Source organism: Parahoeflea halophila (assembly GCF_900220985.1).
Classification (GTDB): Bacteria; Pseudomonadota; Alphaproteobacteria; order Rhizobiales; family Rhizobiaceae; genus Hoeflea; species Hoeflea halophila.
Genome location: NZ_OCPC01000001.1, coordinates 350,836 through 577,298, shown reverse-complemented (window position 1 = coordinate 577,298; position 226,463 = coordinate 350,836). Strand labels below are relative to the sequence as shown.

General features: G+C 61.3%; 218 protein-coding genes, 2 tRNA genes and 1 riboswitch (1 of these 221 running past the window's edge). Of the genes, 124 read left to right on the top strand and 96 right to left on the bottom strand.

The genetic code is table 11. The features are described from left to right. Positions 1-394, bottom strand: the beginning of a protein-coding gene (locus CRO46_RS02800) for a DUF4198 domain-containing protein (protein WP_097104824.1). Its footprint begins 434 nt before the window's first position; 394 of the gene's 828 nt are visible here — the first part of the coding sequence; its start codon is at positions 392-394; its stop codon lies off the left edge, out of view. Positions 395-422: 28 nt separating this feature from the next. Here CRO46_RS02800 and CRO46_RS02795 point away from each other — a divergent pair, with 28 nt between their 5' ends. The 6 genes from CRO46_RS02795 (at position 423) to gndA (ending at position 7,983) form a co-directional block, all read left to right on the top strand. Continuing rightward, a complete protein-coding gene (locus CRO46_RS02795) occupies positions 423-1,580 on the top strand; it encodes a HupE/UreJ family protein (protein WP_210421472.1) in 1,158 nt (385 codons plus the stop codon). Between the two features lie 154 nt (positions 1,581-1,734). Beyond that, positions 1,735-3,318, top strand: coding sequence for a cytochrome c oxidase accessory protein CcoG (gene ccoG, locus CRO46_RS02790; protein WP_179758926.1), 1,584 nt, complete (start codon positions 1,735-1,737; stop codon positions 3,316-3,318). A gap of 5 nt (positions 3,319-3,323) precedes the next feature. Further along, a complete protein-coding gene (locus CRO46_RS02785; RefSeq protein WP_097104819.1) occupies positions 3,324-3,827 on the top strand; it encodes a FixH family protein in 504 nt (167 codons plus the stop codon). Next, complete coding sequence (locus CRO46_RS02780) at positions 3,824-6,142, top strand: cation-translocating P-type ATPase (RefSeq protein ID WP_097104816.1); 2,319 nt, start codon at positions 3,824-3,826, stop codon at positions 6,140-6,142. Before CRO46_RS02785 ends, CRO46_RS02780 begins: the two co-directional genes overlap by 4 nt. Then, on the top strand, positions 6,139-6,312 hold the full coding sequence (ccoS, locus tag CRO46_RS02775) for a cbb3-type cytochrome oxidase assembly protein CcoS (RefSeq protein ID WP_097104814.1): 174 nt from the start codon (positions 6,139-6,141) through the stop codon (positions 6,310-6,312). The genes CRO46_RS02780 and ccoS overlap by 4 nt, the downstream gene beginning before the upstream one ends. Positions 6,313-6,570: 258 nt before the next feature. After that, positions 6,571-7,983 (top strand): NADP-dependent phosphogluconate dehydrogenase, encoded by a 1,413-nt coding sequence (gene gndA, locus CRO46_RS02770; RefSeq protein ID WP_097104812.1) that lies wholly within the window; start codon positions 6,571-6,573, stop codon positions 7,981-7,983. A gap of 118 nt (positions 7,984-8,101) precedes the next feature. On the opposite strand, the gene CRO46_RS02765 is transcribed toward gndA, so the two are convergent. Then, entirely contained in the window at positions 8,102-8,572 is a 471-nt protein-coding gene (locus CRO46_RS02765) for a MarR family winged helix-turn-helix transcriptional regulator (RefSeq protein WP_097104809.1), read from the bottom strand. A 169-nt stretch (positions 8,573-8,741) separates the two neighbouring features. Between CRO46_RS02765 and CRO46_RS02760 the strand changes: the two genes are divergently transcribed. Next, positions 8,742-9,428 carry a D-lyxose/D-mannose family sugar isomerase gene (locus CRO46_RS02760; protein ID WP_097104806.1) on the top strand — a complete coding sequence of 229 codons (687 nt, stop codon included), beginning with the start codon at positions 8,742-8,744 and terminating at the stop codon, positions 9,426-9,428. A 160-nt stretch (positions 9,429-9,588) separates the two neighbouring features. On the opposite strand, the gene CRO46_RS02755 is transcribed toward CRO46_RS02760, so the two are convergent. Beyond that, positions 9,589-9,822, bottom strand: a complete 234-nt coding sequence (locus tag CRO46_RS02755) for a LuxR C-terminal-related transcriptional regulator (protein ID WP_097104803.1) — start codon at positions 9,820-9,822, stop codon at positions 9,589-9,591. A 199-nt stretch (positions 9,823-10,021) separates the two neighbouring features. Continuing rightward, positions 10,022-11,059, bottom strand: coding sequence for a helix-turn-helix transcriptional regulator (locus CRO46_RS02750; protein ID WP_097104800.1), 1,038 nt, complete (start codon positions 11,057-11,059; stop codon positions 10,022-10,024). Between the two features lie 116 nt (positions 11,060-11,175). Here CRO46_RS02750 and CRO46_RS02745 point away from each other — a divergent pair, with 116 nt between their 5' ends. Beyond that, positions 11,176-11,631 (top strand): hypothetical protein, encoded by a 456-nt coding sequence (locus tag CRO46_RS02745; protein WP_097104796.1) that lies wholly within the window; start codon positions 11,176-11,178, stop codon positions 11,629-11,631. A gap of 311 nt (positions 11,632-11,942) precedes the next feature. Next, positions 11,943-13,157 (top strand): acyl-CoA dehydrogenase, encoded by a 1,215-nt coding sequence (locus CRO46_RS02740; RefSeq protein WP_097104794.1) that lies wholly within the window; start codon positions 11,943-11,945, stop codon positions 13,155-13,157. A gap of 121 nt (positions 13,158-13,278) precedes the next feature. On the opposite strand, the gene CRO46_RS02735 is transcribed toward CRO46_RS02740, so the two are convergent. The 4 genes from CRO46_RS02735 to CRO46_RS02720 all read right to left on the bottom strand — a co-directional run bounded on the left by CRO46_RS02735 (position 13,279) and on the right by CRO46_RS02720 (position 16,894). Beyond that, entirely contained in the window at positions 13,279-13,641 is a 363-nt protein-coding gene (locus CRO46_RS02735) for a response regulator (RefSeq protein WP_097104791.1), read from the bottom strand. Then, positions 13,638-14,861 (bottom strand): sensor histidine kinase, encoded by a 1,224-nt coding sequence (locus tag CRO46_RS02730; RefSeq protein ID WP_179758925.1) that lies wholly within the window; start codon positions 14,859-14,861, stop codon positions 13,638-13,640. The genes CRO46_RS02735 and CRO46_RS02730 overlap by 4 nt, the downstream gene beginning before the upstream one ends. A 23-nt stretch (positions 14,862-14,884) precedes the next feature. Beyond that, a complete protein-coding gene (locus CRO46_RS02725; RefSeq protein ID WP_097104786.1) occupies positions 14,885-15,298 on the bottom strand; it encodes a response regulator in 414 nt (137 codons plus the stop codon). 351 nt (positions 15,299-15,649) lie between these two features. After that, positions 15,650-16,894 carry a cation:proton antiporter gene (locus CRO46_RS02720; protein WP_097104784.1) on the bottom strand — a complete coding sequence of 415 codons (1,245 nt, stop codon included), beginning with the start codon at positions 16,892-16,894 and terminating at the stop codon, positions 15,650-15,652. A gap of 191 nt (positions 16,895-17,085) precedes the next feature. Here CRO46_RS02720 and CRO46_RS02715 point away from each other — a divergent pair, with 191 nt between their 5' ends. The 7 genes from CRO46_RS02715 to CRO46_RS02685 all read left to right on the top strand — a co-directional run bounded on the left by CRO46_RS02715 (position 17,086) and on the right by CRO46_RS02685 (position 23,392). After that, positions 17,086-17,691, top strand: coding sequence for a GNAT family N-acetyltransferase (locus CRO46_RS02715; RefSeq protein ID WP_179758924.1), 606 nt, complete (start codon positions 17,086-17,088; stop codon positions 17,689-17,691). Between the two features lie 179 nt (positions 17,692-17,870). Then, positions 17,871-18,311 (top strand): phasin family protein, encoded by a 441-nt coding sequence (locus CRO46_RS02710; protein WP_097104780.1) that lies wholly within the window; start codon positions 17,871-17,873, stop codon positions 18,309-18,311. 192 nt (positions 18,312-18,503) lie between these two features. After that, the gene (locus tag CRO46_RS02705; protein ID WP_097104778.1) at positions 18,504-19,439 is read left to right on the top strand and encodes an ornithine cyclodeaminase family protein; all 936 of its coding nucleotides are present in this window, start codon (positions 18,504-18,506) and stop codon (positions 19,437-19,439) included. A 325-nt stretch (positions 19,440-19,764) separates the two neighbouring features. Beyond that, positions 19,765-20,433, top strand: a complete 669-nt coding sequence (locus CRO46_RS02700) for a DUF6656 family protein (protein WP_097104775.1) — start codon at positions 19,765-19,767, stop codon at positions 20,431-20,433. Positions 20,434-20,725: 292 nt separating this feature from the next. Further along, complete coding sequence (locus tag CRO46_RS02695) at positions 20,726-21,073, top strand: hypothetical protein (RefSeq protein ID WP_143438931.1); 348 nt, start codon at positions 20,726-20,728, stop codon at positions 21,071-21,073. 477 nt (positions 21,074-21,550) lie between these two features. Next, a complete protein-coding gene (locus tag CRO46_RS02690; RefSeq protein ID WP_097104771.1) occupies positions 21,551-22,591 on the top strand; it encodes a GNAT family N-acetyltransferase in 1,041 nt (346 codons plus the stop codon). 66 nt (positions 22,592-22,657) lie between these two features. Beyond that, complete coding sequence (locus CRO46_RS02685) at positions 22,658-23,392, top strand: PIG-L family deacetylase (protein ID WP_143438930.1); 735 nt, start codon at positions 22,658-22,660, stop codon at positions 23,390-23,392. Between the two features lie 957 nt (positions 23,393-24,349). Here the strand turns inward: CRO46_RS02685 and CRO46_RS02680 are convergent. From CRO46_RS02680 to CRO46_RS02655, 6 genes are all read right to left on the bottom strand, one after another. Next, a complete protein-coding gene (locus CRO46_RS02680; protein WP_097104767.1) occupies positions 24,350-25,447 on the bottom strand; it encodes a 2Fe-2S iron-sulfur cluster-binding protein in 1,098 nt (365 codons plus the stop codon). A gap of 11 nt (positions 25,448-25,458) precedes the next feature. Further along, positions 25,459-25,989 carry a 1,2-phenylacetyl-CoA epoxidase subunit PaaD gene (paaD, locus tag CRO46_RS02675; protein ID WP_280176258.1) on the bottom strand — a complete coding sequence of 177 codons (531 nt, stop codon included), beginning with the start codon at positions 25,987-25,989 and terminating at the stop codon, positions 25,459-25,461. A 5-nt stretch (positions 25,990-25,994) separates the two neighbouring features. After that, positions 25,995-26,771, bottom strand: coding sequence for a 1,2-phenylacetyl-CoA epoxidase subunit PaaC (gene paaC, locus CRO46_RS02670; RefSeq protein ID WP_097104764.1), 777 nt, complete (start codon positions 26,769-26,771; stop codon positions 25,995-25,997). Continuing rightward, on the bottom strand, positions 26,771-27,064 hold the full coding sequence (gene paaB / locus CRO46_RS02665) for a 1,2-phenylacetyl-CoA epoxidase subunit PaaB (RefSeq protein WP_097104763.1): 294 nt from the start codon (positions 27,062-27,064) through the stop codon (positions 26,771-26,773). Before paaB ends, paaC begins: the two co-directional genes overlap by 1 nt. Then, complete coding sequence (gene paaA, locus CRO46_RS02660; protein ID WP_097104761.1) at positions 27,061-28,056, bottom strand: 1,2-phenylacetyl-CoA epoxidase subunit PaaA; 996 nt, start codon at positions 28,054-28,056, stop codon at positions 27,061-27,063. Before paaA ends, paaB begins: the two co-directional genes overlap by 4 nt. A gap of 95 nt (positions 28,057-28,151) precedes the next feature. Continuing rightward, the gene (locus CRO46_RS02655) at positions 28,152-29,045 is read right to left on the bottom strand and encodes a PaaX family transcriptional regulator C-terminal domain-containing protein (protein WP_179758923.1); all 894 of its coding nucleotides are present in this window, start codon (positions 29,043-29,045) and stop codon (positions 28,152-28,154) included. 282 nt (positions 29,046-29,327) lie between these two features. On the opposite strand from CRO46_RS02655, the gene CRO46_RS02650 reads away from it, so the two are divergent. Next, complete coding sequence (locus tag CRO46_RS02650) at positions 29,328-30,050, top strand: DUF1194 domain-containing protein (RefSeq protein ID WP_179758922.1); 723 nt, start codon at positions 29,328-29,330, stop codon at positions 30,048-30,050. A gap of 50 nt (positions 30,051-30,100) precedes the next feature. On the opposite strand, the gene CRO46_RS02645 is transcribed toward CRO46_RS02650, so the two are convergent. The 8 genes from CRO46_RS02645 to CRO46_RS02610 form a co-directional block, all read right to left on the bottom strand. After that, positions 30,101-30,709 (bottom strand): DUF938 domain-containing protein, encoded by a 609-nt coding sequence (locus CRO46_RS02645; protein WP_097104755.1) that lies wholly within the window; start codon positions 30,707-30,709, stop codon positions 30,101-30,103. Between the two features lie 226 nt (positions 30,710-30,935). Then, a complete protein-coding gene (locus tag CRO46_RS02640) occupies positions 30,936-31,532 on the bottom strand; it encodes an SDR family oxidoreductase (RefSeq protein ID WP_097104753.1) in 597 nt (198 codons plus the stop codon). Positions 31,533-31,652: 120 nt separating this feature from the next. After that, complete coding sequence (locus tag CRO46_RS02635) at positions 31,653-32,267, bottom strand: glutathione S-transferase family protein (RefSeq protein WP_097104751.1); 615 nt, start codon at positions 32,265-32,267, stop codon at positions 31,653-31,655. Then, positions 32,264-33,640, bottom strand: a complete 1,377-nt coding sequence (locus CRO46_RS02630) for an NAD-dependent succinate-semialdehyde dehydrogenase (protein WP_097104750.1) — start codon at positions 33,638-33,640, stop codon at positions 32,264-32,266. The genes CRO46_RS02635 and CRO46_RS02630 overlap by 4 nt, the downstream gene beginning before the upstream one ends. Positions 33,641-33,894: 254 nt before the next feature. Next, a complete protein-coding gene (locus tag CRO46_RS02625; RefSeq protein WP_210421471.1) occupies positions 33,895-34,776 on the bottom strand; it encodes a DMT family transporter in 882 nt (293 codons plus the stop codon). A 109-nt stretch (positions 34,777-34,885) separates the two neighbouring features. Next, positions 34,886-36,772, bottom strand: coding sequence for a PAS domain-containing sensor histidine kinase (locus CRO46_RS02620; protein WP_097104748.1), 1,887 nt, complete (start codon positions 36,770-36,772; stop codon positions 34,886-34,888). Between the two features lie 253 nt (positions 36,773-37,025). Further along, a complete protein-coding gene (gene paaZ, locus CRO46_RS02615; RefSeq protein WP_097104746.1) occupies positions 37,026-39,059 on the bottom strand; it encodes a phenylacetic acid degradation bifunctional protein PaaZ in 2,034 nt (677 codons plus the stop codon). Positions 39,060-39,124: 65 nt separating this feature from the next. Next, a complete protein-coding gene (locus CRO46_RS02610; RefSeq protein ID WP_097104744.1) occupies positions 39,125-41,188 on the bottom strand; it encodes an FAD-dependent oxidoreductase in 2,064 nt (687 codons plus the stop codon). Positions 41,189-41,300: 112 nt separating this feature from the next. Between CRO46_RS02610 and paaG the strand changes: the two genes are divergently transcribed. The 4 genes from paaG (at position 41,301) to CRO46_RS02590 (ending at position 44,558) form a co-directional block, all read left to right on the top strand. Then, entirely contained in the window at positions 41,301-42,092 is a 792-nt protein-coding gene (gene paaG, locus CRO46_RS02605; RefSeq protein ID WP_179758921.1) for a 2-(1,2-epoxy-1,2-dihydrophenyl)acetyl-CoA isomerase PaaG, read from the top strand. Further along, positions 42,089-42,532: a hydroxyphenylacetyl-CoA thioesterase PaaI gene (gene paaI, locus CRO46_RS02600; protein WP_097104742.1), complete on the top strand. Its 444-nt coding sequence runs from the start codon at positions 42,089-42,091 to the stop codon at positions 42,530-42,532. Before paaG ends, paaI begins: the two co-directional genes overlap by 4 nt. Before the next feature lie 75 nt (positions 42,533-42,607). Further along, positions 42,608-43,918, top strand: a complete 1,311-nt coding sequence (paaK, locus tag CRO46_RS02595) for a phenylacetate--CoA ligase PaaK (protein ID WP_097104740.1) — start codon at positions 42,608-42,610, stop codon at positions 43,916-43,918. Positions 43,919-43,922: 4 nt separating this feature from the next. Beyond that, the gene (locus CRO46_RS02590) at positions 43,923-44,558 is read left to right on the top strand and encodes a TetR/AcrR family transcriptional regulator (RefSeq protein ID WP_097104738.1); all 636 of its coding nucleotides are present in this window, start codon (positions 43,923-43,925) and stop codon (positions 44,556-44,558) included. A gap of 16 nt (positions 44,559-44,574) precedes the next feature. Here the strand turns inward: CRO46_RS02590 and CRO46_RS02585 are convergent, their stop codons facing one another. Next, positions 44,575-45,234: a TVP38/TMEM64 family protein gene (locus CRO46_RS02585; protein ID WP_143438920.1), complete on the bottom strand. Its 660-nt coding sequence runs from the start codon at positions 45,232-45,234 to the stop codon at positions 44,575-44,577. Between the two features lie 4 nt (positions 45,235-45,238). Beyond that, complete coding sequence (locus CRO46_RS02580) at positions 45,239-45,970, bottom strand: SDR family NAD(P)-dependent oxidoreductase (RefSeq protein WP_097104736.1); 732 nt, start codon at positions 45,968-45,970, stop codon at positions 45,239-45,241. A gap of 89 nt (positions 45,971-46,059) precedes the next feature. On the opposite strand from CRO46_RS02580, the gene CRO46_RS02575 reads away from it, so the two are divergent. After that, on the top strand, positions 46,060-46,587 hold the full coding sequence (locus tag CRO46_RS02575; RefSeq protein WP_097104734.1) for a Crp/Fnr family transcriptional regulator: 528 nt from the start codon (positions 46,060-46,062) through the stop codon (positions 46,585-46,587). Between the two features lie 356 nt (positions 46,588-46,943). Here the strand turns inward: CRO46_RS02575 and CRO46_RS02570 are convergent, their stop codons facing one another. From CRO46_RS02570 to CRO46_RS02560, 3 genes are all read right to left on the bottom strand, one after another. Next, positions 46,944-47,807, bottom strand: coding sequence for a hypothetical protein (locus CRO46_RS02570; protein ID WP_097104732.1), 864 nt, complete (start codon positions 47,805-47,807; stop codon positions 46,944-46,946). Between the two features lie 72 nt (positions 47,808-47,879). Beyond that, positions 47,880-48,653, bottom strand: a complete 774-nt coding sequence (locus CRO46_RS02565; RefSeq protein ID WP_097104730.1) for an abortive infection family protein — start codon at positions 48,651-48,653, stop codon at positions 47,880-47,882. Between the two features lie 317 nt (positions 48,654-48,970). Further along, a complete protein-coding gene (locus CRO46_RS02560) occupies positions 48,971-50,167 on the bottom strand; it encodes a citrate synthase family protein (RefSeq protein ID WP_097104728.1) in 1,197 nt (398 codons plus the stop codon). Between the two features lie 92 nt (positions 50,168-50,259). On the opposite strand from CRO46_RS02560, the gene CRO46_RS02555 reads away from it, so the two are divergent. The 7 genes from CRO46_RS02555 (at position 50,260) to CRO46_RS02525 (ending at position 57,885) form a co-directional block, all read left to right on the top strand. Next, positions 50,260-51,672 (top strand): CoA transferase, encoded by a 1,413-nt coding sequence (locus CRO46_RS02555; RefSeq protein ID WP_097104726.1) that lies wholly within the window; start codon positions 50,260-50,262, stop codon positions 51,670-51,672. 106 nt (positions 51,673-51,778) lie between these two features. Then, complete coding sequence (locus tag CRO46_RS02550) at positions 51,779-52,225, top strand: SRPBCC family protein (RefSeq protein ID WP_097104724.1); 447 nt, start codon at positions 51,779-51,781, stop codon at positions 52,223-52,225. Continuing rightward, positions 52,215-52,583, top strand: a complete 369-nt coding sequence (locus CRO46_RS02545) for an ArsR/SmtB family transcription factor (protein ID WP_097104722.1) — start codon at positions 52,215-52,217, stop codon at positions 52,581-52,583. Before CRO46_RS02550 ends, CRO46_RS02545 begins: the two co-directional genes overlap by 11 nt. A gap of 361 nt (positions 52,584-52,944) precedes the next feature. Beyond that, positions 52,945-53,901, top strand: a complete 957-nt coding sequence (locus CRO46_RS02540; RefSeq protein WP_097104720.1) for a TAXI family TRAP transporter solute-binding subunit — start codon at positions 52,945-52,947, stop codon at positions 53,899-53,901. Between the two features lie 95 nt (positions 53,902-53,996). Next, positions 53,997-56,102 (top strand): TRAP transporter permease, encoded by a 2,106-nt coding sequence (locus CRO46_RS02535; RefSeq protein ID WP_097104719.1) that lies wholly within the window; start codon positions 53,997-53,999, stop codon positions 56,100-56,102. Positions 56,103-56,108: 6 nt separating this feature from the next. After that, the gene (locus tag CRO46_RS02530) at positions 56,109-56,471 is read left to right on the top strand and encodes a DUF1850 domain-containing protein (protein ID WP_097106434.1); all 363 of its coding nucleotides are present in this window, start codon (positions 56,109-56,111) and stop codon (positions 56,469-56,471) included. A gap of 124 nt (positions 56,472-56,595) precedes the next feature. Beyond that, positions 56,596-57,885: a DUF3422 family protein gene (locus CRO46_RS02525; RefSeq protein ID WP_097104717.1), complete on the top strand. Its 1,290-nt coding sequence runs from the start codon at positions 56,596-56,598 to the stop codon at positions 57,883-57,885. Between the two features lie 94 nt (positions 57,886-57,979). Here CRO46_RS02525 and groL read toward each other — a convergent pair whose 3' ends face one another. Then, the gene (gene groL, locus CRO46_RS02520; protein ID WP_097104715.1) at positions 57,980-59,605 is read right to left on the bottom strand and encodes a chaperonin GroEL; all 1,626 of its coding nucleotides are present in this window, start codon (positions 59,603-59,605) and stop codon (positions 57,980-57,982) included. Between the two features lie 41 nt (positions 59,606-59,646). Then, positions 59,647-59,961 (bottom strand): co-chaperone GroES, encoded by a 315-nt coding sequence (locus CRO46_RS02515; RefSeq protein WP_097106432.1) that lies wholly within the window; start codon positions 59,959-59,961, stop codon positions 59,647-59,649. Between the two features lie 272 nt (positions 59,962-60,233). Here CRO46_RS02515 and CRO46_RS02510 point away from each other — a divergent pair, with 272 nt between their 5' ends. Continuing rightward, the gene (locus tag CRO46_RS02510; RefSeq protein WP_097104713.1) at positions 60,234-60,503 is read left to right on the top strand and encodes an usg protein; all 270 of its coding nucleotides are present in this window, start codon (positions 60,234-60,236) and stop codon (positions 60,501-60,503) included. A gap of 36 nt (positions 60,504-60,539) precedes the next feature. On the opposite strand, the gene CRO46_RS02505 is transcribed toward CRO46_RS02510, so the two are convergent. Next, positions 60,540-61,220, bottom strand: a complete 681-nt coding sequence (locus tag CRO46_RS02505; protein WP_097104711.1) for a TetR/AcrR family transcriptional regulator — start codon at positions 61,218-61,220, stop codon at positions 60,540-60,542. Between the two features lie 86 nt (positions 61,221-61,306). On the opposite strand from CRO46_RS02505, the gene CRO46_RS02500 reads away from it, so the two are divergent. The 11 genes from CRO46_RS02500 to CRO46_RS02450 all read left to right on the top strand — a co-directional run bounded on the left by CRO46_RS02500 (position 61,307) and on the right by CRO46_RS02450 (position 73,730). Further along, entirely contained in the window at positions 61,307-62,662 is a 1,356-nt protein-coding gene (locus CRO46_RS02500; RefSeq protein WP_097106430.1) for a flavin-containing monooxygenase, read from the top strand. Beyond that, positions 62,659-63,561 (top strand): bile acid:sodium symporter family protein, encoded by a 903-nt coding sequence (locus tag CRO46_RS02495; RefSeq protein ID WP_097104709.1) that lies wholly within the window; start codon positions 62,659-62,661, stop codon positions 63,559-63,561. The genes CRO46_RS02500 and CRO46_RS02495 overlap by 4 nt, the downstream gene beginning before the upstream one ends. After that, positions 63,558-64,496, top strand: a complete 939-nt coding sequence (locus tag CRO46_RS02490; RefSeq protein ID WP_097104707.1) for an SDR family oxidoreductase — start codon at positions 63,558-63,560, stop codon at positions 64,494-64,496. Before CRO46_RS02495 ends, CRO46_RS02490 begins: the two co-directional genes overlap by 4 nt. Next, entirely contained in the window at positions 64,493-65,260 is a 768-nt protein-coding gene (locus CRO46_RS02485; RefSeq protein ID WP_097104705.1) for an SDR family NAD(P)-dependent oxidoreductase, read from the top strand. Before CRO46_RS02490 ends, CRO46_RS02485 begins: the two co-directional genes overlap by 4 nt. Before the next feature lie 97 nt (positions 65,261-65,357). Further along, positions 65,358-66,920: a class I adenylate-forming enzyme family protein gene (locus CRO46_RS02480; RefSeq protein ID WP_097104703.1), complete on the top strand. Its 1,563-nt coding sequence runs from the start codon at positions 65,358-65,360 to the stop codon at positions 66,918-66,920. A 112-nt stretch (positions 66,921-67,032) separates the two neighbouring features. Then, positions 67,033-67,713, top strand: a complete 681-nt coding sequence (locus tag CRO46_RS02475) for a CerR family C-terminal domain-containing protein (RefSeq protein ID WP_143438919.1) — start codon at positions 67,033-67,035, stop codon at positions 67,711-67,713. Positions 67,714-67,715: 2 nt separating this feature from the next. Further along, on the top strand, positions 67,716-68,669 hold the full coding sequence (locus CRO46_RS02470) for an HlyD family secretion protein (protein WP_097106428.1): 954 nt from the start codon (positions 67,716-67,718) through the stop codon (positions 68,667-68,669). Then, positions 68,666-69,577: an ABC transporter ATP-binding protein gene (locus tag CRO46_RS02465; RefSeq protein WP_097104698.1), complete on the top strand. Its 912-nt coding sequence runs from the start codon at positions 68,666-68,668 to the stop codon at positions 69,575-69,577. The genes CRO46_RS02470 and CRO46_RS02465 overlap by 4 nt, the downstream gene beginning before the upstream one ends. Beyond that, positions 69,574-70,710 carry an ABC transporter permease gene (locus tag CRO46_RS02460; RefSeq protein ID WP_097104696.1) on the top strand — a complete coding sequence of 379 codons (1,137 nt, stop codon included), beginning with the start codon at positions 69,574-69,576 and terminating at the stop codon, positions 70,708-70,710. Before CRO46_RS02465 ends, CRO46_RS02460 begins: the two co-directional genes overlap by 4 nt. Positions 70,711-70,925: 215 nt before the next feature. Continuing rightward, entirely contained in the window at positions 70,926-72,332 is a 1,407-nt protein-coding gene (locus CRO46_RS02455) for a bifunctional enoyl-CoA hydratase/phosphate acetyltransferase (protein ID WP_097104694.1), read from the top strand. Positions 72,333-72,512: 180 nt separating this feature from the next. After that, positions 72,513-73,730: a 6-phosphofructokinase gene (locus CRO46_RS02450; RefSeq protein WP_097104692.1), complete on the top strand. Its 1,218-nt coding sequence runs from the start codon at positions 72,513-72,515 to the stop codon at positions 73,728-73,730. 181 nt (positions 73,731-73,911) lie between these two features. On the opposite strand, the gene CRO46_RS02445 is transcribed toward CRO46_RS02450, so the two are convergent. From CRO46_RS02445 to CRO46_RS02410, 7 genes are all read right to left on the bottom strand, one after another. Continuing rightward, positions 73,912-74,319, bottom strand: coding sequence for a response regulator transcription factor (locus tag CRO46_RS02445; protein ID WP_097104690.1), 408 nt, complete (start codon positions 74,317-74,319; stop codon positions 73,912-73,914). Between the two features lie 14 nt (positions 74,320-74,333). After that, on the bottom strand, positions 74,334-76,067 hold the full coding sequence (locus CRO46_RS02440) for a sensor histidine kinase (RefSeq protein WP_244577747.1): 1,734 nt from the start codon (positions 76,065-76,067) through the stop codon (positions 74,334-74,336). Between the two features lie 419 nt (positions 76,068-76,486). Continuing rightward, a complete protein-coding gene (locus CRO46_RS02430) occupies positions 76,487-77,341 on the bottom strand; it encodes a universal stress protein (RefSeq protein WP_097104682.1) in 855 nt (284 codons plus the stop codon). Positions 77,342-77,456: 115 nt separating this feature from the next. Next, a complete protein-coding gene (locus CRO46_RS02425) occupies positions 77,457-78,944 on the bottom strand; it encodes a SulP family inorganic anion transporter (RefSeq protein ID WP_097104680.1) in 1,488 nt (495 codons plus the stop codon). A 219-nt stretch (positions 78,945-79,163) separates the two neighbouring features. Continuing rightward, positions 79,164-82,643 (bottom strand): ATP-binding protein, encoded by a 3,480-nt coding sequence (locus tag CRO46_RS02420; protein WP_097104678.1) that lies wholly within the window; start codon positions 82,641-82,643, stop codon positions 79,164-79,166. Then, positions 82,643-83,908 (bottom strand): metallophosphoesterase family protein, encoded by a 1,266-nt coding sequence (locus CRO46_RS02415; RefSeq protein ID WP_342170796.1) that lies wholly within the window; start codon positions 83,906-83,908, stop codon positions 82,643-82,645. Before CRO46_RS02415 ends, CRO46_RS02420 begins: the two co-directional genes overlap by 1 nt. 178 nt (positions 83,909-84,086) lie before the next feature. Then, positions 84,087-84,656, bottom strand: coding sequence for a transglutaminase-like cysteine peptidase (locus tag CRO46_RS02410; RefSeq protein WP_097104673.1), 570 nt, complete (start codon positions 84,654-84,656; stop codon positions 84,087-84,089). Positions 84,657-85,015: 359 nt separating this feature from the next. Between CRO46_RS02410 and CRO46_RS02405 the strand changes: the two genes are divergently transcribed. Further along, the gene (locus CRO46_RS02405) at positions 85,016-85,942 is read left to right on the top strand and encodes an MBL fold metallo-hydrolase (protein ID WP_097104671.1); all 927 of its coding nucleotides are present in this window, start codon (positions 85,016-85,018) and stop codon (positions 85,940-85,942) included. Between the two features lie 112 nt (positions 85,943-86,054). Here CRO46_RS02405 and CRO46_RS02400 read toward each other — a convergent pair whose 3' ends face one another. The 3 genes from CRO46_RS02400 to CRO46_RS02390 all read right to left on the bottom strand — a co-directional run bounded on the left by CRO46_RS02400 (position 86,055) and on the right by CRO46_RS02390 (position 88,191). Next, positions 86,055-86,357, bottom strand: coding sequence for a YdeI/OmpD-associated family protein (locus CRO46_RS02400; protein ID WP_244577745.1), 303 nt, complete (start codon positions 86,355-86,357; stop codon positions 86,055-86,057). 82 nt (positions 86,358-86,439) lie between these two features. Then, positions 86,440-87,531 carry a YeeE/YedE family protein gene (locus CRO46_RS02395; protein WP_342170736.1) on the bottom strand — a complete coding sequence of 364 codons (1,092 nt, stop codon included), beginning with the start codon at positions 87,529-87,531 and terminating at the stop codon, positions 86,440-86,442. Between the two features lie 306 nt (positions 87,532-87,837). Further along, the gene (locus CRO46_RS02390) at positions 87,838-88,191 is read right to left on the bottom strand and encodes a thioredoxin domain-containing protein (RefSeq protein ID WP_097104668.1); all 354 of its coding nucleotides are present in this window, start codon (positions 88,189-88,191) and stop codon (positions 87,838-87,840) included. A gap of 253 nt (positions 88,192-88,444) precedes the next feature. On the opposite strand from CRO46_RS02390, the gene CRO46_RS02385 reads away from it, so the two are divergent. The 16 genes from CRO46_RS02385 (at position 88,445) to CRO46_RS02310 (ending at position 103,706) form a co-directional block, all read left to right on the top strand. Next, positions 88,445-89,179 (top strand): cytochrome c biogenesis CcdA family protein, encoded by a 735-nt coding sequence (locus CRO46_RS02385; RefSeq protein WP_097104666.1) that lies wholly within the window; start codon positions 88,445-88,447, stop codon positions 89,177-89,179. A gap of 10 nt (positions 89,180-89,189) precedes the next feature. Further along, the gene (locus CRO46_RS02380) at positions 89,190-89,786 is read left to right on the top strand and encodes a SoxW family protein (protein WP_097104664.1); all 597 of its coding nucleotides are present in this window, start codon (positions 89,190-89,192) and stop codon (positions 89,784-89,786) included. Between the two features lie 124 nt (positions 89,787-89,910). After that, positions 89,911-90,375 (top strand): sulfur oxidation c-type cytochrome SoxX, encoded by a 465-nt coding sequence (gene soxX, locus CRO46_RS02375; protein ID WP_097104662.1) that lies wholly within the window; start codon positions 89,911-89,913, stop codon positions 90,373-90,375. Between the two features lie 25 nt (positions 90,376-90,400). Continuing rightward, complete coding sequence (soxY, locus tag CRO46_RS02370; protein WP_097104660.1) at positions 90,401-90,856, top strand: thiosulfate oxidation carrier protein SoxY; 456 nt, start codon at positions 90,401-90,403, stop codon at positions 90,854-90,856. A 21-nt stretch (positions 90,857-90,877) separates the two neighbouring features. Continuing rightward, positions 90,878-91,201 (top strand): thiosulfate oxidation carrier complex protein SoxZ, encoded by a 324-nt coding sequence (soxZ, locus tag CRO46_RS02365; RefSeq protein WP_097104658.1) that lies wholly within the window; start codon positions 90,878-90,880, stop codon positions 91,199-91,201. Between the two features lie 66 nt (positions 91,202-91,267). Continuing rightward, entirely contained in the window at positions 91,268-92,116 is an 849-nt protein-coding gene (gene soxA, locus CRO46_RS02360; protein ID WP_097104656.1) for a sulfur oxidation c-type cytochrome SoxA, read from the top strand. Between the two features lie 230 nt (positions 92,117-92,346). Then, the gene (gene soxB, locus CRO46_RS02355) at positions 92,347-94,047 is read left to right on the top strand and encodes a thiosulfohydrolase SoxB (protein ID WP_097104654.1); all 1,701 of its coding nucleotides are present in this window, start codon (positions 92,347-92,349) and stop codon (positions 94,045-94,047) included. Between the two features lie 93 nt (positions 94,048-94,140). Continuing rightward, a complete protein-coding gene (gene soxC / locus CRO46_RS02350; protein ID WP_097104653.1) occupies positions 94,141-95,424 on the top strand; it encodes a sulfite dehydrogenase in 1,284 nt (427 codons plus the stop codon). Beyond that, complete coding sequence (locus tag CRO46_RS02345) at positions 95,408-96,529, top strand: c-type cytochrome (protein WP_097104652.1); 1,122 nt, start codon at positions 95,408-95,410, stop codon at positions 96,527-96,529. The genes soxC and CRO46_RS02345 overlap by 17 nt, the downstream gene beginning before the upstream one ends. A 36-nt stretch (positions 96,530-96,565) precedes the next feature. Next, positions 96,566-97,300: a c-type cytochrome gene (locus tag CRO46_RS02340; protein WP_244577744.1), complete on the top strand. Its 735-nt coding sequence runs from the start codon at positions 96,566-96,568 to the stop codon at positions 97,298-97,300. A gap of 28 nt (positions 97,301-97,328) precedes the next feature. Further along, positions 97,329-98,603 (top strand): NAD(P)/FAD-dependent oxidoreductase, encoded by a 1,275-nt coding sequence (locus CRO46_RS02335; protein ID WP_097104650.1) that lies wholly within the window; start codon positions 97,329-97,331, stop codon positions 98,601-98,603. Between the two features lie 164 nt (positions 98,604-98,767). After that, positions 98,768-99,568, top strand: coding sequence for a molybdate ABC transporter substrate-binding protein (gene modA, locus CRO46_RS02330; protein WP_097104648.1), 801 nt, complete (start codon positions 98,768-98,770; stop codon positions 99,566-99,568). Next, entirely contained in the window at positions 99,561-100,259 is a 699-nt protein-coding gene (modB, locus tag CRO46_RS02325) for a molybdate ABC transporter permease subunit (protein ID WP_097104647.1), read from the top strand. Before modA ends, modB begins: the two co-directional genes overlap by 8 nt. Continuing rightward, on the top strand, positions 100,256-101,344 hold the full coding sequence (gene modC, locus CRO46_RS02320; RefSeq protein WP_097104646.1) for a molybdenum ABC transporter ATP-binding protein: 1,089 nt from the start codon (positions 100,256-100,258) through the stop codon (positions 101,342-101,344). The genes modB and modC overlap by 4 nt, the downstream gene beginning before the upstream one ends. A 514-nt stretch (positions 101,345-101,858) precedes the next feature. Beyond that, entirely contained in the window at positions 101,859-102,566 is a 708-nt protein-coding gene (locus CRO46_RS02315) for a DUF1045 domain-containing protein (protein ID WP_097104644.1), read from the top strand. Continuing rightward, on the top strand, positions 102,567-103,706 hold the full coding sequence (locus CRO46_RS02310; RefSeq protein WP_097104642.1) for an alpha-D-ribose 1-methylphosphonate 5-triphosphate diphosphatase: 1,140 nt from the start codon (positions 102,567-102,569) through the stop codon (positions 103,704-103,706). A gap of 72 nt (positions 103,707-103,778) precedes the next feature. Here CRO46_RS02310 and CRO46_RS20250 read toward each other — a convergent pair whose 3' ends face one another. Then, complete coding sequence (locus CRO46_RS20250; protein WP_280176257.1) at positions 103,779-103,907, bottom strand: hypothetical protein; 129 nt, start codon at positions 103,905-103,907, stop codon at positions 103,779-103,781. 361 nt (positions 103,908-104,268) lie between these two features. Here CRO46_RS20250 and CRO46_RS02305 point away from each other — a divergent pair, with 361 nt between their 5' ends. The 3 genes from CRO46_RS02305 to CRO46_RS02295 all read left to right on the top strand — a co-directional run bounded on the left by CRO46_RS02305 (position 104,269) and on the right by CRO46_RS02295 (position 107,870). Continuing rightward, positions 104,269-106,179 carry a methyl-accepting chemotaxis protein gene (locus CRO46_RS02305; protein ID WP_179758920.1) on the top strand — a complete coding sequence of 637 codons (1,911 nt, stop codon included), beginning with the start codon at positions 104,269-104,271 and terminating at the stop codon, positions 106,177-106,179. Between the two features lie 65 nt (positions 106,180-106,244). Continuing rightward, positions 106,245-106,832, top strand: a complete 588-nt coding sequence (locus CRO46_RS02300) for a hypothetical protein (RefSeq protein ID WP_097104638.1) — start codon at positions 106,245-106,247, stop codon at positions 106,830-106,832. A 213-nt stretch (positions 106,833-107,045) separates the two neighbouring features. After that, positions 107,046-107,870, top strand: coding sequence for a metallophosphoesterase (locus tag CRO46_RS02295; protein WP_179758919.1), 825 nt, complete (start codon positions 107,046-107,048; stop codon positions 107,868-107,870). A gap of 36 nt (positions 107,871-107,906) precedes the next feature. On the opposite strand, the gene CRO46_RS02290 is transcribed toward CRO46_RS02295, so the two are convergent. Beyond that, positions 107,907-108,311: a rhodanese-like domain-containing protein gene (locus CRO46_RS02290; protein ID WP_097104635.1), complete on the bottom strand. Its 405-nt coding sequence runs from the start codon at positions 108,309-108,311 to the stop codon at positions 107,907-107,909. A 136-nt stretch (positions 108,312-108,447) separates the two neighbouring features. Here CRO46_RS02290 and CRO46_RS02285 point away from each other — a divergent pair, with 136 nt between their 5' ends. The 4 genes from CRO46_RS02285 (at position 108,448) to CRO46_RS02270 (ending at position 114,582) form a co-directional block, all read left to right on the top strand. Continuing rightward, positions 108,448-109,719 carry an NAD(P)/FAD-dependent oxidoreductase gene (locus tag CRO46_RS02285; protein WP_097104633.1) on the top strand — a complete coding sequence of 424 codons (1,272 nt, stop codon included), beginning with the start codon at positions 108,448-108,450 and terminating at the stop codon, positions 109,717-109,719. A gap of 177 nt (positions 109,720-109,896) precedes the next feature. Beyond that, entirely contained in the window at positions 109,897-110,778 is an 882-nt protein-coding gene (locus CRO46_RS02280; RefSeq protein ID WP_097104631.1) for a bile acid:sodium symporter family protein, read from the top strand. Between the two features lie 11 nt (positions 110,779-110,789). Beyond that, positions 110,790-112,442 (top strand): FAD-binding dehydrogenase, encoded by a 1,653-nt coding sequence (locus CRO46_RS02275; protein WP_097104629.1) that lies wholly within the window; start codon positions 110,790-110,792, stop codon positions 112,440-112,442. A 121-nt stretch (positions 112,443-112,563) separates the two neighbouring features. Beyond that, positions 112,564-114,582: a CocE/NonD family hydrolase gene (locus tag CRO46_RS02270; RefSeq protein WP_425479197.1), complete on the top strand. Its 2,019-nt coding sequence runs from the start codon at positions 112,564-112,566 to the stop codon at positions 114,580-114,582. A gap of 23 nt (positions 114,583-114,605) precedes the next feature. Here the strand turns inward: CRO46_RS02270 and CRO46_RS02265 are convergent, their stop codons facing one another. Continuing rightward, the gene (locus tag CRO46_RS02265; RefSeq protein ID WP_097104627.1) at positions 114,606-115,559 is read right to left on the bottom strand and encodes an alpha/beta hydrolase; all 954 of its coding nucleotides are present in this window, start codon (positions 115,557-115,559) and stop codon (positions 114,606-114,608) included. Positions 115,560-115,634: 75 nt separating this feature from the next. Here CRO46_RS02265 and CRO46_RS02260 point away from each other — a divergent pair, with 75 nt between their 5' ends. Continuing rightward, positions 115,635-116,354: an HAD family hydrolase gene (locus tag CRO46_RS02260; RefSeq protein ID WP_097104624.1), complete on the top strand. Its 720-nt coding sequence runs from the start codon at positions 115,635-115,637 to the stop codon at positions 116,352-116,354. A gap of 19 nt (positions 116,355-116,373) precedes the next feature. Here the strand turns inward: CRO46_RS02260 and CRO46_RS02255 are convergent, their stop codons facing one another. Genes CRO46_RS02255 through CRO46_RS02245 form a run of 3 tightly spaced genes read right to left on the bottom strand, consistent with a single transcriptional unit; the run spans position 116,374 to position 119,893 of the window. Beyond that, positions 116,374-118,005 (bottom strand): ABC transporter ATP-binding protein, encoded by a 1,632-nt coding sequence (locus CRO46_RS02255; RefSeq protein ID WP_097104620.1) that lies wholly within the window; start codon positions 118,003-118,005, stop codon positions 116,374-116,376. Then, positions 118,002-118,916 (bottom strand): ABC transporter permease, encoded by a 915-nt coding sequence (locus tag CRO46_RS02250; protein ID WP_097104618.1) that lies wholly within the window; start codon positions 118,914-118,916, stop codon positions 118,002-118,004. Before CRO46_RS02250 ends, CRO46_RS02255 begins: the two co-directional genes overlap by 4 nt. Beyond that, positions 118,913-119,893, bottom strand: a complete 981-nt coding sequence (locus tag CRO46_RS02245; RefSeq protein ID WP_097104616.1) for an ABC transporter permease — start codon at positions 119,891-119,893, stop codon at positions 118,913-118,915. The genes CRO46_RS02250 and CRO46_RS02245 overlap by 4 nt, the downstream gene beginning before the upstream one ends. Positions 119,894-120,301: 408 nt before the next feature. Here CRO46_RS02245 and CRO46_RS02240 point away from each other — a divergent pair, with 408 nt between their 5' ends. After that, the gene (locus CRO46_RS02240; protein WP_097104614.1) at positions 120,302-121,909 is read left to right on the top strand and encodes an ABC transporter substrate-binding protein; all 1,608 of its coding nucleotides are present in this window, start codon (positions 120,302-120,304) and stop codon (positions 121,907-121,909) included. Positions 121,910-122,007: 98 nt separating this feature from the next. Here CRO46_RS02240 and CRO46_RS02235 read toward each other — a convergent pair whose 3' ends face one another. From CRO46_RS02235 to CRO46_RS02210, 6 genes are all read right to left on the bottom strand, one after another. After that, positions 122,008-122,454: a PACE efflux transporter gene (locus CRO46_RS02235; protein WP_097104610.1), complete on the bottom strand. Its 447-nt coding sequence runs from the start codon at positions 122,452-122,454 to the stop codon at positions 122,008-122,010. Between the two features lie 150 nt (positions 122,455-122,604). Beyond that, positions 122,605-124,188 carry an indolepyruvate oxidoreductase subunit beta family protein gene (locus CRO46_RS02230; protein ID WP_097104608.1) on the bottom strand — a complete coding sequence of 528 codons (1,584 nt, stop codon included), beginning with the start codon at positions 124,186-124,188 and terminating at the stop codon, positions 122,605-122,607. A 4-nt stretch (positions 124,189-124,192) separates the two neighbouring features. Continuing rightward, positions 124,193-126,340: a thiamine pyrophosphate-dependent enzyme gene (locus CRO46_RS02225; RefSeq protein WP_097104606.1), complete on the bottom strand. Its 2,148-nt coding sequence runs from the start codon at positions 126,338-126,340 to the stop codon at positions 124,193-124,195. 18 nt (positions 126,341-126,358) lie between these two features. Then, positions 126,359-126,850, bottom strand: coding sequence for a MarR family winged helix-turn-helix transcriptional regulator (locus tag CRO46_RS02220; RefSeq protein WP_097104604.1), 492 nt, complete (start codon positions 126,848-126,850; stop codon positions 126,359-126,361). Beyond that, a complete protein-coding gene (locus CRO46_RS02215) occupies positions 126,847-128,424 on the bottom strand; it encodes a phytoene desaturase family protein (protein WP_097104602.1) in 1,578 nt (525 codons plus the stop codon). The genes CRO46_RS02220 and CRO46_RS02215 overlap by 4 nt, the downstream gene beginning before the upstream one ends. Before the next feature lie 27 nt (positions 128,425-128,451). Then, a complete protein-coding gene (locus CRO46_RS02210) occupies positions 128,452-129,243 on the bottom strand; it encodes a cyclase family protein (RefSeq protein WP_097104600.1) in 792 nt (263 codons plus the stop codon). Between the two features lie 149 nt (positions 129,244-129,392). On the opposite strand from CRO46_RS02210, the gene CRO46_RS02205 reads away from it, so the two are divergent. The 22 genes from CRO46_RS02205 (at position 129,393) to CRO46_RS02100 (ending at position 153,119) form a co-directional block, all read left to right on the top strand. Next, the gene (locus CRO46_RS02205) at positions 129,393-130,967 is read left to right on the top strand and encodes a phytoene desaturase family protein (RefSeq protein WP_097104598.1); all 1,575 of its coding nucleotides are present in this window, start codon (positions 129,393-129,395) and stop codon (positions 130,965-130,967) included. Positions 130,968-130,994: 27 nt separating this feature from the next. Then, a complete protein-coding gene (locus CRO46_RS02200) occupies positions 130,995-132,524 on the top strand; it encodes an ABC transporter substrate-binding protein (protein WP_097104596.1) in 1,530 nt (509 codons plus the stop codon). A 62-nt stretch (positions 132,525-132,586) separates the two neighbouring features. Beyond that, positions 132,587-133,597 carry an ABC transporter permease gene (locus CRO46_RS02195; protein ID WP_280176256.1) on the top strand — a complete coding sequence of 337 codons (1,011 nt, stop codon included), beginning with the start codon at positions 132,587-132,589 and terminating at the stop codon, positions 133,595-133,597. Then, positions 133,590-134,441, top strand: coding sequence for an ABC transporter permease (locus CRO46_RS02190; RefSeq protein ID WP_097104592.1), 852 nt, complete (start codon positions 133,590-133,592; stop codon positions 134,439-134,441). The genes CRO46_RS02195 and CRO46_RS02190 overlap by 8 nt, the downstream gene beginning before the upstream one ends. Further along, positions 134,438-135,316: an ABC transporter ATP-binding protein gene (locus tag CRO46_RS02185; protein WP_097104590.1), complete on the top strand. Its 879-nt coding sequence runs from the start codon at positions 134,438-134,440 to the stop codon at positions 135,314-135,316. The genes CRO46_RS02190 and CRO46_RS02185 overlap by 4 nt, the downstream gene beginning before the upstream one ends. Then, positions 135,306-136,145, top strand: a complete 840-nt coding sequence (locus CRO46_RS02180; protein WP_097104588.1) for an ATP-binding cassette domain-containing protein — start codon at positions 135,306-135,308, stop codon at positions 136,143-136,145. The genes CRO46_RS02185 and CRO46_RS02180 overlap by 11 nt, the downstream gene beginning before the upstream one ends. 65 nt (positions 136,146-136,210) lie before the next feature. After that, a complete protein-coding gene (locus CRO46_RS02175; RefSeq protein ID WP_244577742.1) occupies positions 136,211-137,365 on the top strand; it encodes an aminotransferase class V-fold PLP-dependent enzyme in 1,155 nt (384 codons plus the stop codon). Between the two features lie 162 nt (positions 137,366-137,527). Next, entirely contained in the window at positions 137,528-139,822 is a 2,295-nt protein-coding gene (locus tag CRO46_RS02170; RefSeq protein ID WP_097104586.1) for a bifunctional salicylyl-CoA 5-hydroxylase/oxidoreductase, read from the top strand. 2 nt (positions 139,823-139,824) lie between these two features. Next, positions 139,825-140,586 carry an SDR family NAD(P)-dependent oxidoreductase gene (locus CRO46_RS02165; protein WP_097104584.1) on the top strand — a complete coding sequence of 254 codons (762 nt, stop codon included), beginning with the start codon at positions 139,825-139,827 and terminating at the stop codon, positions 140,584-140,586. Then, positions 140,583-141,068 (top strand): MarR family winged helix-turn-helix transcriptional regulator, encoded by a 486-nt coding sequence (locus CRO46_RS02160; protein WP_097104582.1) that lies wholly within the window; start codon positions 140,583-140,585, stop codon positions 141,066-141,068. The genes CRO46_RS02165 and CRO46_RS02160 overlap by 4 nt, the downstream gene beginning before the upstream one ends. A 3-nt stretch (positions 141,069-141,071) precedes the next feature. Then, positions 141,072-141,875 (top strand): enoyl-CoA hydratase family protein, encoded by an 804-nt coding sequence (locus tag CRO46_RS02155; RefSeq protein ID WP_097104579.1) that lies wholly within the window; start codon positions 141,072-141,074, stop codon positions 141,873-141,875. After that, positions 141,875-143,041: an acyl-CoA dehydrogenase family protein gene (locus CRO46_RS02150; RefSeq protein WP_097104577.1), complete on the top strand. Its 1,167-nt coding sequence runs from the start codon at positions 141,875-141,877 to the stop codon at positions 143,039-143,041. Before CRO46_RS02155 ends, CRO46_RS02150 begins: the two co-directional genes overlap by 1 nt. Position 143,042: 1 nt before the next feature. Then, positions 143,043-144,665 carry an AMP-binding protein gene (locus tag CRO46_RS02145; protein WP_097104575.1) on the top strand — a complete coding sequence of 541 codons (1,623 nt, stop codon included), beginning with the start codon at positions 143,043-143,045 and terminating at the stop codon, positions 144,663-144,665. Positions 144,666-144,713: 48 nt separating this feature from the next. Further along, positions 144,714-145,124: a RidA family protein gene (locus CRO46_RS02140; RefSeq protein WP_097104573.1), complete on the top strand. Its 411-nt coding sequence runs from the start codon at positions 144,714-144,716 to the stop codon at positions 145,122-145,124. 4 nt (positions 145,125-145,128) lie between these two features. Next, a complete protein-coding gene (gene kynU / locus CRO46_RS02135) occupies positions 145,129-146,322 on the top strand; it encodes a kynureninase (protein WP_097104571.1) in 1,194 nt (397 codons plus the stop codon). Next, positions 146,319-147,161, top strand: coding sequence for a tryptophan 2,3-dioxygenase (gene kynA / locus CRO46_RS02130; protein ID WP_097104569.1), 843 nt, complete (start codon positions 146,319-146,321; stop codon positions 147,159-147,161). The genes kynU and kynA overlap by 4 nt, the downstream gene beginning before the upstream one ends. A gap of 135 nt (positions 147,162-147,296) precedes the next feature. After that, positions 147,297-148,388 (top strand): cupin domain-containing protein, encoded by a 1,092-nt coding sequence (locus tag CRO46_RS02125; RefSeq protein ID WP_210421470.1) that lies wholly within the window; start codon positions 147,297-147,299, stop codon positions 148,386-148,388. Positions 148,389-148,457: 69 nt separating this feature from the next. After that, positions 148,458-149,660 (top strand): ABC transporter substrate-binding protein, encoded by a 1,203-nt coding sequence (locus CRO46_RS02120; RefSeq protein WP_097104565.1) that lies wholly within the window; start codon positions 148,458-148,460, stop codon positions 149,658-149,660. Positions 149,661-149,798: 138 nt separating this feature from the next. Further along, positions 149,799-150,572 carry an ABC transporter ATP-binding protein gene (locus CRO46_RS02115; RefSeq protein WP_097104563.1) on the top strand — a complete coding sequence of 258 codons (774 nt, stop codon included), beginning with the start codon at positions 149,799-149,801 and terminating at the stop codon, positions 150,570-150,572. Then, the gene (locus CRO46_RS02110) at positions 150,569-151,288 is read left to right on the top strand and encodes an ABC transporter ATP-binding protein (RefSeq protein WP_097104561.1); all 720 of its coding nucleotides are present in this window, start codon (positions 150,569-150,571) and stop codon (positions 151,286-151,288) included. The genes CRO46_RS02115 and CRO46_RS02110 overlap by 4 nt, the downstream gene beginning before the upstream one ends. Then, a complete protein-coding gene (locus CRO46_RS02105) occupies positions 151,285-152,175 on the top strand; it encodes a branched-chain amino acid ABC transporter permease (RefSeq protein WP_097104558.1) in 891 nt (296 codons plus the stop codon). The genes CRO46_RS02110 and CRO46_RS02105 overlap by 4 nt, the downstream gene beginning before the upstream one ends. Further along, positions 152,175-153,119, top strand: coding sequence for a branched-chain amino acid ABC transporter permease (locus CRO46_RS02100; RefSeq protein WP_179758918.1), 945 nt, complete (start codon positions 152,175-152,177; stop codon positions 153,117-153,119). Before CRO46_RS02105 ends, CRO46_RS02100 begins: the two co-directional genes overlap by 1 nt. Before the next feature lie 22 nt (positions 153,120-153,141). Here CRO46_RS02100 and CRO46_RS02095 read toward each other — a convergent pair whose 3' ends face one another. The 3 genes from CRO46_RS02095 to CRO46_RS02085 all read right to left on the bottom strand — a co-directional run bounded on the left by CRO46_RS02095 (position 153,142) and on the right by CRO46_RS02085 (position 154,828). Then, positions 153,142-153,567, bottom strand: a complete 426-nt coding sequence (locus CRO46_RS02095) for an acyl-CoA thioesterase (protein WP_097104556.1) — start codon at positions 153,565-153,567, stop codon at positions 153,142-153,144. A gap of 181 nt (positions 153,568-153,748) precedes the next feature. Next, positions 153,749-154,159 (bottom strand): host attachment family protein, encoded by a 411-nt coding sequence (locus tag CRO46_RS02090; protein WP_097104554.1) that lies wholly within the window; start codon positions 154,157-154,159, stop codon positions 153,749-153,751. Between the two features lie 99 nt (positions 154,160-154,258). Then, complete coding sequence (locus CRO46_RS02085; protein WP_097104552.1) at positions 154,259-154,828, bottom strand: type 1 glutamine amidotransferase domain-containing protein; 570 nt, start codon at positions 154,826-154,828, stop codon at positions 154,259-154,261. Between the two features lie 230 nt (positions 154,829-155,058). Between CRO46_RS02085 and CRO46_RS02080 the strand changes: the two genes are divergently transcribed. From CRO46_RS02080 to CRO46_RS02065, 4 genes are all read left to right on the top strand, one after another. Next, positions 155,059-155,820, top strand: a complete 762-nt coding sequence (locus CRO46_RS02080) for an amino acid ABC transporter substrate-binding protein (protein ID WP_097104551.1) — start codon at positions 155,059-155,061, stop codon at positions 155,818-155,820. 24 nt (positions 155,821-155,844) lie between these two features. After that, entirely contained in the window at positions 155,845-156,519 is a 675-nt protein-coding gene (locus CRO46_RS02075) for an amino acid ABC transporter permease (RefSeq protein WP_097104549.1), read from the top strand. After that, positions 156,516-157,247, top strand: coding sequence for an amino acid ABC transporter ATP-binding protein (locus CRO46_RS02070; RefSeq protein ID WP_097104547.1), 732 nt, complete (start codon positions 156,516-156,518; stop codon positions 157,245-157,247). Before CRO46_RS02075 ends, CRO46_RS02070 begins: the two co-directional genes overlap by 4 nt. A 65-nt stretch (positions 157,248-157,312) precedes the next feature. Then, positions 157,313-157,442: riboswitch (FMN riboswitch) on the top strand. Between the two features lie 57 nt (positions 157,443-157,499). Then, positions 157,500-157,958: a 6,7-dimethyl-8-ribityllumazine synthase gene (locus tag CRO46_RS02065; protein WP_179758917.1), complete on the top strand. Its 459-nt coding sequence runs from the start codon at positions 157,500-157,502 to the stop codon at positions 157,956-157,958. 93 nt (positions 157,959-158,051) lie between these two features. Here CRO46_RS02065 and CRO46_RS02060 read toward each other — a convergent pair whose 3' ends face one another. Further along, a complete protein-coding gene (locus CRO46_RS02060) occupies positions 158,052-158,318 on the bottom strand; it encodes a DUF7218 family protein (protein WP_097104545.1) in 267 nt (88 codons plus the stop codon). A 34-nt stretch (positions 158,319-158,352) separates the two neighbouring features. Beyond that, positions 158,353-158,622 (bottom strand): hypothetical protein, encoded by a 270-nt coding sequence (locus CRO46_RS02055; RefSeq protein WP_097104543.1) that lies wholly within the window; start codon positions 158,620-158,622, stop codon positions 158,353-158,355. A gap of 172 nt (positions 158,623-158,794) precedes the next feature. On the opposite strand from CRO46_RS02055, the gene dusA reads away from it, so the two are divergent. Continuing rightward, a complete protein-coding gene (dusA, locus tag CRO46_RS02050) occupies positions 158,795-159,790 on the top strand; it encodes a tRNA dihydrouridine(20/20a) synthase DusA (protein ID WP_097104542.1) in 996 nt (331 codons plus the stop codon). A 40-nt stretch (positions 159,791-159,830) separates the two neighbouring features. Then, positions 159,831-160,613 carry a hypothetical protein gene (locus tag CRO46_RS02045; RefSeq protein ID WP_097104540.1) on the top strand — a complete coding sequence of 261 codons (783 nt, stop codon included), beginning with the start codon at positions 159,831-159,833 and terminating at the stop codon, positions 160,611-160,613. A 144-nt stretch (positions 160,614-160,757) separates the two neighbouring features. Here CRO46_RS02045 and CRO46_RS02040 read toward each other — a convergent pair whose 3' ends face one another. Continuing rightward, entirely contained in the window at positions 160,758-161,135 is a 378-nt protein-coding gene (locus CRO46_RS02040) for an acyl-CoA thioesterase (RefSeq protein ID WP_097104538.1), read from the bottom strand. A 250-nt stretch (positions 161,136-161,385) separates the two neighbouring features. Between CRO46_RS02040 and CRO46_RS02035 the strand changes: the two genes are divergently transcribed. Both CRO46_RS02035 and CRO46_RS02030 read left to right on the top strand, forming a co-directional pair. After that, positions 161,386-162,459, top strand: a complete 1,074-nt coding sequence (locus CRO46_RS02035) for an extensin-like domain-containing protein (RefSeq protein WP_097104536.1) — start codon at positions 161,386-161,388, stop codon at positions 162,457-162,459. Between the two features lie 309 nt (positions 162,460-162,768). After that, positions 162,769-163,587 (top strand): sulfite exporter TauE/SafE family protein, encoded by an 819-nt coding sequence (locus CRO46_RS02030; RefSeq protein WP_097104534.1) that lies wholly within the window; start codon positions 162,769-162,771, stop codon positions 163,585-163,587. A 203-nt stretch (positions 163,588-163,790) separates the two neighbouring features. Here CRO46_RS02030 and CRO46_RS02025 read toward each other — a convergent pair whose 3' ends face one another. The 4 genes from CRO46_RS02025 to cobS form a co-directional block, all read right to left on the bottom strand. Then, on the bottom strand, positions 163,791-166,097 hold the full coding sequence (locus CRO46_RS02025; protein ID WP_143438918.1) for a DUF1217 domain-containing protein: 2,307 nt from the start codon (positions 166,095-166,097) through the stop codon (positions 163,791-163,793). A 212-nt stretch (positions 166,098-166,309) separates the two neighbouring features. Beyond that, complete coding sequence (locus CRO46_RS02020; RefSeq protein WP_097104531.1) at positions 166,310-166,999, bottom strand: TIGR02281 family clan AA aspartic protease; 690 nt, start codon at positions 166,997-166,999, stop codon at positions 166,310-166,312. A 5-nt stretch (positions 167,000-167,004) separates the two neighbouring features. Beyond that, entirely contained in the window at positions 167,005-167,232 is a 228-nt protein-coding gene (locus tag CRO46_RS02015; RefSeq protein WP_097104529.1) for a DUF1289 domain-containing protein, read from the bottom strand. Between the two features lie 46 nt (positions 167,233-167,278). Next, a complete protein-coding gene (cobS, locus tag CRO46_RS02010; protein WP_097104527.1) occupies positions 167,279-168,061 on the bottom strand; it encodes an adenosylcobinamide-GDP ribazoletransferase in 783 nt (260 codons plus the stop codon). A 132-nt stretch (positions 168,062-168,193) separates the two neighbouring features. Between cobS and cobT the strand changes: the two genes are divergently transcribed. Continuing rightward, positions 168,194-169,210, top strand: a complete 1,017-nt coding sequence (cobT, locus tag CRO46_RS02005; protein ID WP_097104526.1) for a nicotinate-nucleotide--dimethylbenzimidazole phosphoribosyltransferase — start codon at positions 168,194-168,196, stop codon at positions 169,208-169,210. A 30-nt stretch (positions 169,211-169,240) separates the two neighbouring features. Here the strand turns inward: cobT and CRO46_RS02000 are convergent, their stop codons facing one another. Beyond that, positions 169,241-170,758, bottom strand: a complete 1,518-nt coding sequence (locus CRO46_RS02000; protein WP_210421489.1) for a sensor histidine kinase — start codon at positions 170,756-170,758, stop codon at positions 169,241-169,243. 219 nt (positions 170,759-170,977) lie between these two features. Between CRO46_RS02000 and CRO46_RS01995 the strand changes: the two genes are divergently transcribed. From CRO46_RS01995 to CRO46_RS01975, 5 genes are all read left to right on the top strand, one after another. After that, on the top strand, positions 170,978-171,499 hold the full coding sequence (locus tag CRO46_RS01995; RefSeq protein WP_179758916.1) for a thermonuclease family protein: 522 nt from the start codon (positions 170,978-170,980) through the stop codon (positions 171,497-171,499). Between the two features lie 33 nt (positions 171,500-171,532). Beyond that, complete coding sequence (locus CRO46_RS01990) at positions 171,533-172,144, top strand: glutathione S-transferase (RefSeq protein ID WP_097104522.1); 612 nt, start codon at positions 171,533-171,535, stop codon at positions 172,142-172,144. An 8-nt stretch (positions 172,145-172,152) separates the two neighbouring features. After that, positions 172,153-172,812 (top strand): uracil-DNA glycosylase family protein, encoded by a 660-nt coding sequence (locus CRO46_RS01985; RefSeq protein WP_097104520.1) that lies wholly within the window; start codon positions 172,153-172,155, stop codon positions 172,810-172,812. A gap of 105 nt (positions 172,813-172,917) precedes the next feature. After that, entirely contained in the window at positions 172,918-173,406 is a 489-nt protein-coding gene (locus CRO46_RS01980) for an Lrp/AsnC family transcriptional regulator (RefSeq protein ID WP_097104519.1), read from the top strand. A gap of 181 nt (positions 173,407-173,587) precedes the next feature. Beyond that, a complete protein-coding gene (locus CRO46_RS01975; protein ID WP_097104518.1) occupies positions 173,588-174,043 on the top strand; it encodes a DUF302 domain-containing protein in 456 nt (151 codons plus the stop codon). A 13-nt stretch (positions 174,044-174,056) separates the two neighbouring features. On the opposite strand, the gene CRO46_RS01970 is transcribed toward CRO46_RS01975, so the two are convergent. Together CRO46_RS01970 and CRO46_RS01965 are read right to left on the bottom strand one after the other, a co-directional pair. Then, positions 174,057-174,773 (bottom strand): DNA alkylation repair protein, encoded by a 717-nt coding sequence (locus CRO46_RS01970; protein WP_097104517.1) that lies wholly within the window; start codon positions 174,771-174,773, stop codon positions 174,057-174,059. After that, the gene (locus CRO46_RS01965) at positions 174,774-175,643 is read right to left on the bottom strand and encodes an NAD(P)-dependent oxidoreductase (protein WP_097104516.1); all 870 of its coding nucleotides are present in this window, start codon (positions 175,641-175,643) and stop codon (positions 174,774-174,776) included. Between the two features lie 94 nt (positions 175,644-175,737). Here CRO46_RS01965 and CRO46_RS01960 point away from each other — a divergent pair, with 94 nt between their 5' ends. Further along, a complete protein-coding gene (locus CRO46_RS01960; RefSeq protein WP_179758915.1) occupies positions 175,738-178,203 on the top strand; it encodes a penicillin acylase family protein in 2,466 nt (821 codons plus the stop codon). 5 nt (positions 178,204-178,208) lie between these two features. Here CRO46_RS01960 and CRO46_RS01955 read toward each other — a convergent pair whose 3' ends face one another. Beyond that, entirely contained in the window at positions 178,209-179,159 is a 951-nt protein-coding gene (locus tag CRO46_RS01955; protein ID WP_143438917.1) for a Tle-like phospholipase domain-containing protein, read from the bottom strand. A gap of 238 nt (positions 179,160-179,397) precedes the next feature. Between CRO46_RS01955 and CRO46_RS01950 the strand changes: the two genes are divergently transcribed. From CRO46_RS01950 to CRO46_RS01940, 3 genes are all read left to right on the top strand, one after another. Beyond that, a complete protein-coding gene (locus CRO46_RS01950; RefSeq protein ID WP_097104510.1) occupies positions 179,398-180,228 on the top strand; it encodes an aldo/keto reductase in 831 nt (276 codons plus the stop codon). Positions 180,229-180,385: 157 nt separating this feature from the next. Further along, positions 180,386-181,423, top strand: a complete 1,038-nt coding sequence (locus CRO46_RS01945; RefSeq protein ID WP_210421469.1) for an NAD(P)H-dependent flavin oxidoreductase — start codon at positions 180,386-180,388, stop codon at positions 181,421-181,423. Positions 181,424-181,619: 196 nt separating this feature from the next. Continuing rightward, positions 181,620-182,048 (top strand): GFA family protein, encoded by a 429-nt coding sequence (locus CRO46_RS01940; protein ID WP_342170730.1) that lies wholly within the window; start codon positions 181,620-181,622, stop codon positions 182,046-182,048. Between the two features lie 34 nt (positions 182,049-182,082). Here the strand turns inward: CRO46_RS01940 and CRO46_RS01935 are convergent, their stop codons facing one another. The 7 genes from CRO46_RS01935 to moaA form a co-directional block, all read right to left on the bottom strand. Further along, positions 182,083-182,895 carry a class I SAM-dependent methyltransferase gene (locus CRO46_RS01935; RefSeq protein ID WP_097104507.1) on the bottom strand — a complete coding sequence of 271 codons (813 nt, stop codon included), beginning with the start codon at positions 182,893-182,895 and terminating at the stop codon, positions 182,083-182,085. A gap of 71 nt (positions 182,896-182,966) precedes the next feature. Further along, positions 182,967-183,797 (bottom strand): ABC transporter permease, encoded by an 831-nt coding sequence (locus tag CRO46_RS01930; protein ID WP_097104506.1) that lies wholly within the window; start codon positions 183,795-183,797, stop codon positions 182,967-182,969. Continuing rightward, positions 183,794-184,594 (bottom strand): ABC transporter permease, encoded by an 801-nt coding sequence (locus tag CRO46_RS01925; RefSeq protein ID WP_097104504.1) that lies wholly within the window; start codon positions 184,592-184,594, stop codon positions 183,794-183,796. The genes CRO46_RS01930 and CRO46_RS01925 overlap by 4 nt, the downstream gene beginning before the upstream one ends. Before the next feature lie 103 nt (positions 184,595-184,697). Continuing rightward, complete coding sequence (locus CRO46_RS01920; RefSeq protein WP_097104501.1) at positions 184,698-185,495, bottom strand: ABC transporter substrate-binding protein; 798 nt, start codon at positions 185,493-185,495, stop codon at positions 184,698-184,700. 211 nt (positions 185,496-185,706) lie between these two features. Beyond that, entirely contained in the window at positions 185,707-186,933 is a 1,227-nt protein-coding gene (locus CRO46_RS01915; protein ID WP_097104499.1) for a multidrug effflux MFS transporter, read from the bottom strand. Positions 186,934-187,377: 444 nt separating this feature from the next. Further along, positions 187,378-188,286 carry a DMT family transporter gene (locus CRO46_RS01910; RefSeq protein WP_097104497.1) on the bottom strand — a complete coding sequence of 303 codons (909 nt, stop codon included), beginning with the start codon at positions 188,284-188,286 and terminating at the stop codon, positions 187,378-187,380. 156 nt (positions 188,287-188,442) lie between these two features. Beyond that, complete coding sequence (gene moaA, locus CRO46_RS01905) at positions 188,443-189,456, bottom strand: GTP 3',8-cyclase MoaA (RefSeq protein WP_097104494.1); 1,014 nt, start codon at positions 189,454-189,456, stop codon at positions 188,443-188,445. A gap of 194 nt (positions 189,457-189,650) precedes the next feature. Here moaA and CRO46_RS01900 point away from each other — a divergent pair, with 194 nt between their 5' ends. Then, positions 189,651-190,019: a gamma-butyrobetaine hydroxylase family protein gene (locus tag CRO46_RS01900; protein WP_097104492.1), complete on the top strand. Its 369-nt coding sequence runs from the start codon at positions 189,651-189,653 to the stop codon at positions 190,017-190,019. A gap of 9 nt (positions 190,020-190,028) precedes the next feature. On the opposite strand, the gene CRO46_RS01895 is transcribed toward CRO46_RS01900, so the two are convergent. Next, complete coding sequence (locus tag CRO46_RS01895; RefSeq protein ID WP_097104490.1) at positions 190,029-190,529, bottom strand: MarR family winged helix-turn-helix transcriptional regulator; 501 nt, start codon at positions 190,527-190,529, stop codon at positions 190,029-190,031. Between the two features lie 46 nt (positions 190,530-190,575). Between CRO46_RS01895 and CRO46_RS01890 the strand changes: the two genes are divergently transcribed. Together CRO46_RS01890 and CRO46_RS01885 are read left to right on the top strand one after the other, a co-directional pair. Further along, entirely contained in the window at positions 190,576-191,562 is a 987-nt protein-coding gene (locus CRO46_RS01890; protein ID WP_097104487.1) for an alpha/beta fold hydrolase, read from the top strand. Further along, positions 191,559-192,167, top strand: a complete 609-nt coding sequence (locus CRO46_RS01885; RefSeq protein WP_097104485.1) for a pyridoxamine 5'-phosphate oxidase family protein — start codon at positions 191,559-191,561, stop codon at positions 192,165-192,167. Before CRO46_RS01890 ends, CRO46_RS01885 begins: the two co-directional genes overlap by 4 nt. A 56-nt stretch (positions 192,168-192,223) precedes the next feature. On the opposite strand, the gene CRO46_RS01880 is transcribed toward CRO46_RS01885, so the two are convergent. The 3 genes from CRO46_RS01880 to CRO46_RS01870 all read right to left on the bottom strand — a co-directional run bounded on the left by CRO46_RS01880 (position 192,224) and on the right by CRO46_RS01870 (position 195,851). After that, positions 192,224-192,844 (bottom strand): L,D-transpeptidase, encoded by a 621-nt coding sequence (locus tag CRO46_RS01880; protein ID WP_097104483.1) that lies wholly within the window; start codon positions 192,842-192,844, stop codon positions 192,224-192,226. A 195-nt stretch (positions 192,845-193,039) separates the two neighbouring features. Next, positions 193,040-194,110 (bottom strand): GGDEF domain-containing protein, encoded by a 1,071-nt coding sequence (locus CRO46_RS01875; RefSeq protein WP_097104481.1) that lies wholly within the window; start codon positions 194,108-194,110, stop codon positions 193,040-193,042. Between the two features lie 133 nt (positions 194,111-194,243). Then, the gene (locus tag CRO46_RS01870) at positions 194,244-195,851 is read right to left on the bottom strand and encodes a fumarate hydratase (protein WP_097104478.1); all 1,608 of its coding nucleotides are present in this window, start codon (positions 195,849-195,851) and stop codon (positions 194,244-194,246) included. Between the two features lie 221 nt (positions 195,852-196,072). On the opposite strand from CRO46_RS01870, the gene arsB reads away from it, so the two are divergent. The 4 genes from arsB (at position 196,073) to CRO46_RS01850 (ending at position 200,521) form a co-directional block, all read left to right on the top strand. Next, entirely contained in the window at positions 196,073-197,116 is a 1,044-nt protein-coding gene (gene arsB / locus CRO46_RS01865) for an ACR3 family arsenite efflux transporter (RefSeq protein WP_097104475.1), read from the top strand. A 215-nt stretch (positions 197,117-197,331) separates the two neighbouring features. Further along, a complete protein-coding gene (locus CRO46_RS01860; protein WP_097104472.1) occupies positions 197,332-199,194 on the top strand; it encodes a L,D-transpeptidase family protein in 1,863 nt (620 codons plus the stop codon). Positions 199,195-199,405: 211 nt separating this feature from the next. After that, the gene (locus tag CRO46_RS01855) at positions 199,406-199,594 is read left to right on the top strand and encodes a hypothetical protein (RefSeq protein ID WP_097104470.1); all 189 of its coding nucleotides are present in this window, start codon (positions 199,406-199,408) and stop codon (positions 199,592-199,594) included. Positions 199,595-199,621: 27 nt separating this feature from the next. Next, the gene (locus CRO46_RS01850; RefSeq protein ID WP_097104467.1) at positions 199,622-200,521 is read left to right on the top strand and encodes a COG3904 family protein; all 900 of its coding nucleotides are present in this window, start codon (positions 199,622-199,624) and stop codon (positions 200,519-200,521) included. A gap of 49 nt (positions 200,522-200,570) precedes the next feature. Here CRO46_RS01850 and CRO46_RS01845 read toward each other — a convergent pair whose 3' ends face one another. From CRO46_RS01845 to phnD, 7 genes are all read right to left on the bottom strand, one after another. Continuing rightward, a complete protein-coding gene (locus CRO46_RS01845; protein ID WP_097106405.1) occupies positions 200,571-201,518 on the bottom strand; it encodes a 1-phosphofructokinase family hexose kinase in 948 nt (315 codons plus the stop codon). An 11-nt stretch (positions 201,519-201,529) separates the two neighbouring features. Beyond that, positions 201,530-201,712, bottom strand: coding sequence for a hypothetical protein (locus CRO46_RS01840; protein ID WP_097104465.1), 183 nt, complete (start codon positions 201,710-201,712; stop codon positions 201,530-201,532). Positions 201,713-201,868: 156 nt separating this feature from the next. Further along, positions 201,869-202,792 (bottom strand): HAD-IIA family hydrolase, encoded by a 924-nt coding sequence (locus CRO46_RS01835; RefSeq protein WP_097104463.1) that lies wholly within the window; start codon positions 202,790-202,792, stop codon positions 201,869-201,871. Beyond that, entirely contained in the window at positions 202,789-203,607 is an 819-nt protein-coding gene (gene phnE / locus CRO46_RS01830) for a phosphonate ABC transporter, permease protein PhnE (protein WP_097104460.1), read from the bottom strand. Before phnE (CRO46_RS01830) ends, CRO46_RS01835 begins: the two co-directional genes overlap by 4 nt. Next, the gene (phnE, locus tag CRO46_RS01825; RefSeq protein ID WP_097104457.1) at positions 203,607-204,422 is read right to left on the bottom strand and encodes a phosphonate ABC transporter, permease protein PhnE; all 816 of its coding nucleotides are present in this window, start codon (positions 204,420-204,422) and stop codon (positions 203,607-203,609) included. The genes phnE (CRO46_RS01830) and phnE (CRO46_RS01825) overlap by 1 nt, the downstream gene beginning before the upstream one ends. Continuing rightward, positions 204,419-205,219, bottom strand: a complete 801-nt coding sequence (phnC, locus tag CRO46_RS01820; protein ID WP_097104455.1) for a phosphonate ABC transporter ATP-binding protein — start codon at positions 205,217-205,219, stop codon at positions 204,419-204,421. Before phnC ends, phnE (CRO46_RS01825) begins: the two co-directional genes overlap by 4 nt. A 61-nt stretch (positions 205,220-205,280) precedes the next feature. Beyond that, positions 205,281-206,258 (bottom strand): phosphate/phosphite/phosphonate ABC transporter substrate-binding protein, encoded by a 978-nt coding sequence (phnD, locus tag CRO46_RS01815; protein WP_097104452.1) that lies wholly within the window; start codon positions 206,256-206,258, stop codon positions 205,281-205,283. A gap of 502 nt (positions 206,259-206,760) precedes the next feature. On the opposite strand from phnD, the gene CRO46_RS01810 reads away from it, so the two are divergent. The 3 genes from CRO46_RS01810 to CRO46_RS01800 all read left to right on the top strand — a co-directional run bounded on the left by CRO46_RS01810 (position 206,761) and on the right by CRO46_RS01800 (position 209,179). After that, complete coding sequence (locus CRO46_RS01810) at positions 206,761-207,759, top strand: LacI family DNA-binding transcriptional regulator (protein WP_097104450.1); 999 nt, start codon at positions 206,761-206,763, stop codon at positions 207,757-207,759. 125 nt (positions 207,760-207,884) lie between these two features. Beyond that, positions 207,885-208,796, top strand: coding sequence for an MBL fold metallo-hydrolase (locus CRO46_RS01805; RefSeq protein WP_097104448.1), 912 nt, complete (start codon positions 207,885-207,887; stop codon positions 208,794-208,796). After that, positions 208,796-209,179 carry a rhodanese-like domain-containing protein gene (locus CRO46_RS01800; protein WP_097104446.1) on the top strand — a complete coding sequence of 128 codons (384 nt, stop codon included), beginning with the start codon at positions 208,796-208,798 and terminating at the stop codon, positions 209,177-209,179. Before CRO46_RS01805 ends, CRO46_RS01800 begins: the two co-directional genes overlap by 1 nt. A gap of 73 nt (positions 209,180-209,252) precedes the next feature. Here the strand turns inward: CRO46_RS01800 and CRO46_RS01795 are convergent, their stop codons facing one another. From CRO46_RS01795 to CRO46_RS01785, 3 genes are all read right to left on the bottom strand, one after another. Beyond that, complete coding sequence (locus tag CRO46_RS01795) at positions 209,253-211,049, bottom strand: SLC13 family permease (RefSeq protein ID WP_097104444.1); 1,797 nt, start codon at positions 211,047-211,049, stop codon at positions 209,253-209,255. Positions 211,050-211,289: 240 nt separating this feature from the next. Then, complete coding sequence (locus CRO46_RS01790) at positions 211,290-211,592, bottom strand: DUF6958 family protein (protein WP_097104442.1); 303 nt, start codon at positions 211,590-211,592, stop codon at positions 211,290-211,292. Further along, positions 211,585-212,121, bottom strand: a complete 537-nt coding sequence (locus CRO46_RS01785; protein ID WP_097104440.1) for a GFA family protein — start codon at positions 212,119-212,121, stop codon at positions 211,585-211,587. Before CRO46_RS01785 ends, CRO46_RS01790 begins: the two co-directional genes overlap by 8 nt. A 100-nt stretch (positions 212,122-212,221) precedes the next feature. On the opposite strand from CRO46_RS01785, the gene CRO46_RS01780 reads away from it, so the two are divergent. Beyond that, positions 212,222-212,893, top strand: a complete 672-nt coding sequence (locus tag CRO46_RS01780; protein WP_097104438.1) for a TetR/AcrR family transcriptional regulator — start codon at positions 212,222-212,224, stop codon at positions 212,891-212,893. Here CRO46_RS01780 and CRO46_RS01775 read toward each other — a convergent pair. From CRO46_RS01775 to CRO46_RS01765, 3 genes are all read right to left on the bottom strand, one after another. Beyond that, positions 212,886-214,043, bottom strand: a complete 1,158-nt coding sequence (locus CRO46_RS01775; RefSeq protein ID WP_097104436.1) for a Gfo/Idh/MocA family protein — start codon at positions 214,041-214,043, stop codon at positions 212,886-212,888. The two genes, CRO46_RS01780 and CRO46_RS01775, sit on opposite strands and share 8 nt — an antisense overlap. Positions 214,044-214,220: 177 nt before the next feature. Then, the gene (locus CRO46_RS01770) at positions 214,221-215,111 is read right to left on the bottom strand and encodes a sugar phosphate isomerase/epimerase family protein (protein ID WP_097104434.1); all 891 of its coding nucleotides are present in this window, start codon (positions 215,109-215,111) and stop codon (positions 214,221-214,223) included. A 17-nt stretch (positions 215,112-215,128) separates the two neighbouring features. Next, positions 215,129-216,235 carry a Gfo/Idh/MocA family protein gene (locus CRO46_RS01765; RefSeq protein ID WP_210421468.1) on the bottom strand — a complete coding sequence of 369 codons (1,107 nt, stop codon included), beginning with the start codon at positions 216,233-216,235 and terminating at the stop codon, positions 215,129-215,131. A gap of 198 nt (positions 216,236-216,433) precedes the next feature. Between CRO46_RS01765 and iolC the strand changes: the two genes are divergently transcribed. From iolC to CRO46_RS01750, 3 genes are read left to right on the top strand one after another with little or no spacing between them, the layout of a single operon-like run. Next, on the top strand, positions 216,434-217,414 hold the full coding sequence (gene iolC / locus CRO46_RS01760; protein WP_097104433.1) for a 5-dehydro-2-deoxygluconokinase: 981 nt from the start codon (positions 216,434-216,436) through the stop codon (positions 217,412-217,414). Between the two features lie 29 nt (positions 217,415-217,443). Beyond that, entirely contained in the window at positions 217,444-218,286 is an 843-nt protein-coding gene (locus CRO46_RS01755) for a 5-deoxy-glucuronate isomerase (RefSeq protein ID WP_097104431.1), read from the top strand. After that, on the top strand, positions 218,283-219,125 hold the full coding sequence (locus tag CRO46_RS01750) for a class II fructose-bisphosphate aldolase (RefSeq protein WP_097104430.1): 843 nt from the start codon (positions 218,283-218,285) through the stop codon (positions 219,123-219,125). The genes CRO46_RS01755 and CRO46_RS01750 overlap by 4 nt, the downstream gene beginning before the upstream one ends. 166 nt (positions 219,126-219,291) lie before the next feature. On the opposite strand, the gene CRO46_RS01745 is transcribed toward CRO46_RS01750, so the two are convergent. From CRO46_RS01745 to CRO46_RS01730, 4 genes are all read right to left on the bottom strand, one after another. Then, positions 219,292-219,846, bottom strand: coding sequence for a hypothetical protein (locus CRO46_RS01745; RefSeq protein ID WP_097104428.1), 555 nt, complete (start codon positions 219,844-219,846; stop codon positions 219,292-219,294). A 405-nt stretch (positions 219,847-220,251) separates the two neighbouring features. Then, entirely contained in the window at positions 220,252-220,590 is a 339-nt protein-coding gene (locus CRO46_RS01740; protein WP_097104426.1) for a chaperone modulator CbpM, read from the bottom strand. After that, positions 220,587-221,546 (bottom strand): DnaJ C-terminal domain-containing protein, encoded by a 960-nt coding sequence (locus CRO46_RS01735; protein WP_097106400.1) that lies wholly within the window; start codon positions 221,544-221,546, stop codon positions 220,587-220,589. The genes CRO46_RS01740 and CRO46_RS01735 overlap by 4 nt, the downstream gene beginning before the upstream one ends. Positions 221,547-221,876: 330 nt before the next feature. Continuing rightward, positions 221,877-221,951 (bottom strand) — tRNA-Val (locus tag CRO46_RS01730). 646 nt (positions 221,952-222,597) lie between these two features. On the opposite strand from CRO46_RS01730, the gene CRO46_RS01725 reads away from it, so the two are divergent. The 3 genes from CRO46_RS01725 (at position 222,598) to CRO46_RS01715 (ending at position 225,216) form a co-directional block, all read left to right on the top strand. Beyond that, entirely contained in the window at positions 222,598-223,218 is a 621-nt protein-coding gene (locus tag CRO46_RS01725) for a dienelactone hydrolase family protein (protein WP_097104425.1), read from the top strand. Positions 223,219-223,607: 389 nt separating this feature from the next. Next, positions 223,608-223,820, top strand: coding sequence for a hypothetical protein (locus CRO46_RS01720; RefSeq protein ID WP_097104423.1), 213 nt, complete (start codon positions 223,608-223,610; stop codon positions 223,818-223,820). A 301-nt stretch (positions 223,821-224,121) separates the two neighbouring features. Then, positions 224,122-225,216: a vWA domain-containing protein gene (locus CRO46_RS01715; RefSeq protein ID WP_097104421.1), complete on the top strand. Its 1,095-nt coding sequence runs from the start codon at positions 224,122-224,124 to the stop codon at positions 225,214-225,216. Positions 225,217-225,278: 62 nt separating this feature from the next. Here CRO46_RS01715 and CRO46_RS01710 read toward each other — a convergent pair whose 3' ends face one another. Further along, the gene (locus tag CRO46_RS01710) at positions 225,279-226,271 is read right to left on the bottom strand and encodes a site-specific integrase (protein ID WP_097104419.1); all 993 of its coding nucleotides are present in this window, start codon (positions 226,269-226,271) and stop codon (positions 225,279-225,281) included. A 100-nt stretch (positions 226,272-226,371) separates the two neighbouring features. Then, positions 226,372-226,446: transfer RNA gene (locus tag CRO46_RS01705), tRNA-Val, on the bottom strand. Between the last annotated feature and the right edge of the window lie 17 nt (positions 226,447-226,463).

Here is a 226,463-nt window from a genome sequence, read left to right as displayed (position 1 = left end):
TCAGGCCTTCGTAGTCGAGATAGTCGGAGAATTTCTCCCACTCGCGAAAACGGATGCGCTCGCCGACAGAGACATAGGTGACGATCATCAGGCCCTCGGTCCGCGGCGTCAGCTGCAAGGCGGGGAGATCTCCCGGCGTGCCGCCGACGTCGAATTCGCCGAGCCTGTCGTGGCTCTTAAAGGCTGAAAACCGGGCCGGGATGTAGGGAAAGGCGTCGCCCTTGAAATCCTGCCCGACGCGAAGATCAGCCTTGATTTCAGCCTCCGGAGCAACGGAAAAATCCTGCGGTTCAATCCAGAATTCATGGGCCGAGACTGGACTAATGGCCAGCAGCAGGCCAATTATTGCCCATGCGTAACCGAGGGCCGGTCTTTGGCTTGCCTGTCGTCCCATCAGTTTTTCTCCCAACTGGTCTTTGCAGATGAAGATGTTCTCCCGTTCGATAAATCAAGTGCTTGCGCGCCTCGTTTTAGCCGCGCTGTTCGTTGCCGGCATCTCCACAGCTGTGCGTGCACACGAAATCCGCCCGGCGATTGCCGATCTGGAATTTGTCGGCGACGGCCGGGTTCAACTTGAAATGTCTCTGATCCTGGAAGCTGCGCTGGCCGAGATCGGGGCCGATCATGCTGACACGGAGGAGAGTCCGAATGCGCAGAAATACGATCAGCTGCGGCTCATGGACGAGGCGGAGCTGGCGATCGAGTTCGAACGCTTCGAAGCCCGGTTTCTCAATGGCGTCACACTGAGTGCGGACGGGACCAAGATACCGCTCAGCATCGACAAGGTCGATCTCGATCCGGTCGGCGATACCGATTTCGCGCGGTTGAGCCGCTTGACGCTGTCAGGCCAGCTGCCGCTGAACGCCGAAAACGTGGAGTTTTCGTTCAATCCGTCCTTCGGCCCGAGCGTCATCCGGGTGCCGGACGGCAATGGCGAGTTCAGCTACTCGAACTATCTCGAAAATGGCGGTCCCAGCGAGCCGATACCTGTCGAGGGCGGGCTCAGCATGAGCGCCGGCGAGGTCTTCGTCGACTATATCGGCATCGGATTCACCCATATCGTGCCCAAAGGGCTCGATCATATCCTGTTCGTCGTCGGCCTGTTCCTGCTGTCGCCGCGTCTCAAGCCGCTGCTTATCCAGATCACCTCGTTCACCATCGCCCATTCGGTGACGCTGGCGCTCGCCATGCTCGGGATCATCTCCGCACCGGCGAGTATCGTCGAGCCGTTGATTGCCGCCTCGATCGTCTTCATCGCGGTGGAAAATCTCGTGACCAGCCGGCTCAGCCCTTGGCGGCCATTTGTCATCTTCGGTTTCGGGTTACTGCACGGGCTCGGCTTTGCCGGGGTGCTGACCGAGTTCGGCCTGTCGCCGACGCATTTCGTCAGCGGCCTGATCGGCTTCAATGTCGGAGTGGAAGTGGGGCAGCTGGCGGTGGTGGCAGCGTGCTATGCGCTGTTCGGCGCCTGGTTTTCCGACAAGAGCTGGTATCGCGCCCGCGTCACCATTCCAATGTCGCTGGCAATCGCTTTCGTCGCCGTGTGGTGGGTGGCCGAGCGCACCGGGGTCGTGGCTTAAACCGGAAAGCAGAACCGCATGACCGGGCTGCCGCTTCAGTAAACTACCTGTCGCCGGATGCGGCAGCTCGGCGCGGGCCGCCGCAAATTGATCTTGATCAAGGCGGGGGGAAGATCCCGAATGCATGGTGCGGACCAAATCAATGGTGCGCCCGATGAATACGCAGTCCCCGTCAGACTTTTTGCACGATCCGGACGAGATCGAACGGCTTGAGGCCGAAGCCGTCAATGCCGCCTGGAAGCGCAAGCCGCTCTACGAGGCGCGCAATAAGATCTTTCCGAAGCGGGCGGAAGGCAGCTACCGGCGGTTCAAGTGGCTGGTGATGCTGGTCACGCTGGGGATCTACTACATCACGCCATGGCTGAGGTGGGACCGCGGACCCTTCGCACCGGATCAGGCAGTGCTGCTCGATGTGGCCAACCGCCGGTTCTATTTCTTCTTCATCGAGATCTGGCCACAGGAGTTCTTCTTCGTGGCCGGGCTCCTGGTGATGGCCGGGTTCGGGCTGTTCCTGGTCACCTCGGCGGTGGGCCGGGCCTGGTGCGGCTACACCTGTCCGCAAACGGTCTGGGTGGATCTTTTCCTGGTTGTCGAGCGCGCCATTGAAGGCGACCGCAACCAGCGCATGAAGCTTGATGCGGCCCCCTGGAGCGCCGGCAAGCTGTTGAAGCGCGTGTCCAAACATGCAATCTGGGTCTTCATCGGGGTGGCGACGGGCGGTGCCTGGATCTTCTATTTTGCCGACGCGCCCACTTTGCTGATGCAGTTTGTCACCGGCCAGGCCGCCCCGGTCGCGTATATCACCGTGGCGATCCTGACGGCCACCACCTACACGTTCGGCGGGCTGATGCGCGAACAGGTCTGCATCTACATGTGTCCTTGGCCGCGCATCCAGGCGGCAATGCTGGACGAGAATTCGCTGGTGGTGACCTATAATGACTGGCGCGGCGAGCCGCGTGGCCGGCATGCCAAGAAGGCTGCGGCACAAGGGCTGGTGCAAGGCGATTGCGTCGACTGCAATGCCTGTGTCGCGGTCTGCCCGATGGGCATCGACATCCGCGACGGGCAGCAGCTCGAATGCATCACCTGTGCGCTGTGCATCGATGCCTGCGACAATGTCATGGACAAGCTCGACCGCCCGCGCGGGCTGATTTCCTATGCCACCCTGGCCGATTATGCCGACAACATGGCGCTGGCGCAGGACCCCGAAACCGGCACGCTCGACCCGCGCCGGACACGGACTGCCGATGGTGGATTCGTCTATACGGTCAAGCATTTCGACTGGCGCGTCGTGTTCCGGCTGCGGACGCTGCTCTACATGGGCGTGTGGTCGCTTGTCGGCCTGGGACTTCTGGTGGCGCTGCTGTCGCGGGACCGGCTCGAAGTAAACGTCCTGCACGACCGCAATCCGCAATATGTGCTGGAATCCAACGGCGATATCCGTAATGGCTATTCCGTCAAGATCCTCAACATGATCCCCGAACCGCGCGTGATCTTCCTGTCGATCGAAGGGCTGCCCGGCGCCACCATGAAAATTCCAGGCATCGACCAGCCGGAAGGGGTCTCGTTTGCAATTCCGGTGGAGCCCGACCGTCTGCGCGAGTTGCGGGTCAATGTTACCCAACCAAAGGAATTTGTCGCCTCCGAGACGGTGTCGTTCCAAATCATCGCCGAAGACCGATCGAGCTTCGAGCGCGACAGCTACAACGCCAACTTCAACGGGCCGGAGGCCAAGTGAGGCAGATGATCCGCGCGATAATCCAACCAAAAGAATTTACCGGCAAGCACATGCTCGGCACCATGGTGGTGTTTTTCGGGGTCATCATCACGGTCAACCTGATCATGGCGCGGTTTGCCGTCACCACCTGGAGCGGGCTGGTGGTGCCCAACACCTATATCGCAAGCCAGCAGTTCAATTCAAAGGCTGCGGAATCCCGTGCCATTGCCGCGCTCGGCTACCGGGTCGATCTGGAAACGAGTGCCGACGCGGTGTCGATCCTGTTCACCGATGCGGATGGCGACGCCGCCTTTGCCGACAGCCTGGTTGCGCAGCTGCGCCGCCCGGTGGGCGAGGATCAGGATCGCGACATGATCTTCACGCGCTATCCGGACGGCAGCTACCGCGCGCCCGGCGCGCTGCGCGAAGGCGAGTGGATTGCCACGGTGACCGCCACGCGTGGTGACCAGACCATCTACAAGCGCGGCCACCGCTTTCATGTCAGGTCAGACGGGAGCCTGAGGCGGTGAGCTGTTGCGCAGCCGGCACGGAAGGCGCTGCGGAGCTCGAGGCGCTGAATTCGCAAACACCGTCGCCCGAGGAAATGTGGCTTTCGAGCCGGGCCCTTGGCAATGGGCTGCGGCAGGTCGACCTGATCTTGCCGGGTGTCCACTGCGGCGCCTGCATTGCACTTCTTGAAAAGGAACTGCCCGGGATCGGGGGTGTTGATCGCGCCCGGGTAAACCTGTCGACGCGCAGGGTTTCGGTGGTGTTTGACGGCAGTGACCAGCCGGAAAGCGTGCTTGCAGCGCTGGGCGAGAAATTCAACGCGCTTGGCTATCCGGCACATTTACCCGGGAGTGCTGACGAAAGCGGCGATCCGGTGTTCCGGGAACTTTTGAAAGCGCTGGCGGTGGCATGCTTTGCCTCGATGAACGTGATGCTGCTGTCGGTCTCGGTCTGGTCGGGGGCGGAAGCGGCGACCCGGGATCTGTTTCACTGGATCTCGGCGCTGATTGCAGCACCCGCGCTTGTCTATTCCGGCCGGGTGTTTTTCGTCTCGGCCTGGGTCGCGCTCAAACACGGCCGTTCAAATATGGATGTGCCGATCTCGCTCGGTGTGCTGCTCGCCTACGGAATATCGCTGTTCGAGACCATCACCCATGGCGAACACGCCTATTTCGACGCCTCGGTGACGCTGCTCTTCTTCCTGCTTGCCGCGCGAACGCTGGATCACATGATGCGCGAGAAGGCGCGCTCGGCGGTCCGCAACCTGGTGCGGCTGTCACCGCGCGGGGCGATGCGGATCAAGCAGGACGGCGCCCGGGAGTATCTCGCGCTTGACGAGATCGAACCGGGGATGCGGCTGGCGATTGCGGCGGGTGACCGGATCCCGGTCGATGGCCGGGTGGTCTCGGGCCGTTCGGACATGGATTTTTCCGTCGCTAATGGCGAGAGCGCACCGCAGCCGGTGGAAGCCGGATCGCTGACGCCAGCGGGCACGCTCAATCTGACCGGCGTGCTGGTGCTGGAAGCGACCCGGCGTGCGCAAAACTCCTTCTTGGCCGAAATGGTGTTGATGATGGAAGCGGCCGAAAGCGGCCGGGCCGGCTATCGGCGCATCGCCGACCGTGCATCGGCGATCTATGCCCCGGTGGTTCATCTCCTTGCGCTCGGCACCTTCATCGGCTGGATGATGGTGTCGGGCGACTGGCGCATGGCGTTGCTGACTGCGGTTGCGGTGTTGATCATCACCTGTCCCTGTGCGCTCGGCCTTGCGGTGCCGGTGGTGCAGGTGATTGCCGCGGGACGGCTGTTCGAGAACGGCATCATGGTCAAGGACGGGTCGGCGATGGAGCGCATGGCGCAGGCCGACCATGTGGTTTTCGACAAGACGGGAACGCTGACCCAGGGCCGGCCGGAACTGATCAACCTGAGTGCCGTCTCGGCGGCACATCTGGCAATCGCTGCCAGGATCGCGCGTGCGTCGCGGCATCCGTTGAGCCGTGCGCTCGCGGTTTCGGACACGTCAGGCCGGGACCTGCCGGATTTCGAAATCGTCGAGATTCCCGGCGACGGGGTCGAGGCGACTTCGACTGATGGCACAATCTATCGTCTTGGCCGCAGCGCCTTTGCGCTCGAAGCCCAACGTGACGGCGATGAACGCGCTTTCGACGCCAGCCAGGTCATCCTGTCGCGCAATGGCCAGTTCCTCGATGTGTTCCTGTTTTCCGATCAGTTGCGGGGTGGAGCGGCGCAGGCCGTGGCGCGGCTGGCCGAGCTCGAGGTCGACGCCGAAATCCTCTCCGGCGACCGGGAAGCGCCGGTCAAGGGCCTGGCCGAAAAGCTTGGCGTGGCGAATTATGTTTCAGGCATGCGTCCGCGCGGCAAGGTCGACCGGGTGCAGGCGCTGGCGAAAGCAGGCCGCAAGCCGCTGATGGTCGGAGACGGGCTCAACGACGCGCCGGCGCTGTCGGCCGCGCATGTGTCGATGGCGCCGGCCAGTGCTGCCGATGTCGGCCGGATGGCGGCGGATTTCGTGTTCCTGCATGATTCACTGGAAGCGGTGCCGCTGGCGATTGCCGCCTCGCGCAAGGCAGGCCAGCTTATCCGGCAGAATTTCGCTCTGGCCATACTCTACAATTGCATTGCGGTGCCGGCGGCGGTTCTGGGCCATGCAACCCCGCTGATTGCGGCGCTGGCCATGTCGTCCTCGTCGGTGCTGGTGGTGCTGAATTCCCTGCGGCTGCGCCGCAAGACCCGGATCGAGGGTTTCGCCCGGCCGGTGCGCGAGGAGATCCCGGCAGATTACGTGACGGGTGCATCCATCGGGGCGTCGGCATGAACAATCTGATCTTCCTGATTCCGATCGCGCTCTTTCTTGGCGGGCTGGGGCTTGCCGCGTTCCTGTGGTCGATGAAGAACGGCCAGTACGAAGACCTCGACGGGGCGGCGTGGCGGGTGCTTGATGACGGTGACGACCAGCCGAAGCAGGACCGCCCAGGCTCCGGCTAGAGCGTCTTATTTATCGAACGACGCTCTGGGGCTAGCCGTTTTGCCTTGTGCGGCAAATCTGTGACAATTAAACACCATAACCGCGCCAGACACTTGGCAGTTGCCGCCGGCTGGGCCAAGCTCGGCCGGGAATGAAAGCGCGCATGCTGCCTCACCGGCGGCGGGTGCTGCTTGCGGATTGCGCTTTTGAGATCGCTTCGGGTGCCGGGTTCCCGGCAGAAGACCCCTAGGCGGCATGAGATTTTTTGGGAGGTTTGTATGGCGGAAGCGGAAATCGGCGTTATCGGATTGGCTGTCATGGGCGCCAATCTGGCGCTCAACATTGCGGATAACGGCTACCATGTTGCCGTCTACAACCGGACCGCATCGCGCACAGATGCGTTCGCGGCGTCTGCCGGTGCGCTTTCCGACCGCGTCACTGCCTGCGCCACGCTGGAAGACTTCGTTGCCGCCATCCGTCCGCCGCGCCCGGTGATCATCATGGTCAAGGCCGGCGAGCCCGTCGACCAGCAGATCGCGGCGCTGAAACCGCTGCTCGACGCCAATGACATTATCATCGATGCGGGCAATGCCAATTTCCGCGACACCATGCGCCGCTTCACCGATCTCGAGGGCTCCGGCCTGACCTTCATCGGCATGGGGGTTTCGGGCGGCGAGGAAGGGGCCCGCCACGGCCCGTCAATCATGGTCGGCGGCGCCGAGGAAGCCTGGCGCCGGGTCGAGCCGGTCCTGACAGCGATTTCGGCAAAATACCAAGGCGAGCCCTGTGCGGCCTGGCTCGGAGAAAACGGCGCGGGACATTTCGTCAAGACGATCCACAACGGCATCGAGTATGCCGACATGCAGATGATCGCGGAAGTCTACGGTGTCATGCGCGATCATCTTTCCATGGATGCGGCGTCGATCGCATCGGTGTTTTCTGCCTGGTCGAAGGGTCCGCTCGATTCGTACCTGATCGACATCACCGCGGAGGTGCTCAAGGTAGAGGATGCGGCAAGCGGACGGCCGATCGTCGATATCATCGTCGATGCCGCCGGCCAGAAAGGCACCGGCCGCTGGTCGGTGATCGAAAGCCAGATGATGGGCGTTCCGGCAACGGCGATCGAGGCGGCCGTGGCTGCGCGCAGCCTGTCGGCGATGCGCGAACAAAGAGCAACGGCCGAGGCGCGTTTCGGCATTCCGGCTGCACAGGACCGGCGCGATGCGCAACAGGTGATCGGCGATCTCGAAAAGGCGCTGCTCGCCGGCAAGGTTGCAGCCTACGCCCAGGGCTTTGCCGTGATGGCGGCCGCTTCGCAGGAGTTCGGCTGGAACCTCCCGATGGCGACCATCGCCCGGATCTGGCGAGCGGGCTGCATCATCCGGTCGACCTTCCTTGACGAAATTGCCACGGCCTTCAACGAGAACCCGGATGTGCCCAACCTGGCGCTGACGCCGGCGTTTTCGAAAATCATCGAGGAGACCGACCAAAGCCTGCGGCGGGTGGTGGCAGACGCGGCGCTCAACGGGCTGCCGGTTCCCGCTCTTGCCAGCGCGCTTGGCTATTTCGACACCTACCGGCGTGCACGCGGCACCGCCAACCTCATTCAGGCGCAGCGTGATTTCTTCGGAGCACACGGATTTGCGCGGCTCGATGCCGAGGGCGAGCATCACGGACCCTGGGGCGGCTAGAGCCATCTCGGCAAAAGCGGGAACCGGTTTTGCGTCCGGAATTGCGCCACAATACGGAAATGGCGCATGGTGGCCGCTCGGTTCTCGCCAAAACGTTCTATCGTCCGGCTGACGCGTTTCAGGTGTGCTTGCGTTCGATCGCGGCGATGCCCGCTTCGAGCTGATCGATGCCGGATTGCCCCAGTGCTTCCACCAACTTGGCCTCATAGCTGTGGGCGAGGGTGACCAGATCCCGGTAGTGCGTGCGGCCTTCGCGGGTGAGTTCGATGTGCTCGATCCGGCGGTCGATGTCATCGACCTGACGTGTGATCCAGTTGCGCTCCTCGAGCGCACGGATGGCGCGGCTGACCTTGGTCTTGTGCATTGAGGAATGGGCGCCGATCTCGGTGGCGGTGATCCGGTCGAACTGGCCGATGGTCGCCAGGGTTCGCCATTCCGGCCGGGTCAGCCCGTGGCGCTCGCGGTAAAGCGTGGCGAACTGGCGGCTGATGATCTCGGCTGCCCGGGCGAGCCGGTAGGGAAGAAAGCCTTCCAGCGCCAGCCGGTTGGCGTCGCCGGTTTGTGCAGTCTGTCTTTCAGGCGGGTTCATATCCTGTATCACTCCTGCGATGGTTGCGTTTGTAACTGTTCTGAAGCGTCGCATAGCCCGAAAGTTCCGCGGGTGCAATTGCGACCCGGATGCGCTTGGTCTAGTTCAGTGGCAACCAAACCGTTGGCAGTCTCAGCGGCGACAACCGAGCAGGCGACAGGGAGAGAACATGGAACGCAGCCAGATCAACGAGATTTTGCAGGAAAGCGACCGCTTCATACGCTCTCTTGGCTATGTCATGCCCCCCTTTGCCTATTGGAGCCCGGATGAGCTGCGGAACCGCACCGGATCAGATGCGCCTGCCATTCGCGACAACCGGCTTGGCTGGGATATTACCGATTACGGGCAGGGCTGCTTCGATGACCTCGGCCTGTTCCTGTTCACCGTCCGCAACGGGTCCGCGACCGATCTCGCCGAGGGCAGGGGGATGCTCTATGCCGAAAAGATCATGATTTCGCGAAAAGACCAGCTGTCGCCGATGCACAGGCACAACATCAAGGCCGAGGACATCATCAACCGGGGTGGCGGCAAGCTGGTGCTGGAGCTGTTTGCCTCGACGGAGGATGGATCCATTGACCCTTCGGCTGATGTTTCGGTGCTGACCGACGGGATCGAGCGCAAGTTGTCCGCAGGCGGACTGCTCAAGCTCGAGCCGGGCGAAAGCGTGACACTGATGCCAGGTGTCTGGCACGCGTTCTGGGGAGAGGGCAGCGATGTGCTGATCGGGGAGGTCTCGACCGTCAATGACGATCTGACCGACAATGTGTTCCGGGAACCGATCGGGCGTTTCTCGACGATCATCGAGGACGAGAAGCCAAGACATCTGCTGGTTTCGGACTATGACACCTGGCTTTAGCGAGACAGCCGGCGGGGCCTTGCAAGCAATCTCCGGTTAAAGCCCCTTCATATGTGACACCAGCCGGTACCCCGCATGGCACCGGCTGGCGTCCTGGAAAAACCGCGCTTCCAATCCGGACCCCGCCCCAGGGTGGATGAGCTGCGGTTCTCCGTCCGGATTACACGTCTATATTGTCAAACAGTCCCAGACGGCCGGCCTTTGCCAGTCCGGCGAGGCGGTTGGGAACACGCAGCTTCAGCATGACGACGTTGAGCACCGAAGCCACTTCGCCAGCGGTCAATTCAAGCTCCGCACCAATTTCCTGGTCGGACTGTCCCTGGGCGCAACCCCGCAGACAATGCAGCTCAGTTCCCGTCAAGGGCAGAAACCCAAGGTCGTTTCCGAATTTCATGCGTGTTTCCCTCCATGGGCGGGCCAACGGTTGTGTGGATCAATAAAATCGCGGCGAAACGTGAAGTTCGCCGCGACAACCACCAGCTGATATTTGGTATGGGAAGCTTATGCCTCGTTTTTCACCGGGACGCATTCACGCCACACGCCAAAAGTGTTACGTGAATCAGATCACGTAATCTCGAAACTAAGTTGAATTATCAGCGCGCCTCGCGCCCGCGCAAATTTTCCTTGCGATACTGGCTCGGAGTCATGCCGAACCAGCGGATTGCGGACCGGGTAAAGGCGGCGGGAGCGGAAAAGCCCAATTTGTAGCTAATGCTGGACAGTGTGAGCGTGGTTTCCGACAGCAGCCGTTCCGCCATCTCCTTGCGGCATTCATCGATGATTGCCTGCATGCTGGTGCCGGCGTCGGTCAGGCGTCGCTGCAAGGTGCGCGGGCTCATCCCCAGACGCTCGGCTTCACTGGCCAGCGTCGGGGTGTTGTCGGCCAGGTTTTCCGCCACTTGGAGCTTGATGGCGACGACCGGATCAGCGATGTCGGTCCTGCTGGCTTGCATCGCATCCATCTGCATCGACATGATCTCGAACAGCCGCGGGTCGGCGTCGGGATTGTTGCGGCCAAGAAATTCCGCCGGAATGATCATGGCGTTGACGGGCGCGTTGAAGCTGACATTCTGAGTTAGTAACTGTTTGTGATAATTTGTATTAATCGGCTTCTTGCGTTCAAGCTCGAGCTTCACCCGGTTGATGTCGTCGCCAAGGAAAACGCGCAACAGATTGAAGCCCTGGACCAGCCCCATGTCGACATACTGGTCACGGTGTAAAATCAGCGGGGAGTAGGTCCATTCAAAATGTGCCGCACGGGCGCCGATTTCCAGGGTGCAGATCCGGGTCTCGCTGACCTTGCTCATGTTGCGCCCGAAAAACATCAGGAAGTCACGCACGGTTGGCGCATTCATCAAACCGTATCCGAAAGGCCCGGATGAGCCCTTTTCGAAACCCGCGACCGATTTCAGGCCAAAAGTGTCATCACCTGCTATCAGGGCGAGCGCTTCCATGTAACGGCACAACCTGTCCAGGCTGATGCGCTCGTTGAAATTGGTAAAACGTTGCGGGTCGAGACCGCACGCGCGGGCGATCGGGTCGACATCGAGGCCCAGTCCCGCGGCGTAGCGACTGATGCCGGAGGCCAGTCCGGCGGCAACTTCAAAATGATCTGCGAGAGTCCTAATCATGAAATTGGCGCCCAGGGTGAAGAGATTGGCGCTTGAAGTAAACGCCAGAGATGCATCGCTGTCGAGTTCAAAGCTATGCTGGTTTCAATAACCGTGTTGAACTTGGCATAATTTTGATGACAACCCATATCGCACCGTCTGATTTCCTGCTTCCTGCAAGAGTTCATTCGCGGATCGATGCCTTTTACGCTCTCTGGCGCGAAAATTGCCGCGGCGGCTTGCCGGAAGCTGCGCAGTTTAATCTCACCTTGCTCAGCTCCACCTACCCGCTACTGGCGCGGATCGGCATGGATGCGGCGGGCAAGACGCTGATGTGGCGTGACGTGGCCCATGCCGGGCACTGGCCCTTCAAGACACCGGTCAAGGGCCGCCCGGTGCTGCAGTCGGTGCCTGTAGCAAGCATCAAGCGGGTCGTCGCTGCATTCCAGCAGACGCTTTCGAGCGGTATCCCGGATTATTACGAGGCCACTTCCTGGAGCAATGACGGGCAGACAGTCTCGATGGCCCGCATAGCCGTGCCAGTAAGTGGAAAGTCGGGGCGGGAGCTGCTTGCCTATTGGGAAGTTCTTTAGCCTTGGGGCTTCGGCTAAGGCAACCGGCGTGATGTCATTTGCCCTGGGTGTCGTGATGCGTCGGGCAGTGAAGCAATGACCTGTGAATTAACGACATCTAGCGCGCCTGCAGTATGAAGCGGACTGAACGTATCGCCCCTACGCCCTTGCTCCCTTGCGGCAATTGCCGCCCCCTGGAAACGGCGCTGGCCCCGAAAATTATTTTAAGCCTATAGTATCTAGCCCGTTCCATGGTATGAAGAAGCAAATGGCCCGGTTCCGCCTTGAGAAGGGTGGAGGCTTGCCTGTCTGGATCAAATTGGAGTTTTGCAATGTCCGTATCTCCTGCCGCTTCGGCCAAATCACCGAAATCGTCCTTTCAGTGGGATGATCCGTTCCTGATCAACGATCAGCTGACAGAGGAAGAGCGGATGATCGCAGACGCGGCTCAGGCTTTTGCCGCCGACAAGCTGATGCCGCGGGTGACGGATGCCTATCTCGACGAAGTCACTGACCGCGAGATTTTTTCAGAGATGGGCCAGGCCGGACTGCTCGGCGTTACCGTGCCGGAACAGTATGGCGGCGCGGAAGCGGGCTACGTCTCCTACGGGCTGGTGGCCCGCGAGGTTGAGCGGATCGATTCGGGCTACCGCTCGATGATGAGCGTACAGTCGTCGCTGGTGATGTACCCGATCCAGGCCTATGGCAGCGAGGAGCAGCGGCAGAAATATTTGCCAAAGCTGGCAAGCGGCGAATGGGTCGGCTGTTTCGGCCTGACCGAGCCGGATGCCGGTTCCGATCCGGGCGGCATGAAAACCCGCGCCAGGAAGACCGATGGCGGCTATGTGCTCAACGGCTCCAAGATGTGGATCTCGAACGCGCCGATCGCCGACGTCTTCGTGGTCTGGGCCAAGTCGGAAGCGCATGACAACCAGATCCGCGGTTTTGTGCTCGAAAAGGGCATGAAGGGCCTGTCAGCGCCGAAGATTGGCGGCAAGCTTTCGCTGCGCGCCTCGATCACCGGCGAAATCGTCATGGACAATGTCGAGGTCGGCGAAGAGGCGCTGTTGCCGAACGTGTCGGGCCTCAAGGGTCCGTTCGGCTGCCTCAACCGGGCCCGTTACGGTATTTCCTGGGGTGCGATGGGGGCGGCTGAAGACTGCTGGCACCGGGCAAGGCAGTATGGCCTGGACCGGCACCAGTTCGGCAAGCCGCTGGCCGGCATGCAGCTTTTCCAGAAAAAGCTCGCCGACATGCAGACCGAAATCGCCCTTGGGCTTCAGGGCTCGCTGCGCGTCGGACGGTTGATGGACGAGGGCCGCTTTGCTCCGGAAATGATCTCCATCGTCAAGCGTAACAATTGCGGCAAGGCGCTCGATATCGCACGGATGGCCCGTGACATGCACGGCGGCAACGGCATCCAGGCCGAGTACCATGTCATGCGCCACGCCCAGAACCTTGAAACCGTCAACACCTATGAGGGCACGCACGACGTGCACGCGCTGATCCTCGGCCGGGCACAGACCGGCCTTCAGGCATTTTTCTGAGCGACCCAGCCCGGTCGCGAAAGAATCCAGGGCGGGCCAGGCGGTCCGCCTTTTTCGTGTGCAGTGCCTGTCACTCCCGCAAGCCATCGCTTTGTGCGGCGATGCGCAGAGCCCGGGTTGATCAGGCCTCCAGCAGCCCTTCCATGATCCGGTCCTTGATTTCCAGTTTGTCGACGAAATGGAAATTGGCGGCATCGACAGCGGACATTCGTCCAGCCGTGTCGAACCCGGATGAGATGTAGATCAGATTGGCGTCACCGACATGGGCGGAGACGATCGGATAGGTCTCGTGGGCACCGTTGTAGGGAGGCAGATAACTGTCGACAAAGACGACATCGAAACTTCGGCTTTGAAGCAGGTCGATGCCATCCTTGATGTTGTCGACATAGGTCAGGCCAAAGTCGGTGTCATAACGGCGTGTCAGGAATATGTGCATCAGTTTCTCTTCCATGACGTCGTCATCAATCAGCAGGATATTCTTCATTCGACCAGTTCTCCTTCCTGGACAAGCTGGTAAGCTGGAATACTGATACGGAACCTCGTTCCCAGCGGGTGCGCGGCCTCGACCGTGATCTTCCAGCCGAGCTGACGGATCGCCTTGTCGACAATCGCCAGCCCCATGCCCGTACCCTTCACGTATCTTTCGGGTTGAAGCTGAGAGAATGGCTGGAAGATCCTGTCCCGGAATGCCGGGTCTATCCCGATGCCGTTGTCTTCGATTGTGTAGTCAAAGCCCCGATGTGTGGCTGCCGTGTCGATTGACAGCTTGAGCCTGCGATCAGACGGGGTGTATTTGATCGCGTTGCCGATCAGGTTCTGCAGAATTTGCAACACCAAATTCGGATCTGCCATGACGACGATATCGGGCATGTCGACGGCAACTTCGCCGTCACGTTCGCGGATCGCGAGTTCGTGTGTTTCAAGCGCGCGCCTGGTCTCCTGTCTCAAGGAGAGCGGACGGATGTCGGGCTTGCTCTGATCCATCGCTGAATGATTTAGAATATCGCGGACGAGATTGCGTGCCCGGCTGGCAGACTGCTTGATCGTGGTCAGATAGAATTTGAGCTCCGGTCCCCCTGAGGCCTCTTCCTCGATGGCGAGTTCGGAGAAGGACACCATCTTGCGCAGGGGTTCCTGCAGGTCGTGCGAAGCGAGATGGGCATATTGAGAGAGGCTGGTATTGACCTGCTCAAGGGCTTCGGCCTTTTCGCGCAATTCCCTCGTACGTGCCTGAATGCGCGCATCGAGTTCGAACTTGGCGCGCTCGAGTTCGGCATAGGCCTGGCGCTGCCCGTTGATTGACAATGCCAGGGCGTCATTCTTCAGCTTTAGCGTTGAGGCGCTCGGCATCTTCAGAGCCGAGGGCATCAGCATCCAGGCGGTGAGTGCGGTCAGGCCGGAAACGACAGCGGTACCGGCCTTGAGTACGCCTTCGAAGCCGTAGATCGGTTGCCACAGCGTGACCAGGCCGACCAGGTGGGTGAGGCCGCAAGCCAGGATGAAGGCGGAAAACAGCAGCGCGATGCGACTATGAACCAGGTCTGGCCGCTTGTAGTGAAGAAAGATGAGGGCTGTGGGGATGATGAAAAAGGAGGCAAAAATCAGGAAATCGGAAATGGCGTGAAGGGCTATGAGATCAGCGCGCCAGGTCATGCAATAGCCATGCGCAAGGAATGAGTTGGTCTGGAAATACTGCAGTATCATTTCCGGCATCCGGTACCTCAGTTTCACTCTGGTATGGCGAGCAATTCCCTTTGCATGGCCTGCATGTCTGCAATCGTCTCCGGCTTGGCGAATGCACCATTGGCGCCGTATGACAATGCCTGTCTTCGCGTTTTGATGTTGGCGGTCGTGCTGACGATATAGATCGGTACGCGGGCGAGGTGGTTCATTTCGCGAAGCCGCCGAAGCAGCTCCATGCCGTCGATGCCGGGCATGTTGATGTCGAGACTTATGCAGTCCGGCAGATCGGTATCGTGTTTCTCAACGGTGGAGAAGTAATCGAACGCATCCTGGCCGTTGTAAAATGCGCTGACCCTGAAGCGCATCGCCGTTTTGCTTTCGAGCCGCTTCAACGAAGTCGACATAAGGAAGATGTCGTCCTTGTCGTCGTCAACGATGCAAATATGTCTGTCTGACATTCTACTTCTGCGATTAATTAGCGACTCGTAAAATGAAGCTACATAAATGCAAACAATAATCAAGCCGTAAAAATCATGGGGTTGTCTTCCTGTCTTAAAGTATATGCTGCAACCGGTTGTCGGCTTTTGATTTAGATGCTGCTGGCTACTTTCTGGCCGTTATTGCATCTGACCGGTCTGCTCGCGCGCCCAGGTCTGCACTCGCGTGGCAGTCGAGAAATTTGCGGGTACGGCGGTTTCGCCGGTGAGGTGGACCTCGGACAGAAAGCCTGTTGCGGGCGTTCCGTCTTTACCGCCGGGCTTGCGCGCGTCAGCTGTATCATCCTGCGACGCCGTCGAGCCGGATACGGGTCAGTCCTCCGTCAGGCCATCCATGGCCCAGCCGACGGTGAAGCCGTGCAGGATCGTCGACATCAGGATGACGAGGCCAATGAGTGACCAGAGCTGTGCCTCGTTGATGAACTCCATGTGGCTGCCCGCGTAGCACAGGTAATAGATCGAGCCGATGCCGCGCACGCCGTAGACCGAAATTACCATCCTGCTTTGGCTGTCCAGTCCGGTTCCCGACAGGGCGAGCCACCCCGACAGGGGACGGACGACGAGGATCAGCGCGGCAGCGACGACAAGGTGCGGCCACGTCAAGTCCATGAACAGCATCGGCAGCACGCTGCCCAGGGCGAGAAGAAGCAGCGCGGTCAGGGCATGCTCGATGGATTCGGAAAAATCGTGCAGCTTTCGGTGAAAAGGGTGATCTTCCTCGATCCGCCGCAATGTCAGCCCGAGCACCGCCACGGCAATGAAGCCATAGCCCTCGATCAGCTCGGTCGAGCCGTAACAAAGCAGCACACCCGCGAGCGCGATGACACCCGATCCGGTGTCGGCGAGCACGGAGCCTCTGGGAACCGAGAAAAGAATGAAGCCCAGGGCGCGGCCGCCGAGCCAGCCCATGCCGACGCCGAGCGCGATACGGTAGACGATATCGCGCAGGATCCAGTCCAATGCCCAGACGCCGGGATTGAGTCCTTCCGCTGCCACGATCAGGCCGAGATAAACGAAGGGAAAGGCCAGCCCGTCATTCAGCCCCGCTTCGGTGGTCAGGGTGAAACGAACCGGGTGTTCCGACCCCTCATGCGGTGGACCGACCTGAACATCCGCCGCCAGCACCGGGTCCGTCGGCGCCAGCACCGCGCCCAGCAGGATGGCGCCAGCCACTGTCAGCCCGGCCACACCGATACCCAGCAGGGCCACGGCCAGGATGGTCAGCGGCATGGCGAAAAGCAGCATGCGGAAGGTGGCTTTCCAGCGGTTCCACGGTCGCAAGCTGTCGATACGCATTCCAGCACCGAACAGCGCGACGATGACCGTCAGCTCGCTCACCAGTTCCCAGACCAGCGGCGTTTGGCGCGGATCGGGCACGGGAGGCAGACCGGGCACCAGCAAGGCGGCCGCCGCGCCAAACAGGATCACAAGCGGCGCCGCCGCTGGTTCGCGCCGGGACACCAGCCGCGGCAGCCAGCGGGCAAGGATGACGACCATGCCGATGACTGCTAGGGCGATGTGATAGGAATTGAAAGCGAAGAAGGGTTCGTGCTGCACAATCGTGTCCCCGGCCTGTCTGGCACTCCATGTGTTACAACGAAAAGGCCGGGCCGAACAGTTGCAATGGCCTCGGAATGCCCACACACCGAATGTGACTTCGGTCACACAAACGTGTCTTGAATCTGTTGCGGTGCAACATTAGATCTTGGGCAGGATATTTCGGGAGGAATGACCTTAGGAGGTCGATGATGCTCTTGAAGTTTCTGTTCAAACCAAGTGACCCGCAATTTGCCGTTGGCGATGATATCAAACTGAGATATCTCGGCCCGGCAGACGCCGATGCTTTTCGCACCCACATTCACGAGCTTCATTTCGAGGATTTCCGCGACCGCTTCAACGGTCTGGTTTCAGATTACTGGCTCGACAGATATATCGAACGCTCGCTGAACGAGGCCATCGTCATCGGCGCCTTCGCTGATGAACGGCTGGTGGCCGTGGCGGAGCTGCACACCGGTGAGCGTATCGCGCCGGGTCAGGGCGAATCGGCCTTCTCCGTTGCTTCCGATTGGCGCCACAAGGGCCTGGGCACGATCTTGCTAAAGGTGTTGTTGCGGGCCGCATCTGAGAACGAGGTGTCGACGATCATCGTCGAGACCGGCTCGCAGAACCATGCCATGAAGGCGCTTGCGCGCAGGTTCGGTGCCAGGATGCAGTTCGCCGGCGAGCAGTCGATCGGCCGCATCAATGTCGCCGAAGGGCTGCGGCTTGCCGCCCGCAAACCCGAAAACCGCAACATTGCGTCAGTGCCATACCCTGTCGCCGAAGCACCCCAGGTTTCGACACCGCTCATATAATGCAGTGATTCAACTGCGTCGCAGCTTGAGTCCGGTTCTGCGTTCAAGTCCCTGTTTTGGTGCGGAAAAACGAGTCTGCGCAGTGGGGCCGATGCGGCGTTGGTGCTGGGGCGCGAGATCTGTATAGTCAGGGGATCGCAACCGGCGGGGCCGACCCTGCCGCAACCCGGAGGACTTCCATGACCGACAAAAAAGCCACCGAGGACCTGGTTTCCATGTTCATGAATTTCGGCAAGGAAATGAAGCTTCCCTCGCCGGATCTGGAGGTGCTGGTCGAGCGGCACAGGAAGAACCTGCAGGCGCTCGACACTGCCGCCAAGACGGCCGGATCCGGCGCCACGGAAATCGCCACCCGCCAGCGCGAGATGGTTCAGGAAGCGCTCAGCGAAATCTCCGCGATGGCGGAAAGCATGAAGACGAACGCCACCGATCCGCAGGCGATGATGACGGCGCAGACCGAGTTCGCCAAGCGCTCCTTCGAAACCGCGATCAGGAATACCAGCGAGCTCGCCGGGCTGGCGCAGAAATCCTCGACCGACGCCTTCAAGGTGCTGCAGCAGAACATGCAGGAGACACTCGAGGAATCCCGCAAGATGATGATGGGCCAGACCAGGAAATAGGGCTTCTGCTATCAGCGATTGGAACGGGCCGGTGCATCGCGTCACCGGCCCGTTGCCGTTTCGGTGGGTCGCACCGCCATCAGTCTTCTGCGACAGCTCCGCCGGATCGGGCGAACGGCTCTGCCCGGCTTGCGCGACGGGTGCGTGGGCGCATAGGGTGCGGCAGTTTTTGAATAGGATAAGGGAGTGAACATGCGCATTGTGACCGGAGACGATATCAGGCGGGTCTGTTCCTGGCCGTTTGCGGTGGAGGCGCTGCGCGCAGGGCATATGATGCCTCCGGCGGATCTGAGGGATTCCCTGGTGGAAAATGCCGGGCGCAAGATGCTTGTGCGCACGGCCTGGATCCCCGGTCTGGCGTCGGGCGTCAAGGCGGTTACGATCTATCCCGACAACCCGTCGCTGACGCCGCCGAGGCCGTCGGTGCAGGGGCAGGTGCTGCTGTTTGACGAGGCGCAGGGCCATGTGGTGGCCGTGCTCGAGGGTGTCGATCTGACTGCCTGGAAGACGGCCGGCGATTCCGCGCTTGGGGCGTCCTGCCTGGCGCGGCCGGATGTGAAGACCATGCTGATGATCGGCGCCGGATCGATGGCGCGGCCGCTGATCGATGCGCACCGTGCGGTGCGGCCTTCGCTGGATCAGGTGCTGGTCTGGAACCGGGGGCAGGCCCGCGCCGAAGCGTTGAGGCAGTCGCTCGCTGAAGACGGCATTGCCGCCGAAATCGTCACCGATCTCGACGCCGCCGTCGGGCGCGCCGATCTGATCTCGTCGGCCACCATGTCGACCGAGCCGCTGATCAGGGGAGCCGCCCTGAAGCCCGGCACCCATGTTGATCTGGTCGGGGCCTACACGCCTGCCATGCGCGAGGCCGACGATGCTGCACTGACCCGCGGGCGGCTGTTCGTTGACAGCTTTGCCACCACCATCGGCCACATCGGTGAATTGATGATCCCGATGCAAACAGGCGTGATTGCCAGGGAGGACATCGAGGGCGACATGCATGACCTCGTGCAGGGGCGCTCGGGCCGTCAGACCCCGGACGAGATCACCGTGTTCAAGAATGGCGGTGGCGCTCATCTCGACGTGATGATCGCGCACGCGGTTTATCAGGCGCTGAAGGGTCGCTAGGTCCTGTGGACAGCTCGTGTTGCGGTGCTGGTTGCTGGTCGGGCCTGCATCATTTCAAAGCGTTACAGCGGCCTTGGCGCCTCCAATTTACGCGCGGCGTGTCGGCTTGACACTCCGCGGCACCGGACTCGCGCAAGCTGCGCCTCCTATCAAACAATCTGCTCGCACCCGCAAGTCTTCCGCCGGGCCGGATGATGAGCCGCCTCATTGTACCAGAGGGCCAGGTCAAATGTTTGTCGGTCGTTTGTCGGGGGCGAGAACACAGCATTTGGTTAACCATTGATGGCCATATCTTTGGCCATGGAAACCAGGATTTGGTCTCAATATGGCGATGTTCAGATATTACGCAGCCAACGAAAAGGTACCCGCTTCCGTCCCCGCTAAGGCACTCCACACTAATTTTCTCAGGACCGGACGGATTGCGCGGTCGGAGGAATGGCTCGAGGAAGAGCGGCGGTTTCTGACCCATGAAGAAGTCGCGGCGCGGACCGGCGCCCGGCTCGAGAACGCTGGCAAGAAGACACATCAGCGGCTCAACAGGTTCCACACCGACATCCGCTTCCCCAAGATCATCTTTCACAAGACGCTGGCTGCCGCCCCGCATCTCGGCTACGTCCATGTCACGGCGTCAAGGTCCGATTTTGCCGATCACAAGGATATCACTTGGGGGTTCTACATCGCCAATTTCACCGCCGAGATCAGTCCCGACTTTGCTCCTGACCAAGCCACCGGCACCACCGCGGAGGAAACGGCGGGCAGCATCGCCGACGGGCATTTCTTTCACCGGGTCAAGCCCGGCTATTCACGGATGTATTTTGCCGTGGCGATGAAGAGCGAGCTCGACGGCGAAAAGCGCCGCCAGGTGATCAACCGCGAGATCCGCAACAACGGTGTGCTGTTCCGCACCGCCGACCCGAAGACGGCGCTCAAGAATGTGCTGATGCTGGGTGCGAGAACCGCTGAGCTGCGCAAGATCGTCGAAGCGATCGGGTAACGCCTGCGTGTTGACCGGCGGTATTTCTGTTCTTTTGTGAGTCTGCGCGCGGGCGTCCGGTGACGCGACCGGTATCAGTACGCGCCGAACTGCCCGTAGGCCTGAGTATCCCGGCATTATTGTGCTTGCTGCAGATCCGTATCGGCGCCTTTCAAGATGCCGGCTGGTGCCTGTTGTCTGCGAAAAGTCAATGAACAGTTCTGGCAAGTTGACCTTGTTCCAGAATTTAGAGAAAACTTAAGTAGTAAATGTACTCGTGCGTTGTTTGCAACCGATTCGGCGGGAGCCTCAGATGGGGTGTCCAACAAACCTCTACGATATGCTTATTCCATCTCCTGCAGATGAGAAGAACTCCGGTGCTCTGGAAGTTTTTCAGACCATATTGCTGGAGCGTGCCCTGCCGAAAGCACTGACCGTCTACGCAATCACCATCGAAGCCGGTGACAGGCCCGGCGCCCGGGTTGTTTGCGAGACTTACAGATCCAATCAGCTGCAGCAAAGAAACTGGGCGGAGTTCCCCTCGGTTGATGCTGCCGTGGTCGAGGCAGGCCGGCTGACTCACAACAAGATGCGCAATGGGTTTCATTATCGCCTGGGGGCTGTGGAGACGGAATTCGTGACGTCGGGGCTGCCGGGATAGCTTAAGGCCATCAGGCCATGGTCCGGGACAGAAAACCGGGCAAGTCTTCTTGGGGCAGGAAACTGCTGTTTGTGCACTGCGCATGCATATCTGCTCCTTGCGGTTAAGCCGATCGCCGCGCAATTCATCAATACTCAACTCCTGGCTTTGGTCGCCATTTCCGCATGTGGTGAAACTATCCTGGGCCAGCCAGGGCGGCCGAGGCCAAAATCCGCAGCGCAATGTGCGCCCCCTCATTCGCATCGAACGATTGCATCCGAAGCATCTGAGAGTATTAAATATTCTGTAACGCGCTATATTTGCTGAGAAATGTCTAGTATATATCAAGTTTACTATATCTCTATGTAATAGATGTAGTGCATTAATAGTACAATAATGATAATTGTAAGATTAACTAAATTTTAATATCAGGAGTGTCAAAACTGGCGAATTAAAACAATGCTGTGTGCCACTTAAGCTGGCTTGTTGAGGCGTTCAGTGACATTTGATCTCGCTGTAGAGACGGATTTTGAGTTCCAGAGTTCAGAATACCGCGATTTGTTTGCCTGCTCCGATGCGACCGGCTTTCAGTCTCCGACGTGGCTGAGTTGCTTCTATTCCATCCTGGCTCCTGCCCATCCCGTTCAGCCGTGGATCGTCACCTTCCGCCAGAAAGGCCGGCTGGAAGGGCTTGTTGCGCTGATCAAGCGACGGAGAGCCGGTATCGTATTGCTGGAATCCACCGATCTTGGGGTGAGCGATTACGCCGCGCCGGTCCTGTCACCAGGGCTCGATGAGCAGTTGCGTGCCGACCGTGATCTTCAGGACGCGGTTCGACAGGCATTGGGGGCTTATGATGTCCTGCGCATTCGCCCTTGCCGCCGCGAGCACATTGGCGCCTGGCAATCACTGACCGGCACATCTCCGCAGCCACTCGGCTTTTCGGCACACAGTGTCGACTTGCAGCCCCCGTTCGAAGATTGGCGGGTTCGGAAAATGGACCCGAAAACGGCAAGCATGGTGGCGCGGAAAGGCCGCCGCTGGAGAAACCAGCACGAGGTCTCAGTTGACCGGCTGGACGATCCAGATGCAATTGTGCGGGCGATCGACGAGTTGTCACGTTTGCGCAAGGGACGTTTCGACGGCGATCCGATCCAGCAGGAACAGGTAAAATCGTTTTATGCTCAGGCTGCCGTTCAGGGTGCCAGGTCGGGTGAAGCTGAGACCTGGCTGATAACCTCGGATGGGAGCGTTGCCAGCATCCTGTTTGGCCTGACCCACAATGGCCGCTTCCTGTATCTGCTGATTGGCGCTGACTATGAGGCGCACGGACGACACTCCCCGGGGCTGCAACTGTATGAAGGCGTGATCGAGGACTGGATGCAGCGAGGCGGCACCAATTTCGATTTCACCATCGGCGATGAGCCATTCAAGCAGCAATATGGAACCCGAGCCGAACAGATGTCGCTATTTTCACATACGCGGACCTTGAAGGGCAGACTGGCGCGGAAATTTTTGCGAAATCGGCTGGTTAGGTAGCTCATGACGAATAGACCGGAGTTTCTGCAGAATTCGATCATCATCGCTGCGCATCCTGATGACGAGATGCTGTGGTTTGGCGCTGTCTTGCATCAGGTGGACAAGGTCTTGCTGGTTTTTGAGGATTTTTGGCCGGACCCGAGCATTGGAGCCGTCAGATCAAAAGCGCTGTCAAATTTTCCCAGGCCGAATGTTTCCTCACTCAAGATTCCGGAAGCCGCGACCTATGGCTGCGCGGATTGGCAGAACCCGAAACTCAGCCCCTACGGCATCGAACTACGATCTGTGACCGAATTGCGCGACTTGAAACAGACGCTCCTGCGGGCGGTCGGGAAGGGGAGCCCGGCCAGCAAACGCATTCGCTCCACCTACCGCGATAACTTTGAACGACTGGTCAGGGAACTGCGCCCGCAGCTGTCGCCCGAGACGAATGTCTTCACGCACAACCCCTGGGGTGAATATGGTCACGAAGACCATGTCCAGGTCTTCCGGGCGGTGGATTTTCTGCGCAAGGAGATTGGCTTCAAATTGTGGATCTCGAACTACTGTTCAGAGCGCGCATTGCCCCTGGCGACCACCTATTTCGATGACCGGGAGAAGGATGCTGTGCATCTGCCCGTGAACAAGCCTTTCTGTGAGGAGGTCGCACAGGTGTATCGTGATGCCGGCTGCTGGACCTGGTCGGACACCTGGAAATGGTTCGACTACGAGTTTTACATGCAGGCTCCGACAGAACAGTCCAACCCGAAAACGCAGGGCAAATTATTCCCCCTCAACATGTTCAACATCGAGCCCGTCTAATTCCCGCATCCCAAACAGCTGACCCGCCGGGCCGCAATCGCGTTGATCAGCTGCAATGACCTGTCCGGAGAGGACGTCCGGGGTCCACCCAATTCCGGCAACCGGTGGAAAAATCCGTTCCAGCATCGCCGCATTCCCGCACTTTCCTTAAAAATCCACCCGATTTTATCCCCGCCTTCCGCTTCCATGCCAGACTCGGCCTGCTCCCGCTGCCGGATGGATCGCGAACGTTTCGATGCAGGTGGGAGGGAATGCCCTCTGAACCGGTGCGCAAACGTCAGCGTGCCGGGCAGGGGGAGGCGGTGGCCAGTGTGGTTCCGCTGGCAGCGTCTTCCATCGGGAAGCCGCATGCCAGCCACCGGGCCAGGCTCCGGCTCCTTACGTCCGTGACAGGCGGGCGGGAGCGGGACCAAGGGTCCGGGCCTGTGGCGGACATGGTCGCGAAGGTGATCAGGGTCCGTGCCGGGACCGTGCCGAAAGCAGCTCCCGCGGCCCGTCCAGGCCGCGGCCGGGGCAACCCGGGTGAGAGGGCCCTGAAGAGGGGCGGGCGGGAACGCCGACCTCCGCGTGTTTGCAAGGCTTCCGCCTGTCGGATGGGGACGCCATCCGGCGAATTCCGGGCCGCGCGCGCGAGCAGCGTCACCCCACCATCAATTACCTTACCTGAGGCACTGCCCGCGCGCGGCCCTCCGGACCAGACTTTCCCCTCACACCCCGGCGGCACTGTCGCGCGGCAAGGGTTGGTGTTGTCTGGACAGGGAGAAGGCTCACGCTTGCTCATCTTCGGCCCTTGAGACGAGGATCCATGCCGGGCCCATCCACGAGCAACGCTATCGATAGCCTCGACGGGATAGATCCTCGGGCCAGCGCCCGGGATGACGAAGGAGAGGGGAGGGCACGGAAGGGCGGAACCTGTTTGTTTTCAGGCATTGGCCGACAGCCCCGTAACATCGCAACTTACTGCGCGTCGAAATCGAGCACCAGCCTGTCGGTCTCCGGACGCGCCTGGCAGGAGAGCGTAAAGCCCGCTTCGATTTCCCAGGGTTCGAGCGAGAAGTTCTCGTCCATTTTGGCCGTCCCCTCGACGATCCTGCAGCGGCAGGTGCAACACATGCCGCCGGCGCAGGAATAGGGCAGGTCGAGGCCGGCCTTGGTTGCGGCTGAGAGCACCGTGTCCTGGCTCGCGTCGACTTCGATGGTGCGGCGGGCGCCGTCGAGGATGATCTCGACCGAGGCGCCGTGCTTTGCGCCGCTGGCGTCGCCATTCACCATCGCGCCGTTGGGTTTGGCGGGCGCCGGCTTTGCCCCGGGGGCGGGGGTGAAGAGTTCGAACTTGATGCGCTCTTCGGCAACGCCCAGCGTGGCGAGCGCCGTCGAGGCCGAGCGGATCATCGGCTCGGGGCCGCAGATATAGATGGCGTCGGCCGATTTCGGATCGATGACGCGCAGTTCCGCCAGGGTTTCGAGCTTTTCGGCATCGAGCCTGCCGTTCATGATCTCGACGTCCTGTGTCTCCTCGTCCATCACATGCAGCAGCGTGAAGCGCGTGGTGTAACGGTCCTTCAGATCATTGAGATCGTCGCGGAACATGACGCTTGCCGAATTGCGGTTGGCGTAGAGCAGGGTGACGGTCGAATCCGGCTCGCCGGCGAGCACCGACTTGGCGATCGACAGGCAGGGCGTAATGCCGGAGCCGGCAGCAAGCAGCAGGTAGTCGTGCTGGCCACCGATCTCGGCCGTAAACCGGCCCTGCGGCGGCATCACCTCGATGCGGTCGCCCTGCTTCAGCGACTGGGCGAAACTCGAGAAGCGGCCATCCGCGATCCGCTTGACGCCGACGGTGCGGCGGTCTTTCTCACTCAGCGCCGAGCAGATCGAGTAGGAACGGCGCATGTCCTCGCCACCGATGTCGGCGCGCAGCGTGAGGTACTGGCCGGGCAGGAAGGCAAAGGCGTCGCGGCTGTCTTCGGGAATGGCAAAACTGATGGCGACGGCGTCCGGGGTCTCCTTGCGGACAGCGGCGATTTCGAGCGTGTGAAAGCGGGGGGCAGCCATCGGTCAGGTCCTCAGATGCACTTGAAATAGTCAAACGGTTCGGCGCAGGCGTCGCAGCGGTAATGCGCCTTGCAGGCGGTGGAGCCGAATTCGGAAACCTTGGTGGTCCGGGCCGAGCCGCAGCGCGGGCAGGCGACAGCGTCTTCGGCAAAGAAGGCGCGGCGTCCGCCGGACACGCCGACCGGCGGGGCGATGCCATAGGCGCGCAGCTTCTCGCGGCCCTCGTCGGTGATCCAGTCCGTGGTCCAAGCCGGCGTGATGACGCGTTCGATTGTCGAGTCGATTCCGGCGCTTAACAAGGCTGTCTCGACCGCCATCTCAATGGCGATCACCGCAGGGCAGCCGGAATAGGTCGGCGTCAGCCTGACCACGATCCGGCCCGTTTTGTCGCGGCTCACCGAGCGCAGAATACCGAGATCGGCAACGGTGACGCAGGGCAATTCCGGATCGGGTACGGCGCTTGCCACCTCGAGTGCGCGGGCGAGCTCGAAGTCGGCAACTTCCTTGCTTTCGCCCCGGCTTTTGGTCGGCGTCGTGGTCACCGTGATTACCACGTCTGGCCCGGATAGGCGCGCTGCATGAATTGCAGTTCGGCCAGCAGATGGCCCATGTCCTCGCCGTGAATGCCGTCGCGGCCGCCCTTCTGCATGGTGCGGATTTCCGGCAGCTCAAGCTTTGCGGCGCGGAACACGGTGGCGATGGTCTCGTCCCATTCGTCGCGCAGACTCTCGGGATCGGGCAGCAGGCCCGCAGCGATCGCCTGTTGCCGCGCGGGCGAGACCATGAACAGCTCGCCGGTATAGCGGTGCAGCTCATTGACGGCGTCGGCCATGCGGGCCGCACTTTCCTCGGTGCCGTCGCCCATGCGGATCACCCATTCGCCGGAATGGCGCAAATGATAGCTCATCTCCTTGTCGGCCTTGGCGGCAATGCCGCGCAGGGTCTCGTCGGAAGAGGTCTGGACAGTGGCGTGCCAGAACGGCTGCATGAAGGCAGCGAAATAGAGCTGGCGCAGCATGGTGTGAGCGAAATCGCGGTTGTCGCGCTCGACCAGCAGGCAGTTCACATAGTCGCGCTCGCGGCGCAGGAAGGCGAAATCATCCTCCGTTCGGCCCTTGCCCTCGAGCGCGCCGGCATGGGCGTAGAGTGCACGGGCCTGGCCAAGCAGGTCGAGCCCCATGTTGGCCAGCGCCAGCTCTTCCTCGAGCATCGGCGCATGACCGCACCATTCCGACAGCCGGTGGCCGAGGATCAGGCCGTCATCGGCGATCTCGAGAATGGCGCGCAGGACGGCGTCTTCAGCGCTTGCAACCGCGGCAGCCATCACATGTGCCCCACTTCATCGGGAATGTCGTAGAAGGTCGGATGGCGGTAGATCTTGTCGTCGGCAGGTTCGAAATTCGGCTCCGCAAAGGATGGATCGGAAGCGGCGATGTCCGACGAGCGGACCACCCAGATCGAGTTGCCTTCGCCGCGGCGCGTGTAGACGTCGCGGGCTGACTGCAGCGCAAGGGCGGAATCCGCTGCATGCAGCGAACCGACATGGCGGTGATGCAACCCGTTGCGCGGACGGATGAAGACTTCCCAGAGGGGGGTGAGGTCGTGCTTGTCGGTCATTCGGCGGCCTCCTGGGCAATCGGTTTCATGTCAGCGCGCTTCCTTGCATGGGCAAGCGCTGCTTCGCGCACCCAGGCACCCTCGTCCCAGGCCTTGTTGCGGGCGCGCAACCGGTCGCGGTTCATCTGGCCGTCGCCCTTGATCACGGCCTTGAACTCGGCCCAGTCGATCTCGCCATGATCGTAGGCCTGTGTCTTTTCGTTCCACCTGAGGTCCGGATCGGGTATGGTAAGGCCGAGATATTCTGCTTGCGGTACGGTCGCTGTGATGAATTTCTGCCTCAGCTCGTCATTGGAGAAGCGCTTGATCTTCCACATCATCGACTGGTCGGAATTGGTGCTTTCGCTGTCGGAAGGGCCGAACATCATCAGCGACGGCCACCACCAGCGGTTCAACGCATCCTGGGCCATTTCCTTCTGCTCTTCCGAGCCTTTGGCCAGCGTCATCATGATCTCGTAGCCCTGGCGCTGGTGGAAGCTTTCTTCCTTGCAGACGCGGATCATGGCGCGGGCATAGGGACCGTAGGAACAGCGGCAGAGCGGGATCTGGTTCATGATCGCAGCCCCGTCGACCAGCCATCCGATGGCGCCGATGTCGGCCCATGTCGGTGTCGGGTAATTGAAGATCGAGGAATATTTCGCCTTGCCGGAGAGCAGCTCCTCGGTCATCTGCTCGCGGCTGACCCCAAGGGTCTCAGCAGCGGAATAGAGGTAGAGCCCATGGCCGCCTTCGTCCTGCACCTTGGCCAGAAGCGCGATCTTGCGTCTGAGCGACGGCGCGCGGGTGATCCAGTTGCCTTCGGGCAGCATGCCGACGATCTCCGAATGCGCGTGCTGGCCAATCTGGCGCACCAGGGTTCGGCGATAGCCTTCGGGCATCGGGTCGTTGGGTTCGATCTTTTCCTCGCGGTCGACCCGCGCCTGGAAGGCTTTGAGAAATTCTTCCGATTCGGTGGTGCTTGAATCCGCACCGATCAGGCCCTGGCTGTACATATCGGCATCCTCCGCTGTGAAAGATATTATATGTTACAAGCATAAAAGATGTCAATATAAACGTGTAACACATTGTCTGCGGACGGCATCCAACGTCAGGCCGGGCGGAAGCGGCAGGCAAGGCGTGGATCTGCCGGTGGCAGCGGGCCTGACGGGGTGGTGGCATTGGCATCAAGCCAGGCTTCGGAGGCCCCGAGCAATCGAGCGTAGATGGCAGCGATCAGGGACCGTGTTTCCGGCTCGGGATCGTTCGCGTCGACGAGATCAGCGGGCACAGCCAGAACCCGCAAGGCGACGCGGCGCCATTCATGGATCATCAGGCATCTGAGCGCCATGGCGTCTTCGGGCGAGAGCGGCTCATTGGCTTCAAGCGACCTGCTGACCGGTGCATAGGCCTGCCGCAAGGCTTCCATTTCGCTTTCCTGCCGTGCCAGCGCGATCTGGTCGCGCATGGCTCTGCCGGGGGCAAGCGTTTGCGTTTCGGCCAGCGTCGCGCCGGGCAGGCGCAGGGCTGCCGGCAGCTCCGAGCCCGGGGCGAAACACAATATGACCTGCGGCGCGATCTGCAGCGCGCCCGATGTCTCAAGCGCTTGCAACGAGGTGTCAGGCAAGGGGCCGGGGGCGATGAGCAGTGATCTGGGACTGTTGGACGGAAGCAGCGACGAGGCGGCATAAATCCGGCGTTCGGCAGCGAGAACGGTTTCCTCGACGTCGCCGGAAAGCCGGTAGAAACTGTTGCGGCCTTCGCGCGTGCGCTCGATCCAGCCTTCTGCGGAAAGCCGCGAGATGGCGGTGCGGACAGCGCCCGCGCCAATGCCGAGCCGCTGCATCACGCTCTGCACCGTTCCGGCAGAGACCACGCCGCCGCGCGGGCCGATGGCATCGCCGAAAAAACTGACAATCAACGACCAGGCCGAAAGCCGCTGCGCGGCTTGCAGCGCGGTCAGGCGCTCGGCGATGATCTCGGCAATTGGATCAGGGTTTGACATCGGAAAGAGGCAATAGCCGGTTTGCAGGCGGACGGGAAGTGGAAGCGGATGTCGGTCGCACAGGCCTGACCCGGCGCTGCGGTCAGTCCCGTCGGTGATCTGCGGGGTCTGGTGACGAGAGCCGCCAGGCTTTGAAACTGTGCTCAGATCTGATTGTGAAGGCCCGTTCATTCCGCTGCCAGGCAATCGCGCCGGAGCGATCTCGGTGTGCCGTTCTAAAACAGCTCGATCTGTGGCACACTGATCGCCTTGGCATTGTCGGCCATGCGGGAGGTATCCGTGGTGCGACTTGGCGTTCTTGGCGGACTTGGTCTGCTTCTGCACACAGCCACCGCTGCTCACAGCGAGACGGTGGATCTGTTGCTCTGCCTCGCCGCGGACGTTTCCGAAAGTGTCACCCCGGGCGAGTATGAGTTGCAAAGGCAGGGCCACGCATCGGCGATTGAAGATCCGGAGGTCGTCAATCTGATCCGGTCGGGCCTGCATGGAAGGATTGCCGTTACCTATGTCGAATGGGCTGATCAGCAGCAACAACATGCCGGGGTGGACTGGCATGTGGTGGAGGGGATAGCGTCAGCGCGGGAGGTCGCGTCAAAGATCAGGCGTTCGCCCTTGCCGCCCTGGATCGGCCGCAGTGTCAGAAACACCTCGATCAGTGAAGTGGTGCACTACTGCATGCGGCAGTTTCGGTCCGCGCCGGTGGCGTCTCGGCGGATGGTTATCGACATCTCGTCGGACGGCACCAACAATGTGGGCGCGCGGATCGATGCGGTTCGCGATTTGGCGGTGAGCCAAGGTGTGGTGATCAATGCGCTGGCGATCGAAGATTCGCTGGCGCCATTTCCCGATGGCACGCACACGCGGCCGATCGGTGGCCTGGTTGACTACTTCGAGACCAACGTCGTTGGCGGGTCCGGATCTTTTGTTCAGGTCGCCAAGGGCTATGCGTCCTTCGGAGAGATGATCCGAAAGAAGTTCATTCTGGAGCTTGCGAGCCTGAACTGAAGTGGCCGACGGACCAGCAGAAAAGATGCAGCCGGTCTGCCTCTCCCGCCTCATTGCCGTGTGAACACCACGCCAAGATTGTTTGCCGGCAGTTCGGTAACCGACGTGAGGGAGAGTCCTGACTGGTTGGCAAGGCTTGCTATTTCTTCGAGCTGGCGGATGCCCCATTCCGGGTTGCGGGCGCGCAGACTGGCGTCGAACTCGGCGTTGCTGGCAACAAGCGGCTGGCCCTCGCGCCGGTAAGGGCCATAGAGGACGAGCGAACCACCGCCGGGCAGCAATTGACCCGCATGCCTGAGCAGGCCCCGGGTGGCGGGCCAGGGGCTGATATGGATCATGTTGATGGCGATCATTGCATCGGCCTGGCTGATCGGCCAGGTCTCCGATGTTGCGTCCAGATCCAGGGGGCGCAGAACATTGCTGAGCTTCTCCGCTGTGACCCAAGCATCAACGGAAGCGCGGGCGTCCGGCGCGGGGTCGGAGGGCTGCCACTTCAGATTGGGGAACCGTCGAGCGAAATGAATGACATGCTCGCCGGAACCGCTGGCGATCTCGAGCACGGTTCCGTTCGCAGGCAGAACGTGAGCCAGTAGATCTGCGATCGGTTCGCGGTTGCGAAGTGCAGAGGGGCTGGAAAATCTCGGGTCCTGGGATGGCATGGCTGTCCTTGCAAGGCGGCGATGGTCCGGGGGCGTCGCGCGATTGTGCAATCACCATATCTATACCACGCACGGCCTAGACGCACCCGCAAGTGTGATCCTAACTGCCTCGTCTGTACGGAATTCCGCAATGAGAGCTGAGCGACGCCGGGAGAGCGTATTGAGAGCCAGCCCTTCATGTCGCGGGGATGCGGCGCAGGCGCCGACATCCCCGTGATGAACGCGGTCAGGCGGACTGCATGTCCAGGGCTTGACCATCGAGGCGGCCGGTGGTGGCGGCTTCCGCCAGCAGATATGCCACGTCGGCGCGCGAGGCCTTTGCTGTCTTGTCGACATCTTCGCCGAGCACGACCGCTTCGCTGCGGCCGTCATTGCTAAGAGCTACCGGGCGCAGGATTGCGTAGGTGAGGCCCGAGGCCTTGAGGTGCTCGTCGGCCTCATGCTTGGCCTTGAGATAGTGAGCCAGATCGCCTTCCGGGTTAGACTGATCCGCGCCGACGGAGCTGAGCATGACGAAGCGGCTCACACCGGCCTCAGCAGCCAGGTCGACCAGGCGTTTGGCGCCGTCGCGGTCGACCTTTTCGGTCATGTCCGCGCCTGTCGAACCACCGGAGCCTGCGGCGAAGACAACAACGTCGATGCCATCGCAGACGCCGGGCTTAAGATCGGTCAGGTCGCCATGTCTCAACTCGACGGCCTCGGGCAGGTCACTGGTGTCGGAGCTCTCGCGCACCAGTGCTGTCGCGGTGTGCCCCTGCTCGACGAGATCTTTTACAAGCAGGGTTCCGGTCTGGCCGGTCGCGCCGGCAATCAGAATGTTCATCATCGTTTCCTTTCATAGATGCTGGAACATGCCTGCAGAAACAGAATCCGCCACGCGTCCCAACGTTATGTTTTTACTGTCTTTCGGACACATCCGGTTCCCCGGCTGTCGCGGCTTCAACTAACCGGGCGGGGCCATCGGGCCTGCTGCTTCGGTGGCGGCGATGTAGCCGGGCTGGCTCTGCAGTTCCTGCCAGTAATCGGAAATGTCCGGGTGGTCTTGCAGCAGGCCGAGCATGTCGAGCAGCGCCAGAAGATAGGAGATCTGGATGTCCGCCAGTGTCAGTTGGGTGCCGAACAGCATCGGTCCATCGCCCAGTTCGCGGGTGATGTAGGCGAGCTGCTTGTCAAGTTCAGTCTGGGCCTGTTCGGGGATCTCCCGGCCCTGGAAGCCCGACATGATGGCCTTCAGGGCCACCGGAGCAAAGGACGATTCGACATAGTCGAAAAGCGCTTCGTGACGCCAGTAGTCCCAGGTCCCGGGCTGCGGACGATGACTATGATCATCATATTTGGCCACCAGATAGCGAAGAATCGTCGCCGATTCCGCAATCATCTCTCCGTTGTCTTCAATTACCGGAGATTTGCCCAGCGGATGAACATTGGACAGGGCCTCGGGCGCGCGAAATTCCTCGGTACGGTCATAGTCCACCCGCTCGCAGGGTTGCCCGAGATCCTCGAGCAGCCAGAGCACGCGGGTGGCGCGGGAGTATTTGAGAGCGTGCAGCTTGATCATGGCAGGAAGATCGCCTTGGTGTTGACGAACTCCTTCATGCCGAAGCCGCCATGTTCGCGGCCGTAACCGGAATCCTTGACGCCACCGAACGGCATGTTGGGATCGGCTGCACCAAAGGAGTTGATGCGGATCATGCCGGTGTCGAAGTGATCGCGGGCCAGCTTGAGCGCACGATCCTCGTCCTTCGAGAAGATGCCGCCACCCAGCCCGTAGCGGCTTTCATTGGCAATCCGCATCGCGTCTTCGTCATCCTTGGCGCGGATGATTGATGCCACCGGGCCGAAGATCTCGTCGTCATAGGCAGGCATGCCGGGCTTGAGATCGGCAAGTACCGTGGCCGGGTAAAAGGCGCCGGTGCGGTCGGGAGCTTCGCCGCCGCACAGGATCTTCGCACCCTTGGAAACGCTCTCTTCGACCTGGTCTTTGACGGTGTCGAACTGGTCCTTGCTCGACAGCGGGCCTAGCTGGTTGTTGTCGTCGGTCGGGTCGCCCATCGAGATTTTCTTCATTTCGGCGACAAAGGCATCGACAAACGCGTCGTAGACCTTGTCGGTGACGATGAAGCGCTTGGCCGAGACGCAGGTTTCGCCATTGTTGTAGAGCCGACCCATGACCGAGAATTTAACCGCGGTTTCAATGTCGGCATCCTCGAGCACCAGATAGGCGTCGTTGGAGCCAAGCTCGAGCACAGTCTTCTTCAGTGCTTTCGAGGCCTCGGCGCCGATGTGGCGGCCTGCGCCGTCGCTGCCGGTCATGGTGACGCCGCGGACCTTCGGATGGGCGATCAGCTTGTCGGAGGTGTCGTGGTCGATCAGCACAACCTGGAACAGGTCTTCCGGCAGTCCGGCCTCGATGCACAATTCCCGCAAGCGCAGGCCCGACCCGGTGCAGATGCTCGCGTGCTTGAGCACGCACCCGTTGCCCGCCATCAGGTTGGCGGCCAGCACGCGGACGGGCTGGTAGATCGGGAAGTTCCAGGGCTGGATCGAGTAGATCACGCCAATCGGCTGGTAGCTGACAACACCACGCTTGCCGTTCTCGCCGTGGGTGCGTTCCTCGTCGGCCAGTGCCTCCGGGCCCATCTTGGCGGTGTACTCGAAAATTGCGGCGCAGATCTCGACTTCGGTATGCCCGTCCTTCAACAGTTTGCCGGTTTCCCGGGTCATCAAGGCAGCGAGCTCATCCGCGTTTTCGCGCAGCTTGTCTGCGATCTTGTTGAGGTAGGGCGCGCGCTCCTTGTGCGAAAGCTTGCGCCATTCAAGGAAAGCCTGATGGCTCGCCTCCACACGCTCGAACGCCTCTGCCTCCGACATCAGGTCGTAGGTTTCGAGTTCTTCGTAGGTGGCCGGATTGATGGTGGTGATCTTGGACATGCCAACTCCTTTAAGGGGATTTGCACGACCAACGAACGCGGCTGGGTTTAGTTCCGCAGCGGAGACTTGACGATGCGAGGGAAAGCTCACCGGTGTCTCTGTGAAGATTGGGAAGGCCGGGCTTTGCGAATCTGTCGACGAAGCTGGTTCGGGCGCATTCGTGGCCATCACTCGCCACTGCAAGCCAGCGGCAGTGCTGGTCAGTGAGGTGGCTGCAGAGTCAGCGAAACAACACCTTGGCAATCTGCCGAGAGCTACAGCTCCGCCCTGTGCTCGCGCCAGATGATGAACACGCCGCTGGCAATGATCACCGCGGCACCGGCAAAGGTGAGCGCGTCGGGAATATCGGTCCAGAAGATCCAGCCGAGCAGCGTGGCCCAGAGAATTGCGGTGTAGTCGAGCGGGGCGACGACGACGGCCGGGGCAAGGCGGAAAGCCTGGGTCATCAGGGTCATGCCTGCGGTGCCGAAGACAGCCACCGCGGCGAAGAGCCAGAGATGCTCGGGCTGTATCGGGATCCATACGAAGGGGACAATGAACAGGCTCAGCGCCGCGCCGGTGGCTGTCATGTAGAGCAGCAGCGTCCAAACGCTCTCGCGGCTGTCCACCCAGCGGGCAGAGAGCATCAGCACCGCATAGACAAACGCGGTGGCGACCGGCAGCAGCGAAATCGTCTGGAAGGCCGAGGTGCCCGGGCGAACGGCAATCAGAACGCCTGCGAAGCCGATGATCACGGCTAGCCAGCGGCGCCAGCCGACAGGCTCGCGGAAGATCAGCGCGGAGAGTGCGGTGATGAACAGCGGAGCGACAAAGATCAGCGCCGTGGCTTCGGCGAGCCCCAGATGCTTGAGACTGGTGAAAAACATGATCGTGGCGGCGATCCACAAACCGCCGCGCAAGAGATGCGCGACCGGTCTGTGCGAGCGCAGCGCCGCCATGCCGCCCATCTTCCAGGCGATCAGGATCGCGAAGGGCAGGGCGATGAGATTGCGCAGGAACTGGATCTGAACGGGAGAGTAGATGTCAGTCAGCGCCTTTGCCAGCGCGTCATTGACACAGAGGCTCGCCACGCCGACACACATCATGATGATGCCGATGCGGGTCTGGGTCCGTGGTTTTACAGGTGCCTGCAGCAAAATGGGTCCCCGCTGAAGAATTGCGGAGTGAACCTAGCAGGTTTTACCGTGCTGTCAGCACCCGGCATGAGGCCAGGGCTTATCCTTTGCCCACGGATTGAGGACCGCCTCAATTGGACGGCAGCGGCAGCGCCAGACGGCAGGAGAAGGTGGGGTCCAGTTCGGTTGTTACCTTGCCGCGCCATTTGGATTCAACCAGTTGACGCATCAGCTTGGCGCCGAAACCGGTGCTCGGTACCGGTGCCGCCACCTGGCGCGTGCTGTCTCTCCAAGTCAGCACGAACTCCTTCCCTCCGTCGTGATTCTCGACGGTCCAGCGCAGGTCCACCCGGCCTTGGTCAGAGGCAAAGGCGCCATATTTGCTGGAGTTGGTTGCCAGTTCGTGCAGGACCAGGCCGAGATCGAAGCACAAATCGGCAGACAGCACGATATCGCGACCGCTGATGTCTACCTGGTCGATGAACAGCTCCAGGGTCTGCGCCACAAGGTCCCTGACGCCACACTTGCTCCAGCCATTCTTGGAAATGAGGAGATTGGCTTTCGACATTTGCCCGAGCCGCTGCTCGAATTTGGACTTGGCGTCCGCAAGGTTCTCTGAATTGCGCGCGGTCTGGCTGAAGATCGAGGTGACGACCTGGAGCATGTTGCCGGAGCGATGCGCAATCTCACGCACCAACAGCGTCTGACGCTCGGCGGATTCGTGCTGGCGGTGGTAGCTGGCAATCAGATTTGCGACCGTCTGCAGGAACGCGACTTCACCTTCGTCATATTCGCGCGGTCGGGTATCATGCACGCCGATGACGCCAAAGGGCCGGGAAGTGGTGCCCGCAATGGCTACACTCATGCCGGCGCACACACCGTGGTCGCGCATCAGCTCTGAGCCCTTGAACCGCGTCTCCTTGGAAAGGTCAGGCACCACCACGGGGCCGTTGACCGACAGGGTGTAGCCGGCCTGGGATTCGAGTTCTGCGCCGACGATGGCCTTGCCGATGAGGCCCGGTTTCCAGCCGACACCGGCGGCGAGCCAGAGATGGTCGGCCTGGTCGGCGAAAGGCAGGATCTTCACCAATGGCGCTTCCAGCGCTTTTGCCACGCGCAAGGCTGTCTCGTCCATAAAGGTCTGAAAGGTGCCTTCCGCCAGCGCCAGAGCCCCGATCTCGGCAAGCGCCTTTTGCCGGGTCAGTTGCCGGGTTTTCTCCCGGGCTTCGTCGAGTTCGGCGGTGACGTCGCGTGAAATCACCAGGAATCCGGTCGGCGTGCCCTCGGCATCACTGATGAGGGACAGCATCTCGTCCCAGGTCGTCTTCTTGCCGGAGGTGGAAGCGAACTCCGCCGTGAAGCGGCCGGAACCGGCTTGCCGTGCCACATTTGCGGCGGCGAGCGCCGCTTCACGGTCGGCAGGCTGCCAGAAATCGAAATAGTTCTTGCCCAGCGCCTCGTCGGCGGAGGCCAGTTCCAGTGCGGAGCAACCACACGGGTTGATAGAGCGTAATGTGCCGTCGAGGTCGAGCAGCTTGATGCAGTCCTTGGAGTTGCGCAGGATCGACTGCGTGAGCTGATAGCTGGTATCGCGTTCGCGTTCGCTCTGGCGCTGTTCGGTGACGTCATCGATGGTGTTGATCGCACCGACGACCTGGCCGGCGTCGTCAAGAATGGGGCTGGGGGAGATGCGCACGCGCCGTTGCAGGCCATCGTGGCGCTCAACCAGTATTTCATGGCTTTCGACAGCTTTGCCGGTCTTCACGCAGATTGCCATCGGACAGTCTTCATGCGCAAGCGGCGAGCCGTCCAGGTTGCGCATTCGAAAGGATCCGCACCATTGTGCGATCCCGATCTCCGGTTCACGGCCCCACAGCGTGGCGGCGGCAGAATTGTAATAGGTGATGATACCATTGCGGTCGGTGGTGTAGACCGCCTTGGTCATGGCATCGAGCAACGGGCGAGAGGTTTCAAGGCCCGCGCGATCGAAAAGTCTGGATACGGTCGTCTGAGACATGGCCGGCAGTCCTCGTGGCGTGCCCGGCAACCCCGACGCAGGCGCCACGCAATACTGCTAATATGCATCAATGGGGCATATTAGCAATGGGCATACCTTGTCACTGCCATGTGACCGGATGGCACGTCGCGCCGGGCAATAGTTTTGCCCGCCGCGCTGGCGCCGGATTTGCGCGAATGCTCAGCCGATCAACCGGGCAAATGGGGCATGTCCGGATTGACGGGCGCCAGGATGCGTGCCGGAACCTGATTCATCAGCCGTACTGGTTCATCGTGTGCAGCTCGTATTCCGCCACGTCGTCGCCATCCTGGTTAAGCACCGCGACATGCCAGCGGACTTCGCCGTACTCATCGGTGCGGCGGGTCTTGCGCTTGACGGTGAGCTGGACCGAAATGGCATCGCCGGGCGAGACCGGCTTCATGAATTTGAGACCGTCGAGGCCGGTGTTGGCCAGCACCGGGCCGGGGTCGGGGGAGACGAAGAGACCGGCAGCAAAGGACAGAAGCAGATAGCCGTGGGCAACGCGGCCCGGGAAGAACGGGTTCGCCTTTGCCGCTTCCTCGTCCATATGGGCATAGAAGGTGTCGCCGGTGAAATAGGCGAAGGTCTCGATGTCATCCAGCGTCACCGTGCGCGGGCCGGCTTCAATGGTCTCGCCGATCTGGAGTTCATTGAAGCTGCGCGTGAAAGGATGGGCGGACGATTTCGGCTTGGCTCCGCCCTTGATCCAGGTTCCGGTAATTCCGGAGATGATATCTGGGCTGCCCTGGACGGCCGTGCGCTGCATGTAGTGCATGACGCCGCGGATGCCGCCCAGCTCTTCGCCGCCGCCGGCGCGTCCCGGCCCGCCGTGGACCATGTGCGGCAGCGGCGAGCCGTGACCGGTGGCTTCCTTTGCGCTGTCGCGGTTGTTGACATAGATGCGGCCATGGGCAGCGCCGGCGTCAAGCAACAGCGAGCGTGCCACGGCCGGATCATGGGTGATGACGGAGGCGACGAGGCTGCCCTTGCCGCGGTTCATCAACTGACCGGCATGGGTGAGATCCCGGTAGGGCATCAGGGTGGCGACCGGACCGAAAGCCTCGACCGAATGCACGGCCTGTGCTGAATCCGGATCGTCGCAGGCAAACAGCATCGGAGCGACGAAGGCGCCCTTTGCCCTGTCAGCGCCATCGACCTCGAACGTCTCCTGGTCGCCCGCTAGCTGACGGCTTTCGGCGGCAATCTGCCGGGCGTTGTCGAGCACGTCGGCCTTTTGTGCGGCCGACGCGAGTGCGCCCATGCGGGTTGTTTCGAGCGCCGGGTCGCCGATGCGGGTGTTCTCGAGCTTTTCCTTGATCGCTTCACCAACCGGGCCGATGAGTGTCTGTGGAACGATGATGCGGCGAATGGCGGTGCATTTCTGGCCGGCCTTGGCCGTCATCTCGCGCACAACTTCCTTGACCAGGATGTCGAATTCGGGACTGGCTTCGGACACGTCGGGACCGAGCACGGAAGCGTTAAGGCTGTCCTGTTCGGCAACGAAACGGACGGAGTTTTGCAGCAAATGTGGGCTCGAGCGCAGCATCAGCGCGGTTTTGGCCGAGCCCGTGAAGCCGACCACATCCTGGTAGTCGAGCCTGTCGAGCAGGTCGCCCAGGCCGCCCGAGACCAGCTGAACCGCGCCCTCGGGCAGAATGCCGCTTTCGATCATGCGGCGGACCGCTTGCTCGGTAACATGACAGGTGGCGGTGGCCGGCTTGACGATCGCCGGCATGCCAGCGAGCAGGGTGGGCGCGAGCTTCTCGAGCATGCCCCAGACCGGGAAGTTGAAGGCGTTGATGTGGACGGCGACGCCCTGAAGCGAGGTGGCGACATGTTGGCCGACGAAACTGCCATTGCGCGAGAGCATTTCCAGTTCGCCATCGATATAGATGTGGCCATCGGGCATTTCGCGGCGGCCCTTGGAAGCGTAGACCAGCATGGTGCCGATACCGCCGTCTATGTCGATCATTGCGTCCGGTTTGGTGGCGCCGGTGGTGTAGGAGAGGTGATAGAGCTCGTCCTTGTGCTTGCCGAGTTCCAGCGCCAGTGCCTTGAGCATCCGGGCACGGTCGTGGAAACTCATGGCGCGCAATGCCGGGCCGCCCTTCTTTTTGGCGAAATCGATCATGGCTTGCGTGTCGATCGACGCCCGGCCGGCAATGGCCAGCGGCTTTCCGGTGACTGCACTGGCAATGGGGCGGCCGCCCTCATCGGCAGCCAGCCACTGGCCGGCGAGATAGCTGTGTACGTTGATCAGGCCCATGTCTCTCTCCCTTTTGGCGATAAACCGCCGTCAGCCGTATGCCCTGTTCGCGAAAGGAAGGGCGGCTATCCCTTGAATGTATCTGAAGCCTTCCACGAGCCGGGGCTCTGTGTCTCGATGGCCGCGAAGGCTTCGCGCATCCGCTCGATCCCTGTCTCGTCGGCCCAGAACATCGGTCCGCCGAGATGTTTTGGAAAACCATAGCCTTCGGTCCAGACAATATCGACAGCTGTGTCGCTGGTGGCGATGCCTTCTTCGACGATCAGGTTGGCCTCGTTGACGATGGCCGCCATGATGCGGACGATGATTTCGTCGGGGGCAAATGTCTCTTGCGCGGTGCCGTGCTCCGTGCGCCAGGCCGTGACGATCGCCTCGATTTCGGGATCGGGCTGGCCGGTGCCGCCGGTGTGATCGTACCAGCCCTTTTTCATCGGGCTGCCGCGGCCCTGCCGGCCCATCGCGCACAGCCTGTCGGCGATATCGACATAGCGGCCGGGCCAGGTGCCGGCCGCAAGCTGGCGCTTGCGGTTGGCCCAGCTGATCTGCAACCCCGTCAGATCCTGCAATTCGTAGGGACCCATCGGCATGCCAAGCTTGCGCATGGCCTTGTCGACATCATAGGGCGAGGCGCCATCGGCGACCATATAGTCGGCCTGGCGGCGATAGGCGGAGAGAATCCGGTTGCCGATAAAGCCGTCGCAGACGCCGGTTTCGACAGGTATCTTGCCGAGACCGCGGGCGAAGGCGAAGGCCGTCGCCATGGTCTGGTCGGCGGTGACCGATGTTCCGATAACTTCGACCAGCTTCATGATGTTGGCGGGCGAGAAGAAATGCAGGCCGAGGAAACGGCCTGGTCCCGGCATGCCTTCCGAAATCATGTTGGGATCGAGATAGGAGGTGTTGGTGGCGATCAGCGCGGTTTCCGACATGACATCAGAGAGCTGCTTGAACACCGCGCGTTTGACGTCCGGATCCTCGAAGACGGCTTCGATGGCGATGTCGGCATCGGCTGCTGCGTCGTAATCGACACCTGCGGCGAAGGCGCTGCGACGGGCCTCGGCCCTGGCTTCCGTGATGCGGCCGGAGGCAAGATCCTTGGAGATGATGGCTTCGACGCGGCTGCGTCCGGCATTGGCACTTTCAGCATCGCGTTCGAGCAGCGTGACGCGGTGACCGGCAGCCAGACAGGCGGCTGCGATGCCTGCACCCATCAGGCCGCCGCCGACGATGGCAACGTGTCTGATGTCAGCGGGCTCGAAGGCTTTCAGCCGCTCCGGCCTTGTGACCGAACGGCTGGCAAAAAACAACCGGCGCAGGGCGCGCGACTGGGCGCTCTGGCGCAGATCAAGATGGGTCTGGCGCTCGATCTGGCTGCCCTCGCCGAATGGCAGAGTTGCGGCCAGCGCCGTGGTTTCAAGCGCGATCATCGGGGCGTCGGCGCCCTTGGCGGATTTCGTGATCTCGGCCTTGAGCGCGGTGAGATCGGCGTTGTCGACCGACCGTTCCGAGATGTGGGCGGGACGTGCCGGCAGGGCGGTCCGGAACGCGGTGAGGGCGTCCATCGGATCGCCCGAAAAGATGCGGTCAAGCCCGCCAAAATCTTCGAATGTCTTGGCATTGACCGGCTTGCCGTTCGCTGCCATGCGGGCGGCGCGCTCAAGCCCGATGACGCGGGGCAGGCGCTGGGTGCCGCCGGCGCCGGGGATCAGGCCGAGATTGACTTCCGGGAGGCCGAATTTTGTCTTTTCGTCGGCAATGCGCCAGGCGCAGGCCAGCGCCAGTTCCAGCCCGCCGCCGAGCACGGTGCCGTGCATGACGGCAATGAAGGGCGTTTCGCTCGCCTCGATGGCGTTGAGCACGTCCGGCAGATGCGGCAGCGGCGGCGGCCCGGCGAATTCGGAGATATCGCCGCCAGCGACAAAGGCGCGGCCAGCGCAGACAATTGCTGCAGTCTTGCACCCGGCTTCGTTGACCTGGCTGACGGCTTCCATCAGGCCTTTTCTGACGCTGACGGAAAGCGGGTTGACCGGCGGATTGTCGATCGTGACCAGGGCGTGACCGTCGCTGATCGCGACCTCGACCACCCTTGTGTCCGGACCTGAAGGCGAGGCGGCGGATGGGGTGGTCATGCTGTCGGCTCCTGCGTCAATTGTGCGAAGTTTTAGGTTTGAAATATCGATTGATTATTAATTGACCAACCGGTCGGCTTATGCAACCTTATTTTTCAGGAGGACCCTGGCAATGAGTGAACCGGTGAGACATTCCTGGAACGGCAGCGTGCTGGAAATCACGCTCAACCGGCCGGATCGACTGAACTCTTTCAATGAGGACATGCATGCAGCGATGGCAGCCTGCCTGGAAATGGCGCGCGACGATGACCGTTGCCGGGCGGTGCTGCTGACCGGTGCCGGGCGGGGTTTTTGCGCCGGTCAGGATCTCAGTGCGCGAGATCCGGAAACGATGTCCGGCCCGCCCGATCTCGGCGAGACGCTGATGAAGTTCTACAATCCGATGATCCGGCGGATCCGGGACCTGCCCAAGCCCGTGGTCTGCGCGGTCAATGGCGTGGCCGCGGGGGCGGGCGCAAATCTGGCGCTGGCATGCGACATCGTGCTGGTTGCGCGCAGTGCAAAATTCATCCAGTCCTTTGCGCGCGTCGGGCTCATCCCAGACGCCGGCGGGTCCTGGATGCTGCCGCGGCTGATCGGCGAGGCGCGGGCCAAGATGATCGCCATGACCGCCGAGCCGGTGCCGGCCGAAAAAGCGGCCGACTGGGGCATGATCTCAAAGGTGGTCGATGATGCCGAGCTGATGACCGAGGCGCGGGCGCTGGCCACCCGGCTGGCCGCCGGATCGACCGCAGGCCTGGGGCTGATGAAGGACCTGATCCAGTCGGCTGCGGGGCAGGACCTTGATGCGCATCTCGACATGGAAGCGGAGTATCAGCGCAAGGCCGGTGCTTCCAATGATTATGCCGAAGGCGTGCGGGCATTTCTTGAAAAACGCGAGCCGAACTTCGGCGGATCGAAATGAGTAGCGTTTCGGATCAGGAGCGTGCTGAGCGGTCGTCCGAGGCGATGCTCAAGGATGACCACACCACTAAGGGCATGGGCATGAGCATCGACGCGGTCGGACCCGGCACGGCGACGCTGTCGATGGTTGTGCGCAAGGATCATCTCAACGGGCACGGCTCCTGCCACGGCGGCGCGATCTTCACGCTGGCCGACAGCGCCTTTGCCTTTGCCTGCAACAGCCACAACAAGGTGACGGTGGCGCAGCATTGCTCGGTGACCTTTCTGGCGCCGGGACGCGAGGGCGACCGGCTGACGGCCACGGCGCGCGAGGTGGCGCTGGCCGGCCGGTCCGGGATCTACGACGTGACGGTCAATCGCGAGGACGGAACGGCCATTGCCGAGTTCCGCGGGCTGTCGCGGACGATTTCGGGCACGCATTTCGAGGAGCCGGACGCCTGAGCTGCGGGCGCCGGCAAAAGTTTGGGAGGCGGCGCGTGATCCCGATAGCGCCGCCTAAGGAGGCAGGAGGCCCCGATGCTTGATTTGACGCCCGACAGGGCAAGCCTTGATCCGATCGAGACCGCGTCGCGTGACGAGATTTCCGCGCTGCAGCTCAGCCGCATGAAATGGTCGCTGGCCCATGCCTACGAGAATGTGCCGCACACGAGGGCAGCGTTCGACGCCAAGGGCGTGCATCCGGATGATCTCAAGACGCTGGCCGACCTGTCGAAGTATCCGTTCACGACGAAGAACGATCTGAGGGACAATTATCCCTTCGGCATGTTCGCGGTGGCGCGCGAGAAGGTGGTGCGGATTCACGCCTCGTCGGGCACCACCGGCAAGCCGACAGTCGTGGGCTACACTGCGGGCGACATCGATATCTGGTCGGATCTGGTGGCGCGCTCGATCCGCGCTTCGGGCGGGCGCCCGGGTGAGATCGTGCATGTATCCTACGGCTACGGGCTGTTTACCGGCGGGCTTGGCGCGCATTACGGCGCGGAGCGGTTCGGCTGCACCGTGGTGCCGGTTTCGGGCGGCATGACCGAGCGGCAGGTGCAGCTGATCACCGATTTCAGGCCGCAGGTGATCATGGTGACGCCGTCCTACATGCTCTCGATCCTTGACGAGTTCCGCCGTCAGGGGCTGGATCCGCGCGAAAGCTCGCTCAAGGTGGGCATCTTCGGCGCCGAACCGTGGACCAATTCGATGCGCAGCGAGATCGAACAGGCCTTCGACATGCATGCGGTGGACATCTACGGGCTGTCGGAAATCATGGGGCCGGGCGTTGCCAACGAGTGCGTCGAGACCAAGGACGGGCTGCATATCTGGGAGGATCATTTCTACCCCGAGGTGATCGATCCGGTGACGGAAGAGGTGCTGCCGGATGGCGAGATCGGCGAGCTGGTGTTCACCACGCTGTCAAAAGAGGCGCTGCCGATGGTGCGCTACCGCACCCGCGACCTGACCCGGCTCCTGCCGGGGACCGCACGGTCGATGCGGCGGATGGAGAAGATCACCGGCCGCTCGGACGACATGATCATCCTGCGCGGGGTCAATGTGTTTCCGACCCAGATCGAGGAACAGATCCTAAAATGCGACGGGCTGGCACCGCATTTCCAGATCGAGCTGACTTCAAGCGGCCGGATGGACGACATGACGGTTCATGTCGAATGCACCGCGGCGAATGCGAGCGAGGAGGCGCGAACGGCATCGGGCAAGGAGCTTGCGCACCACATCAAGAGCGTGGTCGGGGTGACCGCACGTATCAACGTCGCCGAGCCCGGCAAGGTGGCGCGCTCGGAAGGCAAGGCCAAGCGCGTGGTCGACAACAGGAACCGGACCTGAGGCGATGGCCCGGACCATCGCCAAGGATCACGAGGCCAAACGAGAGGCGATCCTCAAGACCGCCGCCTTGTTCTTTGCCGAGCAGGGCTTCGACCGGGCCTCGATGGGCAAGCTGGCGGAAGCCTGTGGCGTGTCCAAGGCGCTGATCTACCATTACTATCCGTCCAAGGATGCGCTTTTGTTCGACATCCTCGACACGCATCTGACAGCTCTGGTGGAGGTGGTGGAATCCGCCGCAGCCGAGCCGCGCTCGGCCTCCGCACGATTACGGGCACTGGTCCGCGCGATCCTGATCGCCTACCGGGATTCCGACGCCGAGCACAAGGTGCAGCTTGATGCCTTGTCATCGTTACCCGAAGACAGCCAGGCGCATTTGCGCGCCTTGCAGCGGCGGCTGGTTGCCTGCATGTCCGACAGCGTGCGCGAGATCGAGCCGGAGCGGTTTTCGAGTCGGCCGGAACTGCTGGCGCCGGTGACCATGTCGGTGTTCGGCATGCTCAACTGGTTCTACCTCTGGTACAAGCCTGGCGGGCCTGTCGACCGCGACGCCTATGCCGATATCGTCGCCGACCTGGTGATTGGAGGGTTGCCGGCCGTGTGCGCGGGTGAGGCGGATCGACGGGAAGCAAACCCGGTGTGATCGTTCGCAGCCCGGCTCAACTGACGGAAATTTTCCCGGTGTGGCGCCGAAACAGGTACCAGCCGATCCATAGAGCCGCATAGAGCGCCAGGGCCGCGTAGATGGCCGGTTGCGGGCTCTCGGGCGAGCTGATCGAGCCCGCATAGGACGCGATCAGCACATAGGGCAGCGTGCTCAGGCTGTAATAGGCCAGATAGCGGACGAATGGCATTCTGGTGGCGCCTGCCATGCAGGCCGTGACTTCGGGAACGATCGGAGCCGCGCGGGACAGCATGATCATGGCCGGGCCGTTGCGCTGGAACGCCTGAGCCATCTGCAGCCGGTCGGAAGGGTTGCGCAGCAGAAATGAGGTGATCCGGTCACCCCAGACCCGGCTGATCCCGTAGCCGCAGAAAGCGGCCAGCGACATGCCGGTGAACGCGGCTGCGGCACCGGCTGGAAAACCCAGGAAAAACCCCGCCAGAATGGTGATGGTCAGCGTCGGCACGGCGACGAACAGATCGAGAAACAACAGCACAACGACCGTTCCTGCAAGCCAGAGCGGATCGACGCTTCCAGCCAGTTCGAGCCAGTGCCGGACATTCTCGACCGTCAGGATGCCGAGGATACGACCGATGAAAAAGGTAAGCGCGAAGGCTGTTGCCAGCAACAGCATGACCTTGAGGAGCGGTTTCATGCGCTCATGCCTCCTTCATGATGGTTTGAGCCAGACGGGGAGAAAGGCGTTGGATCAAGCGCAGCAGCCTGGTTTTGCCGATGTCGATGTTAGGGCGTGAGGATTGCATCCCGCGGATGATTGCGGCTGCGGCCTTCTCGGGCGGCAATTTCGCCTTGCCTCTTCCCCGGGTCATGGCCGTGTCGACCAGTGGCAGGAACACCTGTTTGACCCGAATGTTGGTGTCTTCGAGCTGGTGCGCCAGTGCTTGCGAGAAAATGTTGAGCGCGCCTTTGGTGGCGCAGTAGACGGCCGAACTCGTCTTCGGCACCAGGCCGAGGCCGGAATTGATGTTGACGATCAGGGACGGGCCGGATTGCAGCAGGCTGGGCAGCAACAGGTAGATGAGAGAGCACACGGAGGTGAAGTTGATGTCGATTTCCCGCCTGATGGTTTCATAGCGGAAATCCTCGTCGAGGAAGTGCGGCGTGTATTGCTCGGCCGCGTTGTTGATCAGGACATCGATCTTTCTTCCGCCGCGGGCGAGTTGGTCAGCGGCTGCCTCGACGCTTGCCAGATCGGCAAGGTCTGCCTCATGGATCTGCACCCCCGGAAAGGTACGCCGCAGGGTTTCCAGGCCAGTGGAGGCGCGGGCGATGGCAGAAATCCGGTTTTCGGGCTGAAGCTGCTTGAGCAGTTCAAGGCCGAGGCCGGATGCGGCTCCGGTTATGACGATGTGCTTGCCGGTAATGTTCATGGATATGGTCCATCGTGGTTGGTTGATGTCCGGTTTTCGGGCAAGCTAGGCGGGCGCATCGGTTCTGGAATTAACCCAGGTCAAAAGTCATGAAACTCGGTGAATTTGTTGCACAGAACGGCATCCCGCTTTCGAGGACGGAGGGGCAGTATGTGTTCCGGCAAGGCGAGCAGGACACATCGCTTTACTTCGTCAAGACCGGTCTGCTGAAGGCCTATTACCTGTCCGCGGATGGCAAGGAGAACATCAAGTCCTTCATCCTGCCGGGGGATCACATCGGCAGCCTGATGGCGAGCCATGCGGGCAAGCCCTGCAGCTTCAGCCTTCTCTGCCTCAGGCCGTGTGAATTGACGAAGCTGCCGTTCGCCACCCTCTACGAGGCGGTGCGAACCGATCCCGAAATCTCCGCTGCTGCCGTCGACTTCCTGCTGAACTTCGCAATGAAGAAGGAGATCCGCGAGTACGAACTTCTGTGTCTTTCGGCGGAGGAGCGCTACAGGAGGCTCATGGAAAACACGCCGGATCTGCTGAAACTCGTGACCCAGAACGAGATCGCCCGCTATCTCGGCGTCACACCGGTCGGGCTGAGCCGCATCAAGAAACGCGTGATGGCGTGAGCCGGATCATGTGCCGGGGTATGGCTGGGAGCTTAAACCGCTTGTGAGCGCGCTCTGCCGATATCGTCGCCGACCTGATGATCGTCAGATTGCCTGCGGTGTGCGCCGGTGGGATGGGCAGCTCGTAGCAAGAATGTTTGGCGAGGGCTGATGGGGCGTCACCAAGTCGAATCTCCATGCATCTTGAAAATCGTCTCGATCAAGAACGGGCGGAAGGCAGACGTTTGTTGCAATGGGTGCAGCTGAGGCTATGTGGATGTAGTGGATGCCAGCAGCAATTGAATTAGCGATCATCCTTAGCGTGGAAACGAAACTCCAAATTTACAAGACACTACTCGAAACAGCGCCGGACCGCCTCAATTCACCCGACGATTTTTCCGAGGTCTGACAAGATCGGAACGAACAAAAAAACTCGCTTTATTATAACTCAATAGATGCGGCTGTATCGGCCGAATTTCCAAATACATTCCAAGTTCCTGAGGCGTCAAAATTTTTGTTTTGAGTGAACTAAGCGGTTCTTGATTGCGGCGGCTCGCGACGGTGCGCAGCAACTTGAAATCCATCGTCAGGAAGCAGAAAAGCCCATGCCTTTCCGCTGTGGTTAAGTGCCAAGCATCTTGACTGTTACTCTCCCCCAGTAATGACACGAGGGAATGAAAGAGTGGGTCTTGCGAGCTGTTAATTCGATCTCTTTGCTGCTGAGCATAGTTTACGGGCGGCATGCCATTCAATGCGTTTCGCTCTATAACGAAGCCGTCCACCGATTCTAGCTGGATGTCGTTGAATATGCCGTAGCTGAATAACCCGTATCCGCGGAAACGTCCCAATGGCTGTCGATCAACTTCGGCTCTTAACTCAGCGGATGTACAAAGGCCAACTAGCCCAGTCCGCGCTAAATGCGCAATCCCAGGAAGAAAGCAGACATTTTGATACTCGGCACTGTCATCGTCGAATGAATGGACGGGCATCCGAGCCAAATAACCTGTCGCAATTTCGGTCCCGCCCCACTTCTTCGGACCGGTAGAAACCCAACTGCTTTCGTGGGTTACGCCATGCCCAAGCACAGTGCTGTCTACGAGAATTCTTATTCTTCCGTCCTTCCGCAGCCTAAAACGGGCTTTTTGGGTCGACAAGTGAACCATTCCTTCAACGATCTTTGGAAGGTACTTGAAGCGAATATGCTCCCTAATTTTGCACCAACGCTGTTGGATTGTTAGCATCGTGGTTCCTTTCGCTGCGTTTGCGCAAATGGCTGCTTCAGGATTGTGCTGCAGCTAATGTTTACTGATCCCTTACTCCTCAATTCTCGCTTGCCAGGTTTCGATGAGAAATAGGGCCATGGACCCAGCCAGGTTAACCGTCAAAGCGGCATGACGCGGCTTAAATGGAACTCGCGAGCGCCCCCCAGCATGGGCATCACCACCCTTGTTGCGCAGAGAGCCGATACTCTGAACGACGCTCTGGCAGTTTCCCAAAATCGTTTTGAACACTTCTTCCTGGTGCTGCGATGGTGCGAGCTTCAATACCTTTGCGGCTTCACTGTGAAGTTTCGGAACATTCCACTTTGCCTCCCACTTTGCGCCGCTGTCTTCGATGATGTGTTTGCAGACCTCTTCAAGTAGCGTACTTGCGGCTGTAACAGCACCGTCCGGGTCCGTTGCTCGCCTGTCCAGAGCCTTCGCCCAAAAGGCTTGGATAGCAGGAGCATCATAGCCATCAAGACCATCTGTGATTGTGACATCTGCCGCACCGCCGCCTGATTCTAGGAAGGTCAATAGTGGCATGAAAGACTCGGTAACGTGGCCTCGGCGTATGGCCCAGGAACCTGAGCCGCTCGCAACGCTTGATAACGCTGACTGCACCGAAGCGGCATCATTTGAGAAACGCACAAAGTTCGGCAAAAGCCGTTTGCTTGCCGGGTTCTCCATTAGCCTTCTTCTGGCCAACTTGTACTCAGACTCCGAACCACCCTGGGTCGTCAGGCCAATAATGTTATTCCTTAGGAACAACGCGCATTCAAAAAGGTCGTCAGGAATTTCTGGTTCACCGAAATCACCATAGGACATCTGCTTTCTCCGTAAAAAAGGCTGCCCAAATGTGATCCCAGTAGCGAACTACTTGCAAGGTCTCAAACGTTTGACCTTTCTGGACACCGGACATTCGAGGAAAGTGGGGCATCCAGCAGGTAAGGGTTCAGAGCGGAATTTCGCCTGCCTTTTATGCGACAATTAACTAGCTGAAACAACGCGGTGCGAAAAACCGTTGCAAAAACCTTCCATTTCGCAACATGCCAGCTTCCACTGGGGCGCGTACCTGCCCTTCGTTGCAGTTTGATCCAACGGCAGCATTGGGCCGAAACTGCCTGTTCCGATTGCATTCAACCTTACACCCTTTGGTCCTGACCGGGCATTGGCCCTGTATAGAGTGCCCGCGGGCGGATGAGCTGGTCCGTGCCGCGCTGTTCGAGTGCGTGGGCTATCCAGCCGGTGGACCGGCCGATGGCAAAGATCAGAAAGGCTGCGCCTTCAGGCAGGTCGAGATGGCGTCTGAGGGCGACCAGGGCGAAGTCGATCGAAGGCTCGGCCCCGGTCAGCTGTTTGACCGCCGCGGCAAAGCGGGCTGTCTCGGGAGAATCCGGCAGGATGGCGCCGAGCAATGTCTTTGCGCGAATGTCTCCCTCCGGATAGAGCGGATGGCCGAAGCCGGGAATATCCTCTCCGGCCTCCAGTCTCTGCCTAAGCGCTGGCGCCGGATCGTTGAGATCAAGGCTGCTCCAGAGACGTTCGACGCGGGTGGTCATGGCGCCGTGCTTGACGCCGCCGAGAGCTGCAAGGGCCGCAATGACAGCCGCTTTCAACGACGCGCCGGTCGAAGCCACACAACGGGCCGTGAAGCTCGACGCATTGAGTTCGTGGTCGGCGCAAAGCACCAGGGCCTGGCGGATCAGATCCGCGTTTGTGTCATCTACGCCCCAGGCCTCCGCCAGTTGCTGGTGGACCGGAGCGGAAGCGGGCGCCTGACGCAGGGCCGCGGCGGCAAGAATGCGGACCAGATCGCCGCAGCCGCGTGCCAGCAGGGTGGGATCGCCCTGCCAGGCGGCGGTGGCCTCGTCGCGGGCAGCGACCGCAAGCAGGGGGAGCAGGGTCTCGCTTGAGGGTGCCAGTTCCGCCTGGTGCAGAAGGCCGGCATAGGCCTTGAGGTATTCAGGCGCCCGGCGCGGAAAGGCGTCTGCCGCCGGGGTTTGCCACAGCAATCCGGCGACTTCTTCCAGGGTGCTGGTTCGGGCGAGCGTCACCGTATTCTGCCCCCGGTACCAGCACTGGCCCTGGTCGATCAGCGTCAATCCGGATTCAAGCACCGGCATGCCCCAGTCGAGCGTGGCCCTGGCAACCTCCTTCGGTTTGCGGCCGCGCCGGCGGCTCTGGGCAAGCTGATCGACAGCCGCGGCCAGATAGCGGCTCTCCCGCGGATCATTGCCGGGCACGGCCTTTATCAGGCCGCGGCTGACATAGGCGTAAAGCGTCTGCCGCGAGATGCCGAGGCGTTGTGCCGCCTGTTTGGCGTCGATGTAGTCCGCCATGCCAATCCTCATGGTTGATTAATATAATCAATATTGACGATATCCGGATGCTCGGCTGTTGTGAAGCTCTAACGGCAAGGGAGTCTCGCATCATGAATGACAACAGCGGAGAGAAACTGGCGGCGCAGCGCATGACGGCGGAGCTTTGGCGGGCGCTGGACGGGGCGCCTGAGATGCCCGGTGGGCTGGAGATGGCTGGTGAAGGCTCGCTGCCGTCGGTCTTTGCGGTGAGTGATTTTGCGGCGTCTGCAATAGCCACTGCCGGGTTGGCGCTCGCCGAATGGAGCGTATTGCATGGGGATGCGGCGCCGGCGATCCGTGTGGACCGGCGGCTGGCGTCGTTGTGGTTCGGCTTCTCCGTGGCTCCGCAAGGCTGGCCATTGCCTCCGGTATGGGATGCCATCGCCGGAGACTACCGAAGCTCGGACGGGTGGATCAGGCTGCACACCAATGCGCCGCACCATCGTGCGGCTGCGCTTTCAGTGCTCGGCGTTGCGGCTGAGCGTGACGTTGTGGCCGCCGCGGTTGCCGGCTGGAACGCGGATGCGCTGGAAGCGGCCATTGTTTCCGCAGGAGGCTGTGCCGCGACGATGCATCGTTCCGATGCCTGGCGCCTGCATCCGCAGGGCAGGGCCGTCATGGCCGAGCCGCTGATGCATCATAAGTTGACCTCGATGGGTGCGGTGCCGCGCCACCGGTTCGAGCCGAAGCGGCCATTGGCTGGTGTGAAAGTTCTCGATCTGACGCGGGTGCTGGCTGGGCCGGTGGCGACACGGTTTCTCGCCGGTTTCGGTGCGGAGGTATTGCGCGTCGATCCACCCGGCTGGGATGAGGGGGCTATTGTTCCGGACGTCACGCTAGGCAAGCGTTGTGCACGGCTGGATCTGAAAAGCCACGCGGGCTGTGAGAGGTTCAAGCAATTGCTGGCTGACGCCGATGTGCTGGTGCACGGCTACCGTGCAGACGCACTGGAGGCGCTTGGCCTTGGCGAAGATGTCCGGCGCGAGATCCGCCCGGGGCTTATCGACGTGGCGCACAATGCCTATGGCTGGACCGGTGCCTGGAGGAACCGGCGCGGCTTTGACAGCCTGGTGCAGATGAGTTCGGGCATTGCCGAGGCCGGGATGATCGCACGGACTGCCGGGCATCCGGTGCCATTGCCGGTGCAGGCGCTCGATCACGGCACCGGCTACCTGCTCGCGGCGGCAACGCTGCGCGGGCTGACGCTGCGGGCGAAAGAGGGGAGAGGATCGGTGTGGCGGACATCATTGGTACGCGTCGCGGAGTTTCTCAAAGTGTGGCCACACCGCGCCGATGAAACAGGTATCGGTGAGGTAGATTTCGGAGAGCCCGAACCGGATGATTTCTGCGACAGCATGGAGCCTACCGACTGGGGCCCGGCACTGCGCCTGCGCGCGCCCGTCACCGTCGGCGCGGCGTCGATGAGCTGGGCAACGCCCGCTACCCGGCTGGGAAGCTCTTCCGCGGCCTGGGCAGGCAGTTGAACGCCTGGTCTTGCAGGTCTTGCCGGCGCTGCGAGATTCGAATGGCAACTATATGGTTGCGTAATTGTGTGAATTGTGTATGGTACACGCAACCAAGGAGTTGCATATGACCGACAGAATCGATCGCATCGTGATGTTGCAGGCGCCGGTTCACAGGGTGTGGAAGGCGCTGACAGACGCCAAGGAGTTTGCGGCCTGGTTCCGGCTGGAGCTGCATGAGGGGTTCCGGCCCGGCGAGATCACCAGGGGCGTTACCGCCTATCCGGGACATGAGGGATTGCCATTCTGGCTTCGCGTCGAGGCGATGGAGGAGCCGAAGCGTTTCAGCTTCACCTGGCCCTATGACGAGATGGTCGTGCCGGAAGATCCCGATCTCGAAAGCAAGACGACGCTGGTGGAATTCACGCTTGAGGCCGAGGGCGGTGGAACCCGCCTGACGCTGCGGGAAAGCGGTTTTGAAAACTTGCCGGAAGCGCGGCGGTTGCAGGCTTTCAGGGACAATGAGGGAGGTTGGACCCTGCAGATGGGCAATCTGAAAGCCCATGTCGAGTAGTCCGGCGGCTTCGATCACGAGCGCAGACGCGGCGAAGGTTTTCGCCGCGCTGGGCGACGCCCGGCGTCTGGCGCTTGTCGAAAGGCTTCAACGAGCCGGCCCGTTGCCGGTCACGGCGCTGTGCGACGGAATGGATGTGACGCGTCAGGCCGTGAGCAAGCATCTCAAATTGCTCGACGAGGCCCGGCTTGTCACCTGCAGCAAACAGGGACGCGAGACGCATTACGCGCTTGATCGTGACCGGTTGCAGGAGGCCAGCGCCTTTCTCGAAGCGGTCGGGGCGAAATGGGATGACGCGCTTGACCGGCTGCAGGCGCATCTGGCGGAACCTGCCGAGGAGGAAAGCCAGTCCGATTGAGGGCGGCGAATCTCGCCGGGGCGAGAAGGGCAGCCGCCCGCATCGATGCTTCCCGCAAAGGGCCAGATCCACGTCGTGCTCAAATGGATCCATTCGAACGATAACGTACATTTCAAAGTGCTACTTCGCCGCGCATCCGAATGGATGGGCGCGCTGATGCATGGGCGCGGATGTGCAGTCTCGTGCCCATGAGGGCTTGCATGTGGGCAATAAATTGCCACTATCCAGATGGCAGCAGCGCCGCGAATGCCCTGCTTCCCGTGAAGTGGGAACTGGCACGTTCGTTGCTAGCAACTGCGCGTGCGAGAGTGCAGCGAAACCGCGTGCTCGCCAATCAGATAACACAGTGGAGGAAATCCCCATGTTCAGCATCAAACGAAGAAGCCTTGTCACCCTGATGGCCGCGACGGCCATGGGCCTTTCGCTGGCGCCTGCAAAGGCCAGTGAATTCGTCAACATTCTGACCGGCGGCACTTCGGGCGTCTATTACCCGCTCGGTGTCGGCCTGTCGAAGATCTACGCCGAAAAGATCGACGGCGTGCGTACCCAGGTGCAGTCGACCAAGGCGTCGGTGGAAAACCTCAACCTGCTGCAGCAGGGCAAGGGCGAGTTGGCGCTGGCACTTGGCGATTCCGTCAAGCTAGCATGGGAAGGTGACGCGGAAGCCGGTTTCAAGGCGCCGCTCGACAAGCTGCGCGGCATTTCTGCGGTCTATCCGAATTACATCCAGATCGTAGCTTCGAAGGAATCCGGCATTGCGAACTTTGCCGACCTCAAGGGCAAGAGCCTGTCGGTTGGTGCTGCCAAGTCCGGTACCGAGCTCAACGCCCGCAAGATCTTCGAAGCTGCCGGCATGTCATATGACGATCTTTCCAAGACTGAATATCTGCCGTTTGCGGAGTCGGTCGAGCTGATCAAGAACCGTCAGCTGGATGCAACCTTGCAGTCGGCCGGTCTCGGCGTGTCGTCGATCAAGGACCTGTCGACCTCGATCGACATCCAGATGGTCGCCGTGCCGTCCGATGTGGTCGATGCGCTTGGCGCGCCCTACATCTCTGCGACCATTCCGGCAGGCACCTATAACGGTCAGGACAGCGATGTTCAGACCGTCGCCGTGGTCAACTTCCTGGTCACCCATTCCGACGTCAGCGATGACCTGGCCTACGAGATGACCAAGCAGCTGTTTGAAAACCTGCCTGAGCTGGAAGCCGCGCACAATGCTGCTGCACAGATCAAGCTGGAGAACGCGCTCAAGGGCATGCCTGTGCCGCTGCACCCGGGTGCCGAGCGCTACTACAAGGAAAAAGGCTTGATGTAAGACCGGGCCTGACGTCGGGTTACATCGCCAATTGACCGTGGCGGCTCGCAATGCGTGAGCCGCCACGGCCGTCGTGTTTTGGGGGAGAACATCGCATGCTTCATGATCAGACACCGCACCAGGTTCCCGAAGATCAACCCGATCTGGGTCTGCATGATCCGTTGGCGGAAAGTTTTCCCTCGACCCCGGAAGGGCGGCTGCTGTTCTGGATCGCGCTGACCTTCTCGGTGTTCCAGATTGCCACCGCCGCTCACATTGTCGACTTTGCCAGCCAGGTGGTGCGCGCCATCCATGTCGGCTTCCTGATGCTGTTGACCTTTCCGCTGGTGGCGCTGGCACGCAAATCCGGCCCGGCAGTCAGGGCGCTTGCCTGGATCATGGCCGGGCTCGGCGTGGTTGTCGCCCTTTACCAGTGGTATGAATACACCGAGCTTTTGCTGCGCGCGGGCGACCCGCTGACCCGCGACATCGTTCTGGGCGTGATTGCGCTGACAACGGTGTTTGCCGCGGCCTGGGTGATCATGGGCCCGGCGCTACCGATCATTTCAGGCGCGTTTCTCGCCTATTGCCTGTTCGGCGAATATCTGCCGGCGCCGTTCGACCACCGTGGCTATGACTTTGCCCAGGTGATCGACCACATGGCCTACGGCACCGAAGGCATCTACGGCATCCCGATCTTCGTGTCTTCGAGCTTCATCTTCCTGTTCATCCTGTTCGGCTCGTTTCTCGAAAAGGCGGGCATGATCCAGCTGTTTACCGACGTGTCGCTGGGCCTTGTCGGCCACAAGCGCGGCGGCGCGGCCAAGGTGTCGGTGATCTCGTCGGGCCTGATGGGCACGATCTCGGGCTCCGGTGTTGCCAATGTGGTGACGACCGGCCAGTTCACCATTCCGCTGATGAAGAGGTTCGGCTACCGATCAGCCTTTGCCGGCGGGGTGGAATCAACCTCGTCGATGGGCGGGCAGCTGATGCCGCCGGTGATGGGCGCGGTTGCCTTCATCATGGCCGAGACACTTGGTGTCGAGTATTACGAAGTGGTGCAGGCGGCGATCATCCCGGCGGTGCTCTATTTCGCCTCGGCCTTCTGGATGGTGCATCTGGAAGCGGGCAAGTACAATCTCGTCGGTCTGCCGAAAAGCGAGCTTCCGTCTCCGCTAAAGGCGCTGAAGGACCAGTGGTTTCTGGTGCTGCCGCTGCTGATGCTGATCTATCTCTTGTTCTCGGGCTACACGCCGCTGTTTGCCGGTACGGTCGGCCTGGCACTGACGGTGCTGCTCATTCTCGGCGGGTCGGTGGCGCTGGGCTTGCCGGCCGGGGTGATCCGCATCATCTTCTGGGTCGGCCTCGGTCTCGTGGCGGCAGCCTTCCTGCAGTTCGGCATCATGGTGATCCTGATTGCGGTGCTGGCGCTGGTCGCCTGGAACGCACTGTCGAAGGGCGGGCGAGAGACGCTTGCGATCTGCCGGGATTCGCTTGCGGAGGGCGCCAAGACGGCGCTGCCGGTGGGTGTTGCCTGCGCCGTTGTCGGCATCATCATCGGCACCATGACACTGACGGGGGCGGCGAACACTTTCGGCCAGTTCATAGTGTCCGTCGGCCAGAACAGCCTGTTCCTGTCGCTGCTGCTGACGATGATTACCTGCATCGTGCTCGGCATGGGGATCCCGACCATTCCCAACTACATCATCACCTCGTCGATCGCGGGGCCTGCACTGCTGGAACTCGGCGTACCGCTGATCGTCAGCCACATGTTCGTGTTCTATTTCGGCATTCTGGCGGATCTGACGCCACCGGTGGCGCTGGCCTGTTTCGCGGCCGCTCCGATTGCCAAGGAGAGCGGGCTGAAGATCTCGGGGGAGGCAATCAAGGTTGCTGCAGCAGGCTTCGTCATCCCGTTCATGGCGGTCTACACTCCGGCGCTGATGCTGCAGGATGGCGGACCGCTGGCGGCCGAGTTCGGCTATGTGCCGGCTGTGATCTACATTGTCGGCAAGACTGCGCTCGCCATCGGGCTTTGGGGGGCTGCGGTGATCGGCTTCCTCGGCAGCCGGCTCGGTTGGCCGCTCAGGGCGCTCGGCATGGTCGCAGCCTTCACCCTGATCGCCGCGATGCCGCTGACCGACGAAATCGGCTTTGCGCTTTCGGCAGTGTTCGTGTTGCTGGCCTGGCGGCAGATGCGCGCGGGCGCGGAGACGGCCTAGATGGGAATGGCGTTGTGTGTCGCGGCCGCCGGAAAGGTGATGGCGATCTCCACAACGCTGTTCACGCTGTCCTGGACCCATTCGGTGGAGAAGACCGTATGGGCGGAAACCTGGCAAGTGACGCCGCATGGGCTCGAATTGACACAAGCGCGGGTCAAGGGCTCAGGTGCCGGGATGGATCCGGGCGAGGGGGCACGGCTCGAAGATGGCTGGTGGGTCTGGTCGCCGGATCTGCCAGCGGTGCCCGAACTGGTGCTGGCGTCGTCGGGGGCGACCGTGTCGGCCTGGACGCTGTGCCATACCGGCGGCTGCCAGCAGCTTGGCGCCAAGGCAGATCAGCCGGTGCGGCTCGGGGCTTGCCAGCGCTGAAGTGTCGCTTTACCGCGGCAGGCCCTTACCGTTACCAATAGCGTCGGTGCATTGTTGGGGGTGATCCCTGTACGGGCGGGTCTGCTATGATCGCGGTGCGCGGGGGGAGCGAAAGGGCGGCATTATGGGCAGATTTTCATTTCCAATGGCTCCGGGCCGATCCGAGGCCCTGGGCGAAATACACGCGCGGCCATTCGCGCTGGTGGGGCAATCACGGGTTATCTTCCAGGTGGCCTTTCTCACGGATGGCGGTGCGGCAGTCGATCATGCGGTACTGGCCGAACTGGCCCGGGGGCGCGGCGTGGCGGTGCCGGGACGCGACACCGCACATTTCGCCATGGCCTGGGGGCAGGGCACGTTGCGCTGGGAACGGCACGCGGAGTTTTCGACCTATTTCTGGGATGCACCGGCGCCGGTACAGTTTGGTGGTCCCGTCGAGACTCACCCGTTCGGAGACCAGTTTTCACCGCCCGGCTCCATGATTTCAGGGATCAGGCTCGAGGTGCGGGCAGATTCGGCCGAGACCAGGGCCGCGCTGGAAAGCTTCGATCCGACCAGCCTGTGCCTGAGCGAAGTCAAGGGCGGGCGTGCAACGATCGTTACCGATTTCCGTCAGGACGGCGACGGGCTGACGCGCATTCTGGTGATCGACAAGGGCATGACCGACGCCGGCCGGGGGGCGGTGGTGCAGCGGCTTCTCGACATCGAGACCTACCGGACGCTGGCCGCAATGGGGCTGTCACTGGCGCGTTCGCTGTCGCCGGAGATGCGGCGGATCGAGGACAATCTGACCAAGATCACCCAAGCCATGAAGAACGGCGCGCGCGAGAACGCCGACAGCCTGCTTGCGGAGATCACGGTTCTGGCCGCAGAACTTGAGGCCAATGCAGCGCTGAGCCTGTTCCGTTTCGGCGCGAGCCGGGCATATTACACCATCGTGCGCGAGCGCATCGCCACGCTGGACGAAACGCAGCAGCCCGGCTACGAGACCATCGGCGCATTTCTGGAAAAGCGGCTGGCGCCGGCGATGAGAACCTGCCAGTCGATCGAGGAACGTCAGGCCAACCTGTCGCGCAAGCTGTCTCGCGCCACGACACTTCTGCGAAGCTGGATCGATGTCGAGCTAGAACGGCAAAACAGCGCCCTGCTGGGTTCGATGAACCGCCGGGTGAAGTTACAATTGCGCATGCAACAGACGGTGGAAGGGCTTTCGGTGGCGGCGATCTCCTACTATATCGTCGGACTATTCGGCTATCTCGCCAAGCCGCTTGATGCGCTGGGATTGCCGGTCAAGGCGGGCACCTTGTCGGCGCTGTTCGTGCCGGTGGCGATCGGATTTACCTGGATGGTTGTGCGGTCGATCCGCAAGCGTCACGATGTCGAAGGCGACCCGGAGACCACCAAGAAGGCGTGAACCGCCTGTTTCGCCGGAAGCTTGGAGCGTGGCCGAACATGAAAAAAGCCGCCCCGGAGACGAGGCGGCTTCGATTGTTTCAGCCGTTGATTAATCAGAAGTCCATGCCGGAGGGCATTGCCGGAGCAGATGCCTCCTTCTTCGGCTTCTCGGCGATCATGGCTTCGGTGGTGACCAGGAGACCAGCAACGGATGCAGCGTCCTGCAGGGCGGTGCGCACCACCTTGGCGGGATCGATGACGCCCATCTTGAAAAGGTCGCCATACTCGCCGGTCTGGGCGTTCCAGCCCCAGGCGCGATCGTCCTTTTCGCGCAGCTTTCCGACGATGATCGAACCTTCCGCACCGGCGTTCTGGGCGATCTGGCGTACCGGCGCCTCAATGGCACGACGGATGATCTCGATGCCGACGCGCTGGTCATCATTGGCGGGTTTGAGGTCGTCGAGAGCCGAAACCGCCCGCAGCAGGGCGACACCACCGCCGGGCAGGATGCCTTCTTCCACAGCAGCGCGCGTGGCGTGCAGAGCGTCGTCGACGCGATCCTTCTTCTCCTTCACCTCGACCTCGGTGGAGCCGCCCACGCGAATGACGCCGACGCCGCCGGCGAGCTTGGCAAGACGCTCCTGCAACTTCTCGCGGTCATAATCGGAGGAGGTTTCCTCGATCTGTGCCTTGATCTGCGCAATGCGGGCATCGATTTCTGCACGGGAGCCGGCACCGTCGATGATGGTGGTGTTTTCCTTCTCGATCGACACCTTCTTGGCGCGGCCGAGCATGTCCAGCGTGACGTTTTCGAGCTTGATGCCGAGATCGTCGGAAATCACCGAACCACCGGTGAGGACGGCGATGTCCTGGAGCATGGCCTTGCGGCGGTCGCCGAAGCCCGGTGCCTTGACGGCGGCAATCTTGAGGCCACCGCGCAGCTTGTTGACGACCAGCGTCGCCAGCGCTTCGCCCTCGACGTCTTCGGCCACGATCAGGAGCGGCTTGCCGGACTGGACCACGGCCTCAAGGACCGGCAGCATGGCCTGCAGGTTGGAGAGTTTCTTTTCGTGGATCAGTACATAAGGCTCTTCCAGCTCAACCCGCATCTTTTCCTGGTTGGTGACGAAATAGGGCGAGAGGTAACCGCGGTCGAACTGCATGCCTTCAACGACTTCGAGCTCGGTTTCGGCGGTCTTGGCTTCTTCGACGGTGATCACGCCGTCATTGCCGACCTTCTGCATGGCTTCCGACAGGTAGCGGCCGATTTCCGTATCGCCATTGGCGGAAATGGTGCCGACCTGGGCGATTTCGTCATTGTTGGAGATCTTGCGGGCATTCTTCTTGAGGTCCGCTACGATGGCGTCGACGGCCATATCGACACCGCGCTTGAGGTCCATCGGGTTGAGGCCTGAGGCAACCGCCTTGGCGCCTTCGCGGACGATGGCCTGGGCGAGCACGGTGGCTGTCGTGGTGCCGTCTCCAGCCAGGTCGTTGGTCTTGGAAGCGACCTCGCGCAACATCTGCGCGCCCATGTTTTCGAACTTGTCCTCGAGTTCGATTTCCTTGGCAACCGACACGCCATCCTTGGTGATGCGCGGGGCGCCGAAGGACTTGTCGATGACGACGTTGCGGCCCTTGGGACCAAGTGTAACCTTTACCGCATCGGCGAGAATATCGACGCCGCGGAGCATTTTTTCGCGGGCATCGCTATGAAACTTGACGTCTTTTGCAGCCATTTTCTGTTCCTTTCAATCTTCCCAAGTGGATCGGCACCTAATCAGGCTGCCGCCTTGACTGCGGCTTCCGCGTCGAGGATGCCCATGACGTCGGATTCCTTCATGATCAGAAGATCTTCGCCATCAAGCCGGATCTCGGTACCGGACCATTTGCCGAACAGCACGCGATCGCCCGGCTTGACGTCGAGTGCGACGATCTCGCCCTGGTCGTTGCGGGCTCCGGGGCCGGTGGCGATGACTTCGCCTTCCTGCGGCTTTTCCTTGGCAGTGTCGGGAATGATGATGCCGCCCTTGGTGCGCTCATCGCTTTCGACGCGACGGACAAGGATACGGTCATGCAGAGGTCGGAATTTCATGTTTTCCTCCTGGACAAACATAGTATTGGCTCCCATTCCGCCTGGAGCCGATGGCCTCCCGGCGGAAGCCAGACCCTTAGCTTGCGGCGTCTGGCGCGAGACGATTTGGTTTCTCAAAAATGCGTTTTCAAGAGCCTGTTCGAAAAAAATCAGCACTCACACAAGGTGGCTGCTAACAGATTGAAAATGCATAGAGATTTTCGATTTCTCTTGCCAGGTGGACGATCTTTTGGTGTTCTTTGAATGTCAAAGCACAGGAGGTCCACTGAGCAATGGTTTCACCTGAGTTCGAACGGCAGATGGATGGCTACGGCCTGACGACTGCGCACATATTTTACCGAATGCCGGATTTTGAATCCCTGCTGCAGACCTATGTCTGGCAGGAATACGACCTGGCCCCGGATTTCCCGGGCATGCGCAAGTTTCTCGACTTCTGGGAAGCCAAGCTCGATGGCAAGCTCCACTCGGTCCGCTATGCCCACCAGAAGCTCATCGGGCCGAATGAGTGGCGGCGGGTGGACGGGGAAATACTGTTGAACTGACCGCTATCAGACGGAAGGCCGCCCCAAGGGCTGATCTCAAGCTTCAAGGGTCGCGCGCATGCCCGCCTCGCAGAATCTGATCAGTTGATTGGCAAGTTGGTCCATGGCCTGCTGGTTGCCGCCTGCCAGGGCTTCAATGCGCCACGACGAGGTTGACAGCGACAGCATGGAGGCGACCGAGAAGATGAAGCTGACCGCGATGGCGGAGCCGCTGACGCGGGGAAAGAGCTTTGCGATCTCAGCGATGAAGACACCGGCTGTCGGGTCGAAGCAGCGCTCCGATATCTTATGCCAGCGGGCCTCGGCGGAGACCATCGCCACAAGCCTGGCATAGGCGAGCCATTGCGGGTCGCCGGCGCCTGCCTTCTCCAGATAAGGCCGCAGGAATGCAGACAATAGGGCCTCGAGCGTGAGCGGCTGCTGCTTCTGCTTGAGCTCCGCGAGGGCATCAAGCCGCAGTTTTGACAGTTCCGAAGCGCGCCGTTCGACGACGCGCTCAAACAGGGTTTCCTTGCTGACATGGTGGAAGTTGACCGAGGCGACCTGCGCCCCGGCTGCCTTTGCGATGTCGCGTATCGAAGCGCCCTCATAACCACGCTCGGCAAACAGCCGTTCCGCAGCATTCAGGATGCTCAGGCTGGTGGCCAGTGAGCGTTTTGAGACGGCGCGGCGACGCGGCTGGCGCGGCGATGCGGAGCCTGAGGAAATCGAACTCATGAATCATCTTGCCTTAATTTGAACGATCGTTCAATGTTGTCGCGACAACAGGATTCCGCTGAAACCAGGGAGGGGGACAGATGGACATGCCGATGACGAAGGCCGGCCCGGATCCGTCCGCTACAGGAGATTTTTCCGATCAGTATGCGCTGGTCGGCGCCGGGCCGATGGGGCTGGCGATGGCCAAGACGCTGATCGAGCAGGGTATCGCCTTTACCGGCTTCGAGCTCAACTCCGATGTCGGCGGGTTGTGGGACATCGATGGCCCGAAATCGACGATGTACGAAACTGCGCATCTGATCTCGTCGAAGAAGATGACCGAGTTCGCCGATTTCCCGATGGACCCGGAAGTGGCCGAGTATCCGTCGCACCGCGAACTGAAGAGCTATTTTCGCAAATTTGCCGAGCATTTCGGACTCTATCGGCATTTCCGCTTCAAGACGGAAGTCCTGTCGGCTCTGCCGCTGGGCAAGTCCGGCGAAGGTTGGCGGGTCACATGGCGGGAGGCCGATGGCAAGCAGAAAAGTGCGGATTTCGCCGGACTGCTGATTGCAAACGGCACCCTGTCAGAGCCGAACATGCCGGTGTTCAAGGGCAGTTTCGCAGGCGACTTGATGCATTCCAGCGGATACCGAAATCCAGACGTCTTCAAGGGCAAACGGGTGCTGATCATCGGGGCGGGCAATTCGGGCTGCGACATTGCCGTTGACGCCATTCATCACGGCAAGAGCTGCGATATCTCGATGCGGCGCGGCTATTACTTCGTGCCCAAATATGTCTTCGGTCGGCCTGCCGATACGATGGGCGGGGCGATCAAGCTGCCGATGTGGCTCAAGCGCCGGGTCGACGGCATGATCCTGAAATGGTTCACCGGCGATCCGGCAAAATATGGCTTCCCGAAGCCAGACTACCAGCTTTATGAATCGCACCCGGTGGTGAACTCGCTGATCCTGTTTCATGCCGGTCACGGGGACATCACCGTCCGGCCCGACATCGACCGTTTTGATGGACATACGGTTCATTTCAAGGATGGCAGCCAGGCCGATTACGACATTGCGCTGGCTGCGACCGGCTACAAGCTGCATTATCCGTTCATCGAGAAGGCGCTGTTGAACTGGCAGGGCGATGCGCCGCATCTGTTTCTAAACTGCCTGCACCCGGAACGGGATGACCTGTTTGTACTCGGCATGGTCGAGGCTTCCGGGCTTGGCTGGCAGGGCCGGCACGAACAGGCGGAAATGGTGGCGCGCTACATTGCCGGGCTCAAGAAAGGCATCATGGCGGCCAAGGCCTTGCGCGAGGAAAAGGCTGCCGGTTTCACCCGCGCAACGGGGGGCATGAACTATATCGACCTGCCGCGCATGGCCTATTACGTCGACAAGGCGACCTATCGCAACGCCGTCACCAGTTGGATTGCGGCGCTGAAAGGCGGCGGCAAATGACCGATATCGACACGATACGATTAAATTTCAGCCCCGAAAGCCTGATGCTGCTCAATGCCATTCTGGCCATTGTCATGTTCTCGATCGCGCTGGATCTAAAGCCATCCGATTTCAAGGCCCTGATGCGCACGCCCAAAGCCTTGCTGACCGGCATGGCGTCGCAATTCCTTGTGCTGCCGGCACTGACCTTCGCGATGCTGCTGGTGACAAATCCGCGGCCCTCGATTGCATTGGGTCTGATCCTGGTGGCGTCCTGCCCGGGCGGAAATATCTCGAATTTCATCACCCACCGTGCCGGCGGCAATTCGGCTCTGTCGGTGTCGATGACCGGCATTGCGACTGTCGCAGCCATTTTCATGACACCGTTCAATATCGCGTTGTGGGGCAATCTCTATGAGCCGACGCGGGCGATCCTCAGGCAGACAACCCTCGACCCGGTTTCCATTGCCATCACCGTGTTCTTCATGCTGATCCTGCCTTTGGCGGTGGGGGTCCTGACCAATGTCCGGCGGCCGGACTTTGCCGCACGGATCCGCAAGACCATGCAGCGGATCTCGATGGCCATCTTCATCGCCTTCATCGTGCTCGCACTGGCTGCGAACTGGAGTTTCTTTCTGTCTTATGCTGCTGCTGTGGCCGGGCTGGTGATCCTGCACAATGGGCTGGCGCTGACAGGCGGTTTTCTGTCGGCCAGCGTCATGCGTTTGTCGAGTTATGACCGCCGGGCGATCACAATTGAAACCGGCATTCAGAACTCGGGACTCGGGCTGGTGCTGATCTTTGCCTTCTTTGGCGGGCTTGGCGGCATGGCGGTGGCTGCTGCGTTCTGGGGCATCTGGCATGCAATCTCCGGCCTCGCGCTGGCCACGCTCTGGTCGCGGCGGGAGGCGCAGCGATGAGCCGTGTGCTGGTGACGGGCGCGGCCGGCGCTGTGGGCCAGGTGCTGCTCGAGGAACTGGCGGGGGCCGGGATCGAGGCGCTGGCGACGGATCTACGCAAGCCCGCAAAACTGCCCGACGGGATCGGGTTCGAAGCGCTGGATGTGCGCGGAGACGATGCGGCGCGGATTGTCGGTGAGTTCAAGCCGCAGGTGATTGTTCACCTGGCCTCGATTGTCTCTCCCTCGCGCGACATGACCCGCGAATTTGCGCATGATGTGGATGTGAAGGGCACGAAGAACGTGCTGGACGCGGCCGTTGCGCACGGGGTGAGACGCCTTGTCGTCACCTCGTCGGGTGCAGCCTATGGCTACCATGCGGACAATCCGGTGCCGCTCAGCGAATCCGATCCGGTGCGCGGAAACCGCGAGTTCGCCTATTCCGACCACAAGCGGCAGGTCGAGGAGCTGCTGGCCGCTGCGCGCGTATCGCATCCAGCGCTGGAACAGGTGGTGCTCAGGGTGGGAACCGTGCTCGGGGCGGGGCTAGAAAACCAGATCACCGAGTTGTTTCACCGGCCAAAGCTGATCGCGGTCCGAGGTGCGGACAGTCCGTTCGTCTTCATCTGGACGGTCGACCTGGCGCGCATCCTGTTGCGGGCCGCAGGCGATGGGCCTGCCGGCATCTTCAATGTCTGCGGCGATGGCACATTGACCGTGCATGAGCTGGCGGATGCGCTCGGCAAGCCGGTGATGGCACTGCCGGCCTGGGTGCTGAAGACGGCGCTTGGCTTTGCCCGACCGCTCGGCCTGTCGCGCTACGGGCCCGAGCAGGTGCGGTTTCTGCAATACCGTCCGGTGCTCGACAACACGGCCTTGAAAAAGGAATTCGGCTATCGACCGGAACTGACCAGCGCGCAGACATTTGAGCTGTGGCGCAAGGCGGCAGGCTTATGAGCGGCGTGGCTGTGATTACCGGCGGGGCCGGTGGGCTGGGGCAGGCGTTTACGCGGCAATTGCTAAAAGACGGCTGGATAGTTGTGCTGATCGACCTGCCGGGCGCTTTGGCAGGGTTGCCGAATGAGGGTGTGGGGGTCGAGAAAATTTCCTGTGATCTCACCGACGATGCAGCGGTTGCTGCGGTCTGTGCCGGGATTTCGGCGCGGCACCCGGCGCTCGATCTCGTCATTCACAATGCCGGCGTGACCCAGATCGGGTTGTTTGACGAGACCACGCTAGCCTCCCAGCGGATGGTGATGGAGATCAACTATTTCGGCTCGGTGCGAATGGCGGCAGGGCTGCTCCACGCGGTTCGCAAGGGGCAGGGGACCCATCTGGCGATCTCGTCGGTGGCGGGATTCGCGCCGCTTTACAAGCGCACCGCCTATGCAGCGAGCAAGCATGCGATGAACGGCTTCTTTTCGTCGCTGGCCTCTGAAGAGGCGCGGCACGGGGTGAACGTGGTGATTGCAGCCCCTTCTTTTGTTGCCACCAATCCGGGGCGGCTCGATGCGGGCGAGGACGGCATCGGAAGGCCGGGGGCTGCAACGGACGGGTTTGACGAAATGACGCCGGAACAGGCTGCCGGGATCATTCTCAAAGGCTGGCGTCGGGGCAAGCGCTTTGTTCCGGTGGGGCGGGTGGCGAGCCTTGGCTGGCGCATCAACCGGCTGTCGCCGCGGCTCTACAGCTGGCTGATGATGCGCAAGATCCGTCCCTGAGAAACTTCGCCTGCCTGCTGTTCTCTTGCCCGAAGGCGCATTGCCATTTTTCCGTTGCGGCGCGATGGTTTGGCCTTGAAACCTGGGGAAGAGAATCATGAATGTCGCGGAATGGCTGGCGCGCAGCGGCCGGAGATATCCGGGTTATCCGGCGCTGTTCTCGGGCGAGACACAGCTCACGGACTATCAGGGGTTTGCGCGCAGTGCGGCCGCCATCGGTGCGGGTCTGCGCGTGCGATATGGCATCGCGCCCGGCGACCGGGTGGCGATCTTTGCCAAGAACACGCCGGCTTATCTGGAGGCGATGTTCGGCGCCTGGTTTGCCGGTGCGGCCATCGTTCCGATCAACGCCAAGCTGCATTCGAAAGAAGCTGCCTTTATCATCGAAAACTCCGGGGCGGGGCTGGTGTTTGCCACAGCGCCGCTGGGTGGCGAGTTGGCCGGGGCGCTGGCGGACCGGGAGCTCAAACTGCTCGACCTTGAGAGCGCGGAGTTCGAGACCCTGCGTCAGAGCGTGCCGCTGGACGCACCGGTGGAGCGGGCCAATATGGATATGGCCTGGCTGTTTTACACCTCCGGCACAACCGGCCGGCCCAAGGGCGTGATGATCAGCCATGGCAACATGCAGGCGATGGTGGCGTCCTACTTTGCCGATGTGGACGCGGTGTACCCGACTGACGCGGCGCTCTATGCGGCGCCGCTGAGCCACGGCGCCGGGCTTTACTGCATTCAGCACGTGCTCAAGGGAGCGCGGCACGTGGTGCCGGTCTCGGGCGGGTTCGATCCCGAGGAAATCTTCGCACTGGCCCGCAGTCTGGGCGACATCCAGATGTTTGCCGCGCCGACCATGGTCAAGCGGCTGGTTGCTGCAGCCCGGGAGCGCGGCGAGACCGGCGAAGGGATCCGCACCATCGTCTATGGCGGCGGGCCGATGTATCTCAGCGACATTGTCGAGGCGGTCGACGTGCTGGGACCGCGGTTCTGCCAGATCTACGGCCAGGGCGAGAGCCCGATGACGATTACCGCGCTTGACCGCGCTTCGGTGGCCGATCGTGCGCACCCGCGCTGGCGCGAGCGGCTGGCCTCGGTGGGCACCGCGCAATCGAGTGTGGAAGTGCGGATTGCCGATGAAACCGGCGTTTCCGTGGCCACGGGCGAAACCGGCGAAATCCTGGTGCGGGGCGCGCCGGTGATGCAGGGTTACTGGCGCGATCCGGAGGCCACGGCATCCGCACTGCGCGACGGCTGGCTCTGGACCGGCGACATGGGTGTGCTTGATTCAGACGGGTTCCTGACGCTGAAGGACCGGTCCAAGGACGTGATCATCTCCGGTGGCACCAATATCTATCCGCGCGAGGTGGAGGAGGCGCTGCTGACCCATGCCGGTGTGCGCGAAGTCAGCGTCATCGGTGTGCCGGATCCCGAATGGGGCGAGAGCATTCTGGCCTATGTGGTTGCTGAGCCGGAGACGGAGACGGGAACGGCGCCGGATGCGTCGGAGCTCGACCGGCATTGCCTCAATCTGATTGCCCGGTTCAAGCGGCCCAAGGTGTACCGGTTCGTCTCCGAGCTGCCAAAGAACAATTACGGCAAGGTGCTCAAGACCGAACTGCGCAATGCCTTCGCGGCGGAAACGGCGAGCGAGCCCGGTTCGATCTGATCCGGGAGCTGCGGAGCCATGGCTTTGCAAGCCTGAGAATTTAATCAATCGATTGATTAAATTCTCAGGCTGAGGTAGAGTGCGGGCACAATCCGTGTCAGCGAGGACCGCCGTGGCGACGAATTCTTCATCATTCCCCGAAGCCGAAGCCGGGACTGCGGGCGAGCAAACCCGGATGGCCCTGATCATGGCTGGTATCCGGCTGTTCGGCGCAAAAGGCTTCGAGGCAACCTCGACGCGGGAGATCGCCGCTGAGGCGAAGGCCAACATCGCGTCCATTGCCTATCATTTCGGCGGCAAGGCGGGGTTGCGGCTGGCCTGTGCCGAAATGGTTGGGCGGCGCATTCAGGCGGTGGCGGGACCGGCGCTGCGCGCGATCGATCCCGGAAAGGACCCGGCTGCAGCGCAGGCGGGGTTCGAGCGGGTGATCATGGGCGTGGCCGATTTCATGCTCGGACAGGTGGAAGCCCGCGACATTGCAAGTTTCATGGTCCGTGAAATGGGCGCTGCCGGGCCGGTGTTCGACAAGGTCTATGCCGACTTCATTGTGCCGGTGCATCGCAGCCTGTGCGGACTTCTGGGGCTGACCACCGGCCATGACCCGGAAAGCGACCTGATCCGCCTTGGCACCTTCAGCATTGCGGGTCAGGTCGTCTATTTCCGCATCGGCCATGCCATCGTGGCGAAACGCATGGAATGGAAAGAGGTGGGGCCGGGCGAGGTCGAGGCGATCAAGGCAGTCATCCTCTCCAACATAAGGGCGTTTGTCGCAACCAACAGAAAGCCGGGCTGATGATGTCGTTCCTCTGCGCCATTCCCCTTGTCGCCGGCCTGTTTTCGGCCTGTACGGCCGATGAGCCGCTGGCGGTCGGCTATGTCGAGGGCGAATATGTTCTGGTTTCGCCGATCGAGACAGCGCAGATCGTGGAACTTGCGGTCCGGCGCGGCGACAGGGTTACCGCCGGATCGCCTCTGGCACGGCTTGAGAAGCGCGACGCGGAAATCGCCGTGGCCCAAGCCGCCGCGGGCCTGGCACAGGCCGAACGGCAACTTGCAAACCTCGAACAGGGGCGCCGGCCCGAGGAAGTCGCCAGCATCGCCGCCTCGCTGCGCTCGGCCGAAGCTCAGGCTACTGAGGCCGAGCGGGTGCTGCAGCGACAGGCGGATCTTCTCAAGCAGGGCATCTCTACCCAGGCATCCTACGATTCCGCCGCGACCGCGGTGGAGCTCAACCGCGCCAAGGTGAGCGAACTCGAAGCCAATCTCGCCGTTGCCAAGCTTCCCGCCCGGGTCAACGAGATCAAGGCGGCGCAGGCTGCGGTCGACCAGGCCGGTGCCGTACTGGAATCGGCTCAATGGCGGCTTGCCAAGCGGGTACTGACGATCCCGCAATCGGGTGTGGTTTCCGACATCATCCGCAACAGCGGTGAGGTGGCGGGACCGCAGGCGCCGGTGCTTTCGGTGTTGCCGGATGATGCGCTCAAGCTCAGGGTCTACGTACCTGAAACAGCACTGTCACGCATTGCCGTCGGCCGAGTGCTGTCGGTGCGTTGTGACGGCTGTGGCGAGGGCATGGAGGCGACGGTCAGCTATGTCTCGCCCGATCCCGAGTTTACTCCGCCGGTAATCTACTCGCTCGATAACCGGCAGAAGCTGGTCTACCTGGTAGAAGCCCGGCCCCATGCAGATGCCTGGGCGCTGGCGCCGGGGCAGATTGTCGATGTGGTTTTGCAAGGTAGGAAGCCGTGAACGCCATCGAGGTCAGCGGGCTGGTCAAGCGTTTTGGCGACAAGACGGTGGTCGACCATGTCTCGATGTCGGTGGCTGAAGGCGAGATTTCAGGGTTCCTCGGCCCCAACGGATCGGGCAAGACCACCACCATACGCGTCATGTGCGGGTTGTTGACGCCGGATGAGGGCGAGGGCCGGGTGCTTGACCATGACATTCGCAGTGAAGGCCTGCGGATCAAGCGGGAAGTCGGCTACATGACGCAGAAATTCTCGTTCTACGAGGATCTGTCGATCGAGGAAAACCTGACTTTCGTCGCCCGGCTTTACGATCTTGATCCGGTGTCCGTGCGTGACACGCTGGAAGATCTCGGGCCCACATCGCGCCGCAAGCAATTGGCGGGGACACTGTCCGGCGGCTGGAAACAGCGACTGGCGCTGGCTGCCTGCATCATGCACAGGCCGAAGCTGCTGCTTCTCGACGAACCGACGGCGGGCGTCGACCCGAAGGCGCGGCGGGAGTTCTGGGACGAGATCCACATGCGCGCCAGCGCCGGGCTGACGGTGCTGGTTTCCACCCACTACATGGACGAGGCGGAGCGCTGTCACCGCATCCATTACATCTCCTATGGCAAGTTGCTGGCCAGCGGCTCGGTGGCGGAAGTGATCCGCGACGCGGCGTTGACGACCTTCGTGATGGAAGGGGACGACATCACCCGGGCGGCGAAGCTGCTGCAGGGCAGGAATGGCGTCGACCAGGTGGCCCCGTTCGGCCTGACGCTGCATGTGGTCGGCCGGGACGGGGTGGCGCTAGAGGCGGCGGTTGCAGACGTGGCCGCAGAGACCGGCGTGGCATACAAGCAAGGCAGCACCAGCCTGGAGGATGTGTTCATCCAGTTCATGGGCCAATCGACGGACAACATGGCATGAGCGCAATGTTCTCGTTTCGGCGGCTGATGGCGATCATCAGCAAGGAAAGCATCCAGATGCGGCGCGACCGCATCACCTTCGCGATGGTGCTGGGCGTACCGCTGATACAGCTGGTGCTGTTCGGCTTTGCCATCAACAACGACCCCAAGGGGCTGCCGGCGGCGCTGGTGACCACCAGCCAGGATCACTACACCCGCGCCATGGTTTCGGCGATCGAGAACACCGGCTACTACCGCTTCGACCATGTGGTGGCGAGTGCGGCCGTAGCCGAGCGGCTGATCCAGTCGGGCGCCGTCTCCTTCGTTGTCACCGTGCCGTCCGATTTCGCCCGCCGGGTGCAGCGTGGCGATCACCCGCAGATCCTGATCGAGGCGGATGCAACGGACCCGTCGGTGGCGTCAGGTGCGATTTCGACACTCGGCACGGTGGCGGCACAGGCGCTGTTGCGCGGGCAATCAGCGGAAGCGCTCGCGGCCGAGCAATCCACAGCCGCGCTCGAGGTGGTGGTGCACCGGCTCTACAATCCCGAAGGTATCACCCAGTACAACATCGTGCCGGGCCTGCTCGGGGTGATCCTGCAGCTGACGATGGTGATGATGACCTCGATGGCGCTGACCCGGGAGACCGAACGCGGCACCATGGAGAACCTGCTGGCGATGCCGGCAAGCCCGCTGGAGATCATGCTCGGCAAGGTGTTGCCATTCCTGGTGATCGGCGGGGTGCAGGTGGTGGCGGTGCTGACGGCGGCGAAATTCCTGCTCAATGTACCGTTTGTCGGCTCGCTGACGCTGTTGCTGGTCAGTATTTTTATCTTCGTGCTGGCGCTGGTATTGCTGGGCTACGCGTTTTCGACGCCGGCGCGAACCCAGATTCAGGCAATGCAGCTGACGTTTTTCTTTTTCCTGCCGTCGCTCTTGCTGACGGGCTTCATGTTTCCCTATCGCGGCATGCCGGACTGGGCGCAGGTTTTGGGCGAGATCTTCCCGCTGACGCATTTTCTCAGGATCATCCGGGCGGTCATGCTCAAGGGCGCGGACCTGCAGGGCGTCGCCACGCCGCTTGCGGCACTGATGATCTTTGTCGCGGTCTTTACCTTGCTGGCACTGATGCGGTTTCCCCGCACGCTGGATTAGGCTCTGTGAGCAGGACCGGGAAGAAGGCGTGAAAGCGGTCCTTCATCAGGTGGCGAAATGCCATTCGATGCATGGATGTCTGCGCGTCTTGTATCCCTGGCTTCGCTGGGGCAAGTTCTCTGCCGTCCGGACAAGGCGGGTCGCCTGTCGCGGTGCTGGCGGTTGTCGCGCTGAGGAACTGCTGCAGCCTTACAAAGTAACCTTGGGGAGTTGGCATGGATCCGATTGAAAACCGCACGATCGACGAAATCGGGATCGGCGACCGGGCGGAGATCGAGCGCGTCTTGACCTCACCGGATATGGCGCTTTTCGCCACGGTCTCCGCCGACGTACATCCGGCCAGCCTGGAGGACGGTGACGCGGACAGACCTCAGTTGCAGCAGTCCGTCGCCCATGGGATGTGGGCGGGCTCGCTGATTTCATCGCTTCTGGCGACGCAACTGCCCGGCCCGGGGACGGTTCTTCTGGGTCAGACCTTTCGATACCACCAGCCGGTCCGCACCGGCGACCGCATCACCGTGCGGGTGGAAGTGACAGGCGTCGACAAGAAGGAGGCACGGGTCGAGCTTGCGTGCCTGTGCCTTGATGCAAAAGGCGAGACGGTGGTGTCCGGCCAGGCGGAGGTGCAGGCGCCACGGACGAAGATCAGGCGTCATCCGGCGCGCATGCCTGGCTCCCGGCTCAAGGCGCCGGGTGTGCGCTTTGCTACGCTGGTCGAGCAGGCGCGGGCGCTTGATCCGCTGCTCACAGCCATTGTGCATCCTTGTGATGATCTGAGCCTGGGCGGCGCGATTGCCGCGCGTGACGAGGGCATGATCGTCCCGGTGCTGGTAGGACCGGTGGCGAAGATCGAGGCGACGGCCGAGCAGGCCGGGATAGACCTCAAGGGCGTTGACATCGTCGATGCGCCGCACAGCCATGCGGCAGCGGAAAGAGCCGTGGCGCTGGTGCACGAGGGCCGCGCAGAAGCGCTGATGAAAGGCAAGCTGCACACCGACGAGTTGTTGACCGCTGTGCTTCACAAGACCGGGGGATTGCGCACCGAACGGCGATTAAGCCACGTCTTCGCGCTCGACGTGCCGGGGCAGGACCGGACATTGTTTGTCACCGACGCGGCGATCAACATCTCGCCTGACCTCGAAGCTCTGAAGGACATCGTCCAGAATGCCATCGACATGGTCATCGCCATTGGCGTTGAGGCGCCGCGGGTGGCGCTGCTTTCGGCGGTGGAAACCGTGACCGGCAAGCTGCCCTCGACGCTGCTGGCAGCGGCGATCTGCAAGATGCATGACCGCGGCCAGATTGTGGGCGGAAAGATCGACGGGCCGCTGGCCTTCGACAACGCCATCTCGCCTGCCGCCGTCGCCGCCAAGGGCATCGTATCCGATGTGGCCGGTCACGCCGACATCCTTGTGACACCGGATCTCGAAAGCGGCAACATGATCGCCAAGCAGCTGATTCACCTGGCCGGCGCGTCATCAGCCGGCATCGCGCTTGGTGCGCGGGTTCCGATCATGCTGACCAGCCGGTCGGACACGGTGGACGCGCGGATCGTGTCGGCGGCGCTGGCAAAGGTGTTTTCTCATTGGCGCCGGCAGAGACCGCTCGGGGTGCCGGGGTAGGGGCAGCGGGAGAGCTTCGCATCCCGGGAATTTGTGCCGTGCCGCAAACGCTCCGGTTGTCCAGGAAGCGGCCGGACTCACCACCGGGATTGCGGGAACAGGACAGCAGACTTGTGCCGGCACTTGTTTGCCGGCCGCAAATGGTGCTGACTGTAGATCGGTGGATAAAAGGAGATCTCAGTGTTTCATGGCAAGGTGCTGGTCGCCCAGGGAGGCGGACCGACTGCGGTTATCAATCAGTCAATGGTGGGTGCGGTGCTGGAATCGCGCAAGTTCCGCGAGGTCGAGCTGATCTACGGCGCGGTGCACGGCGTGCGCGGGATTCTCGACGAGGATTTTTACGATCTGACCCAGGAGACCACCCACAATCTGGAGATGGTCGCCAACACGCCGTCCTCGGCGCTGGGTTCGACGCGCGACAAGCCGGATCTGAAATACTGCCAGGAGATCTTCAAGGTGCTGAAAGCGCACAAGATCGGCTATTTCTTCTACACCGGCGGCAATGATTCCTCCGACACGGTCCGCATCGTCAATGACGAAGCGCGCAAGGCGGGCTACAAGCTGCGCTGTATCCACATTCCCAAGACCATCGACAATGACCTGGTCGAAAACGACCATACGCCGGGCTTTCCGTCGGCCGCGCGTTATGTGGCGCAGGCCTTCATGGGCATCAATCTCGACAATGCGGCACTTCCGGGCGTCTATATCGGCGTGGTCATGGGCCGCCATGCGGGCTTTCTCACCGCCGCTTCGGCCTTGGGCAAGAAGTTTTCCGATGACGGGCCGCATTTGATCTACATGCCCGAGCGCAGCTTTGACATCGACCGGTTCCTGAACGAGGTCAAGCAGGTCCATGACCGACTCGGGCGCTGCGTCGTTGCCGTCAGCGAGGGCATCCATGACGGCTCGGGCCAGCCGATCATCGCCAAGCTCGCCAGTGAGGTCGAACGCGATGCGCATGGCAATGTGCAACTCTCCGGCAGCGGTGCGCTGGCCGATCTCTTGACGCAGCAGGTCAAGGATAAACTCAAGATCACCCGGGTGCGGGGCGACACGCTCGGCTATATCCAGCGCAGTTTTGTCGGCTGCGTGTCCGACGTCGACCAGAACGAGGCCCGCGAGGTGGGCGAGAAGGCGGTGCAATACGGCATGTTCGGCGACCGCGACGGATCGGTGGCGATCAAGCGCACCGGCCATTACTCGGTCGACTACGAACTGGTGCCGCTGGAACTGGTGGCCGGCAAGACCCGGACCATGCCCGACGACTACATCGCAGCCTCCGGCCACGACGTCACCGACGCATTCCGCATGTATCTGCGCCCGTTGCTGGGTTCAGGCATGCCCGATGCGCACCGGCTCAGGCCGAACAAGGTGCCGAAGATTCTGACGGGGAGGTGAGGGGCTAGTCGGTGGGGTATATGCTCTCTGCCTTCGTCGCCAAGTGCACCGTTGCGGTTTATTTTCCAGGTCGAGATACGGTACCGTCTCGATCTGTCAGTGGTGCGGAGCGGCTTGGTCAGCTGAATGTTGGTGTCCCAAGAGGGGCATAGCCATTGGCGATTTGCGCTAGCGACAGGGCTCAGAAGGCTCGGCCGGTTTTCCTGTCGTTTTCGATCCGGGTTACGCATCCGGTGATCTTCGCCATCAGGATATCGAAATCGATTGGCTTGGTCAGGTAATCGGCGGCGCCGCTCTGCAGCCCGGTGATCATGTTGTCCTTGTCGGACATCGCCGTGAGGAAAATGAACGGAACGTTGGACAATTCCGGATGGTTGAGCTGGATTTCCGCCAGCACCTGATGACCGTCCATCTCCGGCATGGTGATGTCACAGATGACGATATCTGGCCATTTGGTCAGCATCATCTCCAATCCCTCGCGCCCGTTGCTGGCCTGCAAGGTGGCAAAGCCGGCATCCTCGAGTTCCTCCACCACCAGCGTCCGGATCTCGGCCTCGTCTTCAATGCAAAGGATTGTTATCTTGCTCATCTGCTTATCTCGTTTCAGGCGACTTGTGTCTCTGGTGTGATGGAATTGGGCTGTTGCTCAATGCCAATGGGAAGAACGACGGTGAAAACCGTGCCCTGGTCAATTTTGCTGGTGACGCTGATCTTGCCTTTGTGAAGCTCGACGATTTGCTGGACCAGATTGAGACCGATGCCCGTGCCGGCAATCCCGGACGATGTCCGCGCGCGGAAGTATCGTTGAAACATCTTTGGAAGATCTTCGGCATCGATGCCCACACCCCGGTCCGTCACGGAGACATGTACGTGGGTGGCGTCTGTCCAGCCGCGGATAAAGACATAGGGAGATCCGGGCGCGTATTTCACCGCATTGGAAAACAGATTGGTGAAGACCTGATGCAAGGCAGACCGGTCGGCCACGATTGTTTCAGGCAGGTTGTCGAGGTCGAGAATGAACCTTTGGCTGGGCGTGATATCCCGTTGGTTTGCAGCACACGACCGGATCAGTTCCTCGATCGCACAGGGCTCGGGATTGATATCGATGAGGCCATGATCGAGCCGCCCGACGGCCAGGATACTGTTCATCAGTCCGACCATCCGCGACACAGATCCCCGGATCTTGTCGACCTTGTCACCGATGAAGTCGGGGGTGATCTCGGCTTTGCTTCGCATCAGGCGCTGGGCAGCGCCATCAATGATGGCCAGGGGAGTTCGGAACTCATGCGATGCCATGGCGACGAACTGGCGTTGCTGCTCGTTCACACGGCGCTCGTGGTCAAGCAAATGTTCCAGTTTCCTGGCCTGCTGCTCGATTTCGGCTGTCCGCTTCGAGACAAGATCTTCCAGTCTGTCGCGATGATGCATCAACTCGCGCTCGGCTCGCTTGCGTGCGGTCACATCAAGATAGGTCAAGATGCAGCCGCCGCCGGAAATGGGGGTGGTTCGCACTTCGAGGACCCGGCCCGAAACCGTCTCGCGGTCAAAGGCATGGTCGACGAACAGCTTCGCGCGGCGAATGCGAGCCTGCGCCAGTTTCTCGACATCACCTGGCCCGTACTCGCCGCGTTCGGCGTAGTAGCGCAATATGTCAGCGAAATTGCATCCCGGTGGAAACATATGCTCAGGCAGATCTAGAATCTCGTAGATCCGCCGGTTGGTCATTGCCACCGTCAAATCGTCCAACAGCACGCAGATTCCACCAGGAAAACTGTCGATGGTTGTCCGCAACAGCTCGAACACGTTGTCGTTCATTGCCGGGTTCTCCGTAGCGGACCCATTTGCAATGATGGTGCCTCTAGCGGATCGGGGTTGCTCGTCGTCACTGTGCAGCTTGTGCGTAACCACGGTTGCCAAGTCCCTGACCAGGTCCGTCAAGGCCTCCAGATGGCCATACTCTCCCTCCGTGCCGTAATAGACCACCAAGGTGCCGAGGGGTTCGTGTCCGGGAGCCGTTATCGGGACCTGCAACCGGGTCAATTTGCTATCGGCATCGGACACAGAGTGCGGATTGCCGGCCGGTTCAATCAGGGTTTCAATCTGAGACCAATGGAAATTGTAGAACCCTGCCAGAGTCTCTTTCATTGAGGCTTTGTCTTTGAGATAGATCGCGGCCTTGGGGATCAATTCAAGCGGAACGGTTTCGACAATGACGCGCAAAACATCGGGAATAATCTCACCGATCACATGGTCGGAGTAACCAAGACGAAGTATCTTCCGTCCAGCCGCTTGCAGCCACGGCGGCGCATCTTTGCTTTGCTTTTCGTATCTGAGCACAGTTTCGCCTGACCGGTGATTTAATCTAGCGGCTAGGCTCACACGCGTGAGTAAACATACCCCTAATTTAGGCATGCCTGATATTAGTGGTATTCCTTGCTAGTCTATCGCTAATACCTTGGTTGCCGATCCCCTGCCTCGAGGCACAGAGGACCGGATGCACAAGGAAAAGGAGCAAGAACATCGACTCGCGATCACTTTCGAAGATCGGTGACGGGGCCCGCTTGAGCGCTTGAGATGGGGGTGACCTTGCGGCCATCTGCAAGGGCCGAAGTACAGAAGCGGTTTTGCGGCTGGCTTTCGTGATGTTGCGTTTGGAGGCGCAATCCGGGTCGAACGTCGCGTCGGCTTCGATGGCAGTCCGGCACAAATCAGTTTTCCGGCACTACTGATTCCGAAGGACCGGCATGTCTCTGAACTCAACGCATCAACAGCACCGGTGACTTGCAGGATCTCAGCATTTCGCTCGTCGTCGAGCCCAGAACGAAGGCGCGGATGCGGGAGTGACCATAGGCGCCCATGGCGACCAGGCATGAGCCGCAGTCCTCGACGCGTTTGCCGAGAACCTCGTCGGGCTGGCCTGAGAGGATGGTGGTTTCGGTCTCCAGCCCAGCGCCGGCGAGGATGGCTTTTGCGTCTTCCAGCGCTTTTTCGGTGTCGCGGTTCTTCTGTCCGACGGTGACCAGATCGATCTTCAGGCCCGCAAACAGCTTGTTGCGGGCGATGTGGTCGACCACGCGCTGGCTCGAAGCGCCGCCGTCAAAGGCAACGATGACGGTGTCAATCGGCTTGAATGCGCGCGAGGCGACAAAGACCGGCTTGTTGCTCGAACGAATGAAACGCTCGAGATGCGCGCCCAGCCTGAGGCTGGCAAAATCGGCTTCCTCGCCGCGTTTGCCGATCATGATCATGCTGGCAGGGCCTTCCTGCTCGATTACGGTTTCGACAATCTCACCCTGGCGCAGATGCGCGCCGACGACCTTCTGGCCGGCTTTTTCGATGATGGCGCGGGCGTCGTCGAGAATGGCGCGGCCCTTTTGCTGCAGCAGCTTTGCGCGCTGTTCATCAAGCGAGGAGAGTTCCTCAAGCAGCGCGGTGCGGGCGCCCAGCGCGATCGAGCCGGAAAGGTCGGACTTGTCGGCACCCATGTTGCGGTCGAGCACATGCAACAGGTCGACACCGGCATCCATCCTTCCAGCGGCCCAGGCGGCATGGTCGCACACGCTTTTCGAATAGGTGGACCCGTCGACAAGGGCCAAAAGGATGTTGGTCATGGTCTGCTCCTCCTTAGAGCGTGGAATACGTCCATTCGGACGCCGGGGCCGCTCTACATCAATCTATCTACGGCATTTGGGCTGGATCAAGCGTTTCCGCCGGATCCAGGCTGCGTCAGTGCGACATCAACTTGTCCATGGCACCAGGCTTGTCATGAATGGCGAGCCGGTCGACGATGGTTTCCGAGGCTTCGTTCATGCCGATGATCTCGACTTCGGCGCCGTCGCGGCGAAACTTGAGCACTGCCATGTCGAGGGCGGCAACGCTGGAAATGTCCCAGATGTGGGCGCGGGAGACGTCGATGACGACCTTTTCCAACACTTCGCGGAAGTCAAACGCCTTCATGAAATCCTCCGCCGAGGCAAAGAACAGCTGGCCTTCGACGATATAGGTGCGGGTGCGGCCGTCTTTGGACAGCGTCGAGCGGACGCCGAAGAGCTGGGAAATCTTCCAGGCGAAGAACAGGCCCGAGAGCAGCACACCGACGAGGACGCCGATGGCGAGGTTGTGGGTGAAGACCACGAACAGCACTGTCGCCAGCATCACCACCGAGGATGAGCGTGGATGGGTGCGCAGGCTTTTGAGCGAGGACCATGAGAAGGTGCCGATCGAGACCATGATCATGATGGCGACCAGGGCTGCCATTGGAATTGCAGCCACCGAGTCACCGAGCACCACGATGAAGAACAGCAGCATGGTTCCGGCGACGAAGGTCGACAGGCGTCCACGACCGCCAGATTTCACGTTGATGATCGACTGGCCGATCATGGCGCAACCGGCCATGCCGCCTATGAAGCCGGTGGCGGTGTTGGCGATGCCCTGGCCGACACATTCCATGTTGCGGCTCGATGTGGTGTCGGTGAGGTCATCGACAATGGTCTGGGTCATCAATGACTCGAGCAGGCCGACGGCGGCGACGGCGACCGAATAGGGCAGGATGATCCAGAGCGTCTCAAGGTTGAGCGGGATGTCGGGGATCAGGAATACCGGCAGCGTGTCGGGCAGGGCGCCCATGTCGCCGACGGTGCGCAGATTGTCGAAGCCGAAGAACCAGGTGATGGCGGTCAGCACCACGATGGTGACCAGCGGCGAGGGAATAGCTGTGGTGACAAGCGGAAACAGGTAAATGATCGCAAGACCGCCCGCGACCATGACATAGGTGAGCCAGGGCACGCCGATGAGCTCCGGCAACTGCGCCATGAAGATCAGGATGGCCAGCGCGTTGACGAAGCCGGTCATTACCGATTTCGAGACAAAGCGCATGACATAGCCGAGTTTGGCGATGCCGGCTGCGATCTGGATGAGACCCGCGAGCACGGTGGCGGCGAGCAGGTACTCAAGCCCGTGCTCCTTGACCAGGGTGACCATCAGCACTGCGGTCGCCGCTGTCGCAGCCGAGATCATGCCAGGACGTCCGCCGACGATCGCGGTGATGACGGCAATCGAAAAGGAGGCGTAAAGGCCGACCTTGGGGTCGACGCCAGCGATGATCGAAAAGGCGATGGCCTCAGGGATCAGCGCCAGCGCCACGACGAGGCCTGAAAGAATGTCGCCGCGGACATTGCTGGTCCATTGCGAGGCGTAGCTGTTGAGCGAGATCATGGAGAGTGGTCGTCCTGTCCGGTGATAGGATGGTTCGGCAATGCGATGGCCACAAAAGTGGGCTGGGGAGGCTTAGTGCCTGGCCTTTGTTTTTCACGGCCATCTCGCATATGGAACCGGCTGCGGGTTAACGAGAATGCGGCCTCGATACAGGCATATGCGGCCTCTGCCAAGTCACGCCTGTTCGCAACTGCGGAAAAACTGCCAATAACGGGGAAGTCAGGGCGCCAATTCGTGGATCGTGACATTCGGGCAGACCGACTTCGCGATGTCGCAGAGGTGTCGGTGGTGGGTGAGGTAGATCACCTGGCCGACATTTGCCATGCCGGCAAACAGCCGGAAGGTTTCCTCGGCGCGGAAATCATCAAAGGTTTCCATGATGTCGTCGGCGATGAAGGGCACCGTCTGGCGGGTTGCGGCGAATTCGTGGTAACCGGCGACCCGGAGCGCCAGGTAGAGCTGGAAGCGGGCGCCTTTGGACAGATCCTTGGCCTGTTTGGAAGTGCCGTCGTTCTGAAGCGCGATCAGCAATTCCTTGCCGTTGTCCGGCTGGGAGGCGAGACCTGTGTAACGGCCGCGGCTGATGGTGCGGATGGCATCCGAAGCACGTTGCATCATCGATGAGCTGTGGCGCTCACGGTAAAGCGTTAGCGCCTGTTCCATGGCGATGATACCGGCCGACAGCCTAAGATAGCGCTCGGCGCCCTCGGCGATGGCGAGAAGGGTGGTCTTGCGTTGCTGCTCGATACGGGCCACCGCATCATCTCCACCCACCGTATCCATGGCGTCGGAGGCGCGGGTGCGGGCTGCGAACAGATGCTGGACCTCGGCGTCGAGCGTTTCCAGCGCGGTTTCGAGCTCCTGTTTTTCTTCTCTGAGTTCTTCGGTGTCGGCGTCTTCGAGTTGAGCACGGGCGTTTTCCAGCGAAGTCGCTCCGAGGGTTTCGCAGATTTCGGAGGCGCTCTGCTCGGCACGGCCGGCGAGCTGCTTGCGCTCAAGCGCCTGTTCAATGCGCAGGGCGGCTTCGGCCAGTGTCGCGGCGCCAAGGCTCTCGAGCATCTGGGTTTTCTTCACGGTATGCGCAGCGCTGGTCTCGGCGTGCTTGCGCTGGCGCTCCGCAGCCTCTTCGATCTGCCGGGACAGGTCTTGCTGACGGGCGCGCGCCTTTTCGGCGGCTGCAAGCCGTTCGGCGAGCTGCCGGGCGATGAGGGCAGGAGCCACGGTGTCGGTTTCGAGCCCGACCTGCGAAGCTGCGGCGTGAAGGGCTGCGATGTAGCCGGCCTGGTCGCGTTCCATCTTGGCGATGCGGTCGGCCAGGCCTGCGCGGTCGTGCAACGCGGACGCCAATTCGCCGAGCAGGGGCAGCGCCTCGCGGATTTCAGCCGCGGTCGGGGCTGTTTCGTTTTCACCGAGCCAGCATCCGGAGCAGGCCTGTTTCCAGGCCAGCATCCAGGCTTCGGCTTGCTCCTCGGCGTTTCTGAGATTCAGTTCGCGCCGCCTGAGATTGCGCTCCTGCTCGGCCAGATCGCGGCGATGGGCGTCGAGCCGGGCTTCTTGGCTGATAAGCTGCTGGGCGCGGGCAGCGAGCGCCTCCAGATCGTCGTCAGCTGCTGCTTCGGGATCAAGCGGTTTCAGCGCCTTCGCAAGACGGGCCGTTGCAGCCTGCCGGCCCTGCTCGGCGATCTCCAGGTCGTGCAGGTGTCGGCGCAGCGCGTCATCGGCCTCAAGTGCAAGCTCGCGGCGCTCAAGCCAGTCTTCCAGCGCCGCGAGCGTCATGTCGGCGGGCAGAGTATCCGCCAATTCGCCTATGGCCGTGGCGATCGAATCGCGAAGTTCCGTGCGCGCCTTGTCGTTTTCCGATCTGGCCGTATTTGCGGTGTCGAGATCGGCCTTGGCAATCGCGGATTGCACGGCGATCTCGTTGAGCTTTGCTACCTCTGCCTGATGCGCCGCACGGCTGTCCGCGGCCTCATCATAGCTCTGCATGGCGGTTTCGAAGGTTTTGGCGGTCTCAGGATCGAGCGCGTTCTTGTGCCCGGCCCAGGCTTCATCCCTTGCGGCCCTGAGCGCCTGGGTCTCGGCCGTGGACGGCAGGGCGCGCGATCGGGCCAGCGCCTCTGCCTCGGCCTCGAAACGCCGTAGCGTCTGACCAAGCCGGCTGATCTCCTGCGCCAGTTCCGCGTCCTTGCGCTCGGCCTGTTCGCTCTGGACCTTCCACCTGCGCAGCGTGTCCGGCAAGGGCGGGCGCATCGTGCGCAGCTCAGCGATCCCGCCATGCCATGGGGTCAGCGCCGCAAGGCGTGCGTCGCGTTCCTGACGGGCCGGGGCGATGGCGCGTTCTGCGCTTTGGCGTCTGAGTTCATGATCGCTGTTGCGCAGCACGGTCAGGGTTTCAGTCAGGGCGTCGACCTGGTTCTGACGCTGGGCTGGTGCGCTGTCGCTGCCGCCGGCTGCCTGCAGTATCGCCCGGGACTCATCGCGCCCGGCGCTCGCGTCCACCACTTCCTTACGGGCAGTGTCAAGACGGACATCCAGGCTTGCCCGGGCGTCGACAAGTTCGCGCAGCGTTGCGGTTCTCGCGGTGCTCAGCAGCAATTCCCCGGGCTCGCGGCTATCGGGTTGTCCGAGGCGAAGCAGAAGCTGACTGATGACGCCGTCGATGCGGATCAGCGCCGTCCGCCGTTCAGGCAGGTCTTCCGCGGCGGTGTCATGGCGGGTGCGCAGCCGCTCAAGTTCGGTGAGCTGGCTCTCCAGCGAGAGGATCTGCGTGTCGAGACCGATGTTTTCACGCTCGGCCGACAGGCGGTCGATTTCCTCGCTCAGTGCTGCGCCACCTGCCTCTAGAGCGGCTTCCGCGTTGCCGAGGTCGCGAACCTGCTGCCGCCATTCCGGGACCACTTCAGGCAGGTCGGCGAGCTCGAGCAGCTGGTGTTGCAGCCTGTCGAAATCTGCCATGCGCGGCCCTGCCGTGAGCTGCCGGTCGACAGAAGCCAGACGCCCGCGCAGGCTTTTGCGTTTTTCACAGGCCTCATTGTAGCGATGTTCCGCTTCCTCAAGCTCCCTGCTCAGCTGAGCGTACTTGCTGGCCTGAACGTCGATCGCGTCGCGCTCCGCCTTGAGTTTGGCGAGCTCGGCCTTGAGTTCTCCCAAGACGCGTTTTTGTGCGCGAGGCTTGTAAAAAACCTCGGTTTCGCCGCGTAGTTGTACCAATTTTTGCGACAGCTCGCCCAGGCCGGCGCTGGCCGAAAACAGGAGTTCACCGAGATCTCCACGGCTTGCCAGTATGCTCTCGCCACCCTGTTCCAGGCTCTCGTCATCGAGTGAGAACATGGTCTGGTAGTTGGTGCGGTCGAGCCCGCCGAGGCCGGCAAGCAAGGCGCGGTCGGAGACCGGCCGGCTCTGCCCGTCCAGCAAGCTATTTTGTGCACGCTTGATGCGAATGTATTCCGCAGGCGCGCCATCAATGTCGATCGACGCGCCGATCTGCATGTTCGGGTAGGGGTGGATGAAATTGTAACTGCTTTGCGCGCCGATGCCGAAGAGCAGGTCGAGCCAGGCGCTGAACAGTGTCGACTTGCCGGCTTCGTTGGGACCGTAGACGATGTGCAGGTCGCAGCCACCGAAACCGGTAGCGCCGAAGTCGATGACATGGTCGGTGAACTTGCCGTAGCGGGTCAGATCGAGACGGTTGAGGCGCATCAGGCAGGCTCGCTCCGCGAGCCGGAGGAGGCCTGCAGCCGCGCCAGCACGTCGTGCGTGCCCTGGCGTGCGAGCTCCATGCGCCGGGCCCTGGTCTCGGTCTCATCGGTGCCGAAGAGATCGCGCAGATCAGCCGGCAGCTGGCCCTGAAGCGTGTCGGCCACCTCAGACAGGGCGGTTTCAAAGGCGCCGGAATTCAAGATGCCCGAGTCAATGAGGCTGCGCAGCTCGTGCAATGGATCGGCCGTAGAAGTTTGGGCGTTGGTTGGGGGCGTGCAGCCGATTTCGAGCTTTTCGACCCAGATGCCTCCGATCTGGGCTGCACGTTCTTCGGCCTCGGCCAGCAGCAGGTCGGCGTCCCGGCGCATGCGCCAGGCAAGCGCCGTCTCGCCGGTAAAGCCTATCCGGGCGACCAGTTCTGGGGCCGCCGAAGCCGCGCGCGCCTGTTTCAGGGCGTGGCTCAGCGTGTGGGCCAGGTCTGTCCAGTCGCTCAGGCCGCCTGCACCCACAGAAATACGGCTGAACTCGGCCAGCGCTGTCGGTTTTTCTTCCAGGCTGACGCTGCCATCCGCGCTGATCGACACGAGGGTTGCTGATTTTGGGCCGTCCTCGTTGATGTCGCGGCCTTGCGGCATGCCGGGCATGACGATGGTCGTCGATCCGGTGAGGACGGAGCGCTTGTGGATATGGCCCAAGGCCCAGTAATCGAATCCGGTGGCCTGCAGTTCGGCCGGGCTGCAGGGGGCGTAGGCGTCATGGCCGGGCGCGCCTCCGAGGCTTGTGTGCATGATGCCGATATTGATGGCATCGGGAACGGCACCGGCATGTTTCGGCAGCAGGCTTTCGGGGGCGGTGGGCTGGGCGAAGCTCAGCCCGTGGATGGCAACGGGTTTTTCGCCCTGATCACGTTCGATCATTACATGTTCGGCGCGTCCGCCAAACAGCTTGACTTCGCCCGGAAGCACTAGTTCGCGCGAGATCCGCGACAGGGCATCATGATTGCCCCGGATGATGAAGGTGCGGATGCCGGCATTTGCCAGACGGCCAAGTTCACCGGCAAGGAACCGGGCAGTCTTCATCGAGGTCTGGTCGCCGTCATAGAGGTCGCCGGCTATCACGAGTGCATCGACGCGCTCGCTGATGCACAGATCGATGATAGTGCTGAATGCCTGCCGCGTGGCGCCGCCAATCAGGTCGGCAAGCTCCGGATTGCGCAAGGCGAGCGATCTGAGGGGCGAATCAAGGTGGATGTCAGCGGTATGGATGAAGCGAAAAGCCGTGATCGAAATGTCCTCCGGCGTATGTCAAACCGTCCGTGCCAATAGAGCGTGGAGGCATAGCACAGGCGACTGTCGTTGCCACAGGATTTTCGCGTTCGCCGGTGCGCCAGGTTCGCGGGACCAAACGATGACCGCGATGCGTGATCGCCAGAGACGCCTCGGGTCAGGGAGTCTTTCCGGTCTTGCCGGTGATCTTCAGCCAGCGCCCGCCATGGGTCGGCGACTGGATCTTGCGAAAGCTCATGCGGGCCGACTGAACCGGCTGCACGTCGTCTTCGAGATTGTCGAGCACATAGTCTCCGTCCCTGGTTCTGACCACCAGCACGGTATGCGCCTCATTTCCCTTGTACCCCATGGTCAGCAGAAGCTGCGAGGGTTTGAAGCCTTTGCGCAAAAGCCTGGCGCGCTTGGCGAGGGCGAAATCCTCGCAATCCCCCGAGCGTGTTCTGGCGGTCCAGAACTCCTTGCGGCCGAAGGCGGCCCGGTCCGAGGCCGGCTTGATCGCCCTGTTGATCTTGCTGTTGATGCTTTGCAAGAGGTTGAGGCGCGCTGCAGGGAGCGCCGAGCTGGCAGAGCGATTGCGGCAGTCGGACGCGTTGCGGGTGCAGTACTCGACATGACCATAAGGGCGCGTGGTCTCGCTGCCGGTCTTCAGCCAAGTCGATGCGGATGCGGGGGCCAGAGTTGCCACCCAGGCCGCAAGTGCGACCAGCAAGAAAAGAGGCATGCTCATAGAGTGACGAGTTCCTTGATTGCCAGTTGTCTGAAAAGCCGGTGGCCTTAATCCGCGACCATAAAAGTGCAAAACCAAATGATACGCAAGTCCGACATGGGGATGAATGTTCTTGACCTGTGGGTTCGGTTTGCACTGCAACGAAACACTGACGAATTATTTGCTGTAAACCAGCCAATCGGTTGTTTCGGTTTAACAGACGGCTTTGATCGAGACCCAAGCAGGAGGTTTCGCCCGTCATTTCGAGTTCGCTCACGCTACCCCAGGGCTGCTAAATCTGCCGGTATGGATGACGGGGCATTGACCTCAGCCGAGACAAAGGCAAATATTCAAATAAATCTATATGGGAGAGAGGCATCATGGCACCGTTTGATCTGACGCGACGCACACTCATGCGAGGCGGCATGGCCGCGGCAGCAAGCGCGGTGCTGCCGGTAAGCTTGCGCCCGGCGCAAGCCTTGCAGATCGGCGAAGCGGTGCTGACCAGCGTCAGCGACGGCAATCTGTTGCTGCCGCTTGGCTTTTCCTATCCGGACGTGCCGCAAGACGAGTTCATCGCCCTGCTCGAAGCCCATGGTCAGCCGACCGACAGCCTGACGCCCGATTGCAATGTTCCGGTCCTAAAATCCGGAGATCGGCTGATCGTGTTCGATGCTGGTTCGGGGCCGAATTTCATGCCGACAGCGGGCAGTCTCATCGAGAACATGGCGGACGCCGGCTTCGATCCGGCGAATGTCACCGACGTGGTCTTCACCCATTGCCATCCCGATCACCTCTGGGGGCTGATTGATGATTTCGACGAGATCGTGTTTCCGAACGCCAGCTTCCACATGGGCCGCGCCGAGTGGGAGTTCTGGCGCGACCCTGGCACGGTGGACGCGATGCCGGAAGCCCGAAAGAGCTTTGCGGTGGGCGCACAGAACCGGCTTTCCCATCTCGAAGACATGATCACGCTGTTCGAGCCAGGCGCCGAAGTGCTGCCGGGCGTCGAGGCGGTCGATACGGCGGGACACACGCCCGGCCACATGTCATTCATGCTGCATGGCGGCTCGGATCCGGTGCTGATTGCCGGTGATGCGATCACCCATTTCGTGGTGTCGTTCGCCCATCCCGGCTGGCCGAGCGGCTCGGACCAGGACCCGGAAATGGGCATCGCCACCCGGAAGAAACTGCTCGACCGGCTGTCGGCCGACAAGGCGAAGCTGACGGCCTATCATCTGCCGGCACCCGGCGAGGGCAGGGTGGAGCGTGAGGGAGCGGCGTACCGGTTTGTCGCGGAAGGGTGATGGGTGCGCTTGCGGCGCGCAGTGGATTTTGCATGCCGGCCAATCACGTCACGTAAATAAGCAGTCTTAAGGAACGGAGTTCCGGACGAGCACACGAGACTGGTGCTGATCTCTACCTGTTCGATTTCTTGTCGATCAGCACTGCCTGCTGCCATTTACCGGGCTTCTTGTCGGTGCGATGGATACAGCCTGCCCAGCAGCAGGGGCGCTTCTGACCTTCGAGAAGCTCTTCGACAGTTCGCTTGATTCGTCTCGTCCGGGTCTTGTCCTGTTTTGCATCCTCAACCCAGCAGATGAACTCGTTTCGGCCGATCGGTGTCAGGCCTTCCCAACGGATGGTGATTTCTGATTTCTGCGTCAGTGCATCGCGCAGATCGTCCGGCATCTCGTGGACAAGGCCAGCTGAAATCTTCATGTTCATTTGTTCTGGCTCTGGGAACTTGTTGAAAAGACAAATATCGAGTTCGGCAAGAATAATGGCACGGAGCAACAGCCCGTCATAGCCTCTTTTCGGTGGCCCGCCAGTCGGCCAGGAAGCCAAACGCCTTGCCCTCCATCAGCAGACCGAGGCCGATGCGGGCGCCGGCGGCGATGGAAAGCATGACGATGGGAGCGGAAATGGCCAGGACCGAGACGGCGCTGACGCCCTGGCCGATGGTGCAGCCCATGGCGAAAACGCCGCCGGTTCCCATCAGGAAGGCGCCGAGCAGGTGGCGGGAGAGTTCGCGGGCATCGTCGCAGGCCTCCCAGCGCATGTCGTGGGAGCGAAAGGCGGAGATGGCCGCGCCCAAAAACACGCCGACCACAACGCCGACGCCGTAATCGGGTAATTCCCCAGTCACGGTGATGATCTGCAGGATGGTGTCGCCAACCGGCATGACAAAGGATCCGGCCTCAAGCTGCACCGGATAGAGCGCGTGGTCGGCGACAAAGCTGGTGATGAGCCAACCCGCCGCAATGCACAGGCCGATGACAAGGCCTGCGAGGACGCGGCCGCGGTCGGCGCGGAAGCTTGCCGATCCGAACACCCACCAGAGCCCGGCAAGGCCGAGGAGCAGAGCCAGGATCAGGCTGACGTCAAAGCCGAACACATGTGACAGCAGGGCACCTGCCGATTGTCCGCCGAAGCCCGACAAATCAACGGCGAGCGGGTCGAGCAGGGCGACGCGGACATGGCCGGTGATGCCGCGCTGGGCGGCGAGTGCTGCCAGTCCGAGGCCGGTGAGCACCACCAGCGCCCGCAGATTGCCGCCACCAAGCCGCACCAGAGCGCCGAAGCCGCAGGTGCCGACCAGCGCCATGCCGAGGCCGAACATCAAGCCGCCGACAATGGCGCCGGCGACGGGCAGCGGCTCGGTAAGATAGAAGGAGTTTTCCACGTTTGCGAACCCTGCCGCGCCGAGCACCTGGGTGGCAAGCAGCGCCGTGAACGCTGCCAGCGCCCAGGCACGCAGCGGGTTGTCGTCGGCGGCGTACCAGTGCCGTTCAAGCGCTGCCATGGTGCAAAAATGGCTGCGCCTGGCAACAAAGCCGATGATCGAGCCGACCAGGCAGCCCGACAGCGCCAGCACCCATCCAAAATCCATCATGACGGCGACTTCCTCCCGGTCACGGCCGTCCCACCGGCCCTGGTTTCAAGCTTAGGCAGTGCCTGCGTCTCGCGCAAGCAATGCTTCCGTTTCGGTCCTGACCACTGATCCTTCCCGGGTCATCGGCGTCGCTGAGAAAGCCCTCGAGCGAGTCAGCGACCCCGGATACATCAGGACCGGCAATCAAGCAGTGACTGCTGCGGCCTTCACGCCGGGACGTGACCAGGCGGTCGCAGCGAAGCCGTGCGCGTTGCTGCGAAACGGCCCCCTGCGGCAGCGCCACAATTCGGGCCTGGCGCGGGGCGATCATTTCTCATCCAGCTTTGCCAGCATCTCGTCGACCAGTGCCCAGAAGAACTGGTCGCCCGGATAGCCTCGCAGCCGGGCAATTTCGCGCCCCTCTTCGACCAGCACAAAGGTCGGGGTGAAACGCTCGACCGGGATTCCGGCCAGGTCTTCGGGCAGCGGCTCGTGTATGTCGACCCGGCGCAGCGGCGCGCGCCGGCCCTGTTCGGTCTTTGGCCAGGCGGGCGCGATCTCCTCGTTGAAGCGCTTGCACCAGAAGCAGCCGGGCTGCTCGAACATCACCATTTCCGCAGCCGTAACAGGAGCTGACAGGACAAGGAGAAAGGCCAGCGCCGCTGCGTAAACTGAGGACATGAGCCCGGTCCGGTTCCGTGAAATAGTGATTGCAATATATATATAATCTTGCATATCTTGCAATCGCCTTGGTGCTGATCCTGTCCTTGGGGATGCGCGGGTTTCAGGGATAGGTTCGCTTCGTGGCTTGCGCAATCGGCCATGCGTGAACACAACGGGGCATGACCACAAACGGCAGGGATCCGGACCGTGCCGGAGCCTGATACTGCCGTGGCAGGGGCGATGTTGCAGTACCGCAGTGGAGGACTGATTGATGATTGATGTCGGGTACGGCGCAGCACTGCTGGCGGGACTGCTGTCATTCTTCTCGCCCTGCGTGCTGCCGATCGTGCCGCCCTATCTCGCCTATCTGGCGGGAATGAGTTTCAACGAGGTCAAGAATGCCGATGCCGATGCGGTGGCATCACGGCGCATCGCGCTGGCCTCGATTTTCTTCGTGCTGGGGTTCAGCACGGTTTTCGTGTCACTAGGCGCAACCGCCAGCGTGATCGGGCAATCGGTTGCCCGCTATTTCGACGTATTGTCGATCATTGCCGGGGTGCTGATCCTTGTAATGGGGCTGCACTTTCTCGGCGTGTTCCGGTTTGCGCTGCTTTACCGCGAGGCGCGGGTCCAGGTCGAGCGAAAGCCGGCCGGCATGATCGGCGCCTATGTGATGGGACTTGCCTTTGCCTTCGGCTGGACGCCTTGCGTGGGGCCCATCCTGGCGGCGATCCTGTTCATGGCCGCGGCCAAGGAAAGCGCCGGGCAGGGTGCGCTGCTCCTGGGGCTTTACGCGCTCGGGATCGGGATTCCCTTTGTCGTTGCCGGGTTTTTCGCAAGCCGCTTCATCCGGTTTTCGACCCGGATCAAGAAGCATATGGCTGTGATCGAAAAGGCCATGGGCGTACTTCTGGTCATAACCGGCATCCTGTTCATGACCGGGCAGATGTCGCGGATCGCCCAGTGGCTGCTTGAGATGTTTCCCGCTTTCGCTACCATCGGTTAGGAGAGGTATGATGATCAGACGCGCATTTTTGGCACTCGCCGCCCTGACGGCGCTGACAGGGCTGACAAGTCAGGCTCTGACCGCCGGGATCGGCGAGGACGGGCTGCACAAGCAGGACTGGTTCGCGCTCACCTTCCGCGATGTCGCCGAGGATATCGAGGCGGCAAGGGACGAGGGCAAGCGGCTGGTGATGGTCTTCGAACAGCGCGGCTGCATCTATTGCGCCAAGATGCACGAGGACCTGCTGTCAGATCCGGAAGTCTCGGATTTCATCAAGGCGAATTTCAAGGTCGTGCAGTACAACATGTTCGGTGACGAAGAAGTGACCGATCTCGATGGCGACGTCCTGACCGAGAAGACGGCGGCGCGCAAATGGGGCTATGTCTTCACGCCAACATTGGTGTTCCTGCCGGAGGATGTGCCGGAAGGGATGACTGTGGCCGAGGCGGCGGTGGCGACCATGCCCGGCGCTTTTGGCAAATGGACGTTCCTCAACATGTTCAAATGGGTGGCCGAAAAGGGCTATGAGGGGGACGAGCACTTCCAGAAATATCACGCCCGTATCATAAACGAGTTGCGCGCCGCGGGGCGTCTCGAGGCGGAGTAGAGCGCAGGATCATACATTCAAGAAATCATATTTTTGCATTGATTGTGGGGCGGAGTATGCGTATCGTGGAATCGGAGCGGAACCGGACGGCTTGTGTCCGGGAAATCGGAGGAGGAAGCGCCAAATGACAAGGCGGATGCATTTTACACTGGGGGCGATCGCGGCAATGACGCTGTCGACCGCGGCGTTTGCGAGCGAAGTTGCGCCTGACGCGGTCGAGTTCGGCGATGAAGGGGTCATGACCTCGCTGACCGGTGTGGCGGGCGATCCTGTTGCCGGTGCGGAAACATTCAAGAGCCGCAAGCTTGGAAATTGCCTGGCTTGCCACGCCAATGCCGACATGTCGGGCGAGCTGTTCCACGGCGATGTCGGGCCCTCCCTGGATGGTGTGGCGGATCGCTGGGAAGAGCCGATGCTGCGGGCCATCGTGGCCAATTCCAAGCAGATCTTCACCGAAGCAACGATCATGCCCGGTTTCTACTCGCTGGAGGTGGGAAAACATCTGAGGGAAGATCTGGAAGGGCAGACGATCCTGACTGCGCAGCAGGTAGAGGACGTTGTGGCCTATCTCGGCACCCTCAAGGAATAATCTGGAGCAAAGGAGCTCGAAGCCAATGCAACTGACAAGACGCAATGTCTTAGGACTGACTGCGGGTGCGGCAGCATTCGCGATCGCCGGCGGGCGGATCTCGCCGGCAATGGCCTCTGCGGAGGACGCGGAGAAGATGGTCATGGATTTCACCGGCGGGGCTACCCCGGCGGAAGGCAAGATCACCTTGACCGCGCCTGAAATCGCGGAGAACGGCAACACGGTGCCGGTGTCGATCAGTGTCGACAGCGCCATGGAGGGCGACGATCTGGTCGAATCCGTGGTCATCTTCGCCGACGGCAACCCCAACCCGGCGGTCGCCACGTTTCACTTTACCGAGTTGAGCGGCGAAGCCCTTGCGACGACCCGGATGCGTCTTGCCAAGACCCAGAACGTCATCGCGGTCGCGAAGATGAAGGACGGCTCGTTCTTCATGGACAAGAAGCAAGTCAAGGTAACCATCGGCGGCTGCGGCGGCTGAGCCAGGACAGGAATTTGAAAAATGGCATCAAAACCACGCATCAAGGTGCCCAAGTCGGCTTCGGCCGGTGAGGTGATCACCATCAAGACGCTGATAAGCCACGAGATGGAATCTGGCCAGCGCAAGGACAAGGATGGCAATCCCATTCCGCGTCAGATCATCAACAAGTTCACCTGCACCTTCGAAGGGCAGATGGTGTTCCAATGTGATCTGGATCCGGCGATTTCCGCCAATCCCTATTTCGAGTTCAACGCCAAGGTCCCGGCCAGCGGCACCTTCAAGTTCACCTGGCTCGATGATGACGGGTCGGTTTACGAGGCCGAGGCACCGATCGAAGTCAAATAACTGTGGGAGGGTCCCGGGCGCGGGGGAGTTTCGCGCAAGGGAGATCCCGGGAGGACGGAGACTGTTATGAAGAGACTTTTAGTTGCCGGTGTTGTGTTGGCGGCCTCGCTTGCGGGGTCCGGTCCGATTTGGGCCGATCCTGTCGACGACACGCTCGAGATCGATGGCGTTCCGATTGTCACCCGCACAGCTGCGCCTGAAGGTCATCCCTTCGACGAGCTGTATTCGGGGTGGCTGTTCCGTGAGAAGGAAACCCGCGACCTGTCGCGTGACTCGTTCGAAAATCCCGGCATGATCGCCGTCGAGGACGGCGAAGCCATGTGGAACACGGTCGAGGGCACGGCGGGGAAGTCCTGCGCTTCGTGTCATGGTGATGCTGCCGAAAGCATGAAGGGCGTGGGCGCAAGCTTCCCGAAATGGGATGCGGATTCGGGCAGGCCGATCAATGTCGAGCTGCAGATCAACAAGTGCCGGACCGAGCAGATGGGCGCAGAGGCGCTGCCCTTCAACAAGGGCGGCCAACAGGAACTGACTGCCTATATCAAGCATCAGTCGCTGGGCATGCCGGTCAAGCTGGATCTGACAGAGGGCGAGATGCAGAGCTGGTGGGAGCGGGGCAAGGATGTCTACTACACCCGCACCGGTCAGCTGAACCTCGCCTGCGCAAGCTGCCATGAGGTGGCCATGGGCAAGATGATCCGCGCCGACCACCTGAGCCAGGGCCAGGTCAACGGGTTTCCGACCTACCGGCTCAAGAGCGGGCTGACTTCGCTGCACCAGCGTTTCCGCGGATGTATCCGTGACACCCGAGCAGTACAGCCCGACGCGTTTTCGGACGATCTGATGGCGCTTGAGACTTATGTGACATGGCGCGGCACCGGCCTTTCGGTCGAAACCCCGTCGGTGCGCCAGTAAGCTTTGAAACTGCCGGAGGCGTGTTGGCGCCTCCGGCACCCGGCAGGGTCCGCGTGTCCGGTCGGATCCGCCTTTGCCCCAGCTGCAGTTTGATGGTGCAGAACAGCTGACTTCAGTTTTGAGAAACTTGAAAAGTTCTGCGTTAACGAGTTGAAATTAAATGTGAATACGGATTCTGGCCAACGCCGGAGCGGGTTTGTTCGTCCGTTTTCGCCCGAATGGAGACTGAAATGCATACCAGGAGAGATTTTCTGCAATATGCGCTCAATGCCGGTTTTGTGCTGGGGGCTGTCGGTCTTGGCGCCAATCCCGCCCGGGCGTTGGCGCAGCAGAAGCTGACTCAGGACGATCTGCTCAGGTTCGATTCCAAGGGGCAGGTGACGCTGCTGCATTTCACCGATTGCCACGCCCAGCTCAAGCCGGTTTTCTTCCGGCCGCCCGACACCAATATCGGCGTCGGCGATTATGCCGGCGTACCGCCGCACCTGGTCGGCGAGGCGTTTCTCGACTATTTCGGCATCGAGAAGGGCAGCCGTTACGCCTATGCCCACACGATGGTCGATTATGTCGACCTGGCCCGGACCTACGGCAAGCTCGGCGGACTTGACCGCACCGCGACACTGGTCAAGGCGATCCGTGCCGAACGCGGCGACGACAAGGTTCTGTTCCTGGATGGCGGCGATACCTGGCAGGGCTCCTATACATCGCTGAAGACCAACGGCATGGATATGGTCGAATGCATGAAGCTTTTGAAACCCGATGCCATGACCGGGCATTGGGAATTCACCTTCGGCGAAGACCGCTTCCTCGAACTGGTCGATGCGATGGGTTATCCGTTCCTCGCCTCCAACATCTTCGATGCGGAATGGGACGAGCCGGCATTTGAGCACACCGCCTATTTCGAGCGCGGCGGTGTCAAGGTCGCCGTCATCGGCCAGGCCATGCCCTATACGCCGATCGCCAATCCGAGCTGGATGTTCCCGAAATGGTCGTTCGGCATCCGCCCGGACGTGCTGCAGGCCAATGTCAACGCGGCGCGGGAAGAGGGGGCAGAGATCGTTGTGATGCTGTCGCACAACGGCTTCGACGTCGACCGCAAGATCGCCTCGACGGTCAGTGGGCTCGACGTGATCATGACCGGCCACACCCACGACGCCACCCCGATTGCCCTTGAAGTCGACGGCACGCTTTTGATGTCGTCGGGCTCGCACGGCAAGTATCTCGGCCGCATCGACCTTGAGGTCAGGGACGGAAAGGTGACGGGGTACAGCTCCAACCTGATCCCGGTCTTCTCGGATGTGATTGCACCGGATCAGGAGATGGCGGCCAAGATCGACGAGATGCGTGCCCCTTACGAGGCCGAGACACAACGTGTGATCGGCACCACCGACACCTTGCTCTACCGGCGCGGCAATTTTAACGGCACCTGGGACGACCTGATCTGTCAGGGGATCATGGAAGAGCGCGACACCGAGATCGCGCTGTCGCCGGGCTTCCGCTGGGGCACGACGCTGCTTCCTGGCTCCGAGATCACCATTGACGATCTCTATTCGGAAACCTCGATGAGCTACCCGTCGGTGTACAGGCTGGAATTCACCGGCGCACAGTTGAAAGACATCATGGAGGATGTCTGCGACAACCTGTTCAACAAGGATCCGTTCCTGCAGCAGGGTGGCGACATGGTGCGCGTCGGCGGCTTTACCTACAGCTGCACACCAAATGCCGGCATGGGCGAACGCATCTCCGACATGCGGCTGACCGGCAGCGGCGAGCCGATCGAGGCGGGCAAGAGCTACACGGTCGGCGGCTGGGCTTCGGTCAATGAAGGGGTCGAAGGACCCGCCATCTACGATCTGATGGAAAACTACATCACCAGGAAATCGGTGGTTTCACTCGATCCGGACGCTGCGGCGGTCCGGGTCATCCTGTGACCCCGAGTTGATTTGAATGGCCGGTCCCCGCGGGGCCGCGATGACGACGGAGACAAAGATGCGGATGCTGGAAACCTGTTGCAGGAGGCTCTCATGGTAGACCGGACCGACACCAAACAGGCACAACCGGCGGCGTCGCGCCGTTCCTTCCTCAAAGCCAGCCTGCTGGGTGGAGCAGCAGTTGCGGCAGGCACCGGTGTGGCTCGCGCTGCCGGGGATCCGCTGATCACCGAGATCCAGGATTGGAACCGTTATCTCGGCGAAGGCGTCGACGTGGCACCGTATGGCAAGCCTTCGGAGTTCGAAGCCCATGTGGTTCGCCGCAGCGTGCCGTGGCTGACCGCCGATCCGGTATCGTCGGTCAACTTCACCCCGCTGCATGAACTCGACGGCATCATCACGCCGAACGGGTTGTGCTTCGAGCGGCATCATGGCGGCACGGCAACAATTGCGCCCGCCGACCACCGGCTGATGATCCATGGCCTGGTCGACACGCCGTTGGTCTTCACCATGGAGGATCTCAAGCGGTTTCCGCGTGAGAACCGGCTCTATTTCCTCGAATGCGCGGCCAATGGCGGTATGGAATGGCGTGGCTCGCAGCTCAACGGCTGCCAGTACACCCATGGCATGATCCATTGCGTGGTCTATACCGGCGTGCCGCTGCGCTATCTGCTGGAAGAGGCGGGTGTGAAAACCAGCGGCAAATGGCTGCTGGCGGAAGGCGCCGATGCGTCCGCGATGACGCGCTCGATCCCGATGGAGAAGGCGCTGGATGATTGCCTCGTCGCCTTCAAGATGAACGGCGAGGCGCTTCGGCCCGAACAGGGCTATCCGCTCCGGCTGTGCGTTCCCGGCTGGGAAGGCAACATGTGGGTGAAATGGCTGCGCCGGCTCGAGGTGGGTGACAAGCCCTGGGCACAGCGTGAGGAAACATCGAAATACACTGATCTTCTCGCCAACGGAAAGGCCCGCCGCCACAGCTGGGTGATGGATGTGAAATCGGTGATCACCAGCCCCAGCCCGCAGGCACCGGTCACCCATGGCAAAGGGCCGCTGGTCATTACCGGCCTGGCATGGTCCGGCAGCGGCACCATCAAACGCGTCGATGTGACAATCGATGGCGGGCGGACCTGGCAAACGGCGCGGATTGACGGGCCGAGCCTGCCAAAGGCGCTGCACCGTTTCTATCTCGACATCAACTGGGACGGCTCGGAACTGCTTTTGCAGTCGCGGGCCATCGATGATCAGGGACTGGTTCAGCCGACCAAGAACGAATTGCGCGCAGCACGCGGCGAAAACTCGATCTATCACAACAATGGCATCCAGACATGGCACGTCAACACTGACGGGGTGGTTGAAAATGTTGAAGTTTCCTAAGTCCGCGGCACTTTCCGTTCTTGCCCTGACAGCTTTTGCCAACCCGGCGTTTGCCGATGGCGATATCGATGCCGGTGAGAAGGTGTTCAAGAAGTGCCGGGCCTGCCACGCCGTCGGAGAAGGCGCCAAGCACAAGGTCGGGCCCGAACTCAACGACATTTTCGGCCGTGCCGCGGGTGGCGCCGAGGGCTACAAATATTCCAAGGCGATGATTGCCGCCGGCGAGGAGGGGCTGGTCTGGGATGCGGACAGCCTGACCGAATACCTCACCAACCCGAAGGCGATGATCAAGGGCACGAAGATGGCCTTTGGCGGGCTGAAGAAAGACGAGGATATCGACAATATCCTCGCCTACCTGAAGAGCTTTTCGACAGAACAGGCGGCTGCATCCGAGGCCGCGTCCGAATCTGCCGAAGGGGCGGAGCCTGCAGAAAATGCGACCGCGGCACCGGCCGCCGATAAGCCCGCAACCGAGACAGCATTGGTGGTTGAAACCAGCCAAGGCGCATTCGGGCTGGGCCGCAAGGCGATGCCGGATGAAATCGCGGCCTGGGACATCGACATCCGCCCCGACGGTACCGGGCTTCCCGACGGCAAGGGCACGGTCGCCGAGGGCGAGCCGATTTATGCCGAGGCTTGCGCGGTGTGCCACGGTGATTTCGGCGAGGGTGCCGGGCGCTGGCCGGTGCTGGCGGGTGGGCAGGATTCGCTGCTCAAGGAGCGCCCGGTCAAGACTATTGGTTCCTACTGGCCTTACCTGTCGACAGTGTTCGATTATGTCCGCCGCGCGATGCCGTTTGGCAATGCCCGTTCGCTGTCGGATGATGACGTCTATGCGCTGACAGCCTATCTGATGTATCTTAATGATGTTGTCGAGGATGAGGAGTTCGAGCTGTCGAAGGAAAACTTCACCCAGATGCGTTTACCGAACGAGGCAAATTTCATTGCTGACGACCGGCTGAACGAGCCGCATTACGCCAAGGGTGAGGAGCCCTGCATGAGCGACTGCAAACCGGGACCGGTCCAGATCACGGCGCGCGCACAGGTCATCGACGTGACGCCGGAGAGCGAGGGTGAGGAAAGTTCCGGAGGCAGTATCGACTGACAGGCGGGGCAGTCCGGCGCCCCTAGGGGAGATGAAATGCTTGATCAAGGCAGGCACCACGGGCGCATCAAGATGCTATGCCTGCTGGTGCCTGCCTTTTTTGCCGGCATGGCCGGCCCGTTCGGAGCTTCAGCGGCGACGGGCTCCGAAAAGCTGTTCGACCCGTGTGCGACGTGTCACGACCTCGGCAAGGGTGCCAGACACGGGGTCGGCCCGCATCTCGACCGGCTGTTTGGCCGTGTGGCGGGAAGCCTCGAGGATTTCCGCTATTCGGAAAGCATGCGCGCGGCCGGAGCCGCCGGGCTGGTCTGGACCGCGGAAACACTCGATAAGTATCTCGAAAAGCCACGTGACTTCATCAAGGGCAACCGGATGGTCTATCGTGGCATGGAAGATGCCGATGACCGGCAGGCGCTGATCTCCTGGCTTGAAACCGCAAGCGAGCAGGAGCCCGCCTCCGCTTCGGCGGCCGGGGAGGTGTCCACTTCCAGCCAGGTCAGAGACCTTGCTGATGCCGTGCTGCAGATGAAAGGCGATCCCGAATATGGCGAGTATCTCGCCGGTGATTGCGTGACCTGTCACCAGGCGTCCGGCAAAACGGCTGGCATACCGCCGATCGTCGGGCTGCCGAAGGATTACTTCGTTACGGCCCTGTTTGAGTACAGCACCGGTGTGCGGCCAAATGACGTCATGAAATTGCGCGTCGCAAACCTTTCCCATGAGGAGATCGCGGCGCTGGCGGCCTATTTCAGTTCGCTGGATCCGCAATGAACTGCAACCTGCAACCCGGGAGGAAATCATGGCAGGGCTGACACGACGCCAATTCGGACTTTTCACGGGAGCCAGTGCTGCGGCGCTGTCGCTTCCGACCTACCTTCGCGCCCAGGGCAAGCCGCGGGTGGTGGTAATCGGAGGCGGAGCCGGCGGGGCCACAGCTGCGCGCTACATCGCCAAGGATTCCGACGGCGCCATTGATGTGACGCTCATCGAGAATTCCGACAATTACACCACATGCTTCTACTCAAATCTTTATGTCGGCGGTTTCCGCAGCTTTGAATCGATCACCCACAGCTATGATACGCTGCAATCGAGCTACGGGATTACCAAAGTCACCGGCATGGCGACCGCGGTCGACCGCGAGAACAAGGTGGTGACAATGGCGGATGGCGCGACCGTGCCCTATGACCGGCTGGTTGTTGCACCCGGCATTGATCTGATCTGGGATTCGGTCGAAGGCTATTCGGAGGAACTCTCGCAGAAAGCGCCGCATGCCTGGAAAGCCGGCGAGCAGACAAAGTTGCTGAAAGCCGGACTGGATGCGATCGAAAACGGCCAGCAGATCCTGATGGTGGCGCCGCCAAATCCCTACCGATGCCCGCCCGGTCCCTATGAGCGGGCCTCGATGATGGCGCATGTGCTGAAGTCCAAAGGGTTGATGGACGCCAAGGTGATCATCCTCGACCCGAAGCCGAAATTCTCGAAGCAGGGTGTGTTCCAGGAAGGCTGGGAGAAGCATTATCCGGGCATGATCGAGTGGTACGGGCCGGACGTGCATGGCGGCATCGAGAGCGTCGACGTGGCAGCCGGAACAGTCGAAACCGGGCTGGATACGTTCAAGGGCGCATTCATGAACATCATACCTGCGCAGAAGGCCGGCGAGATCGCGGGCAGCGCCGGGCTGACCGACGACAGCGGATTTTGCCCGATCGAGGCCGAGAGCATGCGCTCGTCCATGGACGAGGCGATCTTCGTGATCGGCGACGCCTGTATTGCCGGCGACATGCCGAAATCCGGCTTCTCCGCCAACAGCCAGGCCAAGGTAGCGGCGATGACGATCCGCGGCGATCTGGTCGACGCAAAAGTGTTTCCGGCGAAATATGCCAATACCTGCTGGAGCCTGATTGAAACCGACGACAGCATCAAGGTCGGCGCCCAATACGCGCCCGGTGATGGCAAGATCGCTTCGACGCAGAGCTTCGTCAGCCAGATGGACGAGGACGCAGCACTTCGCAAGGCCAATTACGAGGAATCGGTCGGCTGGTACGAGGGCATAACGGAGGACATGTTCGGCTGACGAATCCCACTACAGCCGGGGGCGGTCGCTGAAACCGCATGGCGCGCCCCCGCTCTCAGCTCGTCGCTGGCGGCAGGTTTGCGGCAGCCTACAGGGTTGCCATTGCCATGAGCGGGTGCGCGCTGGTATCTCCATGAAGGTGTAACGCGTCTGGAGCCAGTTTGATGGCGGTCTCGAAATTCCGGTTTCCGGCACGGCTTCTGGCCTGGGCCCTGGCTCTGGCAAGTCTCATGACACCGGTCGCGGTGCGTGCCGCAGACGTGCTGGTGTTCGCCGCATCGAGCCTGAAAACCGCACTGGATGAGGTGGCGGCCGACTGGCGGGATCAGACCGGCAAGACGGTGACCATCTCCTATGCCGGAAGCTCCAGCCTGGCGCGGCAGATCGGGCAGGGCGCCCCGGCGGATATCTTCATTTCCGCCTCGGCTGACTGGATGGATTATCTAGAGGCTGAAGGCCTCATCCGCGACGGCACGCGAACCGACTTGCTTGGCAATCGTCTGGTGCTGATTGCGCACGGGGCCTGGGTTGCACGGATAGAGCTTGACCGAGACACGGATCTTGGCGGCATGCTCGGTGACGAGCGCCTGGCCATGGCGCTCGTCGACTCCGTGCCTGCCGGGGTCTACGGCAAAGAGGCGCTGATGAGCCTCGGGCATTGGGAAGCCGTTTCATCCAAAGTGGCGCAAACCGACAATGTGCGCGCCGCGCTGGCGCTGGTATCGACGGGCGAAGCGCCGTTCGGGATCGTCTATGCCAGCGATGCGGTGGCCGATGACAGCGTCAGCGTGGTGGCCGAATTCAGCAAAGATACCCACGCCCCGATCGTCTATCCGGCTGCCCTGACGGCGCAATCCAAGTCCATGGAAGCTGCAGACTTCCTCGAGGCGCTGAACGGCCCGAAAGCGGCCGAAATCTTCAGAGCGCAGGGCTTCGAACCGCTATCCGGGCAGGGCGATGGCTGACTGGCTCACTCCGGAACAGTGGAGCGCTGTGGTGTTGTCGCTCAAGGTGTCGTTCTGGGCCACGCTGCTCAGCCTGCCGCTGGGGCTGGCAGTGGCCTTTGTGCTGGCGCGCTACGAGTTCTGGGGCAAGCAGGCGCTCAACGGTCTTGTTCACCTGCCGCTAATCCTGCCACCGGTGGTCACCGGCTACCTGCTGCTGTTGACATTTGGCCGCCGCGGCGCCGTCGGCCAATTCCTGGAACAGAGTTTCGGGCTGGTGTTCGCGTTCCGCTGGACCGGGGCGGCTCTGGCAGCGGCGGTGATGGCGTTTCCGCTGATGGTGCGCGCCATCCGGCTGGCGATCGAGGCGGTCGATCCTAAGCTAGAACAGGCGGCCTCGACGCTGGGGGCATCGCGGGCCTGGGTGTTTGCCACAGTCACACTGCCGCTGATCCTGCCGGGCGTGATAGCCGGGGCGATCCTGGCCTTTGCCAAGGCAATGGGCGAGTTCGGGGCGACGATTACCTTCGTTTCCAACATTCCCGGGCAAACCCAGACTTTGCCGTCGGCGATCTACAGCTTCCTGCAGGTACCCGGCGGTGACGCGCAGGCGATGCAGCTGGTGCTGATCGCGGTGGCGATCGCGCTGCTGGCGCTGGTGCTGTCGGAATGGCTGGGGCGAGCGGTGGCGCGAAGGATCGCGGGATCATGAGTCTCTCTGTCCGTTTCGCCCACCGCTTCGAGAATTTTGCGCTCGATGTGGCCTTCGAAGCGCCACCCGGGGTGACGGCGTTGTTCGGGCGGTCCGGCTCCGGCAAGACGACGGTGGTCAACGCGGTGGCCGGTTTGCTGAGACCCGATGGCGGCCACATAAAGTTTGATGAGACAGTCCTGTTTGATGCCGGACGGAAGATCTTGGTCCCGGTGCACAAGCGGCGGCTAGGCTATGTGTTTCAGGAAGGGCGACTGTTTCCACATTTGAGCGTGCGTCAGAACCTCACTTACGGGCGTTGGTTTGCGCCGCGCGGGACAGCGACGGATTTCGATCGCGTGGTGGAGATGCTCGGCATCGGCGACCTTCTCGGACGGCAACCGGCGCGCCTTTCGGGGGGCGAAAAGCAGCGTGTGGCCATCGGGCGTGCGCTTCTGGCAAATCCGCGGTTGCTCCTGATGGATGAACCACTCGCGGCGCTGGACGAAGACCGCAAGGCGGAAATCCTGCCCTATCTCGAGCGGTTGGGTGATGAAGCCGGAATTCCGCTGCTCTATGTCAGCCATTCCATTGCCGAGGTGGCGCGGCTGGCGACCACGCTTGTGTTGATGGAGAACGGGCAGGTGATCCGTTCGGGACCTCTGGTGGAGATGCTGTCCGATCCCGAAAATGTCCCCGCCCTGGGCGTGCGCTCCGCCGGTGCATCGCTGCATGCACGTGTGGCAGCACAGGAAGAGGATGGCCTGACCCGGCTGGATGCATCAGCCGGTCCATTGTATCTGCCGCATGTCGATGCGCCCATCGGGGCCCAATTGTCGATCCGGATCCTGGCGCAGGACGTGATCCTGTCGCGGTCCCGGCCGGAGGGGTTATCGGCACTCAACGTGCTGCCGGCGACGGTGACTGCGCTTCGTCTCGGAGACGGGCCGGGCGCGGTCATCCAGCTCAGGGCGGGCGAGGATCTGCTCCTGGCACGCATTACCCGGCGTTCGGCGCAGGCGCTCGAACTGGCGCCGGGGGCTGACTGTTTCGCAATCATCAAGTCAGTCGCCGTCGCGCAATCGGATGTCGGCGGTGCTTTCTAGAATGATGGCAGTCGAATGCTGTCCATGCGGGAGTCTGCTCACCGAAAAAGGATGACATGAAACTCGCCACCGGGGACGACCGGTTTTATCGCTTTATGCTTTGCTGAGGGTTCATTGTCCGCCTTAACGGCTCGCCAACGCCATCTCCGCTATCCGGCCGCGTCTCACCATGAGCAGGAAGACCGTGTTCCGGGGCCCTTAAAAAATCGGCGAGTGTGCAAGCCCGGTGAGGATGGTTTCCAGTTCTGATTCAGCTCTTTGTCGTTGTTTTGCGCGTCTTGCCGATGTTTGTCATCCAGTCGCTCTGTCTCTGAGAAGCCAACACCCGCTCGGCGACAATCATCGAAGCCTTCGGTGCGTTCGCTATCGGTCTAAAGCTTCGGGAAGTGATGCGGACCAGTGCGGAGTAAGAGAATGTTACCTATATGGTGTCGCAAATCCTGATTGTGGTCTAAATTTTCGATACGATATCGTCGCGAATGCGTAATTCGCTGATCGGTAGGGGACAGGTTTGATGCGGTATGCCTTGTATTTTTCGCCTAGCCCGGGCGAGGATCTGGCCGAACTCGGCGCCAGCTGGATCGGACGTGACGCGGAGAGCGGCAGGCCGGTGGCGCATCCCGATCTTGACAGTCTTGGTGCGAGTGAACTCGCCGCGATGACAGGCCAAGCGCGGCGCTATGGTTTCCATGCAACGCTGAAGGCACCGTTTCGTCTGGCTCACGGGGTCACGGAAGCCGATCTGGTTGCGGGACTTGAGGATTTTGCATCGCAGAATTCTGGCTTCGAGATACCGTCGCTGGTGGTGGGGCGACTGCAGGGCTTTCTGGCGCTGGTGCCCGGCGAGGCCGCGCCTCAACTCGATGCATTTGCCAGCTCGGTCGTGGAAGCGTTCGAGCCGCTGCGCGCCGAGCTTTCCGAGCGGGACATTGAACGCCGCAACCCGGAGTCGCTGTCATCGACGCAGCGCAAACACCTGATGCGGTGGGGATATCCCTACGTCTTCGATCAGTTTCGCTTCCACATGACGCTGACGACACGGCTCAGCGAGCCGGACATCGGGCGCGCCGAAAAAGCCGCACGGATTCATTTTGCCCCGGCTCTGGCCGGGCCGGTTGCGGTTCGGGCGCTCAGCCTTTTCGTTGAACCCGAACCGGGCGCGCCCTTCGCCGTTCACAGCCGGGTACCACTGGCGCTCGGTCAGCACAGAAAGACTGCCTGAATGAGCTCCGAGACCGTTTTGACCAATGCACGGCTAGTGCTCGAAGACCGGATCGTGGAGGGAAGCCTGGTCGTCCGGGCCGGTGTCATTGCAGAGGTTGCAGACAGCCGGTCAACTGTGGGTGTGGACATGGATGGTGACTACATCTTGCCGGGACTGGTCGAGCTGCATACCGATCACTTGGAATCGCATTACTCGCCGCGTCCGGGGGTGCGCTGGAACGCCATCTCCGCCATTCAGTCGCACGATGCGCAGATTGCCTCCTCCGGAATCACCACGGTGTTCGACTGCCTTCGGCTGGGATCGGACACGGACGAAGGGTATCAGATCGGCGAAATACGCGCCGTTGCCGATGCCTTGGCGCAGGCGCGGGTGGAGAACCGGTTGCGCGCCGATCACCTGATTCATCTCCGGTGCGAAGTCTCCACCGCAAATGTGCTCGATCATTTCGCCGATTTCGAGACCGACACGCAGGTGCGGCTCGCCTCGCTGATGGATCACGCCCCGGGGCAGCGGCAGTTCCAGACCATGGAACAGTACACGCTTTACTTCAAGACCAAGCGCGGGCTGTCGGATGAGGATTTCGCCCGCTACGTGACACGGCGGCAGGAGGCATCGGCCCGTTATGCGGACGCCCACCGCAAAGCGCTCGCCAGCGCCTGTGCGCAACGCGGCATCACGGTTGCCAGCCATGATGATGCGACGCTCGACCATGTCGAGGAAGCCGTCAGCCATGGCGTCAGGCTGGCGGAATTCCCCACCAGTCTCGAGGCAGCGAAGGCTTCCCACAAGGCGGGCATGAGCGTGCTGATGGGCGCGCCGAACGTGGTACGGGGCGGTTCCCACTCGGGCAATATTGCCGCGACCGATCTGGCCCGGGCTGGTGTTCTGGACGTGTTGTCATCGGATTACATCCCCTTCAGCCTGATCCATGCTCCCTTCGTTCTGGCCGACGAGATCGACGAACTCGATCTGGCATCAGCGATCCGGCTGGTGACGGCCACGCCCGCGAAGACGGTCGGTCTCGATGACCGCGGAAGCCTCGTTGCCGGCAAGCGCGCGGACCTGGTCCGGGTCCGCCGCGAGAGCGGGGTTCCGGTGGTGCGGTCCGTCTGGCGGCAGGGCGAGCGGGTCGCCTGATGCAGGATTCCAAGCAAGGCTTGGCCCATGTGAGAGGGAAAAACCGCAGGCAGCCAGGGTATTAGCCCAGGCTCAAATCAATGACGTGCCGCAGACCGCACCGCCACCGAGGCGGTGCTTGATGGCAAGTGCATTTATTACATTGAGGGCATTACGATCCTGCATGTCGGGATCGCTAAGCGCCACAAGTGCTGAGGGCACCAATCGCTTCCTGTTCGCCTTCGCACACTGCTCAAAGACATAGTCCTGCAATTTGACGTCGGACAATCCCTGATAAGTGTCTTCAATCAGCGCGTCCTACAATCCGGCCGGCCTCATTCTGTGTCCATGATTGGGTCATGCGGCCCGAACGCATTTAGCCGCTGTGCGGCGAAGTAAGTGAGAATGTTCAGGAACAGTACATTTCTGAAAATATTCATTCCCTTAGAATTAAGGGTAAATAAACCAGTTGCGAACAGTCTGGGCCGATGAAGTTCAAGGCCAAGCGGCAGGCATGATTTCTGTCCACCCGCAATGATTGCACAGTTGGGAAATGGTTCATGCGATCTTGGAGGTGGGGTACATGGGATTCAATCTGGCCAAGGGCCTGGCTGCGAAGGTTGGCGGGTCTTCGCGCAGCATAACGCAGAAAATTGCTATTACAGTTATCCTGATCAACTTGTTTGGACTTGCTGTTACCAGCTTCGTCATCTCGCAAATGTCAGGCGCGAGCCAGATGGAAATGGCCGAGCGCAACTGGCTCAAAGATACTGCGCAGATCGGCTCCCAGGCCGCCGGCGGGGTGAAGTGGGGCAAGGTTGACGCCATCCGTTCAGCCTATGAGGTTTTCCGGAACGATCCGAAACTCGCACTTGTTGGCATGGCTGCCTTCAATCAGGCCGGCGAGCAGGTTGACATCTGGACGCGTTCGGAAACTCCAAATCCTTCTCTGGCGCAGGTGCTGGGTTCAGATCCCGGTGAACTGGCGCAGGCTCGTCTCGAAGAAAGTGCCGACACAGTAGTGATTTCTGCGCCCCTTCCGGCCGGAAAGGATGGCGTTTCCCTTGGACAGATCAAGACTGTCTGGTCGACTGCCGACATCGCGATGTCTGCGCGTGAATTTGCACTCAAGGCACTGGTGTCACAGGTTGCCGTGCTGATCGTGGCCGTGACCATCCTGTTGTTTGCCATGCGAAAATTCGTGGGCAGGCCGCTTGCCGATGTCAATCGGCGAATCGGGGAGCTTCAGGCCGGTGACATCACCGCGCCGATCCCGCATGCCGACAAGGGCGACGAGATCGGTGTTGTGTCACGGGCGCTGACGGTGTTTTGCGAAGCGGCGCAGATGAAACTGGATGCCGATGCCCAGATGGTGCGCCAGCGCGAACAGCTTGACGCGGAACGGCAGGCCAACATGAGCGAGACCGAGCGTTCGTCGCTGGTGCAGCGCAAGGTGGTCGAAGAGCTGGGGGCAGCGCTCGAAAAGCTGGCTTCCGGGGATTTGACGGCGCGTGTGCCTGACCTGGGCGGGGAATTCGCCGCGCTTCAGGACAACTTCAACCGAGCCCTGTCGGCGCTTGAACAGACCGTCGGCACCATCGACAGCGCCCAGCATGCCGTCAAGCAGGCTTCGGACAGCCTTGGCGCTTCCACCGACGAACTGGCAAGACGGACTGAACAGCAGGCCGCGGCGCTGGAGCAGACCGCGGCAGCGCTGGATGAAATCACCTCGACCGTGAAAGGCTCGTCCGAGCAGGCCACGGAAGCCGGGGATCTTGTCGGTTCGACCCGTGATGCCGCCACCTCTTCATCCGAGGTCGTTCGATCGGCGATCACAGCGATGGGCGGAATCGAGGAATCCTCCTCCCGGATCGCGCAGATTCTCAAGGTGATTGACGACATCGCTTTCCAAACCAATCTTCTCGCACTCAATGCCGGGGTCGAGGCCGCACGGGCCGGTGAGGCGGGCAAGGGCTTTGCCGTAGTAGCGCAGGAAGTCCGGGACCTGGCAGGTCGCTCCGCCAATGCCGCCAAGGAGATCAAGGTTCTGATTGAGGAAAGTGGCACCCAGGTCAGCAATGGCGTCGACCTGGTTAACAGGACCGGGCAATCGATCGAGCAAATCGAAAAACAGATTGTCGAAGTTGCCTTGAAGATCGATGCGATTTCGCGCGCATCTCGCGAACAATCCACGGGTCTTTCACAGGTCAACACGGCGATCAGCCAGATGGACACCATGACCCAGAAGAACGCGGCCATGGTTCAGGACAGCAACGCGTCGTCGCAGAAACTTGCCGGAGAGTGTCAGCGGCTGGCCGATGTGGTTACATCCTTCAAGTTGACGGCGCCTGCGTCGCATGCACGGGCCACGCAATCAGCGCCATTGCCTGAAACCCGGCAAACGCCTGCGCCGCGGGTCGTTGCCCAGCCACAGTACCAGACCCGTGGCAATGCGGCGCTCGCCCGGAGCACTGACAGCTGGGAGGAATTCTAAGTCTGTCGACCGTCACCAGAAACGGCCGTAAATGGTCGCGATCCACTTCAAACGAGGAGAAGCCCATGAAGACCAAGAATATTGCATCAGTCATGCTTGCAGCCTGCGTGCTCGCTCTTGCCCCTACCTCAGCCATGGCCGAAGGTGCCCATGTTGCGCCGGTGAAGGAATTCGTCAGCGAGAATATCGAAGGCTGGTTGACCGATCCGGTCGTTGTCAGCGCGATCAAGGAGCAGAATACAAAGACTGCCAGTCTTGACGCCGCTGCAATCGACAAGCTCGACAAGCAATGGCGTGCCCAGGCAACCGCAACCGACCAGCCTTTCGTCAGCGAGGTTCTGGCGCGTGAACTGTCGAAGTTCCTGATGGAGAAGAAGGACAGAAGCCAGGGCATGATTACGGAAATGTTCGTCATGGACGCCAAGGGCCTCAATGTCGGCCAGAGCGATGTGACCTCAGATTACTGGCAGGGTGACGAGGCCAAATGGCAGAAGACCTACGCTGAGGGCGCAGGCGTGGTGTTCGTCGACGAAGTGGAAGAAGATGAATCGACCCAGGCGCTGCAGTCGCAGGCCAGCCTGACCATCTCCGATCCCGAAACCGGTGAGCCCATCGGGGCGATCACTGTCGGCATCAACCTCGACATGCTGTAACCGCCGGTTTCCGGCCGGCTGTCCTGGCCTGCACACAAGGACAGAGACAGTCATCAACCGCACTTGTGCCGCGCCTGGTTTCCGTTTCGGGACCAGGCGCGGCGTTTTTCGTTTGCCATCGGGGCCTCGGCGGGGAAGTGTGCCAGATCAACGTGGCGCATGCCGGAAATGCGATCACGATTGTCACAGGCGGATTTGCAAGGGGAGGGCACAATGAAGCTGGTGCATATTTCTGACATCCACATCAATGCGGACCCGATCCTCGGCCTCGATTCCATCGCCAACTTCAAAAAATGCCTGGCCTATGTCGAAGCGCATCACCAAGATGCCGAGCGGGTTGTGATCACCGGGGATCTGACCCATTACGGGTTGGAGGAAAGCTACCACGAGTTGGCTCAGATCCTCGATGGCAGTTCGCTTAAGGGCAAGCTCGAACCACGCTTGATGATCGGCAACCATGACAACCGTGAGACGTTCGCTTCGGTCTTTCCCAGCGCCGTGCGCGACGATGCGGGCTTCGTTCAATGGACAGAGGAGACGCCTGCTGGCGTTTTTGTCTACATGGACACGGTCGATCAGGGGCGGCACAGCGGGCGCTATTGCGAACGGCGCATGGCCTGGCTGAAAGAGGTGCTGGATCAGGCGCGTAAGAGCGGACAGAGAGCCTATCTGTTCATGCATCACAATCCTGTGCGGGTGCATGTGGCCAATGCCGACATCGTCGGGCTGATCGATGAACGTGCATTTCAATCGCTGCTCCGCGAATACAAGGATACCGCTGCGCACGTTTTTTTCGGCCATTGCCATTACACGCTGAGCGGTTCGGTCTCCGGCGTGCCCTATTCGGCGCCACGCTCGACCAGCCATGTGTGCTGGCCGGAGTTTTCAGGTCAGATCAACCGGATGGGCTATGGCGATCTGGCGCCGAACTACAATGTCTGCTTTCTCGGTAACAACAGCACGGTGGTCCACTCGATCGATTTCCTCCAAGCCGAGAAGGTCAAGTGGAAGATCTACGAGGATCTCGAGTTCGTGTAATGCCAGGCGTCCCGTTTCCGAAAACGGTACGGTCCGCTACGGCTTGCGATCCGGCGGGAATTCGACCGGCCCGCCCTGCGCCTTCCAGGTCGAGAAGCCTTCCTTCAGGTGAGCCGCTTCGAAACCCATGTCATTGAGGGCCGCCGCCGTCAGCGCCGAACGCCAGCCCGAGGCGCAGTGGAAGACGAATTTCTTGTCCTGGCCGAAAATCTCCTTGAAATAAGGGCTTTGCGGATCGACCCAGAACTCCACCATGCCACGCGGACAGTGGAAGCTGCCGGGTATGTAGCCCGAGCGTTGCCGTTCGCGTACATCCCGCAGATCGACAATGACCACGTTCGGATCGTCCACCATCGCAATCGCTTCGGCGGTCTCGATCTCTTCGATCCGTGCCCTGGCTGCGGCAACGAGGTCTGCGACGGGGGTGATTGTTCTGGTCATGGTCTCGCCTGTCCGAACTGTGATCTGTCTCAACAGCATGATTGACGCATCTGGCGACCTGGTTCAACACTTGTGCCGCCAGCGGCGGTTCCAGGGTGGAACAGCCTGGCCAGTTCGGCAACCGGGGTCTGCAGCCATGCCACATTCATCGTCGCTGTCGCTGTGGGATGAGACCGCTGCTGAAGCTGACCTGGTGGCACCCCTGACAACGGATCTGGTGACCGATATCGCCGTGGTCGGGGGCGGATTTACCGGCCTGTCGACAGCCTTGCATGCAGCTCAGAATGGTCTCGACGTCTGCGTTTTGGAGGCCAGGCAGATCGGCTATGGCGGGTCGGGGCGCAATGTCGGGCTGGTCAATGCCGGGCTGTGGTTGCCGCCGCAGGACGTGCGGGCGCATTTCGGCGAGGAGCGCGGCGCCCGGCTGGTGGAGGTGCTTGGCAACGGCCCGGACTATGTGATGTCGCTGATCGAGACGCATCAGATCCGTTGTGAACTGACCCGAACCGGGACCATACACGCAGCGCACTCGCCGCGTGGCTACAGGGATCTCGCCCGGCGTGCGGAAGAGTGGCGCCGCCTGGGTGCCCCGGTCTCGCTGCTGACGCGGGAACAGGCCTGTGAAAGGATCGGCTCGGAAGCCTTTCACGGCGGCTTGCTTGACCAGCGGGCCGGCACCATCAATCCGATGGGCTATGTTCGTGGGCTGACGCGGGCCGCCAGGGCGGCGGGAGCCCGCATTCATACCGGAGCGAGGGTGCGCAGCCTGATCCGCGCCGGGGACGTCTGGCGGCTTGAAACCGCGAATAGCTGCGTCAGAGCCAGATCGGTGGTTCTGGCGACCAATGCCTATACCGACGGCTTGTGGCCGGGCCTGCGCGACAGTTTTGTGCCGATCAACTATTTCCAGGTTGCCACGATGCCGCTGGGGGAGCGAGTGGCTTCAATTCTGCCGGAACGGCAGGGGTTGTGGGATACGGGGAAGATCATGTTCTCCCTCAGGCGCGACGCGGCAGACCGGCTTGTCATCGGCTCCATGGGATCGGTGATCGGTGGCGAGAACGGCCTGTCGGAGCGCTGGGCTGCGCGGCAGCTCAAGCGCCTGTTCCCTCAACTCGGACCCGTGGCGTTCGAAACAAGCTGGCACGGGCAGATTGCGATGACCGCCGACCACATTCCGCGGATTCATCGCCTGGCTGATGGGGTCTATACACCGATCGGCTACAATGGCCGCGGCATAGCGCCGGGTACGATTTTCGGCAAGGCGATGGCCGAGCTGTTGGCGGGCGGCGACGAGAAAGATCTTCCGTTGCCGGTGACCGGTGTGAAGCCGGAGACGCTGCGCCGGGTGAAAGCCGGCTTTTACCAGACAGCCTTTTCAGCGAACCAGATTTTCAAGAGCATCTGAGCAGGGGCAACGGCTTCAGGAACTTCCGTGGAATAGTTTTACGTCATCTTCGCCCAAGGCATCGACATGACCGGAATTTTATGGTCCCGTCGCCACCATACCGGGCAGGTGCGCACGGGATGGCGCGAGGATCAGGCCGGGTAGCTCTGTTTTCGCCATCGGCAAAGGGAGGGGACGATGGGTATTGTTGTAGGGGTGGTGCTGCCGCTGGGGCTGGCGTTCATCATGTTTTCGCTGGGACTGGGGCTGACGGTCGCAGATTTTGTGCGGGTTGCAAAACAACCCTATGCCTTTTTCATCGGCGCGCTCAATCAGGTTGTGTTGCTGCCGATTGTCACTCTCTTGCTCGTGCTCGCTTTCGGGCTCGGGCCTGAACTTGCAGTTGGCTTCATGATCCTGGCCTTTTGTCCCGGCGGGGTGACCAGCAACATTCTGGCCCGGCTGGCCAGGGGAGATGTGGCGCTGTCGGTGTCGCTGACGGCGGTCATCAGCCTGGCCAGCATGATCACCGTGCCGCCGCTGCTGGCACTTTCGATCCGCTATTTCAGTGGCGCGGAAGCGCAGCCGGTCAATATAGGCGGGATCGCGGTACAGCTGTTCCTGCTGACGACGGTTCCGATCCTGATCGGGTTGTCGGTCCATCACCTCGCCCCCGGGCTGACAAACCGCATTGCGCCGAAGGTGGCGAAAGTGGCCAATGCGATTTTCGCCTTCATCGTCGGGCTGGCGCTGGTGGTCAACTGGGACGCCTTTGTCACCAATCTGCCGCTACTGGCGCCGTCACTGGTCAGCCTGATCGTCCTGCTGCTGGCGCTCGGCTATGGAGTGGCGCGGCTGGCCGGCGTGCCGCTCAAGCAGGTCAAGACCATCGCCGTGGAAACCGGGATCCAGAACTCGACGCTCGGGATCACGGTGGCGGCTCTGCTTGGCGGGGCCGAGACCGGGTTTTCGGCCTATGCGCTGCCTGCGGCGGTGTACGGAATTTTGATGTATGCGGTCTCGGCGCCGTTTATCCTGTGGCTGCGCAGGAATTCACCAACCGAGACTGCTGCCGCATAGGAGACAGATCGATGGACAATTGTGATGTGATCATTGTCGGCGGGGGGCTTGCCGGGCTTGTCGCCGCGACGGAGCTTGCCGACCGCGGCAAGAGCGCCATCATTCTTGACCAGGAGCCGGAGAACTTTCTCGGCGGACAGGCCTTCTGGTCGCTGGGCGGCCTGTTTTTGGTGGACACACCAGAGCAGCGGCGAATGGGGATCAGGGACAGTCGCGAACTGGCCTTGAGCGACTGGATGGGGTCGGCCCAGTTCGACCGCAAGGAAGATTACTGGCCGCGCAAATGGGCCGAGGCCTATGTCGATTTCGCCGCCGGCCAGATGCGGCCCTGGCTGCACGAGATGGGCATGCGCTGGTTCCCGGTGGTTGGCTGGGCCGAGCGCGGCGGCTCGTTCGCCGGTGGACATGGCAATTCGGTGCCGCGGTTTCACATCACCTGGGGCGTCGGTCCGGGTGTGCTGGAGCCATTCGAGAAACGCATCCACGCCCATGTGAAGGCGGGACGTATCGAGCTCAGGTTCCGGCACCGCTGTTCCCACATCATTACCGAAAACAACGCCGTCAAAGGCGTGTCGGGCGAGGTTCTGGCCGATGATGTCAAGGAGCGCGGCCAGTCGACGAGCCGTGAGATTGCCGGCGAGTTCGAGCTGCGCGCGCCAAGCGTGCTTGTGACGTCGGGCGGCATTGGCGGGAATTTCGATCTGGTGCGCAAGGTCTGGCCGCGCGACAGGCTGGGCGAGCCGCCGCGGGAGATGATTGCCGGAGTCCCGGCCCATGTCGACGGCCGGATGATTGCGATCACCGAGGCTGCCGGCGGACGGGTGATCAATGCCGATCGCATGTGGCACTATACGGAAGGCGTGAAGAACTGGAACCCGATCTGGCCCAATCACGGCATCCGCATTCTGCCGGGCCCATCCTCGATGTGGTTTGATGCCGAAGGCAACCGCCTGAAGCCGCCCTGCCTGCCGGGATTCGACACGCTGTCGACGCTGCGCGCGATCCGGTCGACTGGCCATGACCATTCCTGGTTCGTGATGACCCAGAAGATCCTCAAGAAGGAGGTGGCGCTGTCGGGATCGGAGCAGAACCCGGATTTCGCCGCCAAGAGCTGGCCCAAGGTGGTGCAGCAACGGGTGCTGAACAAGCAGGCGACCCCGGCTGTGGAAGCCTTCAAGCAGCACGGCGAGGATTTCATCGTGGCCGATACGCTGGAGGAACTCGTTTCCGGCATGAACCGGATCGGGGGCGATCTGATCGATCTCGAGAGGCTCAGGGCGCAGATTGCGGCCCGGGACAGCCAGATCGACAATCCGTTTACCAAGGACGCACAGTTGATGGCAGTGCACGCCGCGCGCAATTACCGCGGTGACAAGCTGATGCGCACGGCCAGGCCGCACCGCATCCTCGATCCCGAAAACGGTCCGCTGATCGCGGTGAAGCTGCACATCATCACCCGCAAGACCCTGGGCGGCTTCGAGACCGATTTGAATGGTCAGGTTCTCAATGCGCAGGGCAAACGGATCGAGGGTCTGTTTGCCGCTGGCGAAGTCAGCGGCTTTGGCGGCGGCGGCTATCATGGTTACAACGCGCTCGAAGGCAGTTTCCTTGGTGGCTGCATCTTCTCGGGCCGGCAGGCGGGGCGGGCAGAGACCATCGCCTAGTGGTGCGCGACAGGAGGGCATTGAAGCGCGGCTTGCTTGCAGTCGCTTTGGACGGCGCGTGCGTTGTTTCCCTCGGCTCGGGCGCGACAGGTGAGCTCACGGATAGATCGGGAGACAGGCCATGGCATCCTTCATGCCGGACATCGAGACCAGCTTCGAGCGTGAGGTTGTCGAGATCGAGGACCAGCCGATCATCGTGCCGGACGGCTGCCGGCTGTCGGCGCGGCTCTGGATGCCGAAGGATGCCGAGGCGAACCCGGTTCCGCTGATCCTCGAACATCTCCCCTACCGCAAACGTGACGGCACCGTCGTTCGCGACAGCATCACCCATCCCTGGATGGCGGGGCAGGGCTATGCCTGCCTGCGGGTCGACATGCGGGGCAACGGCGATTCCGAAGGGGTGATGAGTGACGAATACACACCGCAGGAACTGCAGGATGCCTGCGATGTGATTACCTGGGCGGTTAGCCAGCCCTGGTGCTCGGGCACGGCAGGGATGATGGGGATTTCCTGGGGCGGCTTCAACTCGCTGCAGGTCGCGGCGCTCAAGCCGCCGGCGTTGAAGGCGATCATCACCATCTGCTCGACCGCCGACCGGTTCGCCGACGACATTCACTTCAAGGGCGGCTGTCTGCTGGGAGAGAATTTCGGCTGGGCGGCACAAATGCTGTCTTACTCCTCACGGCCGCCGGATCCGTTGTTGCTGGGTCCTGGATGGCGCGAATTGTGGCTCAACCGGCTCAGAGAAATGCCGTTCCTGGCGCGGGAATGGATCACGCGGCAGACGAGGGATGACTACTGGAAGCACGGTTCGGTCTGCGAGGATTACGCCGCGATCGAAGCTGCGGTGCTGTCGATCGGTGGCTGGCATGATGGTTATCGCAACACGGTTTCAAACCTGGTGGAAAATCTCGACGCGCCGGTGAAGGGAATTGTCGGGCCCTGGATCCACAAATATCCGCATTATGCCGGTCCTGAGCCGCGCATCGGGTTTCTGCAGGAGGCCAAACGCTGGTGGGACTACTGGCTCAAGGGCATCGACAATGGTGCTGAGGATTTGCCCGTCTACCGGGCCTGGCTGATGGACAGCATCGCGCCGAAGCGCTGGGTCGACGAGCGGCCTGGCCGGTGGATCGCCGAGAATGACTGGCCGTCAGCCACGATCGACAAGCTTTCGCTTGATCTCGGCGATGGCACGCTCGGGCAGGCCGCGATCAGCACGCCGGTTCCGGTATGTTCACCGCTCGATTGCGGCCGTCAGGGCGGCGAGTATTTCCCCTTTGCCTACGGGCCGGAATTGCCGGACGAGCAGACGCCGGATGATCAGTATTCCGTCTGTTTCGATGGTGATGTTCTCGGAGACCAGCTCGATATCGTTGGCGCGCCGACACTGGTGGTCCGCGCAAGGGCCGACAAGCCGCTGGCGCAGCTGGCGGTGCGGCTGTGCGATTTGCGGCCGGACGGCACTTCGGCGCTGATCACCATGGGCGTGTTCAATCTGGCGCACCGGGCTTCGGCCGAAAACCCGGAGCCGCTCGAGCCCGGCGAAGAATTCGAAACCACGCTGACACTCGATCAGATTGCCTATCGCATTCCGGCCGGGCACCGGTTGCGGATCGCGGTCTCAACCAGCTACTGGCCGTTCATCTGGCCTGCGCCAGAGCATGCGACCGTGACCCTTGAAGCTGGATCGCTGCAGCTGCCGTGCCGAACGGTTCTGGCGGATCAGGATGAGTGCAGCTTCGAAACACCGGTCGGCGCAACTCCCTGGCGTCACGAGAACCTGCGGCCATCTGCATCGACACGAAGCACCGAGACCGATCCTGGTACCGGTGTGGTCAGTACCCTCGTCTTCAATGACGCTGGCGAGAACCGTGACCTGGAACACGGGCTGGTGTCCGGCAGCACAACGCGGGAACGCTGGTCGATTCATCCCGATGATCCGCTGTCTGCCACCGGACATATTCGCTGGGAGCAAACCGGCGGCCGTGATCGCTGGTGGACCGAGACCGTGGCGGAAATGGAGATGCGCTGTGACCGGGAGTGGTTCTACATCACCGGAAAACTGGTGGCGACGGAGAACGACGCGGTGATGTTCGAGAAGCAATGGGACGAGAAGATCGCGCGCCGTTTCGTCTGATCATCCCGGTCGAGCCCCCAGGCTCAGTAGGGCCATTCCCCTGTGCCGAGAGCAGTATAGCCCGAGATCATCCGGGTGAAACTGTCGCGGGCGCGGGCGACCGAGTGGCGGGCGCGAAGATAGCCATGAACGAGACCCTTCTCTTCAAAGCAGACCGCCTTGCCGCCGGCGCTGGTCAGACGGTCGCAATAGGTTGGTGCATCGCCCGACAGCGGGTCGCACTCGCCGGTGATGATGACGGTCGGCGGCATGGCGGAAAAATCATCGGCGGCAAGCGGTGAGAACGAGGGGTCGTCTGTCGGAGACATGCCGCCGGACCGCAGGCTGTCGTAATGGAGCACGTCGGCCGTGGTCAGCATGGGGGCATTGGCATGGGTGACAAAACTACCCTTGTCGGTGTCGGCGCCAAGTAGAGGGTAGATCAGCAGCTGTCCTGCCGGCCTGATGTCGTCGCTGCGGGTGGCCCATGTCACGGCCGCGGCCAGATTGCCGCCGGCACTGTCGCCAGACAGGATCACGGGGTGCCGCGCCTCAGCTGCCAGCAGCCGGAACGCTGCCAGCGCATCCTCGAACTGGGCAGGATGCAGATGTTCCGGCGCCAGCCGGTAGTCGACCGCACTCACCCGGTAACCGGTGCGGTCGCAGATGTCGGCGCAGATACTGTCATGACTTTCCAGCCCGCCGAGAATGAAGCCGCCGCCATGCAGATAGACGATGCTTGCCTCGGGTTCGCCGTTTGCCGGCATGTATTCGCGCACGGCGATGGGGCCCGCAGGGCCGGAAACGGAAAAGCCTCGTACCGTTACGCCTGCCGGCCTGCCGGTGTCGAATGCGCGGCACAGGGCGTTGTAAATTTCGCGCTTGCCATGATGGTCGAGAATGGCAGCGTCGTTAGGGTAGAACGCGGCTGACTTGTCGATGAAGGCCCAGGTTTCGTCGTCCAGCAATGTGTCGTAGGGGGCAGGGCGCACGGGCAGGTCCTCAAATGTGGTCGGTGATGTTGACGCCCATGCAATCGCGAGGCACAGGTTCTGTCAAATGGGAAAATCATCATGGCATGGACATTGCGACCCGAGATCAAGGCAATCCTGTTCGACAAGGACGGTACGCTGGTCGATTTTGACAAGACCTGGGCGGAGACCAACCGCAAGGGTGCGCTGATCGCAGCGGATGGCGATAGCGCGCTCGCCGACGTAATTCTTCATGAATGCGGGATGGATCCCGTTACCGGAATTACCCGGGCCGACAGCATGTTCGCCGCAGCCAATGCCTGCGAGATCGCCGCGCATATGGTGGCGCATGGCAGCCCCTTCGAGCGGGACGAACTGATGCGCAGGCTCGACAAGATCTTTGTCGAAGGTGCCGAGAATCCCTGGCCGATCTGCGACCTGAAGGCACTGATGCAGACGCTATCCGGGGCCGGCTTTGCGCTGGGCATCGCCTCGAGCGACGGCGAAGACAGCATTCGCCGCACCGTCGAGGTGCTCGGCTTGTCGTCCGAGATCGATTTCATCGCAGGCTATGACAGCGGCCACGGACCGAAGCCGGAACCGGGCATGTTGCTGGCCTTTGCGGCCCATCTGGGGCTGAAACCCTCGGAAATCGCCATGGTCGGCGACAACAATCACGACATGGAACTGGCACGCGCGGCCGCGGCCGGGGCGGCCATCGGCGTGTTGTCGGGCACCGGGACGCAGCAGACGCTGGAGGCGCTGGCCGATGTGCTGATCGGATCGGTTGCAGATCTGCCTGCACTGGTGGCCGCGCGGTAGTCTCGTCCGGGCTCGCCGCTCAGATGTCGCGGTTTTGCAACAGGTTTGTAAGCCAGTCGGGGTCCATTTCCGGCACCGAAGACAGTAGCAGCTTGGTGTAATCGGGGAAGGGCGGCGACAGGATCTCGCTCTTCAGTCCCTGCTCGACCACCTTGCCTTCGAACATCACCACGATCTCGTCTGATATCGCCTTCACCGTAGCGATATCGTGGGTGATGAACAGGTAGGTGATGTTGTATTTCTGCTGCAGCCGCAACAACAGCTTCAGGATGCCTTCCTGCACGATCTGGTCGAGCGCGGAGGTGACTTCATCGCAGATGATGACGTCTGGACGGGCAGCCAGCGCCCGGGCGATGCAGATTCGCTGCTTCTGGCCGCCGGAGAGTTCCGACGGCAGCCGGTCCATGAAGGTCTCGTCGAGCTCGATCATCTCGAGCAGTTCGAGGATGCGCTCCTCGCGTTCCTTGCCCTTGAGACCGAGATAGAATTCCAGCGGCCGCCCGATGATGTCCTCGACAGTCTGGCGCGGGTTCATCGCCGTATCGGCCATCTGGTAGATCATCTGGATGCGTTGCAACTGGTCCTTGCTGCGATCCTTCAGGGCGGCAGGCAGGACCTCGCCGTTGAATGTGACGGTGCCGCTGAGCGGCGGCAGCAGGCCGGTCATTACCCGGGCGGTGGTCGATTTGCCGGACCCGGATTCGCCGACCACCGCGACGGTGCGCCCGCGCGGCAGCTTGATCGAGACGTCGTGCAGCACCTTGAGCGGCCCGTAGGCAGCGTCGACATTGTCGATCGACAGGACGATGTCGTCGCCCTTTACCTCGGGTTTCTCCAGCGCACGGACCGACCAGAGCGACTTGGTATAGGGTTGCTCGGGCCTGGTCAGCATCTGCTGCGTCGGAGCCTCTTCTACCTCTTCGCCGTAGCGCAGCACCTGGATGAAATCGGCCATCTGGGCAACGACCGCCAGGTCATGGGTGATGTAGATGGCGGCGGTGTTGAACTCCTCGACGATCTTGCGCATCGAGGCGAGCACCTCGACCTGGGTGGTGACATCAAGTGCGGTGGTCGGCTCGTCGAAGATGATCAGGTCGGGACGCGGCGACATGGCCATCGCGGTCATCACCCGCTGCAGCTGCCCGCCGGACACCTGGTGTGGATAGCGGTTGCCGATGGTCTCGGGATCAGGCAGTTGCAAGGCCCGGAACAGCTCGACTGCATCGGTGCGCGATTCCGCATCGGGCCGGATCCCGCGCCTGGTTGCGGCCTCGACGGTCTGATCGATCAGCCGGTGCGCCGGGTTGAAGGAGGCCGCGGCGGATTGCGCCACATAGGCGATGCGGGTACCCCAGAGGTGACGTTTCTGCCGGTCGCTGGCTTTTGCCAGATCGATGCCGTCAAACAGGATCGAGCCGCCGATCAGTTTGCAACCGGGCTGGGTGTAGCCCATTGCGGCTTTGCCGAGCGTTGACTTTCCGGCACCGGATTCGCCGATCAATCCCATGATTTCGCCGCGCCGAAGGGTCAAGTCGACGCCCTTGATGATCGGGTGCCACTGTTCGTCGGAATAGCCGTCGATGCGGATGTCACGCATCTTGAGCAGGATGTCGCCGCTGGCGGTGGTGCTGGGACGGGAAGGGTCGGTCATTCGCGGAGCCCGCTGGTTTTATGCAGGAACCAGTCAACGATGGAATTGACGGCCACGGTCAACAGCGCAATGGCCGCTGCCGGCAGCAGCGGCGTGATGGCCGCCGTGATGTCGTATTTGGCGAACTGGATCAGGGAGGCATTGGCACGCACCATCGAGCCCCAGTCGGCGGTTGGCGGCTGGATGCCGACACCGAGAAAGGACAGGGCGGCTATGGTGAGAAACACGAAGCAGAACCTGAGGCCGAATTCAGCCACCAGAGGCGGCATGATATTGGGCAGGATTTCCCGGCGCATGATCCAGCCGAGACCTTCGCCGCGCAACCTCGCCGCTTCGACATAATCCATCACTGCGACATTGACTGCAACAGAGCGGGTCAGGCGGAAGACGCGCGTGGAGTCGAGCACGGCGATGATGATGATCAGGCTGGTAACGGTTGAGCCGAAGATCGACAGAAGCATCAGCGCGAAGATCAGGCTCGGGATCGCCATCAGCACGTCGACGAAGCGGCTCAGCACCTGGTCGAGCCAGCTACGGTTGATGGCAGCGACGAGACCAAGCCCACCGCCGATGAGGAAGGACAGGATGGTGGTTGCCAGCGCAATGCCCATGGTGTTGCGGGCGCCATAGATAAGCCGGGTGAGAACGTCGCGGCCAATCTGGTCGGTTCCGAAGACGAACTCGTCGCTCCAGGGGGCGAAGGGAACCGGATGGATTTCAGCCTCGCCATAGGGCGCGAGCACATCTGCAAAGATGGCCACCAGAATGTAGAGCGAGACGACGATCATGCCGAACCAGGCGCTCGGCGGCGCGGACTTCATCAGCAGGACAAACCGCTCCCAGGCGGTGCGGCGCTTGCGGACCGCACCGACTTCGGCGGCGGCAGCGTAGGTCTCGGGTTGCTCGCTCATCTTGGGTGCAACAATCGCGGGTTGGTGACGATGCCGATGATATCGGCGGTCAGGTTCAACAGGATATAGGTGGCGGCGAAGATCAGGGCGCAGGCCTGAACCACGGGAATGTCGCGGCTGGTGACCGCGTCGACCATCAACTGACCGATCCCGGGATAGACGAACACCACCTCGACGACGACGACGCCCACGACCAGATAGGCCAGGTTGAAGGCGATGACCGTGGCGATCGGCGCCCAGGCATTGGGCAGCGCGTGCTTGAGAATGATCTGTGACCGCGATGCGCCCTTGAGCCGGGCCATTTCGATATAGGGGCTCGCGAGCAGGTTGATGATGGCAGCTCGGGTCATGCGCATCATGTGGGCGACAATGACCAGGGTTAGCGTCAGGGCGGGAAGCGCCACGCGGTAGAGCCTTTCGCCAAGAGCGGTTGTGGCGTCGATGTTGGCAAGAGACGGAAACACCGGCCAGAGAGAGGCCAGGAACAGGATCAGGATATAGGCGACGAAGAATTCCGGAGTGGATATCGTTGTCAGCGTTGCAGCGTTGACGACTCGGTCATAGGCAGTGTTGCGGTAGAGCGCAGCCGTTAGCCCGAGAAACAGAGCCAGGGGCACAGCTATCAGGGCGGTGACGCCGGCCAGAAAAAGCGTGTTCCAGAGCCGCGGCATGACCAGATCCACGACCTGGCGGGAGCGGTCCTGCCCGGAGGCGTTGCGGCCTGAGAAGGATGTCCCCAAATCGCCCTGCAGGACCGATCCGACCCATTCGAAATAGCGGATCGGTGCGGGCTTGTCCAAGCCCAGTTCCTTGCGGAACGCGGCCACTGTTTCCTCGGTTGCGGCCTGGCCGAGGACAGCTTCACTAAAATCCCCCGGCAGCATCGAGATGGAACTGAATATGATCGCCGAGACCACGAACAAGGTGGCGATACCCAGCCCGAGCCGTTTCAAGATAGTCGACAGCACCGCATTCAAGTGTGCAATCCTTCCCCATAATTCCCGATGGTCTTTGCGCCATCTCACCACGCGCCGATCGTTCGAAACGACACCGGCTCCTGGCACTGGTTTTCATTGTTGACCAGTTGAGCGGGGTTTGTAAACTGGCTTGGTGAATAATACATTTTTTGCGGAGCCGGCCATTTCGTGATCCGTACCGGGCTCGCCCAATAACAGGCGCGGGGTGGTCCGGAGGTGGCTGGATATAGCGACAAGTTGCGCCATGGCCTTACATTTTCGGGAGCTGCGGTCTAAAACCTGATTACATAACTTCATGTGGCGGTGATCCATCCACAGCCTGGACAAAGAAGTAGCATGACTTGCGGCACCGTGTGTGATGCAGTGCCGCCAAACAATAACAATCTGGGAAACACAACGGAGAAGACCATGAGAGACGAATATCTGAAAAAGCAGGCTCGCTGGCTCAGCGAAGGCCAGATCGACCGCCGTCAGTTCATCAAGACAGCCATTGCAGCTGGTCTTGCCGTTCCTTCGGCACTGACGCTTGCAACCGATGTGCTGGCCGCCACACCGAAAAAAGGCGGCAAGTTCCGCATGGGTTCGTCCTATGGTTCGACCACCGATGCGCTGGACCCAGGCACATCCGAAAACGGCATGACGCAGAACATCATCTATGCGCGCGGCAACCACCTGACCGAAGTCAACAATGACGGCAAGCTGATCCCGGAACTGGCTTCCGGTTACGAGCCGTCGAATGGCGCCAAAACCTGGGTGTTCGATCTGCGCCAGGGCGTGGAATTCCACAATGGCAAGACCATGACGGCCGATGACGTCATCGCGACCTTCAACTATCACCGCGACGAAAATTCCAAGTCCGCGGCCAAGGGCCTGCTGTCGGCGATCAAGGAAATCAAGAAGGACGGCGACAACCGGGTGATCTTCGAGCTGGAAGGCGGCAATGCCGACTTCCCCTATATCGTGTCGGACTACCACATCATGATCATGCCGTCCGAAGACGGTGGTATTTCCGATGCCAACAGCCCGATCGGCACGGGCGGCTACATCGTCGAAAGCTATGAGCCCGGCGTGCGCGCGCTGTTCAAGCGCAATCCGAACTACTTCAAGGAAGGCCGTGCGCATTTCGATGAAGTCGAGATGATCACTCTTTCCGACACGACCGCGCGCCAGAACGCGATCATGAACGGCGATGTGGACTTCATCGACAATGTCGATCCGAAGACCGTCGCGCTTCTTGGCCGGGTACCATCGCTTGAAATTCTCAAGACCACCGGCACACAGCACTACACGTTCCCGATGCGGGTGAATTCTGCGCCGTTCGACAATTATGACCTGCGCATGGCGCTCAAATACGCGATCAAGCGCCAGGAACTGGTCGACAAGATCCTGCTCGGCAATGGTGAGCCGGGCAATGACGTGCCGGTCAACGCCTCGATGCCGTTCTTCAATACCGAGCTGCCGACGCACGAGTTCGACGCAGAAAAGGCCGCATTCCACTACAAGAAGTCCGGCCATTCCGGTGCATTGCAGCTCTCGGTCTCCGACGCAGCCTTCCCAGGTGCCGTCGATGCGGCGCAGCTGGTCGCGGCTTCGGCCAAGGAAGCCGGGATCGACATCGAACTGGTGCGCGAGCCGAGCGACGGCTACTGGTCCAACGTGTGGAACAAGAAGCCATGGTGCGCCTGCTACTGGGGCGGCCGTCCGACCCAGGACTGGATGTATTCGGCAGCCTACACCAAGGACACCGAATGGAACGACACCGCCTGGAAGACCGGCGAAGCCGCCGACAAGTTCAATGAGCTGGTGGTTGCTGCGCGCTCTGAAACCGACGAAGCCAAGCGCAAGGACCAGTACTGGGAAGCCCAGCGCCTGCTGCAGGATGACGGCGGCGCGCTGGTCGGCATGTGGGCAAGCTTCATCCACGCCCACGGCAAGGGCCTTGCCCATGAGGAAGAAGTCGCAGCCAACTGGCAGAGTGACGGCGCCAAGGTGTCCGAGCGCTGGTGGTTTGCCTGATCTCAGGCGCTCACTGACTTGAAGCATCGACGGCCGCGGAGTGATCCGCGGCCGTTTTAAGTTTTGCCTGTGACCCGGAGCCGTTCAGATGAACGGCTCTAATGCTCGCGGATGGTGCCCTCGGTCTCTATCGACGACGGTATGGGAAACACCACATCGTAAAGCCAATTGAAGACGAAGGCATAGACCAGGTAGAAAACCGCAAAGGAGATATCCATCAGCAGTGCTTCGATCAGGCCGATGCCGAGATACCAGGCGATGAAGGGCAGCAGCACCAGAAGCAGCCCGGCTTCAAACAGGACTGCGTGGAAGACACGCAAGCCCACCGTCTTCTTCACGCTGCCGCTGATGCGCAGCAGCGCATGGTCAAAGATAAGGTTGTAGAGATAGTTCCAGCCGGTTGCGATGGTGGCGCTGACCACTGCGACAATGCCGATATCGCCAAGCGGCTTGGAGAACATCCAGGCGCCGGCTGGTATGACGATAAAAAGCGCGATGATCTCGAAACTCAGCGCGTGACGAAGTCTGTCTTTGGCAGTTCTCACAGGACAGCCCTTTTGATTGCCGGGTCGTCCCGGCGGTGTTTCCTCAATGGGGAGGTCGTCCTCGCTTGGCTTTCATGTAAGCCATTGCGCAGGCCACGCAAGTGCCCTTTGCCAGCACAGCCTCACCTGATCGAGACTGTTGCGGCCGGTTCAGTTCTGCAACGCGGTCTCGGGCTGTCCTGCAAAGGAGCGGACGGTCTTGAGCGCGCCTTCGAGCTGGTCGCCTTTTTCATCGGCGAGGGCTGCTTCGCGCAGCAGTTTGCACCAATGGGCCGCATCGTCGCGGCCTGCAAGCAGCGCTACGCCCTCCATGACCCGGTCGAACTTCGACAGGCCACGGGCATGGGTGTCGGAGTAGCCCTTGACCAGGCGGCGGTTGCGCAAGGCTTCGACGCCGAGCGCATAATCGAGCTTGCGGTAGTTCAGCGCCTGTTCCAGCCAGCGTTCCATGTGTTCTTTCTCGATTGCATGGCGCAGGGTTCCGCGGCGATACTTGCGAAGCCCGCCGAGGATGTAGAGCTGGGCGAAGGGAAGCAGCCGATCGGTGCGCAGCCTGCGGCCCTTGTTGACCAGCCTGTCGATCAGCCGCATTGATTTTTCACTGGCAGACAGCCGGCGGCCGAGCTTCGACGGCATTATGCCGACCACCTCCTCGGCGCGCGGATGCATGAATTCGGTGAGTTTCATTTGCGTGCCTTCAGCCGGCGAAATCTCGTTGCGGACGCGGGCGAAGCGGCTGCCGCGGGTCTTCAGGTCGGCAACACGGAACACGTCGTCATAGGCCATCGCCTTGGCGATGTATTTGGCGGCCTCCAGGGTCAGCTCATAGTCCTTGCCGGGGTCGTCGTGGTCGAGAACCTGGTCAAGCCGGTCGAGATACTCGGCGCCATAGTCGAGATCCTGAAAATCGACGACGGCGCGCAGTCCCGTCAGCGCCATGTCGCGAACGTTGTCGGGCAGGGCCTCTGTCCTTGCCTCGAGCGCTTGCCATTTCTCGACCAGGTGGCTTGGTCCCCTGGGCGCGTTGGCCGTATCGGATTTCGTCTGTCCCCACTGTGGACGCTCAACCAAGCCTCCGGCCGCAGCTTCGAATCCGGCCGCAAAAGCGCGCAGGCTGGCTTCAACACCACGGCCGGAGGCCTTGATCGCGGCTTCGAAACTTTCGCGCTCGAACGGCAAGGCGCCGGAGCCGGCCAGCGCGCCGAACAGGCTGGCCGAGATCATTGATCCGGCATCGACTGCCATCTTCTCCATGTCGAAAGCGATGAATCGCTGGGCGGCGATTTCCGCAGCCGCAATCACTTCCTCGGAATCGGCGATGCCATCTCCGGGCACCATCTTCTCGGAGACGGCTAGCGCACGGTGCGACGAGGCGATCAGTGTGGTGCGGTCCGGGGTGACGAAGCCGCGCATGATGGCGCGTCCGGCTTCCATCATTTCGGCTGCCACCAGAATGTCGACGTCACCAGCAGCCGGCATCAGCGAGAAGACCGGCTTGCGATCGCTGGCAGGCGCCATTTCCATGTAATAGATCGTTGCACCGGTCCGCTGGGCGACGCCGGCCACGGAGGTGGCCTGAACGACATAGCCGTTGCGGTGGGCGCAGTCCTCGACCCAGTTGGTCAGCACGCCGCCACCCTGGCCGCCGACGGCCATGATTGCGACCTTGATGATCTGGTCCAGCGCAAGGTCCGGCTGCCTGGGCTTCAGTTCGGAGAGTGTGGTGGTTGCCATGCGATCAGGTCCGGGCGAATTCGATGCGGGTGCTGGAGCGGCGATCTTGAAGCCACGCGATGGTCTTGCTTCTCAGGTTGCCGAGCTTGCGTTCGAGCCAGCCCGGATTGTGCACGACTTCAGCGCGGAAGAAGGACGGGCACAGCACGGCGGCGTCGGCCACTTCGCCACAATTGCCGCAGCCGACGCAGCTCTGATCGATGCTGGCAACGGGATCGTCGCGCAGTGGATCGTCGAGCTTCTTCAGCGACAGCGACGGGCATCCGGACAGGCGGATACAGGCGTGGTCGCCGGTGCAGATGTCCTCGTCGACGCCGAAGCGCGGCTTTTCAACCCGGCGGCCTTCCTTGATCGCCTTGTTCATCAGCGGTTTTTCGCGGCGCTGCTTGTTGAGCATGCATTCCGAGGAGGCGACGATGACTTTTGGTCCGACATGGTCGGTGGTCAGCGCCTCTTTCAGGATCTCGCGCATCTTGGGCACGTCATAGGTGCGGTCAAGCTGGCGCACCCACTTGACGCCGACACCCTTGACCGCGTCGGCGATCGGATGGCCCGTCGCCTTGGTCGGATTGTCGGCGCGCGACGAGAGCACGTCCTGCCCCCCGGTGGCGGCGGAGTAGAAATTGTCCACCACGACGATGACGCCGTCGGACTTGTTGTAGACCGCGTTGCCGATCGATGAGGACAGCCCGTTGTGCCAGAAGCCGCCGTCGCCGAGAATGGAAATCGAGCGTTTCTCGCCGCCGCCGTCAAAGGCCGCGTTTGAGGCCGGACCGAGACCGTATCCCATGGTCGAGCCGCCGATCTCGAAGGGCGGCAGGGTGGCAAACAGGTGGCAGCCGATGTCGCCGGCGATCTGGTGTTTGCCGAATTCCTGCTCGGTCAGCTTGATGGCGGCAAAGATCGGTCGTTCGGGACAGCCAGTGCAGAAACCGGGCGGGCGGATCGGCACCGTCTTGGAGAGGTCTGGCAGCGCCGGCTTCTCTTCCGAATTGGGCGCGCGCAGGCGGGCCGGCAGCATCTCGGGGGCCGCCTTGCGGAGGAAGGCTTCCAGGCCGTCGAGCATGACCTGACCGGTGTATTCGCCCGCCATCGGCAGCATGTCCTTGCCATGCAGGCTGATGTTGCGGCCGGATTTGTAAAGTGCGGCGCCGAGCGCCTGTTCGATGAATTCGGGCTGGCCTTCCTCGACCACCAGAACCGCCGACTTGCCTTCGCAGAATTCGAAGAACTCGTCATTGACCAGCGGGTAGGTGACGTTGAGCACATAGAGCGGGACATCGGTCTCGCCGTGGATGTCAGCCAGTCCGAGGCGCTGCAGCGCACGGATCACGCCGTTGTACATGCCGCCCTGCAGCACGATGCCGACTGGTGCCTCCTTGGGGCCGAACATTTCGTTGAGCTTGTTCTCGACGATGTGTTTCTGCGCGGCCGGCCAGCGGTTGTTGATCTTGTCGTGTTCCTGCAGATAGGACATCGGCGGCAGCACGACGCGGGCGTAGTCGCTGCGCGGCGTGGCCAGCGCATCCTTCACCGTAAAGGGCGGGCGCTTGTTGTCCCTGGCCTCAAAGCTGCCGGTCACATGGCACGAGCGGATCCGCACCATCAGCATGACCGGGGTGTTTGAGGCTTCTGACAGCTCAAAGCCTTGATGTACCGACTTGACAATCGAGGGCAGGTTGGGCCGCGGATCGAGCAGCCACATCTGCGATTTCATCGCAAAAGCGTGGCTGCGTTCCTGCATGATCGAGGAACCTTCGCCGTAATCCTCACCGATGATGACCAGCGCGCCTCCTGTTACGCCGGATGAGGACAGATTGGCGAGCGCGTCGGAGGCGACATTGACGCCAACCGGTCCCTTGAAGGTGACGGCGCCGCGGATCGGGTAATGCACGGAGGCCGCCAGCATGGCCGCGGCGGCTGCTTCGGAGGCATTGGCCTCGTAGCGTACACCGAGCTCGGTGAGGATCTCCTCGGCATCGGCGAGGACGTCCATAAGATGGCTGATCGGTGCGCCCTGGTAGCCGCCGACATAGCCGACACCGGCTTCCAGCAGTGCCTTCGTCAGCGCCAGAATGCCCTCGCCGGAAAAGGTTTCACCTTCCCCGATCTTCAGTTTCTGGACTTCCTTGGCGAATGAGCGTTCAGCCATGATCTGTGATTCCCGTCCTTAAAAATCGTGCTTGCGGATGTTCTTGAGCACCTTTTGCAGCGTGGTCACGAATGCCTGGCGCTCCTCTTCGGGGATGCCTTTGAACATCTGGGCGTAGCTCCGGGCCATGGTGGGCCAGAGCCGATCAAGGGTCGCGCGGCCTGCATCGGTAATGCCGATGCGGGTCACGCGGCTGTCGTTCGGATCGGCGTCGCGCCTGACCATGTTGTCGGAAGCAAGCTGGTCGAGAGCACGGCTGAGCGTCGATTGCTCGACCACGGCATAGACCGCCAGTTCACTGATCGGCAGCGCATCGATAACCGAAAGCACGGCAAGCGCGCGCATCTTGGGTGTGGTCAACCCAAGCTCCGTCATTTCCTGCCTCAGGTCCGCATTGTAGCGGCCCATGATGCGGTTCATCAGATAGGGGGCGTAATTCGACAGGCCGATTTCGCCAAGCCGCGGCAGGGGCTCGGGCTTTTCGGTTTCAGGCTTCCTGGTGTCGTTCATCCGCTCAACCTTTTTGCCAGCAACAGACCGGATCCGCCGCCAAGACCCGGTCCGGGGTGGGTGGAGGCGCCGATGTGATGCAGGTTTTCGATCGCTGTCGCGTTGTTCTTGCTGTGGGCGAATGGACGCCAGATGAAGAACTGGTCCAGGGCGCAGGACCCGCCATAGGGATCGCCGCCGACGAGATTGATATTCATGGTTTCCAGATCCACCGGCGAGTAGGCCTTGCGGGCCAGAACGCTGTCGGCAAATCCTTCGATGTGATTGGCAAGGATCGCCTCGATGCGGTCGGCAAAGGCCTCACGCGTGGCTTCGTTCCAGACGCCGCCGGTTTCAATCTTGCCAACAGCGTCGCCTTTGACGGTACGTGGGGCATCGGGGATCTGCAGCCAGAGGATGGACTTGCCATCCGGGCAGCGGGATGGGTCTAGCCGGTGCGGCTGGCCGACACAGATGGTCGGTGTTGCCGGCAACATGCCGCGCTCGGCCTCGTTGGAGGATTTCGAGACGGAATCGACGCTCTCTGCCAGGTGAATGAGAGCGACATCCTCCAGCCCCTTGGTCTTCCAGCGGATCGGGCCGTCGATGGCGTAGTGCAGCTGGAAATTGCCGCGGCCATGGCGGAATTGACTAAGGCCGGAGGTCACCTCTTCGGGGAGTTTCCCGGTCTCGCCGCGCAGCAGCCGGTTGTAGAGCTGTCCCGGCGCCACCGAGCAGATGACGTGTGACGCGGTGATCTCGTTGCCATCGGCGAGCCTGACGCCGGCGGTTTTGCCGTCGCGCAGAATAATCTGGTCAACGTCGGCGCCCGTGCGCAACTCGCCGCCATTGGCCTCGATCAGGCCCTTGAAGGCGGCAACGGCCTGGCCGGCGCCGCCCTTGACGACAGGCGCACCAGCAGCCTCCAGCGCAAAGGCGATGACCTTGCCCATCTGGCTGCCATAGGCGGATTCCGTGGTCAGGCCGGTGTGCAGCGCCCAGGGCGCCCAGAGCGCCTGAACCAGCTGCGAATTGTAGGAGCTTTCAAGCCAGGCGCGGATCGGCCGCAAGGCTTCCCCCATCCAGGCTGCGAGGCCGCGCAGGCCGCGTTTCCAGGCCTGGCCGATCATCAGCCTGGCGGTGGACCAGCTCCAGAGTTCACCGCCGAGCAGCGCGAACAGGAATGGCGCATCGGCTTCGACTGTTTCGACGGCTTTCTTGTGGCGGTCACCATCACCGGCAGAGACTGCATTGAACGTCCTGACGTTGGTGGCACGGTCTGTGGTCAGCACCAGCGACGAGCCGTCGGGCCTGAGAACCGCAGTCGGGTGCTGGGTGTGGCAGAATTCCAGCCCATGCCGCGCCAGATCGGCTCCGAGCGCGTCATGGACTGGAGAGGTCAGAAACAGCACAAAGGTGGCTGCCATGACGTCGTGGTGGAAACCGGGCAGGGTGATTTCCTCGGTGCGCATGCAGCCGCCGAGGCGGTCTTCGCGCTCGAGCACCAGCACACGCTTGCCATTTTTGGAAAGCATGGCCGCGGCAACGAGCGAATTGATCCCGCTGCCAACGATGATGTGGTCGTAATCTGCCATGGTCCCGGTCTCCGGCGTTGGCGCGCTTTAGCCGCGTGCGACCAGTGCCATGGCGCGGATCGGGCTGCCCGTTCCCTTGACGATCTTGAGCGGTGCCGCGATCAGGATCGCGCCCTTGGGCGGCAGCTTGTCGAGATTGGCAAGCGAGGCGAGACCATATTTGTTGGCCGCGTGCAGCAGATTGTGCGCCGGGTAGGGAGGTTCCATGCCGCCGGCCTGACCCGCATCGGTGCCAATGCACTGGTTGCCCCAGCCAACCACACCCTTGGACAGAATGTACTGGATGCAATCAACCGTCGGTCCGGGCGAGTGCGGGCCGGTTTCATCGGCGTTGAGGAAGGCGGCTTCGTCACCGGCGCGGGAATCCCAGTCGGACCGCATCACCACCCATTCGCCGGCCTTGATTTCGCCGTGCTCGGCTTCCCATTGCTTGACGCGGGCTGCATCGAGCAGGAAGTCGGGGTTTTCAGCGACTTCGGCGGAGCAGTCGATCACATTGACCGGTGCGACAAAGTTCTGTGGCGGAATGGAATCGGTGTAGCCATCGGCATAGTCCTTGCCGGTGATCCAGTGATGCGGCGCGTCGAAATGGGTGCCGGAATGCTCGCCGAGCTTGAGCCAGTTCCAGGCAAAGAACGGACCGTCACTGTCATATTCGGAGATCTTGTGAATTTCGATCTTGGGCGTATTCTTGGCGAAATCCTCGGGCAACTGAAGCAGTGGCGTGTCTGGCCCAAGCGGACCGGAGAGGTCGACCACCTCGACTTTTCCCTCGATCAGCATACCGGCAAGATTGCCGAGCGTTTCTGCAGCGTTCATGTGTGTCTCTCCCCTGACAGGCGTTCTTGATTTCTGTTGTCTCCCGCCGATGATCAGCCGGAAAGGCGATATGCGGGACTGCAACAAATAGATGCTAGACAGAATAATATGCATTTGCAATTATAAATCTCGAAGGGAGATCGGGTGCAGTGCAGAGCGGGTATGATGCAGTCATAGTTGGTTCCGGCGTGAACAGTCTGGCTTGTGCGGTTCAGCTGGGCACGAAGGGCTGGCGGGTTGGCGTTTTCGAGCAGGCGGAGGCGACCGGTGGCGCCGTCAAGACGCTGGAACTGACCGAGCCGGGCTTCCGTCATGACTGGGCGGCGATGAATCTGAGCCTGTTTGCCGGATCGGGTTTCTTCAAGCAGCATGGAGAGGCGCTGAGTGCGAACGGGCTTGAGTTTGCGCCAGCTAGCCATTGTTTTGCCAGCGTTTTTGAGGATGGCAAGTGGCTTGGCGTGAGCACCGGAGATGGCGAGACCCGGGCGCGGATTGCAGCCTTTTCCGAGGCCGACGCGCGAGCCTGGGACCGGTTGTGCAAGGAATTTCCCGAAACGGCCGAACATGTCTTTGCGCTTTTGGGCAGTCCCATGCAAACGCATGTACTTTTGAAGTTGCTGGCCAGGGCCCTGTACAAGAAAGGCGTCGCCTGGACTGCCGGGCTGGTCCGGCTGCTGATTTCCTCGCCACGCAGCTTCCTGTCGGAAACCTTCGAGTCCGACCATGTTCGCGCCACGCTCGCGGCGTGGGGGATGCATCTCGATTTTGCGCCCGATCTGGGTGGCGGTGCGGTGTTTCCCTATCTGGAAGCGATGGCCAACCAGAATTTCGGCATGGTCATCGGCAAGGGTGGTGCCGACACGGTGACGCGGGCGCTCGTGACGCAGATCGAAGCCTCGGGCGGCGAAGTCCATTGCGGCAGGAAGGTGTCGCGGGTGATCCGTGAAGGTGCCAGGGCCACCGGGATCGAGCTTGCAGACGGAACCAGAGTGAGCGCAGCCAAGGCGGTGATCGCCAATGTTGCGCCGCGTGGAATGATGAAGCTGCTCGAAGGCGGCTCAGGCAATAGCGGTTTCGACGCGAAGATGACGAAGTTCGTCCATGCGCCGGGCACGATGATGATTCACCTGGCGCTTGACGGGCTGCCGGACTGGAGCGCAAGCGACGAGCTGAGATCATTCGCTTATGTTCATATCGCGCCGTCGCTCGATCAGATGGCCCGGACCTACCAGCAGGCTGTTGCAGGCATGTTGCCGGACGAACCGGTTCTGGTGGTGGGACAGCCGACCGCAATTGATCCGAGCCGGGCGCCAGACGGCAAGCATGTGCTCTGGGTTCAGGTGCGCATGGTGCCGGCCAGGATCCGCGGCGATGCAGCTGGCAAGATCACGCAAACCGACTGGGCCGAGGTCAAGGAGATCTATACGGAGCGGGCGCTCGATATCATCGAGACGCATGCGCCGGGGCTTAGAGGCAAGATCATCAGCCGGGCTGTGGTCTCTCCGCTCGATCTTCAGGCCGACAATCCAAACCTTGTCGGCGGTGACCAGATTGCCGGCAGCCATCACCTTTCGCAGAATTTCCTGTTCCGTCCGGCCTTCGGCCACGCCACGGGAAAGACCCCAATCGAGCGATTGCACCTGACCGGTGCGAGCGTCTGGCCGGGGGCAGGCACCGGAGCAGGTGCAGGATATATGCTCGCGCAGAAATTGGGCGGGAAATGAACACAAAATATAATCAGGGAGAACAGCATGAAACAGATTTCGCGTCGCACGGTGCTCAAGGGCACGGCCGCGGCAGTGGCGATTACCGCCTTTGCCGGACCATCCCTCGCCCAGGGCATCGACGAACTTGTCATCGCTTACAATGTGAACCTGCCATCCTGGGACCCGACCGTCGGCCCGTCGGCGGTCAACCCGACCATCCAGGGGATTTACCAGTCGGTGTTCGACCAGTTCATCCTGCAGAAGTCCGACCTTTCACCCGCACCGGGACTGGTAACCGATTGGGGCTGGAACGAGGACAAGACCAAGATCATGCTTACGGTGCGCGAAGGCGTAACCTGGCATGACGGCTCACCATTTACAGCCGAAGACGTCGCCTGGTCACTTACCCGCGCAGCCGACGAGAACACCGGCAACCCGATCCAGTTCATCTGGTCGACGCTGACCAACATCAAGGCGGAAGGCAACACGGTAACCGCCGATGTTGCGCGCTTCGAGCCAACCATCTTCAAGTGGATGTACTTCCTGACGGGATACGTGCTGCCGAAGGACTATTATGAAAAGGTCGGACCGGAAGGTTTCGAGGCTGCACCGATCGGTACCGGCCCCTACATGGTCGAGAAATTCGAGCGTAACGCGTTCGTGCGGTTGAAGGCCAATCCCAACTACTGGGGTGGCAAGCCCGACTTTGAAACCGTGACCATCAAGTTCGTCACTGATGCCGCGTCGCGCGTGGCCGAGATCGAATCGGGCAATGCCCATGTCACGCTGGAAATGCCCTATGAGGAATATGACCGTCTCAAGGATGGCAACGGTATTGCCGGCACCGATGCTCCGATTTCCGATATCGGCATGATCTTCCTCAACGACATCGAGGCGATGCTTGACCCGAATGTACGCATGGCGGCTGCCATGTCGATTGACAAGCAGCTGATCATCGATCGTCTGCTGTCGGGCTATGGTGTCGCCATCGACACGCTGCAGACGCCGGAATACATCGCGTTCGACGACTCCATCAAGGTTCCCTACGATCCCGAGAAGGCCAAGGAGCTGTTGGCAGAATCGGGCTTTTCGCCGGAGAACCCCGTGAAGTTCAAGATCCAGACGACGCGCGGCTTCAAGCCAAAGGATTACGAGATCATTCAGGCGATCGTCGGTCTGTGGCGCAAGGTGGGCATCGAGGCCGAGATCGAAGTCTACGAGATCGCCAAGCACTACGAATTGCGGGCGGCCGACCAGCTTGCGCCGGCAGCGTTCTACAATTGGGGCAACTCGGTTGGCGACCCGACGACCTCGACCGGTTTTGCCATGTTCGGCCCGTCGCCGCACTCGGTGTGGGATGGTGAAGACCTGACCGGCATGATCGGCCCGCTCTGGGGCGAGGCTGATGAGGACAAGCGTATCGAAGGCTGGAAGGCGGTCGACAAGTACATTGCCGACAATGCCCTGGTGATCCCGCTGCTGCAGTATGTGCAGCCGATCCTGCATGCCGATGGTGTGGTGGTCACGCCGCATGCTTCGGGCGCTCTGCTTCCGCATCTGATGAAGCGGGCTTAGATCGCAAACGCATAGATGGGCCGCTGCCATTGGGCGGCGGCCCCATTTGCAGGACATTTACCTTGAAATTGTTGCGCGCAATCCTTGTTCGCCTTGCGACCATGTCGGTCACCTTGATCGGGGCGGCGGTGGTGGTGTTTTTCGTTATCCGTGTCGTGCCGGGCAACCCCATTGCCATGATGCTGCCGCCGGGCGCCTCGGAGGAGGACGTGGCGCGGCTGACGGCGCACTACGGTCTCGACAAGACCATATTCCAGCAATTCGGCATCTGGCTGAGCGGCGTTTTCCAGGGTGATTTCGGTACTTCGATCTCGTTGCGCCAGCCGGTGATGCCGCTGGTGCTCGGGCGGCTGCCGGCCACCCTCGAACTGGCGATCTTCGCGCTGGTGATCGCCGTTGTGATCGGCGGCGCGCTGGCGCTGACAGGCGTGCGGCATCGCGAGACCCGGACAGAAACCGCGGTGGATGTTGCCAACGGGGTGGGGCTCTCGATCCCGGACTTTCTCTGGGCGCTGATCCTGATCGTGCTGTTCGGCGTGCTGATGCCGATTTTCCATATTTCCGGCCGGATCTCGCCCTCGCTGGAGCTGCCGTTCGTGACCCAGTTCTACGTTTTCGAGAGCCTGTTCCGGCTGCGCTTCGATCTATGGTGGGATTTGCTCAAGCACATGTTCATGCCGGCCTTAGCGTTGGCGATCCCGCTGGCGGCGATCATCAGCCAGTTGCTCAAGCAGTCGCTGAAGGAGACCATGCACCTCGATTATGTCACGCTGTCACGCACCATGGGTTACAGCGAGAACCATGTGATCCTGTCGGAGGCGCTTCCCAATGCGGTGTTGCCGACGCTGACGCTTATCGGTGTCCAGTTCACGTTCCTGATTGGCGGCACAGTGATCATCGAACGGCTGTTTTCCTATGAAGGGCTCGGCAACATGGCAATTGATGCAGTGATCAACCGCGACCTGCCGCTGATCCAGGGCATCGTGATCGTCTTCGCGCTGCTCTTCACCATCATCAATCTGGTTGTCGACATGACCTATGCGCTGCTTAATCCGAGGTTGCGTCATGCTTGATGGCCGCGGTTCAATCAATCGCCGGCTCGGCGCCCGGCTCTGGCTGTCGGGCATCTGGCTCGGCATCATGGCGGCGCTGGCGCTGTTCGCACCGATGGTCAGCCCGCATGATCCGCTGGCGCAGGACCTGTTTGCCGGACGGCTGCCGCCGTTCTGGATGAGCGGGTCGGATCCGGCTTACGTGCTGGGGACAGACAGCCTTGGCCGGGACGTGCTGTCGCGGTTGTTCCACGGCGCCCAGATCGCGTTTTCGGTGGCGCTGGTGGCGGGGCTGGCGACCGCCCTTGTCGGATCCCTGCTCGGCCTGCTGGCCGGTTACATGCGCGGCTGGGTCGACATCGTGATCTCGCGGCTGGTCGACATCTGGATGGCGTTTCCGCCGGTGCTGTTTGCCATCCTGCTGATCGCCGTGCTCGGTACCGGGCTGACCTCGATCATCATTGCCATCATCGTGATCGACTGGACCCGGTTCTGCCGCGTGGTGCGGGCGGAAGCCATGAACCAGTCGGCGATGGACTATGTCGCAAGCGCGGTTGTCGCAGGCCGCCCGCGGCGCGATATTCTGTGGCGGGAGATCCTGCCCAACGTGCTGCCGACGATCGTTGCGCTGCTGACGCTGGAAATGGGCATCGCCGTGATCGTCGAGGCGATCCTGTCCTTCGTCAACCTCTCGATCTCCACCGACGCGCCGACCTGGGGCGGCATGATTGCCGAAGGCCGCACCTCGATCCACCAGGCCTGGTGGGTGCTGGCGTTCCCGCTCGGTGTTCTGTTTCTGACCGTCCTGTCCTTCAGCCAGTTTGGCGAAGGTCTCAAGGACCGCTTCGATCCGGTGCTGCGATGAGCGCGTTCCTGACTGTCAACAGTTTGTCGGCGGTTCTGCACGGCTTCGACCAGCGGGTGCTCAGATCGGTGTCATTCTCGATCGATACCGGCGAGGTGCTGGGGCTGGTGGGCGAGAGCGGTGCGGGCAAGAGCATGATCGGCAAGGCCATTCTGGGCATACTGCCCTCGGCGATTTCGATCATCGAAGGCGAGATCCTGCTTAACGGCGAGGACCTGCAAAAAATGAGGCCCGCCGACCGGCGGCGGCTGGTTGGCGCCACCGCGGCGCTGATTCCGCAGGATCCGCTGACCGCGCTTAACCCGTCGCGGCGGATAGAGCCTCAGATCACCAACCGGCTGGTCGACATTCTCGGCTGGAGCAAGTCGGATGCGCGGGTGCGGGCGATGGAGCTGCTCAACGAGGTTCATATCGACAGTCCCGAACGGGTGATGGGCAGCTATCCGCATGAACTGTCCGGTGGCATGCGCCAGCGGGTGCTGATCGCCTCGGCATTTGCCGCCAACCCTAAGCTGGTGATCGCCGACGAGCCGACGACGGCGCTCGATGTCACCGTGCAAAAGCAGATCCTGCGGCTGATCCGGGAGCTGCAGGCGCGGCACGCGACGGCGATGGTGTTCGTTACCCACGATCTCGGCGTAGTGTCGAAAGTCTGCCAGCGGCTCTCGGTGCTTTACGGCGGCAAGATCATCGAGAATTCCCGCGTGCCTGACTTCTTCAAGGGGCCGAGGCATGCCTATTCGCGGGCACTGCTGGCGGCGACGCCGAAATACACCGACCCGGATGCATCGCTGCTGCCGGTGGATGACGCCGTGATTGAAGCCGTTGCAGCCGAGGTTCTGGCTGCGGACAAGGAGTGGCGTCATGGCGCATGAAACCGTAGCGGAACAGCTGGACACGGAGCGTGATGTGCTGTTTTCGGCCAGTGGGCTGGAAGTCGCCTTTCCGGACATGGCGGCGAAGCCGGTCTTTGGCCGTGCGCCGATGGTGCGCATTCTCAACGGCATCGATCTCGAGATCACTCGCGGTTCGGTGCTCGGCATTGTCGGCGGCTCGGGGTCGGGCAAGTCGACATTGGGCCGCGCATTGCTTCGGCTGGTCGAACCGACAGCCGGAACCATCCTGTTTGACGGCCGGGATATCACCGATCTCAACGAGGATGCGCTGCGGCCGATCCGGCGACGGATGCAGATGATCTTCCAGGACCCGATGTCTTCGCTCAATCCGCGCCGCCGGGTCGGTGCGATCATTGCCGATCCGATGCAGATGCATGGCTTTGACCATATCAGCACGCGCGTCGATGAGGCGCTCGACCATGTCGGTCTGCCGCGCAGTTTCCGCAGCCGCTACCCGCATGAGCTGTCGGGCGGACAGCGCCAGCGGGTGGGCATTGCAAGGGCCATCGCGCTGAAGCCTGAGTTCATTCTGGCCGACGAAATCGTCTCGGGGCTTGACGTTTCCTCGCAGGCGCAAGTGCTCAACGTGCTGGCGGAACTGGTCGAGGAACTCGGTCTGACGCTTGCTTTCATCAGTCATGATCTGTCGGTGATCCGGCGTCTGTGTGACACGGTGATGGTGCTTCAGCGGGGCGATGTCGTCGAGTATGGCGATGCCGAGGGGGTCTTTGCAGCGCCGAAGGCCGCCTATACACGCGAATTGCTGGATGCCATTCCACTGCCTGACCCGCAGCAGAGCGGCTGGTGAACAGACATCACTCTTGAGGAGAGGCCGCTGTCTTTGAGGCAACGACGGGGCCGGGGGAGAAACACGTGCCAAACACACCGAACACATCCGCCAATGACGGCTCCGGCTACATGCTCTACCACTCGATCGGGCAATACCCCGGCAAGGCCAAGGAGATGGCGGCCTCGCTGACGGCATTTGCCGATTGCTGGGGAGCGCCCGATGACGAGCAATGGGGCTATGCGCTGGGTCAGCGACAGCGGTTCATCGATTTGTGGAACCAGCTGCTCAAGGCGCCGCGCGCGTCGCTGACGACGACAGAGAATGTCACCTCGGCGCTGGCGGCAATCATCATGGCGCTGCCGCGCGAAGATCTCGAGGGCAGGGTGGTGCTGGTGGCGGGGGACTGCTTCCCGAGCCTTCATTTCCTGCTCACCGGTCTTGCCGGCCGCTACGGGTTCGAACTGCGCACGGTCGCCCTGCGGGAGGGTGCCAACTGGGTGGAAGACGAGGACGTGGTCGCGGCCTGGGGCCCGGAAGTCGGTCTGGCCCTTTTGACATGGGTCAGCTCCACGTCGTCGCATCGCTGCAATCTCGAAGCACTTGTGGCGCACGGGCGTAAACAGGGCTCGGTGATCGGCGTGGACATCACGCAGGCCGCCGGACTGATCGAGTATGACTGCATGGCGGTGGCTGCGGATTTTGCAATCTCGACCAGCCTGAAATGGATGTGTGGTTCGCCCGGAGGCGGCATCCTTCAGGTGATGCCGGACATGATCGCCCGCTGTCAGCCGAGCCTGAGAGGCTGGTTCAGCCAGGACAACATTTTCTCCTGGGATATCAATGCTTTTTCCTATGCTCCTGACATTCGCCGGTTTGACAATGGCACGCCGTCGGTGATGGCCTGCGTCGCTTCGGTGCCGGCACTGGAATGGCATGCCGAACAGGACTGGGGTGTACAACTGAACAAAAATCGTGAGTTGTGCGACGTTATCATCTCAGCTGCCGATGATGCGGGCCACGAACTGGCATCGCCACGTGATCCCGCTCATCGGGGCGGAAGCGTGATGGTACGGCTTGGTGACGGCGATGAGGCGCAGGCGCTTCTGAGCCGGTTGCGGGCGGCTTCGGTTTTTGCCGATGCGCGGGGTCCAATCCTGCGCTGCTCACCAGGCTTCATGACAAGCCGGGAGGGCGTCGACCGGCTGGTGGTTGCCCTCAGGGACAGCCGCTCCAGGTAGGTTTCAAGTCCTGAAACGGCAGGTTTCTGCCTTCCGCGCCTCCATCAGAGAATTTACACAGGCAGCGTGCGACATTCTCGGCACATAAAAATTTTATGCTTGAAATATAACCGTTCGGGCGTAGGATCATTGTGCAACGAAATCAGCTTGGAGGTTCGGGAAATGAGAGTCGTCTGTCTGGGTGGTGGTCCCGCCGGTCTCTACATCGCGATCTCGATGAAGCTGCGTGATCCCTCGCACGAGGTCGTCGTTATCGAGCGCAACAAGGCGGACGACACGTTCGGCTGGGGTGTGGTGCTTTCCGACGAAACGCTGGACAATCTGGCCGAAAACGATGCGGTGAGTGCTGCCTCTATCCGCGATCATTTTGCCTATTGGGACGACATCGCGGTTTTGTTCAAGGATACCAAAACCGTGTCCACCGGCCATGGATTTTGCGGTATCGGGCGCAAAAAGCTGCTTTTGTTGCTGCAGGCCCGGGCTCGCGAACTTGGCGTTGAGCTGCGGTTCGAGACCGAGGTTGGCAGTGCAGCCGACTACGCCAAGGACTTCGATCTGGTGGTGGCCTCCGATGGCCTGAATTCACGTACCCGGACGGAATTTGCCGACCAGTTCCAGCCGGAAGTGGATGTCCGCAAGTGCCAGTTTGTCTGGCTCGGCACGCATCAGAAATTCGACGACGCCTTCACCTTCATCTTCGAAGAGACCGACAAGGGGTGGCTGTGGGCACATGCCTATCAGTTCGACGATAATACGGCGACGTTCATTGTCGAGTGCAACCAGGACACTTTCGACGCCTATGGCTTTGGCCAGATGAGCCAGCAGGAAACCATCGCGGTCTGCGAGAAGGTTTTTGCCGAGCATCTTGGCGGCCACAGTCTGATGACCAACGCCAACCACATTCGTGGCTCGGCCTGGATTCAGTTCCCGCGGGTGCTGTGCGCGCGCTGGAGCCACGAGAACATCGTGCTGATGGGCGATGCGGCGGCGACTGCGCATTTCTCCATCGGCTCGGGTACCAAGCTGGCGCTGGAAAGCGCGATTGCGCTTGCCGACTACCTGCATTCCGAACCGACCCTGCAGAAGGCGTTCGAAAAATACGAAGACGACCGGCGGCTCGAAGTGCTGCGGCTTCAGTCGGCGGCGCGCAACTCGATGGAGTGGTTCGAGGAGATCGAGCGCTATTTCCACCTCGATCCGGTGCAATTCAACTATTCGCTGCTGACCCGGTCTCAGCGCATCAGCCACGAGAACCTGCGGCTGCGCGATGCGGAATGGCTGCAGGACGCCGAGCGCTGGTTCCAGACCCAGGCCGAAGTCTCGACGCAGGCGCCGGTGCGGCGGCCGATGTTTGCGCCCTTCAAACTGCGCGACATGGAGCTCAAGAACCGCATCGTGGTCTCGCCGATGGCACAGTACAAGGCGGTCGACGGCAATCCCACCGACTGGCACCTGGTACATTACGGCGAGCGCGCCAAGGGTGGCGCAGGCCTCGTCTACACCGAGATGACCTGCGTGTCGCCGGAAGGCCGCATCACGCCGGGATGCCCGGGGCTCTACACGGATGAGCAGGCTGTTGCGTGGGCACGCATCGTCGATTTCATCCATGCTGAAAGCGAAGCCAAGGTCTGCATGCAGATCGGCCATTCCGGCGCCAAGGGCTCGACCCAGCTCGGCTGGGAAATCATGGATGCCCCGCTCAAGGAGGGCAACTGGCCATTGCTGTCGGCTTCCGACGTGGCCTGGTCCTCGGCAAATCAGACGCCGAAGGCGATGACCCGCGACGACATGGACATGGTGCGTGACCAGTTCGTCAGATCGGCCGAGATGGCAGAGCGCGCCGGGTTCGACATGATCGAACTGCACATGGCGCACGGCTATCTGCTGTCCTCCTTCATCACGCCGCTGACCAACCGGCGCAGCGACGAATATGGCGGCAGCCTTGAAAACCGGATGCGTTTTCCGCTCGAGGTGTTCCACGCGGTGCGTGCCGTTTGGCCCGAAAGCAAGCCGATTTCGGTGCGCATTTCGGCCAGTGACTGGGTCGAAGGTGACGGTGTGACACCGCAGGAAGCCGTCGAAATCGCGCGCATGCTGAAAGAGGCCGGCGTCGATATCTGCGATGTGTCGGCCGGACAGACCTCGAAACTGGCCAAGCCGGTTTATGGTCGGATGTTCCAGACCCCGTTTGCCGACCGGATCCGTAATGAAGCGCATATGGCGACCATGGCGGTGGGCAATATCTACGAGCCTGATCACGTCAACTCGATCCTGATGGCCGGTCGCGCAGATCTTGTCTGCCTCGCCCGCCCGCATCTGGCTGATCCCTACTGGACCCTGCATGCGGCCGCCACGCTCGGCGACCATGACGAGAAATGGCCCGACCCCTACCATCCAGGCCGCGACCAGATGTGGCGTCTGGCCGAACGCAATGACGTGATGCTCGGAAAGGTCTGAGCATGTCGGAATTTTTGGGGCATCATGCCATTGTCACCGGCGCGGGCTCGGGAGCGGGTGAAGCCATCGCCCTGGCGCTCGCGGACAAGGGTGCGCGGGTGACCGCGATCGGACGGCGTCTGGCACCACTTGAAGCACTGGGCGAGCAGGACGACAGAATCATCGCTATCTCTGCAGACGTGACAGACGAGGAGGCGATGGCAAAGGCCATCGACGAGGCGGTGGAGAAAAACGGCGCCCCGACCATCGTCATCGCCAATGCCGGATCGGCCGAAAGTGCGCCGTTCGATCGCACCGATGCGGCCTTGTTCCGTTCCACGCTTGATGTGAATTTGACTGGTGTTTTCAACACTTTCCAGTCGGCCTTTGTGAAAATGAACCGGAATCAACCCGGCCGGTTGATTGCTGTGGCCTCGACCGCCGGACTGAAAGGTTATGCTTATGTCGGGGCCTATTGCGCAGCCAAGCACGGAGTTGTCGGTCTGGTGCGCAGTTTGGCGCAGGAGCTGGCGAAAACCGGTGTGACCGTCAATGCAATCTGTCCGGGTTTCACCGAGACGCCGATGCTGCATCGATCCATTGACAACATTGTCGAGAAAACCGGACGCTCCCGCGAGGAGGCCGAAGCTTCGCTGAAGAAGGTGAACCCGCAGGGCCGCTTCATCCAGCCTGAGGAGATAGCCGAAACCGTGCTGTGGCTCTGCAGCGATGCCGCGGCGTCGGTGACGGGCCAGGCAATTTCATTGTCCGGGGGGGAAACATGAGCGAAGTTGTGGTGAAACCGTCCCATGGTCATGAGGCGTCGGCGTCGAAGGCGCGGCTGAGACTGTGGCTCAAGCTGCTCAAGGCGACCAAGCACGTCGAGGCGGAACTGCGGGAGAATTTCCGCACCGGTTTCGACACCACCCTGCCGCGGTTTGATGTGATGGCAGCGCTCTACCGTGACGAGCAGGGTCTGAAGATGAGCGAATTGTCGAGCGTGCTCCGGGTTTCAAATGGCAATGTCACCGGCATCGTCGACAGGCTGGTCGATGACGGCATTCTGGTGCGGGTTCCGGTTGACAATGATCGTCGTGCGACAACCGTGCGATTGACCACGGCGGGGCGCGAGCAGTTCGAGGCCATGGCATCCAGCCACGAGCGCTGGATCGACTGCCTGCTCGATGGCATCGAGGCCGACGAGGTGCCGCATCTGTCAGAGCAGCTCGAATGCATTGCCCGCAAGAGTACCAAGGGAGAGGATTGAACCATGCCGACAGACGCGCCAAAGAATTTCCGACTGACACTGACTGACGGTATTGCCGAGGTCTCTCTCGACCGGCCGGAAAAGAAGAACCCACTGACATTTGAAAGCTATGCTGAGTTGCGCGACTGGTTTCGGGGCCTAGTCTACCGCGACGACGTCAAGGTGGTAGTTTTCGGCTCCAACGGGGGTAATTTCTGCTCGGGTGGCGATGTGTTCGAAATCATCGGGCCGTTGCTCGACAAGGACATGAAGGGGTTGCTCGAATTCACCCGCATGACCGGTGATCTGGTCAAGGCCATTGTCGGGTGCGGCAAGCCGGTGATCGCTGCCGTTGACGGCGTGTGTGCCGGTGCCGGGGCGATCATTGCGATGTGCAGCGATCTGCGCATTGCCACACCGGAATCCAAGACTGCGTTTCTGTTCAACCGGGTCGGTCTAGCAGGCTGCGACATGGGCGCTTGCGCCATACTGCCGCGGATCATCGGGCAGGGCCGGGCGGCGGACCTGCTCTACACGGGACGCTCGATGAGCGCGGACGAAGGCGAGCGCTGGGGGTTCTACAACCGAGTTGTTTCCGCAGACGAGATCGAGGAAGAGGCCCGCAAGCTTGCCAGGCGGATTGCCGACGGGCCGGTCTTCGCCAACATGATGACCAAGACCATGCTGGCGCAGGAATGGAACATGGGCATCGAGCAGGCCATCGAGGCCGAAGCGCAGGCCCAGGCAATCTGCATGCAGACGCAGGATTTCCGCCGCGCCTATGAAGCCTTCGCGTCGAAACAGAAACCCGTGTTCGAGGGTAACTGATGTCTGACCGCAGTTTTCTCCAATGGCCGTTTTTTGACGAGGTCCATCGCGATCTGGCCGAACAGGTGGATGCCTGGGCAACCCGGGAACTGGCTGACCTCGACCATTCCGACGTCGATGAAACCTGCAAGCGACTGGTCAAGGCGCTGGGCGAAGCGGGCTGGCTGAAGCTCTCGGCAGTGGAACCGGCGGACGCGAGTTCGAAGATCGATGTGCGCAGCCTGTGCATCATGCGCGAAACGCTCGCCCGGCATGACGGGCTCGCGGATTTTGCCTTCGCGATGCAGGGGCTTGGCACCGGCTGCATTTCGCTGTTTGGCAGCGATGCGCAGAAAACCGAGTGGCTGACAAAGACCCGCGCCGGAAAGGCATTGTCCGCCTTTGCATTGTCTGAGCCCGCCTCCGGTTCCGATGTCGCCAACATGGCGATGACGGCCGTGCGCGACGGTGACGACTATGTTCTCAATGGCGAGAAGACCTGGATCTCCAATGGTGGGATCGCCGATGTCTATTGCGTGTTTGCCCGCACCGGCGAGGCGCCGGGCGCCAAGGGGCTCTCGGTGTTCATCGTGCCTGCCGACACGCCGGGGCTGGAGATCGCTGAACGGCTTGAAGTGGTCGCTCCGCATCCGCTGGCGCGGCTCGCCTTCAACGACTGCCGGATTCCGGCATCAGCCATGATCGGCAATCCGGGAGAAGGCTTCCGTATCGCCATGTCGGTGCTCGACGTGTTCCGCTCGACGGTTGCCGCGGCGGCTCTCGGTTTTGCCCGCCGGGCGCTGGATGAAAGCTTGACCCGCGTCAGCGAGCGTGAGCTGTTCGGTGCGCCGATGAGTGATCTGCAGATGGTGCAAGGGCATATCGCCGACATGGCGCTCGACGTCGATGCCGCGGCATTGCTGGTCTACCGGGCGGCGTGGCTCAAGGACCAGGGAGCGCCGCGCGTCAGCCGCGAGGCGGCGATGGCAAAGCTATATGCCACCGACCACGCTCAGGACGTGATCGACAAGGCGGTGCAGCTGCATGGCGGTGATGGCGTGCGCAAGGGGCATATCGTTGAAAGTCTTTACCGGGAGATCCGGGCGCTGAGAATTTATGAAGGCGCGTCGGATGTGCAGAAGGTCGTGATCGCGCGGCAGACATTGGCGAATTCGAAGGGGGTTTGAAGTGCTGGGACCATCGGGGCATATCGACACGTTCACACGGGACAATCTGCCACCACACGGGCAGTGGCCAGAGTTTCATCTCGATGGGTTCACCTATCCCGAATGGCTCAATTGCGGCTACGAGCTGACCGATGCGATGGTGGCAAGGGGTTTTGGCGACCACACCGCCCTGATCGGCAATGGCCGGATCAGGACCTACAAGGAACTGACCGACTGGACCAACCGCATCGCCCATGTGCTGGTCGAGGATTACGGCGTCAAGCCGGGCAACCGGGTGCTCATTCGCTCGGCCAACAACCCGGCGATGGTGGCGGTCTGGCTGGCGGCGACAAAGGCGGGGGCCGTGGTGGTCAACACGATGCCGATGTTGCGGGCCGTCGAGCTTGGCAAGATCGCCGACAAGGCGCAAATCTCGCTGGCGCTGTGCGACACGCGGCTGATGGACGAGATGGTTGCCTGTGCCAAGGAAAACCGGTTCCTGAACAAGGTGGTGGGCTTCGACGGCACCGCCAACCATGACGCGGAACTCGACCGGCTGGCGCTGTCCAAGCCAGTCCGCTTCGAGACGGTGAAGACCGGCCGCGATGATGTGGCGCTTCTGGGCTTCACTTCCGGCACCACCGGAAAGCCGAAGGCGACGATGCATTTTCATCGCGACATGCTGATCATCGCCGACGGCTATGCCAAGGAAGTCCTTGGCGTGACCCCCGACGACGTGTTCATCGGCTCTCCGCCGCTGGCCTTCACCTTTGGGCTTGGCGGTCTGGCGGTGTTCCCGCTGCGCTTTGGTGCGGCGGCGGCGCTGCTCGAACAGGCAACGCCGGCGAACATGGTCGAGATCATTCAGAACCACAAAGCCACGGTTTGCTTTACCGCACCGACCGCCTACCGCGCGATGCTGGCGGCGATGGAGGAGGGGGCGGACCTGTCCTCGCTGCGGGCTGCCGTCTCGGCTGGGGAAACATTACCCGGCCCTGTCTATGACCAGTGGATGGAGAAAACCGGCAAGCCGATGCTTGATGGCATCGGCGCTACCGAGATGCTGCACATCTTCATCTCGAACCGGTTTGAAAGTTCCAAGGCTGCCTGCACCGGGCTGCCGGTCAGTGGCTATCAGGCGCGGATTGTCGATGATGAGATGAACGAAGTGCCGCGCGGCGAGGTTGGCCGGCTGGCAGTGCGTGGTCCGACCGGGTGCCGCTATCTGTCCGATCCCGAACAGCAGCAGAAATATGTCCGTGACGGCTGGAACCTGACCGGCGATTCCTTCACACAGGACGAGGACGGCTTCTTTCATTTTGCCGCGCGCTCGGACGACATGATCATTTCCGCCGGCTACAATATTGCCGGCCCCGAAGTCGAGGCCGCACTGCTCGGCCACGCCGATGTCGCCGAGTGTGCGGTTATAGGTGTCCCCGACGAGGCGCGGGGTCAGATCGTTCAGGCGCATGTGGTGCTCAACGCGGACGTTGCCGCCGACGAGGTAACCACCAAACGGCTGCAGGATCACGTCAAGGCGGTGATTGCGCCCTACAAGTATCCGCGTTCCATCATCTTCACCGACGCCTTGCCCAAGACGCAGACCGGCAAGATCCAGCGGTTCCGCTTGCGCGACAGCGCCTGAGCCGGGTCTTAGGACTTCCTCCAAGATATACAAACAAGGACTTTCATCATGATCGAAGCAGTCACGCCTCCGGATTGGCAAAAGCCCAAAGGCTATGCAAACGGCATGCTTGTTGACGGTGAGCGGCTCTACACCGGCGGCCAGATCGGCTGGAACAAGGACCAGGTCTTCGAGCACAAGGATTTCGTCGGCCAGCTCGAACAGACGCTGAGCAACATCGCCGAGATCGTGCGGGCAGCGGGCGGCGAAGTCACCGATATAGTCCGGCTGACCTGGTTCATCACCGACAAGAAGGAATACATGGCACGACAGAAGGATGTCGGCGCGGCCTACCGCAGGGTGCTGGGCCGTCATTTCCCGTCGATGTCGGTGATCGTGGTTGCCGGATTGATCGAGGACGAGGCGCTGGTCGAGATCGAGGCCACGGCGGAAATCGGCAAGTCAAAGAGGGACGCGTGACATCATGAGCACATTCCGGTCGCGCCGCGATCAGTTCGATCTGCCCGAGGGTATTACCTATCTTGACGGCAATTCGCTTGGTCCGCTCCCCAAGGCCGCCGTCGAGCGCGGCCGCCGGACGATGGCGGATGAATGGGGACCGATGCTGATCACCGGCTGGAACAAGGCCAAATGGATGGAGCTGCCAGGACGGCTGGGCGACCGGATCGGAACGTTGATCGGAGCGCCGGCAGGCAGCACGATGGTCGGCGATACGCTGTCGATCAAGGTCTATCAGGCTGTCGCCTCGGCGGTGGAGATGAGGCCGGACCGCAAGATCGTGCTGTCTGACAACGGCAATTTTCCGTCTGATCTCTACATGGCCGACGGGCTTCTCAAGAGCCTCGGCAAGGGGCACGAGCTGAAGGTCGTCGATCCGGAAGCGGTGGCGGACAACATTACCGAAGAAGTGGCGGCGGTGATGCTCACCCATGTCGATTACCGCACCGGCCGCATTCACGACATGAAGGCGATTACCGACAAGGCACATGCGGTGGGCGCGCTGATGATCTGGGACCTGGCCCATTCGGCCGGTGCACTGCCGGTAGACCTGGCCGGCTGCAAGGCCGACATCGCGGTCGGCTGCACCTACAAGTATCTCAATGGGGGACCCGGTGCGCCCGGCTTCATCCATGTCCGTCCCGACCTGATCGATCAGGTCCGTCCGGCGCTGTCGGGCTGGCTTGGCCATCAGGCGCCATTCGCCTTTGATCTTGATTACCGTCCGGGCGAAGGGATCAGCCGCATGCGCGTCGGCACGCCGCCGGTGATCCAGATGGCGGTGCTGGACGCAGCGCTGGATGCCTTCGACGGCGTCGACATGAATGATATCCGGGCGCGCTCTATCGAACTTTCCGAGCGGTTCATTTCGGAAGTCGAGGCCGGTTGCAAGGATGTCGAGCTCGCCAGTCCGCGCGACCCGAACGGCCGTGGCAGCCAGGTCTCGTTCCGCTTCCACGAAGGCTATGCGGCCATGCAGGCGCTGATTGCCCGCGGCATCATCGGCGATTTCCGGGCGCCGGACATCATGCGCTTCGGCTTCTGCCCGCTCTACAACACGCCCGATGAGGTCAGCCATGCGGCTGCGGCGCTGTGCGAGATCATCGCCACAGGGGAATGGGACAGGCCGGGATTCAAGGCGCGGAAAGCGGTCACATGAGCGAGACCACGGATTACGACCCTTCGAAAGAAGGTGCTCAGATGGATTTCGACGGGCGGATGTCCTATGGCGATTATCTGTGCATCGACCAGATCCTCTCGGCGCAGAAGACCAGAACCGACGCTCATGACGAGATGCTGTTCATCATCCAGCACCAGACGTCGGAATTGTGGATGCGGCTGGCGATCCACGAGATTTCGGCGGCGCGGGCCGCAATCAGATCAGACGAGCTGCAGCCGGCGATGAAGACGCTTGCACGGGTGTCGCGGATATTCGAACAGCTGAACTCCGCCTGGGATGTGCTCAGGACGATGACGCCGTCCGATTACACCCATTTCCGCAACAAGCTCGGCCAGTCTTCCGGATTTCAATCGCTGCAGTACCGGTTGATCGAATATGCGCTGGGCAACCGCAACCACGCGATGATGCGTCCGCATGCGCATGTTCCGGCGGCGCTGGCAAAACTTGAAGCCGAACTTGCCCTGCCAAGCCTGTATGACGAGGCGATCCGGCTTGCTGCACGTCGCGGCATCGCCATGCCTCAAGAGGTGATCGACCGGGATGTGCGCAACACTCATGTGCTGCACGATGGTGTCACGTATGGCTGGAAAATCATCTATGAGGAGCCGGCAAAATACTGGGCGCTCTACGAGGTGGCCGAAAAACTGGTCGATCTGGAAGACTATTTTCGGCGCTGGCGCTTCAACCATGTCACCACGGTGGAGCGGGTGATCGGTCTCAAGCGCGGCACCGGCGGCACCGGCGGAACCAGCTATCTGCGGCGCATGCTCGATGTTGAACTGTTTCCCGAGTTGTGGCGGGTGCGGACCGAGCTTTAGCTCGCCCGCTTTATTATTTTAGCCTTGAAATACCTCTGTGGTCGGATAGTCTTCGAGAGCATTGGGCGATGATGGTTTTCGCCGACACCGGACACAGATCTGGGATATGACAGCGAAATGGTCTGGGAGGACAGGTTGGATACGCGTGCGGAAATCAGGTTGCCGACCACGGAGCTGAGGGACGATTTGCCGTTCTTCACCAGAACGCTGAAAATGCGTCTCGACATGATCTACCCGGCCGATGATCCCGAAGTTGCCGTTCTCTCCGGTCACGGCTTGCGCATCCGTATCCAGAAGGGCGCGCCGGAAGCGCCGGGAACCTTGCGAATTCTCACCGAGGACCCGGATGGTTTTGCCGATGGCAAGCGCGAACTCGTCGCGCCGAACGGCACCCGTATCGAGATCGACGAACTCAACCCGCCGATGGTGCTGCCTCAGACCGAGCATGCCTTCGTGGTGCGGCGGCTGGCGGACCAGGCGCCCTGGGTGATCGGCCGTGCCGGGATGGAATACCGCGACCTGATCCCGTCACGGCTCGGTGGTGCGATGATCGCCTCGCATATCCGGGTGCCGGACGGGCCGGTGCCCGACATGGTGCATTTTCACAAGGTCGGATTTCAGCTGATCTTCTGCATCAACGGCTGGGTTGATGTGCTTTACGAAGATCAGGGCGGCACGCGCCGCCTGCATGCGGGCGATTGCTTCATCCAGCCGCCGCAGATCCGGCACAAGGTGCTGCACGCGGCGGACGGCATCGAAGTCATCGAAATCGGCGTTCCTGCCGATCACGTCACTGAAATTGACCACGAAATGGAGTTGCCGACACCGCATGAACGCCCCGAGCGTGAATGGGACGGCCAGCGCTTCGTGCACAGCCTCTGCAAGGACGGGGTTTTCGAGCCGTTCCGCATCCCCGGTTTCGAAGCGCGCGACACCACCATCAATGAAAACACCAAGGGTGTCGCCTCGGTAATGGTGGCGCGGCCCCTGGAGGGGCATGAACCAGTGTGGACCCGGCACGAAGGCGACATCCTGTTCAACTTCGTCATGTCGGGGAGCATGTTGCTGGAAGGTGAAGGCAAGGAACCTTATCGTCTTGAAAAAGGAGATGCCTTCGTCATTCCTCCACGGATGGCGACGCGCTACAGTGATCCAAGCGGCAATCTCGAACTGCTGGAGGTATCTCTTCCCGGTTCGTTCGATACCCACGTTGTGGATGAAGTCTGAGCGCTTATGAAGACAGCCCGCCAAGCGCTCACGCAGATTAGGGCCAAGAAACAAATGGGAGCAGTTAGAATGAAAAAGACAACATATGCATTGGCCATGGCAGCGTTGCTGGCGTCCGGCGCTTCAACCCTTGCGGCCGACACCAAGCTCGGCCTGCTGATGGACATCACCGGCCCGATCGCAAGCTTCATTCCGCCGCTGCAGAATGCGGCAAACCTTGCCGTCCAGCACGTCAATGAAAATGGCGGTCTGCTGGATGGCCAGGTGGTTCCGGTCTACGGCGATACGACAGGCTCGTCTCAGGGTGCAGTCGATGCCGCTGGCAAATTGATCAATGTCGAGAACGTGCCGATCATCATGGGTGCACTGATGTCTGGCACCACGATTTCAGCCGCGGAAGCCGCCGCCATCCCCGCCGGTGTTGTGCAGATCTCGCCGACCGCAACATCACCCGCGATGACCGACATCAACGACAACGACCTGCTTTACCGCATTGTGCCGTCAGACAATTTCCAGGGCCAGGTTCTGGCCAAGATGGTGCTGGACGAAGGCATAGAGAAGGTGGCCGTTACCTTCGTCAACAATGATTATGGTGTCGGCATCGGCGGCACCTTCATCGAGGCCTACAAGGCGCTCGGCGGCGAGGTCGTTGCCGAAGTGAAGCATGAAGAGAAGAAGAACTCCTACCGCTCGGAACTGGCAACCCTGTCGAAGGCTGGCGGAGATGCTCTCGTGGTGGTCGCCTATGCCGGAGATTCGGGCAGCAAGATTGTCAAGCAGGCGCTTGAAGGCGGGCTGTTCACGAAGTTCATCGGCACCGACGGCCTGCGCGACGAAGCGCTGATTTCCGATATCGGTGCGGAGGCGCTGGCCAGCTCGTTCTTCTCGGCCCCGACATCGCCGGCGGACAATCCGAACCAGGCCCGGCTGCATGAACTCTATACCGCAGCCTATGACGAACCGGCCGACAAGCCATTTGTCGACCAGACCTATGATGCGACCTTCCTGGCGCTGCTTGCAATCGAGCAGGCCGGATCAGCCGATCGCGGCAAGATGGCCGAAGCATTGCGTGCGGTGGCATCGGCACCGGGAGAAAAGGTCGGCCCTGGCGACTGGGCCAAGGCCAAGGCCCTGATCGCCGAGGGAAAGGACATCGACTATGACGGCGCCGGCGGCAATTACGATTTCGATGAAAACGGCGATGTCGCCGGTGTCATCGGCAAGTTCGTGGTCGACGGCGACGTCTACAAGCAGATCGCCATCTTCGAATAGGCCTGTCTGACGCAATCAAACAAAGTCCCTCCCTGTCAACCGGGGAGGGACACCAACAAAGTGCGGATCGTCGGTGCGGGGTTTTCCCGCGCTGCAAGATATCGCCAGCGGCCAGGAAGAGCCGCCTACGGGGCGCAGATGATTTCAGTTGAGCATGTGAAGGTGAGCTATGGCGGCCCCAACGTCGTCGATGATGTCACGTTTGACATTCCATCGGGACAGATTACCGGCCTGATCGGGCCCAATGGTGCCGGCAAGACCACAATGTTCAACGCGATCGCCGGTCATGTCGGGCTGGCCGGCGGCCGCATCCTGCTCGAGGACAAGGACATCACCGGCCTGCAGCCGCACCAGCGTGCCGCACGGGGGCTGGCGCGGACCTTCCAGATCCCGCACGAATTTTCACGGCTTACGGTGATCGAGAATTTCATGGCTGCCGCAGCCACGCCGATCGGCGAAAACGTGTTCAATGTCATCTTCCGGCGCGGCCGTTTCGCCGCGGAGGAGGAGGCGACCTATCGTGCTGCGCGCGACATGGTGAGCTTTCTCGAGATTGATCACGTCAAGGATGAAAAGGCCGGCAATCTCTCCGGCGGGCAGAAGAAGCTCCTGGAACTCGGCCGGGCGCTTATGCGCAAGCCTAAGATCATTCTGCTCGACGAGATCGGCGCCGGTATCAACCGCACTTTGCTGGCCAAGATTTCCGACAAGATTCTGCATCTGAACAAGGAGCAGGGGCTGACCTTCTGCCTCATCGAGCACGATCTGGATTATGTCTCGAAGCTTTGTGACGAGGTCATCGTCATGGCGCAGGGCACTTTGCTCACCCGTGGCGCGGTTGACGAGGTGCGCCAGGACGCGCGCGTCATCGAAGCCTATTTCGGCGGCGGAAAATATGAGGCCCAGCCATGAGCGCGTTGTTGTCCGTCAAGGAACTGACCGCAGGTTACGGTGGCGTGCCGATCATCGAAGCCGTCAATCTGGACGTGGCCGAGCACGAAATTTCGGTCATCATCGGACCCAACGGGGCGGGCAAGTCGACCTTGCTCAAGACCATCTTCGCGCTGACCGCGCGCTCGGACGGCGAAGTGCGGTTTTCCGGCAAGGATATCACCGGCCTCAGGACAGCAGCGCTGGTACCGCTGGGCATTGCCATGGTGCCGCAGAGCCGCAACGTGTTTCCGACGCTGACAGTGGAGGAAAATCTCGATGTCGGCACCTATGCGGCGCCACCGCCGGACAAGGAAGCCGTGCGCGAGAATGTATTGACGCTGTTTCCGGACCTCCGCGGCAAGCTCGACCAGGCGGCGGGCGAACTGTCGGGTGGTCAGCGGCAGATGGTGGCGATGGGCAGAGCGCTGATGAGCGAACCGAAGCTGCTGCTTCTCGACGAGCCGACGGCGGGACTGTCGCCTGCCTATCTGGAGATCATCTTCGACCTGCTGCTCGACATCCGCAATCGCGGCGTGACCATCCTGATGGTGGAGCAGAACGCCAAGCAGGCTTTGCGGATCGCCGACAATGGCCATGTGCTGGTCAGCGGCAAGAATTTCATATCAGGAACGGGTGAGGCGCTGCTCAATGACGAGGCGGTGCGCCGATCCTTCCTCGGGGGTGCAGCAGCGTGATCGACTTCATCAATCTCTATCTGGTTCCGGGGCTGACCATCGGCAGTGTCTATGCGCTCGGCGCGGTCGGCATCTCGATGATCTTCGGCATCCTTCGGTTTGCGCATTTCGCCCATGGTGACCTGATGACCATCGGCGGTTACGGTGTGCTGACGGCGGTCTGGTTCATTCCGCTTCATCCGCTGCTGCTGCTGCCGTTCGGGATCGCGCTGGCAATCGTGTCGGCGCTGGCGGTGGATCAGTTCTTCTACAAGCCGCTCAGGAAGCTGCCGACCATCTACACGGTGATTGCATCCTTCGGCGTGGCGCTGATCTTCCGTTCGCTGGCGCAGCTTTTCTGGAGTTCGGGCAATGAAGTGTTCATCTCCGGCGTTCGCATGCCGGTGGTGCTGTTCGACACGTTCCGGATCTCCGAGCTGCACATGCAGGTGATCATTCTCACGCTGATCATCGCCATTGCACTTCATTTCTTCTTGACCCGTTCTCAGCTGGGGCGCGCCATGCGCGCGGTGTCGGACGAACCGGAACTGGCATCGGTCGCCGGGCTCGACACCGAGCGGGTTGTGCGCTGGACCTGGGTTATCGGTGCGGCGATGGCGGCGACGGCGGGCGTGTTTGCCGGCATGGACACCTCGATGCACCCCAATCTGGGCTGGAACCTGCTGCTGGCGATGTTTGCCGCAGCGGTTCTCGGCGGCATCGGCAAGCCGATGGGGGCAATCGCTGGCGGCCTGATCATCGGCGTTGCCGAGGAAACCGCCACCTATACCTGGTTCAGTGACGAGGCCTTCATTTCACCGTCCTACAAGTCTGCGGTGGCCTTCTTCATCATGGTTGCACTGCTGCTGTTCAGACCGCAGGGCCTGTTCAAGGGGAGGCTTCTGTAATGGAACTGGGTGGCCTGCTTTTCTATCTGGTCAGCGTGCTGATCGCCGGCGGCATCTACGCCGTCCTTTGCCTGGCGCTGAATGTGCAATGGGGCATGGGTGGTCTGTTCAATGCGGGCATCGCCGGCTTCTTCGCGGTCGGCGCCTATACGTCGGCGATCGTCACGACCGCGGTCTCGTCCAAGCATCTGGGTGGTTTCGGGCTGCCGATCCCGTTCGGGCTTGCCGCGGCGATGATCACTGCCGGGATCACCGGATGGATCGTGGCCAAGATCTGTGTGCGGCTGAAGAGTGATTATCTGGCCATGGCCTCGGTCGGTATCGCCGAGATCCTGCGGCTGGTGATCGTCAATGAGTCCTGGCTCACCAATGGCAGCCTCGGCATTGCCGGTGTGCCGCGGCCCTTCGGTGACCTGCTGCAGGGCAGGGAGGCTGATCTGCTCTATCTCGTCATGGTCTGGCTCTGCGTGCTGTGTGTCTACATCCTGTGCCAGCGGCTCTATGTCAGCCCGTGGGGCCGGACATTGCGTGCGATCCGCGACAATGAGGATTCCGCGCGCGCTGCAGGCAAGGATGTCGACTGGTTCCGGCTACAGACCTTCGTCATCGGCTGCGCCATCATGGGCTTGGCCGGGGCGCTGTCGGCACATTACTTCAAGTTTTTGTCGCCTTCGGCCACCGAACCGCTGTTGGTGACGTTCCTGGTCTGGGTGATGTTGATGGCCGGCGGGTCGGGCAACAATAAGGGCGCAATCGTCGGCGCCCTGGTGATCTGGTTCATCTGGTCGGCGACCGAGATCTTCACCAGCCGCCTGCCGCCCGAATGGATAACCCGGTCGTCCTATATCCGGATGCTGCTTGTCGGTCTGCTGCTGCAGTTCGTGCTACAGAAGTTCCGTTCCGGGCTGGTCCCGGAAAGATCGCCGAAAATACGGTCCGACTAGCTGCAGGTTGGCGTTCCGCGGATTATTCTGCGGGCTGCGCCGGAAGGTACGACAGAAGCTTGGCGCGCACGTCGTCCGGCCATGGCATCGAGGTGTGCTTGTCGAGCCAGCTCGCGGCCAGCACCTGTTTGCCTGACCAGCGGTGCTCCTCGCCGCAAAGCACCTTGTGCTCGACGGTCATCGAGGATTTGCCGACCTTGGTGACCGTCAGTTCGAACGTCAGTTTGTCGCCGAAAAAGGATGGCTTGGAGAAGTCGCAGGTCAGATGCACGGTGGGCGTGCCCCAGCGCTCTTTCCAAATGATTTCATGCCAGGGATAACCGATTGCGGACCAGAATTCCTCGATCACACCGTTGAGCAGATTGAGATAGGCCGGGTAGTAGGCGGTTCCGGAGATGTCGCAGTCGCCAAAATGCAGCATGCGTTCTGTGGTGTAGCTGACGGTCATGGTCCCCCCATTACAGTTTCCGGACCGGGTTTCGCATGCATGGCGCGGGGAGGCAACTCTCGTGGCTGAGCGGTCACGGAAGCAGTGACGGTATCGGCGGGCGGCGGTTTGGTCGGCCGGAGCGGTCGTAGGCATGGCAAAATGGCCGGGCGCAAGTCCCGGCCAATCTGGCTTCGCGTCTTCACATTGCCGCGAGGATCGACTTCTCGATCTGATCGGTGGGGCTGTTGACCAGGGTCTTGGGCAGTTCGAGCATGATCTTGTCGGTGACACTGACATGAAGGCTCGGGCGGGTCTCGCCGAGGGTGTCGGGATCGAGCACGAGGATCAGCTTTTCGAACTTGTGTTGCTGGGCGAGGTCATAAAGATGGTTGGCCAGGATCTTGGCGAATGTGGCCTCCATCGATTCCTTGGCCGAGGTGTCGGGCGGCTGTTTTCCGGCCGGCCCCTGGTCGGCAAGATTGCCGGGCTCCAGGTCCTTGGAATGCTGCAGCTTGAGTTCGCCGCTCTTGCCGGCATTTCGGTAGAAGTTTGCGCCTTCCCCGGTGCCAACGACAATGAGGGTGTTGTGAGGGACTGGTAGGTTGGACATGCGACCTCCCGCTATGTGTGAGTGGACTGGCCGGTACCACAATGGTGGCCAATACGGCGGGTTGGGGGCAGCCGCTCATGCGGCCACCCCAAATCCGGATCAGGCGGCGTTCGCGGAATCGCGGTGGTGCTCGCCTTCGCGCACTTCTTCGATGATCTTGTTGACGAATGCTTCAAGGTCCTCCGGCGAACGACTGGTGATGATGCCGTTGTCGATGGCGATCTCGCTGTCTTCCCACTTGGCGCCGGCATTTTCCATGTCGGTGCGGATCGAGTGGTAGGAGGTTGCCTCGCGGCCCTTGATGACGCCGGCTTCGATCAGCAGCCACGGGGCGTGACAGATGGCAGCGACGATCTTGTCGTTGGTGACGAAGTCGCGTACGAGCTGGACAGCGTCCTTCTCGACGCGCAGCAGGTCGGGGTTAATCTGGCCGCCAGGCAGCACGAGGGCAATGTAATCGTCGACCTTCACGTCGGATATCTTGAGGTCGGCCTCGACCGTATTGCCCCAGTCATCCTTGTCCCAGCCCTTGATGGCCTTGCCGTCGAGCGTTGCAACGTGGACCGTAGCGCCAGCCTTCTTGAGGTGCTCGAGCGGGTATTCCAGTTCGGACTGCTCAAAGCCGTGGGTCGACATGATGAGGATCTTGGCGTTTTCCATATCGGGCATCTTGTTTTCCTTCGTTCGTGAAACTTACCGACACTCAACGCCTGTTTGTGGCGTGAGTTCCGTTAACTTCGGGAAAAACTGTCCGGTGCTCACGCTGTATCACGCCGCCTCACGTTGCCGTGCTGAACAAGCTCTGTGATTGCAAAGGCGGAACCAGCACCCATCTGTGGCGTTCACCTTGAAGCCTGCCCGCGCCCAGAAGCCGCTGACCCGTCACGAGAGAGACAGATATGCTCAAATCAATCGCCATTGCCGCGCTCGCCGCGGCCAGTTTCGTTTCCGTCGCCGCTGCCCAGGACAAGGACACGCTCCGTGTCGGCATGTCGGGCGGCTATTTCCCGTTCACCTTCGTGCAGCAGGACAAGCTCCAGGGTTTCGAAGTCGATGTGATGAACGCGGTCGCCGCGGAAACCGGCATGGATGTGGAGTTCGTCACCATGTCGTTCTCCGGGCTGATCGGCGCGCTGAGTTCCGGCCGCATCGATACCATCGCCAACCAGATCACCATCACGCCCGAGCGCGAAGCGACCTTTGCGTTTACGCAGCCCTATGTCTATGACGGCGCACAGGTGGTGGTGAAGAAGGGCAATGAACACACGATCAGCGGCCCTGAAGACCTGCGCGGCCGTGTTGTGGCCGTCAATCTGGGATCGAACTTCGAACAGTTGCTGCGCGAATTGCCCTATGCGGCCGAGATCGATATCCGCACTTATGAATCAAACATAGAACAGGATACCGCGCTTGGCCGCGTCGATGCCTTCGTGATGGACCGCGTGTCCTCGGCGCAGGTGATCCAGAAAAGCCCGTTGCCGCTGGCGCTTGCCGGTCAGCCGTTCTCGGAAATCCGCAACGCCTTGCCGTTTCGCGATGACGAGGCCGGCCGCGCCCAGCGCGACCGGGTCGACGCTGCGCTGACGGCGTTGCGCGAGAACGGCACGCTTGCGGAAATTTCGCAGACCTGGTTCGGAGCCGACATTACAACAGCCGAATAGGCAGCCGCCACACGGGGCAGGGCAATGCAACCGCTTGACATCGACTACATGCTGGGGCTGGTCCCGGTGCTTCTGGGCTACGTGCCGCTGACACTCGGCATGGCGCTGGCGTCGATGGCCTTTGCGCTGGTGCTTGCCGCGCTCTTGGCGGTAGAGCGGGTCGTCCGGGTGCCAGTGCTCGACCAGGCGGTGATGCTGTTCATCAGCTTCTTCCGCGGTACGCCGCTTCTGGTACAGCTGTTCCTGTTCTATTACGGGCTGCCGCAGCTGATGTCGTTTCTCACCCAGATCAACGGTGTGACCGCTGCGATCATGGGCCTGACGCTGCATTTTGCGGCCTATATGGCGGAAAGCATCCGTGCCGCCATCATCGGGGTTGACCGCAACCAGTGGGAAGCCTCAATGGCGGTCGGCATGACCCGCGCGCAAATGCTCAGGCGGATCGTACTGCCACAGGCCTCGCGGGTGGCTGCGCCAACGCTGGTCAATTACTTCATCGACATGATCAAGAGCACCTCATTGGCCTTTACTCTGGGTGTGACGGAGCTGATGGGTGCAACACAGAAAGAGGCGGCAGGCAGCTTCCTCTATTTTGAAAGCTTTATCGTGGTGGCGGTAATCTACTGGATCATCGTCGAGGTGCTGTCCTACGGGCAACGGCTGCTTGAAAGCCGTATGGAAGAGGCCTATGCGCGATGACCGGTGTCTCGGGACTGACAAAGCGGTTTGGCACCAACACGGTGCTGGACAATATCGACCTCGAGATCGAGGATGGCGAGCGAGTGGTCATCATCGGCCCGTCCGGCACCGGCAAGTCGACCTTGCTGCGCGCGATCAATTTCCTTGACCATCCCGACGCAGGCACCATCACCGTCGGCGACCTCAGCGTCGACGCAGCGCGCGCCAGCCGCAGGAATATCCTGGCTCTGCGCCGGCGCACCGCCTTCGTGTTCCAGAATTATGCGCTGTTTGCCAACAAGACCGCGCGCGAGAACATCACCGAAGCGCTTGTAACCGTGCAGAAGCGCTCGCGTGCAGATGCCGAGGCGCGGGCGGATGAGGTGTTGCGCGAGACCGGTCTTCTTGACAAGGCGGACTCCTACCCGGCGGCGCTGTCGGGCGGTCAGCAGCAACGTGTCGGCATCGGCCGGGCGATGGCGCTTGATGCCGACCTGATGCTCTTTGACGAGCCAACCTCGGCACTCGACCCGGAATGGGTGGGCGAGGTGCTGGACCTGATGCGGCGGGTGGCCGAGCAACGGCAGACCATGCTGATCGTTACCCACGAGATGCAGTTTGCCCGCGAGATTGCCGACCGGATAGTGTTCATGGACGGAGGACGGATCGTCGAGCAGGGGCCGCCGAGCCAGATTTTCGATGCTCCCCACGACAAGCGCACGCGCGATTTTCTGCGCCGCGTCGGTTAACTCCGAGCGGAGGCCATTTGCGTCCCGGAACGGTTTGACTCACACACACCGACCCACTAGGTAAAATCCATTCTCAGGGCGGGGTGAAATTCCCCACCGGCGGTTACAGCCCGCGAGCGCCACCTTCTGGTGGGTCAGCAGACACTGGTGGAATTCCAGGGCCGACGGTTAGAGTCCGGATGGTAGAGAATGGGCGTGAGGCAACGGGTTGCGAAACCTGTTCCGAACGCTTGTGCGCTCTGGGATCTTGTCATGATTGAAAGGATCCGAGCAGTGACAAAATCCCTCAAAGTAGCTTTCATCAAGGCCCGCTGGCATGCCGATATCGTCGATCAGGCGCTTCTCGGGTTCAAGGCGCGTGTTGAAGAGCTGGGGCTCGTTGCGGAGGTGGTGAGTTTCGATGTGCCGGGCGCATTCGAAATGCCGCTGCTTGCGCAGAAGCTTGCCAAGACCGGCGAGTACCAGTCCGTCGTGGCAGCAGCACTGGTTGTGGATGGTGGTATCTACCGGCACGATTTCGTGGCCCAGGCAGTGGTCTCCGGGTTGATGGATGTGCAGCTCAAGACCGAGGTTCCGGTTTTCTCGGTGTCGTTGACGCCACACAACTTCCAGCCCACCGGCGAGCACCGGACTTTTTTCACTGAGCATTTCGTCAAGAAGGGCCGGGAAGCCGCCGACGCAGTGGCGCAGGTTGCCGGACTGCCCGTCTAACGGCAATACAAGAGCCTTCCAGAAAGTTGAAAACCCCGCATGGAAGGGGCGTCCATGCGGGGTCTTCGGGCCTGAGGGGGCAGGCCGGAGGCCTCAGCTGTTTCTGAGCGCCTCGATCAGTTCGCCTTTCGACATGTCCGAACGGCCCTCGATGTCGAGTTCCTGGGCGCGCGCATAGAGCTCGTCCTTAGTCCAGTTCTCATAGGCGGATGATTTGCCGCCTTTCTTGGATGGTTTCTGACTGTCATTGGCCTGCGCGTTGGCAATGCGGGCGGCCTTCTCTTTGGAGGCGCCGTCATCGCGCAGGGCTTCGTAGGTGTCGTCGTCCTTGATGGACGAGGCATGTCTGCTGCTGGCCATGGTTTGTCCTTACTTTCGTCGACCGGGGCGTAACCTAGATGCGGGTTGAGAGCTGCGCGATCGCTGAATCGATCTCCTCGATCAACGGCGCCATGTCGTTGCCGAAATCGGCATGGGAGCGAGCCTCGAGTTCGGAGCGCATGGATTTGAGCGTCTCAAGGCGCTGGTCAACCGGCCTGGGTGACATCAGCACGGCGTCGATGTCGTCGGCGGTGAGCGTCTGGGCGATGCCGTCGGTATCTGCGTCACCGCCGATCTGGACGTCGACAGGATCAATGAATGAACTGTTTTTCTCTACCGGCATTGTGGTCTCCGTTGATGCTGCTAGCTCAACGCCAGAGAGGTCAACTGGTTCCACTCGACCTTCGATCCCGGTGTCGGAACGCCGTGGTTTCGCGCGGACGGGATTTGCGCTATAGGCAGGCGAAGAAACCGGCCCTGGAAACAGGTCTGACATAGTTTTTGAAACAGGCGAGATGAGTAGATATCCTCAACACCGATTTTCCGTCGCACCGATGATGGACTGGACTGACCGGCACTGCCGGTTCCTGCACCGTCAGCTCTCGCGCCGGGCGCTGCTCTACACCGAGATGGTGGTGGCTGACGGCATCATCCATGGTGACCGCGACCGCCTGCTTTGCTTTGATCAGATCGAGCAACCGGTGGCCTTGCAGCTTGGGGGCTCGGAGCCTGACAAGCTGGTCGAGGCGGTTCGGATTGCGACTGATTACGGCTATGACGAAATCAATCTCAATGTCGGCTGTCCCTCCGACCGGGTGCAGTCGGGGGCCTTCGGCGCCTGCCTGATGCGCGAGGCGGATCTGGTGGCGCGCTGCGTGGCGGCCATGAAAACCGTTGCGGATGTCCCGGTGACGGTGAAGTGCCGTATCGGTGTCGACGAGCAGGATCCGGAAATCGTCTTGCCTGGCTTCGTAAGGTCCGTGGTCGATGCCGGTGCGAATGCGGTCTGGGTGCACGCGCGCAAAGCCTGGCTCGAAGGCCTGTCTCCGAAGGAAAACCGGGATATTCCGCCGCTCGACTACGATATTGTCTACCGGCTCAAGCAGGATTATCCGAATCTTTTCATCGGCATAAACGGTGGTATTGCCTCTCTGAATCAGGTGCTTGAACATCTGAATCACGTCGATGGCGTGATGCTCGGCCGGGCCGCCTATCACAACACGTCGCTGCTCGCGGACGTGGACCGGCAGGTCTATGGCGACGATGTGGGTGTGACCGATTGGGATGCCGTCCGCGCTTCGATGATGGCCCATGCGGACGCGCATCTGGCCGCAGGTGGCCGACTCATTCACGTCACGCGGCACATGATCGGGCTGTTCCAGGGTGTGCGCGGCGCGCGCCGCTTCCGGCAGGTCCTGTCGGCTGACGCGGTACGCCCGGGAGCAGGCCCGGAGGTGATCGCCGCTGCCTTCGACGCCATTGACTTTGCCGGCCTGACGGAAGCCGCCTGAGCAATCTGTATGGCAATGCCGCCAATCGACGGGAGATGACATGAAGCTTCTCCGCTCCTATCCGATCATCGGCGCCATCGCCGCCCAGATCGTTGCCGGTGCGCTCGTGTTCGCGCTTGTGCTCGGAGCTGCCGATAGGTTTGACGCGCGGATCCTGTTCTGGTCTGCGCTGCTGGTGCAAAGCGTGGTTGCTGCGCTTGTAACGAAGCTGCTCGGTCTTCCGGTCTGGTGGATCTGGATCGGGCTTTGTTTTCCCGCGGCCATGGCGTTGGCACTGTACGCCGGAGACTTGCCGGCCTGGCCATTCGGCCTTGGGTTCGTGGTTCTGTACCTGCTGTTTTCCAACACCGCGCGGGAGCGGGTGCCGCTCTATCTTACCAACCGGGCCACGACCGAGGCGCTGGCGTCGCTGATGCAGCAACGCAACGCCCGCCGCTTCATTGACCTGGGGTCCGGGTTCGGCGGTGTCGTGCGTGCGCTGGATGGCGAAGGGCGGCAGGCGACGGGTGTGGAGACCGCGCCGCTGGTCTGGCTGGTGTCGGCGATCCTGTCGAAAATCCAGAGGCGAGGCAGGATGCTGCGGCAGGATATCTGGACAACCGATATTTCGGATCAGGACGTGGTCTATGTCTTCCTGTCGCCGGAACCGATGCCGGCGCTTTACGACAAGGCGCGGCGGGAGATGAAGCCGGGCAGCCTGCTGGTCTCCAACAGTTTCGGAGTGCCGGGCCTTAAGCCATCGGAAATCTGGGAGTTGTCCGACCGACGCAAGACGCGGCTTTACCTCTATGAAATGAGCGAGCCGCGCGCAGCCGAAGAGTGAGGCGAGTGGTGGTGTCGAGCGTGGCGGAAGGTCCTTGTTGCGCTCGAATAGGTTAATCATTTCAGGTGCTTGAGCGGCAGTTTTGGCATTTTGAATCGGGTGCTTGATACATTGATTCAGTGGTCCCTGCCTGACGATTATGCCTTACTCGGGGGGCAGGGGTGTCGGCTTGTTGGCTGCATCCAGCGCCACCATGACAAACAGCGCATTTGTGACCTTGTCCATCTGCGGCGACAGGTAACGCTGGGCCCAGGCCTCGACCAGCAGCGTCATCGAGGTGCGCCCGACCTTGACGATATCGGTGTAGATGCACAGCGTGTCGCCGATCTTGACCGGCATGGCAAAGGACATCTCGTTGACGGCCGCGGTGACAACGCGTCCCCTTGCGCGCTCGGCGGCACGGATGCCGCAGGCCAGGTCCATCTGAGCCATGACCCAGCCGCCGAAGATGTCGCCAGCGGCGTTGGCATCCGCCGGCATGGCCAGTGTCCGCAGGGTCAGTTCGCCGGTCGGGGTGGTCATGCGCGTCTCCTCGTTGATGCTTTGGTTTAACCCGCCGCCGGAAGGTTTTGAAGAGTGCTCGGAGGAGAATGTCGGGGATTGCTTTTGGCCGGCCAGGTCGTCACCTCACTGTTGCCGACACGGAGCTGCGGCTGCAGATCGTGCCGGGGTTTGCCGCAATATTGCCTCAGGCGTTAACGCGCGGCATCAGCCTTCCTTTACTGTTATGTGCGATTCCTGCTCGTAGTCTTGCGTTTTTCCGGAGCAATCCATGTTGTCCTGCGTACCCAATTCCCGCCGCCTGTCGCTGGTTTCAGCGGGGTTGGTCTTGACGACGGCCCTGCTGGCTGGTGGCTGTTCAGGCGACATGGCGCCTCCGGGTGAACTGCTGTCGGTGCAGCCGGCTGCTCCCACGATCCTGAGCGAACCCGCGGCGCCGGCGATGATGACAAGTGCGCCGCTTGCGCCGGCCATGTTCGCCGACGGGACGGAAACGCGAATACCCAGCGGCCCCGATGCGCCGATGCAGAACGTGCTTGCCTACCCGGTCTCGGCCGGTGTGGACGCGAACCAGATGACTTCTGCCTTGCCGGAAGGCAGGGTGGAGCAGCCGATCGTGACCGGTATCGGCACCGACAATCCGCAATTGGCCACCATGTCCGGCTATCCGGCGGGCAATGGCTCGAATCTGCAGGTGCAGGACACCAGCATCCAGGAGAATCCGGTGCAGATGGCCGGTCTGATGCCGCGGATCAGCAACCCGATGAGTGCGCCGCAATGGGCGGGCGGAATGCCTGCCGCGGAAAAGGCATGTCGCAACCGGCTCAAGCGCCTGGGAGTGACCTATCGCGATCTTCCGGCCATCAACAGCGGCAAGGGCTGCTCCATTCCCTATCCGGTCGAAGTCACCGAATTGTCGGGCGGGATCGAGATCAAGCCTGCGGCCAAGCTCAATTGCCAGATCACCGACGCTTTCGCCCAGTGGGTCAAGAACGAACTCGCACCGGCGGCCCGGCTTCGCTATCTCTCCGGGGTGAAGTCCATCCGCCAGCTCTCATCCTATTCCTGCCGGACGATGAATTCGAAACGCGGTGCGCCGATGTCCGAACATGCCAGCGGCAACGCCATCGATGTGGGCAAGATCACGCTGAACAATGGCCAGTCGATTGCCGTGAGAAAGCCGGGATTCTTTTCTTTCCGTGAAAAAAGCCTGCTGAAAACAGTACGCAACGACAGTTGCAAATATTTCACCACGGTTCTCGGCCCGGGCAGCGACATCCATCACCGGGATCATTTCCATTTCGACCTGAGGTCACGAAAGCGCGGTTACCGGCACTGCGACTGACCGGGACCGGGTGACAGGTCAAGATTATCCACAACAGTCCAGCCGCAATCGGGCAAAAAAGAAGGCCGGACAAGCCAGCCTTCAACCCGTTGCCGGAGATGGGGCGTCATACCGGATCGGGAAGATTCCCGTGGGGACCTGCGGCGGGTGGTCACGGAAATCCCGGTGGCCGGTTGCGATTGTTTCGGCCATGGCTGGACAATGGCTGAGGAATGTCTCTGTTTGATGACAGGGGCGGATTCGTCTACAGCCGGTGGCGAGGTCTCATAGATCCGGACCGGGATTTTCATGAACAAGGAATATGCATAGATGCCACTGCCGGGGGATTTGATCTGGTTTGCGGCAGCGCTTGCCGCGGCCGGAGGAGTGGCCGGAATCCTGGCCGGCCTGTTCGGCATTGGCGGCGGAGCGATCCTGGTTCCGGTGTTCTACCAATTGTTCGGGCTGCTGCAGGTCGATGATGCGGTGCGAATGCACCTCTCTGTCGGCACTTCGCTGGCGATCATCGTGCCGACCTCGATCCGCTCGTTCCTGTCACACAGAAAGCGCGGTGCGGTTGATCACGAGCTGCTGCGCAGCTGGATCCTGGCTGTGCCGCTGGGGGTTCTCTCCGCATCGCTGATCGCCGCCTCGATCTCAAGCGGGGGGCTGAGGGCAATCTTTGCGCTGATTTCCATTCTGGTGGGCATCAGGATGCTGCTCAACAGGGAGAACTGGCGTCTGGGCGTGCAGGTACCCGGCAACCCGGTCAGGGCCGTCGTCGGTTGGTTGATCGGACTTCTGTCCGGTCTCATGGGAATTGGTGGAGGGGTTCTCAACAACACCTTCATGACGCTCTACAATCGGCCGGTGCACCAGGCCGTGGCGACGTCGGCCGGTGTCGGCGTGCTGATCGCGATACCCGGCCTGTTCGGCTACATCTGGGCAGGATGGGGTGTTGCGGCGCTGCCGCTGTTTTCGACTGGCTACGTTAACTGGTTGGTGGTGGCGCTGATCATTCCGATCACGCTTGTGGTCGCACCGCTGGGCGTCAGTATGGCGCATGCGCTCAACAAGCGGCAGCTGGAAATCGGCTTTGGCCTGTTCCTGCTGTTGGTGGCCGCAAGGTTTCTCTACAGTCTGGTCTGACCGAACGGCTTGCGGAGCATTCGCCAATCGCGACGATCATTAGTGCCGCCCGGTGGAAAGGGGATGAGCTGTATCGCCGGTCCTGGGAAGCGCTCCAGGGTTCAGGTCAGTACATGCGTGCGAAAGCGCCAAGGTCGCTGCAACACCTTGAATGGTTACATGTCCGTTATCGTTCTAATGAATCCATTTGAACGCGGCATCCATCAGAAGCTCGAGCGCAGCTGCATCAGTGTCGCCACTGTCTCGAAGTTGATCGCGGTATTGCCGCCAAGAACCGACAGGATCGGGTCCTGGGCGCCATTGTCGATGTCATAGAGCGCAAGGAAGCGCTGTACCAGGGTCTGGACCTTTTCCGGATCCATCAGATCGTCGATATCGAGATAGCGGTCGAGCATCTGCTTCTGCTTGTCGATGTCACTGCCTGCGGTTTCATCGGAGATCGAGAATGTCGTGCGGATGAACTGTGCCAGGGCGTCGTCTGCCAGGATGTCGAAATTGCTGGTCAGGGTGGGCGCCATGCGCTCGAAATAGAGTGCCAGGCGCGCGCCGAGGCTTTCCTGCCCTGCTTCTTCCTCGATCGCCTGTGTCAGATAGAGCCGCTGGGTTTCCACCAGGCCGCGCTCATTCTGCGCACCGGGATTGGAAATTGTACGAATGTAGCCATCGGCATCGAAGTTGAAGGATCCGGCGATCTTCTGAAATCCGATCTCGGTCTGCTGGTTGGCGAAGCTGTTGGGATCATCAAGGTCCGAGATCAGCACTGCGCGGAGCGTTTCGGTGCTGACGTCAACCGGCCGGAGGCCTTCGGCAACCAGGAGCACGTTGCGCAGCCGCGTGTCGGCCAGGAGATCGTCCACGGTCTCCAGCGTCTGCAGCCTGGTCCGGTAGTAAGATGCCTCCTTCTCTGCTGCAGCCTTCGACGATTCGCTGTCGTCGAGCCTGGTCACGGCCGTGTAGTAGGCCTTGGTGATCCGGGTGATTTCGTTTTCGGACTGTGCGTAGCGGGGTGATCCAATGCTGCCATCAGCGGCAAAGTTGAAGGCTTTCGCCAGCTTGACGAACCGGTCATCCTTCATGGTGTTGACGTAGCTGTTGGGGTCGTAGGGGTCGCTGGTGAAGATCTGCTTCAGCTTGAAGGTGGAGACTTCACCGGGAGAAATGTTGAAGGCCTTGAGGGCAAATTCGCGGATGGTAATTGCCGCGGGCTCGGCGGACAGAAAGTCATCGAGGTTGCTGGTAAGTCCGATATAAAGCTTGTACTTGGCGATCGCCGCGGCATCAGCCTCTTCATCGGCATCATTGTATTTGCCGATGTAATTGGAGGTGGTGGTGTATAGCTGGTCGGCGTCCTGGATGTCCTTGCCCGGCGTGATCGAGCCGTCGGCTTCAAAATTGAAGGCCTTTGCCAGCGCGATCATTCCCGCGCTTTTGCTGTAGATCTCACCATTGGGATCGGAGGTGTCCTGCTCCAGGGCCCATTTGACATCGGCGCGGCTTGTGGTCAGCGGAATGTCATAGGCTGTCAGCATCATCCTGCTGAGACGGGAATTGTTCAGAAGCTCGTCAATCGTGGTGATGGTGGAGATGGTCTCCTCGTAATACTGCTTGTTGATCAGTGCGCCGGTGGAGGTCAGTCTCGGCTGTGAAAGCACGTAGCTTTCCGTGACCATCTTGAGCTGCGCTTCGCTCATCGGCGCCACGCCTGCATCCAGGCTGCCATCGGCCTTGAAATTAAAGGAGGCGGCCATGTTGTAATACATGTCGGCCTTGTCGATGGCCTTGGTGTACTGGGTAATCAGGTAAGTGATCTTTTCTTTCTGCGCCGGCGTCTTCAGCGGATCGGCCAGTTGCGTGTTGAGGTCGTCAACCTGGACCAGCCAGTCACTGACCTTGGGTGCGATGACCGAATTGACGTAGCTGTTCGCATCGGCAATGTCGCTGGTGAGCACGCCCCTCAAGGTTTCGTAGTCGTAGGTCTTGGGATCGATGCCGAAGGTCGAAAAGACGTAGTCGCGCGCTCGGGTGTTCTGCAACAGGTCGTCGACACTGGTAAAGGTCTGGGACACGGCCTTGAAGTAATTGGTTTCCTCCCGGAGCCGATCGTCATTGCTCTGCACAGATTGCTCGTAGGTGCCGATCAGGGCGTCGATCTGGCTGGTGGTCTGGATGATCTCCGAGGTGACTGTGTTGCCGAAATCATAGGCTGCGGCCAGCGTCTTGTACTTGCTGTCGGTGAGAAGGTTGGCAAAGCTGCTGGTGTCCGTGAGATCGCTTTCAAGCACCTTCCGGATGAACGCCTTGGCGTAGGTCATCTCTTCCAGACCGTAGGCCTTCATTGCATAGGCATAGACCCTGTCATTGGCCAGGAATTCATCGACCGTTTTGATCGAGCCGATCGTGTCGCGGTAGTATTGCGCTTCCCTGGTGACGACCGGATCGGCGGCCTTCCGGCTGAGCGTCAGATTGAAGTCCTTGGTGTAGAAATTATACGATTGGTAACTGGAAATCATGGCGCGACCTGTGACCGGAAAAGTGGGAAGGCAATCGACAAAATGACTGCAATCCACTTCGCAGGGATGGATTTGCAGCAATTTTGCCGCGAGTCGCTTGCCTGAGGCTTTCCGCGCGCTCGGCCATCCGGCCCAAAGTTGCACTGCCTAGCGGCGGAGCCAATCTCGTCGATTTCGGTTGATTTTGCCGCTATGGGGCTGGCCGTGCCGCTTCAGTCGCGCAGGATGACTTCGTCCCGGCGCATCTCAAATGCGGTCAGAGAAGAAATGAAATTCATCCCCAGCAGGCTCTGATCCAGCCGCCCGGGTTCGGCCACCATGGCGCGCAACCCGCTGCGCTCGACCGAACCTACGGTGACCGTGTCGAGGCGAACGGGGGCTGCGCGTGCCCGGCCGTTGGCGGTGTTTATCACCAGCGTGTAGCTGAGATCACCCTCGGAAAAGCCGACGCTCAAGGCATCGGCATGCGAGAGCGCGATCGCGGTTGCGCCGGTATCGATGAGGAAGCTCACCGGTTCGCCGTTGACGGCGCCCGCAGCTTCGAAGTGCCCGTTCAGTGATTTGCGGATCAGGACGGCCGGGCCATTTTCATCCGACACGGTCACCGGTCTGCCGGGTGCGAGGCCGCCGGCCACGCGCAGAACCATGTCCCTGGCCTGGTCCTGGTAGAGCCAGCCGGTGGCAAGGCCCAGAAACAGCACCATCCAGATCATGAGGTTGCGTATCATTTCGCCGATGTTACGATGTCCGCCGAACACGGCTGCGCCAACAACAGCCCCGAGCATGCCGAGATAGACAAGGCTGGCGAGATCGGTGTTGGGAATGCCGAAACTCAGTCCGGTTTCGTGATTGTAAATCAGCACGGCGAGGGCGGCGCCCATCAGGGCGAGTATGAAAACCATTCGTCTCAAATGTCCTGCCGTTCACGCGCCATGCGCTGCCGCCTGGTTTCCCGGCGTGGTTTGCGTTCGACGGTTTCGAGCCGGGCCGGCAACTCCGCCATCACAACCCGCCTTGTTTCCGGCGAGTAGCCGGTCCATCCGGCGATTTCGTCGCGGGTGCGGCCACAGCCGAAGCAGAAACCGGTCGTGTCGTCGATCGAGCATATCAGGATGCAGGGGGATTCTATGCTCATGGATTCTGCTCGTTAACGGCCACTGTGAACGGTTTATATCGTTGCTTCACAGCAAAAGGGCAAGGGCGGTGAGGCAAACCGTCTCCGCGATCTGCTGGGTGGCGCCGATGGTGTCGCCGGTATGGCCCTTCAGCCTGCGCCGGACCAGGGATGTCCAGAGGCCGGTCATGGCAGCCAGGAGCACCAGGCCAGACAGCGCCGGGAACAGGCCGCAAGCCAGGCTGGCCAGCACGACAAAGAGCAGCCCACCCGCAATCAGCGCCGTGGACCGGGCGCCCTGATCAGGAGCGCCGACGGAGGCGGCGACGCCATTCTGACGAGCAGGTGGCAAGAGGCTCCAATGCCAGACCATGGCTGCGCGCGAGGCGGCGGCGGCGGCCAGAAGGACGAGCAACGTGTTCCAGCCGCCAATGACCGAGAGGATGATGGTCAGGGACACGGCGCGCAGCGCGAAGCTGATCAGCAGGACCAGCACACCATAGGTGCCGGAGCGGCTGTCCTTCATGATTTCCAGCATGTGTTCGCGTCCGCCCCGGGCCCCGAAGGCGTCGGCGGAATCAGCCAGCCCGTCCTCGTGCAGCGCGCCGGTCACGCCGATCAGCACTGCAAGAGCGAGAACAGCAGTCAGAGCGTGATTGGCGCTGACGGAGGACAGCAGCACGACGAGCAGCCCCGGACACAGGCCGATGAGCAGGCCCGCGGCGGGGAACATCGCAGAAGCCCGGGACAGAGATCCGTCATGCCGCTCGAAATGGTGCGCCGGCATCGGCAGCCGGCTCAGGAAGCCGGTTGATCGGGCGATGTCGTCGATATAGTCGCTGATCTGCATTTGGGTTCTCCAGCCAGCACAAGAATTCGGATCGAGACCTTGGATGTCGCTAACGTTGTTGTCCTTGGGTGAAATGACAATTACACCGGGCCGCGACGCGCGTCATGCGCCAGAATGACCTTGGAGAGAAAAATGAGTGCCAGCGGTTTGCCCTTTGACGATTTTCGCGAACTCCTGCGCAACCTGCCTGGACCCGATACGGAGGCTCTTGCAGCGGCGCGCCAACGCGATTCGCAACTGACCAAGCCTGCGGGTGCCTTGGGACGGCTTGAAGAAATCGCGTTCTGGCTGGCGGCCTGGAGCGGGCGGCAGCCGCAGGTGACGCGGCCGCTGGTGGCAATCTTTGCCGGCAACCACGGGGTGACCGCGCAAGGTGTGACGCCTTTCCCGTCCTCGGTGACGGCACAGATGGTGGAGAATTTCGCTGCAGGCGGAGCTGCGATCAACCAGATCTGTGTGGCCAATGATCTGGGGCTGAAGATCTTCGACCTGGCTCTGGAAGTGCCGACCGGCGACATTTCCACCGAGGCGGCGATGGATGAGCGCACATGCGCTGCCACCATGGCATTCGGAATGGAGGCGATCGCGGGTGGTACGGATCTGCTTTGCATTGGCGAGATGGGAATCGGCAACACGACCATTGCGGCTGCCATCTTCTACGGCCTCTACGGTGGGTCTGCAGCTGACTGGGTCGGCCCGGGTACCGGTTCCGAAGGCGAAGTTCTGGCGCGCAAGATTGCCGCGGTGGAAACCGCGGTCGCGCTGCACAAGGCGCATCTCGGCGATCCGCTGGAGCTGCTGCGGCGCCTGGGCGGGCGCGAGATTGCGGCCATGGCTGGCGCGATTCTGGCCGCACGAACGGAACGGATCCCGGTGCTGATCGACGGCTATGTGGCAACCGCCGCGGCCGCCGTGCTGCACGCCATCAATCCGGCAGCTCTCGATCATTGCATGATCGGGCACGTGTCGGCTGAACCCGGCCACATGGCCGCGATCGAGAAGCTCGGCAAGACACCGTTGCTGGCGCTGGGCATGCGTCTGGGCGAGGGGACCGGGGCGGCGCTGGCCGCAGGCATCGTCAAATCGGCGGCGCAATGTCATTCAGGCATGGCGACATTCGCCCAGGCGGGCGTAGCGAACAAGGAGTGAAGTCCGATTCGGTAGCAACGAGGCCGGAGCTCAGGCGAAGGCTCGCTTCTTCTTGACCGCGCCTCCGGCGACACCTTCGACCGGCGCCATGCTCTCCAGAACACGCTTGGCCGGCAGGATTGCGATGCCTTCGGTGCCTTCGCGCAGCTTGGACTTGAGCACGAACTCGCCGCCGTGCTTGGCGAGAATGGCCTGGACAATCGGCAAGCCCAGGCCGGTGCCCTGTTCGGCGCTCTTGATGGCGACCGAGCCCTGGCCGAAAGCCGACAGCACCACCGGGATTTCCTCTTCGGCAATGCCCGGGCCGTTGTCCTTGATGGCGATGTACTGGCCGCCGCCCGCGGTCCAGCCCAGCTTGACGCGGATTTCGCCGCCCGAGGGGGTAAACTTGACGGCATTAGAGAGCAGGTTGAGGGTGACCTGGCGTATGGATTTCTCGTCAGCCCAGACCGCCGGAAGGTTCTCCTCGAACGCCTCAATAATGCGAATGTTCTTGCTGCGCGCCTTCAGCTGTACAAGCCCGATGCAATCGTCTGCGATATCGGCGAGCGACAGCGCGGCTTCGTTGAGCTCGTAGCGTCCCGCTTCAATGCGCGAAAGGTCGAGAATTTCGTTGATCAGGTTGAGGAGATGCTGTCCGGAGCGGTGAATGTCGCCGACATATTCCTTGTAGCTGGGATTGTCGATCGGGCCCAGAACCTCGCCGGACATGACTTCGGAGAAGCCAAGAATGGCGTTGAGCGGCGTTCTCAATTCATGGCTCATCGAGGCCAGGAACCGTGACTTGGCGAGGTTTGATTCCTCGGCACGGCGACGGGCCTCGTCCGAAACCGAATTGGCGACCTCCAGTTCGGCGATCAGGTCGTCCTTCTCGGTCTGATAGCTGAGCATCTTTACGTTGGTGGTATAAAGCCGTTTCGACATGAAGACGAAAAACAGCGCAGCGGCCACGATCATCACCAATATCGAAACGTCGGCCATGTCGCGGCTGAGGCCTGCGCGCAAGGCGAGGGCCGCGATGATCGGCAATGCGGTGAAATAGAGCGCGTTGCGAAGGGCAAAGGCGGCCATGGCGGTTGCGGCCAATGCAATCAGCAACACCGCGGATTTGTAGAACACGAAAGTATCGCCCTGGCAGGTGGTACAATCCTGGTAGCCAAAGAAGGCCCAGGTGAGACCCAAAACTGCATAAGCGGCAAGAAAGCGATTGCGCCAGCGGCCGAAGCTCTCATCGTTGCTGTGCTCACGCGAGGCGCGGCGGGCGACCAGGACCTGGCCAGCATAAACCACCAGCGTCATCAGGGCCCAGGCCAGCAGCCAGACGGCATCATCGAACCAGAGGCCGCCGACCGCAGTCAGAATGACCAGCACCGGCGGAGCTGCCGCCCCCTGCAATACCGCATTGATGTGCAAACGAAGCATTTCATTGTCGAAGCCGTGCAGCGCATCACGGCCATGCTGCAGTTTCTCGCGCGTCGCGCGCACGGTCTTCATCACCGCTGCGTTCTTGTGGGCGCGCGAGCGATCGACAATGTTCTTGTCGGTCATGGTCTGGGGCGTCGACACAGTTGTCCAGTCTCTCCGTTCGGGCCCAGAATCTAGTCGCCAAAGTTTAAGAACCTGTTTGCAATTGAGCCGTTGCGGCCAATCAATCGGCTTGAACAGGGAAGGCGAATAGGTGCATCTGGCGACATGAGATTTCGCAAGTTCAGGTATGGGCGACCGCGTCCGCGATGGCGCAGATTTGTCGATATATGCGTGGCTATCTTGCTTTTCGCCGGTACGGCCTATGCTGCAGCGCGCCTGGAACGGTTCGCTGCGACCGATATTTCCGGCCAGGTGCGCGTGGTGGACGGCGATAGCCTTGTAATGGGCAACAGGCGATTGCGGCTCAAGGGCATCGACGCGCCGGAACTCAAACAGCGTTGCCGCAAGAACGACCGGGAGTATGGGTGCGGCACCGAGGCGGCATCGTTTCTCCGCGACCTGGTGGCAAATCATCAGGTGATTTGCAGGGGGGAGGGCATTGACCGTTACGGCCGTGATCTGGTCCGATGCAGTGCAGGTGGCGTGGACCTGAATCAGGCAATGGTGCGTTCAGGCCAGGCGGTGGCGTTCGGTGATTATGTCGCGGCCGAGGCCGAAGCCCGCAGTCAACAGGCAGGGCTGTGGGCAGGCGAGTTTGAGCCGCCGAAACAGTGGCGCAAGGTTCACGGCGGGCTGAACGAGGATTTTCATTCGGGATTGTCCGAACTGACAGCTATGTTGAGGCGATTGTTTGGTGTCTGATCGGCACCGTGTTTGGGAGAGAGAGGAAACTTTATGAAGCTTTATGACGGCGGGCGGGCGCCAAATCCGCGCCGGGTTACCGTGTTTCTGGCCGAAAAGGGAATTGATGTCGAAAAAGTCCCGGTGGACATGGGCAAGCTGGGGCACAAGTCCGAGGAGGTCACCCGGCTCAACCCGCTGCAGCGGCTTCCGGTGCTTGAGCTCGACGACGGCACGGCGATCTCGGAAACGGTGGCCATCTGCCGCTATTTCGAGGAGCTTCATCCCGAGCCGGCGCTGATGGGGACCGATGCCAGGGACAAGGCCATCGTGGAAATGTGGAACCGCCGGGTGGAGTTGATCTTTCTCGGCGCGGTCGCCAACGCGTTCCGCCATACCCATCCGGCGATGAAGGAATGGGAAGTGCCGCAACTAGCAGAATGGGGCGAGGTCAACCGGCCCAAGGCGCTGGCATTTCTGGAACTGCTCGACAAGGAACTGGCCGGTCGCGAGTTCATCGCCGGCGACCGCTATACGATCGCAGACATCACCGGGATGATCGGGTTCGATTTCATGAAGCCGGCCCGGATCGAGCGGCCGGAGCATCTTGCCAATGTGATGCGCTGGTACAAGACCGTGTCTTCCCGGCCGAGTGCCAAAATCTAGGCGCAAGCATGAGCAGGGCCACTGAAGAACAGGACCGGGATCCGGAGCTGAGCGCCTTGCTCACCAGGATTTCGGCCTGCCGGATCTGCCGTGACAATCCCGCAGGTGGTCCTGAACGCGCCCTGCCGCACGAGCCAAGGCCAGTCTGCGTTGCCTCGTCGCGTGCGCCGATCCTGATTGCCGGACAGGCGCCGGGTACAAAAGTGCATGCCAGCGGCAGACCGTTTACCGATGCGTCTGGTAACAGGCTGCGCGACTGGCTTGGCGTTAACGAGGCGCAGTTCTACGATCCAGACCTTTTCGCCATCGTGCCGATGGGGTTTTGCTTTCCGGGCCAGGACGCCAAGGGCGGCGACCTGCCGCCGCGCAAGGAGTGCGCGCCGGCCTGGCGTGAGCAGGTGATGGCGCAGATGCCGCAGCTCAAGCTCATCCTGGCGATCGGGCAGTACGCACAGGCCTGGCACCTGGGGTCGCTGAGGCAAAAGTCGCTGACTGAAACGGTCCGCAGCTGGCGTTCTATCCTCTACGCCAATGACACGCCGACGCCGGTGATGCCGTTGCCGCATCCCTCCTGGCGCAACAGCGGTTGGATCAGAAAGAACCCATGGTTCGAAACAGACCTGCTGCCGGAGCTCAAACGCCGGGTATCGATGCTTCTGGAGCGCTGATTTGAATTGAGAATGCTCAAAAGTCGGCTGTGGGAGAAAAATTTTCTTTGTCACGGCTGAACGTGCGGGATATCAGGGAGCTCATTCCTGATCCTGGAGACTCTCATGGACCGCCTAGACCGCAAAATTCTGCGCCTGCTGCAAGAAGACGCCACTTTGGCCGTGGCTGAAATTGCCAAGAAGGTCGGGCTTTCGACAACGCCCTGCTGGCGGCGTATCCAGAAGCTCGAGGAAGACGGGATTATCAAGCGCCGCGTGGCACTGCTTGATCCTGCCTCGGTCAATGCCAAGGTGACGGTGTTCGTTTCGATCCGGACGAACTCGCATTCCAACGAATGGCTCAAACGCTTTTCCGAGGTCATCATCGAATTTCCGGAAGTGGTCGAGTTCTACCGGATGAGCGGGGACGTGGACTATCTGCTGCGCGTTGTGGTGCCGGATATTGCTGCCTATGACGCGTTCTACAAGCGGCTGATCGCGAAGATCGAAATCCGCGACGTCTCATCCTCCTTTGCCATGGAGCAGATCAAGTACACGACGCAGCTTCCGCTCGATTACATCCAGCTCGCCAAGGAGAAATCCGAAGCCAGCTGAGCCGGGTATGGAATGAAGCGCATCATGCGGCACGCGAGCACGTCCTGCTTTTCTGCGGCTGGATGAACTGCTGCAGCGCCGGCATGGCAAAACGCCGCGGTCAGATCGCTCACGGATCTCGCTTTTTCAGTGTATGCTGAAAATGCGATATGTCGGGGATTATCCCACCGGGAGGAAACTCATGAAAACGCTTCTTGCCACAGCGCTGACCATCTTCTTCATGGCAGACGCCGCCCATGCCGCGGACGACGATGTGACGGCCGTCACCAGTGAGGCGGCATTTGCAGATGTTGCGTCGGGGATCGAGAACGCCATTGTCAACCGCGGTTACAAGATCGATTATCACGGCTTCATCGGCGATATGCTGAAACGCACCGCAAGCGACGTCGAGGCCGGCAAGGCGCTCTACAAGGATGCGGAGTTCTTCACCTTCTGCTCGGCGGTTGTGTCGCGAAAGGTGATGGAGGCCGACGCCGCTGACATCGCCTATTGTCCCTATGTCGTGTTCGCCTACGAGACCGAAGATGCGCCGGGTGCTGTCACCATCGGGTTCAGACGGTTGCCCGATGGCGGCGAGCGCGATGCGGTGAATGCGCTTCTGTCGGAGATCATCAAGGATGCAGCCGACGGTTTCTGATCTTTCTGGCGGATCAGGGATTTCTTGAGGCCAGACGCTTGAGGACCTTGTCGTCCGTCAGCTCCTTGACGGCGTTACTGCCGATCCAGCGGGCAGCCTTGTCGTCAGACGCCGCGAGCTTTTGCGCCAGTTCCAGGGCAGGGGCGTGGCAGGTGAAGTTTCGTTTGCCGATCTGGCGCAGCGCCCAGTTGACAGCCTTCTTGACGTAATTTCGCGGATCGGTGGCGTGTCTCTCGATCAGCGGCAGGTATGCGATGAAATCGGCGTCGTCGCGTTTCTTCAGATGCACGGCGGCCCAGGCCAGCATGGCGAAAGCGGTGCGGCGGACGAATTCACGCTCGTCGCTCGCAAGGTCCGGCACCAGTTCGTCAAGATGGCCCGCGTCGACAAACAGGTCGGCGGCGTGGTCGACAATTTCCCAGCTGTTGAAATCGTCGGCCATGCCGCGGGCCTGGGTCGGGCTCACCCGCCCTGGCTCCTCGGTAAACAGCGCCAGCAGCCGGGCTTCGCGGTTTCCGGTCTGCCACAGCTCCAGCGCGCGCTCATGGTCGCGGCCCAGGGCCTTGGCGAAAGGGCGGAGCTCCGAGTTGCCGACCCCGTAGGCGCTGCCGGTGTCAATCCCGAAGCGCGCCATACCGGCAATGTTATGCGCTGACGCACTTGCTTCAAGCCATGCCAGAATATCCGGCACGGTGTAATCGGCGTTTTCGGGCCGGCGGCGAGGCGGCATCTACTTCTCCAGACGCGCCAGCAGCGAGGAAGTATCCCAGCGGTTGCCGCCCATGGCCTGGACGTCGGCATAGAATTGGTCAACCAGCGCTGTGACAGGAAGCTTGGCGCCGTTGCGCCTCGCTTCAGTCAGCACGATGTCGAGGTCCTTGCGCATCCAGTCGACGGCAAAACCGTAATCATACTTGCCGGCGTTCATGGTCTTGTGGCGGTTTTCCATCTGCCAGGAGCCGGCGGCGCCCTTGGAGATCACCTCGACAACCTTCTCGATGTCGAGACCGGCCTTCTTGCCGAAATGGATTCCTTCGGAGAGCCCTTGGACCAGGCCTGCGATGCAGATCTGGTTGATCATCTTGGTCAGTTGGCCGCTGCCGACAGGACCCATCAGGCCGACCATTCGGGCATAGGCGTCGATGACCGGGCTTGCCTTTTCGAAGGTTGCCTCATCACCGCCGACCATGACGGTGAGCACGCCATTGTCGGCGCCGGCCTGGCCGCCCGAGACCGGCGCATCGAGAAAGCCGCAGCCCTTGTCGCTGCAGGCCTTGGCGAGTTCGCGCGCCACTTCGGCGGAGGCGGTGGTGTTGTCGATCAGGATTGCGCCCTCGCTCATCCCGTGCAGGACACCGCCCGGCGCCAGGGTGACTGCGCGCAGATCGTCATCGTTGCCGACGCAGGTGAAGACGAAATCGGCCCCCTTGGCGGCGTCCGCGGGGGTTTCACAGGCGGTGCCGCCAAACTCGTCGGCCCATTTGCGGGCCTTCTCGGCGGTACGGTTGTAGACCCGGAGTTCATGGCCGCCCTTGGTCTTGAGGTGTCCTGCCATGGGGTAGCCCATAACGCCCAGACCAATGAATGCTACTGTTGCCATTTCGCCTATCCTTCTGTCACAAATGCGCTTTACGCCTAACCTTGTTGCAAGTTACGTAATGCAACTTGTCAGATCCTTGGAGGGACATAGACCCATGATGCGTATCCTCAAAGGGCTTATCAAGCTCATTCTGTTTCTTGTTCCCCTGGCCGTGATGGTTGCGGGAGCCGGGATATTGTGGGCTTCGCGATCACAGGCACCGCTCGACGGCGCCATGCAGATCGCCGGCCTCGGCGAGGATGTGACGATCACACGGGATGGCAACGGGGTGCCCCATATCAAAGCCAAAACCCGGGCTGACGCGGCTGCCGGTCTCGGTTTCGCGCACGCCCAGGACCGGCTTTGGCAGATGGAAGTCAGCCGCATGGCCGGGCAGGGACGTTTGTCGGAGATGTTTGGTGAGGCCACCGTCGGTACCGACATATGGCTTCGCACGATGGGCATTCACGACGCGGCCGAAGGTTCGCTCAGTGTCATGGATGCCGATACGATGGCGATGCTCGAGGGCTATGCCCGTGGAGTCAATGCCTGGATGGAGCGCGACCCGCGGGTGTTTTCGGCCAAGTTACCGCCGGAATTTCTGATCCTTGGCCATGAGCCGGAACCGTGGCGGCCGGTCGACACGCTAACCGCAATCAAGATGATGTCGATCTCGCTGGCGCAAAATCTCGGCGAAGAAGCGCTGCGGCTGGGTTTCGCCCGCCTCGGACTGAGCGAGCCGGAGATCCAGGATCTGCTGCCTTATCTCGATGTCGACGCTGCGCCCGACATGCCGGATCTGACCAAGCTGCTCGGGCTCGAGACCGGGCCGATCGGGGCTGAGATGGTTTCTGCCGATGCCTCGGACAGCTTTGCCGGTATCGACGGCGTGCTGGCGACAGGCGCGTCCAACAACTGGGTGATCTCGGGTGAGCGCACCCAGTCCGGCCTGCCGATTGTTGCCAATGACCCGCATCTCGGACTGATGGCGCCATCGGTCTGGTATCTCGCGCATATGGAGGTCACGGAGGAGTTCGACGAGCCAAGGCACCTGATCGGCACGTCGCTGCCGGGCACACCGTTCGTGTTGCTGGGGCGCGGCAATGACATCGCCTGGGGGTTCACCAACACCGCGTCGGATGTCCAGGACGTCTTCGTCGAGCGGGTCAACCCGGACAATGAAGATGAATACCTGACGCCGACGGGGTGGGCGGAATTCGGCACGAAGGACGAGATCATCAAGGTCAAGGGTGGAGACGACCAGCGCTTTACCCGCCGCTGGACCCGGCATGGGCCGGTGTTTCCGGCCAGCTACAAGGATTTTGACAAGCTGCTGCCGGACAACACGGTTGCAGCACTGCAATGGGTGGCGCTAGCGCATGACGACACCACCGCGATGGCCGGCCCGCGCCTTTACAACATGCGCACGGTCGAGGATTTCCAGGCCGGGTTCGAGGTGTTCGTGACACCGATGCAGTCGATGGTGGTGGGCGACCGGTCGGGCAATATCGGCTTTGTTGCCGCCGGCCGGCTGCCGCGGCGCGATCCGGCCAACCAGCTGATGGGGCGTGCGCCGGCGCCTGGCTGGAATGCGATCTATGACTGGCGCGGCTATGCGCCCTACCGCGATCTGCCGCGCGAGAACAATCCCGAAAGCGGGTTGATTGCCACCGCCAACACCAAGATCGTAGGCCCGGACTACCCATTGCACCTGACCTTCGACTGGGATGAACCCTACCGCCAGGACCGCATCGAAGCGCTGATCAACGGCAGGGAGGAAAAGCACACCGTGGCGATGTCACGCCAGGTACAGGCCGACGTGTTCTCGCCCGCCTTTGCGAGCCTGAAACCGCGCATGCTCAAGGCACTGGAGGGCAAATCCCTGTCTGCCTCCGATCAGGACCTGGTCGCCCTTCTTGCGTCCTGGGACGAGACCATGGCGCGTGACGCAAGCGAACCGCTCTTGTTCATGGCCTGGGTGCGCCATGCCATGATCATGGCGTTCGAGGATGATCTCGGTTTCCTGTTCGAGGACTGGTTCAGGATCCGCGGCAAGGTGATGGAGCGGCTGCTCGACGGGGAAACCGCGCGCAACTGGTGCGACATCGCCACCACCGAAGCCGAGGAGAGCTGCGAGCAGATCGTCGGCGCGGCATTCGACGCCGCCGTTGCGGATCTGAGTGCCCGCTACGGCGACGATGCCAGCCAGTGGCGATGGGGTGAGGCGCATTATGCCAGGGGCGCGCACCGCCCGTTTGGCGAAGTCGGGCTGCTCAAACGTTTCTTCAACGTCGAGGTCGAAAGCGGCGGCGGGCCGTTCACCCTGGATCGCGGGCGCACCCAGGTGCAGGATGACGACGACCCTTACGCCAACACCAATGCCGCAAGCTATCGTGGGATTTTCGATCTGGCGGATCTCGACCGGGCCACTTACATTCAGACCACTGGCCAGTCGGGAAATGTGTTTTCCGGCCATTACAGCGATTTCGCCCCGATCTGGGCCGATGTGAATTCGATCGAGATCCCGGCAACCGACGTGGTGGACCCGGCAGGGGTGTGGAGGCTCAGCCCCGCAAGTTGATCGGGCTAGAAGTCATTTGCAAGTGCGCAGGCGAGATCCTCGATGCTGTGCTGGGTGACCAGCCCGCGGCTGCCATAATTATAGGTCGCCTCGATGATCTTCGGGTTTTTCTCGACTACGGGGTAGATGATCTTCATGAAGGCCCGCAGCAGAGCCAGGATTTCGCCGCGCTCGCTGATGCGGTAGATCCGTAGTCCCTGCTTGTTCACGCCGCGGTCGGGGATATCGTAAAATCCGGTGACGCTGGTGCCGTTGAAGGAATAAACGCGCTTGATGCGCGAGCTGGCATAGCCCGCGTGCTGGGCCAGGCCGCCGCCGAGGGAATGGCCAGTGGCGATGATTTCGGGCGTGCCCAGCCCCTGGAGTTCCGGGTGATCGACCAGCAATTGATCGGAAATGTGGATCGCAATGCTGCGGGCGAGATCATACTGGTCCCATCCAGCACCGGAATATTTGGTAATCCAGCGTGCGTTGCTCCACCAGTCGCCCCAGGTCTGGGTGCCGCGAAAGACCAGCGCGACCTGGACTTTTTCGGGACTGATCCTCCGGTACCAGACAGCGTAGCTCAATGCGCCGTCCCATCTTGCCTGGTTGCCGTCGCGGTGGTCCGGCATAGCAGGAACGGTGGCGGATGCCGGCAGGCGTGTCCAGTCGGCAAGGATCTCAGCCAGGTCACAGGCTGCCGGAGACGTTTTCGGCTTCGGACTGTCTGAGAGACGATAGACTTCGGCGCTCATGGCGGCGAAATACTTGGCCTCGTACAGATCCGAGGCGGTTGTGCCCTGCTTCAGCTCCTCGACCGATTCCAGCAGGCCCGCGATCCGGGCATAGCCCTTTTCAAGCGTGACAATGTTGTAGGTCCGCACCCCGAGTATCCACAGGGTCAGAATCAGCAGAAACGCCGTTTGATACGGGTGTTTGGCAATAACCGACATGATTGCGCGAAAGAAACTCACGGTTCGTCCTCCCCGGCTTAACAATCCATCAGGTTGCAACTATACCAATATTTGAATGCAGAACGGTCGTTATTCGTTGATTCACGTCAAGGAGAGCCCAAATCGGTCCTGGCGGCCGGGCCGCCAAATGACCGCCAAGGAATGGCGAAAGGGGTTGTAGCTCGGGGCTCTGCGACTAAGTGGGGGAAATGCGAGCTCTGAAATCGCAGCTTGCCCTCATTGAAATCAAGGAACGAGTATGACTGACCAAAACACCATTGCCTTTCATGACGGAAACTCAATCCCGCAGCTGGGATTCGGCATCTGGCAGATTCCGCAGGACGAGACTGCAGCAGCGGTCGAAAGCGCCATCAAGACCGGCTACCGGCTGATCGACGGAGCTTTCATCTACGGCAACGAGACCGGTCTCGGTGAAGGTCTGAGGAATTCCGGCGTGGCGCGCGAGGAAATCTTCGTCACCACGAAAGTCTGGAACCGTGACCAGGGACGCGACAAGGCCCGGGCATCGGTGGAGCGCAGTCTGAAGAGCATCGGCGTCGACAAGCTCGATCTGGTGCTGATCCACTGGCCGGTGCCGGGCCGGGACCTTTATGTCGAAACCTGGAAGGCGCTGATCGAAATGCGTGATGAAGGGCTGATCCGTTCGATTGGTGTGTCGAATTTCAATGCCGACCATCTGACGCGGGTCATCGAGGAGACCGGTGAAGCGCCCGTGCTCAACCAGATCGAGATCAACCCACAACTGCAGCAGCCGGAGTTGCGGGCGTTCTGCAACAGCCGCAAGATCGTCGCCCAGGCCTGGACGCCGCTCGGCAACGGCAAGTCCTTCGAGGCCGAGCCGATCAAGGCTGTCGCGGCCCGGACCGGCAAGAGCCCGGCCCAGGTTGTCCTGCGCTGGCACATGCAACTCGGCCACGCGGCGATCGCCCGTTCGGTCAATCCGGGCCGCCAGGCGGAGAACCTTAATGTGTTCGATTTTTCCCTGACCGACGACGAAATGAAGACCATTGAAGGCCTCGACATCGGCTTGCGCAATGGTCCTGATCCGTCGGTGTTCAAATTGATGTAAGGCGTTGCGTATTCAGACAAACAAATCACGGCCGCGACATGCAGACCGCATTTCGCGGTCTTCTGCTATCCAATGACGGTCGGCTACTCTGGTGAGGTCGATTGCCGGAAGGCCTGATGCGCTCCCTGCAGCGGGGCTGCGGTTGACGTGAAGTCAAATGTCGGGCCAACTCTCCGTAATCATCAGCCGGGGGATTGGAAAAGTGCGGACTGAACTTTGCAAGCTCCTGGGTATCGAGAAACCGATCCTGTCCGCGCCCATGGGTGGTGCGGCCGGGCCCGATCTGGTTGCGGCCGTTTGCGGCGCAGGTGGCTACGGTGTGATCCCCTTGTGGGGCAAACCGGTGGATCAAGTCATTTCCGGTATTGATCAGGTCAGGGCGCTGACGGGCCGGAATTTTGCCGTCAACCTGAATTTGTCATTTCCTTACTTGGACCAGCTGCAGGCCTGTATCGACAAAAAGGTCCACGCAGTATCGCTGTTTTGGGGCATGGAGCCCTCTGCCATCGCAACGGCCAAGGACGGCGGACTTGTCGTGCTGGTGAGCGTCGGGAGCGCTAAGGAAGCGAAGATCGCAGAAGAGGCCGGTGCAGATGTCATCATCGCACAGGGTTGGGAAGCGGGCGGCCACGTCTGGGGGCAAGTCTCGACCATGGCTCTCGTTCCGGCGGTCGCCGATGCGGTCCGGATTCCCGTCGTCGCCGCAGGCGGCATCGCGGATGGCCGGGGAATGGCCGCAGCGATCATGCTCGGGGCGTCGGGAGTGTGGATCGGCACGCGTTTCCTGGCCAGCACGGAAGCCACGATCCACTCGGAGTATCGCCAGCGCATCTTGAGCGCCACCGAGACGCAAACGGAGTGGAGCCATGATCTCTATGACATTGCGTGGCCGGATGCGCCGCATCGTGCCTTGTCCAACTCGACGTCGCAGAAATGGCGTGAGGCAGGTTCACCGTCACCGGGCAATCGCCCTGACGAAGGTGAAGTTGTCGGCCATCGGCCCAATGGTGATGCCGTCTTGAGGTACCAAAGCTACACCCCGCTCCAAGGCACACAGGGAAATGTTGAAGCCATGTCGCTTTGGGCCGGGCAAGGGGTGTCGCTCGTGCGCAGCATTGCCCCGGCCGCCGACATCGTCGAAGAAATCTACCGCGAGGCCATCGAGGTCATGCAAACGCGGAGGGGGGTGGCGTGACCTGCGGTGAAACGGCCCTTTATCGCCGCTCTGAATGCCTGGCGGCGTTTGCGGATCTGGAAGCTTGGCAATGGTGAAAGGCGCGTCAAAGTGTATGAACACCAGCTTGTGGGATGGGGAGTGTCAGGCAGATCAGCACTTTGCCGAGGACGGTCGGGAACAATGAACGGATAATCCGTCTGTGAGGGCACGAACGATGACGCCGCTTGAAGGCGGATGTATCTGCGGAAATATCAGGTTTCGCACGATGTCGCCTCCCGAATTTCCGCACACATGTTCCTGCCGCATGTGCCAACGTCATACAGGCTCTCTCACAGCAGCATGGGTGGAGTTTCCGGCGGACTCCGTCAAATGGACCGGTCCGGGCGGCAAACCGAGCACTTTTCGTTCATCGGAGACGTCAAGCCGAGCCATTTGTGCGGTCTGCGGCAGCAGTATCGGGGCTATGGACGACGCTCCGGCCGTGGCCATTCTGACCGGGGTTTTCGACAAGCCGTACCTTGGAGGTGCTCAGGCCCGATGCACATTCCTACAAAGCATGGCGTCCGAACTGGTGGCGGCCAGGAATCACTCCCTAAACGCTATCAAAAGCCAAACTGTAGTCGGCGGGTGTGGCCCACTTTAAGCAGTTGGGCCTGTTCGCACCTAATCAGCAAGCCTTAGCTCTTCCGTGCAATAAAGAGATGCCCCGCGATTGGCAGGCCCTGTTCGTGGCGGACAATGATATCCCCGGCTTCAAGCGTTTCGAAGCCCGCGGCGGACAGTGCCTCGCGGACATAGGCCTGCGTGTGGGCGAAGCGCTGGAAGCGGCCGACGGTGTAGGGGCGGCCTTCAAAATCCGCGTCGGGCAGGGTTTCGCTGGAAAAGCAGAACAGCGCCTTGGGCAGGGCGTTTCTCGCCGCCGCTACGAACAGCGGTTCGAGCGCGCCGAGATAGGGCAGCACGTCTGTGGCGGCGATGAGGTCGAAAGGGTCATCCTCGTTGTCTTCGAGATAGTCGACGGCGTCGGCGACATAGAGCGTGTCGTAGAGGCCTTTTTCGTGGGCAATCTCGACCATGTTCTCGGCCAGGTCGAGGCCGGTGGCGTCATCGACCATGTCTTCCAGCGCACCGCCGGTCAGGCCGGTGCCGCAGCCGAGATCGAGCATCCGCTCGAAGCTGGTTTCGCCAAGCTCGATCAGGCGTTGTCTGAGCAGCAGCGGCACGTGGTAGCCGAGATCCTCGACCAGAACCTTGTCGAAAACTTCCGCATGCTGGTCGAACAGGGTGGTGACATAGGCTTCCGGTGCGCGCGCCGGCACCTCACCACGCTTCATCGAGGCAAGCCGCACCGCGGCGCCGCCGTGATCGTCGGGATCAAGCGCCAGGACTTCCGCATAGGCTTGAGCAGCCAGGTCGAAGTCGCCGGATTTTTCCAGCGCGAGCGCACGGTTGTAGGCTTCCGCAAGGGCATCGTCGTCGGTCTTGGCCATGAACGGCTCCAATTTCGGTTTCGCGCTCCTTTTATACAAAGGCGCGGGCGCGGCAAGCGGGGATTGGCGTGTCAGCGCTTTAGGTGGCGGGTCAGCCGCTGTTCGAGCTTTTCCCAGATGTTGCGCAGGGTCTCGACGATGATGAGATAAAACACCGCGGCCCAGATATAGGTCTGGAAATCGAAGGTGCGCGAATAGGCGCGCCGGGTTTCGCCCATCAGGTCGAACACGGTGACAATGGCGACAATCGCCGAGCCCTTGATCATCAGGATGATCTCGTTGCCGTAAGGCCTCAGCGCCACGATCATCGCCTGCGGCAGGATGATGCGGTGGAAGGTCTGGAACCGGGTCAGTCCGAGGGCTGCAGCCCCTTCATGCTGGCCACGGGGCACGCTCTCGATTGCGCCGCGCAGGATTTCGGCCTGGTAGGCTGCGGTGTTGAGCGTGAATGCGAACAGGGCGCAGTTCCAGGCATCGCGGAAAAACACCCACAGGCCAACGGCCTCGAGTTCGTGGCGGAAGCTGCCGAAGCCGTAATAGATCAGGAACAGTTGCGCGATCAGCGGTGTGCCACGGAAAAAATAGACGTAGCCGTAAGCTATAGAAGAGAGAAAGCGGTTGGATGACATCCGGCCGAAGGCGACGGGGACCGAAAGCAGTGCGCCGAGCGAGATCGATATGGCCACCAGGGTCAGCGTGACGCCCAGTCCGGAAAGGAATTTCGGCCCGTAGGTGGCGACCTTGTCGATGTCCCAGGCGTCCACCAGCCAGAGCACCAGGGCGATTCCGGCGGCGATCCAGAGGCCGAGCAGGACAGCGCCTAGAATGCGCAGGCCGCTCCAGCGGAAAGCTTCGACCGGTGGCGGCGGCTGCGGCGGGATCAGGTCGTTGGCAATGCTCATCGGCTCACTCCCGAACGCCGCACCCGGGTTTCGATCTTCGAGAACACCACCGAGGAGGCCATGGCGAGCGCCAGGAACAACAGGCAGGCAATGCTGTAGAAAAAGAAGGCTTCCTTGGTCACCTTGGCGGCAATGCCGGTCTGGCGCAGCGTGTCGCCCAGCCCGATCACCGAGATAAGTGCCGTGTCCTTGATCAGGATCATCCAGAGATTGCCGAGACCTGGCAGGGCGATGCGAACAAGCTGCGGCAGGATGACAAGCCGCATGGTCTTGCCCGGGCGCAGGCCGAGCGCATGGGCCCCCTCGTACTGGCCCTTGGGGATCGCCTTGAAGGCGGATGACAGCACTTCCGAGGCGTAGGCGGAGAAGACCAGCGACAGCGCAATGGTGCCTGCGACAAAGGAATTGATGTCGAAGCCGCGCTCGAATCCGAGTGCGATGGCGACTTCGCGGACCGCGATCTGCAGGCCGAAATAGATCATGAAGATGGTCAAAAGTTCAGGCAGGCCGCGGAAGATGGTGGTGTAGATGTCGGCGGCAGCGCGGAGCGAGCGGATCTCGGTCTGCTTGGCCAGTGCAAGAAACAGGCCGATGATCAGCCCGATGGGAAGCGTACACAGCGCCAGCGTGATGGTGACGAAGAAGCCGCGCGCGACCTCGTCTCCCCAGCCGGTGTCGCCGCATGACAGAAGCGAACCTTCCGGCAGAAGGTTGAGTACCCCGACTGGGCCGCAGAACGGGTCGAACAGCGATACGAACGCATAAAGCTGGGCTCCCAGCGTTGCTGTCGGTTCCATGCTGTCCCCTGACCCGTGCCGCATTGGTGCGGTCTTGGTGCGCGGCGGCGGACGAATTCCTCGCCCGCCGCCCTTTTGCGGTCTCTACCGGTGAATGGCCGGCTTAGTCGCCATAGACGTCAACTTCAAAATACTTGTCGTTGATTTCCTCGTAGGTGCCGTTTTCGCGGATCGCCGCGATGGCGGTGTTGAACATGTCACGCAGCTCGGTTTCGCCCTTGCGAATGGCGATACCGGCGCCTTCGCCATTGATCACCGGGTCCGGTGTCAGGGTGCCGAGCAGCTTGCAGCAGGTGCCGGCATCGGATTTCAGCCATTCGCTCAGCACGATGACGTCGTCGATGACCGCGTCGATGCGGCCCGAATCGATGTCGAGCTTGTACTCGTCCGGGGTCGGGTAGAGCTTGAGCTCAGCCGACGGCAGCTTCTCTTCCGCGTAGTTCGAGTGCGTGGTCGAGGACTGGGCGCCGATCAGCTTGCCGGCAAGGCCTGCATCGGAGGCTTCGGTGATCGGGCTGTCCTTCGGCACGGCAATCGCCGGCGGTGTGTTGTAGTACTTGTTGGTGAAGTCGACCTTTTCCTTGCGTTCTTCGGTGATCGACATCGAGGCGATGATGGCGTCGAACTTGCCGGCAAGAAGTGCGGGAATGATGCCGTCCCAATCCTGGGTGACGAATTCACACTCGACCTTCATCTCTTCACACAGCGCCTTGGCGATGTCGATGTCGAAGCCGACGAGGCTTCCGTCGGATTCGAGATTGTTGAAGGGAGGGTAGGCACCTTCCGTGCCGATGACGACCTTCTTGATGCCTCCATGGCTCTCTGCCTGGGCCGCGGCACCCATCGACAGGATGAGGGCGGCAGCGGAGACTGCCAGCGTGATGCGTTTTGAAATAAACATAGGTGTCCTCTCTGTTGGCAGGATTGCGGCTTGTTGACCGCCGCATTCCCATGATCGCAGGTGTTGCTCACCGCGCTGGGACGGATATTCCCACTGTTTCGCGGGCGATTGCAACAGGAAATACAGTCTTACCCAAAGCCAGTTTGGGTAAGGTTTCACCATGGGCGTTCGTAGCGCAGGCATTGACGGTGCAGCCAGTCCGCGATCTTGATCAGGCGCCGTTGATCCTTGCGTCTGCGGTAAGGCTGTTCTCGACGCGGATGACGTAGAGCGTTGCAAAAATGGAGACGACACAGGAAGCCAGCATGACGATGATCAGGGGGTAGGGACCGGTCTCGGGGGACATGATGGACCCGGCGAAGGCAGACAGGGCGGCGCCGCCGCCGATCATCATGGCGCCGCCGAGACCTGAGGCAGAGCCGGCCAGGTGCGGACGGACGCTGACGATGCCGGCATTGGCACTGGGCAGCGTGACCCCGTTTCCAAGTCCGAGGAAAAAGATTGGACCAAAGAACGACATTGGATGCCACAGCCCTGCAAGAAACAGGGCCAGGGTCATGATCATGCCCAAGGTGGCAATGATGCATCCCGTCACCATCATGCGGTTGATGCCGATGCGGCTGGCAAAACGCCCGGACAGGAAGTTGCCGGCCATGTATCCCAGCGCGATGAACACGAAGTAGAGACCCAGTTCGGAAGGTTCCATGTCGAGGATCCGGGTGGCCACGAACGGGCCGCCACCCAAGAACGAAAAGAAAGATCCCGATGCGAAGGTGGCTGTCAGCGAATAGCCCCAGAAACGGCGGGAGCGGAGAAGTTCCGGGTAGGCGCGGAACTGGACCAGCATGCTGGGCGAGCGGTTCTGGTTGGTTTCTCCCAGGTCAGTGAGCAACAGGATGAACGCCGCAAGGCCGCAGGCGAACAGCAGCGCAAACACCGATTGCCAGCCGAACAGCTCCTCCATCAGACCGCCAAGCACCGGGCCGATCATCGGTGCCAGTGTCATGCCCATGGTGACGTAGCCGATCATCGAGGCTGCCTGGTCGGCGCTGACGATATCGCGGACCACTGCGCGGGACAGCACCATCCCGGATACCACTGCAGCCTGCAGCATGCGGATGGCCAGAAACACCTCTATGCTGGGCGCAAAGGGCGTCAGAGCGGTGGCCAGGAGGAAGATGGAGAGACTCACGATCATCACCGGGCGCCGGCCGTAACGGTCCGACAAGGGACCGATGACCAATTGCAACAGGCCGGTTACGGCCAGGTAGCCCGACACGGCCAGCTGAACCAGTGCGTAATCTGCCTGATAATAGGTGGAAATGCCTGGCAGCGAGGGGAGAATGAGGTTCATGTTCAACGCACTCAGGCCCGCGATCACCACAAGAGTGGCGATGTGCGGCGGGGTTGTGCGATTGAGAAAGACTGTCTTGTTCATCGTTGGTGTTTTGTGCCTTCAGCACCGGGGATGCAACCGAATTCCGCCGGGTTCGGCGATCGGGCTTGCACGCTCGATGCCGTTAAGCAAACCGGCCGGTCCTGGTTGCATGCCAATGGATTAGCGAATACTTTGCGTTTCCGATTTGAAAGCTTGAATCCAGTAGATTTTTGTGGGTCTCTGATCTAATCTATTGTTCAAGATGGGTGGAGCCTAATGTCCGGCGACGGGGAAATTGACCATTGCCCTTTTTGCGATGCGAAATGGGGCGACTGTTCGCATGTCAGGCTGCTCGACGAGCTGGAAGCCGAAGTTCCGGCCCGGCCCAAGCGGGCAACTCCCGTATGTGCTGATTCTTCCGGGACGCCGGAGAAATCTGGCGAAAAGCCATCCCAAGTGGGCGGCGTGTTCCGCTTGAACGATCGGAACAAAACGGCTTTTTCGTCATGGTGAGTGGCGAGGTGCGGCCCGGGTTGCCGGTTTGGCCGCGCTCTTGATGCGTTCGCGGTAGAGCGTATAGAGGCCAGACCCGATCACGATCACACCGCCGGTGATCATGAAGGCATCCGGATATTCGCCAAACACTACCATGCCCAGCAGCAGGGCCCAGATGAAACTGGTATAGCGGAATGGAGCGATGAAGGAAATCTCGCCTTCGCGCATGGCCATGATGATGAACTGGTAGCCGACCAGCAGCAGACATGCAGCCAGGCTGATAAGGCCGAGATCCGACGCCGTCACCGGCCGCCAGCCGCCCATCGGCCAGATCAGGACGAGGCCGGCCAAAGCGACGGCTGCAGCGGTAATGGTCGACAGGTACAGCGACGGGATGTCCGCTCTGATTTTCTTGGTGGCAATGTCGCGCGTGGCAGCAAAGATCACCGTGCCGACGATCATCAGCGCGAAAGGCGAGAAGCCCTCGAGACCGGGACGGACAATGATGAGCACCCCGACGAAACCGGCAATGATCGCGGCCCAGCGTCTCCAGCCCACCGGTTCGCCGAGAAACAGCGCGGCGCCCAGGGTGACGGCGAGGGGCAGGGCCTGGAGGATCGCCGACGCGTTGGCCAGCGGAATATGGGTCAGGCCTACGAGAAAGGTCAGTGTTCCGCCGACCTCTCCAATCACCCGGAGGCCGATCCAGGGATCGCGCAGCACCCGCAGCGAACGCAACGCCTTGCGATGCCGTGCCAGCAGAAAAATCAGCAGTGTGGCGACCACGCCGCGGAGGAACATGACCTGGGCGACATTGATGTCACCGGTCACCAGCTTGACGAGCGAATCGTTGAAGGTGAAACCTGCCATTGACAGGGACATGAACAACGCACCGCGCATATTGCTGGATAATGCCATGGTAGATCCGGGAAATGTCAGCAGGGAATCGCTGGCTCGAGCAATACACTAGCATTGTTGCAACGGGCGACACAGTCACGCTGGACTGCAGGTCCATCACGGAAATTGATCAGTCGTGGGGCAGGCTAGACCGGCCGGAATGAAGGTCAGGCCTGCTCAGCCTCCCGTGACGCTCATGTGGCGGGAGACGGCGGGCTGCCTGGTGGTCCGGTCGATGATGAAATCGTGACCTTTCGGCTTGCGGGTGATGGCCTCGTCAATGGCTGCTGACAACAGTTCGTTGCCTTCGGATGCCCTGAGCGGTTGACGCAGATCGGCGGCGTCGTTCTGACCAAGACACATGTAGAGCGTGCCGGTACAGGTCAATCGCACGCGGTTGCAGCTTTCGCAGAAATTGTGGGTCATCGGGGTGATGAAGCCGAGCTTGCCGCCGGTTTCTGCCACGCGGACATAGCGGGCAGGGCCGCCGGTCTGGTAGGCGATGTCTTCGAGCGTGAACTGGCGGGCGAGATTGCTTCTGAGCAGCGACAACGGCATGTACTGGTCGGTGCGGTCCTCGTCGATTTCACCCATCGGCATGGTTTCGATCACGGTCATGTCCATGCCCTGGCCGTGGGCCCATCTGAGCATGTCGGGGATTTCAGCGTCGTTGAAGCCCTTCAGAGCCACGGCGTTGAGCTTGATCTTCAAGCCTGCAGCCTGGGCTGCACGGATGCCTTCGAGCACCTTGCCCAACTCGCCCCAACGGGTGATCTTGCGAAACTTGTCCGGATCGAGCGTGTCGATGGAGACATTGATGCGGCGCACGCCGCAGTCATAGAGTTCTGACGAAAAGCGGGCCAGCTGGGAGCCGTTGGTTGTCAGCGTCAACTCGTCCATGCGCCCGGCATCGATGTGACGGCCGACCTGGCGGACAAACTGCATGATGTTCTTGCGCACCAGCGGCTCGCCCCCGGTGAGGCGGATCTTGCGGACACCCTTTTCGACAAAAACCGTGCACACCCGGTCCAGCTCTTCAAGGGTCAGAAGATCCTTCTTGGGCAGGAATGTCATGTTCTCCGCCATGCAATAGGTGCAGCGGAAATCGCAACGGTCCGTGACCGAGACGCGGAGATAGTTCACTGCCCGGCCAAAAGGGTCGATCATCATCGGCGCAGCGGTGTCTTGCATGGAGAGTTTCCTCGTTGTCCGGCATTCAATGTCGTCATCTACTGCTGCTGCGTCAAGGCCCCGCGTCGATAGGCCATAACAGGCAAGGGGGTCTGCGGCACAGGCCGAGGGATGTTTTGATCGGCGTGGCTTGTGATGCCGCCGGATCGGTTCTAGATCAGCGTGACGAAGCGTGTATGCGAGGAGCCGAACCGATGAGCAATCATGAGAAGGCATGGCCGAAAGAACTTCGGGTATCTGCCGACAGGAAGATGCTGACGGTCCGGTTTGATGACGGCCGGTCCTACGACCTCGAAGCCGAATTGTTGCGGGTGCGTTCGCCATCTGCGGAGGTTCAGGGACATGCGCCCGGGCAGAGGGTGACCGTGGGCGGCAAGTCGGAAGTGGCCATTTCCAAGGTTCTGCCGGTCGGCAATTATGCGGTCAGACTGGTATTTGACGACACTCATGACACCGGCATTTTCACCTGGGCGTTCCTCTCCGAGCTGGGGGAAAGCAAGGATCAGCGCTGGGCCGAGTACATGGCCGAACTGGCGGACAAGGGCATGTCGAGAATCTTCTGAGGCGTCTGTTCAGGCTTTCCTGCGAACCGCGATCTCGTCGGCCTGCGATTCGTCGGTACCCGATCTGGTCAGCTCCCGAATGATCCGGGTCATGACCTCGCCGACCAGATTGCATTCCTCGGTATCCGCGGTTTTCATGGCGCGTTCGATGATTTCTGTCTGGATGACGAGCGCTTCCCGTGTCAGCTCCGTCCCGGCATCGGTGAGCTCGAGTCGCAACACGCGCCGGTCCTGCGGGTCGCTTTTTCTCAGCAAGAGGCCGCGTTTTTCCAGCTGTGGCAGGAGCATGGACAGGTTCGAGCGGCCGACCAGCAGCTTATCGGCCAGATCCTGCTGCGATATGCCCGGAGTGCGGAAAAGGTTCACCAGAATATCAAGATGCGGCGGCTTGATGTCGAGCGGCTGAAGCGCGCGCGCCAAAGACAATCCCATCACCTGACAGGCCCGGGCAACGGCAATCCAGTTGTGAAAACGCGGGTTGTCCCAGGGCAGGGCTTGCTTTTTGTTCATAGTTGTACAATTCTGTTCATAGTTGAACCAATCTGGATAACCCACTATGGCATCTCTTGTTGAAAAGGTCACCCGTGCGGCACTTCGTCTGGTCGCCGCTCAATCGCCGCAGAAGGCCGGGGAACTGGCGTTCTGGCTGTTCACCCGTACCCGCTCGACCAGGCCGCAGAGCGAAAAGGAACGCAAGGCGCTCGAAAAGGCCAGTGAACGCATGGCCGAAAGCGAAACCGTCCACCTGGTGATTCCCGGCAGCGTGGTCGCCACCCATGTGTTTCGTCCCGACGCTGATTGCAAGACCGGGCAGAAGATCCTCATCGTGCACGGCTACCGTTCGCGCAGCGATCACATGATCACGCTGGCAGAGGCGCTGGTGGCCGCGGGCCACACTGTCGTCTGCCTCGATCTGCCTGGCCACGGCGCCTCGAGCGGGCGGACGCTGCATCTTGGCAAGGCGGTGGAGGCCATCGACGCGGCATGGCGCCAGCATGGCGCGTTTGATGCATTTGTCGGCCATTCCTTTGGCGGTCCCTCGGTGATGGCGGCAGCCGCAGGCTCGATCCTGCACGTGCCGCAGCGGCGGCCTGACCGCATCGTTACCATCGCGGCGCCGTCGGACATGAGCGATGTGTTTCGCTGGGCCGGCAAGCTGATGGGGCTTGGTGCCGCCGCGCAAAACGCCTTCGAACGCCAGGTGCTGCGGTTCGCAGGTCGTCCGCTGTCGGAGTTCCGTGTCGATCGCATGATGCATGATCTCAAGATCCGCACTCTCGTGATCCACGCGGAGGACGACAAGGAAGTGGCCTTTTGCAATGCCGAAGCGATCACGCGCACCGGGCCGCATGTCCGGCTGCTCAAGGCCAATGGCTTCGGCCATCGCCGCATCGTGTCCGCCGAACCGGTGACGCGCGCGGTTGTCGGGTTTCTTGGCGAAGCGGCGACGGAGGCCGAGATCCTCGATCTGCCTCTTCCATCCGCGCGGGAAGGCGATAGCGTTGCGGCACGTCAAATCAGGAGATCCCGGAGGCTTGCGTGACGATCATCAGGACGGTAGCGGAACTTGAGGCCATCTACGGAGAAAGCGGGGACGCCTCACGGATCAAAGTGAGCGACCGTCTCACCAGCGGCTATCGAAAGATGATCGAAGCTTCACCGCTGATGACACTGGCGACCTGTGGGCCGGAGGGGCTGGACTGTTCACCCCGTGGTGATCCGGGGCAGGCGGTTGCGATCAGGGGTGAGCGGACACTGTTGCTGGCTGACAGGCGCGGCAACAACCGGATCGATTCGCTGCGCAACATCGTGCGCGACGGCCGGGTTGCTCTTCTATTCCTGATCCCGGGATCCGACAGCACCCTTCGGATCAACGGCCGGGCCGAGATCTCGGTGGATGCGGATCTGCTGGCCGGTCTTGCCATGGAAGGCAAGCAGCCGCGGACCGTCATGGTCATCACCATCGACGAGGTCTATTTCCAGTGCGCAAGGGCATTGATGCGCTCAAGGGTCTGGGAGGCTTCCACCTGGCCGGATCCCGCAGAGCTGCCGACACCCGGCAGCCTGATGCGCGAACTCAAGCAGGATTTCGATGCCCGCAGCTATGACCGGGAGTGGCCGGAGCGGGCGAAGAACAGCCTCTGGTGACAAAAAAACCGGCCTTTTCAGGCCGGTTTCGTGTTTTTGGCGGGAGCGTTGATCGCCTAATTGCGGACAACAACCCGGGTTCCGACATTCACCTTCTCGTAAAGATGCTCGACGTCTTCATTGGCCATGCGGATGCAACCCGAGGACATTGCCTTGCCGATGGTCCAGGGCTGATTGGTGCCGTGAATCCGGTAGATTGTCGAGCCGATGTAAAGCGCGCGCGCACCCAGCGGATTGTCGGGGCCGCCCGGCATGTAAGCCGGAAGCACGCGGCCTTCCTGGCGCTTGACCCGGTCACGCATCACCTTCGGCGGGGTCCAGCCCGGCCATTCGGCCTTGCGGGTGATCCGGTTCCGGCCTTGCCAGGTGAAGCCTTCGCGGCCGACTCCGATGCCGTAGGCCATGGCCTTTCCCTTGCCCATCACGTGATAAAGCCTGCGATCAGAGGTATCGATGACGATCGTGCCTTTCGGATGGTTCTCCTTAAACGAGACCACCTTGCGCTTTATCGGCGACTTATCCGAGCGGTGGTACTTGTTGTAATTCTTCGAAGGTGGAAACAGAATTTGCAGGAGTGTCTTGGATTCGGCGGAAGACTGGCCGGCCGGCTGCGCCTGCACGGCGGCAGGCATCACCAGGCAGAAGGCCAGGAAGACGGAAGAAATCAGGCGTTTCATGTCACGATCCGGGGCTGGGTTTATGGAGACGGTGCGGTGCTTTGCCGAGGGCTCGGCTTTCCGCCTTCACCCCAGACCGCTATCGGTAGCTGCTTCGCGTCGGACTGTCCAGTTTCATGCCATGCCGTTTGCGATTTTGATCTTGACCGAGTCCGAAAACAAACGATCTGGTTGCGAACGGGGCCGCAAACAGTCTCAGGTCTTGTAGATGGCCCAGTTCTTTTCGAAATCCTGGTTCAGTTCCGGCTTGTAGAGTTGCGATTTGTTGCGGCCACTGTGCTTGGCCGTATAGAGCGCGACGTCGGCTTTGTTGTAGAGCTCTTCAGCGCTTTCCGCATCACTTGCCATGCAGACGCCCAATGACAAGGTGATGGGACCGTAATTGACGCCGGTTTTCTGGTTTCTCAATGGCGTCGATTCGACTGCAGTGCGCAGTCGTTCGGCAATTTCCATGGTGATTTCCAGGCTTGTGCCCTGCAGGATAACTGCAAATTCCTCGCCGCCCGTACGGGCGACGAACACATCCTTGCGCAAGGTGCTTTTCATCACCGCGGCCACAACCCCGAGCACCCTGTCGCCGACCGGGTGTCCGAAGGTGTCGTTGAATTTCTTGAAGTGATCGATATCGGCCACGATCAGGGCATAGTACATGGCATTGCGCTGTTCATTGTAGATGTTGGCGAGCACATCATCGAAGGCACGGCGGTTTGACAGGCGGGTCAGCGGATCGGTGTTGGCAATGCGCTTGTACTCGTCGAGCTCCAGCTTGACCTGCTCCATCTCACGGGCGCGTTCGACCATGTGCTCGACCACGACCTTGCCTTTTTCCATGCTGTCGCCGGTTGCGTTGGTGAGAACGCTGATGACATTGTTCAAGATCTCGGCACTCGCCATGCTTTTGGACGATATGCGGTTATAGGCTTCGCCGAGCAGTTTGGAGTAGCTCTCCATCGAGGACTGTTCCTGCTTGAGCAGCCGGAGCATGCCATCGAGCTCGCCGGAAATCTTGTCATGGGCGCCTTCCACCACACCGGCGCGAAAATGGTGAGGAAACATCTTCTTGCCCAGCGCGTCCAGATCGTCCTGCGCCGGATTGCGGCCCAGCGCATCAAACTGCTTGGTCAGCGTCGGGTTGGATGCGTTCAGAGCCTCGTAGACAAGCTCATAGTTGCGGGGAAGGCCGGAAATACCGCGGCGGCGCATGGTTGCCAGCACCAGGGTAGCGGTGTCCATAGATTGGACCTTGTTTGTAGGTGCTACCGTCATCTTTCGTCCCTAACGTCGCTTTCATAGCTCTTGTACCAATATTCTTACGGGTTAAATCTTGGGGAAATGTTAATGACAGCCCTTGGCAGTTGGTTTCCAGTTGCGATGCATCCCGGGTTGCTTGTCTTGGTTACTAGCCGAGATTCAGCTCCTTGAAGAAGTCATTGCCCTTGTCATCGATCACGATGAAGGCAGGGAAGTCTTCGACCTCGATTTTCCAGATCGCTTCCATGCCCAATTCTGCATATTCCACGATCTCGACTTTACGGATACAGTCCTGAGCCAGACGGGCAGCAGGCCCGCCGATGGATCCAAGGTAAAAGCCGCCATGTGTGGCGCAGGCATCTCGCACAGAACGAGAGCGGTTGCCCTTGGCGAGCATGACCATCGAGCCGCCGAACGCCTGGAACTGGTCGACATAGGAATCCATCCGGCCGGCAGTGGTCGGGCCGAACGAACCTGAAGCATACCCTTCCGGTGTCTTTGCCGGTCCGGCATAATAGACGGGGTGGTTCTTGAGATAGTCGGGCATCGGTTCGCCGGCTTCCAGCCGCGCACGGATCTTCGAATGGGCCAGATCCCGCGCTACGATGATCGAGCCGGTCAGCGACAGCTGCGTCTTGATGGGGTGCTTGGACAGCTCCGCGAGGATTTCGTTCATTGGCCGGTTGAGATCGATCTTGACCACATGTGCGGACAGCTTTTCCTCGTCGATTTCCGGCAGGTACTTCGACGGATCCGTTTCCAGCTGCTCGAGGAAAATGCCTTCCTTGGTGATCTTGCCCTTGGCCTGGCGGTCAGCCGAGCAGGAAACGCCGAGCCCGATCGGCAGCGAAGCGCCGTGACGGGGCAGGCGGATGACCCGGACATCGTGACAGAAGTACTTCCCGCCGAATTGGGCGCCAACACCCATTTGCTGCGTGAGCTTGTGGATTTCGGCTTCCATTTCCAGATCGCGGAAGGCATGGCCGGAGTCCGAGCCCTCGGTGGGAAGTTCGTCGAGATATTTGGTCGACGCGAGCTTGACCGTCTTGAGATTCATTTCGGCCGATGTGCCGCCGATCACCACAGCAAGGTGATAGGGCGGGCAGGCAGCGGTGCCAAGCGTGAGGATCTTCTCGCGCAGGAACTCGATCATCCGGTCATGGGTCAGCAGCGATGGCGTACCCTGATACAGAAAGGTCTTGTTGGCCGAGCCGCCGCCCTTGGCAACAAACAGGAAGTCGTAGCTGTCCTCGCCCTCTTCATAGATGTCGATCTGGGCGGGAAGGTTGTTCTTGGTGTTCTTTTCCTCGAACATCGAAAGAGGGGCGAGCTGTGAATAGCGCAGGTTGCGGCGCTCGTAGGCGTCCATCACGCCGCCGGCCAGGGCTTCGTAGTCACCGCCCTCGGTCCAGACCCTGCGGCCCTTCTTGGCCATGACGATAGCCGTGCCGGTGTCCTGGCACATGGGCAGCACGCCGCCGGCGGCAATATTGGCGTTCTTGAGCAGGTCGAAGGCGACGAACCGGTCGTTCTCGGTGGCTTCCGGGTCGTCGAGGATCTTTGCCAGTTGCTGCAGATGCGCTGGCCGGAGCAGGTGATTGATATCGCCGAACGCGGCTTCGGAGAGCATCCGCAGTCCGTCCGCGTCCACAGTGAGAATTTCCTGGCCCTTGAACTCCTCGACACCAACATGTTTATCAGTCAGTTTTTTCCAGGTGGTCGTGTCGGGGCCTAGGGGGAAGAGATCGTTCGCCACGGGTTGCCTTTCCAGTCACTGAGTTGTCGCGGAATTGTGGGCAAGGTCTTAGGATGAAGGCCGGACAAATGCAATTGCACGAATGTCGCCCGTAGGGGAGCTTGAACAATTCAACATATCATGATTTATGGATTTTAATTTCGGCAGCTTTCGTCAACAGGTGGTCTGACGCGACTGGGACTGCCAAGCCGCAAAGCAGAATACGCCAACAGGAGTAGAACATGTCGACATTCGAGCGCTACCTGACCCTTTTGGTTGCCTTGTGCATCATCGCCGGTATCGCGCTTGGATATGTGTTCCCGGCGTTTTTCCAGGTGATCGGGTCAGCGGAGATCGCCAGTGTCAATCTGCCTGTGGCGGTGCTGATCTGGCTGATGATCATACCGATGCTGGTCAAGATCGATTTCGCCTCGCTGGGGCAGGTAGGCCGGCACTGGCGCGGCATTTCAGTCACATTGATCGTCAACTGGGCGATCAAGCCGTTTACCATGGCGGTGATGGCCTGGTTCTTCATCGGCTGGCTGTTTCTGCCGTTGCTGCCCGCGGAGCAGGTCAACAGCTATATCGCCGGGCTCATCCTGCTCGGGGCGGCACCCTGCACCGCCATGGTGTTTGTCTGGAGCAACCTGACCAGGGGCGATCCGCTGTTCACCTTAAGCCAGGTGACCCTGAATGATGTGGTGATGGTGATTGCCTTCGCCCCGATTGTCGCGGTGCTCCTGGGGGTTTCGGCGATCACGGTGCCCTGGCAGACCCTGCTGCTGTCGGTCACGCTCTACATCGTGGTGCCGGTGATCATTGCCCAGATCTTGCGCAGCCGAATGCTGGCCGGTGGCGGCGAGGCAAGGCTTCAGGCGCTGTTGTCAAAGCTGCAGCCGCTGTCGATCCTGGCGCTTTTGGCAACGCTGGTGGTGCTGTTTGCCTTTCAGGGACAGGCCATTCTGGCGCAACCAATGATCATCGTGCTGTTATCGGTGCCGATCATCATCCAGACCTATCTGATCTTCGGAATCGGTTATGTGGCCAACCGGGTGATCGGCGAGACCCATGTGATCGCGGGCCCGTCAGCACTGATCGGGGCGAGCAATTTCTTCGAGCTTGCGGTAGCCGTGGCCATCAGCCTGTTCGGCTTCAACTCCGGCGCAGCACTTGCCACGGTGGTGGGTGTGCTGATCGAGGTGCCGGTGATGCTGTCGCTGGTCTGGGTCGTCAACCGGTCCAAGGGCTGGTACGAGATGGCCCCGGCGTCGTCCCGGCAGGCCTGATTTTGAGGCGGGGAGGCCGGCAATCGCTGCGACGGTGTCCCGGCTGAAGTGTTGCCTGCGGTCACGAAAGGGTGACAATTCAGGTCATTGAAATCGCCTCGCATTCTTTCCTTGGTAACCATCCTTTGGTAAGGTTTGCCCAAATCGCCAATTCCGCTGAACGCGCGCAGCTTAGGCTTTGCGCACAACAATTTGGGCTGGGTATGAGTATCAGGATGCGTACAGGTGTGGCGATGATCGCCATCGCAGTGACCTTTACCGGCGTTGTTGCGCCGACACCTCCCGTTCAGGCGCAGGGCTTGCTCGATGCCCTGTTCAAGAGCCCCGCCCAGCGCAAGCGTGAGCAAGCCGCGCAGGAACGCGCACGGCAGAAAGTGGCGGCGCCCAAGCGGGTCAAGCAGGTTCGCATCAGCGGGCCGAGCTACCACCGCTACAAGCCAGATACCCTGGTTCAGGTTGCTTTCAGCGAGATTGCGGATCCCGTCGTGACCGCCGGCATCGACGATATGGGGCTGGCGCCGCTGGGGATCGATGCTTTTGCCGAAGGCCGGCCGGCGCTGGCTGAACTGTCCGTGCGGGCACTGCCGGAGGTGGCCAAGGCGGTCATTGACCACTATTCGGTGCATCCCGATTATGTCTGGGTGGCAGGTACGGCTGTGACTGATCGCGCCCGTGCGGTGATCGAGGTTCTGGACGCTGCGGACACCGTCGGACTGTCGGCGGCCGACTACAAGGTCGAGGTGCCGGCGGATGCCTTCGATGTGACCCAGGGCACCGAGCGCCAGAAGGAGCTGATGGCTTTCGAAATGAAGCTTTCGGTGGCCGTTGCAAGCTATATCCTCGATGCCACGCGCGGCCGGGTCGATCCCAACCGGATCTCCGGCTACCACGATTTCAAGCGCAAGAGCCCGGATCTGGTCAAACAGCTTGAAGCGCTTTCCAAGGCAGATGATCCAGCTGCGGCGCTGCTGGCGCAGAACCCGCAAGGCGCGCATTTCGAAGCCCTGACGGCGGAGCTCAAGCGCCTGCAGGACCTCGACGATGTCGCACGTATCGAGATCGCGCCCAATGTCATGCTGAGGCCGGGCCAGTCCGATCCCGAGCTTGCCAACGTGATGGCGGCGATCGAAAAGAAGGGCAGCGATGCGCTGAAGACCGACCACGCGCTGTTGTTTGCCAGCTATGCCGGCAAGCCTGAATATGATCAGGAACTGGTGGCGTTGGTGAAGGCCTTCCAGAAGGAAGCCGGGCTCAAGCCGGACGGCATCGTTGGACCCGCAACGCGGCGGGCGCTGGTCGGCATCACCAACGAAGACAGGATCGAAAAGGTGCGGCTCGCCATGGAGCGGGCGCGCTGGCTGCCAGGCGTACTGGCTTCGCGGCGGGTGTTCATTAACCAGCCCGCCTACACGGCCACCTATTTCGACGAAGGCAAATCAGAGCTTTCCATGCGGGTCGTGGTTGGCAAACGCTCGAACCAGACCAACTTTTTCGACGACGAGATCGAACTGGTCGAGTTCAATCCCTATTGGGGCGTGCCGCAGTCGATCATCTTCAACGAGATGGTGCCGAAGCTCAGGTCCGATCCGTCCTATCTCGATCGTCTCGGCTATGAGGTGACGGCGGGCGGAAAGCGGGTAGCATCGAGAAACATCAACTGGTCGACTGTTGGTCGCAGCAGCAATATCGGCGTGCGTCAGCCGCCGAGCAGCAGCAACGCGCTGGGCGAACTGAAAATCCTGTTCCCCAACCGCCATGCCATCTACATGCATGACACGCCCTCGAAATCGCTGTTTGAGCGCGACACCCGCGCTTTCAGCCACGGCTGCATCCGCCTGCAGGACCCCCGCGCCATGGCCGCAAAGGTTCTGGGTTCCTCGGTCGACGAAATTGGCAGTCACATTGCCGGCGGCCAGAACAAGCGGGTTGAGCTGACCTCGAAAATACCCGTACATGTGGCCTATTTCACGGCCTGGCCGGATGACAGCGGCAAGGTCGAGTATTTTGCCGATATCTATGGCCGTGACGGGTATCTGCGCAAGGCGATCGACGCCACCGAAGACGCCCGTTCGTCCTGATCCCCCTGAAACCGCAGGCAGCGCGCTTCCGATACTAAGCGCGGTGCCTGCCGTACCCGTCCGGTGTCTCGGGCGGTAAATTCCCCGCCAGACTTACCTCCGGCGCGGTTGCAGCCGTGTGTGTGTGCGCTCTGGAAAATGATGTTCGTTTTTTGCCATCGGCGCAGGCCTTGCGCGCACCTTCCAGTCGACCGCCGACGATGAACGCACGGTGCTGAGCGTCTCGCAGGTCAACGAAGAATTCGAAGGCATCACGAATGTACCGCTGTCGCTGCCGCGTATCGTCGGCCGTGCGGGCATCGTAGCCACGCTGATGCCGGATCTGGACGAGGGCGAACGCGCGGCGCTCAAACGCAGAGCCGAGGTGATTGGCGACTATGCCTCGAAATTGAGGTTCTGATCGAAGCGTTTGTGATAGCTTGTGCTTATGTCACTGAAGACCGTCACACGCTACATCGTCACCCACTGGCGCGGGGAGCAGGGGCTGGTATGGTCGCTGGCGGTCAATCTGGTCGCCCTGCGTGCCGCGATCTTCCTGCTGCAGGATCTGGCCCGTCCGGCGAAATATCACGACTATCACGACTGGGCTCCGGCGGTGCTTGTGGCTGCGATCCTGCTTCACGGCGTGGTCTTTGTCTGGCAGGCGGTCGGCGTGTTCCGGGCAGGGGAGAACCATATTCGACATCATGGTGCGATCGCGCTGCACTGGGGCGCGCAGCTTGGTGTGCTGCTGGCCTTCTGGCTGACCGCCAGTTCCGCGCTGCAAGCCTGGCAAATGACACTCGACGTGCCGGACTATGAAAACTATGCCGAGAAGATGGATGCGGAACGTGCCGGCAAATACCGGATATTCCGGGACTCCGACAGCGCCCTTCTGATCGACGGCACGCTGGAGCTTGGCGTTACCAGAAGGCTGGCGGCGCTGCTGGCCGAAGACCCGGGGATCGGCGAGATCGTGCTGTCGAGCGCGGGCGGCAACATCTACGAAGCACGTGGGTTGGCGCGCCTGTTTCGCGACAGGGGTCTTGCCACCTTGGTTGCCGATGAGTGCTCGTCCGCCTGTACAACAGCCTTCATCGGCGGGAAGACGCGGCGGTTGAAGCCGGGCGGAAGGCTCGGCTTCCATCAGTACCGGATCGAGGCCGATTATGATGTGCTGGGAGCCAGGCCGAAGGACGAAGAGGGCAAGGACAAGGCGCTCTATCTCGCCGCCGGGGTGAAGCAGGATTTCGTCGCCCGCATGCATTCCGCAGCGCCCGGAAGCATGTGGTATCCGGAAGCCGAAGAGCTTCTCGATGCGGGCGTCGTCACAGCCATCTCCGAGTGAAAGCGCAGGCACTCCAGTTCCGAACCCCGGCGTGGCGGTCCGGGCTTTTTCAGATCCCGCGTGTTACCACCTGTTCCAGGATCTCGTCTGCAGTGGCCTTCGAGCAGAGTTCCGTGGCCGGGGTGAGCACGGCGGAGCCGGCGGCGGCAACGCCATGGCGAACGGCGTCATTCAGGTCTCCGCCGCGCGCAAATTCGAGCGCGATGGCCGCAACCATGCTATCCCCGGCGCCGACGGCGCTGTGCGGTTCAAGCCGGGGTGGCTGGCAGAAGAAGCGCTCGTTCGCCGACACGCCGACCGTGCCGGCAGCGCCCATCGACATCACCAGTTGCTCCGCCGCGCCGCTGCGGATCAGGTCGAGCCCGTAATCGGCCAGCGCGGCCGGAGAGGTGAATGTCCGGCCCGAGACTTCGGCGGCTTCCGCGCCATCCATTCTCAGAAGGGCAAAAGGCGGGCCGGAATTGGCCGCCGCGGCGATGAGGGCCGCCCCGGAGGTATCGAGGATCAGCCGTGCGCCGCCCTCGACGGCGAGGCGGTTGACGGTCGAGGCAATGTCGGCAGGCACACCCGGCGGCAGGCTGCCTGACATAACCACGATCCGGCCGCGGCTCAGATGCGGTTGCAGACGGTCCAGCATGGCCGCGGTCTGTTCGGGCGACCAGTCCGGTCCGGGCAGTTGAAACCGGTATTGCTGCCTTGTCGAAGTCTCGATGACGGCGAGCGACTGGCGGGTGTTGCCGTAGATCTCGAACGTCGCCACATCGAAATCCTCGGTGCCGAGCAGGGCGTGAAACATCGCCCCGGTCTGGCCGCCCAGCGCGACGAAGGCCGTAGATACGCCGCCAAGCCGGGAGATGGCGCGGCTGACATTGATGCCGCCGCCGCCGGGATCAAAGCGGGGCGGCGCGCAGCGCAGTTTGGGACCGGGCGTCACCGTGCCAACCTCGGTCGATACGTCGTAGGCAGGATTGAGCGTGATGGTGAGGATATCAGACATGGCGGCGACCATCACACAACAGGGCAGGCGGTTTCAATCTGCTCCGGTGCCGGAGCGCCTACTTGTTCGATGATTTTTCCGCCTCGGCGCCATCCTGCTTCACCGCGACGAAACTGTCGGGCGTCACCGACGAGGCTGATGTCGCCGCGCGACAGATCTTCAAACCAGATGACATTCGTGTTGGCTGCCGACATGAGGCCCTCCCGAAAGGCTGGTTGAAACGGCCTGTCGGGGAGGGTCATCGGAGTCATGGATCTTGCCGCCTAGACGTGCATCAAGACCACGCGGCGGAACGGCTTCGGCCTGCAGTGACCGGATCGGGGAAGCGGACGGTGCGCTGGCCGGATCGCTCAGGGGCGGTCGAGGATGAAGTCGGGAATGATGCCTGAGGCGGCGATAGACGCATCCGGATCGGCGCCGTCGAAAAAGCCGTAGCCCTGGATCAAAGCCGTGCGGAAACCGGCAGCACTGCCTCCGAGAATGTCGGTGTGCAGCGTGTCACCGACCATCACCACACGGTCATCGGGCGTGCCTGGGCGGATGCGTTCCCGCGCCAGGTCGAAGATCGCTGGAAACGGTTTGCCGTAAAACACCGGCTCCACCCCGGTGGCAGAAGCCAGCCGGTGGGCGTAGTGGCCGGGTTCGCGCGACAGGCCCGATTCGACCGGCGCGACCAGATCGGGATTGCCGACCAGCAGTTCGCGCGGCCTGTCCCTGAGCGCCTGTTCGAGCAGCGCCTGCCGGGCCTCGCTCCAGGCCGAAGCGCCGAGCATCAGAAAACCTTCGGCTTCGGCATAGGCGGCCGGATCGTCCTCGAGGAAGATTGCCCCTTCGGGCAGTTCCTCGCGGCCGAATTTCGGGGCTGCGACCAGGCCCCATTTGCGGTTGGCGTGGTTCTTCAGGCCCTTGAGCAGCGCCATCCGGCTCGACACCACGTCCGGGGTGGCGAAGCTGTAGCCAAGCCGCCGGTAGCGCTCATGCAGCACGGAAGAGGGGTAGCCGGCAGCATTGGTGACCACGAGAACCTGCTTGCCGCGCGCGCGCAATCCGTTGACGCGGTCGACGACGCCAGGAATGGCGGACTCGCCGATGTTCAAAACTCCGAAGGCATCGAGCAGAAAGACGTCGAAATGCTCGGCGATGGCGTCGAGATGTTCCGCGCGGACCGAGGTGGACGGCGGGCGCGGGGCGGGGAGCCGGTGGCGTACGGACTCGTATTCGCCAAAGGCGACGGCCGTATCCGCACCTTTCAGGATTGCTGCACCGGTGCTCAAATGATCGCTCCACGCACCTTGGCCGAAACCCACTCGCCGATCACCACGGCGGCCAGGATGACAATCAGGATCAGCGTCACCTGCGGCCAGGCCAGTGTGTTGAGCGAGGACTGCAGCTGCAGCCCGATGCCGCCGGCGCCGACAAGGCCGAGCACGGTGGATTCGCGGATGTTGATGTCCCAGCGGAAGACGCTGATCCCGGCAAAGGCGGGCATGATCTGCGGCACGATGCCATAGGCCATCACCTGCCAGCGGCTGGCACCGGTCGCGGTGATCGCCTCGACCTGGGTATGGTCGATCTCCTCGATCGCCTCATAGAGCAGCTTGGCGCAGAAGCCGATCGAGCGGAAAGCAATCGCCAACAATCCGGCAAACACGCCGGGGCCGATGACGGCGACCAGCAGCAAGGCCCAGATCAGCGAGTTGATCGAACGGGTCGCAACGATGATGAACAGCGCCACCGGACGGATGAAAACGGCGCTTGGCGTGGTGTTGCGTGCGGCCAGAAACGCCACCGGCACCGCCATTACCAAGGCCAGCAAAGTGCCCAGGGTCGCCATGTTGAGCGTATCCCAGAGCGGTTCCCAGAGATTGTCCATGTAGGACCAGCGCGGAGGCCAGGCGCGGCCACCGATGTCCGCGGCGATCCGCGGTGCATCCCAGACGAAGAACCATGTCGTGGCCTCGGAAATCCGTTGCCAGCACCACATGAAGATGGCGACGGCGGCAAGATAGCCTGCCCAGCGGATGAGCGTCTGCTTGCGGTTGCGCAATTGCCAGATTTTGGCGCCCTGTGCGTCAGTTGATACCGGCATTATTGCACCTTTGCCCTGATGATGCCGGAGAGGTACTCCAGCGCCATGACGGTGACGATGATGATCAGCAGGATCGCCGCCGCGGTGTCGAATTCATAACGATCGAAGGCGGTGTTCAGCGTAGCGCCGATGCCACCGGCGCCGACCAGTCCCAACACCGCGGATTCGCGGAAATTGATGTCGAGCCGGTACATGGACAGGCCGATCAGCCGCGGCATGACCTGCGGCTGGACGCCGTAATTGATCCATTGCAGCCATGTCGAGCCGGTGGCGCGGATGGCTTCGGCCTGCACCTTGTCCATTTCCTCGATGTCTTCGGCCAGCAGCTTGGCCAGGAAACCGATGGTGGCAAAGGAGAGAGTGAGGAAGCCTGCGAGCGGGCCGAATCCGAAGATCGCCACCAGCAGGATCGCGACAATGATCTCGTTCAGAGCCCGCGACAGCGCAACGATGGCGCGGCAGACCAGATAGACCGGCAATGGCGCGATGTTGCGTGCAGCACCAAGACCGATCGGGATAGAGATCAGGATCCCTACCACTGTCGAGGTAATGGTAATGATGATGCTTTCGAGGATGCCGTCCCAGATGTCACTTCCGCGCGAGGTGAAATCCGGATTGAAGAAAGAGGTGATGAAGGCCCAGCCGCGGCTCATGCCTTCGGCGACGCGCGCCCAGTTGACGTCAAGCGAGGTGACGGCGAGTACGAGATAGATTGCTGCACCGACAAACAGGCCCCAGCGCAGGGCAGGGTTGGTGATCAGCGGCGGCTTCTTCCAGGTGGTGCCGAGCCTGTCATCAAGGGTGGCGGTGGTCATGCCGCGGGATCCTCGATGTCGGTGTCCTCGTCATCCACTTCGCGGATGGTGGCGTGCCAGTCTTCCTCGCCATAGATGCTGGTCAGCACGTCTTCGGTCATTTCGGTCGGCTTGCCGTCAAAGGCCAGCTCACCGGCCTTGAGGCCGACAATGCGCTCGACGAACATCTGCGCCAGCGCCACGTCGTGAATGTTGATGACAGCGGCGAGATCGCGTTCGGCGCAGAGTTCGCAGATCAGCCGCATGATCTGGCGCGAGGTCTTGGGATCGAGCGAGGCGGTCGGCTCGTCGACCAGCAGCAAGCGGGGATTCTGGATTAGGGCCCGTGCAATGCCGACACGCTGGCGCTGCCCGCCCGAAAGCTCGTCGGCGCGCTTGTCGGCCATCGCCAGCAGTCCGACCCGGTCGAGCAGGCGAAACGCCTCGTCGATATCGGCTTGCGGATATTTGCGCAAATAGGAGCGCCAGAAGCCGACATAGCCGAGACGACCGGAGAGCACGTTCTCCATAACGGTGAGGCGTTCGACCAGCGCGTATTGCTGGAAGATCATGCCCATCTTGCGGCGCATTCGGCGCAGCGCGCCCGTGCCGAGCGTGGTGATGTTGGTGCCGTCGAGTATGACACTGCCTTCGGTCGGCTCGACCAGCCGGTTGATGCAGCGGATCAGGGTCGACTTGCCGGCGCCGGACGGACCGATCAGCGCCATCACCTGGCCTTTCGGAATTGTCAGCGTCACGTTCTGAAGTGCCTTGTCGCCGGTGCGATAGGTCTTGGTCAGGTTCTTGAGTTCGAGCATGGGGCCCCGTCACGAAAATAGTGTGGCGCCGCGCGGATACGCGGCGCCAGAGAGATGGGGATCAGCCGCAGGTGTATTCGACACCGTTGGCGGCGTCGATCTTGCGGATCACGTCCCAGAAGTCCTTGTAGTTCATTTCAAGAAACTGGCCTTCATTGGACTTTTCGAATTCCTTCTTCAGCGAAGAGCCTTCCCAGGGGAAGGTGAAGAAGGCTTCCTTGATCTTGTCCTGAAGCTCGGGCTTGAGATTATAGACCGTGCCGAAGCCGGTGGTCGGGAAGGTCTGCGACTTGTAGATCGACTTGACCTGATCGGGCGTAATCACTTCGCGCTCGATCATGCGGTGCATCACCGAGTTGGCGATGGCGGCTGCCGGGTAATCCTTGTTGGCGACGCCGAGGATCGAGTTGTCATGCTTGCCCGAAAACACCGGATTGAAGTCGGTGCCGGCTGACATGTTGTAGTCGGCCTTCAGAATCGCGGACGGTGCCTTGAAGCCGGAGTTTGAGGTTTCGGATGTGAAAGCGAGGTCCTTGCCCTTGATGTCCTCGACCTTTTCGATGCCGGAATCGGGGTAGGTAATGATTTCCATCTCGTAGCCGAAGCCGCCATCTTCCGATGCCATGATGGTGAAGGGGCGGAAACCGGCGCAATTGACAGCCAGCGGGTTTGAGCCGGTGTTGAAGCCGGCAATGTGCAGGCGGCCGGAGCGCATGGCTTCGATCTGCGCGGCGTTGGACTGAACCGGGAAAAAGACGGATTTCTTGCCGGTGACCTTTTCGAGATGAGTCAGGAAATCGGACCAGGCTTCCTTGTAGACAGCCGGATCTTCCACAGGGGTGTAGGCGAAGATCAGCGTGTCGGGATCGATAAGCTCCGATTCATCGCTCGGAATGTCGGCAATCAGGTCGCCGTCAACATCGCAATAGCGTTCGTCCAGCGTGCCGCGCTCGCAATCGGCGGCAGATGCGGACAGCGGTGCGGCAATGGACATGGCCACACCGGCAATGGTGCTCAAGAGAATGGATTTCAAAGTCATGGTCTTCCTCCGGGTTATCTTTTTCCCAGCGCAGACTATTCTGCGTGCGCGGACAAATGACAAGGGTGCACGACAGTTATGTGACAATCGGTTGTGGGTTTCCGGGAATAAAGTTTCGGCAGCCCCGATTTCCGCATCGCAACGCTGCGTCATGGTTGTGTCCTCTGAAAATTACAGGCCAAACATGAAAGAGGCGCACTGTCGCAGCGCGCCTTTGAAGGTTCATCTCGTCAACAAGGTCCCGCAACCCGTCCGTGCTGGGCGGCATCGAGGAGCTGTTCGGGGCTGTGCCGGTTGATGGCTTCCGAGGGTGTTCATTTTTGAGCGAATGGAAGTCCTTGAGCCTCCGTCTCCATGACAAGGACAGGATGGTTCAGGAACTTTGCGCTTCAAGAACTCCTGCAACCGGTTGCAAAAACGAGACCGGTAATCTTGCTTTTAGTGGCTATCTTGGCGCAAATGCAGGGGTGCCGGACCGGGTGCGAACAGGAGACAACAATCGATGCCGCCGACGCTGAAGGATGTCGCCGAAAGGGCAGGGGTGTCGCGCGCAGCCGTGTCGCGCACCTTTACCGCCGGTGCATCGGTGTCGCCCGGCATGCGCAAGAAGGTGGAAAAGGCGGCCAGTGAACTCGGCTACAGTCCCAACGCCCTGGCCTCGAGCCTGACCACCGGACGGACCAAGTTGATCGGACTGGTGTCCAACAACTTCCACAATCCGATCTTTCTCGAGGTGTTCGACCGGTTCACCCGCGGGCTGCAGGATCGAGGCCTCCGGCCGTTGCTGGTCAACCTGTCGGATGAAACCGATCCGGCGCAGTCGATCCGCATGTTGCGGCAATATTCGGTCGATGGCGTGGTGGTGGCCTCGTCGACGTTGCCGCCGGGTTTCGCCAAGGCGTTTCGCGATGCCGGCATACCGGTGGTCAACAGTTTCGGCCGTTACGCCAGCTCGCCTGATGTGCATGTCGTCGGCATCGACAATGTCGAGTGCGGGCGCATGGCGGCGCGGGAACTGGTACGCCGCGGCTATCGCGATGTGGGCTTTCTGGGAGGTCCGGAAAGTGCCACCTCGACCCAAGACCGTTTGCGCGGCTTCATCGAGGAGTTGCAGCGGCATCCCGGTGTCAGGACGCGGCACAGCTTCGCCGCAGCCTATTCCTTCAATGCCGGGCGGGCGGAAATGCTGAGGTGCCTCAAGGATCGTACGGCAGAGGCCTATTTTTGCGGTGACGACGTGTTGTCGATCGGTGCGCTCAGCGCGGTGACCGGTACCGGTCTTTCGGTGCCGGGCGACATCGGCCTGATCGGGCTCAATGACATGGAAATGGCCGGCTGGGAAAACATCAATCTGACCACAATCCGCCAGCCAATCAGCCAGATCATTAATTCCTCCATCGAGCTGATCGTGTCGATGCTGGAGAATCCCGATCGTTACCCCGAAGCGCGGCTGTTTCCCTGCCGGGTGATCGAACGGGGCACCCTGCGGCCGCTACCCTGACAGGGGCTCCGGCCGGGCGGGGGACAAGAGCATCAGCGTCTTCATCTCCCACATGGCCGCGCCAGTGAGGCGGAACCTTTTCTTCGCTTAGACATTGTGAAAACGAGATGTGACAGGAGGGAAGCATGACCTTGCACAAGACCAGCCCGTCGCACGGGCCCGGTTCCGCGGAAGTCACCGGTTTTTATGATGAGGACACCGGCAGCATCCAGTATCTGGTGTCCGATCCGGAAACCGGACAAGGAGCGCTGATTGATGTTGTCATGGGCTTTGACCCCGCCCACGCGAGCACAGACAAAAGTGGTGCGAAAGAGATCCTGCGGTTCGCGCAGCAGCGCAACATCAAGATCGAGTGGATCCTCGACACCCATCCGCACGCCGATCATCTGATGGCATCATCCTGGTTGAAACAGCAGCTTGATGCGCCGAATGCGATCGGTGATAAGGTGAAGGAGATCGCCGAGCTGTGGCGCGATCTTTACCACATGCCGGACGCCTTTGCGCCCGAGAAGGATTTCGACCGGCTTTTCGCGGATGGCGATGAGTTCAAGATCGGAACCCTGCCAGTGCGGGTGATGCTTACACCAGGCCACACGCTGGGATCGATCACCTATGTGGTGGGCTCGGACGCAGCCTTCGTCAATGACACGTTCATGCAGCCGGATGTGGGTACCGCCCGGGCCGATTTCCCCGGCGGTTCGGCCGGCGAACTCTACGACAGCCTGCAGGACATTCTGGCGCTTGGCGACAAGACAAGGCTTTTCATCGGCCATGATTACGGCACGGACGACCGCGATGAGCCCGCCTGGGAGTCGACCGTCGCCGAACAACGCCGCGACAACGAGCATCTTGCCGGAGGTACATCCAAAGATGCCTATATAAGTGAACGCGAAGACCGCGACCGGACGCTGGCGCTGCCGGATCGCATGCTGCACGTGCTGCAGATGAACCTGAGGGCAGGGCAGCCGCCCGAGCCTGAAAGCGACGGAAAAAGCTACCTGAAAATTCCACTCAACCGATTTGAGAAAGAAAGCTGATGAAAACCGAATCCCTCGCCAACGGCACCCTCGAGACCTGGACGCCCCAGGAGGCGGCCGACGCATTTGAGCGCGACGAAATCGTGCTTATCGACGTGCGGACACCGCAGGAATATAGCTTTGAACGCATCGAAGGGGCGCTGCTGGCGCCGATGCAGGCGTTTCAGCCGGCTCACATGCCGGGCCAGAGTGACAAGCGAATAGTCTTCCATTGCGGCTCGGGGGCACGCTCGAAGAAGGTCGCCGAAAAATATCTGGCGGCCGGGCACGACCGCGTTGCCCACATGGAGGGCGGCTTCGGAGCCTGGAAGGAAGCCGGGCTGAGCTACACCGGCACCGACATGACCAGCGGCGCGCCCAAACAGATGAAGAACTCCGGGTAGTCCGCATCACACGTAATCCTGAGTGACCAAAACCCGCGTGGCATCACCGCGCGGGTTTTCTGTTTCCAATGGTTCAGATCCCGGTGAAAGCCCAGATCGCCAGGCAACTGGCAATCCCGACCACAAGGTTCATCACCAGCCCGACCTTGAGGAAATCGGCAAAGCGGTAATTGCCTGCGGCATAGACCAGCGTGTTGGTCTGGTAGCCGACCGGGGTGGCAAAACTTGCCGAAGCGCCAAGCATGATGGCATAGATCAGTGGCTTGGGATCGATGCCGAGCGAACCGGCAAGTCCGATCGCCATCGGCGTCAGAATGACGGCGACCGCGTTGTTGGAGATCAGTTCGGTCAGCACCGAGGTGAGGGCGTAGATGGCAAGCAGCACCACAAGCGGCGACACGTCTTGCAAAAACGGGGTCACCGCATCGACAAGGCTTTGCACCACACCGGTGTTGTCGAGCCCGCGCCCGATGGCGAGCATGGCGAAGATCAGCACCAGGATCGAGCCGTCGATCGATTTCCAGGCGTCTTCGGCTTCGACGCAGCGGCCAAGCAGAATAGCGCCTACGCCGAGCAGCGACAGGGTGACGATTGGCGCCACATTGAAGATCGACAGCCCGATGACGGCTGCCATGGTCAGGATCGCGAGGCCTGCGCGGTGACGCTTGTAGGGCCTGAGCCTGGGTTCGCTCGCGGCGGCAAAACTTTCCTCCTCCAGGATCCCCGCAAGGTCGGCCGGGCTGCCCTCGAGCAGGATGCGATCGCCCGCGCGCAGCCGCACCTCGGACAGCGCCGGCCCGGGATTGTGTTTGCGCCGGGCAATGCCGAGCACGCGGACACCGGCCTTGAACCAGTCCAGATCGCGCAGTTGACGGCCGCTGCTGCCGGCATCGCCGGCATAGACCGCCTCTAGTTTTTCGGTCTTTTGCTGGTCGGTGGAGGGCTTCGACGCCTTGAAATATCCCAGCCGGTAATTGGGATGCTCGCGGAGGGTCAGGAGTTCGGACTGATTGGCGTGGAAAATCACCAGGTCGTTCGGAAAGAGCTCGACATCCGGGCCGGGCTTCAGCCGTTCCGTGCCACGCAGGATGCCCAGCACGCGGGTTTTCGACAAGGCGCTGAAATCCGACAGCGGCCGGCCCGTGGCTTCGGTTTCGGCGGGAGCGAGGATCCTGACCTCGGACATGAATTGCGTGGTGCTGTCATCGATGGCTTCACCGGAGACCATATGCGACGGCAGCAGTCGTGGCCCGAGCAGCAGCAGGGTCAGCCCGCCCACCACCAGCGCCACCAGGCCGAAAGGCAGCAGCTCGAGCATCCGCATCGGCTCCATACCTTCGCGTTGCGCGACGCCGTCGATCAACAGGTTGGTCGATGTGCCGATCAGCGTCAGCGTGCCGCCAAGGATCGCCATGTAGGACAGGGGAATGAGCACCTTGCTCGAGGCGATCCCGAGCGCCTGGGCCATCTTCGAGATGATCGGTATCAGCACGATCACCAGCGGCGTGTTGTTCATCAGCCCCGAGGCCAGTGCCGCACCAAGCAGCAGCAGCACGAGGGCTATGGGGCCGCGCCGTTCCGACAGGCCGACGAAATAGGACGAGGCGGCATCGAGCACACCGGTGCTGACAAGCGCCGAAGACAGGATGAACATCGCCGCGATGGTGATCGGTGCGGGATTGGAAAACACCTCCAGCACTTCGTCGGTCGAGACATAGCCGAGCAGCAGGAACGCCGCCGCCCCGGCGGTGGCTACCGCCGCCGGCGGCAATTTCTCAAACAGAAATCCGAGGAAAACCAGCCCCAGGATCAGGGCGGACAGGCCCGAAGGCGTGTCCCGCATGAATTCGCCGACAAAATTCTCAATCATCGATGCGCCCCAAGCCGAAAACCACGGCTGGTTTACAACGCGCAAAGGAGATTTCAGTTGCGGAGTCAGGCAAATAATTCGGCGTAGAGGGCTCCAGCAACAAAGGTAAACGCGGCAGCAATCCAGCGCAGCCCATCCTCGGCTCGGGGGTGGAGATTGGTGGCCAGGTTGATGGTGTGACCTTGTTTGCCCGGTTGCGTGGCGCCGCTGCCCGGTTCAGCAATAGCAGGCGCAGCGAAGTCAGGCGCAGCGATAGAGTCGCACCGGTTTGGCGCTGCCACGGGCGATCACGCCCTTTGCCTCGAGATCGAGCTGGACCGCCTTGAGCCACCAGCCGGCCTTTGCTCCACCGGGGAAGAGGTCGGGCGAAAGATGGTCAAGCAATGCCGCTTTCGCTTCGGCTACGGTGACACCCGGGGCTGTCTTCGGCAAAACCGGGAGCAGCGCCTCTCGCATGGCCATGTATTTGGCGCGATTGACCCGCTGAACATGGTTGGGCGAGGTGATGCTTTCGATCTCGATCCGGTCATCGGCATCAGACATTGAGTTCTCCCTCGACGGCAAATTTGGGGTTTTTGAACCCCATCCTGACCCATGCGCTCAAAAGCAGGGCATAAAACTGCAACGAATGCCGCTTCAGGTTCGGCACATCACCGGGCAGGGTGGACGAATCCTCAAGATCGCCGGTCATGGTGCGCAGTTCAATCGGCGGCCGCGCGGCCTGCGGCCAGAGTCCGGCATAGATGCTCAGCCAATGTCCGCCGTTGAACTCCAGGAATACCGGCGTGTTGCAGCAGCTGGCGACGACACGCCGTGTTGCAGCATCCGGCGACAGGCGGAACTGGCGCAGATGGCGCGCGCCGGAGAGGATCTCGACGCGGTCCTTGCGCTTCATCACGAGCGCGGTCGCACCCTTGTCATCGACAATCCGCGGCGAGCCGGGAAGGGTTTCCAGGATCTGCCCCGCCGTACGGCAACTGGTGCACAGGCACTCCACGCTGGCAATTGGCGGGCCTGCAAGGCGCAATTTCACCTCGCCGCAGGTGCAGGCCAGTGTCTGGCTGTCGGTCATCATGTTCTCCCGCTTATCGTCTTAATTAGACTGGACAGTCTAGTTTGATTTGTCAACTGGATGTGTTAGGTTCGGCTTTGCGAGCGGCAAGGGCAAGGACATGGTCAACGGGGCTTCAAAACGCATCCGGCGGAACCGGGAGAAAATCCTCGCCGCTGCCGAGCAGGTGTTTTTGCGTGCAGGTTTTCTCGGCGCAAACATGGATTCGATCGCGGAGAAGGCGGCCGTCTCCAAACAGACCGTCTATGCGCATTTTCAGTCGAAGGAGATACTTTTTTTGGAGGTGATCGAGACGATGACCGGTGGTGCCGCGCGGACAATCGGCGAGGATGTCGAAGACCCACTCGATGATCGGCCGGTAGAGGACTATCTCACCGCGGTGGCAATTGACCAATTGAGCGTTGTCCTGACGCCGCGGCTGATGCAGTTGCGCCGCATGGTCATCGGAGAGAGCGAGCGTTTTCCGGAGCTTGGCCGCTCGCTCTACGAGAACGGGCCGCTGGTCTCGATCCGGCGGGTCGCCCGGGCCCTTGCCCGCTACAAGGCGATCGGGCAGATCCGCGACTGCGATCCGCTCGGCGCCGCCACCCAGTTCAATTGGATGGTGATGGGAGCTCCGACCAATGCCGCGATGTTGCTCGGCGACAGTGGCATCCCCTCGCGGTCAGAGCTTGACGCCCACGCGCGTGAGGCGGTGCGGATCTTCCTGGCGGCCTACGGCATGCCCTCCGGTGCCGGTGGCCGGGCTGCCGATCCGTCAACGCCTACCTGAACATCGGCGGCCTTGCTTCGACCCATTGGCCGTGCGCCAGCCCCGATTCCGCCACCGCAAAAACGGCTGCCATCGAGCGCAGGCCGTCTTCGGCCCTCGGATAGAGATTGGCGGCCGGATCGATGGGACGGCCTTCTTTCCCGGCGCGGATGGCTTCGGCCAGATCCTTGTAGATGTTGGCGAACGCCAGCGGCATGCCTTCGGCGTGACCAATGGTGACACGGGAGGTGCGGTCGGCCTCGGGCGACAGATTTGCCTCGCCACGCTCGATGATCTGCAGCCGCCCGCCCAGCGGCATGAAGTAGAGCTGGTTGGGCTGTTCCTGGGCCCATCTGAGCCCGCCTTTTTCTCCGAACACCTGCAGCGTCAGCCCGTGCTGTCTGCCGATGGCGATGGACGAGGTCCACAACCGGCCGACTGTGCCGCCTGACAGACGGAAATTGACCATGGCATCGTCTTCGAGCACCCGGCTTGGAATGCAGGACACAGTGTCGGCGGAGAGTTTTTCCACGTCCTGGCCGGTAACGAAGCATGCCATGTGCAGCGCATGAATGCCGCAATCGGCAAATTGCGCCGAGACGCCGGCCTGGGCCGGATCATAACGCCAGCGCACCCGCGGGTTGTCGGCGTCGGTGGCATCGGCATGGTGGCCATGGGCGAATTCGGCCTTGACCAGCCGGATCTGGCCGAGATCACCGCGGGCCACCATAGCCTTCATGTGGCGCACAAGCGAATAGCCGGAATAGCCGTAATTGACGGCGCAGATCCTTCCTGTTGCCTCAGCGATCCGGACAATGTCTTCGCCTTCTTCGATGGTCATGGTCATCGGCTTTTCGCACAGCACGTGAAAACCGGCCTCGAGATAGGCCTTGGTGATCTCGTAATGGGTCGAGTTGGGGGTGGCGACCGTGACCAGGTCGACCCGGTTCGGGCGGTTCTTTTCACCCTCGAGCATCTCGTGCCAGTCGCCATAGGCGCGGTCCGCGTCAAGTCCCAGCCGCCGGCCGTAGTCGCGGCCCGCATCAGGCCGGTGGTCGAGAGCGCCGGCAGCGAACTCGAACGCTCCATCAAGCCCGGCGCCGAGCCGGTGAGCCGGGCCGATCTGGCTGCCTTCGCCGCCGCCGATCATACCCCATTTCAGTTTCCTCATGATGAACCCTCCCAATTGGCGTCAATCAGCGTCTTGAATTTCCTTACCCAGGCCCCCGAGCCGGGGTCCAGCGATCCGGCGTCCGCCTGGTCAAATATCTCCTCGAGCCCAGGAACTTGGCCTGCCTTGATGCCGGATCGGGGTCCGGCATGACGGTGTCTGGTGACTGATCCAAACTCAAAATCCGATGGATTGCAGATAGGCGCGGTTGGTCCGGGCATCTCCAGCCGGGTCGGGGTCGAGCAGCGGATCGCAATCCTGCTCGACCGTGCACCAGCCGTCAAAACCGGCATCGAGCAGGATCTGCCGCACGGCCAGGAAGTCGACATCACCGTCGCCGAGATTGCAGAAAATGCCTTGCCCGCAGGCCTCGTAAAAGCCGGTGCGGTTGGCAATGGCCGCCGCTTTAACTTCCGGGTCGATGTCCTTGAAATGCATGTAGGAAATACGGCCAATGTGGCGCTTCGTGAAGGCCACCGGGTCATAGCCCGCATAGGAATGGTGGCCCGTGTCGAAGCAGATCCTGAGGATCTTCTCATCCACCTCGTCAAGCAGCCGCTCAAGTTCCGGTTCGAAATCGATGAAACCCGCCGCATGGGCGTGGATGCCGACGGTGAGGCCGTATTCTTCAACCCCCATTCTTGCCACGGTGGCGATGCGGTCGCGAAAGGAGGCCCACTCCGCCGCGTCCATCCGTTCGGCCTCGTCGGCACGGCCGGCAGTGGGGGCGCGCCGCGGAGAAATCGAGTCGATCAGCACCAGATGTTGGGCTCCGTGCGCAGCAAGCGCTTTGCAAGTGCGCACCGCGCCGTCCATCACATCGTCCCACTGGCCGGCATCGTGGAAGGCGCGGAAGACGACCCCGCCAATCAGTTCGAGCCCGTTCCCCTCCAGCGCTTCGGCAAGGACCGAAGGATCCTCCGGCATGTAGCCGGCGGGACCGAGTTCAATGCCGGTGTAGCCGGCCTCGGCGCATTGCCTGAGCACCGTCCGCCAAGGCGGGTTGCGCGGATCGCCGGCAAATTCCACGCCCCAGGAGCAGGGGGCGTTTCCAATCCTCATTGTCATGTTTCATTCCCCTCCGCTCACGCGCTTGTGCCAAGTGTCTGCCACGACCTGCTGCGTGACGAAGCGAAGGCGGCCGCCACGATTTCGTTGACTTCGAGGCCATCGCGGAAGGTTGGCCACACCGGTGTGCCGGTCTCGATGGCGCGCAGGAAGTCCCGCGCCTCGATTGTAATCTGGTCCTGGTAGCCGGTGCCGTGGCCGGGGCCCTGGCAGAAGGGCAGGAAATCGGGATGCGCCGGACCGGCGAGGATCTTCCGGAAACCACGCACCGCTTCCGGCTCATCCATCCGGTATAGCCAGAGCGCGTTCTGGTCTTCCTGATCGAAGCGGATCGCGCCTTTCGTGCCGGTGATTTCGTAGGCGTAGCCCATCTTGCGGCCCGTCGCGATGCGGCTGAAATGCATGCTTCCCATGGCGCCATTTTCGAAGCGGCACATCAACTGGCCCTGATCATCATTGCTGACGGTACCCCCCGGGCGGGTGGCATGCACGGTCTCGATGTCCGCGATCAGTGTCTTTACCGGTCCGACCAGTGCAAGTGCCGCGTTGATCATGTGCGGCGCCAGGTCGCCCATGGTGCCATTGGCCCGGCCTTTTGTCCGCCAGCTGGCAGACGTTTCAGGGTCGGCGAGGAAATCCTCGGTGTGCTCGCCGCGAAACCAGGTGATCTCGCCGATCTCGCCCTCGGCAATCAGCTTGCGGGCAAACTGGCTGGCGGGCGTGCGGATATAGTTGAAACCGACCATGTTGGCCGCACCGCTTTTCTCTGCAGCCTCGACCATGGCGCGGCTGTCTTCCAGACTTGCGCCCATGGGTTTTTCGCACAGCACCGGCTTGCCCAGCGCAAAAGCGGCTTCCGCAATGGCGCGATGGGTGGATTGCGGCGAGGCGATGACGATCGCCTCGACCTTCGCATCGGCCACCAGCTCCTGCCAGTCCGAAGCCGCACGGTTGAACCCGTAGGCTGCGCGGTAGCGCTCGGCCGAGTCAGGCGACCCGGCCGAGACCATCTCCAGCCGCGGGCGCAGCGCCGTGTCGAAGACGGCGCCGACGGCTGCCATGGCCACGGCATGGGCCTTGCCCATATAGCCGCCGCCAACAATGCCAACGCCAATTTCACGCATGATCGGACCCATCTTGAAATTCGGTTTGCAACCGGTTGCAAAATTTGTATCGTTGGACAGGATGTTTCGCAAGCGGCATTTCCGGCCGCGGTCATCCGTTCTGGCCGGCGCGGCGGAGAGGGCATCGGCATTGGGTCAGCAGCGCAAGCATGCCCGGCCGATGCGAAGCCCGTGACAGGAGAAACCCGTGGGGCGGACATGAGCGTACTCAATGGCATAAAGGCGCGCAATTTCCTGGTGATTGGCCGCGTCGGCATGGATCTGTCGCCCGATCCTGCCGGATCCCGGACCCGCAATGCCACCTCCATGATGGTGGCAATGGGCGGCTCGAGCGCCAACATCGCAGCGGGCCTCGTCAAACTCGGCTGCAGGGCGGCGCTTGTGACCAGGGTGTCGGACGATGCGGTCGGCTGGTATTGCCTTGACCAGCTCGACCATTACGGCGTCGACAGGAGCCATGTGAGGGCAGTCAGCGGCGAATGCCGCACCTCGTTGGCCGTTTACGAGACCCGGATCGAGGAGCACCAGAGTGTCATCTACCGCAACAATGCTGCCGATTTTCAGATGGACATTGCCGATGTGGAGGCGGTGGACTACGGCAAGTATGGCGCATTGATCACTGCAGGCACGGTGTTTGCGGCGGAGCCGTCGCGCTCGGCGACCTTCCGGGCGTTCGAGCTGGCGCGGGCCGCCGGGCTGCCGGTCATCTTCGATGTCGACTACCGGCCCTACTCCTGGGCTTCCGCCGAGGAGGCTGCAGACGTGCTGTCGCGGGCAGGCGGCATGGCGGATGTGATCGTCGGCAATGACGAGGAGTTCGGCTTCATGGCCGGCGGCATCGACAAGGGGCTGGAGAAGGCACGTGAACTGGCCGCTTCAAGCGCCGAGATCGTTGTCTACAAGATGGGACCCGAAGGCGCCGTCACCTTAGCCGGCGGCAAAGAACTGCGCACCGGCATCTACCCGGTCACGGCGCTCAAGCCCACGGGGGCCGGGGACAGTTTCATGGCCGGGCTGCTGGCCGCGTTATCGGAAGGCCGGGAGATCGGTGAGGCGGTGCTGCGCGGCTCGGCCTGCGCCTCGATCGTCGTCTCGCGGCCCGGCTGCGCCCCGGCCATGCCCGATCACAACCAGCTCGAAGCCTTCCTCGCCACCCATCCCGGACCCACCAGCGTCTGACTCCATGGAATTCCAAAAGGATCTGACCCATGCATATCGCGCCCTACAACAATCAAAACGCGCCGATCGTCGATGTCGACGATGCTTGCGTTCCGCTCAACTATTTCAACATCGTCAAGCTGAAAAAGGGCGAGGCCTTCGCCTACCAGGTGCCGGGCTACGAGACCTGCATCGTGCCTGCCACCGGCACGGTTGATGTCGAGGTCGAGGGCGTCTCCTATGCCAGTCTCGGCAATCGCGGTGTCGATGTCTGGGATGGAGAGCCGGAGGGCGTCTATGTGCCGGTCGGCGCCAAAGTGACCATTGTGTGTACCTCCGACGAAACCGAAACCTTCATCGCCGGGGCCAGATACGACAAGGTTCTCGAACCGTTCGATGTGCGCACCGACGGGCTTGACGTCGTGCAGTACGGTTCCGACGACACCAAGACCCATCGCAAGATCAAGCACATTCTCGGTCAGAAGCATCACGGCAAGGTCGGCCGGCTGCTGGTCAGCGAGCTGTTTACGGTCGGGCAGGGCGGCTGGTCGGGGTTCCCCAGCCACAAGCACGACACCGACCGGCTGCCCGACGAGACCCGGCACGACGAGACCTACAATTTCCGCTTCCGGCCCAGTCACGGCTCCGGCGTGCAGATGCTGCAGCGCGCGGACAACGAGCCCGGCGACGCCTATCACATCGTCGACGGGTCGACGATCTGCCTCGACAGGGGCTATCATCCCTGCTGTGTGCTGCCAGGCTACGAGATGTACTACTTCACCATTCTGGGCGGGCTGAGCCAGCGCTCGCTGGTGCAGTATTTCCAGCCCACCCATGCCAACCAGATCGAAACAATTCCCGGCATCAAGGACATGGTCGCGAAGTTCAGATGAGTGTCGCCACGCTTGCGGATGTGTTGCAGCCGGCGCTGAAAGACGGTTATGCGGTCGCGGGGCTGGTGACGCTGGGCTGGGAGGACGCCCGTGCCTATGTGGCGGCTGCGGAAGCGGAAGCCGCGCCGGTGATCCTGCAGGCGGGGCCTTCCTGCCGGGCGCATACGCCGCTGCCGGTGCTGGGCAGGATGCTTCGCCACCTGGCCGAGACTGCCAGCGTGCGGGTGGTGGTTCATCTCGATCACGGCTACACCTTCGAGGAATGCAAGGAAGCGCTTGATTGCGGCTTTACTTCGCTGATGTTCGATGGTTCGCGCAAAGCGCTGTCGCAGAACATCGAGGAGACCGCGGCAATCGCCGAGATGGCGCACAAGGCCGGTATCTCCTGCGAAGGCGAGATCGGGTTTGTCGGCTATTCCGGTGGCGAGAATTCGGCCGGCACCGAACCGGCTGAGGCGGCCCGGTTCGCCCGTGAGACCGGCGTTGACGCGATGGCGATCTCTGTCGGCAATGTGCATCTGCAGCAGAACGCTGAGGGTAAGCTCGACGAGCCGCGGATCCGGGCCATCGAGGCTGTCACCGCGGTGCCATTGGTGATCCACGGCGGTTCCGGCGTTCCGGTGGCACAGCGCATGGCACTGGCCAGGGGATCGAACATCTGCAAGTTCAACATCGGCACCGAGCTGCGCATGGCCTTTGGCGCGGCGCTTCGGGAGGCCGTCAATTGTGACCCTGAACGTTTTGACCGGGTGGCGATCCTCAACGACACCCACCACCCGGTGATGCAGGCTGCCCGCACCGTCATGCGCGCCCTTGGCGCGCCGCGGCCGACAAATTGAGGTCCGCCGGTGCTCTCGAGCGCTGCGTCAGGCCCTGCGCGGCAGTTCCGAGCGAATTGATAGCGATTGATATGAAACCGCCCCCGGCAGCAGGGCTGTCCGGAGGCGGGAGGCGCTGAACACACCTTGGAACTTGAGCTTGCACCGGTCGCGGCTTGCGGTCCGGTCAGGCGGCCTTTGCAGCGGCTGGCTTTTCGCCGGCAACGGCCTTGGAGACCGTGTCGAGCGCCCATTGTTTGATCTGCGCTTCCAGTTCTTCATTGCGCTGACGCAGTGTGTCGAATTCACCGTCGATCTTCTCGCGCTCGGCCTGGTGAATGGCGTCAAGCTGCTCCTGAAGTTCCTTGTTCTTGGCTTTCAGGGTTTCGACGTCCTGACCGCTCATTGCGTCCATCTGGTTCTGCAAGGTGAGGATCTGCGACGTCATCTTGGACTTGGATTCGGTGAGTGCTGCCACCTGGGCTGCCATTTCTTCCAGATCCGCGCCGGATTTCGGCGACAGCAGCAGGGCGCCGACAGCAAACAGCGCAAACAACGGCACAAGCACAATGGCAGAGCCTGCAAGGGTGTGGATCAGGCCGGCATGGCCGACGTCGAACATGGCAGCAAAGAACACGGCGCCGAGTGTGATGGCGCCGACGCCGAAGAGTTTCGACAGCACGCCCATGATGCTGCCTTTTTTGCTCTGGGCCTTGCTTTTGTCTGATTTCTGGGCAGCCACGACGAACTCCTTACGCGATAACAATCAGTATGTTGAGGTCGACCTGCGCAGCGATGCGACGCGCCCGGTGACGGGCAGACGATGACATGAACGCTCGGTCGGAACCGGTCTTCCAACATGCCTGGATCTGAACCGATCTGACTGGCGGAGCGAGAACGCATCATGCTTCCCCGAAAGGGAATCTCGCAGCTGCAAGCTAGCAAGATTGGTTTAAGGAATGGTGAAAAGCGCCATCACGTTTCGCAACGGGCTGCGGCTCACAACCGGTTTTCTCGGCAGTCCATGGCCGGGATGAAACGGCGCTGCGGGCGCTGGGTGGGATGGTGCCGGCAGGACTTGCCGGCAACCGAGTGACGTCGCACGCAAACTGGCAGCCCGGGCGGCAGGCGGGTTTGTCGACTCCCTTCAGCGCCCGCGCCGGCGCCTGGCTTCGGTGACAAGATCGAGAACCGCGGCCCTGACCTCTTCGTCCTGTGCCAGCACTGCCTGGCTGAGCGTGTGCAGACGTTCCCTTGTGTCGTGCAACTGATCGAGAAGATCGAGCACGACGGGCAGCGTCTCCTCCTCCACATCGAGGTCGTAGCGCAGGGTGCAGATCAGCCGGACGCGGGCAAACTGGATTTCACTGAATGCCGGGCCGCCATTGTCGTGTGCGGCTTCGATGAGCGCGTCGCGCAGCCAGCGCTCGAGATCGTCGCGCCGCAACCCGGGCAGCAGGGTGAATATTTCCTCCAGGTTTTTCATGACAGCATCTCCTTGCGAGGATTTTGCTCATGGCGGGGCTTCCAGCCTTCCAGGAAGGCCGCCAGCTCTGGTTCGTCAGCTTCGGGCAGCATTACTTTCAAGGTCACGTAGAGGTGGCCTTTCTGCCCGGTCTTGCGGTTGCGTATGCCGCGGTCCTTGAGCCGCAGCTTGGTGCCGGTGTTGGCCCCCTTGGGCACCGCCAGGCTGACAGGGCCGGTCAGGGTCGGCACTTCGATCCTTGCGCCCAACGCCGCCTCCTTCAGGGTGACCGGGACCTCGAGGTGGATGTTGTCGTCCTTGCGGACAAAATGCGCATGCGGCTGGACGTGCAGTTCGATATAGGCGTCACCCGCCGGGCCGCCGCCGAAACCGGGCATGCCCTGGCCCTTCAGCCGCAAGGTCTGGCGGTCCTCGGCGCCTTCGGGGATCGTGACCTTGAGCGTCTTGCCATCGGGCAGCTGCAGCGTGTTGACGCCACCCCGGGCCGCGTCGAGGAAGGAAACACGCAGCGTGTAGTTGACGTCCTGCCCGGGCGCCTTCATGCCGGCCCGGCCACTGCTGCGCCGGCCACCCATTCCGCCCATGCCGGACCCCATTCCTGACCCCATGCCACCAAAGGCGCGCGCGAGGAAATCTTCGAGGTCCTCGTCGCCGGCAAATCCGCTTCCGCCGCCATGGAATCCGGACTGCGAGGCGCCTGCAAAGTCGCGGTAATATTGCTGCTGGTGTCTTTCAGCCCCGGACGCGTCGATCTCACCGGCGTCAAAACGCCGCCGCCTGTCCTTGTCCCTGAGAAACTCGTGCGCGGCCGAAATGTCCTTGAACCTGGCCTCGGCCTGCTTGTCGTCCGGATGCAGGTCAGGATGATACTTCTTGGCAAGTTTCTTGAAGGCGAGCTTGATCTCCTGATCGCTCGCCTTGTTCTTGAGGCCGAGAACCTCGTAAGGATTTTTCATGCGGTTCGCTCCATTCATGAACGGCAATCCGTGATGACATTCCTTGACCCTGGTCGTGATGCAGGCCGCAAGCGCCGGGCTGCGGCCCATCAGGACCACCAGCAGCGATCGACAGACCCTCGCATTTCCGGCGAACGCTCTGATTGCGCCTGATCAAGTCACTCGGGGTTGTCACACAAGTGGGAACTGGCGGCGCGATTTAAAAGGTCTTTGACGCTGCATTCGATGACCGGAAGATGCGGAAAACGTGCTGCCCTGGACCGGGCGAACGCGCCGCCATGACACCGCCAACATCCGATACCGAAAACACAATCGAAACAGAAAAGAAAATGGTGGGCGCGACAGGGATTGAACCTGTGACCCCTGCCGTGTGAAGGCAGTGCTCTCCCGCTGAGCTACGCGCCCGTCGCGTCGCCGCCTGTGGCGGTCCGAACGGTCTGCGGCGGTATAAGCGCTCCGCGGGGCAGGCGTCAAGCGGCAGATCCGCGGGTGTCGTTCAGCGTTTCAATACAACCACTTAAAGAGTTTTTCGGACACTTCCTTTTCGATCAATCACACCGCTGACGATACCCAAAGAGGCACCATGTGGCAACCAGATGTGACGCCGACAAGGGCAAATCTTGTGTGCAGTTCGGGACCCCATTTGTGCGTCCGACAAGTGCTTCACTGTGACACCAGTGTGACAAAGCCGACGTGTGGGTGTGTTCTTTGCCCGGCATCCGATGTCTGAGGGAATGCTACCCCCAGGGTCCCTTTATCGAGTTCAGGGTGGGGGAGGGGGAACCCCGGACGCTGGTTACGTCCGAGGGGCCATTGCGAATAGACGGATCAAAATTCACCGGCTTGGTGGTTGGGAAACAGGGCAGGGAAGGACATCAACCGGAAGCCTCCCAACCTCCCTTGCCGCTCCTCCCTTATGCTCATCGATGCAATCTGCTCCTTGAAGGCAGGGTGCTTTCGTATGTTACTCCTGAATGTGGATGCGTCGTGGACAAGGTCCTATGTGGTGGAGCCTCTTTGTCTTGTGTGAGCGTTAACCGATGAAGTGGCGATGGAAGTTCTGGGCAACACCAAATCACCGACCAGGCGGGTCCTACTCATTCATTCGTGGTGGGGCTTAACCCGGTCTTTCCGTGACTACGGTGAGCGCCTGTCTGGTGAGGGCTATACTGTTGGCCTAAGCGATCTGTTTGCTGGCAAGACAGCATCTGGGGTTGAAGACGCGAAACGCCTCCGCCGAATGCCGCGCAAGGAACCAATGTACAGGTACCTGATCTCCAACATTGAGGACCTGCTCTCAGTTGGTGATAGTTGGGTCCGAACAGTGGATTTGGTCGGCTTCTCGATGGGTGGGCATTGGGCTGTTTGGTTGTCACAGCAACCCGATCTGCCGGTCCGATCGACCGTTCTCTACTATGCCGCACGTGCTGGGAGTTATGCCCACAGCAAGGCTTCGTTCCTGGCACACTTTGCGGAGAACGATCCTTGGGTCAGCAAGACCGTCCGGAGAAACATGGAACGTGCTATCTCCAGCGCAGGATGCGCATACCAGTCGTTCGACTATCCTGAGACCAGCCACTGGTTCGCTGAGACCGACCGGCCTGAGGAGTATGATGCTGGTTCCGCAGAACTCGCATTCCAAAGGACAGTCGCGCATCTCGCGTCGAGCTGAACGTCTCGTCTGAAGATATGCTCCCTCAACTTCGCCAATGCAAAGCGTGGGACCTGATGGAGGACGTGGTTGTCGTGTCGTGCCGAGAAGCGATCCCTCGTAACCGCGTTAGACAGTCTGGTGCCCGTCCAGACCACCTCATCTCCCGGCGGTAATGGAGGCTGCATATCATTGGGGGCTGGTTCGAGTGCAGTCCAGTGTCCGGCATGAGGGCGTGACACCCTCTACGGTTTCCGTCCTGTGCCTTTCAGATGGTTCATGCCGCTCTCTCAAGGCTCCTAATCGACACCATCTAGCTCTGGACAAGGTAGACTTGACGGGGGCTTGATCCAAATCAAACCATGCTCCGCGTAAATGGTGTGGTATGCAGGGTCCGTTGGGAACTCGATATGGTGTTGTTTATAGAAGGCCTGGTTGTCGAGCATGTGATCGAGATGTTGCTGAACGACCCTCTCGTCGCGCAGCACTGTATCGCGAATGCCGATCTGGCTGTCGGGCGACCATGTAGTGATACAGACGAGATATGTGATGTGGAGTGGTGGAACTCGCACAACAAGACGATGGTCGCACTCCTGGATACCGTCGCCAAGGAGTTCCTCTGACCTTCTGTTGTCAGCCTGAGTTTCACATCGGTGGCTGTCGGGCCAACCCACATGAACCGCGCCGCCTGGCGGGTCAACTTCCACCATCGGTCTGTCGAGTTCGTATCGGTCTCGAACGTGCTGCTCGCCATCAGCTGCACTCGATGTCGTCCAGTGGGACGCATGCGATGGTCGTAATGGCGACGATAGGTAGAATGCCACCGTACATGCCAAAGCATCCTTAATCATCTGTCTTGGCAATCTTTTCATAAGCAACGTCTATGGTGGACTGCAACAGCGGCACACGAATGGAGTTACGTTCATGATGAAGCCCAAGGCGCTTTTTACTGCTTCTTCTTTGGTTGAGGACAGGGGCGGGAATTTCGCGATCGCAGCGGCCCTCACGATCCCGCTGCTGTTTATGGCAGGTAGTCTCGCGGTTGACACTACGAACGCAATCTCGATGAAGACCCAGATGCAGAACGCCGTCGATAGCGCAGCCTTAGCCACCTCAACACGCCTTGCCAACGACAAGGGCTTGTCGCTCCTGGATGCCAAGTCGTTCGCAGAGAAGTTTCTGAACGGGCAACTTCAAGAGGCAATGAACTCCTACCAGGCGATGGCCGTTAAGCCCACCGTATCGATCATTCCCACCATCAATGGCAGCAGCACCGCCTGGAAGGTGTCGATCGTGCTTGAGGGTAGCCAAGCCGCCACCCCGATGGCTCGTTTCCTGGGCCACGAAAAAACGACGGTCAAGGTGGCCGGTACGTCGGAAAGCGCCTCCGGTACCACGAAAGGTTCCGTCTCCTTGATGCTGGTGCTTGATAAGTCCGGGTCGATGGGATGGGATCTGGGTGGCCAGGTGAAGATGAATGTCCTCAAGACGGCAGTGATTGGTCTTCTCACAGAGTTAAAGTTGGCTGACCCTGAGGAGAAGTATGTCCGCATAGGTGGTGTCAGCTACGATACCAAGATCGATAAGAAGCAGGGCTTGAAGTGGGGCACTGATTATGCCGGTAAGTTCGTAGGAAAACTTGAAGCTAAGGGCGGAACTGACTCCACGGACGCTTTCAAATGGGCACATGAGAAAGTCACCTACGATAAGGAAGACAAAGAGCATCTGAAGGAGACCGGCCAGACACCTACCAAATACATCGTGCTGATGACCGATGGAGACAACAACTACGTGTCTGCTGACACCTCGACGAAGATCCTGTGTGACAAGGCCAAGAAAGATGGCGTAAAGGTCTACAGTGTTGCGTTCGCGGCTCCCGATCGAGGCAAGCAGTTGCTGTCATACTGCGCCTCCTCGGGAGCGCACTTCTTTGATGCAAAAGACAGTGCAGAGTTGATAGCGGCTTTCAAGAACATTGGTCAGCAAGCGTCCAAAGTCGTCTCGCGATTGACGCAATAAACCTAGGGCCTTCTCCCAGCATTGAGAGGGTGTTGTTGCCCCCTCATGAACGAGGCGCATGTTCAATCCTGCTTGGCTTTCATTTTTCGGGCAAGCTCGTGGGCCTTGGGATGTGTGTAGCGGAAGAGCATTCGCACATCCCGGTGTCCGCTTATCAATGCCACTTCCGGGACGTTGAGGCCGAGTTCAAAGAAGCGACTGACAGCCTCATGCCGTAAGTCATGGAAGCGGAGATCAATAAGACCAGCCCGTCGTTTCAGACGCTCCCAGCTCAGCCGAAACGCGTTCTCCGATATGGGGAAGACCTGGTCTCCTTCCCTGGGCAGCTTCACCAGGACCTTGATTGCGTCTTCGGACAGAGGGATTGTGCGAGCGTGACCATTCTTTGTTCGGAGGATCTTTGCTGTCCGAGCATCAAGGTCCACGTTATCCCATGCAAGCCCGAGGATCTCACCGCGCCTCATGCCCGTCGCAAGTGCAAACCAGACCACGGGTGCTACCCATTCATTGCGTGTCCGGCTCAGCCCTTTGATGAGAGCCGCGATCTCATTTCTGGAAACTCTGCGCTCACGCGCGTTGCTCTCACTCGGCATCTGGATCTGACGCACTGGGTTGTCGCTGAGTGGCACTCCCCACTCCCGCCTAGCAACCTCCAGGCAGTGTCGAAGGATTACCAGTTCTCGACGGACGCTAGAAGGGGTTACGATCTTGAGCCGTTCATCACGATATGCCGCGATTGCCGAGGCCTTCAATCGGCTGACGGGGAGGCGGGCCATCGGATGCTTCAGCATCGTCTTGATCCTGTAGGTCTCCGAAACAGCGCCCCGCTTGGTGGCTGTGCATTGTTCAAGGTAGCGAAAAAGCAGGTCAGACAGGGGTGGTGAAGTGTGCGTCTGCTTTGGTGCAGCGTACTCTCCCCGTTCTATGGCAATCTCTGTCTGCCTTGCCCAGGCCTCGGCATCGGTTTTCTTGCGGAAGGTTTTGACGACGGCTGCATGTCCTAGTTTGCGAACCTGCGCTTGCCATCCAGTACCGTGTTTGCGTATCGACGCCATCTTCGTCTCCGTCACTGTGACACCAGTGTGACAGACCGAAAAACTGAAGCGTGTCGTCTGAACTCTCTCTGCTTAGGCCTTTGAAAACAAAGCTAGAAAATGGTGGGCGCGACAGGGATTGAACCTGTGACCCCTGCCGTGTGAAGGCAGTGCTCTCCCGCTGAGCTACGCGCCCGTCGCGTCGCCGCCTGC

Coding starts and splice junctions, on each gene's coding strand:
- CRO46_RS02015 (WP_097104529.1), bottom strand. CDS start 167,232: ATGAGCATAGAATCCCCCTGCATCCTGATATGCTCGATCGACGACACG.
- CRO46_RS02295 (WP_179758919.1), top strand. CDS start 107,046: ATGAAGCTGGTGCATATTTCTGACATCCACATCAATGCGGACCCGATC.
- CRO46_RS01740 (WP_097104426.1), bottom strand. CDS start 220,590: ATGAAAAACCTGGAGGAAATATTCACCCTGCTGCCCGGGTTGCGGCGC.
- CRO46_RS02315 (WP_097104644.1), top strand. CDS start 101,859: ATGCGGTATGCCTTGTATTTTTCGCCTAGCCCGGGCGAGGATCTGGCC.
- soxB (WP_097104654.1), top strand. CDS start 92,347: ATGCATACCAGGAGAGATTTTCTGCAATATGCGCTCAATGCCGGTTTT.
- CRO46_RS02390 (WP_097104668.1), bottom strand. CDS start 88,191: ATGTCCTCAGTTTACGCAGCGGCGCTGGCCTTTCTCCTTGTCCTGTCA.
- phnE (WP_097104457.1), bottom strand. CDS start 204,422: ATGACCACCGCCACCCTTGATGACAGGCTCGGCACCACCTGGAAGAAG.
- CRO46_RS02090 (WP_097104554.1), bottom strand. CDS start 154,159: ATGTCCAACCTACCAGTCCCTCACAACACCCTCATTGTCGTTGGCACC.
- CRO46_RS02700 (WP_097104775.1), top strand. CDS start 19,765: ATGGCGATGTTCAGATATTACGCAGCCAACGAAAAGGTACCCGCTTCC.
- CRO46_RS02655 (WP_179758923.1), bottom strand. CDS start 29,045: ATGTCAAACCCTGATCCAATTGCCGAGATCATCGCCGAGCGCCTGACC.
- CRO46_RS01840 (WP_097104465.1), bottom strand. CDS start 201,712: ATGTCGGCAGCCAACACGAATGTCATCTGGTTTGAAGATCTGTCGCGC.
- CRO46_RS01945 (WP_210421469.1), top strand. CDS start 180,386: ATGTCGGGCCAACTCTCCGTAATCATCAGCCGGGGGATTGGAAAAGTG.
- CRO46_RS02260 (WP_097104624.1), top strand. CDS start 115,635: ATGGCATGGACATTGCGACCCGAGATCAAGGCAATCCTGTTCGACAAG.
- CRO46_RS01710 (WP_097104419.1), bottom strand. CDS start 226,271: ATGGCGTCGATACGCAAACACGGTACTGGATGGCAAGCGCAGGTTCGC.
- gndA (WP_097104812.1), top strand. CDS start 6,571: ATGGCGGAAGCGGAAATCGGCGTTATCGGATTGGCTGTCATGGGCGCC.
- CRO46_RS01970 (WP_097104517.1), bottom strand. CDS start 174,773: ATGCCGCCTCGCCGCCGGCCCGAAAACGCCGATTACACCGTGCCGGAT.
- CRO46_RS02510 (WP_097104713.1), top strand. CDS start 60,234: ATGGTTTCACCTGAGTTCGAACGGCAGATGGATGGCTACGGCCTGACG.
- CRO46_RS02730 (WP_179758925.1), bottom strand. CDS start 14,861: ATGATACTGCAGTATTTCCAGACCAACTCATTCCTTGCGCATGGCTAT.
- CRO46_RS02495 (WP_097104709.1), top strand. CDS start 62,659: ATGACCGATATCGACACGATACGATTAAATTTCAGCCCCGAAAGCCTG.
- CRO46_RS02585 (WP_143438920.1), bottom strand. CDS start 45,234: ATGAAACCGCTCCTCAAGGTCATGCTGTTGCTGGCAACAGCCTTCGCG.
- CRO46_RS02470 (WP_097106428.1), top strand. CDS start 67,716: ATGTCGTTCCTCTGCGCCATTCCCCTTGTCGCCGGCCTGTTTTCGGCC.
- modA (WP_097104648.1), top strand. CDS start 98,768: ATGGCGGTCTCGAAATTCCGGTTTCCGGCACGGCTTCTGGCCTGGGCC.
- CRO46_RS02525 (WP_097104717.1), top strand. CDS start 56,596: ATGGGCAGATTTTCATTTCCAATGGCTCCGGGCCGATCCGAGGCCCTG.
- CRO46_RS02075 (WP_097104549.1), top strand. CDS start 155,845: ATGCAACCGCTTGACATCGACTACATGCTGGGGCTGGTCCCGGTGCTT.
- CRO46_RS02570 (WP_097104732.1), bottom strand. CDS start 47,807: ATGCTAACAATCCAACAGCGTTGGTGCAAAATTAGGGAGCATATTCGC.
- CRO46_RS02380 (WP_097104664.1), top strand. CDS start 89,190: ATGATCAGACGCGCATTTTTGGCACTCGCCGCCCTGACGGCGCTGACA.
- CRO46_RS02250 (WP_097104618.1), bottom strand. CDS start 118,916: ATGAGCGAGCAACCCGAGACCTACGCTGCCGCCGCCGAAGTCGGTGCG.
- CRO46_RS01860 (WP_097104472.1), top strand. CDS start 197,332: ATGCGTACAGGTGTGGCGATGATCGCCATCGCAGTGACCTTTACCGGC.
- CRO46_RS02710 (WP_097104780.1), top strand. CDS start 17,871: ATGACCGACAAAAAAGCCACCGAGGACCTGGTTTCCATGTTCATGAAT.
- CRO46_RS02060 (WP_097104545.1), bottom strand. CDS start 158,318: ATGGCCAGCAGCAGACATGCCTCGTCCATCAAGGACGACGACACCTAC.
- CRO46_RS02735 (WP_097104791.1), bottom strand. CDS start 13,641: ATGAAGAATATCCTGCTGATTGATGACGACGTCATGGAAGAGAAACTG.
- CRO46_RS01775 (WP_097104436.1), bottom strand. CDS start 214,043: ATGAGGAAACTGAAATGGGGTATGATCGGCGGCGGCGAAGGCAGCCAG.
- phnC (WP_097104455.1), bottom strand. CDS start 205,219: ATGCTCGAACTCAAGAACCTGACCAAGACCTATCGCACCGGCGACAAG.
- CRO46_RS02560 (WP_097104728.1), bottom strand. CDS start 50,167: ATGGCGGACTACATCGACGCCAAACAGGCGGCACAACGCCTCGGCATC.
- CRO46_RS02215 (WP_097104602.1), bottom strand. CDS start 128,424: ATGGCAGATTACGACCACATCATCGTTGGCAGCGGGATCAATTCGCTC.
- CRO46_RS02220 (WP_097104604.1), bottom strand. CDS start 126,850: ATGAACGACACCAGGAAGCCTGAAACCGAAAAGCCCGAGCCCCTGCCG.
- CRO46_RS02025 (WP_143438918.1), bottom strand. CDS start 166,097: ATGATTTCCAGTTACCAATCGTATAATTTCTACACCAAGGACTTCAAT.
- CRO46_RS02535 (WP_097104719.1), top strand. CDS start 53,997: ATGCTTCATGATCAGACACCGCACCAGGTTCCCGAAGATCAACCCGAT.
- CRO46_RS02115 (WP_097104563.1), top strand. CDS start 149,799: ATGATTTCAGTTGAGCATGTGAAGGTGAGCTATGGCGGCCCCAACGTC.
- paaZ (WP_097104746.1), bottom strand. CDS start 39,059: ATGGGCCTGATCAACGTACACAGCTATCTCGCCGGCCAGTGGCTGGCT.
- modC (WP_097104646.1), top strand. CDS start 100,256: ATGAGTCTCTCTGTCCGTTTCGCCCACCGCTTCGAGAATTTTGCGCTC.
- CRO46_RS01935 (WP_097104507.1), bottom strand. CDS start 182,895: ATGGCCAAGACCGACGACGATGCCCTTGCGGAAGCCTACAACCGTGCG.
- CRO46_RS02080 (WP_097104551.1), top strand. CDS start 155,059: ATGCTCAAATCAATCGCCATTGCCGCGCTCGCCGCGGCCAGTTTCGTT.
- CRO46_RS02430 (WP_097104682.1), bottom strand. CDS start 77,341: ATGACCAACATCCTTTTGGCCCTTGTCGACGGGTCCACCTATTCGAAA.
- CRO46_RS02385 (WP_097104666.1), top strand. CDS start 88,445: ATGATTGATGTCGGGTACGGCGCAGCACTGCTGGCGGGACTGCTGTCA.
- CRO46_RS02420 (WP_097104678.1), bottom strand. CDS start 82,643: ATGCGCCTCAACCGTCTCGATCTGACCCGCTACGGCAAGTTCACCGAC.
- CRO46_RS02185 (WP_097104590.1), top strand. CDS start 134,438: ATGAGCGCGTTCCTGACTGTCAACAGTTTGTCGGCGGTTCTGCACGGC.
- CRO46_RS02550 (WP_097104724.1), top strand. CDS start 51,779: ATGACCGACAGAATCGATCGCATCGTGATGTTGCAGGCGCCGGTTCAC.
- CRO46_RS02020 (WP_097104531.1), bottom strand. CDS start 166,999: ATGGTTTTCATACTCGCCCTGATGGGCGCCGCCCTCGCCGTGCTGATT.
- paaB (WP_097104763.1), bottom strand. CDS start 27,064: ATGACCGACAAGCACGACCTCACCCCCCTCTGGGAAGTCTTCATCCGT.
- CRO46_RS01850 (WP_097104467.1), top strand. CDS start 199,622: ATGTCACTGAAGACCGTCACACGCTACATCGTCACCCACTGGCGCGGG.
- CRO46_RS02485 (WP_097104705.1), top strand. CDS start 64,493: ATGAGCGGCGTGGCTGTGATTACCGGCGGGGCCGGTGGGCTGGGGCAG.
- CRO46_RS01925 (WP_097104504.1), bottom strand. CDS start 184,594: ATGGAACCGACAGCAACGCTGGGAGCCCAGCTTTATGCGTTCGTATCG.
- CRO46_RS01985 (WP_097104520.1), top strand. CDS start 172,153: ATGAGCAGGGCCACTGAAGAACAGGACCGGGATCCGGAGCTGAGCGCC.
- CRO46_RS01725 (WP_097104425.1), top strand. CDS start 222,598: ATGGAAGTTCTGGGCAACACCAAATCACCGACCAGGCGGGTCCTACTC.
- CRO46_RS02610 (WP_097104744.1), bottom strand. CDS start 41,188: ATGACCACCCCATCCGCCGCCTCGCCTTCAGGTCCGGACACAAGGGTG.
- iolC (WP_097104433.1), top strand. CDS start 216,434: ATGAGCGTACTCAATGGCATAAAGGCGCGCAATTTCCTGGTGATTGGC.
- CRO46_RS02795 (WP_210421472.1), top strand. CDS start 423: ATGAAGATGTTCTCCCGTTCGATAAATCAAGTGCTTGCGCGCCTCGTT.
- CRO46_RS02065 (WP_179758917.1), top strand. CDS start 157,500: ATGATTGAAAGGATCCGAGCAGTGACAAAATCCCTCAAAGTAGCTTTC.
- CRO46_RS01800 (WP_097104446.1), top strand. CDS start 208,796: ATGAAAACCGAATCCCTCGCCAACGGCACCCTCGAGACCTGGACGCCC.
- CRO46_RS02455 (WP_097104694.1), top strand. CDS start 70,926: ATGGATCCGATTGAAAACCGCACGATCGACGAAATCGGGATCGGCGAC.
- paaG (WP_179758921.1), top strand. CDS start 41,301: ATGAGTGAACCGGTGAGACATTCCTGGAACGGCAGCGTGCTGGAAATC.
- CRO46_RS02270 (WP_425479197.1), top strand. CDS start 112,564: ATGGCATCCTTCATGCCGGACATCGAGACCAGCTTCGAGCGTGAGGTT.
- CRO46_RS02040 (WP_097104538.1), bottom strand. CDS start 161,135: ATGACCACCCCGACCGGCGAACTGACCCTGCGGACACTGGCCATGCCG.
- soxC (WP_097104653.1), top strand. CDS start 94,141: ATGGTAGACCGGACCGACACCAAACAGGCACAACCGGCGGCGTCGCGC.
- CRO46_RS02055 (WP_097104543.1), bottom strand. CDS start 158,622: ATGCCGGTAGAGAAAAACAGTTCATTCATTGATCCTGTCGACGTCCAG.
- CRO46_RS02425 (WP_097104680.1), bottom strand. CDS start 78,944: ATGATCTCGCTCAACAGCTACGCCTCGCAATGGACCAGCAATGTCCGC.
- CRO46_RS02545 (WP_097104722.1), top strand. CDS start 52,215: ATGTCGAGTAGTCCGGCGGCTTCGATCACGAGCGCAGACGCGGCGAAG.
- CRO46_RS02725 (WP_097104786.1), bottom strand. CDS start 15,298: ATGTCAGACAGACATATTTGCATCGTTGACGACGACAAGGACGACATC.
- CRO46_RS01880 (WP_097104483.1), bottom strand. CDS start 192,844: ATGAAACGCCTGATTTCTTCCGTCTTCCTGGCCTTCTGCCTGGTGATG.
- CRO46_RS02640 (WP_097104753.1), bottom strand. CDS start 31,532: ATGAACATTCTGATTGCCGGCGCGACCGGCCAGACCGGAACCCTGCTT.
- CRO46_RS01975 (WP_097104518.1), top strand. CDS start 173,588: ATGAAAACGCTTCTTGCCACAGCGCTGACCATCTTCTTCATGGCAGAC.
- CRO46_RS02155 (WP_097104579.1), top strand. CDS start 141,072: ATGCCGACAGACGCGCCAAAGAATTTCCGACTGACACTGACTGACGGT.
- paaI (WP_097104742.1), top strand. CDS start 42,089: ATGAGTAGCGTTTCGGATCAGGAGCGTGCTGAGCGGTCGTCCGAGGCG.
- CRO46_RS02160 (WP_097104582.1), top strand. CDS start 140,583: ATGAGCGAAGTTGTGGTGAAACCGTCCCATGGTCATGAGGCGTCGGCG.
- CRO46_RS02565 (WP_097104730.1), bottom strand. CDS start 48,653: ATGTCCTATGGTGATTTCGGTGAACCAGAAATTCCTGACGACCTTTTT.
- CRO46_RS02290 (WP_097104635.1), bottom strand. CDS start 108,311: ATGACCAGAACAATCACCCCCGTCGCAGACCTCGTTGCCGCAGCCAGG.
- CRO46_RS01890 (WP_097104487.1), top strand. CDS start 190,576: ATGGCATCTCTTGTTGAAAAGGTCACCCGTGCGGCACTTCGTCTGGTC.
- CRO46_RS02505 (WP_097104711.1), bottom strand. CDS start 61,220: ATGAGTTCGATTTCCTCAGGCTCCGCATCGCCGCGCCAGCCGCGTCGC.
- CRO46_RS02240 (WP_097104614.1), top strand. CDS start 120,302: ATGAGAGACGAATATCTGAAAAAGCAGGCTCGCTGGCTCAGCGAAGGC.
- CRO46_RS01805 (WP_097104448.1), top strand. CDS start 207,885: ATGACCTTGCACAAGACCAGCCCGTCGCACGGGCCCGGTTCCGCGGAA.
- CRO46_RS02225 (WP_097104606.1), bottom strand. CDS start 126,340: ATGGCTGAACGCTCATTCGCCAAGGAAGTCCAGAAACTGAAGATCGGG.
- arsB (WP_097104475.1), top strand. CDS start 196,073: ATGTCGACATTCGAGCGCTACCTGACCCTTTTGGTTGCCTTGTGCATC.
- CRO46_RS01910 (WP_097104497.1), bottom strand. CDS start 188,286: ATGGCATTATCCAGCAATATGCGCGGTGCGTTGTTCATGTCCCTGTCA.
- CRO46_RS01950 (WP_097104510.1), top strand. CDS start 179,398: ATGACTGACCAAAACACCATTGCCTTTCATGACGGAAACTCAATCCCG.
- CRO46_RS01750 (WP_097104430.1), top strand. CDS start 218,283: ATGAGTGTCGCCACGCTTGCGGATGTGTTGCAGCCGGCGCTGAAAGAC.
- CRO46_RS02210 (WP_097104600.1), bottom strand. CDS start 129,243: ATGAACGCTGCAGAAACGCTCGGCAATCTTGCCGGTATGCTGATCGAG.
- CRO46_RS01920 (WP_097104501.1), bottom strand. CDS start 185,495: ATGTTTATTTCAAAACGCATCACGCTGGCAGTCTCCGCTGCCGCCCTC.
- soxA (WP_097104656.1), top strand. CDS start 91,268: ATGAAGAGACTTTTAGTTGCCGGTGTTGTGTTGGCGGCCTCGCTTGCG.
- phnD (WP_097104452.1), bottom strand. CDS start 206,258: ATGACTTTGAAATCCATTCTCTTGAGCACCATTGCCGGTGTGGCCATG.
- CRO46_RS02500 (WP_097106430.1), top strand. CDS start 61,307: ATGCCGATGACGAAGGCCGGCCCGGATCCGTCCGCTACAGGAGATTTT.
- CRO46_RS02630 (WP_097104750.1), bottom strand. CDS start 33,640: ATGTCCAAGATCACCACCATCAATCCGGCCACCTACGAAGAACTCGAA.
- CRO46_RS01915 (WP_097104499.1), bottom strand. CDS start 186,933: ATGAACAAGACAGTCTTTCTCAATCGCACAACCCCGCCGCACATCGCC.
- CRO46_RS02140 (WP_097104573.1), top strand. CDS start 144,714: ATGATCGAAGCAGTCACGCCTCCGGATTGGCAAAAGCCCAAAGGCTAT.
- CRO46_RS02765 (WP_097104809.1), bottom strand. CDS start 8,572: ATGAACCCGCCTGAAAGACAGACTGCACAAACCGGCGACGCCAACCGG.
- modB (WP_097104647.1), top strand. CDS start 99,561: ATGGCTGACTGGCTCACTCCGGAACAGTGGAGCGCTGTGGTGTTGTCG.
- CRO46_RS02635 (WP_097104751.1), bottom strand. CDS start 32,267: ATGATCAAGCTGCACGCTCTCAAATACTCCCGCGCCACCCGCGTGCTC.
- CRO46_RS02760 (WP_097104806.1), top strand. CDS start 8,742: ATGGAACGCAGCCAGATCAACGAGATTTTGCAGGAAAGCGACCGCTTC.
- phnE (WP_097104460.1), bottom strand. CDS start 203,607: ATGCCGGTATCAACTGACGCACAGGGCGCCAAAATCTGGCAATTGCGC.
- dusA (WP_097104542.1), top strand. CDS start 158,795: ATGAGTAGATATCCTCAACACCGATTTTCCGTCGCACCGATGATGGAC.
- CRO46_RS02530 (WP_097106434.1), top strand. CDS start 56,109: ATGGCGTTGTGTGTCGCGGCCGCCGGAAAGGTGATGGCGATCTCCACA.
- CRO46_RS02540 (WP_097104720.1), top strand. CDS start 52,945: ATGTTCAGCATCAAACGAAGAAGCCTTGTCACCCTGATGGCCGCGACG.
- paaA (WP_097104761.1), bottom strand. CDS start 28,056: ATGTACAGCCAGGGCCTGATCGGTGCGGATTCAAGCACCACCGAATCG.
- paaK (WP_097104740.1), top strand. CDS start 42,608: ATGCTTGATTTGACGCCCGACAGGGCAAGCCTTGATCCGATCGAGACC.
- CRO46_RS02460 (WP_097104696.1), top strand. CDS start 69,574: ATGAGCGCAATGTTCTCGTTTCGGCGGCTGATGGCGATCATCAGCAAG.
- cobT (WP_097104526.1), top strand. CDS start 168,194: ATGAGTGCCAGCGGTTTGCCCTTTGACGATTTTCGCGAACTCCTGCGC.
- CRO46_RS02580 (WP_097104736.1), bottom strand. CDS start 45,970: ATGAACATTACCGGCAAGCACATCGTCATAACCGGAGCCGCATCCGGC.
- CRO46_RS02515 (WP_097106432.1), bottom strand. CDS start 59,961: ATGAAATTCCGACCTCTGCATGACCGTATCCTTGTCCGTCGCGTCGAA.
- CRO46_RS01965 (WP_097104516.1), bottom strand. CDS start 175,643: ATGGCAACAGTAGCATTCATTGGTCTGGGCGTTATGGGCTACCCCATG.
- CRO46_RS01780 (WP_097104438.1), top strand. CDS start 212,222: ATGGTCAACGGGGCTTCAAAACGCATCCGGCGGAACCGGGAGAAAATC.
- CRO46_RS02705 (WP_097104778.1), top strand. CDS start 18,504: ATGCGCATTGTGACCGGAGACGATATCAGGCGGGTCTGTTCCTGGCCG.
- CRO46_RS02305 (WP_179758920.1), top strand. CDS start 104,269: ATGGGATTCAATCTGGCCAAGGGCCTGGCTGCGAAGGTTGGCGGGTCT.
- kynA (WP_097104569.1), top strand. CDS start 146,319: ATGAGCGAGACCACGGATTACGACCCTTCGAAAGAAGGTGCTCAGATG.
- soxY (WP_097104660.1), top strand. CDS start 90,401: ATGCAACTGACAAGACGCAATGTCTTAGGACTGACTGCGGGTGCGGCA.
- CRO46_RS01720 (WP_097104423.1), top strand. CDS start 223,608: ATGGTGTTGTTTATAGAAGGCCTGGTTGTCGAGCATGTGATCGAGATG.
- soxX (WP_097104662.1), top strand. CDS start 89,911: ATGACAAGGCGGATGCATTTTACACTGGGGGCGATCGCGGCAATGACG.
- CRO46_RS02340 (WP_244577744.1), top strand. CDS start 96,566: ATGCTTGATCAAGGCAGGCACCACGGGCGCATCAAGATGCTATGCCTG.
- CRO46_RS02590 (WP_097104738.1), top strand. CDS start 43,923: ATGGCCCGGACCATCGCCAAGGATCACGAGGCCAAACGAGAGGCGATC.
- CRO46_RS02230 (WP_097104608.1), bottom strand. CDS start 124,188: ATGGCAACCACCACACTCTCCGAACTGAAGCCCAGGCAGCCGGACCTT.
- CRO46_RS02695 (WP_143438931.1), top strand. CDS start 20,726: ATGGGGTGTCCAACAAACCTCTACGATATGCTTATTCCATCTCCTGCA.
- CRO46_RS02110 (WP_097104561.1), top strand. CDS start 150,569: ATGAGCGCGTTGTTGTCCGTCAAGGAACTGACCGCAGGTTACGGTGGC.
- CRO46_RS01790 (WP_097104442.1), bottom strand. CDS start 211,592: ATGTCTGATGCCGATGACCGGATCGAGATCGAAAGCATCACCTCGCCC.
- CRO46_RS02070 (WP_097104547.1), top strand. CDS start 156,516: ATGACCGGTGTCTCGGGACTGACAAAGCGGTTTGGCACCAACACGGTG.
- moaA (WP_097104494.1), bottom strand. CDS start 189,456: ATGCAAGACACCGCTGCGCCGATGATGATCGACCCTTTTGGCCGGGCA.
- CRO46_RS02180 (WP_097104588.1), top strand. CDS start 135,306: ATGGCGCATGAAACCGTAGCGGAACAGCTGGACACGGAGCGTGATGTG.
- CRO46_RS02095 (WP_097104556.1), bottom strand. CDS start 153,567: ATGACCGTCAGCTACACCACAGAACGCATGCTGCATTTTGGCGACTGC.
- CRO46_RS02000 (WP_210421489.1), bottom strand. CDS start 170,758: ATGACCGACAAGAACATTGTCGATCGCTCGCGCGCCCACAAGAACGCA.
- CRO46_RS01715 (WP_097104421.1), top strand. CDS start 224,122: ATGATGAAGCCCAAGGCGCTTTTTACTGCTTCTTCTTTGGTTGAGGAC.
- CRO46_RS01765 (WP_210421468.1), bottom strand. CDS start 216,235: ATGCGTGAAATTGGCGTTGGCATTGTTGGCGGCGGCTATATGGGCAAG.
- CRO46_RS02645 (WP_097104755.1), bottom strand. CDS start 30,709: ATGCCATCCCAGGACCCGAGATTTTCCAGCCCCTCTGCACTTCGCAAC.
- CRO46_RS02100 (WP_179758918.1), top strand. CDS start 152,175: ATGGAACTGGGTGGCCTGCTTTTCTATCTGGTCAGCGTGCTGATCGCC.
- soxZ (WP_097104658.1), top strand. CDS start 90,878: ATGGCATCAAAACCACGCATCAAGGTGCCCAAGTCGGCTTCGGCCGGT.
- CRO46_RS01990 (WP_097104522.1), top strand. CDS start 171,533: ATGAAGCTTTATGACGGCGGGCGGGCGCCAAATCCGCGCCGGGTTACC.
- CRO46_RS02190 (WP_097104592.1), top strand. CDS start 133,590: ATGCTTGATGGCCGCGGTTCAATCAATCGCCGGCTCGGCGCCCGGCTC.
- CRO46_RS02405 (WP_097104671.1), top strand. CDS start 85,016: ATGGCACCGTTTGATCTGACGCGACGCACACTCATGCGAGGCGGCATG.
- CRO46_RS02150 (WP_097104577.1), top strand. CDS start 141,875: ATGTCTGACCGCAGTTTTCTCCAATGGCCGTTTTTTGACGAGGTCCAT.
- CRO46_RS01960 (WP_179758915.1), top strand. CDS start 175,738: ATGATGCGTATCCTCAAAGGGCTTATCAAGCTCATTCTGTTTCTTGTT.
- CRO46_RS02755 (WP_097104803.1), bottom strand. CDS start 9,822: ATGAAATTCGGAAACGACCTTGGGTTTCTGCCCTTGACGGGAACTGAG.
- ccoS (WP_097104814.1), top strand. CDS start 6,139: ATGAACAATCTGATCTTCCTGATTCCGATCGCGCTCTTTCTTGGCGGG.
- CRO46_RS02170 (WP_097104586.1), top strand. CDS start 137,528: ATGAGAGTCGTCTGTCTGGGTGGTGGTCCCGCCGGTCTCTACATCGCG.
- CRO46_RS02685 (WP_143438930.1), top strand. CDS start 22,658: ATGCTGTGGTTTGGCGCTGTCTTGCATCAGGTGGACAAGGTCTTGCTG.
- CRO46_RS02120 (WP_097104565.1), top strand. CDS start 148,458: ATGAAAAAGACAACATATGCATTGGCCATGGCAGCGTTGCTGGCGTCC.
- CRO46_RS02785 (WP_097104819.1), top strand. CDS start 3,324: ATGATCCGCGCGATAATCCAACCAAAAGAATTTACCGGCAAGCACATG.
- CRO46_RS02490 (WP_097104707.1), top strand. CDS start 63,558: ATGAGCCGTGTGCTGGTGACGGGCGCGGCCGGCGCTGTGGGCCAGGTG.
- CRO46_RS01785 (WP_097104440.1), bottom strand. CDS start 212,121: ATGACCGACAGCCAGACACTGGCCTGCACCTGCGGCGAGGTGAAATTG.
- CRO46_RS01900 (WP_097104492.1), top strand. CDS start 189,651: ATGAGCAATCATGAGAAGGCATGGCCGAAAGAACTTCGGGTATCTGCC.
- paaC (WP_097104764.1), bottom strand. CDS start 26,771: ATGGCTGCCGCGGTTGCAAGCGCTGAAGACGCCGTCCTGCGCGCCATT.
- CRO46_RS01845 (WP_097106405.1), bottom strand. CDS start 201,518: ATGTCTGATATCCTCACCATCACGCTCAATCCTGCCTACGACGTATCG.
- CRO46_RS02275 (WP_097104629.1), top strand. CDS start 110,790: ATGGACAATTGTGATGTGATCATTGTCGGCGGGGGGCTTGCCGGGCTT.
- CRO46_RS01770 (WP_097104434.1), bottom strand. CDS start 215,111: ATGACAATGAGGATTGGAAACGCCCCCTGCTCCTGGGGCGTGGAATTT.
- CRO46_RS01980 (WP_097104519.1), top strand. CDS start 172,918: ATGGACCGCCTAGACCGCAAAATTCTGCGCCTGCTGCAAGAAGACGCC.
- CRO46_RS02030 (WP_097104534.1), top strand. CDS start 162,769: ATGCCACTGCCGGGGGATTTGATCTGGTTTGCGGCAGCGCTTGCCGCG.
- CRO46_RS02280 (WP_097104631.1), top strand. CDS start 109,897: ATGGGTATTGTTGTAGGGGTGGTGCTGCCGCTGGGGCTGGCGTTCATC.
- CRO46_RS02395 (WP_342170736.1), bottom strand. CDS start 87,531: ATGATGGATTTTGGATGGGTGCTGGCGCTGTCGGGCTGCCTGGTCGGC.
- CRO46_RS02410 (WP_097104673.1), bottom strand. CDS start 84,656: ATGAGCATGCCTCTTTTCTTGCTGGTCGCACTTGCGGCCTGGGTGGCA.
- CRO46_RS02555 (WP_097104726.1), top strand. CDS start 50,260: ATGAATGACAACAGCGGAGAGAAACTGGCGGCGCAGCGCATGACGGCG.
- CRO46_RS02620 (WP_097104748.1), bottom strand. CDS start 36,772: ATGTCTCAGACGACCGTATCCAGACTTTTCGATCGCGCGGGCCTTGAA.
- ccoG (WP_179758926.1), top strand. CDS start 1,735: ATGAATACGCAGTCCCCGTCAGACTTTTTGCACGATCCGGACGAGATC.
- CRO46_RS02310 (WP_097104642.1), top strand. CDS start 102,567: ATGAGCTCCGAGACCGTTTTGACCAATGCACGGCTAGTGCTCGAAGAC.
- CRO46_RS02715 (WP_179758924.1), top strand. CDS start 17,086: ATGCTCTTGAAGTTTCTGTTCAAACCAAGTGACCCGCAATTTGCCGTT.
- CRO46_RS02165 (WP_097104584.1), top strand. CDS start 139,825: ATGTCGGAATTTTTGGGGCATCATGCCATTGTCACCGGCGCGGGCTCG.
- CRO46_RS01755 (WP_097104431.1), top strand. CDS start 217,444: ATGCATATCGCGCCCTACAACAATCAAAACGCGCCGATCGTCGATGTC.
- CRO46_RS02255 (WP_097104620.1), bottom strand. CDS start 118,005: ATGACCGACCCTTCCCGTCCCAGCACCACCGCCAGCGGCGACATCCTG.
- CRO46_RS02035 (WP_097104536.1), top strand. CDS start 161,386: ATGTTGTCCTGCGTACCCAATTCCCGCCGCCTGTCGCTGGTTTCAGCG.
- CRO46_RS01810 (WP_097104450.1), top strand. CDS start 206,761: ATGCCGCCGACGCTGAAGGATGTCGCCGAAAGGGCAGGGGTGTCGCGC.
- cobS (WP_097104527.1), bottom strand. CDS start 168,061: ATGCAGATCAGCGACTATATCGACGACATCGCCCGATCAACCGGCTTC.
- CRO46_RS02285 (WP_097104633.1), top strand. CDS start 108,448: ATGCCACATTCATCGTCGCTGTCGCTGTGGGATGAGACCGCTGCTGAA.
- CRO46_RS02680 (WP_097104767.1), bottom strand. CDS start 25,447: ATGGCTGCCCCCCGCTTTCACACGCTCGAAATCGCCGCTGTCCGCAAG.
- CRO46_RS01735 (WP_097106400.1), bottom strand. CDS start 221,546: ATGAAAAATCCTTACGAGGTTCTCGGCCTCAAGAACAAGGCGAGCGAT.
- CRO46_RS02045 (WP_097104540.1), top strand. CDS start 159,831: ATGAAGCTTCTCCGCTCCTATCCGATCATCGGCGCCATCGCCGCCCAG.
- CRO46_RS01940 (WP_342170730.1), top strand. CDS start 181,620: ATGACGCCGCTTGAAGGCGGATGTATCTGCGGAAATATCAGGTTTCGC.
- CRO46_RS02300 (WP_097104638.1), top strand. CDS start 106,245: ATGAAGACCAAGAATATTGCATCAGTCATGCTTGCAGCCTGCGTGCTC.
- CRO46_RS02480 (WP_097104703.1), top strand. CDS start 65,358: ATGAATGTCGCGGAATGGCTGGCGCGCAGCGGCCGGAGATATCCGGGT.
- CRO46_RS02085 (WP_097104552.1), bottom strand. CDS start 154,828: ATGCCCGATATGGAAAACGCCAAGATCCTCATCATGTCGACCCACGGC.
- CRO46_RS01795 (WP_097104444.1), bottom strand. CDS start 211,049: ATGATTGAGAATTTTGTCGGCGAATTCATGCGGGACACGCCTTCGGGC.
- CRO46_RS02740 (WP_097104794.1), top strand. CDS start 11,943: ATGTCCGTATCTCCTGCCGCTTCGGCCAAATCACCGAAATCGTCCTTT.
- CRO46_RS01930 (WP_097104506.1), bottom strand. CDS start 183,797: ATGAGCATTGCCAACGACCTGATCCCGCCGCAGCCGCCGCCACCGGTC.
- CRO46_RS01895 (WP_097104490.1), bottom strand. CDS start 190,529: ATGAACAAAAAGCAAGCCCTGCCCTGGGACAACCCGCGTTTTCACAAC.
- groL (WP_097104715.1), bottom strand. CDS start 59,605: ATGGCTGCAAAAGACGTCAAGTTTCATAGCGATGCCCGCGAAAAAATG.
- CRO46_RS02400 (WP_244577745.1), bottom strand. CDS start 86,357: ATGAAGATTTCAGCTGGCCTTGTCCACGAGATGCCGGACGATCTGCGC.
- CRO46_RS01875 (WP_097104481.1), bottom strand. CDS start 194,110: ATGACGGTAGCACCTACAAACAAGGTCCAATCTATGGACACCGCTACC.
- kynU (WP_097104571.1), top strand. CDS start 145,129: ATGAGCACATTCCGGTCGCGCCGCGATCAGTTCGATCTGCCCGAGGGT.
- CRO46_RS02200 (WP_097104596.1), top strand. CDS start 130,995: ATGAAACAGATTTCGCGTCGCACGGTGCTCAAGGGCACGGCCGCGGCA.
- CRO46_RS02750 (WP_097104800.1), bottom strand. CDS start 11,059: ATGATTAGGACTCTCGCAGATCATTTTGAAGTTGCCGCCGGACTGGCC.
- CRO46_RS02345 (WP_097104652.1), top strand. CDS start 95,408: ATGTTGAAGTTTCCTAAGTCCGCGGCACTTTCCGTTCTTGCCCTGACA.
- CRO46_RS02575 (WP_097104734.1), top strand. CDS start 46,060: ATGAAACTCGGTGAATTTGTTGCACAGAACGGCATCCCGCTTTCGAGG.
- CRO46_RS02335 (WP_097104650.1), top strand. CDS start 97,329: ATGGCAGGGCTGACACGACGCCAATTCGGACTTTTCACGGGAGCCAGT.
- CRO46_RS02445 (WP_097104690.1), bottom strand. CDS start 74,319: ATGAGCAAGATAACAATCCTTTGCATTGAAGACGAGGCCGAGATCCGG.
- CRO46_RS02745 (WP_097104796.1), top strand. CDS start 11,176: ATGACAACCCATATCGCACCGTCTGATTTCCTGCTTCCTGCAAGAGTT.